The organism is Streptomyces sp. NPDC091682, from assembly GCF_044756625.1.
Taxonomy (GTDB): Bacteria; Actinomycetota; Actinomycetes; order Streptomycetales; family Streptomycetaceae; genus Streptomyces.
This window is the reverse complement of the sequence record NZ_JBIVTH010000006.1, coordinates 112,262-340,523: the sequence shown is the minus strand read 5'-3', so window position 1 is coordinate 340,523 and position 228,262 is coordinate 112,262. Positions and strand designations below refer to the sequence as shown.

Annotated in this window: 197 protein-coding genes, 5 tRNA genes, 1 pseudogene and 1 riboswitch (2 of these 204 cut by a window edge); of the genes and pseudogenes, 69 read left to right on the top strand and 134 right to left on the bottom strand. The window is 71.2% G+C overall.

Annotated features, from left to right (window positions below; all coding sequences use genetic code 11):
* The 5 genes from ffh to ACIQK6_RS16840 form a co-directional block, all read right to left on the bottom strand.
* Positions 1-1,537, bottom strand: partial view of a signal recognition particle protein gene (ffh, locus tag ACIQK6_RS16860; protein ID WP_402695004.1) — the 5' portion only. It extends 35 nt beyond the left edge of the window; only the first 1,537 of its 1,572 coding nucleotides appear in the window; its start codon is at positions 1,535-1,537; its stop codon lies beyond the left edge, outside the window.
* Positions 1,538-1,765: 228 nt separating this feature from the next.
* The gene (locus ACIQK6_RS16855; RefSeq protein WP_329098836.1) at positions 1,766-4,192 is read right to left on the bottom strand and encodes a [protein-PII] uridylyltransferase; all 2,427 of its coding nucleotides are present in this window, start codon (positions 4,190-4,192) and stop codon (positions 1,766-1,768) included.
* A 17-nt stretch (positions 4,193-4,209) separates the two neighbouring features.
* Complete coding sequence (locus ACIQK6_RS16850; RefSeq protein ID WP_030009357.1) at positions 4,210-4,548, bottom strand: P-II family nitrogen regulator; 339 nt, start codon at positions 4,546-4,548, stop codon at positions 4,210-4,212.
* Positions 4,545-5,888 (bottom strand): ammonium transporter, encoded by a 1,344-nt coding sequence (locus ACIQK6_RS16845; RefSeq protein WP_329098837.1) that lies wholly within the window; start codon positions 5,886-5,888, stop codon positions 4,545-4,547. Before ACIQK6_RS16845 ends, ACIQK6_RS16850 begins: the two co-directional genes overlap by 4 nt.
* Before the next feature lie 311 nt (positions 5,889-6,199).
* A complete protein-coding gene (locus tag ACIQK6_RS16840; protein WP_402695003.1) occupies positions 6,200-7,690 on the bottom strand; it encodes a hypothetical protein in 1,491 nt (496 codons plus the stop codon).
* A gap of 420 nt (positions 7,691-8,110) precedes the next feature.
* Between ACIQK6_RS16840 and ACIQK6_RS16835 the strand changes: the two genes are divergently transcribed.
* Entirely contained in the window at positions 8,111-8,776 is a 666-nt protein-coding gene (locus ACIQK6_RS16835) for a bifunctional DNA primase/polymerase (protein ID WP_329098838.1), read from the top strand.
* A 91-nt stretch (positions 8,777-8,867) separates the two neighbouring features.
* Here the strand turns inward: ACIQK6_RS16835 and ftsY are convergent, their stop codons facing one another.
* A complete protein-coding gene (ftsY, locus tag ACIQK6_RS16830; protein ID WP_329098839.1) occupies positions 8,868-10,085 on the bottom strand; it encodes a signal recognition particle-docking protein FtsY in 1,218 nt (405 codons plus the stop codon).
* Positions 10,086-10,229: 144 nt separating this feature from the next.
* Here ftsY and ACIQK6_RS16825 point away from each other — a divergent pair, with 144 nt between their 5' ends.
* Positions 10,230-11,702 (top strand): cytosine permease, encoded by a 1,473-nt coding sequence (locus ACIQK6_RS16825; protein WP_329098840.1) that lies wholly within the window; start codon positions 10,230-10,232, stop codon positions 11,700-11,702.
* A 63-nt stretch (positions 11,703-11,765) separates the two neighbouring features.
* On the top strand, positions 11,766-12,752 hold the full coding sequence (locus tag ACIQK6_RS16820) for an LLM class flavin-dependent oxidoreductase (RefSeq protein WP_329098841.1): 987 nt from the start codon (positions 11,766-11,768) through the stop codon (positions 12,750-12,752).
* Between the two features lie 41 nt (positions 12,753-12,793).
* Here the strand turns inward: ACIQK6_RS16820 and ACIQK6_RS16815 are convergent, their stop codons facing one another.
* The 4 genes from ACIQK6_RS16815 to ACIQK6_RS16800 all read right to left on the bottom strand — a co-directional run bounded on the left by ACIQK6_RS16815 (position 12,794) and on the right by ACIQK6_RS16800 (position 19,239).
* Positions 12,794-14,227 carry a sugar porter family MFS transporter gene (locus tag ACIQK6_RS16815; RefSeq protein ID WP_329098842.1) on the bottom strand — a complete coding sequence of 478 codons (1,434 nt, stop codon included), beginning with the start codon at positions 14,225-14,227 and terminating at the stop codon, positions 12,794-12,796.
* A gap of 183 nt (positions 14,228-14,410) precedes the next feature.
* Positions 14,411-18,148, bottom strand: a complete 3,738-nt coding sequence (locus ACIQK6_RS16810) for an AAA family ATPase (RefSeq protein ID WP_402695002.1) — start codon at positions 18,146-18,148, stop codon at positions 14,411-14,413.
* 242 nt (positions 18,149-18,390) lie between these two features.
* On the bottom strand, positions 18,391-18,609 hold the full coding sequence (locus ACIQK6_RS16805; RefSeq protein ID WP_030012524.1) for a hypothetical protein: 219 nt from the start codon (positions 18,607-18,609) through the stop codon (positions 18,391-18,393).
* A 348-nt stretch (positions 18,610-18,957) separates the two neighbouring features.
* Complete coding sequence (locus ACIQK6_RS16800) at positions 18,958-19,239, bottom strand: acylphosphatase (protein ID WP_030012523.1); 282 nt, start codon at positions 19,237-19,239, stop codon at positions 18,958-18,960.
* Between the two features lie 136 nt (positions 19,240-19,375).
* Between ACIQK6_RS16800 and ACIQK6_RS16795 the strand changes: the two genes are divergently transcribed.
* Positions 19,376-20,347: a CAP domain-containing protein gene (locus tag ACIQK6_RS16795; RefSeq protein WP_402695001.1), complete on the top strand. Its 972-nt coding sequence runs from the start codon at positions 19,376-19,378 to the stop codon at positions 20,345-20,347.
* Positions 20,348-20,363: 16 nt separating this feature from the next.
* On the opposite strand, the gene ACIQK6_RS16790 is transcribed toward ACIQK6_RS16795, so the two are convergent.
* Entirely contained in the window at positions 20,364-20,975 is a 612-nt protein-coding gene (locus ACIQK6_RS16790; protein WP_329098845.1) for a flavodoxin family protein, read from the bottom strand.
* Between the two features lie 127 nt (positions 20,976-21,102).
* On the opposite strand from ACIQK6_RS16790, the gene ACIQK6_RS16785 reads away from it, so the two are divergent.
* Complete coding sequence (locus ACIQK6_RS16785; protein WP_329098846.1) at positions 21,103-21,507, top strand: helix-turn-helix domain-containing protein; 405 nt, start codon at positions 21,103-21,105, stop codon at positions 21,505-21,507.
* Here the strand turns inward: ACIQK6_RS16785 and mutM are convergent.
* The 9 genes from mutM to ACIQK6_RS16740 all read right to left on the bottom strand — a co-directional run bounded on the left by mutM (position 21,480) and on the right by ACIQK6_RS16740 (position 30,504).
* A complete protein-coding gene (mutM, locus tag ACIQK6_RS16780) occupies positions 21,480-22,346 on the bottom strand; it encodes a bifunctional DNA-formamidopyrimidine glycosylase/DNA-(apurinic or apyrimidinic site) lyase (RefSeq protein ID WP_329098847.1) in 867 nt (288 codons plus the stop codon). The two genes, ACIQK6_RS16785 and mutM, sit on opposite strands and share 28 nt — an antisense overlap.
* A gap of 115 nt (positions 22,347-22,461) precedes the next feature.
* Positions 22,462-23,310 carry a ribonuclease III gene (gene rnc, locus ACIQK6_RS16775; RefSeq protein ID WP_329098848.1) on the bottom strand — a complete coding sequence of 283 codons (849 nt, stop codon included), beginning with the start codon at positions 23,308-23,310 and terminating at the stop codon, positions 22,462-22,464.
* 19 nt (positions 23,311-23,329) lie between these two features.
* Positions 23,330-23,503 carry a 50S ribosomal protein L32 gene (gene rpmF, locus ACIQK6_RS16770; RefSeq protein ID WP_003965982.1) on the bottom strand — a complete coding sequence of 58 codons (174 nt, stop codon included), beginning with the start codon at positions 23,501-23,503 and terminating at the stop codon, positions 23,330-23,332.
* A gap of 2 nt (positions 23,504-23,505) precedes the next feature.
* Positions 23,506-24,174 (bottom strand): YceD family protein, encoded by a 669-nt coding sequence (locus ACIQK6_RS16765; RefSeq protein WP_402695000.1) that lies wholly within the window; start codon positions 24,172-24,174, stop codon positions 23,506-23,508.
* Between the two features lie 111 nt (positions 24,175-24,285).
* Positions 24,286-25,362: a cell division initiation protein gene (locus ACIQK6_RS16760; RefSeq protein WP_402694999.1), complete on the bottom strand. Its 1,077-nt coding sequence runs from the start codon at positions 25,360-25,362 to the stop codon at positions 24,286-24,288.
* 103 nt (positions 25,363-25,465) lie between these two features.
* Positions 25,466-25,945, bottom strand: coding sequence for a pantetheine-phosphate adenylyltransferase (gene coaD / locus ACIQK6_RS16755; protein WP_329107606.1), 480 nt, complete (start codon positions 25,943-25,945; stop codon positions 25,466-25,468).
* Positions 25,946-25,959: 14 nt separating this feature from the next.
* Positions 25,960-26,538: a 16S rRNA (guanine(966)-N(2))-methyltransferase RsmD gene (gene rsmD, locus ACIQK6_RS16750; RefSeq protein WP_329098850.1), complete on the bottom strand. Its 579-nt coding sequence runs from the start codon at positions 26,536-26,538 to the stop codon at positions 25,960-25,962.
* Positions 26,539-26,614: 76 nt separating this feature from the next.
* Positions 26,615-28,807, bottom strand: coding sequence for an ATP-dependent DNA helicase RecG (gene recG, locus ACIQK6_RS16745; protein ID WP_329098851.1), 2,193 nt, complete (start codon positions 28,805-28,807; stop codon positions 26,615-26,617).
* A gap of 26 nt (positions 28,808-28,833) precedes the next feature.
* Positions 28,834-30,504: a DAK2 domain-containing protein gene (locus ACIQK6_RS16740; RefSeq protein ID WP_329098852.1), complete on the bottom strand. Its 1,671-nt coding sequence runs from the start codon at positions 30,502-30,504 to the stop codon at positions 28,834-28,836.
* A 240-nt stretch (positions 30,505-30,744) separates the two neighbouring features.
* Between ACIQK6_RS16740 and rpmB the strand changes: the two genes are divergently transcribed.
* Entirely contained in the window at positions 30,745-30,930 is a 186-nt protein-coding gene (gene rpmB / locus ACIQK6_RS16735; RefSeq protein WP_007266795.1) for a 50S ribosomal protein L28, read from the top strand.
* A gap of 109 nt (positions 30,931-31,039) precedes the next feature.
* Here the strand turns inward: rpmB and thiD are convergent, their stop codons facing one another.
* On the bottom strand, positions 31,040-31,840 hold the full coding sequence (gene thiD / locus ACIQK6_RS16730; protein WP_329098853.1) for a bifunctional hydroxymethylpyrimidine kinase/phosphomethylpyrimidine kinase: 801 nt from the start codon (positions 31,838-31,840) through the stop codon (positions 31,040-31,042).
* Complete coding sequence (locus ACIQK6_RS16725; RefSeq protein WP_329098854.1) at positions 31,837-32,820, bottom strand: thiamine-phosphate kinase; 984 nt, start codon at positions 32,818-32,820, stop codon at positions 31,837-31,839. The genes thiD and ACIQK6_RS16725 overlap by 4 nt, the downstream gene beginning before the upstream one ends.
* 245 nt (positions 32,821-33,065) lie before the next feature.
* Here ACIQK6_RS16725 and ACIQK6_RS16720 point away from each other — a divergent pair, with 245 nt between their 5' ends.
* Positions 33,066-33,299 carry an Lrp/AsnC family transcriptional regulator gene (locus ACIQK6_RS16720; protein ID WP_030011290.1) on the top strand — a complete coding sequence of 78 codons (234 nt, stop codon included), beginning with the start codon at positions 33,066-33,068 and terminating at the stop codon, positions 33,297-33,299.
* A gap of 23 nt (positions 33,300-33,322) precedes the next feature.
* Positions 33,323-33,835 carry a DUF3515 family protein gene (locus ACIQK6_RS16715; protein ID WP_329107607.1) on the top strand — a complete coding sequence of 171 codons (513 nt, stop codon included), beginning with the start codon at positions 33,323-33,325 and terminating at the stop codon, positions 33,833-33,835.
* Between the two features lie 93 nt (positions 33,836-33,928).
* On the opposite strand, the gene ACIQK6_RS16710 is transcribed toward ACIQK6_RS16715, so the two are convergent.
* From ACIQK6_RS16710 to ACIQK6_RS16700, 3 genes are read right to left on the bottom strand one after another with little or no spacing between them, the layout of a single operon-like run.
* The gene (locus tag ACIQK6_RS16710; RefSeq protein WP_329098855.1) at positions 33,929-35,086 is read right to left on the bottom strand and encodes a D-alanine--D-alanine ligase family protein; all 1,158 of its coding nucleotides are present in this window, start codon (positions 35,084-35,086) and stop codon (positions 33,929-33,931) included.
* Between the two features lie 39 nt (positions 35,087-35,125).
* A complete protein-coding gene (locus ACIQK6_RS16705; protein ID WP_329098856.1) occupies positions 35,126-36,136 on the bottom strand; it encodes an NAD(P)H-dependent glycerol-3-phosphate dehydrogenase in 1,011 nt (336 codons plus the stop codon).
* Positions 36,133-36,885, bottom strand: a complete 753-nt coding sequence (locus ACIQK6_RS16700) for a lysophospholipid acyltransferase family protein (RefSeq protein WP_402694998.1) — start codon at positions 36,883-36,885, stop codon at positions 36,133-36,135. Before ACIQK6_RS16700 ends, ACIQK6_RS16705 begins: the two co-directional genes overlap by 4 nt.
* Positions 36,886-37,075: 190 nt before the next feature.
* Here ACIQK6_RS16700 and cofC point away from each other — a divergent pair.
* Positions 37,076-37,726 (top strand): annotated as a pseudogene (cofC, locus tag ACIQK6_RS16695) (2-phospho-L-lactate guanylyltransferase); the annotation flags it as partial.
* A gap of 312 nt (positions 37,727-38,038) precedes the next feature.
* Here the strand turns inward: cofC and ACIQK6_RS16690 are convergent.
* The 4 genes from ACIQK6_RS16690 to leuC form a co-directional block, all read right to left on the bottom strand.
* On the bottom strand, positions 38,039-38,719 hold the full coding sequence (locus ACIQK6_RS16690) for an HU family DNA-binding protein (protein WP_329098858.1): 681 nt from the start codon (positions 38,717-38,719) through the stop codon (positions 38,039-38,041).
* Between the two features lie 144 nt (positions 38,720-38,863).
* Entirely contained in the window at positions 38,864-39,091 is a 228-nt protein-coding gene (locus ACIQK6_RS16685; RefSeq protein WP_030009267.1) for a hypothetical protein, read from the bottom strand.
* 137 nt (positions 39,092-39,228) lie between these two features.
* The gene (gene leuD, locus ACIQK6_RS16680; protein WP_329098859.1) at positions 39,229-39,822 is read right to left on the bottom strand and encodes a 3-isopropylmalate dehydratase small subunit; all 594 of its coding nucleotides are present in this window, start codon (positions 39,820-39,822) and stop codon (positions 39,229-39,231) included.
* Positions 39,823-39,825: 3 nt separating this feature from the next.
* Entirely contained in the window at positions 39,826-41,250 is a 1,425-nt protein-coding gene (gene leuC, locus ACIQK6_RS16675) for a 3-isopropylmalate dehydratase large subunit (protein ID WP_402694997.1), read from the bottom strand.
* Positions 41,251-41,434: 184 nt separating this feature from the next.
* Between leuC and ndgR the strand changes: the two genes are divergently transcribed.
* The gene (gene ndgR, locus ACIQK6_RS16670; protein WP_007266782.1) at positions 41,435-42,151 is read left to right on the top strand and encodes an IclR family transcriptional regulator NdgR; all 717 of its coding nucleotides are present in this window, start codon (positions 41,435-41,437) and stop codon (positions 42,149-42,151) included.
* Positions 42,152-42,312: 161 nt separating this feature from the next.
* Here the strand turns inward: ndgR and ACIQK6_RS16665 are convergent.
* From ACIQK6_RS16665 to ACIQK6_RS16620, 10 genes are all read right to left on the bottom strand, one after another.
* Positions 42,313-42,385, bottom strand: a tRNA-Glu gene (locus ACIQK6_RS16665).
* A gap of 14 nt (positions 42,386-42,399) precedes the next feature.
* Positions 42,400-42,471 (bottom strand) — tRNA-Gln (locus ACIQK6_RS16660).
* 21 nt (positions 42,472-42,492) lie between these two features.
* A tRNA-Glu gene (locus ACIQK6_RS16655) sits at positions 42,493-42,565 on the bottom strand.
* A gap of 64 nt (positions 42,566-42,629) precedes the next feature.
* A tRNA-Glu gene (locus tag ACIQK6_RS16650) sits at positions 42,630-42,702 on the bottom strand.
* A gap of 27 nt (positions 42,703-42,729) precedes the next feature.
* Positions 42,730-42,801: transfer RNA gene (locus ACIQK6_RS16645), tRNA-Gln, on the bottom strand.
* Positions 42,802-42,887: 86 nt separating this feature from the next.
* Positions 42,888-43,616: an HAD family hydrolase gene (locus ACIQK6_RS16640; RefSeq protein ID WP_329098861.1), complete on the bottom strand. Its 729-nt coding sequence runs from the start codon at positions 43,614-43,616 to the stop codon at positions 42,888-42,890.
* 10 nt (positions 43,617-43,626) lie between these two features.
* Positions 43,627-44,304, bottom strand: a complete 678-nt coding sequence (locus ACIQK6_RS16635) for a DUF4241 domain-containing protein (protein ID WP_329098862.1) — start codon at positions 44,302-44,304, stop codon at positions 43,627-43,629.
* 96 nt (positions 44,305-44,400) lie between these two features.
* Positions 44,401-45,876 carry a glutamate--tRNA ligase gene (gene gltX / locus ACIQK6_RS16630; RefSeq protein ID WP_329098863.1) on the bottom strand — a complete coding sequence of 492 codons (1,476 nt, stop codon included), beginning with the start codon at positions 45,874-45,876 and terminating at the stop codon, positions 44,401-44,403.
* On the bottom strand, positions 45,869-46,675 hold the full coding sequence (locus ACIQK6_RS16625) for a fumarylacetoacetate hydrolase family protein (RefSeq protein ID WP_189745462.1): 807 nt from the start codon (positions 46,673-46,675) through the stop codon (positions 45,869-45,871). Before ACIQK6_RS16625 ends, gltX begins: the two co-directional genes overlap by 8 nt.
* A 97-nt stretch (positions 46,676-46,772) precedes the next feature.
* Complete coding sequence (locus tag ACIQK6_RS16620) at positions 46,773-46,961, bottom strand: hypothetical protein (protein ID WP_030009260.1); 189 nt, start codon at positions 46,959-46,961, stop codon at positions 46,773-46,775.
* Positions 46,962-47,540: 579 nt separating this feature from the next.
* On the opposite strand from ACIQK6_RS16620, the gene ACIQK6_RS16615 reads away from it, so the two are divergent.
* The 8 genes from ACIQK6_RS16615 to ACIQK6_RS16580 all read left to right on the top strand — a co-directional run bounded on the left by ACIQK6_RS16615 (position 47,541) and on the right by ACIQK6_RS16580 (position 57,779).
* A complete protein-coding gene (locus tag ACIQK6_RS16615) occupies positions 47,541-51,146 on the top strand; it encodes a nitrate- and nitrite sensing domain-containing protein (protein ID WP_402694996.1) in 3,606 nt (1,201 codons plus the stop codon).
* Between the two features lie 9 nt (positions 51,147-51,155).
* Complete coding sequence (locus tag ACIQK6_RS16610) at positions 51,156-51,569, top strand: roadblock/LC7 domain-containing protein (RefSeq protein ID WP_030708442.1); 414 nt, start codon at positions 51,156-51,158, stop codon at positions 51,567-51,569.
* Positions 51,570-51,720: 151 nt separating this feature from the next.
* On the top strand, positions 51,721-52,113 hold the full coding sequence (locus ACIQK6_RS16605) for a DUF742 domain-containing protein (RefSeq protein ID WP_030014827.1): 393 nt from the start codon (positions 51,721-51,723) through the stop codon (positions 52,111-52,113).
* The gene (locus tag ACIQK6_RS16600; protein ID WP_266605322.1) at positions 52,094-52,678 is read left to right on the top strand and encodes an ATP/GTP-binding protein; all 585 of its coding nucleotides are present in this window, start codon (positions 52,094-52,096) and stop codon (positions 52,676-52,678) included. The genes ACIQK6_RS16605 and ACIQK6_RS16600 overlap by 20 nt, the downstream gene beginning before the upstream one ends.
* Before the next feature lie 293 nt (positions 52,679-52,971).
* Complete coding sequence (locus tag ACIQK6_RS16595) at positions 52,972-56,154, top strand: nitrate- and nitrite sensing domain-containing protein (protein WP_329098865.1); 3,183 nt, start codon at positions 52,972-52,974, stop codon at positions 56,152-56,154.
* A 10-nt stretch (positions 56,155-56,164) separates the two neighbouring features.
* Positions 56,165-56,578 (top strand): roadblock/LC7 domain-containing protein, encoded by a 414-nt coding sequence (locus ACIQK6_RS16590; protein WP_030037347.1) that lies wholly within the window; start codon positions 56,165-56,167, stop codon positions 56,576-56,578.
* Between the two features lie 93 nt (positions 56,579-56,671).
* Entirely contained in the window at positions 56,672-57,214 is a 543-nt protein-coding gene (locus ACIQK6_RS16585; RefSeq protein ID WP_329098866.1) for a DUF742 domain-containing protein, read from the top strand.
* The gene (locus tag ACIQK6_RS16580; protein WP_109781528.1) at positions 57,195-57,779 is read left to right on the top strand and encodes an ATP/GTP-binding protein; all 585 of its coding nucleotides are present in this window, start codon (positions 57,195-57,197) and stop codon (positions 57,777-57,779) included. Before ACIQK6_RS16585 ends, ACIQK6_RS16580 begins: the two co-directional genes overlap by 20 nt.
* Positions 57,780-57,927: 148 nt before the next feature.
* Here ACIQK6_RS16580 and ACIQK6_RS16575 read toward each other — a convergent pair whose 3' ends face one another.
* Together ACIQK6_RS16575 and ACIQK6_RS16570 are read right to left on the bottom strand one after the other, a co-directional pair.
* Entirely contained in the window at positions 57,928-58,128 is a 201-nt protein-coding gene (locus ACIQK6_RS16575) for an acyl-CoA carboxylase subunit epsilon (protein ID WP_329098867.1), read from the bottom strand.
* 23 nt (positions 58,129-58,151) lie between these two features.
* Positions 58,152-59,735, bottom strand: coding sequence for an acyl-CoA carboxylase subunit beta (locus tag ACIQK6_RS16570; RefSeq protein WP_329098868.1), 1,584 nt, complete (start codon positions 59,733-59,735; stop codon positions 58,152-58,154).
* Positions 59,736-60,007: 272 nt separating this feature from the next.
* Here ACIQK6_RS16570 and ACIQK6_RS16565 point away from each other — a divergent pair, with 272 nt between their 5' ends.
* Positions 60,008-60,628, top strand: a complete 621-nt coding sequence (locus tag ACIQK6_RS16565) for a YceI family protein (RefSeq protein ID WP_329098869.1) — start codon at positions 60,008-60,010, stop codon at positions 60,626-60,628.
* A gap of 47 nt (positions 60,629-60,675) precedes the next feature.
* Here ACIQK6_RS16565 and ACIQK6_RS16560 read toward each other — a convergent pair whose 3' ends face one another.
* From ACIQK6_RS16560 to ACIQK6_RS16545, 4 genes are all read right to left on the bottom strand, one after another.
* The gene (locus ACIQK6_RS16560) at positions 60,676-62,034 is read right to left on the bottom strand and encodes a hypothetical protein (RefSeq protein WP_329098870.1); all 1,359 of its coding nucleotides are present in this window, start codon (positions 62,032-62,034) and stop codon (positions 60,676-60,678) included.
* Between the two features lie 77 nt (positions 62,035-62,111).
* Entirely contained in the window at positions 62,112-63,740 is a 1,629-nt protein-coding gene (gene cimA / locus ACIQK6_RS16555; RefSeq protein WP_329098871.1) for a citramalate synthase, read from the bottom strand.
* A gap of 355 nt (positions 63,741-64,095) precedes the next feature.
* A complete protein-coding gene (locus tag ACIQK6_RS16550) occupies positions 64,096-64,716 on the bottom strand; it encodes a TetR/AcrR family transcriptional regulator (RefSeq protein ID WP_329098872.1) in 621 nt (206 codons plus the stop codon).
* A gap of 40 nt (positions 64,717-64,756) precedes the next feature.
* Positions 64,757-65,806, bottom strand: a complete 1,050-nt coding sequence (locus ACIQK6_RS16545; protein ID WP_402694995.1) for an agmatine/peptidylarginine deiminase — start codon at positions 65,804-65,806, stop codon at positions 64,757-64,759.
* A 344-nt stretch (positions 65,807-66,150) separates the two neighbouring features.
* Here ACIQK6_RS16545 and ACIQK6_RS16540 point away from each other — a divergent pair, with 344 nt between their 5' ends.
* Complete coding sequence (locus tag ACIQK6_RS16540) at positions 66,151-67,581, top strand: cytosine permease (RefSeq protein ID WP_402694994.1); 1,431 nt, start codon at positions 66,151-66,153, stop codon at positions 67,579-67,581.
* A gap of 83 nt (positions 67,582-67,664) precedes the next feature.
* Here ACIQK6_RS16540 and ACIQK6_RS16535 read toward each other — a convergent pair whose 3' ends face one another.
* The 4 genes from ACIQK6_RS16535 to ACIQK6_RS16520 all read right to left on the bottom strand — a co-directional run bounded on the left by ACIQK6_RS16535 (position 67,665) and on the right by ACIQK6_RS16520 (position 71,387).
* The gene (locus ACIQK6_RS16535; RefSeq protein WP_109781535.1) at positions 67,665-68,750 is read right to left on the bottom strand and encodes a branched-chain amino acid aminotransferase; all 1,086 of its coding nucleotides are present in this window, start codon (positions 68,748-68,750) and stop codon (positions 67,665-67,667) included.
* Positions 68,751-68,975: 225 nt separating this feature from the next.
* A complete protein-coding gene (locus ACIQK6_RS16530) occupies positions 68,976-70,016 on the bottom strand; it encodes a 3-isopropylmalate dehydrogenase (protein ID WP_402694993.1) in 1,041 nt (346 codons plus the stop codon).
* 100 nt (positions 70,017-70,116) lie between these two features.
* Positions 70,117-70,245 carry a hypothetical protein gene (locus tag ACIQK6_RS16525; RefSeq protein WP_263411712.1) on the bottom strand — a complete coding sequence of 43 codons (129 nt, stop codon included), beginning with the start codon at positions 70,243-70,245 and terminating at the stop codon, positions 70,117-70,119.
* 260 nt (positions 70,246-70,505) lie between these two features.
* The gene (locus ACIQK6_RS16520; RefSeq protein ID WP_329098875.1) at positions 70,506-71,387 is read right to left on the bottom strand and encodes a LysR family transcriptional regulator; all 882 of its coding nucleotides are present in this window, start codon (positions 71,385-71,387) and stop codon (positions 70,506-70,508) included.
* Positions 71,388-71,488: 101 nt separating this feature from the next.
* Between ACIQK6_RS16520 and ACIQK6_RS16515 the strand changes: the two genes are divergently transcribed.
* Positions 71,489-72,502: an NADP-dependent oxidoreductase gene (locus ACIQK6_RS16515; RefSeq protein WP_402694992.1), complete on the top strand. Its 1,014-nt coding sequence runs from the start codon at positions 71,489-71,491 to the stop codon at positions 72,500-72,502.
* Positions 72,503-72,621: 119 nt separating this feature from the next.
* Positions 72,622-74,652, top strand: coding sequence for a phosphocholine-specific phospholipase C (locus ACIQK6_RS16510; protein WP_402694991.1), 2,031 nt, complete (start codon positions 72,622-72,624; stop codon positions 74,650-74,652).
* Between the two features lie 22 nt (positions 74,653-74,674).
* Here the strand turns inward: ACIQK6_RS16510 and ACIQK6_RS16505 are convergent, their stop codons facing one another.
* Positions 74,675-75,214 (bottom strand): GNAT family N-acetyltransferase, encoded by a 540-nt coding sequence (locus tag ACIQK6_RS16505; protein WP_402694990.1) that lies wholly within the window; start codon positions 75,212-75,214, stop codon positions 74,675-74,677.
* Positions 75,215-75,372: 158 nt separating this feature from the next.
* On the opposite strand from ACIQK6_RS16505, the gene ACIQK6_RS16500 reads away from it, so the two are divergent.
* On the top strand, positions 75,373-76,074 hold the full coding sequence (locus ACIQK6_RS16500) for a nitroreductase family protein (protein WP_402694989.1): 702 nt from the start codon (positions 75,373-75,375) through the stop codon (positions 76,072-76,074).
* 152 nt (positions 76,075-76,226) lie between these two features.
* On the opposite strand, the gene pruA is transcribed toward ACIQK6_RS16500, so the two are convergent.
* Together pruA and ACIQK6_RS16490 are read right to left on the bottom strand one after the other, a co-directional pair.
* On the bottom strand, positions 76,227-77,858 hold the full coding sequence (gene pruA, locus ACIQK6_RS16495) for an L-glutamate gamma-semialdehyde dehydrogenase (protein WP_402694988.1): 1,632 nt from the start codon (positions 77,856-77,858) through the stop codon (positions 76,227-76,229).
* Positions 77,859-77,890: 32 nt separating this feature from the next.
* Positions 77,891-78,817 carry a proline dehydrogenase family protein gene (locus ACIQK6_RS16490; RefSeq protein WP_329098881.1) on the bottom strand — a complete coding sequence of 309 codons (927 nt, stop codon included), beginning with the start codon at positions 78,815-78,817 and terminating at the stop codon, positions 77,891-77,893.
* A gap of 160 nt (positions 78,818-78,977) precedes the next feature.
* Between ACIQK6_RS16490 and ACIQK6_RS16485 the strand changes: the two genes are divergently transcribed.
* Positions 78,978-80,279: a PucR family transcriptional regulator gene (locus tag ACIQK6_RS16485; protein WP_402694987.1), complete on the top strand. Its 1,302-nt coding sequence runs from the start codon at positions 78,978-78,980 to the stop codon at positions 80,277-80,279.
* Positions 80,280-80,490: 211 nt separating this feature from the next.
* On the opposite strand, the gene ACIQK6_RS16480 is transcribed toward ACIQK6_RS16485, so the two are convergent.
* Entirely contained in the window at positions 80,491-81,069 is a 579-nt protein-coding gene (locus ACIQK6_RS16480; RefSeq protein WP_329098883.1) for a TetR/AcrR family transcriptional regulator, read from the bottom strand.
* Between the two features lie 89 nt (positions 81,070-81,158).
* Here ACIQK6_RS16480 and ACIQK6_RS16475 point away from each other — a divergent pair, with 89 nt between their 5' ends.
* Entirely contained in the window at positions 81,159-82,751 is a 1,593-nt protein-coding gene (locus ACIQK6_RS16475; RefSeq protein ID WP_402694986.1) for an MFS transporter, read from the top strand.
* 394 nt (positions 82,752-83,145) lie between these two features.
* A complete protein-coding gene (locus ACIQK6_RS16470) occupies positions 83,146-83,364 on the top strand; it encodes a hypothetical protein (protein ID WP_329098885.1) in 219 nt (72 codons plus the stop codon).
* A 424-nt stretch (positions 83,365-83,788) separates the two neighbouring features.
* On the opposite strand, the gene serA is transcribed toward ACIQK6_RS16470, so the two are convergent.
* From serA to ACIQK6_RS16440, 6 genes are all read right to left on the bottom strand, one after another.
* The gene (gene serA / locus ACIQK6_RS16465; RefSeq protein ID WP_329098886.1) at positions 83,789-85,378 is read right to left on the bottom strand and encodes a phosphoglycerate dehydrogenase; all 1,590 of its coding nucleotides are present in this window, start codon (positions 85,376-85,378) and stop codon (positions 83,789-83,791) included.
* Positions 85,379-85,696: 318 nt separating this feature from the next.
* Positions 85,697-86,698: a ketol-acid reductoisomerase gene (gene ilvC, locus ACIQK6_RS16460; protein WP_329098887.1), complete on the bottom strand. Its 1,002-nt coding sequence runs from the start codon at positions 86,696-86,698 to the stop codon at positions 85,697-85,699.
* A 132-nt stretch (positions 86,699-86,830) separates the two neighbouring features.
* On the bottom strand, positions 86,831-87,355 hold the full coding sequence (gene ilvN, locus ACIQK6_RS16455; RefSeq protein WP_030010002.1) for an acetolactate synthase small subunit: 525 nt from the start codon (positions 87,353-87,355) through the stop codon (positions 86,831-86,833).
* 31 nt (positions 87,356-87,386) lie between these two features.
* Positions 87,387-89,273, bottom strand: a complete 1,887-nt coding sequence (locus tag ACIQK6_RS16450) for an acetolactate synthase large subunit (RefSeq protein WP_329098888.1) — start codon at positions 89,271-89,273, stop codon at positions 87,387-87,389.
* Between the two features lie 204 nt (positions 89,274-89,477).
* A complete protein-coding gene (locus tag ACIQK6_RS16445) occupies positions 89,478-92,375 on the bottom strand; it encodes a putative bifunctional diguanylate cyclase/phosphodiesterase (protein WP_402694985.1) in 2,898 nt (965 codons plus the stop codon).
* A 282-nt stretch (positions 92,376-92,657) separates the two neighbouring features.
* A complete protein-coding gene (locus ACIQK6_RS16440; protein WP_329098889.1) occupies positions 92,658-93,605 on the bottom strand; it encodes a 2-hydroxyacid dehydrogenase in 948 nt (315 codons plus the stop codon).
* A 73-nt stretch (positions 93,606-93,678) separates the two neighbouring features.
* Between ACIQK6_RS16440 and ACIQK6_RS16435 the strand changes: the two genes are divergently transcribed.
* From ACIQK6_RS16435 to ACIQK6_RS16425, 3 genes are all read left to right on the top strand, one after another.
* Positions 93,679-94,686 (top strand): aldo/keto reductase, encoded by a 1,008-nt coding sequence (locus tag ACIQK6_RS16435; RefSeq protein ID WP_329098890.1) that lies wholly within the window; start codon positions 93,679-93,681, stop codon positions 94,684-94,686.
* A gap of 144 nt (positions 94,687-94,830) precedes the next feature.
* On the top strand, positions 94,831-96,066 hold the full coding sequence (locus tag ACIQK6_RS16430) for a PQQ-dependent sugar dehydrogenase (protein ID WP_329098891.1): 1,236 nt from the start codon (positions 94,831-94,833) through the stop codon (positions 96,064-96,066).
* A 51-nt stretch (positions 96,067-96,117) separates the two neighbouring features.
* Positions 96,118-96,288, top strand: coding sequence for a DUF6191 domain-containing protein (locus ACIQK6_RS16425; protein WP_202505376.1), 171 nt, complete (start codon positions 96,118-96,120; stop codon positions 96,286-96,288).
* Here the strand turns inward: ACIQK6_RS16425 and ACIQK6_RS16420 are convergent.
* From ACIQK6_RS16420 to ACIQK6_RS16395, 6 genes are all read right to left on the bottom strand, one after another.
* Positions 96,251-99,313 carry an AAA family ATPase gene (locus ACIQK6_RS16420; protein WP_402695029.1) on the bottom strand — a complete coding sequence of 1,021 codons (3,063 nt, stop codon included), beginning with the start codon at positions 99,311-99,313 and terminating at the stop codon, positions 96,251-96,253. The genes ACIQK6_RS16425 and ACIQK6_RS16420 overlap by 38 nt on opposite strands.
* A 54-nt stretch (positions 99,314-99,367) precedes the next feature.
* Positions 99,368-99,556 (bottom strand): hypothetical protein, encoded by a 189-nt coding sequence (locus ACIQK6_RS16415; protein WP_329098892.1) that lies wholly within the window; start codon positions 99,554-99,556, stop codon positions 99,368-99,370.
* Positions 99,557-99,720: 164 nt separating this feature from the next.
* The gene (locus ACIQK6_RS16410; RefSeq protein WP_402694984.1) at positions 99,721-100,323 is read right to left on the bottom strand and encodes a hypothetical protein; all 603 of its coding nucleotides are present in this window, start codon (positions 100,321-100,323) and stop codon (positions 99,721-99,723) included.
* Positions 100,324-100,444: 121 nt separating this feature from the next.
* Positions 100,445-100,999 carry a GNAT family protein gene (locus tag ACIQK6_RS16405; RefSeq protein ID WP_329098894.1) on the bottom strand — a complete coding sequence of 185 codons (555 nt, stop codon included), beginning with the start codon at positions 100,997-100,999 and terminating at the stop codon, positions 100,445-100,447.
* Positions 101,000-101,038: 39 nt separating this feature from the next.
* Positions 101,039-103,288, bottom strand: coding sequence for an MMPL family transporter (locus ACIQK6_RS16400; RefSeq protein ID WP_402694983.1), 2,250 nt, complete (start codon positions 103,286-103,288; stop codon positions 101,039-101,041).
* Between the two features lie 208 nt (positions 103,289-103,496).
* Complete coding sequence (locus ACIQK6_RS16395; RefSeq protein ID WP_329098896.1) at positions 103,497-103,904, bottom strand: signal peptidase I; 408 nt, start codon at positions 103,902-103,904, stop codon at positions 103,497-103,499.
* Positions 103,905-103,957: 53 nt separating this feature from the next.
* On the opposite strand from ACIQK6_RS16395, the gene ACIQK6_RS16390 reads away from it, so the two are divergent.
* The 3 genes from ACIQK6_RS16390 to ACIQK6_RS16380 all read left to right on the top strand — a co-directional run bounded on the left by ACIQK6_RS16390 (position 103,958) and on the right by ACIQK6_RS16380 (position 105,838).
* Complete coding sequence (locus ACIQK6_RS16390; RefSeq protein ID WP_402694982.1) at positions 103,958-104,767, top strand: GNAT family N-acetyltransferase; 810 nt, start codon at positions 103,958-103,960, stop codon at positions 104,765-104,767.
* Between the two features lie 91 nt (positions 104,768-104,858).
* Positions 104,859-105,359: a DinB family protein gene (locus tag ACIQK6_RS16385; RefSeq protein ID WP_329098898.1), complete on the top strand. Its 501-nt coding sequence runs from the start codon at positions 104,859-104,861 to the stop codon at positions 105,357-105,359.
* A 206-nt stretch (positions 105,360-105,565) separates the two neighbouring features.
* Positions 105,566-105,838 (top strand): hypothetical protein, encoded by a 273-nt coding sequence (locus ACIQK6_RS16380; protein WP_329098899.1) that lies wholly within the window; start codon positions 105,566-105,568, stop codon positions 105,836-105,838.
* 120 nt (positions 105,839-105,958) lie between these two features.
* Here ACIQK6_RS16380 and ACIQK6_RS16375 read toward each other — a convergent pair whose 3' ends face one another.
* Positions 105,959-106,693 (bottom strand): siderophore-interacting protein, encoded by a 735-nt coding sequence (locus tag ACIQK6_RS16375; RefSeq protein WP_329098900.1) that lies wholly within the window; start codon positions 106,691-106,693, stop codon positions 105,959-105,961.
* Positions 106,694-106,883: 190 nt separating this feature from the next.
* On the opposite strand from ACIQK6_RS16375, the gene ACIQK6_RS16370 reads away from it, so the two are divergent.
* The 4 genes from ACIQK6_RS16370 to ACIQK6_RS16355 all read left to right on the top strand — a co-directional run bounded on the left by ACIQK6_RS16370 (position 106,884) and on the right by ACIQK6_RS16355 (position 111,937).
* The gene (locus tag ACIQK6_RS16370) at positions 106,884-109,010 is read left to right on the top strand and encodes a penicillin acylase family protein (RefSeq protein WP_402695028.1); all 2,127 of its coding nucleotides are present in this window, start codon (positions 106,884-106,886) and stop codon (positions 109,008-109,010) included.
* Positions 109,007-109,639 (top strand): GNAT family N-acetyltransferase, encoded by a 633-nt coding sequence (locus tag ACIQK6_RS16365; RefSeq protein WP_402694981.1) that lies wholly within the window; start codon positions 109,007-109,009, stop codon positions 109,637-109,639. The genes ACIQK6_RS16370 and ACIQK6_RS16365 overlap by 4 nt, the downstream gene beginning before the upstream one ends.
* Positions 109,640-109,883: 244 nt before the next feature.
* Positions 109,884-111,755 carry a protein kinase gene (locus tag ACIQK6_RS16360; protein ID WP_402694980.1) on the top strand — a complete coding sequence of 624 codons (1,872 nt, stop codon included), beginning with the start codon at positions 109,884-109,886 and terminating at the stop codon, positions 111,753-111,755.
* The gene (locus tag ACIQK6_RS16355; RefSeq protein WP_329098903.1) at positions 111,704-111,937 is read left to right on the top strand and encodes a hypothetical protein; all 234 of its coding nucleotides are present in this window, start codon (positions 111,704-111,706) and stop codon (positions 111,935-111,937) included. Before ACIQK6_RS16360 ends, ACIQK6_RS16355 begins: the two co-directional genes overlap by 52 nt.
* Positions 111,938-111,945: 8 nt before the next feature.
* On the opposite strand, the gene ACIQK6_RS16350 is transcribed toward ACIQK6_RS16355, so the two are convergent.
* The 12 genes from ACIQK6_RS16350 to ACIQK6_RS16295 all read right to left on the bottom strand — a co-directional run bounded on the left by ACIQK6_RS16350 (position 111,946) and on the right by ACIQK6_RS16295 (position 125,541).
* A complete protein-coding gene (locus tag ACIQK6_RS16350; protein WP_329098904.1) occupies positions 111,946-112,461 on the bottom strand; it encodes a hypothetical protein in 516 nt (171 codons plus the stop codon).
* 121 nt (positions 112,462-112,582) lie between these two features.
* On the bottom strand, positions 112,583-114,094 hold the full coding sequence (gatB, locus tag ACIQK6_RS16345; RefSeq protein ID WP_329098905.1) for an Asp-tRNA(Asn)/Glu-tRNA(Gln) amidotransferase subunit GatB: 1,512 nt from the start codon (positions 114,092-114,094) through the stop codon (positions 112,583-112,585).
* Between the two features lie 16 nt (positions 114,095-114,110).
* Positions 114,111-114,356, bottom strand: coding sequence for a hypothetical protein (locus ACIQK6_RS16340; protein ID WP_030010588.1), 246 nt, complete (start codon positions 114,354-114,356; stop codon positions 114,111-114,113).
* Positions 114,353-115,846, bottom strand: a complete 1,494-nt coding sequence (gatA, locus tag ACIQK6_RS16335) for an Asp-tRNA(Asn)/Glu-tRNA(Gln) amidotransferase subunit GatA (RefSeq protein ID WP_329098906.1) — start codon at positions 115,844-115,846, stop codon at positions 114,353-114,355. The genes ACIQK6_RS16340 and gatA overlap by 4 nt, the downstream gene beginning before the upstream one ends.
* Positions 115,847-115,851: 5 nt before the next feature.
* Positions 115,852-116,148, bottom strand: coding sequence for an Asp-tRNA(Asn)/Glu-tRNA(Gln) amidotransferase subunit GatC (gene gatC, locus ACIQK6_RS16330; protein WP_030010586.1), 297 nt, complete (start codon positions 116,146-116,148; stop codon positions 115,852-115,854).
* 285 nt (positions 116,149-116,433) lie between these two features.
* On the bottom strand, positions 116,434-118,623 hold the full coding sequence (locus ACIQK6_RS16325) for a putative bifunctional diguanylate cyclase/phosphodiesterase (RefSeq protein ID WP_402694979.1): 2,190 nt from the start codon (positions 118,621-118,623) through the stop codon (positions 116,434-116,436).
* Between the two features lie 386 nt (positions 118,624-119,009).
* On the bottom strand, positions 119,010-121,211 hold the full coding sequence (gene ligA, locus ACIQK6_RS16320; RefSeq protein WP_329098907.1) for an NAD-dependent DNA ligase LigA: 2,202 nt from the start codon (positions 121,209-121,211) through the stop codon (positions 119,010-119,012).
* A 31-nt stretch (positions 121,212-121,242) separates the two neighbouring features.
* Positions 121,243-122,226, bottom strand: a complete 984-nt coding sequence (locus tag ACIQK6_RS16315) for a methionine synthase (RefSeq protein WP_327383118.1) — start codon at positions 122,224-122,226, stop codon at positions 121,243-121,245.
* A complete protein-coding gene (locus ACIQK6_RS16310) occupies positions 122,223-122,912 on the bottom strand; it encodes an SDR family oxidoreductase (protein ID WP_329098908.1) in 690 nt (229 codons plus the stop codon). The genes ACIQK6_RS16315 and ACIQK6_RS16310 overlap by 4 nt, the downstream gene beginning before the upstream one ends.
* A 275-nt stretch (positions 122,913-123,187) precedes the next feature.
* On the bottom strand, positions 123,188-124,141 hold the full coding sequence (locus ACIQK6_RS16305; RefSeq protein ID WP_329098909.1) for a hypothetical protein: 954 nt from the start codon (positions 124,139-124,141) through the stop codon (positions 123,188-123,190).
* Positions 124,141-124,485 carry a DUF1330 domain-containing protein gene (locus ACIQK6_RS16300; protein WP_329098910.1) on the bottom strand — a complete coding sequence of 115 codons (345 nt, stop codon included), beginning with the start codon at positions 124,483-124,485 and terminating at the stop codon, positions 124,141-124,143. The genes ACIQK6_RS16305 and ACIQK6_RS16300 overlap by 1 nt, the downstream gene beginning before the upstream one ends.
* Positions 124,486-124,575: 90 nt before the next feature.
* Positions 124,576-125,541, bottom strand: a complete 966-nt coding sequence (locus ACIQK6_RS16295; RefSeq protein ID WP_329098911.1) for a helix-turn-helix domain-containing protein — start codon at positions 125,539-125,541, stop codon at positions 124,576-124,578.
* Positions 125,542-125,668: 127 nt separating this feature from the next.
* Here ACIQK6_RS16295 and ACIQK6_RS16290 point away from each other — a divergent pair, with 127 nt between their 5' ends.
* Positions 125,669-126,592 carry an NADP-dependent oxidoreductase gene (locus ACIQK6_RS16290; RefSeq protein WP_329098912.1) on the top strand — a complete coding sequence of 308 codons (924 nt, stop codon included), beginning with the start codon at positions 125,669-125,671 and terminating at the stop codon, positions 126,590-126,592.
* 167 nt (positions 126,593-126,759) lie between these two features.
* On the opposite strand, the gene mnmA is transcribed toward ACIQK6_RS16290, so the two are convergent.
* On the bottom strand, positions 126,760-127,893 hold the full coding sequence (gene mnmA / locus ACIQK6_RS16285; RefSeq protein WP_329098913.1) for a tRNA 2-thiouridine(34) synthase MnmA: 1,134 nt from the start codon (positions 127,891-127,893) through the stop codon (positions 126,760-126,762).
* Between the two features lie 61 nt (positions 127,894-127,954).
* On the opposite strand from mnmA, the gene ACIQK6_RS16280 reads away from it, so the two are divergent.
* A complete protein-coding gene (locus ACIQK6_RS16280; protein ID WP_329098914.1) occupies positions 127,955-128,635 on the top strand; it encodes an N-acetylmuramoyl-L-alanine amidase in 681 nt (226 codons plus the stop codon).
* On the opposite strand, the gene ACIQK6_RS16275 is transcribed toward ACIQK6_RS16280, so the two are convergent.
* The 11 genes from ACIQK6_RS16275 to ACIQK6_RS16225 form a co-directional block, all read right to left on the bottom strand.
* On the bottom strand, positions 128,628-129,791 hold the full coding sequence (locus ACIQK6_RS16275; protein ID WP_329098915.1) for a cysteine desulfurase family protein: 1,164 nt from the start codon (positions 129,789-129,791) through the stop codon (positions 128,628-128,630). The genes ACIQK6_RS16280 and ACIQK6_RS16275 overlap by 8 nt on opposite strands.
* Positions 129,792-129,916: 125 nt before the next feature.
* A complete protein-coding gene (locus tag ACIQK6_RS16270; RefSeq protein ID WP_329098916.1) occupies positions 129,917-130,774 on the bottom strand; it encodes a thioesterase family protein in 858 nt (285 codons plus the stop codon).
* Between the two features lie 47 nt (positions 130,775-130,821).
* The gene (locus ACIQK6_RS16265; protein ID WP_329098917.1) at positions 130,822-131,478 is read right to left on the bottom strand and encodes a trimeric intracellular cation channel family protein; all 657 of its coding nucleotides are present in this window, start codon (positions 131,476-131,478) and stop codon (positions 130,822-130,824) included.
* Positions 131,479-131,694: 216 nt separating this feature from the next.
* Positions 131,695-132,804 (bottom strand): ABC transporter ATP-binding protein, encoded by a 1,110-nt coding sequence (locus tag ACIQK6_RS16260; RefSeq protein ID WP_402694978.1) that lies wholly within the window; start codon positions 132,802-132,804, stop codon positions 131,695-131,697.
* Positions 132,801-133,865, bottom strand: a complete 1,065-nt coding sequence (locus ACIQK6_RS16255) for an ABC transporter ATP-binding protein (RefSeq protein ID WP_329107616.1) — start codon at positions 133,863-133,865, stop codon at positions 132,801-132,803. The genes ACIQK6_RS16260 and ACIQK6_RS16255 overlap by 4 nt, the downstream gene beginning before the upstream one ends.
* Positions 133,866-133,945: 80 nt before the next feature.
* A complete protein-coding gene (locus ACIQK6_RS16250) occupies positions 133,946-134,953 on the bottom strand; it encodes an ABC transporter permease (RefSeq protein ID WP_329098918.1) in 1,008 nt (335 codons plus the stop codon).
* 152 nt (positions 134,954-135,105) lie between these two features.
* Positions 135,106-136,854: an ABC transporter substrate-binding protein gene (locus ACIQK6_RS16245; RefSeq protein WP_329098919.1), complete on the bottom strand. Its 1,749-nt coding sequence runs from the start codon at positions 136,852-136,854 to the stop codon at positions 135,106-135,108.
* 78 nt (positions 136,855-136,932) lie between these two features.
* On the bottom strand, positions 136,933-137,928 hold the full coding sequence (locus ACIQK6_RS16240; protein WP_329098920.1) for an ABC transporter permease: 996 nt from the start codon (positions 137,926-137,928) through the stop codon (positions 136,933-136,935).
* A gap of 488 nt (positions 137,929-138,416) precedes the next feature.
* Positions 138,417-139,157, bottom strand: a complete 741-nt coding sequence (locus ACIQK6_RS16235) for an enhanced serine sensitivity protein SseB C-terminal domain-containing protein (protein WP_202199624.1) — start codon at positions 139,155-139,157, stop codon at positions 138,417-138,419.
* A gap of 94 nt (positions 139,158-139,251) precedes the next feature.
* On the bottom strand, positions 139,252-139,986 hold the full coding sequence (locus ACIQK6_RS16230; protein ID WP_329098921.1) for an enhanced serine sensitivity protein SseB: 735 nt from the start codon (positions 139,984-139,986) through the stop codon (positions 139,252-139,254).
* A 144-nt stretch (positions 139,987-140,130) separates the two neighbouring features.
* Positions 140,131-140,787 (bottom strand): AAA family ATPase, encoded by a 657-nt coding sequence (locus tag ACIQK6_RS16225; RefSeq protein WP_329098922.1) that lies wholly within the window; start codon positions 140,785-140,787, stop codon positions 140,131-140,133.
* A 206-nt stretch (positions 140,788-140,993) separates the two neighbouring features.
* Positions 140,994-141,097, top strand: a riboswitch (glycine riboswitch).
* Between the two features lie 175 nt (positions 141,098-141,272).
* Between ACIQK6_RS16225 and gcvT the strand changes: the two genes are divergently transcribed.
* From gcvT to ACIQK6_RS16205, 4 genes are all read left to right on the top strand, one after another.
* On the top strand, positions 141,273-142,388 hold the full coding sequence (gene gcvT / locus ACIQK6_RS16220) for a glycine cleavage system aminomethyltransferase GcvT (RefSeq protein ID WP_329098923.1): 1,116 nt from the start codon (positions 141,273-141,275) through the stop codon (positions 142,386-142,388).
* A 101-nt stretch (positions 142,389-142,489) separates the two neighbouring features.
* Entirely contained in the window at positions 142,490-142,873 is a 384-nt protein-coding gene (gene gcvH / locus ACIQK6_RS16215; protein ID WP_329098924.1) for a glycine cleavage system protein GcvH, read from the top strand.
* Between the two features lie 17 nt (positions 142,874-142,890).
* Positions 142,891-144,147, top strand: coding sequence for a serine hydroxymethyltransferase (glyA, locus tag ACIQK6_RS16210; RefSeq protein ID WP_030763890.1), 1,257 nt, complete (start codon positions 142,891-142,893; stop codon positions 144,145-144,147).
* A gap of 290 nt (positions 144,148-144,437) precedes the next feature.
* The gene (locus ACIQK6_RS16205; protein WP_329098925.1) at positions 144,438-145,820 is read left to right on the top strand and encodes an L-serine ammonia-lyase; all 1,383 of its coding nucleotides are present in this window, start codon (positions 144,438-144,440) and stop codon (positions 145,818-145,820) included.
* Between the two features lie 54 nt (positions 145,821-145,874).
* Here the strand turns inward: ACIQK6_RS16205 and ACIQK6_RS16200 are convergent, their stop codons facing one another.
* On the bottom strand, positions 145,875-146,567 hold the full coding sequence (locus ACIQK6_RS16200) for a TetR/AcrR family transcriptional regulator (RefSeq protein ID WP_329098926.1): 693 nt from the start codon (positions 146,565-146,567) through the stop codon (positions 145,875-145,877).
* A gap of 139 nt (positions 146,568-146,706) precedes the next feature.
* On the opposite strand from ACIQK6_RS16200, the gene ACIQK6_RS16195 reads away from it, so the two are divergent.
* Entirely contained in the window at positions 146,707-148,251 is a 1,545-nt protein-coding gene (locus ACIQK6_RS16195) for an MFS transporter (RefSeq protein WP_402694977.1), read from the top strand.
* 110 nt (positions 148,252-148,361) lie between these two features.
* Positions 148,362-148,868 carry a hypothetical protein gene (locus ACIQK6_RS16190; RefSeq protein ID WP_329098928.1) on the top strand — a complete coding sequence of 169 codons (507 nt, stop codon included), beginning with the start codon at positions 148,362-148,364 and terminating at the stop codon, positions 148,866-148,868.
* A gap of 48 nt (positions 148,869-148,916) precedes the next feature.
* Here the strand turns inward: ACIQK6_RS16190 and ACIQK6_RS16185 are convergent, their stop codons facing one another.
* Both ACIQK6_RS16185 and ACIQK6_RS16180 read right to left on the bottom strand, forming a co-directional pair.
* Complete coding sequence (locus ACIQK6_RS16185) at positions 148,917-149,561, bottom strand: dihydrofolate reductase family protein (RefSeq protein WP_329098929.1); 645 nt, start codon at positions 149,559-149,561, stop codon at positions 148,917-148,919.
* Between the two features lie 52 nt (positions 149,562-149,613).
* Positions 149,614-150,327, bottom strand: a complete 714-nt coding sequence (locus ACIQK6_RS16180) for a flavodoxin family protein (RefSeq protein WP_329098930.1) — start codon at positions 150,325-150,327, stop codon at positions 149,614-149,616.
* Between the two features lie 126 nt (positions 150,328-150,453).
* On the opposite strand from ACIQK6_RS16180, the gene ACIQK6_RS16175 reads away from it, so the two are divergent.
* On the top strand, positions 150,454-151,002 hold the full coding sequence (locus ACIQK6_RS16175; protein WP_030009289.1) for a PadR family transcriptional regulator: 549 nt from the start codon (positions 150,454-150,456) through the stop codon (positions 151,000-151,002).
* Positions 151,003-151,103: 101 nt separating this feature from the next.
* Here the strand turns inward: ACIQK6_RS16175 and ACIQK6_RS16170 are convergent, their stop codons facing one another.
* From ACIQK6_RS16170 to ACIQK6_RS16140, 7 genes are all read right to left on the bottom strand, one after another.
* Positions 151,104-151,316 carry an EF-hand domain-containing protein gene (locus ACIQK6_RS16170; RefSeq protein ID WP_030009288.1) on the bottom strand — a complete coding sequence of 71 codons (213 nt, stop codon included), beginning with the start codon at positions 151,314-151,316 and terminating at the stop codon, positions 151,104-151,106.
* A gap of 435 nt (positions 151,317-151,751) precedes the next feature.
* Positions 151,752-152,939, bottom strand: coding sequence for a hypothetical protein (locus ACIQK6_RS16165; protein WP_329098931.1), 1,188 nt, complete (start codon positions 152,937-152,939; stop codon positions 151,752-151,754).
* Positions 152,936-153,748 (bottom strand): polysaccharide deacetylase family protein, encoded by an 813-nt coding sequence (locus tag ACIQK6_RS16160; protein ID WP_329098932.1) that lies wholly within the window; start codon positions 153,746-153,748, stop codon positions 152,936-152,938. Before ACIQK6_RS16160 ends, ACIQK6_RS16165 begins: the two co-directional genes overlap by 4 nt.
* A gap of 396 nt (positions 153,749-154,144) precedes the next feature.
* Entirely contained in the window at positions 154,145-154,657 is a 513-nt protein-coding gene (locus ACIQK6_RS16155) for an ATP-binding protein (protein WP_329098933.1), read from the bottom strand.
* A gap of 255 nt (positions 154,658-154,912) precedes the next feature.
* Positions 154,913-155,680 (bottom strand): enoyl-CoA hydratase-related protein, encoded by a 768-nt coding sequence (locus ACIQK6_RS16150; protein ID WP_327737501.1) that lies wholly within the window; start codon positions 155,678-155,680, stop codon positions 154,913-154,915.
* 87 nt (positions 155,681-155,767) lie between these two features.
* Positions 155,768-157,009 (bottom strand): Ig-like domain-containing protein, encoded by a 1,242-nt coding sequence (locus tag ACIQK6_RS16145; protein ID WP_402694976.1) that lies wholly within the window; start codon positions 157,007-157,009, stop codon positions 155,768-155,770.
* A 179-nt stretch (positions 157,010-157,188) separates the two neighbouring features.
* Positions 157,189-158,409: an Ig-like domain-containing protein gene (locus ACIQK6_RS16140; RefSeq protein WP_329107619.1), complete on the bottom strand. Its 1,221-nt coding sequence runs from the start codon at positions 158,407-158,409 to the stop codon at positions 157,189-157,191.
* Positions 158,410-158,591: 182 nt separating this feature from the next.
* Between ACIQK6_RS16140 and glgX the strand changes: the two genes are divergently transcribed.
* The gene (gene glgX, locus ACIQK6_RS16135; RefSeq protein WP_402694975.1) at positions 158,592-160,901 is read left to right on the top strand and encodes a glycogen debranching protein GlgX; all 2,310 of its coding nucleotides are present in this window, start codon (positions 158,592-158,594) and stop codon (positions 160,899-160,901) included.
* 115 nt (positions 160,902-161,016) lie between these two features.
* The gene (locus tag ACIQK6_RS16130) at positions 161,017-161,739 is read left to right on the top strand and encodes a CDP-alcohol phosphatidyltransferase family protein (protein WP_402694974.1); all 723 of its coding nucleotides are present in this window, start codon (positions 161,017-161,019) and stop codon (positions 161,737-161,739) included.
* On the opposite strand, the gene ACIQK6_RS16125 is transcribed toward ACIQK6_RS16130, so the two are convergent.
* The gene (locus ACIQK6_RS16125) at positions 161,720-162,208 is read right to left on the bottom strand and encodes an adenylyltransferase/cytidyltransferase family protein (RefSeq protein WP_030009114.1); all 489 of its coding nucleotides are present in this window, start codon (positions 162,206-162,208) and stop codon (positions 161,720-161,722) included. The genes ACIQK6_RS16130 and ACIQK6_RS16125 overlap by 20 nt on opposite strands.
* A 165-nt stretch (positions 162,209-162,373) precedes the next feature.
* Here ACIQK6_RS16125 and ACIQK6_RS16120 point away from each other — a divergent pair, with 165 nt between their 5' ends.
* From ACIQK6_RS16120 to ACIQK6_RS16110, 3 genes are read left to right on the top strand one after another with little or no spacing between them, the layout of a single operon-like run.
* Positions 162,374-163,585 carry a glycosyltransferase gene (locus tag ACIQK6_RS16120; protein WP_329107625.1) on the top strand — a complete coding sequence of 404 codons (1,212 nt, stop codon included), beginning with the start codon at positions 162,374-162,376 and terminating at the stop codon, positions 163,583-163,585.
* Positions 163,582-165,342: a lipopolysaccharide biosynthesis protein gene (locus ACIQK6_RS16115; RefSeq protein ID WP_329098935.1), complete on the top strand. Its 1,761-nt coding sequence runs from the start codon at positions 163,582-163,584 to the stop codon at positions 165,340-165,342. The genes ACIQK6_RS16120 and ACIQK6_RS16115 overlap by 4 nt, the downstream gene beginning before the upstream one ends.
* A complete protein-coding gene (locus ACIQK6_RS16110; RefSeq protein ID WP_329098936.1) occupies positions 165,339-166,565 on the top strand; it encodes a hypothetical protein in 1,227 nt (408 codons plus the stop codon). The genes ACIQK6_RS16115 and ACIQK6_RS16110 overlap by 4 nt, the downstream gene beginning before the upstream one ends.
* A 116-nt stretch (positions 166,566-166,681) precedes the next feature.
* Here ACIQK6_RS16110 and ACIQK6_RS16105 read toward each other — a convergent pair whose 3' ends face one another.
* A complete protein-coding gene (locus ACIQK6_RS16105; RefSeq protein ID WP_329098937.1) occupies positions 166,682-168,205 on the bottom strand; it encodes a hypothetical protein in 1,524 nt (507 codons plus the stop codon).
* A 67-nt stretch (positions 168,206-168,272) separates the two neighbouring features.
* Here ACIQK6_RS16105 and ACIQK6_RS16100 point away from each other — a divergent pair, with 67 nt between their 5' ends.
* Genes ACIQK6_RS16100 through ACIQK6_RS16090 form a run of 3 tightly spaced genes read left to right on the top strand, consistent with a single transcriptional unit; the run spans position 168,273 to position 170,559 of the window.
* Positions 168,273-168,839 (top strand): WcaF family extracellular polysaccharide biosynthesis acetyltransferase, encoded by a 567-nt coding sequence (locus ACIQK6_RS16100; RefSeq protein ID WP_329098938.1) that lies wholly within the window; start codon positions 168,273-168,275, stop codon positions 168,837-168,839.
* An 8-nt stretch (positions 168,840-168,847) separates the two neighbouring features.
* A complete protein-coding gene (locus ACIQK6_RS16095) occupies positions 168,848-169,963 on the top strand; it encodes a glycosyltransferase (RefSeq protein WP_329107627.1) in 1,116 nt (371 codons plus the stop codon).
* A 32-nt stretch (positions 169,964-169,995) separates the two neighbouring features.
* Positions 169,996-170,559: an HD domain-containing protein gene (locus ACIQK6_RS16090; RefSeq protein WP_329098939.1), complete on the top strand. Its 564-nt coding sequence runs from the start codon at positions 169,996-169,998 to the stop codon at positions 170,557-170,559.
* Here ACIQK6_RS16090 and ACIQK6_RS16085 read toward each other — a convergent pair.
* Both ACIQK6_RS16085 and ACIQK6_RS16080 read right to left on the bottom strand, forming a co-directional pair.
* Positions 170,547-171,017 carry an NUDIX domain-containing protein gene (locus tag ACIQK6_RS16085; RefSeq protein WP_329098940.1) on the bottom strand — a complete coding sequence of 157 codons (471 nt, stop codon included), beginning with the start codon at positions 171,015-171,017 and terminating at the stop codon, positions 170,547-170,549. The two genes, ACIQK6_RS16090 and ACIQK6_RS16085, sit on opposite strands and share 13 nt — an antisense overlap.
* A gap of 10 nt (positions 171,018-171,027) precedes the next feature.
* Positions 171,028-171,759 carry an XRE family transcriptional regulator gene (locus ACIQK6_RS16080; protein WP_329098941.1) on the bottom strand — a complete coding sequence of 244 codons (732 nt, stop codon included), beginning with the start codon at positions 171,757-171,759 and terminating at the stop codon, positions 171,028-171,030.
* Positions 171,760-171,915: 156 nt separating this feature from the next.
* Here ACIQK6_RS16080 and ACIQK6_RS16075 point away from each other — a divergent pair, with 156 nt between their 5' ends.
* Together ACIQK6_RS16075 and ACIQK6_RS16070 are read left to right on the top strand one after the other, a co-directional pair.
* A complete protein-coding gene (locus ACIQK6_RS16075; RefSeq protein ID WP_329098942.1) occupies positions 171,916-172,071 on the top strand; it encodes a hypothetical protein in 156 nt (51 codons plus the stop codon).
* A gap of 86 nt (positions 172,072-172,157) precedes the next feature.
* Positions 172,158-172,286 carry a hypothetical protein gene (locus ACIQK6_RS16070; protein ID WP_329098943.1) on the top strand — a complete coding sequence of 43 codons (129 nt, stop codon included), beginning with the start codon at positions 172,158-172,160 and terminating at the stop codon, positions 172,284-172,286.
* Positions 172,287-172,313: 27 nt separating this feature from the next.
* Here ACIQK6_RS16070 and ACIQK6_RS16065 read toward each other — a convergent pair whose 3' ends face one another.
* The 4 genes from ACIQK6_RS16065 to gmd all read right to left on the bottom strand — a co-directional run bounded on the left by ACIQK6_RS16065 (position 172,314) and on the right by gmd (position 177,452).
* The gene (locus ACIQK6_RS16065) at positions 172,314-172,532 is read right to left on the bottom strand and encodes a DUF6458 family protein (RefSeq protein ID WP_329098944.1); all 219 of its coding nucleotides are present in this window, start codon (positions 172,530-172,532) and stop codon (positions 172,314-172,316) included.
* Between the two features lie 108 nt (positions 172,533-172,640).
* Complete coding sequence (locus ACIQK6_RS16060) at positions 172,641-173,312, bottom strand: hypothetical protein (RefSeq protein ID WP_329098945.1); 672 nt, start codon at positions 173,310-173,312, stop codon at positions 172,641-172,643.
* A 96-nt stretch (positions 173,313-173,408) separates the two neighbouring features.
* Complete coding sequence (locus ACIQK6_RS16055; RefSeq protein ID WP_329098946.1) at positions 173,409-176,192, bottom strand: DNRLRE domain-containing protein; 2,784 nt, start codon at positions 176,190-176,192, stop codon at positions 173,409-173,411.
* Between the two features lie 246 nt (positions 176,193-176,438).
* Positions 176,439-177,452, bottom strand: a complete 1,014-nt coding sequence (gene gmd / locus ACIQK6_RS16050; RefSeq protein ID WP_329098947.1) for a GDP-mannose 4,6-dehydratase — start codon at positions 177,450-177,452, stop codon at positions 176,439-176,441.
* Positions 177,453-177,817: 365 nt separating this feature from the next.
* Here gmd and ACIQK6_RS16045 point away from each other — a divergent pair, with 365 nt between their 5' ends.
* Positions 177,818-178,762: a GDP-L-fucose synthase gene (locus tag ACIQK6_RS16045; RefSeq protein ID WP_329098948.1), complete on the top strand. Its 945-nt coding sequence runs from the start codon at positions 177,818-177,820 to the stop codon at positions 178,760-178,762.
* Between the two features lie 22 nt (positions 178,763-178,784).
* Here the strand turns inward: ACIQK6_RS16045 and ACIQK6_RS16040 are convergent, their stop codons facing one another.
* A complete protein-coding gene (locus ACIQK6_RS16040) occupies positions 178,785-180,260 on the bottom strand; it encodes a sugar transferase (RefSeq protein WP_329098949.1) in 1,476 nt (491 codons plus the stop codon).
* Positions 180,261-180,643: 383 nt separating this feature from the next.
* Between ACIQK6_RS16040 and ACIQK6_RS16035 the strand changes: the two genes are divergently transcribed.
* Positions 180,644-182,914, top strand: a complete 2,271-nt coding sequence (locus ACIQK6_RS16035) for a M4 family metallopeptidase (protein WP_329098950.1) — start codon at positions 180,644-180,646, stop codon at positions 182,912-182,914.
* Positions 182,915-183,007: 93 nt separating this feature from the next.
* Here ACIQK6_RS16035 and ACIQK6_RS16030 read toward each other — a convergent pair whose 3' ends face one another.
* Both ACIQK6_RS16030 and ACIQK6_RS16025 read right to left on the bottom strand, forming a co-directional pair.
* The gene (locus tag ACIQK6_RS16030; protein WP_329098951.1) at positions 183,008-183,676 is read right to left on the bottom strand and encodes a hypothetical protein; all 669 of its coding nucleotides are present in this window, start codon (positions 183,674-183,676) and stop codon (positions 183,008-183,010) included.
* 177 nt (positions 183,677-183,853) lie between these two features.
* Positions 183,854-185,419, bottom strand: coding sequence for a DHA2 family efflux MFS transporter permease subunit (locus ACIQK6_RS16025; RefSeq protein WP_329098952.1), 1,566 nt, complete (start codon positions 185,417-185,419; stop codon positions 183,854-183,856).
* A gap of 146 nt (positions 185,420-185,565) precedes the next feature.
* Between ACIQK6_RS16025 and ACIQK6_RS16020 the strand changes: the two genes are divergently transcribed.
* Complete coding sequence (locus ACIQK6_RS16020; RefSeq protein WP_329098953.1) at positions 185,566-186,567, top strand: AsnC family transcriptional regulator; 1,002 nt, start codon at positions 185,566-185,568, stop codon at positions 186,565-186,567.
* Positions 186,568-186,586: 19 nt separating this feature from the next.
* On the opposite strand, the gene glgP is transcribed toward ACIQK6_RS16020, so the two are convergent.
* The 6 genes from glgP to ACIQK6_RS15990 form a co-directional block, all read right to left on the bottom strand.
* The gene (glgP, locus tag ACIQK6_RS16015; RefSeq protein WP_329098954.1) at positions 186,587-189,223 is read right to left on the bottom strand and encodes an alpha-glucan family phosphorylase; all 2,637 of its coding nucleotides are present in this window, start codon (positions 189,221-189,223) and stop codon (positions 186,587-186,589) included.
* A 62-nt stretch (positions 189,224-189,285) separates the two neighbouring features.
* Positions 189,286-190,911 (bottom strand): IS200/IS605 family accessory protein TnpB-related protein, encoded by a 1,626-nt coding sequence (locus tag ACIQK6_RS16010; protein ID WP_402694973.1) that lies wholly within the window; start codon positions 190,909-190,911, stop codon positions 189,286-189,288.
* 150 nt (positions 190,912-191,061) lie between these two features.
* Positions 191,062-191,277: a hypothetical protein gene (locus ACIQK6_RS16005; RefSeq protein ID WP_327383168.1), complete on the bottom strand. Its 216-nt coding sequence runs from the start codon at positions 191,275-191,277 to the stop codon at positions 191,062-191,064.
* Entirely contained in the window at positions 191,270-191,446 is a 177-nt protein-coding gene (locus ACIQK6_RS16000) for a hypothetical protein (protein WP_329098957.1), read from the bottom strand. The genes ACIQK6_RS16005 and ACIQK6_RS16000 overlap by 8 nt, the downstream gene beginning before the upstream one ends.
* A 119-nt stretch (positions 191,447-191,565) precedes the next feature.
* Positions 191,566-192,783 carry a helix-turn-helix domain-containing protein gene (locus tag ACIQK6_RS15995; RefSeq protein ID WP_402694972.1) on the bottom strand — a complete coding sequence of 406 codons (1,218 nt, stop codon included), beginning with the start codon at positions 192,781-192,783 and terminating at the stop codon, positions 191,566-191,568.
* Positions 192,784-192,943: 160 nt separating this feature from the next.
* Positions 192,944-193,813 carry a hypothetical protein gene (locus ACIQK6_RS15990; protein ID WP_402694971.1) on the bottom strand — a complete coding sequence of 290 codons (870 nt, stop codon included), beginning with the start codon at positions 193,811-193,813 and terminating at the stop codon, positions 192,944-192,946.
* A gap of 761 nt (positions 193,814-194,574) precedes the next feature.
* Between ACIQK6_RS15990 and ACIQK6_RS15985 the strand changes: the two genes are divergently transcribed.
* The 4 genes from ACIQK6_RS15985 (at position 194,575) to glgB (ending at position 202,257) form a co-directional block, all read left to right on the top strand.
* The gene (locus ACIQK6_RS15985) at positions 194,575-196,569 is read left to right on the top strand and encodes a maltotransferase domain-containing protein (RefSeq protein WP_402694970.1); all 1,995 of its coding nucleotides are present in this window, start codon (positions 194,575-194,577) and stop codon (positions 196,567-196,569) included.
* Positions 196,566-198,284 carry a maltose alpha-D-glucosyltransferase gene (gene treS / locus ACIQK6_RS15980; protein WP_329098961.1) on the top strand — a complete coding sequence of 573 codons (1,719 nt, stop codon included), beginning with the start codon at positions 196,566-196,568 and terminating at the stop codon, positions 198,282-198,284. The genes ACIQK6_RS15985 and treS overlap by 4 nt, the downstream gene beginning before the upstream one ends.
* Before the next feature lie 236 nt (positions 198,285-198,520).
* Positions 198,521-199,966, top strand: coding sequence for a maltokinase N-terminal cap-like domain-containing protein (locus tag ACIQK6_RS15975; protein ID WP_329098962.1), 1,446 nt, complete (start codon positions 198,521-198,523; stop codon positions 199,964-199,966).
* Positions 199,963-202,257 carry a 1,4-alpha-glucan branching enzyme gene (gene glgB / locus ACIQK6_RS15970; protein ID WP_402694969.1) on the top strand — a complete coding sequence of 765 codons (2,295 nt, stop codon included), beginning with the start codon at positions 199,963-199,965 and terminating at the stop codon, positions 202,255-202,257. Before ACIQK6_RS15975 ends, glgB begins: the two co-directional genes overlap by 4 nt.
* 76 nt (positions 202,258-202,333) lie before the next feature.
* Here the strand turns inward: glgB and ACIQK6_RS15965 are convergent, their stop codons facing one another.
* Together ACIQK6_RS15965 and ACIQK6_RS15960 are read right to left on the bottom strand one after the other, a co-directional pair.
* The gene (locus ACIQK6_RS15965; RefSeq protein WP_329098964.1) at positions 202,334-202,708 is read right to left on the bottom strand and encodes a thioredoxin domain-containing protein; all 375 of its coding nucleotides are present in this window, start codon (positions 202,706-202,708) and stop codon (positions 202,334-202,336) included.
* Positions 202,705-203,097, bottom strand: a complete 393-nt coding sequence (locus ACIQK6_RS15960; RefSeq protein WP_266605082.1) for a MerR family transcriptional regulator — start codon at positions 203,095-203,097, stop codon at positions 202,705-202,707. The genes ACIQK6_RS15965 and ACIQK6_RS15960 overlap by 4 nt, the downstream gene beginning before the upstream one ends.
* Before the next feature lie 351 nt (positions 203,098-203,448).
* Here ACIQK6_RS15960 and ACIQK6_RS15955 point away from each other — a divergent pair, with 351 nt between their 5' ends.
* Positions 203,449-204,132, top strand: coding sequence for a helix-turn-helix transcriptional regulator (locus ACIQK6_RS15955; RefSeq protein WP_329098965.1), 684 nt, complete (start codon positions 203,449-203,451; stop codon positions 204,130-204,132).
* Positions 204,133-204,172: 40 nt separating this feature from the next.
* Here ACIQK6_RS15955 and ACIQK6_RS15950 read toward each other — a convergent pair whose 3' ends face one another.
* On the bottom strand, positions 204,173-205,198 hold the full coding sequence (locus ACIQK6_RS15950) for an ATP-dependent 6-phosphofructokinase (RefSeq protein WP_329098966.1): 1,026 nt from the start codon (positions 205,196-205,198) through the stop codon (positions 204,173-204,175).
* 236 nt (positions 205,199-205,434) lie between these two features.
* Between ACIQK6_RS15950 and pta the strand changes: the two genes are divergently transcribed.
* The 3 genes from pta (at position 205,435) to pyk (ending at position 210,275) form a co-directional block, all read left to right on the top strand.
* On the top strand, positions 205,435-207,525 hold the full coding sequence (gene pta / locus ACIQK6_RS15945) for a phosphate acetyltransferase (protein WP_329098967.1): 2,091 nt from the start codon (positions 205,435-205,437) through the stop codon (positions 207,523-207,525).
* Between the two features lie 43 nt (positions 207,526-207,568).
* The gene (locus tag ACIQK6_RS15940) at positions 207,569-208,783 is read left to right on the top strand and encodes an acetate kinase (protein WP_329098968.1); all 1,215 of its coding nucleotides are present in this window, start codon (positions 207,569-207,571) and stop codon (positions 208,781-208,783) included.
* A 61-nt stretch (positions 208,784-208,844) separates the two neighbouring features.
* The gene (gene pyk, locus ACIQK6_RS15935) at positions 208,845-210,275 is read left to right on the top strand and encodes a pyruvate kinase (protein ID WP_329098969.1); all 1,431 of its coding nucleotides are present in this window, start codon (positions 208,845-208,847) and stop codon (positions 210,273-210,275) included.
* Positions 210,276-210,377: 102 nt separating this feature from the next.
* Here the strand turns inward: pyk and ACIQK6_RS15930 are convergent, their stop codons facing one another.
* The 4 genes from ACIQK6_RS15930 to ACIQK6_RS15915 all read right to left on the bottom strand — a co-directional run bounded on the left by ACIQK6_RS15930 (position 210,378) and on the right by ACIQK6_RS15915 (position 214,705).
* Positions 210,378-211,751, bottom strand: a complete 1,374-nt coding sequence (locus ACIQK6_RS15930) for a hypothetical protein (RefSeq protein ID WP_402694968.1) — start codon at positions 211,749-211,751, stop codon at positions 210,378-210,380.
* Positions 211,741-212,322, bottom strand: coding sequence for a DUF6114 domain-containing protein (locus ACIQK6_RS15925; RefSeq protein WP_329098971.1), 582 nt, complete (start codon positions 212,320-212,322; stop codon positions 211,741-211,743). The genes ACIQK6_RS15930 and ACIQK6_RS15925 overlap by 11 nt, the downstream gene beginning before the upstream one ends.
* 107 nt (positions 212,323-212,429) lie before the next feature.
* The gene (locus ACIQK6_RS15920; RefSeq protein ID WP_329098972.1) at positions 212,430-213,071 is read right to left on the bottom strand and encodes a DUF6230 family protein; all 642 of its coding nucleotides are present in this window, start codon (positions 213,069-213,071) and stop codon (positions 212,430-212,432) included.
* Positions 213,072-213,700: 629 nt separating this feature from the next.
* Complete coding sequence (locus ACIQK6_RS15915; RefSeq protein ID WP_329098973.1) at positions 213,701-214,705, bottom strand: tetratricopeptide repeat protein; 1,005 nt, start codon at positions 214,703-214,705, stop codon at positions 213,701-213,703.
* Positions 214,706-214,954: 249 nt separating this feature from the next.
* Between ACIQK6_RS15915 and ACIQK6_RS15910 the strand changes: the two genes are divergently transcribed.
* Complete coding sequence (locus ACIQK6_RS15910) at positions 214,955-215,575, top strand: TetR/AcrR family transcriptional regulator (RefSeq protein ID WP_328788673.1); 621 nt, start codon at positions 214,955-214,957, stop codon at positions 215,573-215,575.
* Between the two features lie 49 nt (positions 215,576-215,624).
* Here ACIQK6_RS15910 and ACIQK6_RS15905 read toward each other — a convergent pair whose 3' ends face one another.
* The 5 genes from ACIQK6_RS15905 to ACIQK6_RS15885 form a co-directional block, all read right to left on the bottom strand.
* Entirely contained in the window at positions 215,625-216,095 is a 471-nt protein-coding gene (locus tag ACIQK6_RS15905; RefSeq protein ID WP_329098974.1) for a hypothetical protein, read from the bottom strand.
* 47 nt (positions 216,096-216,142) lie between these two features.
* Positions 216,143-217,843, bottom strand: a complete 1,701-nt coding sequence (locus tag ACIQK6_RS15900; protein WP_329098975.1) for a methylmalonyl-CoA mutase family protein — start codon at positions 217,841-217,843, stop codon at positions 216,143-216,145.
* Positions 217,844-217,941: 98 nt separating this feature from the next.
* Positions 217,942-218,271 (bottom strand): DUF3817 domain-containing protein, encoded by a 330-nt coding sequence (locus tag ACIQK6_RS15895; protein ID WP_329098976.1) that lies wholly within the window; start codon positions 218,269-218,271, stop codon positions 217,942-217,944.
* 68 nt (positions 218,272-218,339) lie between these two features.
* Positions 218,340-218,846: a MarR family winged helix-turn-helix transcriptional regulator gene (locus tag ACIQK6_RS15890; RefSeq protein WP_202199672.1), complete on the bottom strand. Its 507-nt coding sequence runs from the start codon at positions 218,844-218,846 to the stop codon at positions 218,340-218,342.
* Between the two features lie 21 nt (positions 218,847-218,867).
* Complete coding sequence (locus ACIQK6_RS15885; RefSeq protein WP_329098977.1) at positions 218,868-220,124, bottom strand: MFS transporter; 1,257 nt, start codon at positions 220,122-220,124, stop codon at positions 218,868-218,870.
* Positions 220,125-220,279: 155 nt separating this feature from the next.
* Between ACIQK6_RS15885 and ACIQK6_RS15880 the strand changes: the two genes are divergently transcribed.
* Together ACIQK6_RS15880 and ACIQK6_RS15875 are read left to right on the top strand one after the other, a co-directional pair.
* Positions 220,280-221,278: a DUF5937 family protein gene (locus ACIQK6_RS15880; RefSeq protein WP_329098978.1), complete on the top strand. Its 999-nt coding sequence runs from the start codon at positions 220,280-220,282 to the stop codon at positions 221,276-221,278.
* 180 nt (positions 221,279-221,458) lie between these two features.
* The gene (locus ACIQK6_RS15875) at positions 221,459-222,499 is read left to right on the top strand and encodes a glycoside hydrolase family 6 protein (protein ID WP_329098979.1); all 1,041 of its coding nucleotides are present in this window, start codon (positions 221,459-221,461) and stop codon (positions 222,497-222,499) included.
* Positions 222,500-222,547: 48 nt separating this feature from the next.
* Here ACIQK6_RS15875 and ACIQK6_RS15870 read toward each other — a convergent pair whose 3' ends face one another.
* The 5 genes from ACIQK6_RS15870 to ACIQK6_RS15850 form a co-directional block, all read right to left on the bottom strand.
* A complete protein-coding gene (locus tag ACIQK6_RS15870) occupies positions 222,548-224,524 on the bottom strand; it encodes a galactose oxidase-like domain-containing protein (protein ID WP_402694967.1) in 1,977 nt (658 codons plus the stop codon).
* A 2-nt stretch (positions 224,525-224,526) separates the two neighbouring features.
* Positions 224,527-226,287, bottom strand: coding sequence for a glycosyltransferase family 2 protein (locus ACIQK6_RS15865; protein ID WP_402694966.1), 1,761 nt, complete (start codon positions 226,285-226,287; stop codon positions 224,527-224,529).
* A 195-nt stretch (positions 226,288-226,482) separates the two neighbouring features.
* Complete coding sequence (locus tag ACIQK6_RS15860; RefSeq protein WP_329098982.1) at positions 226,483-227,112, bottom strand: TetR/AcrR family transcriptional regulator; 630 nt, start codon at positions 227,110-227,112, stop codon at positions 226,483-226,485.
* Positions 227,109-227,798 (bottom strand): DUF4166 domain-containing protein, encoded by a 690-nt coding sequence (locus tag ACIQK6_RS15855; protein WP_329098983.1) that lies wholly within the window; start codon positions 227,796-227,798, stop codon positions 227,109-227,111. Before ACIQK6_RS15855 ends, ACIQK6_RS15860 begins: the two co-directional genes overlap by 4 nt.
* On the bottom strand, positions 227,795-228,262 hold the 3' portion of the coding sequence (locus ACIQK6_RS15850) for a hypothetical protein (protein WP_329098984.1). Its footprint extends 231 nt past the window's final position; only the last 468 of its 699 coding nucleotides appear in the window; the start codon falls outside the window, past its right edge; its stop codon occupies positions 227,795-227,797. Before ACIQK6_RS15850 ends, ACIQK6_RS15855 begins: the two co-directional genes overlap by 4 nt.

The following is a 228,262-nucleotide window of genomic DNA, read 5'->3' as shown; positions in this document are numbered from 1 at the left end:
CGAAGTCCCCGCCGTCCTGGCCGCCCGCCGGAAGGCCGAAGGGGTTACCGGCGGCCGCGGGCTCGATCGCCTGCGGGCCCTGCTCGCGGCGGGCCGCGGCTGCGGCCTCCTCTTCCTTGCGCTTCATCGGGTTGCCGCTCTTGCGCTTGCCCTTGGCCTGCTTGACCTGCTTCTTCTGCCGGCCGGGGCCGCCGCCCATCCCGGGCATGCCCGGCATGCCCGGCATGCCGCCGCCCTGGGCCATGCGGGACATCATCTTGCGTGCGTCGAAGAACCGCTCGACCAGCGACTTGACCGCGCTGACCTCGGTGCCGGAGCCCTTGGCGATGCGGGCACGGCGCGAGCCGTTGATGATCGTCGGGTCGTGGCGCTCGGCCGGGGTCATCGACTTGATGATCGCGGCGGTGCGGTCGACGTCGCGCTCGTCGATGTTGTTGATCTGGTCCTTGATCTGCCCCATGCCGGGCAGCATGCCGAGCAGCTTGGAGATGGAGCCCATCTTGCGGACCTGCTCCATCTGGGCCAGGAAGTCGTCGAGCGTGAACTCCTTGGGACCCTTGGCGAGCTTGGCCGCCATCTTCTCGGCCTCGGCCTGCGAGAAGGTCTTCTCGGCCTGCTCGATGAGGGTGAGCATGTCACCCATGTCGAGGATCCGGCCCGCCATGCGGTCGGGGTGGAACGCGTCGAACTCGTCGAGCTTCTCGCCGTTCGAGGCGAACATGATCTGCTTGCCGGTGACGTGCGCGATGGAGAGCGCGGCACCGCCGCGGGCATCGCCGTCGAGCTTGGAGAGCACGACGCCGTCGAAGCCGACGCCGTCACGGAAGGCCTCGGCGGTGTTGACCGCGTCCTGGCCGATCATGGCGTCGACGACGAAAAGAATCTCTTGCGGTGTCACCGCGTCACGGATGTCCGCCGCCTGCTGCATCAGCTCGGCGTCGATGCCGAGGCGGCCGGCGGTGTCGACGATGACGATGTCGTACTGCTTGGTCCGCGCGTACTCGACGGAGTCCTTCGCGACCTGGACCGGGTCGCCGACGCCGTTGCCGGGCTGGGGCGCGTACACGGCCACCCCGGCGCGCTCGGCGACGACGGAGAGCTGGTTGACGGCGTTGGGGCGCTGGAGGTCGCAGGCGACCAGCAGCGGGGCGTGGCCCTGCCCCTTCAGCCAGAGGCCGAGCTTTCCGGCGAGGGTGGTCTTACCGGCACCCTGGAGACCGGCCAGCATGATCACGGTGGGGGCGGTCTTGGCGAAGCGCAGCCGCCGGGTCTCGCCGCCGAGGATGGTGACGAGCTCGTCGTTGACGATCTTGAGCACCTGCTGAGAGGGATTCAGCGCCTTGCTGACCTCCTCGCCCCGGGCCCGCTCCTTGACGTTCGCGATGAACGAGCGGACGACGGGCAGGGCGACATCTGCCTCGAGGAGCGCGATACGGATTTCCCGGGCCGCTGCGTCGATGTCAGCCTCGGACAGCCGGCCTTTGCCGCGCAGGCCCTTGAAGGTATTCGCCAAGCGGTCGGAGAGCGTATCGAACACGGTGGTCGCGATTCCTCGGGTCGGGGGCGTTGTGGTCGTCCCCCAGGGTATCGGGCCCTTCCCCCATCCGGGGACCTGCCTGCTCCTGGTGCGGGTCTGCCGCTGCGCGGAGCTTCTCCCCGCCCCGCCCTTTCACCGTTTCCCGGTGCTCCGCCCCGGACCCCGCGCCTCAATCGCCGGCGGGGCTGGATCTTCCAGCCCCGCCGGCGATTGAGGCGCCCCATCCGGCTACGCCAGGGCCGACGCCACCAGGCCGGCCAGGGCCGTCGCCTCCGCCGGGTCGAGGGGTTTGCCCTCGGGGGTGGTCACGTACAGCGTGTCCACCGCGTTCGCGCCCAGTGTGGAGACGTGCGCGCTGCGGACCCGAACCCCCCGGGACTCCAGCGCCCGGCCGATCCGGTGCAGCAGGCCCACCGCGTCCGGCGCGCGCACCTCCAGGACCGTGGCCAGGGAGGACACGTCCGGAACCACCGTGACCCGGGGCGGCGGCGGGACCACCCCGCGCCGGCGCGGATAGGCTGCCTCGCGGTCGGCAAGCTTCGCCGGGACGTCCAGCGAACCGTCCAGGGCGCGGACCAGGTCGGTACGGAGCCGGGCGGCCTGCGGCAGCGCGCCGTACTCCGCCGCCACCCGCCAGCGCAGTACCAGGACCTCGCCGAGGCGGTCCGGGAGCTCCATGGAGCGCAGGTCGGCCGCCCGTACCGTGAGCCGGTGCAGGGCCAGGACCCCGGCCACCGCCGGGAGGACCCCCGGCTGGTCGGGGACGGCGACGACGAGGTCCACGCCGACCGCGTCGTCCTCCTGGCGGGCCTGGAGCGCCAGGACCGGCTCCCCGGTGCGCAGGGCCTCCATCGCCAGGCGTTCCTGTTCGGTGCTCGGGATCTCCGGTTCTCCGGCCGCCGGGGCCGTGCCGCGCAGTACGGCGGCGACCCGCGCGACGAGGTCCGCCACGAGCGATCCCCGCCACGCGCTCCACGCCGCCGGCCCGGTGGCCAGGGCGTCCGCCTCGGTCAGGGCGTGCAGTATTTCCAGCGTGCCCACCGAGCCGACGGCGTCGGCGACCGCGCGGACCGTGGCCGGGTCGTCCAGGTCGCGCCGGGTGGCGGTGTCGATCAGCAGCAGGTGGTGGCGTACGAGCGCCCCGAGCACGGCGACGTCGTGCGGGTCGAAGCCGACGCGGGCGGCGACGTCGCGGGCGATGGTCTCGCCGGCCACCGAGTGGTCTCCCGGCCAGCCCTTGCCGATGTCGTGCAGGAGCGCGGCCATCAGCAGCAGGTCGGGGCGGCCGACCCGGCGGGTGAGGGAGGAAGCCCGCACCGCCGTCTCGATCAGGTGCCGGTCCACCGTCCAGGTGTGGACGGGATTGCGCTGGGGGCGGCAGCGCACCCGCTCCCAGTCCGGGAGCAACCGGCTGATCAGGCCCTCGGCTTCCAGGGCCTCCCACACGGCCACCATCGGCTCCCCCGCCCCCAGCAGGGTCAGCAGCTGCTCGCGGGCCTCGGCCGGCCAGGGCACCGGCAGCGGTTTCCCCTGCGCCGCGAGCCTGCGTACGGCGTGCAGGGAGACGGGCAGGCCCGCCTGCGCGGCGGCCGCGGCGAACCGCAGGGCGAGTACGGGATCGCGGTCGGGGCGCGCGGCCAGGGCCAGTACGGCCTCGCCGTCGGACTCCACCACGCCTTCGGCCAGGGGTGCCCGCGCGGCGGCCCGGTCCCCGCGGGTGCCGAGCAGTCCGCGCAGCCTGGGGCGGGCGGCGCGCGCCCGCAGAACGCGCCCGACCTCCCGCCAGGTCACGTCACCGGCGTAGGCGACGACGCGCGCGGCCTCGTACACCTCGCGCAGCAGCGCGTCCGCGTCGAGGAGTCCGAGCCGGGCCGCGACCTGGTCCTGTTCCTGGAGGGAGAGCCGGTCGGTGGCCCGGCCGGTGACCAGGTGCAGGGCGTCCCGGGCGTCCAGGAGCCGCCGCCGGGCCTCGGCGAGGCCCTCGCGCGGGGCGTCGGCCAGCCAGGACGCGGCGACCGCCCGCAACGCGGTGGCGTCGCGCAGGCCGCCGCGGGCCTCCTTGAGGTCGGGTTCGAGCAGGAAGCGCAGTTCCCCGGCCCGCTCGGCCCGCTCGCGGCACAGGGAGTGCAGTTCCGGGAGCCTCGTGGCCGCCTGGTTGCGCCAGTCGGCCAGTACGGAGGTGCGCAGGCCGGCGAGGAGTCCGGCGTCGCCGGCGACGGTGCGGGCGTCCAGTAGGCCGAGGTGCACCTTGAGGTCCTCGGCCGCGGTCCGGCGGGCCTCGCCGGGGGTCCGTACCGAGTGGTCGAGGGCGAGGCCGAGGTCCCAGACCGGGTACCAGAGGCGGTCGGCCAGCGCGCCCAGTGCCCGCGGATCGGTCTTGCCGTCGTGCAGCAGCACCAGGTCGAGGTCGCTGCGCGGGGAGAGTTCGGCGCGCCCGTAGCCGCCGACGGCCACCAGCGTGGCGCCGCGGACCCCCGTCTCCCGTACGGCGGTCGTGAACAGGTCGTTCAGCCATGCGTCGGTCAGCCCGGCCAGGGCGGAACGGCGCGAAGGCCCGGACTGCGACTCCTCCTGGAGGAGTCGCAGCCGGGCCGCGGCGTATCCGCTGGCTCCCGGGTCGGCCGTGTGGTCCGTGTTCTCTTCGACGCTCGTCACCCGGGAGCTCCCGTCACCTAGAGCGCGTCAGCGCCGCGCTCGCCGGTGCGGACCCGTACGACCGAGTCCACGGGGACGCTCCACACCTTGCCGTCACCGATCTTTCCGGTGGCCGCCGCGCTGACGATCACCCGGATCAGTTCCTCGGCGTCGGAGTCGTCGACCAGTACCTCGATGCGGATCTTGGGGACGAGGTCGACCTGGTACTCGGCGCCGCGGTAGACCTCGGTGTGGCCGCGCTGGCGGCCGTAGCCGCTGGCCTCGGTGACGGTCAGTCCCTGCACTCCGAAGGCCTGGAGGGCTTCCTTGATCTCGTCCAGCTTGTGCGGCTTGACGATCGCGGTGATCAGCTTCATGCGTCAACCTTCTTGCTCGCGGCGGAGGGGGCGGGTGCGATGGGGGTCCGCGAGGCGGCTCCGCCGCCGGCTCCGCTGAAGTCGTAGGCCGTCTCGGCGTGCTCGACCTGGTCGATACCGGCGACCTCGTCGTCCTCGGACACCCGCATCCCGATCGTCTTGTCGAGGAGGAGGGCGAGGAGCGCCGATGCCACCAGAGAGTAGGCGAGGACGGCGAAGACTCCGACGGCCTGCTTGCCGAGCTGTTCCAGACCGCCGCCGTAGAAGAGGCCGGCCACGTCGGACTGGACCCCGCCGGTGGCGAAGAGGCCGACGAGCAGGGAGCCGACCACGCCGCCGACGAGGTGGACGCCGATCACGTCGAGCGAGTCGTCGTAGCCGAACTTGTACTTGAGGCCGACGGCCATGGCGCAGAGCAGACCGGCGATGACACCGATGGCGATCGCGCCGAGCGGGCTGACCGCACCGCCCGAGGGGGTGATGGCGACGAGGCCGGCGACCGCGCCGGAGGCGGCGCCCAGGGTGGTGAAGGAGCCGTGGCGCAGCTTCTCGTAGCCGAGCCAGGCGAGCATGGCGGCGGCGGTGGCGACCTGGGTGTTGACGAACATGACCGCGCCGACGCCGTCGTCGTTGCCGAGCCAGGAGCCCGCGTTGAAGCCGAACCAGCCGAACCACAGGAGGCCGGCGCCGAGCATCACGAGGGGGAGGCTGTGCGGGCGCATCGGGTCCTTCTTGAAGCCGACGCGCTTGCCGATGACGAGGATCACGCCGAGGGCGGCGGCGCCGGCGTTGATGTGGACGGCGGTGCCGCCCGCGAAGTCGATGACGCCGAGCTCGAAGAGCCAGCCGCCGGCGCCCCAGACCCAGTGGGCGACGGGGAAGTAGACGACGGTGACCCACAGGGCGGTGAACAGGACCCAGGCGCCGAACTTCACTCGGTCGGCCAGGGCACCGCTGATCAGGGCGGGGGTGATGATGGCGAACATCAGCTGGAAGACGGCGAAGACGTAGACCGGGATCGTGTAGCCGTCCCACAGCTCGGTGATCCCGATGCCGCTGAGGCCGACGTAGTCGGAGTTCCAGCCGATGAGGGAGCCGGAGTCGGTGCCGAAGGCGAGGCTGAAGCCGTAGAGGACCCACAGGATCGTGACGATCCCGAGGCTGATGAAGCTCATCATCAGCATGTTGAGGCTGCTCTTGACGCGGACCATGCCTCCGTAGAAGAAGGCGAGTCCCGGGGTCATCAGCATGACCAGGGCGGAGCAGATGAGCATGAACCCGGTGTTCGCGGCAGACAGCGTCGGGGCGTCTGCTGCGAGGGTCGTGATGGCTGATGCCATCGGCGTCTCCTCGTCGTCGGTACGTTCGCGTGCGGGCGATCGTGAAAACCTGAGCGGCGTAAAAGGGGTGTCCGGCCGGGCTGGGGAGGCTGGCCGGTTAATGACCCCGAGATTCGCGCAGGCCGGTTTCCGGCGGCGCCGCTCGGTGTTTCGCGCCCGTGACGAAGAGGGCGGGCGTGTTACGCGTCAATGAACAGGTGGATCACGAAAGCCGGCCGCGGCAGTACCCGGATGTCCTGGCTGGGGGAGCCTGATCGGGCTTCACGGGGTGACTGCCGCGGCCGGGGCCTCGGGGGTGGCCGCGCGGGCCGTCAGACGGCCTCCGCGGCTTCGGGGAGCCGGGAAGCGAGGTGGTCGGTGAGCCGGACCACCTCGGCGACGTCGCCGTACTCACGGGCGGCGGTGTCTACGGTCTTGCGCAGGCGGGTGTTCACCCGTTCGGACCGCACCTTTCCCGCCACGTCGAGGGCCCGGTCGACGAGGGCCACGGCCTGCTCGGGCTCGCGCTGGAGCAGGTGGACGGTGGCCATGCCGATGAGGTTGAGGGCGTAGGAGCGCTGGTGCACCTCGTCCTTCTCGAAGAGTTCGACGGCCCGTTCCATGACGGGCTCGGCGAGGGAGGCGTACATGGGGCTGCGCCCGGCCACATAGGCCAGGTCCCGGTACGAGTGGGAGTTCTCGCCGTACAGCTCGGCCTGGGAGAAGAAGCGGATCCAGTCGGGTTCGGGCTCGCCCGCGAAGCCGACGTCGGAGAAGGTGTCCTCGGCCATCCGCACGGCCCGCTTGCAGCGGCTGGGCTGACCCATGTTGGCGTACGCGCGGGCCTCCATCGCATACAGCATGGCCTGGGTGCGCGGGCCGGCGCAGTCGCGGCTGCCGTACTGCGCGAGGTGGATGAGTTCCAGGGCGTCCTCGGGGCGGCCCAGGTGGATCATCTGGCGGCTCATGCTGGAGAGGATGTACGAGCCGAGCGGCTTGTCGCCGCCCTCCTTGGCGGCGTGCAGGGCGAGCACGAAGTACTTCTGCGCGGTGGGGTGCAGACCGATGTCGTAGCTCATCCAGCCGGCCAGTTCGGCCAGTTCGGCGGCGACCTTGAAGAGCCGCTTCATGACCGGGGCGGGGTGGTTCTCCTGGAGCAGGTCGGTGACCTCGTGGAGCTGGCCCACGACGGCCTTGCGGCGGAGTCCGCCGCCGCACTGGGCGTCCCACTGGCGGAACATGACGGTGGTGGCGTCGAGGAGGTCGAGTTCCGGTGCGGAGAGCCGGGGCGGGCGGTGGCCGCCGAGGGCGCCCGTCGGCCCCGCCCCGCGCGGGCCCGGGTCGGCGGCCGGTGCCGGGACGAGCCAGCGCTGCATGGGCTCGATGAGGGCGGGGCCGGCGGAGAGGGCGAGCGAGGTCCCGAGGAAGCCGCGGCGCGCCAGCATCAGGTCGCTGCGGGAGAACTCGCCGAGCAGTTCGACGGTCTGCGGGCCGGCCCAGGGCAGGTCGACCCCGGAGACGGAGGGGGTCTGGTGGGCGGTGCGCAGGCCGAGCTGCTCGATGGCGACGACGGAGCCGAAGCGCTCGGAGAACAGCTCGGACAGGATGCGCGGGACGGGTTCGCGCGGCTGTTCGCCGTCGAGCCAGCGACGCACCCGGGAGGTGTCCGTGCTGATGTGGTGGGCACCCATCTGGCGCGCCCGGCGGTTGACTTGCCGGGCGAGTTCGCCCTTGGACCAGCCGCTGCGGACGAACCACGAGGTCAGCTGTTCGTTGCGCGCAGCAGCATCCTCGATCGTTCCGCTTGCGCCGTTGCCGCTCACTGGAACGCCCCCATCCGCTCAGCATCTTCCACACGAAACCTTGGCCGGGACGCCGGGCGCCACCATGGACCTTCACAGGTCCTTCACATATTGCCTTCGGCATACCCACGGATGGGTCGCCTTCGGTTTCGCGTACCGAAAGTAATCCTACGATCACCCCTGCGGCGAGGTTGATTCCAGAAACGCCACCATTCGCCACCCCTTCGAATGAACTAGCCACCGGCCAGGCGCGATTCACTTGACACCGAGGTGAAAGCGGATCCGTTGGACTGGAGTGCGCTCGGGGCGCGCGCGGCGAGGAGTGCGCCGGGTGGCATCGGAGAACACCCCGCGGCGGGACGGCGGGCAGAGGTTCCGCCGAGGTCGTCGCACCGGCTTCGTAACCACCGGCACGTCCGACCCGTTGGAGGGGGCATGGGCATGGGCTTCACGATCGGCGGCAGCCGCAGCACCAAGGAGTTCCGCTCCGGCACCCGGCGCCGCGGCCGTACCTCGGAGTGCACGGCGGTGGCGGAGTACACCGGGCTGTGGGGTTGGGACGTGGTCCCCGGCGCCCGCGCTGCGGCCCCCGCCCGCGACTGCTCCTGCGGGGACAGGACGTGCCCCGAACCCGGGGCGCATCCCCTGGCCTTCGCCCCCACGGTCCCGGCCGGGGCCACTCTGGACGAGGTCACCGAGGCCTGGAGCGAGTACCCGGGCGCCGTACTGCTCCCCGTGGGCCGCGTCTTCGACGTCATCGAGGTCTCCGAGGAGGCCGGGCGGCGCGCGCTGGTGCGGCTGGAGCGGATGGGCCTGCCGCTCGGCCCGGTCATCGCTACCGCCGACGGCCGGGCGCAGTTCTTCGTGGCCCCGGGAGCGGCTGTCGAACTGCCGCAGTTGCTGTACCGGATGGGCTGGGACGACGCCGATCTCGACCTGCGGGCCCTGGGCCACGGCGCGTTCGTGACGGCCCCGCCCTCCGACCGCGCCGGGCTCGGTCAGGTCGGCTGGCTGCGGCCGCCCGCGCTCGACTGTGCCGGTGGCCCGCCGCAGGCCAGGCTGCTGCTGGGGACCCTCGCGTACATCTGCCACCGCTTCCGGCGGTAGTCGCGCTCCGGAAGCACACCGGAGCCACGCATGACGGTGCCCCCGCGTTCCGGTGGAACGCGGGGGCACCGGTGTCCGTGCGGGACGGCGGTCAGTCGCCGATCAGGGCGTCCACGAACGCCTCCGGCTCGAAGGGCGCCAGGTCGTCCGGACCCTCGCCGAGGCCGATGAGCTTGACCGGTACGCCCAGTTCGCGCTGGACGGCGACGACGATGCCGCCCTTGGCCGTGCCGTCGAGCTTGGTCAGCACGATGCCGGTGATGTCCACGACCTCGGCGAAGACGCGGGCCTGGGTCAGGCCGTTCTGCCCGGTGGTGGCGTCCAGGACCAGCAGGATCTCGTCCAGCGGACCGTGCTTCTCCACGACGCGCTTGACCTTGCCGAGCTCGTCCATCAGGCCGGTCTTGGTGTGCAGACGGCCCGCGGTGTCGATGAGCACCACGTCGGCGCCCTCGGCGATGCCCTCCTTGACCGCGTCGTAGGCGATCGAGGCCGGGTCACCGCCCTCGGGGCCGCGCACGGTACGGGCGCCGACGCGCTCGCCCCAGGTCTGCAGCTGGTCGGCGGCGGCGGCGCGGAAGGTGTCGGCCGCGCCGAGCACCACGCTGCGGCCGTCGGCGACGAGCACCCGGGCCAGCTTGCCGGTGGTGGTGGTCTTGCCGGTGCCGTTGACACCGACGACCATGATCACGCCCGGGGTGTCCTCGCCGCTCTCCGTCTTCACGACGCGGTCGAAGTCGGTGCCGACCAAGGTCAGCAGCTCCTCCTTGAGCAGGGCGCGCAGGTCCGCCGGGGTTCGGGTGCCGAGCACCTTGACCCGCTCGCGGAGCCGGTCCACGAGCTCCTGGGTCGGCACGACACCGACGTCGGCGACGAGGAGGGTCTCCTCGATCTCCTCCCAGGTGTCCTCGTCGAGGTGCTCCCGGGAGAGCAGCGTGAGCAGCCCCTTGCCGAGGGAGTTCTGCGACCGGGCCAGGCGGGCGCGCAGCCGGATCAGGCGGCCGGCGGTGGGCGCGGGCACCTCGATCTCGGGCGCGGCCGGGGCCGCGGGCACGGGTTCGGCTACCGGTGCCGGGGCCGGAGCTGCGGCCTCCGGGAGTCCGACCTCCTCGATCGTGCGGCGCGGCTCTTCCGCCGTCTCTACGGCGTCCTCCCCCACCTGCGGCTCGGCAGGCGGGGCAGTGATGGTCGGCGTGCTCGGCGGTGCCGGCGGCGGCAGCTGCTTCTTCTTGCGGCTGCTGACCACGAGCCCGCTGATCACACCGACCGCAACCAGGGCGATGACTACAGCAAGGATGAGGATGTCCATAACCCCACCAGTATCGGACACGGCCACCCCGGAGCCGGGAACCTGCGCGCGCGGACCGGGACGTAAGCCGTGGTTTGTGGTTTTAGCAGCAAATCCATGATGATGAACGACTTCCCCTCATAACCTCCCCAACGGAGCAATCGCATGCCTGCCGAGCCCGCCGACGGCGCAGCCGAAACCGCGATCGAGACCCGCGGTCTGGAACCCGTCCCGGACAGCGAGCGCGGCGGCCGGGTCCGCGAGCTCGTACCCACCTGGGTCGCCGCCAACATCAGCGTGCTGCTGCTGACCATGGGCGCGGGTTTGGTGATCTTCAACAAGCTCAACATCTGGCAGGTGCTCGTCGTCGCGGTCGCCGCACCGGTCCTCTCGTACGGGATCGTCGGCCTGATATCCATCGCGGGCAAGCGCGGCGGCGCCCCCGGCATGGCCCTGTCGCGGGCGGTGTTCGGGCAGCGCGGCAACCTCTTCCCGGGCGCCCTGATCTGGGTGGCCCGCTGGGGCTGGGAGACCATCAACGCGGTCAGCGGCGCCTATGCCGTACTGACCGTGCTCGACCTGCTGTTCGGGGTCCGCAGCAGCACCCCGCTCATCGTCGTCACCCTGCTGTTCTTCGTGGGCTGCACCTTCGTGGTCTCGGGCCTCGGCATCAACGCCCTGCGCGTCTGCTCCACGTGGTCGACGTACCTCTTCGGCGCGTTCAGCGTGCTCGTCCTCGGGTACCTGGTCTTCACCACCGACTGGTCCGCCGTCTTCGACAAGCCGGCCGGCTCCAGCGCGATGATGATCGCCGGCATCGGTACGATCGCGGCCGGCGGCATCAGCTGGGTGCCCTCGGGACCCGACTTCACCCGCTACCTGCCGCGCACCGCCTCCTCCAAGGGCATGGTCGGCGCGACGATCGGCGGCGCCGGCGTGGTCGTGCTCCCGATGGTCCTGATGGGCGCGGTGATGGCCGTCGGGACTCCGGACCTGGCCACGGCCCAGGATCCGGTGTCCTTCATCGGCGAGCTGCTCCCGACCTGGATCGCGGTCCCGTACCTGCTCATCGCACTCGTCGGCATGCTGCTGATCAACTCGATGTCGATGTACTCGGCCGGGTTCACCGCGCAGACCCTGGGCATCAAGGTCCCGCGGGCCGCGGCCGTCAGCGTCAATGCGATCATCAGCCTGGTCTTCGGGTTCCTGCTGATGGTGGTCGCCACCAGCTTCTTCGGCTCGTTCATCTCCTTCCTGACCCTGCTGGCCGTGGCGTTCTCCGCCTGGATCGGCGTCTTCGGCGTGGACATGCTGCACCGCACGACCTACGACGGCCCCGCGCTGCTGGACACCACGCGGACCAGCGCCTACTGGTACAAGGGCGGCTTCGCCTGGCAGGCGATGACCGCCTGGGCCCTCGCCCTCGTCGTGGGCCTGCTGTTCACCAAGGTGGACTGGTTCGCCGGACCGCTCGCCTCCACCTGGATCGGAGAGAACGGCCTGGGCTGGGCGGCGGGCATCCTCACCTCGGCCGCGCTGTACGCCGTACTGCCGCGCACGACGCCGGTGGAGCCGGTGGAGGCGGTGGAGCCGGCCGCGGCCGGGGAGCACGAGCCCGCCGGATCCCTGTCCAACTGACGCCACGTCAGCTAACGTCCCCCTTCGCCCGCCCACCCACATCCGGCGAAGGGGGACTCATCCATGCCCATCACCGTGGCCCGGTTCAATCTCGTCGACCCGAACGGCACCCCCGAGTCGCTCTCCGCCCGCTACAAGGCGGCGCTGGAGATGGCCCGGTACGCGGACGACCGCGGGATCGACACCGTCCAGACCGAGGAGCACCACGGCACCGACAACAACTGGCTGCCCTCCCCCTTCGCCTTCGCGGGCGCGGTCTTCGGCGCGACGCGCCGGATCGCGGTCACCGTCTCGGCGATCATCGGCCCGCTGTACGACCCGCTGAAGGTCGCCGAGGACATCGCCGTCCTCGACCTCCTGAGCGGCGGCCGCCTGGTGACGGTGGCGGGCATCGGCTACCGGCCCGAGGAGTACGAGCAGCACGGCGTGGAGTGGGGCCGGCGCGGCCGGCTCCAGGACGAGCTGCTGGAGACCCTGCTGAAGGCGTGGACCGGCGAGCCCTTCGAGTTCCGCGGCCGTACGGTACGGGTCACCCCGACACCGTTCACCCGGCCGCACCCGCTGCTGCTGGTCGGCGGCAGCTCCGAGGCCGCGGCCCGCCGCGCCGCCCGACTGGGGCTGCCCTTCTTCCCCAGCGCGCACCTGCCGGAGCTCGCGGCGTACTACACCGCGCGGCTGGCGGAGTACGGCACGGAGGGCTTCTGCATGATGCCGGCGGCCGAGACCCCGCTGCTGCACGTCGCGGAGGACCCGGACCGGGTCTGGGCGGAGCACGGCGGGCGCTTCCTGCACGAGGCGGGCACGTACGCGTCCTGGCAGTCCAAGGACATCCGCAGCGCCGTACGGTCGACCGCGCGCTCGGTGGCGGAGCTGCGCGCGGAGGGCGTGTACCGCGTCCTCACCCCGGACGAGGCGGTCGCGTACGGCCGGGCCGCGGGCGAGGCGGGGAACCTGGTCCTGCACCCGCTGTGCGGCGGGATGCCGCTGGACGAGGGCTGGCGGAGCCTGCACCTGCTCTGCGAACAGGTACTGCCCCGGCTCAAGGACTGAGCCGGGGCAGCATCGAGGAGAAGGGGCGTTGGCGGGGGTGGTTACCCCATCTCCTCCAGCGCCTTGCCCTTGGTCTCCGGCACCCACTTGAGGATGAACGGGATCGAGAGCAGAGCGAAGAACGTGTAGATCATGTAGGCGCCCGAGAGGTTCCAGTCCGAGAGCGACGGGAACGTGACGGTGATGGCCCAGTTGGCGATCCACTGGGCCGCCGCGGCCACACCGAGGGCGGCGGCGCGGATGCGGCCGGGGAACATCTCGCCCAGCAGCACCCAGACCACCACGCCCCAGGAGAGGGCGAAGAAGAGGACGAAGAGGTTGGCCGCGACCAGGGCGGTGATGCCCTGCGCGTGCGGCAGCGTGATGTCGTCGCCGACCCCGGACTTGTACGAGAACGCCCAGGCCGCCGTCCCCAGCGACAGTGCCATGCCCACGGAGCCGATGAGGGCGAGCGGCTTGCGGCCGAGCCGGTCCACGAAGATCATCGCGATGACCGTACCGATGATGTTCACGACCGAGGTCTCGAACGAGTACAGGAACGAGGAGCTCGCGTCGATGCCGACCGACTGCCACAGCGAGGAGCTGTAGTAGAAGATCACATTGATGCCGACCAGCTGCTGGAAGACGGAGAGGCCGATGCCGACCCAGACGATGGGCAGGAATCCGAAGCGGCCGCCGAGCAGGTCCTTGAAGGTGGACTTCACCTCGGAGCGCATGGAGTGGTCGATCTCGCGGATGCGGGCGTCGGCGTCGATGCCGGAGCCCTCGACCTCGCGCAGGACCTCCTTGGCCTTCTCCGTGCGGCCGACCGATACGAGGAAGCGCGGGGACTCCGGGATGACGAAGGACAGCAGGCCGTAGAGCACGGCCGGCACGACCATCACGCCGAGCATCCACTGCCAGGCCTCGAGTCCGCCGATTTCACCGCGCTGGTCACCGCCCGCGAGGTTAAGGATCGCCCAGTTGACCAGCTGCGAGACGGCGATGCCGATGACGATGGCCGCCTGCTGGAAGGAGGCGAGCCGGCCGCGGTAGGCGGGCGGGGAGACCTCGGCGATGTAGGCGGGGCCGATGACGGAGGCCATGCCGATGCCGAAGCCGCCGATCACCCGCCACATGGCGAGGTCCCAGAGGGCGAACGGGAGGGCCGAACCGATGGCGCTCGCGGTGAACAGGACGGACGCGATCTGCATGCAGCGGATACGGCCGATCCGGTCGGCGAGGCGGCCCGCGGTGGCGGCTCCGATGGCGCAGCCGATCAGCGCCGCAGCGATCACCTGGGCGAGCGCGGCCGAGCCGACGTCGAAGCGGTCGCGGATGGCGACGACCGCGCCGTTGATGACGGAACTGTCGTACCCGAAGAGGAAGCCGCCCATCGCCGCGGCCGCGGCGATGAAGATGACGTGGCCGAGGTGCTCGGGCTGGGGCGAGGATCCGCCGCCCGGCGCCGAGGCCCGCGATGTGCTGCTGGTCAAGGTGTGCTCCGTGGGTTTTTTGTCCGTCCTCACAGTGGCGCACAGTTCAAGATCGGGCACCACTCGAAGCCGGGAGACAGCGGAGTGAGCCTATGCGTTCAGCTTCTGAAGTCAATACTTGGCGTGAAACTCACATGTCCGGGAGATTGCCGCCATTGAATTCACTTCTTGAAAGTGCGGGTCTCAACGCAGCCGCTGGCTGATGACCTTGGAGACCCCGTCCCCCTGCATCGAGACGCCGTAGAGCGCGTCCGCGACCTCCATCGTCCGCTTCTGGTGGGTGATGACGATCAGCTGGGAGCTCTCCTGCAGCTCCTCCATGATCCGGATGAGCCGCTGCAGATTGGTGTCGTCGAGCGCGGCCTCGACCTCGTCCATCACGTAGAACGGGCTGGGGCGCGCCTTGAAGATGGACACCAGCAGGGCCACGGCGGTCAGCGAGCGCTCGCCGCCCGAGAGCAGCGACAGCCGCTTGACCTTCTTGCCCGGCGGACGGGCCTCGACGTCGATGCCGGTGGTGAGCATGTTGTCGGGGTCGGTGAGGATCAGTCGGCCCTCGCCGCCGGGGAACAGGCGCGAGAACACCCCCTCGAACTCCCGGGCCGTATCCCGGTAGGCCTCGGTGAAGACCTGCTCGACGCGCTGGTCGACCTCCTTCACGACTTGAAGGAGATCGGCCCTCGTCTTACGGAGATCCTCCAGCTGCTCGCTGAGGAACTGGTGGCGCTCCTCCAACGCCGCGAACTCCTCCAGCGCGAGCGGGTTGACCTTGCCGAGCTGCTGGTAGGCGCGCTCGGCGGCCTTGAGCCGCTTCTCCTGTTGCGCCCGCACGAAGGGCCCGGGCCGGTTGCGCGGATCCTGTGGGTCCTCCGGCAGCACCTCGCCCTCGGCGGCCGGGGACGGGGGAACCGGCTGGTCGGGGCCGTACTCCGCGACCAGCCCGGCGGCGGCCATGCCGTACTCCTCCAGCGACTTGGCTTCCAGCGCCTCGATGCGCAGCCGCTGCTCGGCCCCGAGCACCTCGCCGCGGTGGACCGAGTCGGTGAGCTTGTCCAGCTCCCCCTTCAGCTCCCGGCCGCGGTTGCGCGCCTCGCCGAGCTCCCGCTCGGCGAGTCCCTTCGCCCGTTCGGCCGCCACCCGCTCCTCATCGGCCCTGCCGAGCGACACCTCCACGTGCGCGAGGAGCTGCCGGGACCCGTCGGCCACCGCGCGGGCCACCTCCGCCTCGTGGCGCAGCCGGGCCCGGCGCCGCTCGGCGCGGGTCCGGGTCTCGCGTTCCGAACGGGCCGCCCGGTCGAGCGAATCCGCCCGTCCGGCCAGCCCCTTGACCCGCTCTTCAAGGGTCCTCAGCTGCAGCCGGGCCTCCATCTCGGTCTGCCGGGCATTGGCGCCGTCGGCCGCGAGCCGGTCCCGCCCGGAACCGTCCGGCTCCTCGTCCACCGGCACCTCCTCGGCGGTCGCGAGCTGCTCCGCGCACTCCTCCACCTCGGCCAGAGCCTGCTCCAGGGCGTCCTGGGCCCGGGCCGCGGCGGCGGCGCTGCGTTCGGCCTCGCCCGCGGCGCCCTTCGCCTGCCCGGCGAGCCGCCCGAGCTGCTGGGCCACCCCGGCCCGGGCCGCTTCCGCGGCGCGCCGCCGCTCGGCGAGCTCGTCCACCAGGGCGACCGCGTCCTGGCGGCGCGTGTGGGCGGCCGCCCGGGCCTCGGTGAGCTCCTCACACCGCACGCCCAACCGGGTCAGCTCGCCCGCGGCCTCGTCGACGGCCGCCTGCACTTCGATCAGGCTGGGCGCCCCGGCGGAGCCGCCGTGCGCGAGGTGCGTCCCGAGCACATCGCCGTCGAGGGTCACGGCCACCGCGTCGGGCCGCTCCGCGACCAGCGCCTCGGCCTCGTCGAGGGTCCCGACCACGACGTGGTCCCGCAGCACCCACTCCACGGCCCGCCGCACCTGCGCGTCCCCGCCGACCAGCCCCGCGGCGGAGACGGGGGCGCTTGCCGGTCCGCCGCCCTCGAGCTGCTCCGGAGTCGATGCCGATGCCGGGGCGGACGCACCCACGTTCGCCGGCAGCTGCGGTGCGCGTGCGTGGGAGGGCAGATCTCCGTCCCGGGAGGGTGCCGGGTGGGGGACCCCGCCCCCGGATCCCGCTCCGCCGGCCCTGTCAGCAGCTTCGGCCGCGGGTCCGGCCGCGGCCTGGCCCGGGAAGGCGGGTGCCACCGGGGCGATCAGCAGGGTGGCGCGGCCCGCGTCCGCCTCGCGGAGGTGGCGGATCGCCTCGGCCGCCGCGCCCGGTGAGGCCACCGCCAGCGCGTCCGCGGCCGAGCCCAGTGCGGCGGCGACGGCGACCTCATAGCCCGGGGTCACCGACAGCCGCTGCGCCGCTGGTCCCAGCAGCCCCGCCAGCCGCTCCCGCGCCGCGAGCAGTGCGCCCGTACCGTCCTTGCGGCGCAGTCCCAGCGCCAGGGCGTCCCGGCGCGCCGAGACGGCCGCCCGGGAGCGTTCCGCCCCGGACAGCTCCTCCCGGGCAGCGGACAGTTCCGCCTCCGCCCGCGCCAGCCCCTCCCGTGCGCTCTCGTGGTCCGTGTCGGCCGACGGGTCGTCGAGCCCGCCGACCTCCTCGGCCAGCGCCTCGTACTCTTCCTGCGCGGCGGCGGCCCGGGTCTGCGCCGCGTCCCTCGCCGCGACGAGCCGGTCGATCTCGGCCTGCGCCGCTCCCGCACGGGAGCGGGCCGCGCCCAGCCGCCCGGTCAGCCGGGCCAGTCCCTCGCGCCGGTCGGCGACGGCCCGCGCGGCGTCCCGCAGTCGGCGTTCCTCCTCGGCCAGCGCCCGCTCCAGCTCCGCCCGGTGCTCGGCCGTGTCCTCCAGCGCCCGCGAGGCCGCTTCCAGAGCCGCCGTCAGTTCCGCCTCCTGCTCGCGGATCCGTGCGGCCTCCCGCTCCAACTCCTCGGGGTCGCGGCCGCGCCGTTCCTCCTCGGCCGGCGCCGAGGCGCTCTTGACCCGCGCGTCCGCCAAGGAGGCGGTCCCCCGGACGCGTTCGGCGAGCTGCGACAGCTCGTACCAGGTCTGCTGCGCCCGCTGCAGCCGCGGCACGAGCTCCCGTACCGCCTCCTCCAGCTCCGCCTCGCGCCGCACGGCGCCCGCGAGCTGGGCCTCGGCGGCCTCCTTGCGCTCCTTGAGCGCCGCCTCGTCCGCGATCTCGGCGTCGAGGGCGCGCCGCAGTACGACCAGGTCGTCGGCGAGCAGCCGCAGCCGCGCGTCGCGCAGGTCCGCCTGGATCACGGCCGCGCGCCGGGCGACCGCCGCCTGCCGTCCCAGGGGCTTGAGCTGGCGCCGCAGCTCGTCGCCCAGGTCCTGGACGCGCGCGAGATTGGCCTGCATCGCGTCCAGCTTCCGCAGCGCCTTCTCCTTGCGCTTGCGGTGCTTGAGCACGCCGGCCGCCTCCTCGATGAAGGCGCGGCGGCCCATGGGATCGGCGTGCAGTACGGAGTCCAGCTGGCCCTGCCCGACGATGACGTGCATCTCGCGGCCGATGCCGGAGTCGGAGAGCAGTTCCTGGATGTCGAGCAGGCGGCAGGTGTCGCCGTTGATCTGGTATTCGCTGCTGCCGCCGCGGAACATGATCCGGGTGATGGTGACTTCGGCGTAGTCGATGGGCAGCGCGCCGTCGGAGTTGTCGATCGTCAGGGACACCTCCGCCCGTCCGAGCGGCGGACGCCCGGTGGTCCCGGCGAAGATGACGTCTTCCATCTTCCCGCCGCGCAGGGACTTGGCCCCCTGTTCCCCCATGACCCAGGACAGCGCGTCCACCACATTGGACTTGCCGGAACCGTTCGGGCCCACGACGCAGGTGATTCCGGGCTCGAAGCGCAGGGTGGTGACGGACGCGAAGGATTTGAAGCCACGCAGGGTCAGGGACTTGAGGTGCACGCCGCCGGACTCTACCTTTCGCGTTCGGTTTCACCCATGAAGGTCGTGGGCACGACTGACGCCAATGGGATCAGGCCCCCCACCTGGCCCTGTGGTCCGTGGCGCAACGGTCGGGGAACGCGGGCGGGGAACGCGGGCGGGGAAAGGGGGCGGGGAAAGGGGACGGGGAAAGAAAGAAGGGACGCCGAAGCGTCCCTTGCAGATCATGCGGGGCTGGAGTCGAGCGACGAGTGGAGCGCGGGTCAGGTGAGCGCAGGCTCCGCCTGGGGTACGTCGATGTCGATGCTGCCGAGCAGCGAGTCTCCGTCGTGCTGAGCGGCGGCCGCGTTCAGCGCGTCATTTTCGGACTGAATCCGTACGAGCTCGGACTCGAGGTCCTGGACGCGCTGCTGAAGCCGTCGCATCTCGGCGAGGAGTCGCGGGTCGGAACCGCCGACGTAACCGAGAAGCGCCTTTGCCATGATGGATGGTCCTCCACACTGAGTGACCGACCGAAGCGGTGTGGGTCGTGAGGGAATCGCACCCGCGGATGTCCGGCAGCGACTGACAGTCACTGCGCTTACTACTGCCAACACTGCCAAACAGCTCAGGTGCGCGGGGCTTCCAGCGTCTCACCAAAAAGTTTGACGGTCAACACGATCACGCCCCGTATCGGCGGGCGCCCCGGTCCCCGCAAGGGTCGTGGAGATCATCCTTACCTTCGAGCCTTCCACGTATCTCCTCCGTCGGCAACGCGTCGATGACGAATCCGCAGTTCCGGCCGTGTGCGGACGATCAGAGATGTGATGAGTGCATGATCAGTCGATCGGTCATCGCATCCCGAATCCGTCGTAGCCACCGCGCGGTGTGCCCCAGATCTCTGTCACTCCGTCCACCCGGCCGGGCGTGTCGGAGGAGCGCAACCAGTCGAGCAGCCGGTGGCAATTCTCACGTTGACCTTCGGCGACCACCTGCACTCGCCCGTCGTCGAGGTTGAGCGCGAAGCCGACGACCCCGCCGATCTCCAAGGCGTTCTCCCTGGTGAACCAGCGGAAGCCCACTCCCTGCACACGGCCCCGCACCCAGGCGGTCAGACGGACGTCTTCGTTCATGCGTGAACGCTAACCGGGCGAGCACTTTCGGGACACATCGCCCCCCTGGCCCCATGGCGTACAGTCGCGCAGCAATGAACTCACCCATTTGGGTGGGTAAGGGATGATCTTCACCCGGCAAGGAAGGCACGCTCCGATGGGCCGTCACCGTCTCCCCGCCGCGCCGCACAACGGCGGCAAGCGCGGCACCGCCCTGCGCACCGGCCTGCTGGGCGTTTCGGTGGCCGTCGCCCTCGGCACCGCGGCCGTCACCACCGGCATGGTGCCGGTCGGCGGCTCGTTCCCCTACGTGGGTGTCAGCGGTACGGATGCCCCCGCCCCGGAAGCCAGGGCCAAGGCCTCGACCGACCCCGACACGGCGCTGCACCAGCAGAACGGCCTCGTGAACCTGTCCGGCCGCACCTCCGCCGGCACCGGATCGGGCAGCCCGTCCCCGAAGCCGTCGATCCCGACCTCCCCGTCGGCGTCCGCTTCCCCGAGCGCCTCGCCGAGCGGCTCCCCGAGCGCCTCCCCCTCTCCGTCGGCGACGCCGTCCGCCGCACCGAGCTCTTCCCCGTCGGCGACGCCGGCCCCGTCCACCAAGGCCCCGTCCGCGAAGGCCCCGCGCACGAGCCCGGCCGCGCCCGCCGTGCCGGCCGCGCCGACGGCCCCGGCACCCACCACGAGCCGGGCCCCGGCACCGGCGCCGTCGAAGTCGACGACCCACGAGCCCCGCCCGCCGCTGGACGGCCACTCCGCGGAGGAGGCCGCCGTCGTCGACCTGGTGAACCAGGAGCGCGCGCTGGCCGGGTGCGGCCCGGTCCGGGCCAATCCGCCGCTCGCGTCGTTGGCCGGAGCCTTCAGCCTGGACATGGCCACCCGGGGCTTCTTCAGTCACGAGGACCCCGAAGGCAACACTCCGTGGGACCGCGCCACCAAGGCCGGCATCTCGGGCCTCGGCGGCGAGAACATAGCCCGCGGCCAGGGCGACGCCGAGGCCGCGATGAAGGCCTGGATGAACAGCCCGGACCACAAGGCGAACATCCTCAACTGCGAGTTCCGCACCCTGGGCGTCGGTGTCCACGTCGCTGCCGGCGGCCCCTGGTGGACCCAGGACTTCGGCTTCTGAGTCGAGCCCGCGGGGCTCAGACCGCGGCGGCCGCCAGGGCCGCGCGGCCCGCGATGACGATGCGGGTCTGCTCGGTGACGCGGCGGCCGAGGTGCTCGGCGGTCGCGATGTCGGCCTTGTGGACCGCGTCCGCGCCCTCGTCGGAGTTGGTCTGGGCGGCGGCGCCGGCGAAGAAGCCGAGACGGTTCAGGTCGTTCTCGGAGGCCGTGCTGGAGTTCCAGCCCGGCTTCAGACCCAGGTTGACCCAGCTCATGCCGTGCTGCGCGGCCAGGATCTGGAAGAACTGCAGGGTGTGCAGCTTGTCGCCGCTCTTGGACGCGGAGTTCGTGAAGCCGGCCGCCAGCTTGTCCTGCCACGTGTCGCCGAACCAGCGCTTCGAGGAGGCCTCGGCGAAGACGTGGAAGGCGCCGGAGGCGGTGCCCATGTACGTCGGGGATCCGAAGACGATCGCGTCGGAGGCGTCGAGCAGCTCCCACTGGGCGTCGTCGATCTCGTCGACCTTGATCAGGTGAACGGTCGCCCCGGCTTCCGCGGCGCCGCTGCGAACCGCCTCGGCGACGACGGCGGTGTGGCCGTAGCCGGAGTGGTAGGCGATCGAGACGACGGGGGTGTGCGTGATTGCGGACAAGGCTGATCTCTCCCTCGGGAAAACTCTCGTCGCGGCACAGGGCGTGGTGCGACGAGAGAAAGAAAACCACTAACTTTTAGAAAGCGCAACCCTCGAGTTAGCGCTGCCGGGGAGTACGCTGATCCGCATGGAGAACCCCGCCTGTACCGAAGCCGCCGAGATGGAGCAACCGTTCGACGTCTTCGCGCGCGCCTGCCCGTCCCGGGAAACGCTCGAACACGTCACCGGCCGCTGGGGCAGCCTCACCGTGGGCGCCCTGCGCGAAGGCCCTTGCCGCTTCAACGAGCTGCGCCGCCGGGTGGAGGGCGTGAGCGAGAAGATGCTCTCCCAGACCCTGCACGCACTGGAGCGCGACGGCATCGTCCACCGCGAGGCGCAGCCCACGAACCCGCCGCGCGTCGACTACGAACTGACCCCCCTCGGCGTCGAGGTCGCGGACCGGCTGCTCGCGCTCATCCACTGCCTGGAGGGGAACATGCCGGCGGTACTGGGTGCCCGGCAGTCCTACGACGCCACGCGCGGCGGCCGCTGACAGCGCGGGCAGAAGTAGCTCGACCGGTTCATCCACGGCCGGCGCCGTATCGGCGTGCCGCAGCGCCGGCAGGGTTCGTCCTCGCGCCCGTAGGCATCGAGCGAACGGTCGAAGTAGCCCGACTCCCCGTTCACGTTGACGTAGAGGCTGTCGAAGCTGGTGCCACCGACCGCGAGGGCGGCGTTCATGACGTCCCGGGCATGGCCGAGGAGTTCCGCGCTCCGCGGGCGCGTGAGCCCCGAGGTCGGGCGTTCGTAGTGCAGCTTGGCGCGCCACAGCGCCTCGTCCGCGTAGATGTTGCCGACCCCGCTGATGAGGGACTGGTCCAGTAGCGCCCGCTTGACGGTGGTCCGCTTGGCGCGCAGCGCGAGGTGGTAGGCGCCCTCGTCGAACAACGGGTCCAGGGGGTCGCGCGCGATGTGCGCGATCACGTCGGGCAGTCCGTCGGTGCTGTCGGCGGCTACCTCGTGCAGCGAGAGGCCGCCGAAGGTCCGCTGGTCCACGAAGCGCAGCTCCGTCCCGGCGTCGTCGAAGCGCACCCGGATCCGCAGGTGCTTCTCGTCGGGGGCGTCCTGCGGCTGCACCAGCAGCTGCCCGCTCATCCCGAGGTGCCCGAGCACGGACAGGTCGCGGCCCTCCAGCGGCAGCCACAGGTACTTCCCGCGCCGCTGCGCCACCCCGAAGGTCTCCCCGCACAGGCGCGCCGCGAAGTCGGCCCCGCCGCCCGGATGGCGCCGGACGGCCCGCGGATGCAGGATCTCGACGGCCTCGACGGTCCGCCCCGCCACCCAGCGCTCCAGCCCCCGCCGCACGACTTCGACTTCGGGCAACTCGGGCACGGGGCACCTCCGGTGGGAGTGGATCTGACGCTCCCGGCGAGCGTACCGGCCGCCGGAAACGACAACCGCCCGCCCCTGCGAGGCAGGAGCGGGCGGGTACGTCCCGAAGGAAGGGTCAGGCGTCCGGTGCCGAGTCGGCGGGCGACGGCACCCCGCCGTTCTCGTTCCCGGCCGCAGCCGGGACCCCGGCCGGACCGGCGGTCGCGGCGGCCGCCGCAGCCGCGGTCCGCTCGTCCGCGGCGGCACGGATTCCGCGCCATGCGGACTCCGCGGCCTGCTGTTCCGCTTCCTTCTTGCTGCGGCCGGTGCCGGTGCCGTACGAGACACCACCGACGCGAGCGGCAGCAGTGAAGGTCTTCTCGTGGTCCGGACCGGTCTCGGAGACCAGGTACTCGGGCACGCCAAGGCCTTCGGCCGCCGTGAGTTCCTGGAGACTGGTCTTCCAGTCCAGGCCGGCCCCGAGGTTCGAGGACTTCTCGATGAGCGGGTCGAAGAGCCGGTGGACCAGCTCCGAGGCCGCGTCGAGGCCCTGATCGAGATAGACCGCGCCGATCACCGCTTCAAGGGTGTCGGCGAGGATGGAGGCCTTGTCCCGGCCTCCCGTGCCCTCTTCGCCCCGGCCGAGCCGGATGAAGGAGCCGAGTTCGAGGCCGCGTCCGACCTCCGCCAGTGCGCGCGAGTTGACCACCGCGGCCCGAAGCTTGGCCAGCTGGCCTTCGGGGAGATCCGGGTGGGTCGTGTACAGCGTGTCCGTGACCACCAGGCCCAGCACGGAGTCCCCGAGGAACTCCAGGCGTTCGTTGGTGGGCAGACCGCCGTTCTCGTACGCGTACGAGCGGTGGGTCAGCGCACGCACCAGAAGGGCGGACTCGAGTTGATACCCGAGCCGCCCTTCTAGAAGCGTGTGGGACGAGGCCGCGTTGTTACTGTCTGCCTGCTTCTCAGCGTTGGACAGCTCAGACATTGCGCCTCTCACCAGCCGCTCAGACCTCGAGGACCTGGCGCTTGTTGTAGGTGCCGCAGCTCGGGCACGCAATGTGCTGGAGCTTCGGCTCCTGGCAACGCTCGCACGAAACCAGGGTGGGGACCGCAGCCTTCCACTGCGACCGGCGGTGGCGCGTGTTGCTGCGCGACATCTTCCGCTTCGGAACAGCCACGGCTACTTCTCCTGCTTCTCGGCGGCGCCCTGAACTCCGTCAGAGGCAGTGCCGCTCATGTTGTCCTTCTCGCCGTCCTGATCGGTCACGACGAGTCCTTGCAATGCCGCCCAACGGATGTCGACGGCGTCATGGTGGTGGTCCGGGTCGTCGTTCAGGCTGAGCCCGCAATCGGGGCACAGTCCGAGACAGTCCTCCCGGCACACCGGCTGCATGGGCAGTGCGAGCACCACCACATCCCGCAGCACGGGTTCGAGGTCGAACAAACCGTCCTCGAGGAAGAGCGTGTCCTCGTCGTCCTCGGCGTCGTCGGCCGGTTCCGCCTCGGAGCGGCTCCGGTCGTCGGCGTCAGGGTACGAGAACATCTCCTGGAAGTCCGCCTTGAGCTCGCGCTCGACGGACTCCAGACACCTTACGCACTCCCCCACGGCCGATGCACGGGCGGTGCCTGTGACAAGCACCCCTTCCATGACCGACTCCAGGCGGAGGTTGAGCTTCACCGGGGCGCCTTCCGGCACTCCGATGACGCCGACGAGACCGAAGTCCGCCGGTGCCGCGATCTCACGGGACAGCCGCTGCATGGCACCAGGACGCCGGCCCAGCTCGTGCGTGTCGAACACGAGGGGGTTGCGGTGGTCGAGGCGGGTATTCAGGGCCGTTCCTGCTTTCACAGATCGCTGAAGATCAAAGATTCCGCCGCACTAGGGCAGCATGGATCGCGGTGCATACGCGCGACCGAACAGCCAGGATACCCGCAGCGGCGCCCAGCGCCCAATCCGGCCCTAGCGCCCCTGTTCGTACTGGCGCAGCTGGTCCAGGTTGATCATGCTCGTGTCGAAGAGGCTGGTCTCGTCGAGCGAGGGCTGCTGGGCCTGGGCCTGGGCCTGGGGTTGGTACGCGGCATAGGGGTCGGGCTGCTGCGCGTCGTAGTGCGCGGCGTAGGCCGCTCCGCCGGAGCCGCCGCCCGCGGTGGAGTACGGGTCCGGCTGCTGCTGGTAGCCGCCGTACGGGTCCTGGTAGGCGTAGGCGTCCTGCTGCTGGGTGGCGGGCTGGGCGGGCTGCTGGTAGCCGTACGTGTCGTACACGGGCTCCGCCTGCGCCGGGATCGGCGCCTGCGCGCGCAGCGGCTCCGGCTCCGCCAGGCCCGCCAGGAAGTCCGAGTCGCTCGCCGAGCGGGATTGCGGTCCGCCCACCGCGTCCTGGGCGGCCATGTGCACGCCCAGGTCGTCCGTCGGGACCCGACCCAGGAGCTTCTGCCGGCCGCGGCCCACGGCCTCCAGGGTCTTGGAGAGCACCGCCTCGAAGGTCGCCAGCTTGGTGTCCACGTAGGCGTCCGCCTGCTGTCGCTGCGTCTCGGGGTCGTGGCTGCGCTCGGGCGCCTCCATGTCCGGGTAGCCGTGCTCGTCCAGCCCCGGGCCGCGGCCCAGGAGCTTCTCCCGACCCCGGTCCACCGAACCGATGGTCTTGGCCAGCACGACTTCGAAGTTCGCGAGCTTGCTGTCGACGTAGTCGTCGGCCTCGGCCCGGATCTCCTCGGCCTCCCGGCGGGCCTCCTCCAGGATCCGGTCCGCCTCGGCCTGCGAGCGCCGCGCGACTTCGGTGTCGGAGATCAGCGAACCGCGCTGGTTGTGGGCCGCGTCGATGATCCGCCCCGCCTCCCGGCGGGCCTCCTCGACCATCTGCTCGCGGCCGCCGATGAGCTCCTGGGCCTGTGCGAGCGAGCCGGGCAGCGCCTGGCGCACCTCTTCGAGCTGCTCCAGGAGCTCGGCGCGGTTGATCACGCAGGAGGCCGACATGGGCATGGACCGGGCGCCGCCGACGGCCGCGACGATCTCGTCGAGCTTCTTCTGCACGTCCATGGGGGCTCGCACTCTCTCGGCCTCAGGCGGTTCCTGAGACGGACGGGACGACTGTACGGCCACCGGGCGGGCCCCCGACACCGCCTGATGCGCCGTCAGGCGGTCAGCGGTCGCGCAGCCGCTCCCGGAGCGCCGAGTGGACGTTCGCCGGCAGCAGGTGGGCGACGTCGCCGCCCCAGGCCGCGACCTCCTTGACCAGCGAGGAGGACAGGAAGCTGTAGGTGGGGATGGTCGGGACGAACAGCGTGTCGACTCCCGCCAGGCCCATGTTCATCTGGGCCATCTGGAGCTCGTAGTCGAAGTCGCTGACCGCGCGCAGGCCCTTGACGATGGCCGGGATGTCCCGCTGCTTGCAGAAGTCGACGAGCAGTCCGCGGAAGGCCTCGACCTCGATATTGCCGTACTCGGCCGTCGCCTCGCGGATCAGCTCGATCCGCTCCTCGACCGTGAACAGGCCCTGCTTCGAGTCGTTGATCCCCACGGCGACGTACACGACGTCGTACAGCCTGGAGGCGCGTCCGATGACGTCGAGGTGTCCGTTGTGGATGGGGTCGAAGGACCCCGGACAGACGGCGCGGCGCAACTGAACTCCCTCGTTCATGATTCTTCGCTGGTGAAAGCGGCGCGGCCGTACCAAAGGGTGCCCTCGCCGTACTTGCGCGACCGGAGCGGCTCGAAGCCCTCGGGCCACGGGAAGGCTCCGCTCCTGGTACTGCGCTCCACGGTGACGAGCGCATCGTCCGTGATCCAGCCATTGGACCGGAGTGTGAGGAGGATCTCCCGCAGGTCGGCGCTGTCCACGGCGTACGGCGGATCCAGGAAGACGATGTCGTACGGGTCCCCGGCGGCCCGGGCCGCCACGATCTGCTCGGCCTTGCCCGCACGGAATTCCGCCCCGGGCAGGGCCAGCGTCCGGATGTTGTCCCGGATCGCCTTGGCGGCCTTGGCGTCGGCCTCGACGAGCAGGGTGTGGTCCGCGCCCCGGGAGAGCGCTTCCAGGCCGACGGCGCCGGAGCCGCCGTACAGGTCGAGCACCCGGGCCCCTTCGACGCCGTGCAGCGACTCCCAAGTGGAGAAGAGGCCTTCGCGCATCCGGTCCGAGGTCGGCCGGGTGCCGGTGCCGGGGGGCACGGCCAGCCGTCGCCCGCCGGCGCTGCCGGCGATCACGCGGGTCATCTGGGGTCCTTCGGTACGGCGGTAGGGGTGGAGTGCCCCGGCGCTGCCGCGGCACTCCAACGATATGTCGTACCGCTCAGCCCTTCTCCAGATACTGCTCCCGCTCGGTGTCCAGGAGGGCGTCCAGCGCCCTCCGCAGACCCGGCAGGTGTTCCAGCGCGGGGTCCTCGGCGACGACGCGGGTGGCCTCCTCCCGCGCCTGGACGATGACCTCCTCGTCCTCGATGACGGCGAGCATGCGCAGCGAGGAGCGAACTCCGGACTGGGCCTGGCCGAGCACATCGCCCTCGCGGCGCTGTTCCAGGTCGATCCGGGAGAGTTCGAAGCCGTCGAGGGTGGCGGCGACGGCGGCCAGCCGGGCCCGGGCGGGGCTGGCCTCGTGCATTTCGCTGACCAACAGGCACAGACCGGGCGCGGAGCCCCGGCCGACGCGGCCGCGCAGCTGGTGGAGCTGGGAGACGCCGAACCGGTCCGCGTCCATGATCACCATGGCGGTGGAGTTGGGGACGTTCACCCCGACCTCGATGACGGTGGTGGCGACCAGCACCTTGACCTCGCCGGCGGCGAACCGGCGCATGACGTCGTCCTTGTCGGCGGGGTCCATCCGGCCGTGCAGCACCTCGACGCTCAGCCCCGCCAGCGGTCCGCGCGCAAGCTGCTCGGCGATCTCCACGACCGCGAGGGGCGGCCTCTTGTCGCCGTCGTCCTCGGCGGACTTCTTCTTGGGTTCGTCCTCCCCGTCCCCGATGCGGGGGCAGACCACATACGCCTGGTGCCCCTTCTCGACCTCCTCGCGGACCCGTTCCCAGGCCCGGGCGAGGAAGTGCGGCTTGTCCTTCGAGGGCACCACGTGCGTGGCGATCGGGGAGCGCCCTGCAGGCAGCTGGTCGAGGACGGAGGTCTCCAGGTCGCCGAAGACGGTCATGGCGACCGTGCGCGGGATCGGGGTCGCCGTCATCACCAGCAGGTGCGGGGGCTGCTTCCCCTTGGACCGCAGCGCGTCGCGCTGCTCCACCCCGAAACGGTGCTGCTCGTCCACGACGACCAGGCCGAGGTCGTGGAACTGCACCTTGTCCTCGATCAGCGCGTGCGTGCCGATCACGATCCCGGCCTCACCGGTGACCAGGTCGAGCAGGGCCTGGCGGCGTGCGGGCATCCCCATGGAGCCGGTGAGCAGCACCACCTTGGTCCCCTGGTCGGAGCCGCCGAGCATGCCTCCCTCGGCGAGCTCGCCCATCATCTCGGTGATGGAGCGGTGGTGCTGCTGGGCGAGCACCTCGGTGGGCGCGAGCATCGCCGCCTGTCCGCCGCTGTCCACGACGGCGAGCATCGCGCGCAGCGCGACCAGGGTCTTGCCCGAACCGACCTCCCCCTGGAGGAGGCGGTGCATGGGGTGTTCGGTGGCCAGGTCGTCGAAGATCTCCTTGGAGACGGTCCGCTGGCCCTGGGTGAGGGTGAAGGGCAGCTTCGCGTCGAAGGAGTCGAGCAGGCCGCCGGGGACGGGGCGGCGCGGGACGGCCGGGAGCTGGGAGTCGGCGTTCCGGCGGCGGGCCAGGGCGACCTGCAGGATGAAGGCCTCGTCCCACTTCAGGCGCTGGCGGGCGTCCTCGATGTCGGCCTTGGTGCCCGGGCGGTGGATCTTCAGCAGGGCCTCGGTGAGCGGGACCAGCCCGCGGCCCTGGCGCAGGGCGGGCGGCAGCGGGTCCACGGCGTCCCGGGCGCTGGGCAGCACCGCGTCCACGCACTTGGCGATCTTCCAGGACTCCAGCTTGGCGCAGGCCGGGTAGATCGGGATGAGTTGATTGGCGAAGGCGGCCGCGGCGTCCCGGTCGGAGGCGTCCGCGCCGAGCGGCTCGTAGGCCGGGTGCGCGAGCTGGAGCTTGTGGTTGAACTTGGAGACCTTGCCGGCGAACATGGCGCGGCTGCCGGGCAGCAGGTCCTTGTGCGGTTTGTGGACCCCGGCGCCGAAGAAGACGAGCTGGAGGCGGCCGTTGCCGTCGGTGATCGTCACCTCCAGACGCTTGCCGCGGCCCCCGTTGAAGGTCAGGATCCGGGCGTCGGCGACCTGCGCGACGACGGTGACGTGCTCGTCGATCTGGTCGGCGAGCTCGGCCAACGAGGTCAGCTCACCGCGCTCGGCGTACCGCCGCGGGTAGTGGTGGAGCAGGTCCAGGGCCGTGTGCAGGCCGAGCTGCTCGGCCAGCACCTTGGCGGTGGCGGGACCGAGCGTCTTCTTGAGGTCTTCGTCGAGCGCGGGCACGTGTTCCATTGCACACCATGGCGCTGACAAGCCCGCTATTCCACCCCGACGAGGAGCGGAGCCGAGTACCGGCCGCCCCGGTAGGTGACGGTGTCCACCGCGAGGTGGCCCTGCTGGACGTAGGCCTCCAGGCGCTCGGCAACGGCGTCCGGTACGTCGGGTCCCAGGACCAGGGTGACGAGTTCGCCGCCGGAGCCCAGCATCCGGTCCAGGACGGCCTCGGCGGTCTCGGCCAGGCCCGCCCCGATCACCGCGACGTCGCCGTCGATGAGGCCGAGCACGTCACCGGCCTGGCAGATGCCGGCCGAGGTGAAGGACTGCCTCTCGGCGAAGGCCAGCTCCCCGTACCGGGTGGCGCCGGCGGCCGCCGTCATGGCGACCACGTCCTCGTCGAAGCTGCCCTCCGGGTCGTGCACGGCGAGGGCGGCCAGGCCCTGGACCGCGGACCGGGTGGGGATCACGGCCACCCGTACGCCTTCGGCGCGGGCCTGTTCGGCCGCCGCGTTCGCGGCGGCGCGCAGTTCGGCGCCGCCCGGCAGCAGCACCACTTCGCGGGCGTGCGCGCGGCGGACGGCGTCGAGCAGTTCGGCGACGGCCGGCGGCTCCCCGGGGCGTACGAGCACGGTGGTCGCTCCCGCCTCCCCGCACAGCCCGGCCAGTCCCTCGCCGGGGACGACGGCGACCACGGCCCGCTGGGCGCGCTCGCCCCGTGCCCGGCGGCGCTCGTCCCCGAAGTGGGTGATCCGTATCCGGTAGGGCCGTCCGGCCACGACTCCGGCTTCCACGGCCGCGCCGGGGTCGTCGACGTGGACGTGGACGTTCCACAGTCCGTCGCCGCCGACCACGACCAGGGAGTCGCCGAGTCCGTCGAGGCGTTCGCGCAGTTCGCCGACGGCCGCCTCGGAGGCCTCCAGCAGGTAGATCACCTCGTACGCGGGCCCGTCCTCCTCCTGCGCGCAGGGGTCCGGTGACTGCGGGACGGGCACCGCGCGGCCGCGTACCGGTTCGGCGGCCGGTTCCTGGCCGGACAGGGCCTGCCACAGGGCGCCAAAGACGACGACCAGCCCGGAGCCCCCGGCGTCGACCACTCCCGCCCGGCCCAGCGCGGCGAGCTGCCCGGGGGTCTCGGCCAGGGCGGCGCGGGCCCCGTCGTAGGCGGCCCGGGCCACCTCGGTCGCGGTCCCGGCGGCGGCACCGGCCGCCTCGCCGGCCCGGGCGGCGGCGCCGGCGACGGTGAGCATGGTGCCCTCCACCGGGTGCGCGACGGCCGCGTACGCCTCCTCCGCGGCCCGGGTAAGCGCGCGGGCCAGCAGCCCGCCGGGGCCCCGTTCCGCCCGTTCCACCGGCTCGAGGGGCTCGTCGCCGAGTACGTCGGCCACTCCGCGCAGCAGCTGCGCCAGGATCGTCCCGGAGTTCCCGCGGGCGCCCACCAGGGCTCCGTGCGCCCAGGCCCGTACGGCCTCGGCCAGGGAGGTCCGCCCTGTGCCGTCGGTCACCCCGGGGAAGGCCTCGGCAAGGCCGCGGTCGGCCGATTCGGCGGTGAGGTAGAGGTTGGTGCCGGTGTCCGCGTCGGCGACCGGGTAGACGTTGATCGCGTCGATGTCCTCGCGGGCCCGGCCCAGTGCGGCGAGGGCCAGCGAGCTCCAGGTGCGCACCGCTTCGGCGTCGAGCTCGTCAGGGGACTGCGACTGCGGCTCGTGCGGCACCGGGCGTTCCTCCTTGTGCGGGCCAGGGTTCACCGCAGGGTAACGAAGGACCGCCCGGGCGTAGGGACCGCGGGGCGGGGCCGGCGGCGGACATGGTAGTTTTCTTGGACGGACGCAGTCGTTGTATGCTGCTCCGGTTGCCCGATGAGAGTCGGGCCATTCCCCCGGCAAACCACTTCAGACCTCTGAATCCGGTGCGCCGGTTTCACTGTAATTGCATCTGAAGTCTTGGAGTGACCTGTGGCTGCCAACTGCGACGTTTGCGCCAAGGGGCCGAGCTTCGGCAACAACATCTCCCACTCGCACCGCCGCACCTCGCGTCGCTGGAACCCGAACATCCAGCGCGTCCGTGCCGTGGTCAATGGGACGCCGAAGCGCCTCAACGCCTGCACCTCGTGCATCAAGGCCGGTAAGGTCTCGCGCTGACGCCTCCCGTCGTAGCGCAGCCCTTTCCGGTTGCCAAAAAGGCCGGTTCACCTCTGGTGAACCGGCCTTTTGCCTTGTCCGGGGGCCCGGCCGGGCCGTCGCAGCGGGTTCAGCGCCACTGCCAGGCGTGGTCCACCGGGCCGATGCCCCCGCCGAGCGCGAAGCCGGCGGCGATGGCGCCCGTGACGTACTCCTTGGCGGCCGCGACCGCCTCCGGGACGGTCAGTCCCTTCGCCAGGCCCGCCGCGATCGCGCTGGCCAGGGTGCAGCCGGTGCCGTGGGTGTGCCGGTTGTCGTGACGCGGGGCCCGCAGCCACCGCTCCTCGCTGCCGTCGGTGAGCAGGTCCACCGCCTCATGGCCGTGCGCCGCGAGGTGTCCGCCCTTGATCAGCGCCCACCGCGGCCCGTGGCCGAGGACCGCGTCGGCGGCCCGTCGCATGTCGTCCTCGGTCTCCACCACCACACCCGTGAGCTGGGCCACCTCGTCCAGGTTGGGGGTGGCCACCATGGCCCGCGGCAGCAGCTCCTTGCGTACGGCGTCCAGCGCCGAGGCGGCGAGCAGTGCGTCCCCGTGCTTGGAGACCCCGACGGGGTCCACGACGGCCGGGGCCCGGGTGTCCGCCAGCAGCGCGGCCACGGTCTCCACCAGGACGGCGGAGGAGAGCATCCCGGTCTTCACGGCCCGGACCCCGATGTCGTCCACGACGGCCCGGTACTGGGCCGTGACGGCCTCGGCGGGCAGTTCCCAGACTCCGCGTACCCCGAGCGAGTTCTGCGCCGTCACGGCGGTCACCACGCTCATGCCGTGCACCCCGAGCGCCAACATGGTCTTGAGGTCGGCCTGGATGCCGGCGCCGCCGCCGGAGTCCGATCCGGCGACGGTCAGGCACAGCGGCGGGGCGGTGCTCACAGCATCCCGTCCTGGGCGGCCGGGTCGGCCCCGAAGTGGTCCCAGCCGCCGGTGCTGGTCCAGGGCGCGCCGTCGACGGTCACCTGGGGCAGCGCGGAGCGGTTGAGGACCTCGCCGATGACCTTCCAGCGGGCGGGGAGCTTCACGTCGGGCGGGAAGGTCGCCACGATCGCGTGGTCCTCGCCTCCGGTGAGCACCCACTGCAACGGGTCCACGCCGACCGCCTGCCCGATGTCGTGCATCTGGGTCGGGATGTCGACGGCCGCCGAGCGCAGGTCGATCCTTACCTTGCTGGCTTCGGCGATGTGCCCGAGGTCGGCGATCAGGCCGTCGCTGACGTCGGTCATGGCGGTGGCGCCGAGTCCGGCGGCCGCGGGGCCCGCGTGGTAGGGCGGCTCGGGGCGTCGGTGCGCCTCGACGAAGGCCCGCGGGGAGCGGAAGCCGCGCGAGAGCACGGCGAAGCCGGCCGCGGACCAACCGAGCCAGCCGGTGACGGCGACGACGTCGCCGGGCTGGGCGCCGGAGCGCAGGACGGGCTCGTGGTTGCGCAGGTCGCCGAGGGCGGTGATGGCGACGGTGATGACGTCCCCGCGGACGACGTCCCCGCCGACCACGGCCGCGCCGGCAACCTGGCACTCGTCGCGGATCCCGTCCATCAGCTCGGTGGGCCAGGTGACGGGCAGTTCGGCGGGGACGACGAGGCCGAGCAGCAGCGCGGTCGGCACCGCGCCCATGGCGGCGATGTCGGCGAGGTTCTGCGCGGCGGCCTTGCGGCCGACGTCGTAGGCCGTGGACCAGTCGCGCCGGAAGTGCCGGCCCTCCAACAGGATGTCGGTGCTCGCCACGACCCGCCGGTCGGGGGCGGACACCACCGCGGCGTCGTCGCCCGGTCCGAGCCGGACCGCCGGGGTGGTGGTGAGCCGTGAGGTGAGCTCCCTGATCAGCCCGAACTCCCCCAGCTCGCCGACAGTGCCCTTCATCGCTGTGCCCCTTCTTGCCCAGTCCGCTTGCGGTCGCGAGCCGTCTCAGCTCTGGGTACCGTCAACAGATACGTCAACTTCTGCTCTCCGTACGCCCCGCTGTGCGTGGCGCCGGGCCCGCGGGTCTCCCCGCAGCGCACGGCGACGCGGTACCGTGGCGTCCCTTCTTCCCCCGGCCCGTTCAATCGTGTGGGGCCCACCCGAAGGTTAGGGGAAATGATCCTCGTGGCCGCCCTGGAGGTTCCGTGGTACAGGCGTACATCCTTATCCAGACCGAAGTGGGCAAGGCGTCGTTCGTCGCCGAGTCCATCGGCCAGATCCCGGGGGTGATCCAAGCCGAAGACGTGACGGGCCCGTACGACGTGATCGTGCGCGCCCAGGCCGACACCGTCGACGACCTCGGCCGCATGGTGGTCGCCAAGGTCCAGCAGGTGGAGGGGATCACCCGCACCTTGACCTGCCCGGTGGTCCATCTGTAGCCCCCGTCTACTCTAGGCCGGTGATGTCCCTCCACCGCCGGCCCCTGCGTGTCCGCGCCTTGTCCGCCGTGCCCGCCTCGATGGCCGTCCTGGCCGCCGCGGCGTGCTCCCCGGGCGGATCCGACGAAGCCCGGGTGGACCCACCGCCCACGCCGCCCGCCGCCGTCGCGGGACTCTGTGCGGCACTGCACAAGGAGCTCCCGGAGACGGTGGCCGGCCTGGCGCGGACCAGAACCGAACCGGAGTCCGATCTGACCGCCTCGTGGGGCGGCTCGGCGATCGTACTGCGGTGCGGTATCCCCAAACCCCCCAAGATGCTCGATCCGAAGCAGGAGGGCGTCCACGTGAACGGCGTGGCGTGGCTGCTGGAGAAGCTCGACGCCGGTTCCGGCGGGGGGTTCCGGTTCACCACCGGGCTGCGGCTGGCCTACACCGAGGTCCAGGTCGACGGGGAGCACGCCACGGACGCGGGCATGCTGGTCGGCCTGTCCACGGCGATCACCGCGACCGTGCCCGAGGGCATCGCCTCCTACTGAGCACCGCGCTCGGCCCATCGGGTACCGAGCACACCGCCGCCCGCCGACCGCCTTCGAAGGCGGTCGGCGGGCGGTCGGCTTTTCGGACGACTGTCAGCGCAGGCCGGTGGAGCGGCGCAGGGCCGCCTGGATCAGGCGGTCCACCAGCTCCCGGTACTCGATGCCCGTCTTCTGCCACATCAACGGGTACATGGAGATCGGGGTGAAGCCCGGCATCGTGTTGATCTCGTTGATGACGAACGTGCCGTCCTCGGTGAGGAAGAAGTCGGCGCGCACCAGGCCCTCGCAGGACGCGGCCTCGAAGGCCTCGATCGCGAGTCGCTGCACCTCGGCGGTCTGCTCCGGGGTGAGCGGGGCGGGCACGATCCCGGAGGCCGAGTCGATGTACTTCGCCTCGAAGTCGTAGAAGTCGTGGCTGGACACCGGCGGGATCTCGGCGGGGACGCTCGCCCGCGGGCCGTCCTCGAACTCCAGGACCCCGCACTCGATCTCGCGGCCGCGCAGCAGCGCCTCCACGATGATCTTCGGGTCGTGGCGCCGGGCTTCCTTGACCGCGGCGTCCAGGCCGGAGGCGTCGTCGACCTTGGTGATGCCGATGGAGGAGCCGGCCCGGGCGGGCTTGATGAACAGCGGCCAGCCGTGCTCGGCGGCGAAGTCCAGGATCTTGCCCGTTGCGGCGTCCCGGTCGGCCTCCCACTCGCGCGGGCGGATGGTCACGTACGGGCCGACGCTCAGCCCGAAGGACGTGAACACCCGCTTCATGTAGTCCTTGTCCTGGCCGACGGCCGAGGCGAGGACGCCGGAGCCGACGTACGGGATGCCGGAGAGCTCCAGGAGGCCCTGGAGGGTGCCGTCCTCGCCGTACGGGCCGTGCAGCACGGGGAAGACGACGTCGACCTCGCCCAGGGCCTTGGGGACGGCGCCCGGTTCGGTGTAGACGACCTGGCGGCTGGCGGGGTCGACCGAGAGCACGACGGCGCCGTCCTCGGATTCCGCGAGCTCCTCGACGCTCGGGAGCGTGCGGTCGGCGATGGCCATCCGCTCGGGCTCGTCGGCGGTCAGCGCCCATCGGCCGTCCGTGGTGATGCCGATGGGCAGCACCTCGTACTTGGAGCGGTCGATGGAGCGCAGTACGGCGCCCGCCGTGACGACCGAGATGGCGTGTTCCGAGCTGCGGCCGCCGAACACGACGGCCACGCGGGGCTTGCGGCCCTGCTGCTCAGGGGTCTGGGGGAGGTTCTCGCTGCTCATATCGCCACGAGAGTACCCGCTCAGACGTGCGGAATGGAGTCAGCGACGTTCCGGTTTGGCACTGCGCCCCATCAGGTCCTTGAGCGCGACCAGGGTCGGCTTGCCGTGGTGGACGATGTCCACCACCGTGTCGGTGATCGGCATGTCCACCCCGTGGCGGCGGGCCAGATCCGCCACCGACTGGCAGGACTTGACGCCCTCGGCGGTCTGCTTGGTGACGGCGATGGTCTCTTCCAGGGTCATCCCGCGGCCGAGGTTGGTGCCGAAGGTATGGTTCCGGGAGAGCGGCGAGGAGCAGGTGGCGACCAGGTCGCCGAGGCCCGCGAGGCCGGAGAAGGTGAGCGGGTCGGCGCCCATGGCCACGCCGAGGCGGGTGGCTTCGGCGAGTCCGCGGGTGATGAGCGAGCCCTTGGTGTTGTCGCCCAGACCCATGCCGTCCGCGATGCCGACGGCGAGGCCGATGACGTTCTTGACGGCGCCGCCGAGCTCGCAGCCGGTGACGTCGGTGCTCGTGTACGGGCGGAAGTACGCGGTGTGGCAGGCGGCCTGGAGGCGCTGGGCCACGCTCTCGTCCACGCAGGCGACGACGGAGGCGGCGGGCTGGCGGGCGGCGATCTCGGCGGCCAGGTTGGGGCCGGTGACCACGGCGATGCGCTCGGCGGGGACCTTGGCCACCTCCTCGATGACCTCGCTCATCCGCTTGGCGGTGCCGAGTTCGATGCCCTTCATCAGCGAGACGAGCACGGTGTCGGCGGCCAGCAGGGGCGCCCACGCGGCGAGGTTCTCGCGCAGGGTCTGGGACGGGACGGCGAGGACGGTGAAGTCCGCGCCGGCCGCCGCCCCGGCCGGGTCGGTGGTGGCCCGGAGGTTCGCGGGGAGTTCGACCCCGGGGAAGTAGTCCGGGTTGGTCCGGCCGGTGTTGATGGAGTCGACCACCTCCTGGCGGCGGCCCCACAGCGTCACCTCGCAGCCGGCGTCGGCGAGCACGATGGCGAAGGCCGTGCCCCAGGAGCCTGTTCCGAAGACGGTTGCCTTCACGGGACGTGTCACTTCTTGCCCTCCCCTGCGGCCTTGCGCCGCTGTTCCGCCCTGGCGTTGCGATGGTCGTACGGCTGCTCGGGCGCGGTCTCGCCGCGCACTTCCTCCAGCAACGCGGTGATGGCCGCCATGATGACCTCGGTGACCTCCCGGAGGAGCTCCGGGGTGGGCTCCCGGTCGTAGAACGCCGAGAGGTCCACCGGCGGTCCGGCGAGCACCTGGAGGGTCTTGCGCGGGAAGAGCCGGACCTTGTTCTCCTTGGCGTAGGGCGGCACCGCGAGGTTCGCGCCCCACTGGGCCACCGGGATGACGGGCGCCCTGGTGATCAGCGCCACGCGGGCGGCGCCGGTCTTGCCGGCCATCGGCCACATGTCGGGGTCGCGGGTGAGGGTGCCCTCCGGGTAAAAGGCCACGCATTCGCCCTGCTCGATGGCGTTCACGGCGGCCCGGAATGCGTCCAGGGCGTTGGTGGACTCCCGGTAGACGGGGATCTGTCCGCTGCCGCGCAGGATGGACCCGACAATAGGGACCTTGAAGAGGGCGGCCTTGGCGAGCAATCGGGGCACCCGGCCGGTGTTGTACTGGAAGTGCGCGTACGAGAGCGGGTCCAGATACGAGTTGTGATTGACGGCGGTGATAAAGCCGCCCTCGGCCGGAATGTGCTCCATTCCCCGCCAGTCCCGCTTGAAGAGCACTACCAGCGGCGGTTTTGCGATGACCGCCGCCAGGCGGTACCAGAAGCCGATTCTGCGGCGGGACACTCGGACACCTTCCTCTAGGACCGGTGCGCGGCTGGGGCACCTCGTCGGCCGGACAAGTGTCACCCCAGGCCCGGTCTCTGTCGAGGACACCGTACGCCCCGCTCACCCCGCCGGACTCCCGGGTTGCCCGGGCGAAGGCGACAATGGGCCGACACATGACCCGGCCATGACCTGACCATGGCCGAAGGACCTGCTGGAGCGCACCGGAGGAAAGGGATCCGTCACGAACGCCGTGTGGAGTTTGGTGGTCCCGCTGAAGCCCTTGGCGGTGGCGAAGAGCCGTCTCGCACGGGCGGTGGGCGCCTCCCGTCCGGGCCTCGCCCTGGCCTTCGCCCAGGACACCGTCGCGGGGGCCCTGGCCTGCGCGGCGGTCACGGATGTGGTGGTCGTCACGGACGACGCCGCGGCCGGTGCGGAACTGGCGCGGCTCGGGGCGCGGATCGTCCCGGACGCCCCGGCGGCCGGGCTCAACGCGGCCCTGGACCACGGGGCGCGGGCGGTGCGGTCGGGGCGGCCGGGAGCCGCACTGGCCGCGCTGAACGCCGATCTGCCGGCACTCCGACCCCGGGAATTGCAACGCGTGCTCGAAAAAGCTTCGGTATTTCCGCGGGCATTTCTGGCGGATGCTGCCGGAATCGGGACGACCCTGCTTTCTGCCGCGCCCGACGTGGAATTGGCCCCCTCGTTCGGGGGGCCGTCACGGGCCCGACATTCGGCTTCGGGGGCGGTGGAAATCGCCCTGGCGAACGTCGACAGCGTGCGCCGGGACGTGGACACGGCGGCCGATCTGCGCACCGCGCTCGCCCTCGGCGTGGGGCGCCACACCGCCCGATACAGTGCCCGTATGCAGGCGACCGCGTACACGTACGACTCCCAGACCCGCAGCGGCAGCGTGCTGCTGGACGACGGCACTCCGGTGCCCTTCGAGGCCCCGGCCTTCGATGCGGGCGGCCTGCGGCTGCTACGGCCCGGACAGCGGGTCCGGATCGAGACGGACGGCGCGGGTGCGAGCCTTCGGATCACCCTCGTGACGCTGCAGACGTTCTGAAGGGGGTGCCGCCCGCGACCCCGACCGGCCGCCGGTGCGGTGGACGCACCGCGGGCCGGCTCCCCCGCACGGGGAAAGCCGGCCCGGCCTGTGTGACGCGTGCCCCTACTTCTTGCGGGCGGTGGTCTTCTTCGCGGTGGCCTTGCGCGTCGCCGTCTTCTTGGCGGGCGCCTTCGTCGCTGCGGTGACCTTCTTGGCCGCCGGCGCGGTCTTCTTGGCCGCGGTGGTCGTCTTCTTCGCGGCGGTGGTGGTCTTCTTGGCCGCGGCAGTGGTCTTCTTGGCGGCCGCGGTGGCCTTCTTCGCCGTCGCGGTGCTCTTCACCGCCGCCTTCTTGGCGGTCGCCGTGGCCTTCTTGGCCACGACCTTCTTTGCGACCGCGGTCTTTGCCGCGGCCTTCTTAGCGGTGGTGGCCTTCTTCGCCGCGGCCTTCTTGACCGTCGCGGAGGCACCACCCGTGAGGCTGCCCTTGGGCGCCTTCTTCACCGACACCTCGCCACCCTTGGGAAGCTTCTTGGTGCCGCTGACCAGGTCCTTGAATCCCTGGCCCGCACGGAAGCGGGGCACAGAGGTCTTCTTGACCCGGACGCGCTCACCCGTCTGCGGGTTGCGGGCGTAACGGGCCGGACGGTCGACCTTCTCGAACGAGCCGAAGCCCGTGACCGAGACCCGGTCGCCCGCGACGGTAGCGCGGACGATCGCGTCCAGTACCGCGTCGACAGCGTCCGCGGCCTGCTGGCGGCCGCCCAGCTTGTCGGCAATCGCTTCTACGAGCTGCGCCTTGTTCACGTCTTCCCCTTCGGAGACTTCGCCAGAACGAATGTGTTCAAGCTTATTTCGCACGTTAGGCGGATATATACCGCAAATCAAACACGAAACGGGCTAATCACCCTAGTGCCGCAACGCTGTAGGCCGTTACGGAGTTCCTTCGCATCAGTCGCCTTCAGGGAATCGACCCTCGTCGAGGTCCTTCATCAACCTGTCCAGGCGCCTTGCCGCATCGGCGAGATCATGCTTCGCCGCGGCCGTGACGACCAACAGCTTCCGGGACAGCGCCATCCTTACGCCCTCCGGGACTTGCAGTGAGCGCACCCGTGTGTGTGCTTCTTTCAGCCGGTCCGCGACGAGTTCGTAGAGCTCGAGTTGACTGTCGCGTTCCATGCACAGATTGTGCCATCTGGGGCGAGTTGTCGCCTCACGGGGCCTCAACAAACGGCTGTGCCCCCCGCCGGAGGGCGGAGGGCACGGTGTTGTCGATGTGATCACCCGAAGGTGAATAAGCGCTGATCAGGCAGGAATCAGGCCACAATCGTGCGCGGCTTGAAGGTGGGTCGGGCGCTTTCGTAGGCGGCGATGTCCGCTTCGTTCTGAAGGGTGAGCGAGATGTCGTCCAGGCCCTCCAGCAGACGCCAGCGGGCGTTGTCGTCGAGTTCGAACTCCGCGACGACGCCTTCCGCTCGCACCTGGCGGTCGACCAGGTCGACGGTGATTTCGGCGGTCGGGTCGGCCTCCGTCAGCTCCCACAGCCGCTCGACGGTCTCCTGCGGGAGGACGACGGTCAGCAGGCCGTTCTTCAGCGAGTTCCCGCGGAAGATGTCGGCGAAGCGGGAGGAGATGACCGTCTTGAAGCCGAAGTTCTGCAGGGCCCAGACGGCGTGCTCGCGCGAGGAACCCGTACCGAAGTCGGGGCCGGCGACCAGGACGGTCGCACCGGCGCGCTCCGGGCGGTTCGTGACGAACTCCGGGTCCTTGCGCCAGGCCTCGAAGAGCCCGTCCTCGAACCCGTCGCGGGTGATCTTCTTCAGCCAGTGGGCCGGGATGATCTGGTCGGTGTCGACGTTGCTGCGGCGCAGCGGGACGGCCCGGCCGGTGTGGGTGGTGAAGGCTTCCATGGTTCAGACTCCGGCGGTCGCGTCGGCGGCGGACAGGTCGGCGGGCGAGGCCAGGTGGCCCAGCACCGCAGTGGCGGCGGCCACCTGCGGGGAGACCAGGTGGGTGCGCCCGCCCTTGCCCTGCCGGCCCTCGAAGTTGCGGTTGGAGGTGGACGCGGAGCGTTCACCGGGCGCCAGTTGGTCGGGGTTCATGCCCAGGCACATCGAACAGCCCGCGTGCCGCCACTCGGCGCCGGCCTCCTTGAAGACCTTGTCCAGGCCCTCTTCCACGGCCTGCAGGGCGACGCGGACCGAGCCCGGGACGACCAGCATCCGTACGCCGTCGGCGACTTTGCGGCCCTCGACGATGCCGGCGACGGCACGCAGGTCCTCGATGCGGCCGTTGGTGCACGAACCTACGAAGACGGTGTCGACCTTGATGTCCCGCAGCGGCTGTCCGGCGGTCAACCCCATGTACTCCAGGGCCTTTTCGGCGGCCAGGCGCTCCGAAGCGTCCTCGTACGAAGCCGGGTCGGGGACGTGCGCCGACAGCGGTGCGCCCTGGCCCGGGTTGGTCCCCCAGGTGACGAAGGGGGACAGCGCGGCGCCGTCGATGACGACCTCCGCGTCGAAGACCGCGTCGTCGTCCGTGCGCAGGGTCTTCCAGTACTCGACCGCCGCGTCCCAGTCCTTGCCCGTGGGGGCGTGGTCACGGCCCTGGAGGTAGTCGAAGGTGGTCTGATCAGGGGCGATCATGCCCGCGCGGGCACCCGCCTCGATCGACATGTTGCAGATGGTCATCCGGGCTTCCATCGACAGCTCCTGGATGGCCTCGCCCCGGTACTCCAGGATGTAGCCCTGGCCGCCGCCCGTACCGATCTTGGCGATGATCGCCAGGATCAGGTCCTTCGCGGTGACGCCCTCGGCCAACGCGCCGGTGACGGTGATCGCCATCGTCTTCGGGCGGGCCAGCGGCAGCGTCTGGGTGGCCAGTACGTGCTCGACCTGGCTCGTGCCGATGCCGAAGGCCAGCGCGCCGAAGGCGCCGTGCGTGGAGGTGTGCGAGTCGCCGCAGACCACGGTGGTGCCGGGCTGGGTCAGACCCAGCTGCGGTCCCACGACGTGGACGACGCCCTGCTCGACGTCGCCCAGCGAGTGCAGGCGCACGCCGAACTCGGCGCAGTTCGCCCGCAGCGTCTCCAGCTGGGCGCGGGAAACCGGGTCGGCGATCGGCTTGTCGATGTCGAGGGTGGGGGTGTTGTGGTCCTCGGTCGCGATGGTGAGGTCGAGGCGTCGGACCTTGCGGCCGGCCTGACGCAGTCCTTCGAAGGCCTGCGGGCTGGTCACCTCGTGCAGCAGGTGCAGATCGATGAAGAGGAGGTCGGGCTCGCCTTCGGCGCGCCGGACGACATGGTCGTCCCAGACCTTCTCCGCGAGTGTCCTACCCATCGCTTTCCCTCCGGCCGGCCGGTTGTGCCGGCGCTTCATAGAGATCTTGTGCGCCGTGCCGCCCGTACCCCACGTCCCGGACGACGGCTCGGACCCAGTGGTTCGTGGACCCGCACATACAGACTCGCTGTTTCTTGGAAAAATTGAACTTGCGTTTCACAGTGTGAGACGCGAATATCGTTTCATGGACAACTCTAGCGGCGTCGGCGTTCTCGACAAGGCAGCTCTGGTATTGAGCGCACTGGAGTCCGGTCCGGCCACCCTCGCCGGGCTGGTCGCGGCGACAGGGCTCGCACGACCCACGGCACATCGCCTTGCCGTGGCACTGGAACACCACCGGATGGTGGCGAGGGACATGCAGGGCCGGTTCATCCTCGGACCGCGGCTGGCGGAACTCGCCGCCGCGGCCGGCGAGGACCGTCTGTTGGCCACGGCGGGACCGGTACTCACTCACCTCCGTGACGTGACGGGAGAGAGCGCGCAGCTCTACCGCCGTCAGGGAGACATGCGCATCTGCGTGGCGGCCGCGGAGCGGCTGTCGGGTCTTCGGGACACCGTCCCGGTGGGTTCCACGCTTCCCATGAAGGCCGGTTCGGCCGCGCAGATCCTGATGGCCTGGGAGGAGCCCGAGCGGCTCCACCGCGGCCTCCAGGGCGCGCGCTTCACGGCGACGGCACTCTCGGGCGTACGGCGTCGCGGCTGGGCGCAGTCGATCGGCGAGCGGGAGCCCGGTGTGGCCTCCGTCTCGGCGCCGGTGCGCGGGCCGTCGAACCGCGTGGTGGCCTCCGTATCGGTCTCCGGGCCGATCGAGCGGCTGACCCGCCACCCGGGCCGGATGCACGCCCAGGCCGTCATCGACGCGGCCGCACGGCTCACGGAGGCGCTGCGCCGCTCCGGCTGACGCCCCGACCCCACCTGCTCACCCCCGGGCCCGGGGGCGCGTTCGACGCCGCACACGTCCGAACACGCGCCTCCGGGCCCGCACTTGTGCCTGCCGGCCGGCGCGACCGACACAAAGCGAAGAGGCCCTCCGCGATGAACGCGGAGGGCCTCTTCGATGCGTACCCCCGACCGGATTCGAACCGGCGCTACCGCCTTGAGAGGGCGGCGTGCTAGGCCGCTACACAACGGGGGCTTGCTTGTACTGCGCTGGGCTACCAGGACTCGAACCTAGAACAAAGGAACCAGAAACCTTCGTGTTGCCAATTACACCATAGCCCAATGTGGTCTATACCAGACCAGTACCCCCGACCGGATTCGAACCGGCGCTACCGCCTTGAGAGGGCGGCGTGCTAGGCCGCTACACAACGGGGGCCCTAGCGATCCTGCATCAAGACGTCCGGGAGCTACCCAAAAGGAGATCTTGCGGGAAGGATCTGTACCCCCGACCGGATTCGAACCGGCGCTACCGCCTTGAGAGGGCGGCGTGCTAGGCCGCTACACAACGGGGGCAAAGCACTGCGTTACTACTGCACTGCGCTGGGGTACCAGGACTCGAACCTAGAATAAGGGAACCAGAAACCCTCGTGTTGCCAATTACACTATACCCCACCGGAAGTCAACCCCCTGGGGGGATTTACTTTCGAGTGGCGCCTCCGTCCGGCCTTTCGGCCCGCTCCGGCGGCGCAGAAAGAACATTACCGGATGGCTGACCGTGCTCCAAAACGGGTATCCCGCGCCAGCAGCTGAGGGAGCTGGTCAAGGCCCTCGATGCGGTGCGCGCCCTCGGGCCCCGGGCCCCGACCGCCGTCGCGGTCGATCCAGATGGCCGTCAACCCGGCGTCACGGGCTCCGCGTGCGTCGATCTCCGGCTGGTCCCCCACGTACGCCACCTCGCCGGGCGGCAGCCCGAGCGCCTCACACGCGGCCAGGAAGGCCTCCGCCTCGGGCTTGCTGACCCCGAGTTCGACGGCGCAGACCAGCACCTCGAAGCGGTCGCGCAGCCCGAGGTCGCGGAGCTTGGGGTCCTGGTTGGCGGTGGAGGAGTTGGAGAGCACCCCGTGGCGGTAGTCGGCGGCGAGGGCGTCGAGCGCCGGCACGACGTCGGGGAAGACGGTCCAGGCGGCCTTGTAGTGCTCCACGTACTGGTCGAACCAGGCGTCGGCCTCGTCCGCGGTCATCCCGGGCTCTTCCAGGAACTCCCGCACCCGCTCCTGCCGCTGCCCCTGGAAGGTGCCCTCGCCGGCCGCGAAGCGCGCCCAGTGCCGGTCGGTGATCTCCCGCCACAGCGCGAGCGCCTGCGCGGGGGTCCCGTACCGGTGCGCCAGGCCCGTGACTTCCACCTGGCGCGCCAACCCGGCGGCGTCGGCCCCCGTGTAGTCGAAGAGGGTGTCGTCGATGTCCCACAGCACGGCGCGGATCGGCATGTGCCCGAGCCTATGCCGAAGTGCCCTCCTGCGGGGGCACGACGAAGAAGTCCGTGACGAAGCAGGTGACCCGGCCGGCCGCGTCCCGCCCCACCCAGGTGGGGTACGTCCCGTCGCCCCAGCCGGACTGGAAGACCGCCACCTGTTGGCCCCCGGGGCCGGTGAGCACGTACGGGCCGGGGTGCCGGTACCCGTCCGCGAGGAACGGGGCGCGCAGCAGCTCCCGGGTGGCCTCGCGGTCGGCGAAGTCCCGCCCGGCTGACGCGTCGTGGAAGGCCCCCACGCCCGCGTCCACGCCGTAGCCGTAGAGCTCGCCCGGCCCCAGGTCGTCCAGGCGCTGCTCACCGCTGAGCGCGAGCTCCCAGGACGCCGTCGGCGCCTCGTTGACCACCAGCCGCAGGGCGGCGAGATCCGGGCGGGGGGACCCCTGCGGCAGCGGCTCGTCGGCCGGGGACCACGTGACGAGCGCCGCTTCCAGCCGGTAGCGGCCGGGCGCCACCTCGACGTGGAACGGCGGTCTGGTGTCCGGCCCCAGGTAGGCCATCGGATCGCAGGCCACCAGCCGGCCGGTCGGCAGCCGCAGCTCGCCCCCGTCGGCCACCGAGAGGGTCCCGAGGTCTCCCTCCTCGTCTCGGAAGGCGTAGCCCGGCGTGAAGTGCCGGGCGAAGTCGGGGGCGGCGAGGGGCATGCGGGGCCTTCCGGATCGTGGGCGGGACGCCGCAGGGGGCGGCGGCCGGGAGTCCGGGCCTCCGCCCCCTGCGGGAAGGACAGGTGCTGCTGCGGGTCAGCCGGCGAGCTTGGCCAGGGCCGCGTCGATGCGGGCCAGCGAGCGCTCCTTGCCCAGGATCTCCAGCGACTCGAAGAGCGGCAGGCCGACCGTGCGGCCGGTCACGGCCACGCGGACCGGGGCCTGGGCCTTGCCGAGCTTGAGGCCGTGGGCCTCGCCGGCGGTCAGGACGGCCTGCTTGAGGGACTCGGGGTCGGTCCAGTCCGCCGACTCCAGGCCCGCGCGCGCCGTGGCGAGCAGCGCGGCCGGCTCGCCCTTCATCGCCTTGTCCCACGAGGCCTGGTCCTCGACCGGCTCCTTGAGGAACAGGAAGTCGACGTTGGCGGTGATCTCCGACAGGACGCCCACGCGCGTCTGGGCGTACGGCGCGATGCGCTCCCAGGCCTCGGCGTCGAAGTCCTCGGGGGCCCAGTTGGCGTGCGGGGCCTGCAGCCACGGGGCGCAGCGGTCCGCGAAGACCTTCGGGTCGAGCAGGCGGATGTGGTCGCCGTTGATCGACTCGGCCTTCTTCAGGTCGAAGCGGGCCGGGTTGGCGTTCACGCCGTCGATGTCGAACTTCGACACCATCTCCTCGATCGAGAAGACGTCCTGGTCCTTGGAAAAGGACCAGCCGAGGAGCGAGAGGTAGTTCAGCAGGCCCTCGGGGAGGAAGCCGCGCTCGCGGTACAGGTTGAGCGAAGCCTCGGGGTCGCGCTTGGAGAGCTTCTTGTTGCCCTCGCCCATCACGTACGGCAGGTGACCGAAGGCGGGGGTGCTCTTGGCGACGCCCAGCTCGATCAGTGCGGCGTAGAGGGCGATCTGGCGGGGGGTCGAGGAAAGCAGGTCCTCGCCGCGCAGGACGTGCGTGATCTCCATCAGCGCGTCATCGACCGGGTTGACCAGCGTGTACAGCGGGGCGCCGTTGGCCCGGACGATGCCGAAGTCCGGCACGTTGTCCGGGGTGAAGGTCAGCTCGCCGCGGACGAGGTCGGTGAAGGTGATCGGCGCGTCGGGCATCCGGAAGCGGACGATCGCCGGGCGGTGCTCGCCCTGGTACGCCTCGACCTGCACGGGGGTGAGCTCGCGGCAGTGGCCGTCGTAGCCGGAGGGCTTGCCGGCGGCGCGGGCGGCCGCGCGGCGGGCGTCGAGCTCTTCGGTGGAGCAGTAGCAGTGGTACGCGTAGCCGCCGTCGAGCAGCTTCTTCGCGACGTCCGCGTAGATGTCCATGCGCTCGGACTGGCGGTACGGGGCGTGCGGGCCGCCGACCTCGGGGCCCTCGTCCCAGGTGAAACCGAGCCAGCGCAGCGAGGCGAGCAGCTGGTCGTAGGACTCCTCGGAGTCACGGGCCGCGTCGGTGTCCTCGATGCGGAAGACGAACGTGCCGCCGTGGTGGCGGGCGAACGCCCAGTTGAAGAGTGCGGTCCGAACCAGGCCCACGTGGGGGTTGCCGGTCGGGGAGGGACAGAAACGTACGCGGACAGGTCCGTTAACCACGCTTGATCACCTTGTTGGTGAGAGTGCCGATGCCTTCGATGGTGACGGCGACCTCGTCGCCGACGTTGAGGGGGCCGACTCCGGCCGGGGTCCCCGTGAGGATGACGTCGCCGGGCAGCAGGGTCATGGCCTCGGAGATGTGGACGATCAGGTCCTCGATGGAGCGGACCATGTCACTGGTACGGCCGAGCTGGCGCTGTTCGCCGTTGACCGTGCACTGGATGGTCAGGTCGCTCGGGTCCAGGTCGGTCTCGATCCAGGGGCCGAGGGGGCAGGCACTGTCGAAGCCCTTGGCCCGGGCCCACTGCTTCTCCCGCTGCTGGACGTCGCGCGCGGTGACGTCGTTGGCGCAGGTGTAGCCGAGGATGACGTCCTTGACGCGCTCCTTCGGGACCTCGCGGCACATGCGGCCGATGACCACGGCGAGCTCCGCCTCGTGGTGGAGGTCCTGGGAGAAGGAGGGGTACGTGATCGGGTCGCCCGGGCCGACCACCGAGGTGGAGGGCTTGAAGAAGGTGATCGGGGCGTCGGGACGGCCTTGATCGTCAAAGATGGCGTTGCCGAGCTCCGCCGCGTGCTCCGCGTAGTTGCGGCCGATGGCCACGACCTTGTTCGGGAGCACGGGCGGCAGCAGCCGGACCTTGCTCATCGGGACCTTCGTGCCCGAGAGCTCGAAGTCCGCGAAGGGGATGCCCTTGATGATGTCGAGCACGAGCGTGGAGTCGTCGCCGGGGGCGCCGTCGCCCTCGACCGCGCCGAACGCGACGTTGCCGTCGATCGAGAACCTGGCGATGCGCACCGGTTGCGTCTGCCCCTCTGTATTTCCGCTGGCTGGAGTCTGCGGACCCCAGGCTAACGCGGAGGGCAGCGGCGCTTCACGTTCCTTTGCGGGGTGGCTACTCCGCGGCGGCGGCGACCGGCACGTTCATCAGGACGGTGCGGCGCGGGTTCGCGGTCTGCGTCGGCAGCTCGACGGCGTGCTCCGGGGTGGCCGGTGCCGCCTGCAGGTCCTCGGCGTCCTTGAGGTGCGCGAGGGTCGTGCGGCGGGGGTTGGCTATGTTGCGGAACATCGTCGTCGTCTTCATCGGAGTTCGGGGTCCTCGGTTCGATCTGTGAGTGTCGGCTGTCGCATGCACCAACCCTGGCGCCAACCCTTTAAGGGGCAAGGCTAAACATCTGAATCCCCCGGCGAACCAGGAAGTAATGGCCACGGCTGTGTGAGTTTGCTCACCCTTGACCCGACATTACCGACATATTGGACAGTCAATTCCACCCCCCGAAACGGACATTGCGCCACTGAATGTTCTATTCCGCTCCTGATCATCTCGACTGGGACACCTTGACAGCCTCATTGTTTGGATGGCGTAAGTCCGATTTCTACCCAATGCAGTCGCACATCGCGTAGCTCATTCGTCACACGTCGTAATCGACTCTCCGGGCCGACACTCGCACCTTGTTGGAGATCCGCCACTGTGCTGGAATTCGCGAGACCGCCGCGGGAATCAGCCGGCGCGCAGGTGGCGCGACACTGCGCCGAGCGCGGTGGCACGGAGAGGAATACGCGCCGGTCACCGACGACCACCATGGGGCGGCAAATGCCCCACGACTCGACACCGTCCCACCGGTCACCCGGCGGGACGCCTGGTCCAGAGGTTGCGACGCTAGTGCAGGGACGATTCAAGAGGGATGGCAGCGCTGCGGCGGAGCAGGAGCCGCGCGGCGGGACCGACCGTGGCTCCTCGCCCCAGCACGCCCAGAACCGCGGGCCGGCTGTCGAAGGCGCAGGCCCCGACACCTCCGCCGCGGTGAAGGCGAAGGGCCGTGGGAAGTCCGTGAAGGCCAGGGTCAAGGCGAAAGCCGGACCCGCCGAGCCTGCCGGACCGGCTGAGCAGGACGTGGCGATACCGAAGGCCCCCAACGGGCCCGGTTCTCGCCTCGCCATGCAGAACTGGCGCATCAGCACGCGACTGGTGTCGCTGCTGACCCTGCCGGTCGTCGCCGCCACCACGCTCGGTGGTTTCCGTATCAACGACTCGCTCAACGACATCGCGCAGCTGGAGCACATGCAGCTGCTGACGACGATGACGCGACAGGCCACCAACCTGGCCGCCATGCTCCAGGAGGAGCGCGACCTCTCCGCGGGTCCGCTCTCCCTCTCCCGGGGCAAGACCACCAGCAGTGTCGACGTGGTCCGGCAACAGACCGACACCGCTGCCAAGGCCTTCGCCGCCGCGACCGACAAGGTCGACAGCACGGGCGAGAAGGACGACACGCTCCGGTCGATCCGCAACAACGTCCTGCAGATCGGTCGCCAGCTCACCAACATCGAGACGATCCGCAGCCGCGCGTACATCAACGGCGCCCAGCAGACCGTCAGTGAGTACAACGCGGTCATCGTCTCGCTGCTCTCGCTCTCCCAGGACATGGCGCAAGCCACCTCCAACCCGGAGATGATCAAGCGTACCCGTGCCCTGGCCGCGTTCTCCGCCGCCAAGGAGTACGCCTCCATCCAGCGCGCGATCATCGCCGCCTCGCTCCCCGACACCAACGAGCGTCAGGGTGAGCTGAAGGAGAACGACCGGCTGTACGCCCTCTCCGCCCAGAAGGGCGAGCTGCAGGCGAAGACCACCTTCGGACTCGTCTACCAGGGCCGGACCGAGGATCTCCTCGCGGGTCTGGGCGACAGCAACTCCGAGATCTCGACCGCCGACGGCTACTCCCGCCGCGTCCTGGCCAGCCAGGACGCGTTCCTCCGGGAGAAGAACCGCTCCTGGCTCGACTGGTACGACGCCGACGGCACCAAGCTCCAGGCCATGAAGGTCATCGAGCTGACCCTGCTCGAGGAGATGGAGCAGAAGGCCCGTGAGCTGAAGAACGAGGCCCAGCAGGACGCCATCATCAACGGTGCCCTGATCCTCCTCGTCCTCGGTGTCTCCCTCGTCGGCGCCTTCGTCATGGCCCGCTCGATGATCCGCTCGCTGCGCCGCCTGCAGGACACCGCGACGCGCGTCGCCCAGGACCGTCTGCCCGAGCTCGTCAAGCAGCTCTCCGAGTCCGACCCGCAGGACGTGGACACGTCCGTGGAATCGGTCGGCGTGCACACCCGCGACGAGATCGGCCAGGTGGCCGCGGCATTCGACGACGTGCACCGCGAGGCCGTCCGCCTCGCCGCCGAGCAGGCCCTCCTGCGAGGCAACGTCAACGCGATGTTCACCAACCTCTCGCGCCGCTCGCAGGGCCTCATCCAGCGTCAGCTCTCGCTCATCTCCGAACTGGAGTCGCGCGAGGCCGACCCGGACCAGCTCTCCTCGCTCTTCAAGCTCGACCACCTCGCGACCCGCATGCGCCGTAACGGCGAAAACCTCCTCGTCCTCGCGGGCGAGGAGCCGGGCCGCCGGTGGACCCGCCCCGTCCCGCTGGTCGACGTGCTCCGTGCCGCCGCCTCCGAGGTGGAGCAGTACGAACGTGTCGAGCTGGCCTCGGTGCCCGGCACCGATGTCGCCGGCCGCGTGGTCAACGACCTCGTGCACGTCCTCGCCGAGCTGCTGGAGAACGCCACGTCGTTCTCCTCCCCGCAGACCAAGGTCAAGGTCACCGGTCACGCGCTGCCCGACGGCCGCGTGCTCGTCGAGATCCACGACACCGGCATCGGCCTCTCCCCCGAGGACCTCGCCGCGATCAACGAGCGACTCGCGTCGCCGCCCACCGTGGACGTCTCCGTCTCCCGACGCATGGGTCTGTTCGTGGTCGGCCGCCTGTCCCTGCGACACGGCATCCGCATCCAGCTGCGCCCCTCCGACTCGGGTGGTACGACGGCCCTCGTCATGCTGCCGGTGGACGTCGCCCAGGGCGGCAAGAAGCCGGCTCCGATGCCGGGCCAGGGCGGCCCCGGTGGCGCTCCCGGTGCACAGGGTGCCGTGGGCGGCCCGGCCGCACGTCCGTCCGTGGGCTCGGGTCCGCAGCGCGGTCAGGTCGGCGGCGCCGGCCAGCGCGCCGCGCTGCCGGGCCGCGACGGCGCCGGCCAGCGTCCGCAGGGCGGTCGCCCGCAGCAGGGTGGTCCCGGTGGCCGTCCGCAGCAGGGTCCGACCACCGCGGGCCAGGGCCAGGGCGCCTTCGGTTCCGGTGCGCCGCTGCCGACCCGCGGTCCGGTCCCCAGTCCCGGATTCAGTGGTGGCCCGCAGGCAGCCCGTCCGGCTACCGGTCCGACCGGCTACCCGCAGGGCAACGCCTTCGAACGGCCCCAGCAGCCGCAGCAGCAGTCGCCGCAGCAGCAGCCCCAGCAGCCGGCCGCTCCCGCGGCGCCGGCTCAGAACGGCCCCCGGCCGCAGCTGCCGCCGCGCGGTGGCGCTCCTCGTGCGGAGCTCCCCGGGCCGCAGACCACCAGCTGGGGCAGCGACCAGGCGCGCGGTCACGACGAGCTCTCGGGCCCCGGCTCGACGGCCGAGTTCGCCCGCCCGGACTTCAACGCCCCGATGCCCCAGGCGGACAACGGCAACAGCACGACCGGACAGTTCGAGCGTCCGGACGTGCGGGGCTCCATGGACCCGTCCACCACCGGACAGTTCGAGCGCCCGGGCTACCAGCCCCAGCGCCCCGGCGGCCCCGGTGTCGGCGGCTACGCCCCGCAGCAGCCCCAGGCCCAGGCTCCGCAGGCCGGCAACGGGTACGCACCCGTACCGCCCGCGCGTCCCGAGACCCCGCGGCTGCCGCAGGCTCACCGGCCGGAGGCGCTGCCCCCGGCCCAGAGCTCCGGCGAGGCCCGCAGCCCGATCTTCGACACCCTGGAGTCGAACTGGTTCCGCGAGGAGGGGCAGCAGCCCCCCGCCACGGGACCGGCCGCGGCGATCCCCCAGCAGGGCCAGCAGTCCGCTCCGGCGGCCCCGGCGCCGCAGCAACCGCTGCCGCAGCGCGGCCAGGAGCAGGCGGCCGAGCCCGCCGGCACGACGACCGGCGCCATGCCGACCGTCAGCTGGAAGTCCTCGCCGAACGACGAGCTGATGCGGCAGGCCGAGCGCGTGCGCCAGCCCGCCGCAGGCGGCATCACGACCTCGGGGCTGCCCCGCCGGGTCCCGCGGGCGAACCTCGTGGCCGGCACTGCGCAGCAGCAGGCCGAGGCGCAGGCGGGTCCGCAGGTCTCGCGGGCACCGGACGACGTCCGTGGCCGTCTGACCAACCTCCGACGCGGTATCCAGCAGGGCCGTCAGGCCGGCAACAACGGACCGGCGACCGGCAGTTACCACATCGACCCCACTTACCAGCAGGAGCGTTAGTTGAGTTCGATGAGCCAGGCGGCACAGAACCTGAACTGGTTGATCACCAACTTCGTGGACAACACCCCCGGGGTGTCCCACACGGTGGTGGTCTCCGCCGACGGCCTCCTTCTGGCAATGTCCGAAGGATTCCCCCGCGACCGCGCCGATCAGCTGGCGGCCGTGGCCTCCGGACTGACCTCGCTGACCGCCGGTGCCTCCCGTATCTTCGAGGGTGGCGCCGTCAACCAGACCGTGGTCGAGATGGACCGGGGATTCCTCTTCCTCATGTCCGTCTCGGACGGATCCTCGCTGGCCGTACTGGCGCACCCCGAGTGCGACATCGGCCTCGTGGGCTACGAGATGGCCCTTCTGGTGGATCGCGCGGGCAGTGTCCTCACTCCGGACCTGCGCGCCGAACTGCAGGGAAGCCTGCTCGGCTGACTTCCCACTCTCCCGGCCGGACGGTACTACCGGCCGGGGGATCGGGGCCCCGCCCCGAAATCCAGTACTCCCGCCAGGCCGTCATCCCGTCCCCCCACCGGCCGCCCCGTAAGACGGCACGCTGACCACTGCTGTCCAGCCCGGAGGATCAATGACCCCGCCCCCCGCCTACTCCGATTCGTACGGAGACTCGTACTCGGAAGGCGATCAGCCGCTGGTGCGTCCGTACGCGATGACCGGCGGCCGGACCCGGCCCCGCTACCAGCTCGCCATCGAGGCGCTGGTCAGCACCACCGCCGATCCGATGCACCTGTCCGGCCTGCTCCCCGAGCACCAGCGCATCTGCACCCTGTGCCGCGAGGTCAAGTCGGTCGCCGAGGTCTCCGCACTGCTGTCGATGCCGCTCGGTGTCGCCCGGATCCTCGTCGCCGACCTGGCAGAGGCCGGAATGGTGGCCATCCACCAGCCGGGCAATGGAGAGGCCGGCGGCACGCCGGATGTAACGCTGCTCGAAAGGGTGCTCAGTGGCCTTCGGAACATCTAGCGGAGCGGCTCCTGCTCGCTCCACCACCTCCGCGAAGATCGTGGTGGCGGGCGGCTTCGGCGTGGGCAAGACCACGTTCGTCGGAGCCGTGTCGGAGATCAACCCGCTGCGCACCGAAGCCGTCATGACGTCCGCGAGCGCGGGCATCGACGACCTCACCCACACCGGTGACAAGACGACCACCACGGTCGCCATGGACTTCGGCCGCATCACGCTCGACCAGGACCTGATCCTGTACCTCTTCGGTACCCCGGGCCAGGACCGCTTCTGGTTCATGTGGGACGACCTCGTCCGCGGCGCCATCGGCGCCATCGTGCTCGTGGACACCCGCCGCCTCGCCGACTGCTTCCCGGCGGTCGACTACTTCGAGAACAGCGGCCTGCCCTTCGTCGTGGCCCTCAACGGCTTCGAGGGGCACCAGCCCTACACGCCGGAGGAAGTCCGCGAGGCGCTGCAGATCGGCCCCGGTGCTCCGATCATCACCACCGACGCCCGCCACCGCGCGGACGCCAAGAGCGCGCTCATCACGCTCGTCGAGCACGCGCTGATGGCGCGGCTCAAGTAACACGGTTTCAGTTGTCGCGCGGGAGGGGCGGGCTGTGTCTTACGACACGGCCCGCCCCTCTCGTTCATAACGTTTCGACAGAGAATTACGGCCACGTGGCAACGGGGTGCGGTCGTCTGGTATCGCTGCGCGCACAACTGCCCCCATTTTTGCCGCAGGACGCTCTTTATGTCCGGTTTATGTAGGGCATAAGCTTCTGGGTACGGCCGGATTCAACTGTTTGGAACACGGCCGTTACCCGTGCTGGAATTCAACGAACTAGCTAGTAGCACCGCCGAGAGGTTGTTGGTCGAGTGAGGCGAAGCATCGCAAGCCCCGCGGATGAACCCGCGCGCGGCAACTTCACCCCGCCGCCGCGAGCGGCCACGTCGCCCGTCGACGTGCCCGTGGACCCGCCCGCGAGCAGCGGGAGCAGCAGCAGGTTCTCGCCCCGCAACTGGCGTGTGCCGACCCGTCTGAACGCCATCCTGCTCGTGCCGGCCCTCGTGGGCCTGGTCATGGGCGGTTTCCAGGTGAAGGGCTCCATCGACACCTGGAACGAGGCCAAGGACGCCGAGAAGATAGCCACGGTCGTCCAGGCCGCCTCGGGATACAGCCAGGCACTGCTCAACGAGCGGGACCTGACCGCCGAGCCCCTCCTGAACGGCCAGACGAAGGACCCGAAGGTCCTCAAGGCCTACGCGGACACCACCGCGGCCAAGGAGAAGTTCGACAAGGCCGTCCAGGACATGCCGAAGAACCTCGGCCTGGAGCGACGCCTGGACCTCTTCCGTGCGGAGGAGCCCAAGCTGGACGCCGTACGCGACAAGGCGTACCTGGCGGCGGCGGAGAGCCCCAAGAAGAATCTGCCCAACGCGGCCGGCCCCATCCCGACCGAAGAGGGCTATGTGCTGGTCCAGCACTACCTCATGCAGTTCGCGAACGAGCTCGGTCTCGGCACCGGCAACGTGACCTCGTACGGCCGCATGGTCTACGCGATCCAGCTGGCCAAGGCGGCGAACTCGCTGCAGCGCGCGGTCGGTACGCACCTGCTGGTGCGCCCGAGCGCCGACGAGAACACCCGCAAGGCCCAGCTCGTCGCCTTCTCCTCCTACGCCTACCTCGAAGAAATCGCCATCGGCGAGTACGTCGCGGCGGGTACCGAGGATGACGTGAACCGCCTCAAGGCGGTCATGGCCAAGAAGTCCGAAGAGGGCAAGGCCAAGATCGCCGACGCGAAGCACCAGGCCGAGCAGGCAGGTGTCCGCTTCCTGCCCCCGCCCACGATCGGCGAATCCGCGCTCGCCGGCATGACCGACGCGATCGCCAACAGCGAGAGCAAGAAGAAGCTCTCCGAGACCGGGACGACCCCCGCGTTCTGGCAGGCCGCTGCCACCGCGAAGTTCGACGGCTACGACGAGGTCGAGAAGGAACTCCTCGACAAGGCCGTCAAGGACGCCGTCGCGGTCTCCGACGAGGCCCGAACCGACGCGATCGTCAACGGCGCCATCGTGGTCGTCGCCCTGCTCGCCGCGTTCATCCTCGCCGGCATGATGGCCCGCCAGATGGGCCGCGCGATGGCCCGCCTGCGCACCGCCGCCTTCGACATCGCCGAGCAGCGCCTGCCGATGCTCGTCGACCAGCTCTCGCGCACCGATCCCGGCAAGGTGGACACCCGTGTCCTCCCGATCCCCATCGACTCCCAGGACGAGATCGGCGAGGTCGCCCGCGCCTTCGACCAGGTCCACCGGGAAGCGGTACGGCTCGCGGCCGAGCAGGCCCTCCTGCGAGGGAACGTCAACGCGATCTTCACCAACCTCTCCATGCGCAACCAGTCGCTGATCGAGGGCCAGCTGACCCTCATCACCGACCTGGAGAACAACGAGGCCGACCCGGACCAGTTGGAGAACCTCTTCCGCCTGGACCACCTGGCCACCCGCATGCGCCGCAACGGCGAGAACCTCCTTATCCTCGCGGGCGAGGAGCCGGGCCGCCGCTGGGACCAGCCGGTCCCGCTCGTCGACGTGCTGCGCGCCGCCTCCTCCGAGGTGGAGCAGTACGAGCGCATCGAGCTCTCGGGCGTCTCGGAGGCCGAGATCCACGGCCAGGCCGTGACCGACCTCGTGCACCTGCTCGCCGAGCTCCTGGAGAACGCCACCACGTTCTCCTCCCCGCAGACCAAGGTCCGCGTCAACGCCACGCGTCTGCCCGACGGCCGCGTGATGGTCGAGATCCACGACAAGGGCATCGGCCTCACCGCCGAGGACTTCGCGGACATCAACCACAAGCTGGCCAACCCGCCGACCGTGGACGCCGCGATCTCGCAGCGCATGGGTCTGTTCGTGGTCGGCCGGCTGGCGGACCGCCACAGCATCCGCGTCCAGCTGCGCCCCTCGGGCGAGGCGGCCGGTACCACTTCGCTGGTCATGCTCCCCGACGCCATCACCCACGGTGGCGGTGGCGAGGGCATTCCGGACGACGACTTCACGGTCTCGCAGATCATCCCGGAGCAGCAGGCCCAGCTGGCTCCCCCGCTGCGCACCGCCGCCGAGCTCGGCTTCGACGACTCGCGCTACGACCAGCAGGGCTCCGACGGCCTCGCCGCCGACCCGGTCGGCCGGTCCCTCGGGCAGCAGGAGCGGAGGGCGGCGCTGGCGGCCCAGGTGGGTTACCCGCAGGAACAGCAGCAGTACCCCGCCCAGGAGTATCCGGAACCTCAGCCGGAGCACGGGTACCAGGAGTACCAGGGCTACGAGCAGCAGTCCGAGCAGGCCTACGACACCTCCTACGAGGCACAGCAGGCGCAGCAGGGCTACGAGGCGTACCCGCAGCAGGACTACGGCTATACGGAAGACGGTTACCCGGACCAGCAGCCGGCCACCCAGGGCTACGACAATGGCTTCGAAGCCCAGCCGGGACAGGCCGAATGGCCCGAACAGAACACGTATCCGGCTGCCTACCAGCAGGATTACGGGACTGAATCGGAATCCCAGGCCGTCCCCGAAGCGGCTCCGGAGCGCGTAGGCTTCGACCGTCCGGGTGCCGCTGCAGACACCGGTCACGCGATGACCGGAGCGGGCCTGCCGCGACGCGGCAGCCAGCAGCAGTGGCCGTCCGGGAAGCAGCAAACGGAGTCCACCGGTTCCCTCTTCGAGCAGCGGTCGCCGCGTCAGCAGCAGCCCGCCGAAACGGAGCAGGCGCCGGAGGAAACTGAAGGCACCGCCGCCTGGCGTTCGCGCAACGACGAACGCTGGCAGCAGGCCGGAAAGCTCCGTGAGCCGAAGGCGGGCGGGATCACCCCGTCCGGTCTCCCTCGGCGAGTGCCCAAGGCCAACCTGGTCGAGGGCGCAGCGGAGACGACCCCGCAGGGCGGCCCCCAGGTCTCCCGCGCTCCGGAGGACGTCCGCGGCAGGTTGAGCAACCTGCGGCGCGGTGTCCAGCAGGGACGCAGCGCGGGTTCTGAGCAGTCAAGTAACAGCTATGACCAGGAGCGTTAGTGTGAGCCCGATGAGCCAGGCGGCACAGAACCTGAACTGGTTGATCACCAACTTCGTGGACAACACCCCCGGGGTGTCGCACACGGTGGTGGTCTCCGCCGACGGCCTTCTTCTGGCGATGTCCGACGGGTTCCCGCGCGACCGCGCCGATCAGCTGGCGGCCGTGGCCTCCGGACTGACCTCGCTGACCGCCGGTGCCTCTCGCATCTTCGAGGGTGGCGCCGTCAACCAGACCGTGGTCGAGATGGACCGGGGATTCCTCTTCCTCATGTCCGTCTCGGACGGATCCTCGCTGGCCGTACTGGCGCACCCCGAGTGCGACATCGGCCTCGTGGGCTACGAGATGGCCCTTCTGGTGGATCGCGCGGGCAGTGTCCTGACTCCGGATCTGCGTGCCGAGCTGCAAGGAAGTCTTCTCAACTAGCAGACAGGCAGTGCGTTTCGCGTCATCGCACCATAGGGTGCGGTGGCGCGGTTCCACAGGGAGTACTGCGTTCTTGGAGTCGGAGGAGGAAACGTGACAACACCCGGAGGACATCCTTATGGCGGCGCGCAGCAGCCGCAGGGTGGGCACGACCAGAACCGCTTCAACTTTCCCTCGGCGCCGAGCCGGCCCGTGCCGGAGCAGAATCCCTACCAGCAGCAGCAGTACGGACAGCCCCAGATGCCTCCGCAGCAGCAGCCGCCGCGCGCCGCGCGACAGCCCGCTCCGAAGGCCCACAACCCGTTGGTGCGTCCGTACGCGATGACCGGCGGCCGTACTCGGCCGCGCTACCAGCTCGCCATCGAGGCGCTGGTCAGTACCACGGCGGATCCCGCGCGTCTGCAAGGGCAGTTGCCCGAGCACCAGCGCATCTGCCGCCTGTGCCAGGAGATCAAATCCGTAGCGGAGATCTCGGCACTTCTCTCCATTCCTCTTGGTGTCGCCCGCATCCTCGTCGCCGACCTGGCGGAGGCGGGCCTTGTCGCCATTCACCAGCCCGGCGGCGACGAGTCTGCCGGTGGCCAGCCAGACGTGACACTGCTCGAAAGGGTGCTCAGTGGACTTCGCAAGCTCTAACGGCGGAGCGGCTCCCCGCTCCACCACCTCCGCGAAGATCGTGGTGGCGGGCGGCTTCGGCGTGGGCAAGACCACGTTCGTCGGCGCGGTCTCCGAGATCAACCCGCTGCGCACCGAAGCCGTGATGACCAGCGCCTCGGCCGGGATCGACGACCTCACCCACACCGGTGACAAGACGACCACCACGGTCGCCATGGACTTCGGCCGCATCACGCTCGACCAGGACCTGATCCTGTACCTCTTCGGTACCCCGGGCCAGGACCGCTTCTGGTTCATGTGGGACGACCTCGTCCGCGGCGCCATCGGCGCCATCGTGCTCGTGGACACCCGCCGCCTCGCCGACTGCTTCCCGGCGGTCGACTACTTCGAGAACAGCGGCCTGCCCTTCGTCATCGCCCTCAACGGCTTCGAGGGGCACCAGCCCTACACGCCGGAGGAAGTCCGCGAGGCCCTGCAGATCGGCCCGGACGCCCCGATCATCACCACCGACGCCCGCCACCGCGCGGACGCCAAGAGCGCGCTCATCACGCTCGTCGAGCACGCCCTCATGGCGCGGCTTCGGTAGCAGCCCTCCCGCACCCGGCAGGCCCCCGCGTCACACGACGCGGGGGCCTTCGCCATGGGGCGGGGTCCGCGCCGGCTCCTCCCTCGGCGGCGGTACGCAGAAGGCCCCGCACCCTGGACGGGTGCGGGGCCTTCTGGGGCTCGGGAACTCAGCCCTGCCAGCTGTGCGGGGCGCGGAAGCCGGGCGTGCGCTCCAGGCGGCGCCAGCCGGCCTGGCCGGGCACGCGCACCGGGGTCTCCTCGGGGGTGGCGGCCGCACGGGCGAGCAGGATCGCGGTGATCGCGGCCAGCTCCTCGGGCCGGGCGTTGCCCTTTTCGACGCGCAGCAGGGTGTCAGTGGCGGTGGTCATGTGGTGGCAGGTCTCCTTCGCGGTTACTGCGGCGGGTTGCCGTGCTTGCGGGACGGCAGATCGGCGTGCTTGTTGCGGAGCATCGCGAGGGCGCTGACGAGCACCTCGCGGGTCTCGGCGGGGTCGATGACGTCGTCGACGAGGCCGCGCTCGGCCGCGTAGTACGGGTGCATCAGTTCGGCCTTGTACTCCTTGACCATGCGTACGCGCATGGCCTCGGGGTCCTCGGCGTCCGCGATCTGCTTGCGGAAGATGACGTTGGCCGCGCCCTCGGCGCCCATGACGGCGATCTCGTTGGTAGGCCAGGCGTAGGTGATGTCGGCGCCGATGGACTGGGAGTCCATGACGATGTACGCGCCGCCGTAGGCCTTGCGCAGGATCAGCGAGATCCGCGGGACGGTGGCGTTGCAGTACGCGTACAGCAGCTTGGCGCCGTGGCGGATGATGCCGCCGTGCTCCTGGTCGACGCCCGGCAGGAAGCCCGGTACGTCCAGCAGGGTGATGATCGGGATGTTGAAGGCGTCGCACATCTGGACGAAGCGCGCGGCCTTCTCGGAGGCCTCGATGTCCAGGACACCGGCGAGGTGGCCGGGCTGGTTGGCGACGATGCCGACGACCTGGCCGTTCATCCGGGCCAGGGCGCAGATGATGTTGCGGGCCCAGCGCTCGTGGATCTCCAGGACGTCGCCCTCGTCGACGAGCTCCTCGATGACCTTGAGCATGTCGTACGGGCGGTTGCCGTCGGCGGGCACCAGGTCCAGCAGGACCTCGCTGCGCCGGTCGGCCGGGTCGCTCGTCTCGTGGACGGGCGGGTTCTCGCGGTTGTTGGAGGGCAGCATCGAGATGAGGTACCGGACCTCGGAGATGCAGGTCTCCTCGTCGTCGTACGCGAAGTGCGCGACGCCGGAGGTCTCGGCGTGCACGTCGGCGCCGCCGAGGCCGTTCTGGGTGATCTCCTCGCCGGTCACCGCGCGGACCACGTCCGGGCCGGTGATGAACATCTGCGAGGTCTCCCGGACCATGAACACGAAGTCCGTGAGGGCCGGGGAGTACGCGGCGCCACCGGCGCAGGGGCCCAGCATGACCGAGATCTGCGGGATGACGCCCGATGCCTTGGTGTTGCGCTGGAAGATGCCGCCGTAGCCGGCGAGCGCCGAGACGCCCTCCTGGATGCGGGCGCCGGCGCCGTCGTTCAGGGAGACCAGCGGGGCACCGGCCGCGATGGCCATGTCCATGATCTTGTGGATCTTCGTGGCGTGGGCCTCGCCCAGGGCGCCGCCGAAGATGCGGAAGTCGTGTGCGTAGACGAAGACCGTGCGGCCCTCGACCGTGCCCCAGCCGGTGATGACACCGTCGGTGTACGGCTTCTTGTTCTCCAGGCCGAACCCGGTCGCCCGGTGGCGGCGGAGCTGCTCGACCTCCCGGAAGGAACCTTCGTCGAGCAGCAGCGCGATGCGCTCACGGGCGGTCAGCTTGCCCTTGGCGTGCTGGGTCTCGGTCGCGCGGTCGCTGGGGCCGCGCTTCGCCTGCTCGCGCAGGGAGTGCAGCTCGGCCACGCGCCCGCGGGCGTCCGTCGGCTCGCTCGGGGTCTGGTCCACAACGGTCATGTACCGACCTTACGAAGATCGCGATGAAAAACCTCCGTTCATTCCTCACAGTCTCGGAAGACTTCCGCTGTCCGGCCCGCACAGTACGCCCAGTAGATGTACGGACTCCGCCAGACGGGGCGCTCGCCCGTTGTGGGACCTTCACAAAATGACCTGACACCCCGGCTAGATGTTGAAATTTGAACGGAATAGGTCTAGCGTCATTCCTGTTGGAGTCGTTGAAGATTCAACAGATTCTTCAGTTCAAGCAGGAAACCACCGAGGAGCAAGTCATGGGTCTCTTCACCCGCCGCAGCCAGAACGTGAACGTCCAGGACGGCGCCGCCGTCGCCACCCTTGAAGTGGACCCGGCGCTCGCCGCGCTCACCGGCGACTACGTCATCGACCCCGCCCACAGCAGCATCGGCTTCACCGTCCGCCACGCCATGGTCACCAACGTCCGCGGGGCCTTCGCCGAGCACGAGGGAAGCCTGCACCTGGACGGCGCCGACCCGGCCCGTTCCACCGCCTCCATCGACGTGAAGATCGCCTCCGTCGACACCGGCATCGCCGATCGCGACGCTCACCTGCGCAGCGGCGACTTCTTCGACGCCGAGGCCTTCCCGCTGATGACCTTCCGCTCCACCCACGCGCTTCAGCTCGGCGGGGACGCGTACCGCATCAGCGGTGAGCTGACCATCAAGGACGTCACGCGCCCGCTCTCCATCGACCTGGAGTTCAACGGCTCGGCCACCGACCCCTACGGCAACGAGCGCGTCGGATTCGAGGGTTCCGCCGAGATCCTGCGCTCCGACTGGGGCCTGACGTGGAACGCCGCCCTGGAGGCCGGCGGTGTGATGGTCAGCGACAAGGTGAAGCTGACCTTCGACATCTCGGCCATCAAGCAGGCCTGACGGGCGGGCTACCCCGACGCTCGGAACCGGGGGCGGCCGGACACCCCCTAGAAGCCGCCCCCGCCGTCGAAACCGCCACCCCCGTCGAAGCCACCGCCGCCGAAGTCCCCGCCACCGAAGTCGGACGGGTCGAAGTCCGCCCCGGAGACGTCCCCGCCCTCAAACCCGCCGCCCGTGCCGCCGCCGAAGTCCGAGGCGTAGGCGGGGCTGGACATCATCGAACCGAGCGCCGTGCCCACCAGCAGGCCGGGCAGGATGCCGCCGCCGAAGTACCCGCCGGCCCAGGGACCGTACGCCGGGCCGGCGTCGTAGTACGGCCGCGGCCCGCGCTCCGTCTCGACCGTGCGGACCGCCGGGTCCAGGCCGTCGCGCAGCCGTACGGCGTCCGCCGTACAGACCGGCACGGTACGGGCCGCCCCGCCGGCCGGAGCCCAGGTGGCGTCCTCGGTGCTGGGCCCGTGGCGCGGGTCGAAGAAGCAGGGCGAGCGGCGCTCGGGAACCGGCCTGCCCTGCCGGCGCGCGTCGAGCGCGGCCAGCGCGAAGCGACCGTCCTCCAGTGCCTGGGTGACGCCCTTGACCTCGTCGGGCCGCTGGACCGAAGCCATGATCTGCTTGGCCTTCTCGTACGAGTCGAGCCCCTGCTCGTAGTCCTTGCGCATGGCGTCGTCGGCTCCGGGCTCGCCGGGGTGGAAGTCGAGCCGTTCGAGCTCCTCGCCGAAGGCCGTGATGTCCTCGTCGACGACCACGGCCAGCCGGGCGATGGCCTCGCGCCGGATCTCTTCCTTCTTCTTCCGGTTGCGGCGGACCAGCGCGTACGCACCGCCGCCGCCCACCACGGCCACCGCGCCGAGGGCGATCAGTCCGCCGACCGGGGCGCCCTGGTCGGCTCCCGTCGTGCCCCAGGAAGCGGGGGCGCCGCCCTTGACCTGGGTGAGGGCCTGGTCCACGAAGTTGTTGAGCTGCGTGTTCGCGTTCACCGGTGCGCCGGTCTTCACGGCCTCGGTGAGGTTGCGCACGGCATTGCGCGGCATGACCGCCTTGTCGGCGCCGGCGTTGAAGCCGTCACCGAGCCGGATCGCGTAGAGCCCGGTGATCCCGGTCTCGGCACGGACCGCTCCGAGCACCTTGTCGGCGGGGAACTCGGCGGTGGCCGGCAGCACGGCCACGAACACCGGCTTCCCGGCGTCCTTGATCTTCTTCGCGAGCGCGTCCGCCTGGGCCGTGGACAGCTGCGCCTCGGCCCCGGGAGCGACGTAGACCGGGCCCTGCTTGAGGGCCTCCCCCACGGCGGCGACGCCGCTGGCCGCGGAGGCCTGCGGCGCGGCAACGAGGGCGCTCGTCGCCAGCACCAGCAGCAGACCGGAGAGCAGCGGTCCGAAGCGCGTGGGTATCAGCCTGGTCCTCATATCCATGACGCTACCGGAACCAGTACTTTCCCGTGTGAGCTGGACATAAGGGCCTCACCGGGCCGGAGTCCGGCGGGTTACTCGGCGGGTTCGACGCCCGCGTGCAGCAGGCCGTAGGTGAACGCGTCCTCCAGGGCCTGCCAGGAAGCGGCGATCACGTTCGGGGCCACGCCGACCGTGGACCACTCGCGTTCGCCGTCCGTCGTCGCGATCAGCACGCGGGTCGTGGACTCCGTGCCGTGCGTGCCCTCCAGGATGCGGACCTTGTAGTCGACGAGCTCGAACTTGGCGAGCTGCGGGTAGAACCGCTCCAGCGCCACCCGCAGGGCCCGGTCCAGCGCGTTGACCGGGCCGTTGCCCTCGGCCGTGGCGACGATCCGCTCGCCCTTGGCCCACAGCTTGACCGTGGCTTCGTTGGCGTGGGTGCCGTCCGGGCGGTCCTCGATGATCGCCCGCCACGACTCGATGCGGAAGTACTTGCGGGCGCGGCCCTCGGCCTCGGCGCGTAGCAGCAGTTCGAAGGAGGCGTCGGCCGCCTCGTAGGTGTAGCCCTGGAGCTCCCGCGCCTTGACCCGCTCCACGACCCGGGAGATGAGCGCGCGGTCCCCGCCGAGGTCGACGCCGAGCTCCTTGCCCTTGAGCTCGATGGAGGCGCGGCCGGCCATGTCGGAGACCAGCATTCGCATGGTGTTGCCGACCCGCTCGGGGTCGATGTGCTGGTAGAGGTCCGGGTCGACCTTGATGGCCGAAGCGTGCAGGCCCGCCTTGTGCGCGAAGGCGGAGACGCCGACGTAGGGCTGGTGCGTGGACGGGGTGAGGTTCACGACCTCCGCGATGGCGTGCGAGATCCGGGTCATCTCGGCGAGCGCGCCGTCGGGCAGCACCTTGCGCCCGTACTTGATCTCCAGGGCGGCGACGACGGGGAAGAGGTTGGCGTTGCCGACGCGCTCGCCGTACCCGTTCGCCGTGCACTGGACGTGGGTGGCGCCCGCGTCCACCGCGGCCAGGGTGTTGGCGACGGCACAACCGGTGTCGTCCTGGGCGTGGATGCCCAGGCGGGCGCCGGTGTCGGCGAGGACGGTGGCGACGGTGGCGGTCACCTGGGCGGGCAGCATGCCGCCGTTGGTGTCGCAGAGGATGACCACGTCGGCGCCGGCCTCGTGGGCGGTGCGCACGACGGATTTGGCGTACTCCGGGTTGGCCCGGTAGCCGTCGAAGAAGTGCTCGCAGTCGACGAAGACGCGGCGGCCCTGGGCGACCAGGTGGGAGACGGTGTCGCGGACCATCTCCAGGTTCTCGTCGAGGGTGGTGCGCAGGGCGAGCTCGACGTGACGGTCGTGGGACTTGGCGACGAGCGTGATGACCGGGGCGCCGGATTCCAGCAGGGCCCGCACCTGCGGGTCCTGGGCGGCCGAGCCGCCAGCGCGCCGGGTCGCACCGAAAGCGACCAGCTGGGCGTTCTTGAAGGTGATCTCCGCGCGGGCGCGGGAGAAGAACTCGGTGTCCCGGGGGTTGGCGCCGGGCCAACCACCCTCGATGAAGCCCACTCCGAAGTCGTCCAGATGCCGGGCGATCGTCAGCTTGTCGGCGACGGTGAGGTTGATGCCCTCGCGCTGGGCGCCGTCGCGCAGGGTGGTGTCGAAGACGTGGAAGCCGTCGTCCAGGCCTTCTGACAGCACGGTGGCCGCCTCTGGTGTCGTCGTCATGCTGATCTGACTCCTGTCGGTGAGTGGTTCCGGATATGCCCGGGATCCACTGCCCCCATCATCGCGCGCGGTCCGGTCCCGGCAGGGATGGTCCGGGAAACGAAAAAACCTCTCGCGGGTAGCGAGAGGTCTGCGCGCGGGTCCGAGGCACGGTGGCCGCTTCCGCGAAGTTCTTCCACGGTTCAGCGGCCACTGGGGACCGGCGCGCTGCTGGCGATAATCATGAGCTGAGCAGGCACGCTGGCAGTGTGCCACACCGCCCGCCGCGGATGGACAGGCATCTCACCATGCGGTCACCGCGGTCGGCCTGCCCGCTCGGACCCGCCCGTGGCCGAGTGCCGGCGGGGCTGCGGGGCTAGTGCAGCGGGGAGAGGGTCTCCGCCAGGAATTCCCTCACGTGGGTGAGGATCGCCGTTCGGTCGAGCGTGGGCAGGCCCACCGCCAGCTGGATGCTGAATCCGTCGAGCAGGGCCCGGACGCGGGTCGCCACGCGCTCGGCGTCCACCGGGCGGAACTCCCCGCGCGAGATGCCCTCGGCGAGCAGCGCGACCAGGTCGCGGTGCCAGGCGCCCTCGATGGCCGCCTGCCGGTCGCGCTCCTCGGGGCCGGCGTTCTGGGAGCGGTTCCAGACCTCCAGCCACAGCGTCCAGTGCGGATCGCGGGCGCGCGTGGGCACGTACAGGTCCACGTACGCCTGCAGGCGCTCGCTCACCGGACCGCGGCGGGCGAGCAGGGCCCGCCGCTCGCCGCCCAGTTCCGCCTCGCTCCATTCCAGGGTCTGCAGCAGGAGCTCGTCCTTGCTGCGGAAGTAGTAGAGGAGGTGGCCGCTGCTCATGTCGACCTCGCGGCCCAGGCCGGCCATGGTCAGGCCTTCCAGACCGCGCTCGGCGATCATGGCCATGGCGGCGACGAGTACGTCCTCGCGCGGGGGCGCGTTCTTCCGCGCCGCGCGTACCGGTACTCCACCCGCCACCATGGACCCACTCCTTGTCGGTCGGCTGCCTCTCGTCTGCGGATCAGACCTTCGGCTGCTGCTGGGTGATGCAGTGGATACCGCCACCCCCGGCGAAAATCGTACGTGCGTCAACGAGGGTCACGGTCCGCTCGGGGAACAGTCCGCGGAAGATCTCGGCGGCCTCCTCGTCGCGCGGGTCGTCGAACGCGCACAACACGACGCCGCCGTTGCACAGGTAGTGATTGATGTACGAGTAGTCCACCCACTCCCCGTCCTCCTCCAGCACGGTCGGCGCCGGGACCTCCACGACCTCCAGCTGCCGCCCGCGGGCGTCGGTGGACGCGCGCAGGATGGCCGCGATGGTCTTGCAGCGCTCGTGGTCCGGGTGGGCCGGGTCGGGCTGGGTGTGGACCATGACGACGCCGGGGCGGGCGAAGGCGGCGACGATGTCGACGTGGCCCTGGGTGCCGTAGGTGCCGTAGTCGCCGGCCAGGCCGTACGGCAGCCAGATCGCCTTGGTGGTGCCGAGGTGGGCGTGGATCTCGGCCTCCACCTGCTCGCGGGTCCAGCCGGGGTTTCGGCCCTCGCCCAGTTGGACGGTGTCGGTGAGCAGTACAGTGCCCTCGCCGTCGACGTGGATGGCGCCGCCCTCGTTGACGAGCTCGGTGCTGTACGTACGGGTGCCGGCCACGTCCGAGACGTGCCGGGCGATCTTCGAGTCGTGGTCCCAGCGGGCCCACTCCTGGGCGCCCCAACCGTTGAAGGTCCAGTCGACGGCGGCGAGCTCGCCGGCGTCGTTGGTGACGAAGGTCGGACCGATGTCGCGCATCCAGGCGTCGTCGAGCTCCTGCTCGACCAGCTGTACGTCGTCGCCCACGATCGCGCGGGCGCTGTCCGCGTCGCCGGGCGAGACCACGAGGGTCACCGGCTCGTACGCGCGGACCGCACGGGCGACGGCGCCCCAGGCGGCGCGGGCCTCGGCGAGCTCCTGCGCGTTGGTGAAGGTCGGGTTGGGGCTGGGCCAGGCCATCCAGGTGCGCTCGTGGGGCGTCCACTCGGCGGGCATCCGGAATCCGGCTTCGACCGGCTTGGCGGGCTGATGGGCGGTCATGGCAGGCAAGTCCTTACGGGCTGGGCTGGCTGGGCTGGCTTACGGGGAGTGCGGGCGGTTGAGGGTGACCGGTTCGGCGCCTCGTCGCCACCGAGGGCCACGACGGCGACGCCCGGCAGGACGTCGCCCGGGCATGCTCCGCAGCGCTGCGGAGCAGCAGCCGGTCGCGCTCCACAGGGGTCAGCCGCACGCCGATCCACCACCTCTCGAGTCAATGGGTTAGAGCATCACTCTAACTCTTCATTTCCTTGGGGGGAATCATTGACCTGGAGGCAGGCCTTGGGTCACATTGAGTGTCGCTCAAACGAAGCGCACCCACCCCCGCCCTGCCAAGGGAGTCCCCCATGCCCATCGAACAGCGCGGAGTCGACACCATCCCCGAGGACGAGCGGACGAGCGGTCCCCGCGACCTGATCTCGATCCTTCTCGGCTCCAACCTCTGCCTCGGTGTGATCGTCTTCGGCTGGCTGCCCCCTTCCTTCGGACTGGGCCTGTGGCCCTCGGTCACCGCCATCGTGACCGGCACGCTCGTCGGCATCGCCTTCACCGCGCCGTTGGCGCTCGTCTCCCTGCGCACCGCGACCAACCTCTCCACCTCCAGCGGCGCTCAGTTCGGCGTCCGCGGCCGACTCGTGGGCTCGGTGGTGGGACTGCTGCTCTCGCTCGGCTACACCGCCCTCACCCTGTGGATCGGTGGCGACGTGATGGTGGGCGTCCTGTCGCGGCTCACCGGACTGCCGGACACCAGTGCCGCGCGCGGCCTGATGTACGGCGCACTCGCCGCGTGTACCGTCGTGGCGGCCGTCTTCGGCTACCGGCTGCTGCTGCGCATGAGCAAGATCCTGGCGATCGGCATGGTGGTGCTGCTGGCCATCGGCGTCTTCGCCTACTCGGGGGACTTCACCACCGCCGCCCCGCCGGAGACCGCGTACCTGCTCGTCTCCTTCTGGCCGACCTGGATCCTCGCCGCCGTCGCCGCCGGGCTCAGCGGCCCGGTCGCCTTCATCACCCTGCTCGGCGACTACACCCGTTACATCTCCCCGCGTCGGCACGGCTCCCGCAAGGTCCTGTGGGCCACCGGCTTCGGGCTGCTCTTCGGCCTGTTGATCCCGCAGCTGTTCGGCACCTACACGGCGCTCGCGGCCCGGGCCGGGGCCGAGTACGCCGGCCCGCTGGTGGCGGCCTCGCCCTTCTGGTACTTGGTCCCGCTGCTCGCCGCCGCCGCGGCCGGCTCGGTCGGCAATGCCGGGCTGATGCTCTACTCGATGGGCCTCGACCTCGACGCCATCGTGCCCAAGGCCACCCGGACCACGGCCACCCTCGTCGCCGCGGCCGTCGCCACGGCCTTCGTCTTCATCGGCTCCTTCGAGTGGGACGTGCAGTCCGCGATGACCTCGTTCGTACTGGTGCTGACCTCGATCGGCACCCCGTGGGCCGTGATCACCCTCATCGGGTACGTGCGCTGCCGCGGGCGCTACGACGCCGACGCGCTCCAGGTCTTCAACCGCCGCTCGGTGGGCGGCATCTACTGGTACCGCTCCGGCTGGAACGTCGCCGCCACCGCCTCTTGGGCGATCGGCGCCGGCATCGGTCTGCTCGCCGTGACCACCCCCTTCTACGAGGGCCCGCTACTCGCCCTCACCGGCGGCGTGGACTGCTCCTTCGTGCTGTCCGGCCTGACGGGCGGACTCGTGTACGCCGCCCTCACCGCCCGCCGCTCCCCCGCCCCGGTCCCGGCGCTCGCCGGCGCCGCCGAGAAGCCCGCGAACGCCTGAGCACCCCGCCCCCCGTACGCACGCAGGCCCGCGTCCCGGACGTTCCGGGGCGCGGGCCTGCGTGCGTACGGGGCCGGTCGGGACTAGCCCAGCGGGTGCATCCAGCCGTGGGTGTCGGCGCTGTGGCCGGTCTGGAGTTCCAGCAGCGCCTTGCGCAGGCGCATGGTGACCTGGCCCGGCTCGCCGTCGCCCTGGGTCCAGTTGGCGCGCTCGGACTTGACCGAGCCGACCGGGGTGATGACGGCGGCGGTGCCGCAGGCGAACACCTCGGTGAGGGTGCCGTTCTCGTTGTCGCGCTGCCAGTCCTCGGTGGTCAGGCGGCCCTCTTCGGCGGTGTAGCCGAGGTCGCGGGCGATGGTGAGGAGGGAGTCGCGGGTGATGCCGGGAAGGAGCGAACCGGTGAGCTCCGGCGTGACGATGCGGTCGCCGTACACGAAGTACAGGTTCATCCCGCCCATCTCCTCGATCCAGCGGTGCTCGACGGCGTCGAGCCAGACCACCTGGTCGCAGCCGTGCGAGGCCGCCTGGGCCTGCGCGACCAGCGAGGCCGCGTAGTTGCCGCCGGTCTTCGCGGCGCCGGTGCCGCCCTTGACCGCGCGGACGTAGTCCTCGGAGAGCCAGACGGAGACAGGCTTGACGCCACCGGGGAAGTACGCGCCGGCGGGCGAGGCGATGACGATGAAGAGGAACTCGTTGGCCGGGCGGACGCCCAGGCCGACCTCGGAGGCGAACATGAAGGGGCGCAGGTAGAGGGAGGCCTCGCCGGAGTCCGGCACCCAGGCGCGGTCCTGCTTGATCAGCGCGTCGCAGGCCTCGATGAAGAGCTCGGTCGGCAGCTCCGGCATGGCCATGCGGCGCGCGGAGGACTGGAAGCGCGCGGCATTGGCCTCGGGGCGGAAGGTCGCGACGGTACCGTCGGGCTGGCGGTAGGCCTTGAGGCCCTCGAAGATCGTCTGCGCGTAGTGCAGCGTCATGTTCGCCGGGTCGATCGCGAGCGGCGCGTACGGGACCAGCTCGGCATCGTGCCAGCCGCGACCCTCGGTCCACTTGATCGTCACCATGTGGTCGGTGAAGTGGCGGCCGAAGCCGGGGCTGGCCAGGATCGCCTCGCGCTCCGCATCGGACAGCGGGTTCGAGGAGGGCTTGAGCTCGATCGTGGGCGTCGTCATGAGTGCTTGTCCTTCACCGGTTGTGTATGGCGGACCGCGCTCACGGCGCACTAGGACGTCCGAGCTTCCCCGCATTCCGCGGCCTCGCGTTCGATTATCGCGCGCGGGCAGGCTTCGGAGAAGCGGGGAGAGCGGCCCAGGGGAGATGGTGGCACCCGGGGCCGCGCAGGAGAAGCCGCCGGGTCCCATTGTGACCCGGCGGCTTCCTGAGGTGGAGGTGCCGGGTCAGCCGGCTACCCGAGCGGCGAGGGCGTCGCCGATCGCGTCGGTGGAGCGGAAGGTTCCGTCGCGCTCCACCAGGTCGGCGGAGACCGCGTCCTCGATGCGGACGGCCTGGGCCTCGTAGCCCAGGTGACGCAGCAGGAGGGCGACGGAGAGGATCGTCGCGGTCGGGTCGGCCTTGCCGGTGCCGGCGATGTCCGGGGCCGAGCCGTGGACGGGCTCGAACATGGAGGGGAAGGCGCCGGTCGGGTTGATGTTCCCGGAGGCGGCGAGGCCGATTCCGCCGGTCACGGCGGCGGCCAGGTCGGTGAGGATGTCACCGAAGAGGTTGTCCGTGACGATGACGTCGAAGCGCTCGGGCTGGGTGACGAAGAAGATCGTCGCGGCGTCGACGTGCAGGTAGTCGGTGGTGACCTCGGGGTACTCCTGGCCGACCTTGTCGAAGATGTTCTTCCACATGTGGCCCGCGTACACGAGGACGTTGTTCTTGTGGACCAGCGTCAGCTTCTTGCGGGGGCGGGCGTTCGCCCGCTCGTACGCGTCACGGACGACGCGCTCGACGCCGTACGCGGTGTTGATGCTGACCTCGGTGGCCACCTCGGCGGGGGTGCCGGTGCGCAGGCTGCCGCCGTTGCCGGTGTACGGGCCCTCGGTGCCCTCGCGGACCACGACGAAGTCGATCTCCGGGCGGCCGGCGAGCGGGGTGGCCGTGTTCGGGAACAGCTTCGACGGGCGCAGGTTGATGAAGTGGTCGAAGGCGAAGCGGAGTTTCAGCAGCAGACCGCGCTCCAGCACGCCGGACGGGACCGAGGGGTCGCCGATCGCGCCCAGCAGGATCGCGTCGTGGTGCTTCAGGGCTTCGAGCTCCGCGTCCGGGAGGGTCTCACCGGTGCGGTGCCAGCGCTGGGCGCCGAGATCGTATTGCTTGGTCTCCAGCTTCACATCCTGGGGCAGGACCGCGGTAAGGACCTTGAGTCCCTGAGCCACGACTTCCTGGCCGATGCCATCACCGGGGATCACTGCGAGATTGATGCTGGTCGACATGACGGAACCGTACTCCGTGTCCCAGCCCTCAGACATTCTGCGTCCACGATGTGGACCGATGTGGACCCGTGTGGACGCAGAACGTCTCGGGCGACGCAGGTCAGTGGCCGGTCGACCCGCCGTTGTCGCGACGGTCGAGAGCGCGCTGGAGGGCAGCGGCGGCGTTCTTGCGGTCGTCGGCCGAGGCGGAGGTGTGGCGGACGCGGCGGGTGGCGGTGGAAGTGGTCATGGTGATCGACTCCTTGAGATCACGGCGTGGCGGGGCCACGGATGAGGGGTTCCTTCAAGGCGCCGGAAGAGGCGGGGAGCAGTGCGCCGCAGGGGTTGCCTGCCAGGGGCGCGCGCTCTCGACCGCCATTCGCCTGATTGGCGAGACGTTCGGCTTCTACAAAGCTAGGTCAGGTCCCGTTGTATGTCTCGGCAATTACTCGGGCTTCCTACTATCTGAGACGCGCAGCCCCCGGGAACGCTCTGCCCAGAGGGTCCGTTTCAGCCCTTCTCGGAGCGAAGTTCCCTGATCAGGGCACGTACGGCGAGAGTTGAAGCCGATTCCGACGTAGTGACGTATCCCACCTCTCTCACCGGCCCGCCCGGGCCCAAATCGGTGATGTCCACCGCCTCGGTCGCCTCCTTCAGGGACAGCTCGGGCATGATCGCCATGCCGAGCCCGCGGCCGACCATGGTCAGCACCATCGCATCGTCCTCCGCCTTGACCGTCGCCCGCGGGATCCAGTCCTGGGCCCGCCACCAGGAGCGGGTGTAGGAGCCGCAGTTCTCGTCCCAGTCCATCAGCGGCAGGCCCTTCGGGTCCGGGTGCCCGGCCGGGTGGACCAGCCGGTACGCCTCCTGCGCGAGCACCCCGGTCAGCAGGCCCGGGGCCGGGTCCTGCGAGCCGCCCAGAGTGGCGATGCCCAGGTCGGCGCGGCCCGCCGCCACCTCCCCGGCCGCTCCGGCGCCGATCTCGCGCACCACGCGGACTTCGGGGCGGATGCCCGGGTGCCGGGCCGTGAGCCGCTCCAGCGCGGGCGGTAGCAGGTGCAGGGCCGCGCTGCGGAACGCGGCGATCCGCAGCACGCCCTCCACCGCGCCGCGGCCCGCGCCCCGAACCTCCGCGCCGAGGACCTCGTACATCCGCAGGATCCGACGGGCGAGGGCGACGGCCCGCTCTCCCGCGGGAGTGGGTGCGGCTCCGGCGCGGCCCCGTTCGAAGAGCACCGCGCCGACCTTGGCCTCGCTGCCGCGCACCGAGTGGGAGACGGCCGATTGGGTGAGGCCGAGCGCGACCCCGGCGGCGGAGAAGCCGCCGCGGTCGGCGACGGCGACCAGGATCCGCAGTTCCTGGGGCAGCAGGTCGGCAGTGCTTCCCGCCATGGGTGCTTCCACCTCGTTCTATGAGCGGTGTTCATGGATGTGCGGCTTCCATGAACGCAACCCCCTGCCCGAGCGGGCCATTCCTTCCTAGCCTCGGGCCCATGACCACGCACACCGCTCACGCCGTCCACCAGATCGCCCGCCCCAACGGCTTCCCCACTGCCGGGGACTTCGCCCACGTCGCCTCCCCGGTCCCCGAACCGATGCCCGGCACCGCACTCGTCGAGAACCTCCTGCTCTCCGTGGACCCGTACCACCGGGGCCTGATGGACGGCGGCGAGGGCGGCTTCGAGCTGAACGCCCCGCTGGAGGGCCGCTCGGTGGGCCGGGTGCTCGCCTCCCGCGACCCGGGGCTGCGCGAGGGCGACCTGGTCTTCCACCGCGCGGGCTGGCGGACCCACGCCCTGGTCACCCTCGGCACCGACGGGACGCGGAAGCTGCGCGGCCACGACGGCATCCCGCTGGAGGCCTACCTGAGCATCCTCGGCGGAACCGGCCTGACCGCGTACGCCGCGCTGACCCGGACCGCGTCCCTGCGCGAGGGCGAGGACCTCTTCGTCTCCGCCGCCGCGGGCGGGGTCGGCACGGCCACCGGCCACATCGCCCGACTGCTGGGCGCCCGGCGGATCATCGGCAGCGCGGGCTCGGCGGCCAAGGTCCGCCACCTCACCGGCGCACTCGGCTTCGACGCGGCCTTCGACTACCACGACGGGCCGGTCGGCGAGCAGCTCGCACAGGCCGCGCCGGACGGCATCGACGTCTACGTCGACAACGTCGGCGGGGACCACCTGGAGGGGGCGATCGACGCGTTGCGCGCGCACGGGCGGATCGCCTGGGTGGGCGCGATCTCGACGTACCACGGGGACCGCTCGCCGGCCGCGCCCCGCAACCTCTTCGAGGTCGTACACAAGTCCCTGCGCCTGGAAGGCGTATTGGTTCGCAATCACACCAATCTGCAGGATGAGTTGGAGGACTTCCTCGTCCCTCATCTGCGCAGCGGCCGGATCGGTACCGACACCACCATTTTCCAGGGCTTTGACCGCACGGTGGAGGCCTTCCTGGGCATGCTCCGCGGGGACAACCTGGGCAAGATGCTGGTCCGGATCGGCGACTGATTCCGGCCACCCTGTTGTTCACCGATTTCTTACCGCACGGATGTAGACCTTTGATCCCGGCGCCGCCACTCTTGCCGTCGACGTGCCAGCGGGGCGCTTGAGTGGGAGGCGAGAGGCCAGTGACACCGATCAGCCGCAGAGGTTTCGTGGGAATCGGCGCCGGGCTCGTGGCGGGCGCCACCCTGCCCGCGGTCACACCGACGACGGCAGCCGCGGCCGCCGCGACGGGCACCATCACCGATGTGAAGCACGTGGTGATCCTGATGCAGGAGAACCGCAGCTTCGACCACTACTTCGGCCGGCTGAAGGGCGTCCGCGGGTTCGGCGACCGCGCCGCCGGCAACATTCCGGGCGGCTGGGGGATGTTCAACCAGCCCAACTGGGGCGGCCGCCAGTACCCGTGGAAGCTGTCGGCCACCCCGCCGGCGGGCGGCGCGGACAGCGCGACCCTGGCCCAGTGCACCGGCGACCTCCCGCACAGCTGGACCTCACAGCACGCCGCCTGGAACAAGGGCCGGATGGACAACTGGGTCACCGGCGTCGGCAACGTCCGCACCCTCGGCCACCTGGACCGGGGGGACATCCCCTTCCACTACGGCCTCGCCGACCACTACACGATCTGCGACGCGTACTTCTGCTCCGCCCTCAGCGCGACCGGCCCGAACCGCACCTTCCTGTGGAGCGGCAAGATCGACGCCACCAGCAAGGACGGCGGCGACGAGTCCGGGCTGACCTGGGAGACGTACGCGGAGGCCCTCCAGCGGGCCGGCATGAGCTGGAAGGTCTACCAGAACGCCCAGGACAACTACGGGGACAACGGACTCGCCTACTTCAAGCGGTTCACGGACGCCGGCCCCGGCGATCCGCTGTGGGACCGGGGCATGGGCTCGGTCCCCAAGGTGACCGGCTCCACCCCGGACGACATCGCGGCCGCGATACGCGCCGACGTCGTGGCGGGCACCCTCCCCCAAGTGTCCTGGGTGGTGGCCAGCGAGGCCTTCTCGGAGCACCCCTACGCCCCGCCCGGCGACGGCGCCCACTTCGTGGACCTGGTCCACCGCGCCCTGGCCGCCGACCCCGAGGTGTTCGACTCCACGGTCCTCTTCCTCAACTACGACGAGAACGACGGGTTCTTCGACCACGTCCCGCCGCCGGTCGCCCCGCCCGGCACCCCCGACGAGTACATCGACGGCGTCCCAATCGGCCTCGGCTTCCGCGTCCCGATGATCGTGATGTCCCCCTGGACCCGCGGTGGCTGGGTGAGCTCGGAAGTCTTCGACCACACCTCGGTACTGCGGTTCATGGAGAAGTGGACGACTGCCCTCGGCACCCCCGCCACCTGTCCGAACATCAGCGCCTGGCGCCGCAAGGTGGTCGGCGACCTGACCGGCGTCTTCGACTTCGCGCGCCCGGTCTACGGGGTCCCCGCGGGCCTCCCGTCCACCGCGAAGGTGATCGGCCAGGCGACGTGCGCCCCGCTCCCCAACCCGGCGCCGCAGAACAACGCCCTGCCGGCGCAGGAGTCCGGTACCCGCCCGGCGCGGGCCCTGCCGTACCAGGCGAACGGCAACCTGGACCGCTTCGAGTTCGGGCCGACCGGCCAGATCACGGCCTGGTTCTCGATGACCAACCAGGGCGCCGAGGCGAAGCGGGCGGCGCACTTCTCGATCCACCCGCACCAGCACCGGGACACGACGGCCTGGCAGTACACCGTCGACCCGGACGGCACCAGCAGCGACTACTTCCACATCGGCCTCGGCCACGGCTCGGGCAAGTACGACATCTCGATGCACGGTCCGAACCGCTTCCTGCGCCGCTTCATCGGCGACGCCTCGAAGCCGGGCAAGGACATCGAGGTGGCGGCGCGCTTCGCGGTCGAGCCGGGCACGGGCAAGCAGGCGGTCTACTTCAAGATGAAGAACTCCTCCGGCTCCCCCGTCACCTTCACGATCCGCGCGAACGCGTACCGCACGGACGGCCCCTGGACCTACACGGTCCCGGCGAACTCCTCGCGCGAGGACTTCTTCAACGCCGTGGCCTACAGCAAGGGCTGGTACGACTTCACGATCCTCACCGACTCCGACGGCACCTGGTCGCGCCGCTACACGGGCCACATCGAAACGGGCTCGGCCAGCATCACGGGGTCGTAGCCGTGCCGGAGTCCGACAGGGCCTAGAGGACGTCCCCGTCCCGCCAGTCGAAGTCGAGCCGCCCGACCGGGTCCAGCCGGACCCCGCCGGGCGGCGCCCACACGTAGGTGGAGCCCTCCTCCTCCGGGAGCGGGACGGGCCCCTGCGGTGAGAGCGCGCCGATCCGCCCGCCCCACACCTGCCAGCCGCGGCCCAGGTACAGCGCCGCCCCGTCCTGAGAGGCCGACAGCGCCCCGAGCACGTACGCCCGCCCGATCACCTGCTCCAGCCGGGCCATGACCCGTCCGCCGAGGCCGCGGCGGCGCGCGTCGGCCCGTACGGCCACGGCCTCGACGTACCCGGTGCGCAGGGCGCGTCCCTGGTGCACGACCCGCCGCATGACCACGCTGCCGTGCGCGAGGAGGTCCCCGCCCGCGTCCCGGACCAACGCGTGCATCCCGCCGAGGGCGTGCTCGAAGTCCTCGTCGGCGAAGTCCCCTTCGAAGGCGTCGTCGAGCAGGGACCGGATCGCGCGCAGCTCGTCGACGGTCAGCTCCGAGGTGTGCACGGTCCGCACGTCCATCACTGCTCCAGCCCTTCGGTGCACCGGGTGCGGGCGCGGCCCCGCCCGTCCGGCGACCGTACCAAGGACCGCATTGCGGACGCCGAACCGCGTACACCGGCCGCCATCGGCCGAAGCGGCTCTAGCGGTCTGGACCAACGCCTCGGCAGACTCGCCCCATGTCACCCGATACCCAGCAGTGGACCCCCACGCACGGCCAGCCGTACCGTCCCGCCGCCTACCGCCCCGAGCGGATGCCGCAGCAGGAATCCCTCGCGCGCGCCGCCGAGTTGCGGGCCCGGATGGACGAGCGGCGGACCGTACGCCACTTCTCCCCCGATCCGGTGCCCGAGCAGGTGGTCCGGGACGCCGTCGCCTGCGCCGCGACCGCCCCCTCCGGGGCGCACCAGCAGCCGTGGACCTTCGTCCTGGTCAGGGACCCGGCCGTGCGGCAGCAGATCCGCGCGGCCGCCGAGCAGGAGGAACAGCTGTCCTACGACGGCCGCCTCGGCGACGAGTGGCTCGCCGCCCTGCGTCCCCTCGGCACGGACGCCGTGAAGACCCACCTCACGGATGCGCCCGCGCTGATCGTGGTCTTCCAGCAGCGCTACTGGCTCGGCCCGGACGGCACCAAGCGCAAGCACTACTACGTGGACGAGTCGGTCGGCATCGCGGTCGGCATGCTCCTGTCCGCGCTCCACCTGTCCGGGCTGGCGGCGCTGATCCACACCCCCAGCCCCATGCGCTTCCTCAGCCACGTCCTGAACCGCCCGGAGAACGAGAAGGCCTTCGCCGTCATCCCGGTGGGCTACCCGGCGGACGACTGCGAGGTCCCGGACCTCCTGCGCAAGTCCCTGGACCAGGTCATCGTGGAGGTATGACGGCCTCCCCGGCAGGCGGCTCGGGAGCGGGCCCGGAGTGCGCACCGCCCAGGGCTTCCGCGAGCCGCAGCCCGTCGGAGGGGGAAATGGATCCGCCCCCGCTCCGGACTTGGGGGTGCCGGAGCGGGGGCGGGGTTCAGCGGGGCCCGGGATCAGCCCATGTGGGGGTAGCTGTACTCGGTCGGCGCGACCAGCGTCTCCTTGATGGAGCGGGTCGAGGTCCAGCGCATCAGGTTCGACGCGGCACCCGCCTTGTCGTTGGTGCCCGAGGCGCGGCCACCACCGAAGGGCTGCTGGCCGACGACGGCGCCGGTGGACTTGTCGTTGATGTAGAAGTTGCCCGCCGCGAAGCGGAGTTTCTCCATCGCGTCCGCGGCCGCGTACCGGTCCGCCGCGATGATCGAACCGGTCAGGGCGTACGCCGAGACGGACTCCATCTGCGCGAGCATCGCGTCGAACTCGGCGTCCTCGTAGACGTGCACGGCCAGGATCGGGCCGAAGTACTCGGTCGTGAAGACCTCGTTCTCCGGGTCGGTGCACGCGATGACGGTCGGACGGACGAAGTAGCCCTCCGCGTCGTCGTACGTGCCACCGGCGATGATCTCGCAGGTCGGGTCGGCGATGGCGCGGTCGATCGCGGCCTTGTTCTTCGCGAACGAACGCTCGTCGATGACGGCGCCGATGAAGTTGGTCAGGTCGCGGACGTCACCCATGGTGATGCCGTCGACCTCGGCCGCGAAGGCCTCCTTGAAGCCGTCGTTCCAGATCGAGGCCGGGACGTAGGCGCGCGAGGACGCCGAGCACTTCTGGCCCTGGAACTCGAAGGAACCGCGGGTCAGGGCGGTCTTCAGGACGGCGCGGTCCGCGGACGGGTGCGCGACGACGAAGTCCTTGCCACCGGTCTCGCCGACCAGGCGCGGGTAGGACTTGTACTTCTCGATGTTGTTGCCGACCGTCTTCCACAGGTACTGGAAGGTCTTGGTCGAACCGGTGAAGTGGATGCCGGCCAGCTCGGGGTGGTTCAGGGCCACCTCGGAGACGGCGATGCCGTCGCCGGTCACCAGGTTGATGACGCCCTTGGGCAGGCCGGCCTCCTCCAGGAGCTCCATGAGGAGGATCGCGGAGTGGGTCTGGGTGGGGGACGGCTTCCACAGGACCACGTTGCCCATGAGGGCCGGGGCGGTCGGCAGGTTGCCCGCGATGGCCGTGAAGTTGAACGGCGTGATCGCGTAGACGAAGCCTTCGAGCGGGCGGTGGTCGCTGCGGTTCCACACGCCGGCGGAGTTCGCGACCGGCTGCTCGGCCAGGATCTGGCGGGCGAAGTGGACGTTGAAGCGCCAGAAGTCGACGAGCTCGCACGGGGTGTCGATCTCGGCCTGCTGAGCGGTCTTCGACTGGCCCAGCATGGTCGAGGCGGCGAGCTTCTCGCGCCACGGACCGGACAGCAGCTCGGCGGCGCGCAGGATGATCGCGGCGCGGTCGTCGAAGGACATCGAGCGCCAGGCCGGGGCGGCGGCGAGGGCGGCGTCGATGGCCTCCTGCGCGTCGGCCTCGGTGGCGTTGGCGTAGGTGCCGAGCACCGACTTGTGGTCGTGCGGCTGGACCACGTCGAAGCGCTCGCCGCCGCCCATCCGCTTGACGCCGTTGATCGTCATCGGGAGGTCGATCGGGTTCTCGGACAGCTGCTTGAGCTGCGCTTCGAGCCGTGCGCGCTCCGGGGTGCCGGGGGCGTACGAGTGGACCGGCTCGTTGACCGGCGCGGGGACCTGGGTCACAGCATCCATGGGGCTGGTAACTCCTTGAGCTAGTGGGGTGCCTAGTTCTTGGTGATCATCGAGCGGAGGAAGAAGAGCAGGTTGGCCGGCTTCTCCGCGAGGCGGCGCATGAAGTAGCCGTACCAGTCCGTCCCGTACGCGGTGTAGACGCGCATCCGGTGGCCCTCGGCGGCAAGCCGCAGGTGCTCCTCGCTGCGGATGCCGTACAGCATCTGGAACTCGTACTCGTCCAGCTTGCGCCCGGCCGTGCGGGCGAGCTCCTGGCCGATGGCGATCAGGCGCGGGTCGTGGGACCCGATCATCGGGTAGCCCTCGCCGTCCATGAGGATCTTCATGATCCTCACGTACGCCTTGTCGATCTCCGCCTTGTCCAGGTAGGCGACCTCGGCGGGCTCCTTGTAGGCGCCCTTCACGATGCGGACGCGGCTGCCGGCGGCGGCCAGGCGGCGGGCGTCGGCCTCCGTGCGGAAGAGGTACGCCTGGATCACGCAGCCGGTCTGCGGGAAGTCCCGGCGCAGCTCCTCGTGGATGGCGAACATCGAGTCGAGGGTGGTGTGGTCCTCGGCGTCGAGCGTGACGGTGGTACCGATGGCGGCCGCGGCCTCGACGACCGGGCGGACGTTGGCGAGCGCCAGCTCGTGGCCGCCCTCCAGGGCCTGGCCGAACATCGACAGCTTGACCGACATCTCGGCCTTCTCGCCGAGACCGAGCTCCGCGAGGCGCTCGATGAGCTGGAGGTAGGCGTCCCGGGCGGCGTAGGACTGCTCGACCTCGGTGATGTCCTCGCCGACGACGTCGAGGGTGACCTCCAGGCCGGCCCGCGTGAGCTCCTCGACGATCGGGATGACCTGATCGACGGTCTCGCCCGGGATGAACCGATTCACCACGGGCTTGGTCACCGGGGCGGCGGAGACGATACGACGCATCTTGTCGCTGCGCGAAGCGGCGAGGATCACGGGACCCAGCACGGGGGCACCTCCAACGGGTGGCAGAAGAAAAGCGCAAGTGAAACCACCGTGAAACCTAAGGATCGCTTTGATCCTCTGCCATCGACAGCTGTCACGCATCCGTGTCCGCGATCTCATACATTTGTCTGAAGAGTGCGGCCGCGGGTGGGAGAATGTCCGCGTGAAGGGCGATTACCAGGACCTGGTGGACGAGATCTCCGCGCTGCTCGGCGCCCCGGCGACCCTGGAGAACCGGGACTTCCGCCTGATCGCCTTCGGCGCCCACGACAGCGACGACGATCTGGCCATGGACCCGGTACGGACCCGCTCGATCCTGACCCGGCAGTCGACGGCGGACGTCCGGTCCTGGTTCGAGGGCTTCGGCATCGCCCGCGCCACCGGACCGGTCCGGATCCCGGCAACGCCCGACGCCGGGGTCTTCCGCGGGCGGATCTGCCTGCCCGTGCGGTACCGGGGCATCGTGCAGGGCTACGTGTGGCTGCTGGACCAGGAGCCCGGCAAGCCCGGGCCGGAGCCGGCGGCGCTGGACGCGGCCATGGAAGTGGCCCAGCGCATCGGGGTGCTGCTCGCCGAGGAGGCGAAGGCCGGGGCGGACCTGTCGCGGGAGTTCCTGGCGGTGCTCACGGCCGGCCCGGGTTGGCAGCAGGACATGGCGGTGACCGCACTGCGGGCCGCCCTCGGCCCGGACGGGGACGGTCTGCACGCGGCGGTCTGCGTGGCACCGTGGCCCGGGGAGGCTCCGGCATCGGTACCGGGCGCGGCGGCGGTGTGCGTGGTACCGCGGCGGGGCGGGGGCGAGCCGGGCGGCGTCGGGCCCGGCGCGGCAGCGGGGCCGGCGCCCGCGGGCGATCCGGCTCTGGCGGTACTGCTGCGGCTGCGCTCGACGGACGCGTTGGCTCCGGCGCTGGCGGCGGCGGCCCGGCTGCTGCCGCGCGCGGCGGGGGCGACGGCAACGGGCGGGAGGACCGCCGGCGGGAAGGACGGGTCCGGGAAGGGCGGGGCCGGGAAGGGCGGGGGCGTCGGGGCCACCGCCACGGCCGTCGCCCGCGCGGTGACCGCCGGCGTCGCCGACCCCGTACGGGGCCTCGTGGACCTGCCCGCCGCCTGGGAGCAGGCCGTCGCCGCCGCCCGGGCGGCCGCCGCCCAGCCCCGCTTCGGCCCGGTCGCCCAGTGGTCGGAGATCGGCCCGTATCGGCTGCTGGCGACGCTCGTCGCCGACCCGGTGGACGACCCCGCGGCCCGCACCCTGCTGACCCCGGCCAACCGCGAACTCGCCCGCACCGCCGAGGTCTTCCTGGACTGCGCGGGCCAGGCGGGCCGCGCGGCGGCCGCCCTGGGCATCCACCGTCAGACCCTCTACTACCGCCTGGCCCGGGTGGAACAGTTGACCGGCCTCGACCTGGACGAGGGCGAGGACCGCCTGCTGCTCCACATGGCCCTCAAAGCCTCCCGCCTGGCCTAGTTCGTCCCTTCGAACAGGTGCGGATCGCGGCGCGCTCGAACCACACGGTGAGCGGGGTCGGCACCAGCGCCACCCAGAACAGCGCCTGCGGGACGATCCGTTCGGACCGCGGCACGGTCACCATGACCACGGCGGTCAGCGGCGAAGCCCTTCCACCTCTGCGGGTCGATCCGGACGGGACGGGTGCGCCCGGCGGCGGTTCCGGCTCCGGTCAGTCCTGGGCCCGGGTCATCGCCTCGGCCGCCCGGCGCATGCCTTCGGTGAACTCCTCGGCTGTCGCGGCCGACTCCGGGTCGAACAGCCACTGGATCATCAGGCCGTTCAGCAGGGCCTGGTAGAAGCCGCCCAGCGTCCGTACGTCCCGCTCGTCGAGCTGGTCCTCCGGGGTCCCGGTGAGCATCGAGATCAGCCCGCGACGCCCCTCGGCCTGCGAGGCGGCGAGCATGGACCTCAACTCCGGCCGCTGGTCGCGGCCGAGCGCCACCTCCAGGCTGGCCGCCCAGATCGGGCCCGACTTCTCGTGCTGCTCCAGCACGCCCTCCCACAGGGAGCGGAAGCGCTCCAGCGATCCGCCCTCGCCGTCGAGTCCGCTCTGGAACACCTCGCCCCACTCCTCCATCAGGCCGATGAAGGCCTGGGTGAGGAGGGCGTCCTTCGAACCGTAGTGGTAGCCGATGGAGGCCAGGTTGGTCCCCGAGGCGCTGACGATGTCGCGCGCTGTCGTGCGCACGAACCCCTTCTCGACCAGGCACTTCTTGGCGCCTTCGAGCAGATCTTCGCGATGTCCCATGGCCACACGGTAGCAAGACAAACGTCCAAGACAACATTTCTAGACAGTTGTCATAGACAAAAGTTTAATACGTCTGTACGTTCCTGCCCATGACAACTCCCGCTGCCACAGCGCGACGTGCCGGCCGCCGCGAATGGACCGCCTTCACCGTCCTCCTGCTGCCCCTGCTCCTGGTCTCGATGGACATCTCCGTCCTCTACTTCGCCATCCCGGCCATCACCGACCAGCTCGACCCGAGCTCCACCCAGCAGCTGTGGATCTTCGACAGCTACGCCTTCGCCCTCTCCGGCCTGCTGATCACGATGGGCTCGCTCGGCGACCGGATCGGCCGCCGCAAGCTGCTGCTGATCGGCGCGACCGCCTTCGGCCTCGCCTCGATCGGGGCCGGCTGCGCCACCAGCGCCGAAATGCTCATCGCGGCCCGCATCCTGCTCGGCATCGGCGGCGCGACCCTGATGCCCTCCACGCTGGCCCTCGTACGGAACCTCTTCCAGGACGACAAGCAGCGCGGGCAGGCCATCGCGATCTGGTCCGGAGCCATGACCGGCGGCATCGCACTCGGCTCGGTGCTCAGCGGGGTGATGCTGAACCACTTCTACTGGGGCTCCGTCTTCCTCATCAACGTGCCCGCCATGCTGCTCCTGCTGCTCCTGGTCCCGATCCTGGTCCCGGAGTTCAAGGACCCGAACCCCGGCCGCTTCGACCTGCTGAGCGTCCCGCTCTGCATGGCCGCCGTGCTGCCGGTCGTCTACGGGCTCAAGGGGATCGCCGCCGAGGGCTTTGAACCCCTCTACCTGGGCTGCCTCGCCCTCGGCCTGGCCTTCGGGTACGTCTTCGTCCGCCGCCAGCGCTCCCGTGACGACGCCATGGTGAGCCGGGCACTGTTCCGGGGCCGCGGTTTCGGGGCGGGCATCACTCTGAGCACCATCGCCGCCTTCGCCATGACGGGTTCGGCCTACTTCACCACCCAGTACCTCCAGTCGGTGCTCGGAATGGGCACCCTGGAAGCCGCGCTGTGGAGCCTGGCCCCCTCGGTCGTCATCGGCGCCGCGGCCCCGGTGTCCGCCGCCCTGGCCCAGAAGGTGGACCGGGCCCACGTCATCGCCGGCGGGTTCGCCCTCGCCGCCGCCGGGTTCGTCCTGATCAGCCTGGTGGACACCGACTCGTTGTGGCTGATCCTCACCGGCTGCGCGGTGCTGGTCTCGGGCATCGTCGCCGTGCTGTCCCTGGTGTCCGACATGGCGCTCGCCTCGGCCCCCGCCGAGAAGGCCGGTTCCGCCGCCTCCCTGCTGGAGACCGGGACGGAGTTCGGCGGCGCCCTGGGCATGGCGCTCCTCGGCAGCCTGGGCACCGCGGTCTACCGCGACGACCTGACCGGTGCCGAGCCCGCGGTACGGGAGACCCTGGGCGGGGCCGTCGCCACCGCCGACCACATCGGCGGGCCGGCCGGGGAGCAGGTGCTGGCCCTGGCCCGGGAAGCCTTCGTCCACGGGATGCAGTACGCGGCCTGGGGCGGTACGGCGCTGCTGCTCGGGGCGGCCGTGCTCGCCGCGGCCCTGCTGCGCGGGATCGAAGCACCCGCCCCGTCCGCAACGGAGCCCGCGACCGGGCCCGCGGCCGAGCCCGCGACCGTGCCCGCGACGGGTCCCGAAGTCCGCGCCCACGAGGCGGCGTACCACTGAACCGCCCGCCGCGGCACGCGGCCGACGGAACGCTGAAGGGCCCGGGGATTCGCCTATGAGCTGGCCCCTCGCCGTGGAGCGGGTGACGGGAATCGAACCCGCGCTCTGAGCTTGGGAATCACCGGGCCGTCACGGAGGGGGTTGACGCTGACCAGCGCAAACGGCCTCTGGCGATTAATCGCGAGGCGTCGCGCTTGACTGCTCTTGACCGCCGGGATCCGCTCTTTCTGGCACGGATGTGGCACGGGCTTCCATCCGCTCCGACGGGTCGCGTCACCGACCCCGCACCCGATGACACTGTCACCCGAATGGCCCAACATGACGTGCCATCCACATGGGTGAAGATCAAGCTGGCTAGTGCCCCAACCGAGGCAATCTGTGAAAGGCGAACCACATGCGCATTCGACGAATCCTCGCTGCAGCCTTCGCCACGGCAGCCCTCGCCGGACTCGGCTTCACAGGCGCCGCCACCGCCGCCACCACCGCCACTACCGCCACCACCGGCAGCGTCACCCCGGGTGAGTGCACGGACAACGGCGGAACGATCGATCGGTCGACGCCCGTGCTCCCGACCTGCAGGGGCGGTATGTACGACGGCCAGACTGTCGACTAAACCCCGCTAGGGCCCGTTGCGAAAGTGGATCGTCGCCCCGCAGCCACGCGTTGCGGGGCGACTCCCTCGCGTGCCTTCTCCCTCGGCTGACGGCTCAACGCACCTGGGAGGCGTGACGATCGCACACGAGCCGGATGAGGTCGGCGGGAGCGGCTTTGGGCTGGAGCTGCCATGGGGCGAGGGATCGGGGCCCGTACGCTGGTCGCGAATCGGGCAGTCTCTAGGGCAGCAGCCTGTCCGGCCACACCTCGACGCATTCGCTGCCGAACTCAACAGCCGCCCACGCAAGACGCTCGGCTGGGAAACCCCAGCCGAGCGCCTGTCCGAACTGCTCGCCATGACACGTCGGTGATCACGTGTTGCAACGACTCCTGGAATTCGCCGGTCCCCCGGGTCCTTCCTTCACCTCATCGCTCCGACGGGCTCAGGCGAGGCTGACCGTGCGCGCCGAGACGGCGCCGATCTCGGTGGCGATGTCCGCGAGGACGTCTCCCGGGACCGGGGCGTCGACGGTGAGGACGGCGAGCGCCTCACCGTGCTCCTCGGCCCGCGCGACCTGCATGCCCGCGATGTTCAGGCCGCCCTCGCCGAGGACGCGGCCGACGGCGCCGACCACGCCGGGGCGGTCGGTGTAGCGCAGCACGACCATGTGGTCGGCGAGCGCCAGGTCCACGTCGTACTCGCCGACGCCCACGATCTTCTGAAGGTGCTTCGGGCCCGCGAGCGTGCCGGAGACCGAGACCTCCTGACCGTCCGACAGGGTGCCGCGGACGGTCACCACGTTGCGGTGGTCCGGGGACTCCGAGCTGGTGGTCAGACGGACCTCGACGCCGCGCTCCTGCGCGAACAGCGGGGCGTTGACGTAGGAGACCGTCTCGTCGACGACGTCCTCGAAGACGCCCTTGAGGGCGGAGAGTTCGAGCACCTTGACGTCGTGCTGGGTGATCTCGCCGCAGACCTCGACGTCGAGGCGGACCGCGACCTCGCCCGCGAGGGCGGTGAAGATGCGGCCGAGCTTTTCGGCGAGCGGCAGGCCGGGACGGACGTCCTCGGCGATGACACCGCCCTGGACGTTGACCGCGTCCGGCACGAGCTCACCGGCGAGCGCGAGGCGCACCGACTTGGCGACCGAGACACCGGCCTTCTCCTGGGCCTCGTCCGTGGACGCGCCGAGGTGCGGGGTGCAGACGACCTGGTCGAGCTCGAACAGCGGGGAGTCCGTGCAGGGCTCCTTCGCGTACACGTCGAGACCGGCGCCGGCGACGCGGCCCTCCTTGATGGCCGTGTACAGCGCGGCCTCGTCGACGATCCCGCCGCGGGCGGCGTTGACGATGCGGACCGACGGCTTCACCTTGTGCAGGGCCTCGTCCCCGATGAGACCGAGGGTCTCGGGGGTCTTGGGCAGGTGCACGGTGATGAAGTCGGCGATCTCCAGGAGCTCGTCCAGCGCCAGCATCTTGACGCCCATCTGGGCGGCGCGCGCGGGCTGTACGTAGGGGTCGTACGCGACGATCTTCATGCCGAAGGCCGACATGCGCTGGGCGACCAGCACGCCGATGCGGCCGAGGCCGACGACACCCAGGGTCTTCTCGCTGAGCTCGACACCGGTGTACTTGTTCCGCTTCCACTCGCCGTTCTTCAGGGCGGTGTTGGCCTGCGGAATGTTGCGGGCGGTGGCGACGAGCAGGCCGCACGCGAGCTCGGCCGCGGTCACGATGTTCGAGGTCGGCGCGTTGACGACCATCACGCCGGCCTTGGTGGCGGCGGAGACGTCCACGTTGTCCAGACCGACGCCCGCGCGCGCGACGACCCTCAACTTCTTGGCCGCGGCGATGGCCTCGGCGTCGACCTTGGTGGCGGAGCGGACGAGGATCGCGTCCACGTCGACGATCGCGGGCAGCAGCTCGGCGCGGTCCGCGCCGTTGCAGTGCCGGATCTCGAAGTCCGGGCCCAGCGCCTCGACGGTGGCGGGCGACAGCTCTTCGGCGATGAGTACGACAGGTTTCGAGCTCACGTGGGTCCTCACAAGTCCAGTGCGGACGGCCGTCCCGACGGCCGCAGGCGGTGGAGGGGGTAGCCGCGTGGAAGACGCACGACACTGTGGGCCTGACGCGTATGTGTTGAGCAGTGTAGTGGCGCTGACGGGCCGGATTTCCGCCTGTACGGAAGGATCACCCGTCCGTGGTTGGCCGGGGTGGACAAGCCGCGCCGTTGAGGGGCGGATTCCCGGCATCCCGGGTTCCCTGCGGCCCGTCCGTTCGGACGAGCCGGCTCCTGCGCCGAAGCACGGCGGGGCCGGGACCTCACGTGTCCCGGCCCCGCCGCCACGAGATCAGCTCTCGTCGCTGTCGACCCAGCTCATCAGCTTGCGCAGCTTCTTGCCGGTGGTCTCCAGCAGGTGCTCCTCGTCGGCCTTCTTGTACTCGTTGTACTTCGGCAGACCGGCCTTGTACTCGGCCATCCAGGTGTTGGCGAACTCGCCGCTCTGGATCTCCGCGAGGACCTTCTTCATCTCGGCCTTGGTGGCGTCGGTGATGACGCGCGGGCCGGTGATGTAGTCGCCCCACTCGGCGGTCTCGGAGACGGACCAGCGCATCTTCTCCAGGCCGCCCTCGTACATGAGGTCCACGATGAGCTTCAGCTCGTGCAGGCACTCGAAGTACGCGATCTCCGGCTGGTAGCCGGCCTCGGTCAGGGTCTCGAAACCGGCCTTGACCAGGGCGGAGGCGCCACCGCAGAGGACGGCCTGCTCACCGAACAGGTCGGTCTCGGTCTCCTCGGTGAAGGTGGTCTTGATGACGCCGGCGCGGGTGCCGCCGATGCCGGCCGCGTACGAGAGCGCCAGGTCGAAGGCCTTGCCGGTGGCGTCCTGCTCGACGGCGGCGATGCACGGAACGCCGCGGCCCTCCTCGTACTGGCGGCGGACCAGGTGGCCCGGGCCCTTCGGGGCGACCAGCGCGACGTCCACGTTGGTGGGCGGCTTGATGAAGCCGTAGCGGACGTTGAAGCCGTGGCCGAAGAAGAGCGCGTCGCCCTCCTTGAGGTGCTCCTTGATGGACTCCTCGTAGATCTCGGCCTGCAGCGGGTCCGGGGTGAGGATCATGATGACGTTCGCCCAGGCGGCGGCCTCGGCCACGGGGACGACCTTCAGACCCTGCTCCTCGGCCTTGGCCTTGGACTTCGAGCCCTCCTTCAGACCGACGACGACGTCGACGCCGGAGTCACGGAGCGACAGCGCGTGGGCGTGGCCCTGGCTGCCGTAACCGATGACCGCGACCTTGCGGCCCTGGATGATGGACAGGTCGGCGTCGTTCTCGTAGAACAGCTCGGCCACTGGGATATCTCCTTGGTGCGCTGGTGTTGCTCCCACCGTACGGCGGGGAACGGATCTGAGTTTCTCGGTCTCGCTATGCGAGCAGAGCGTGTCTGACCCGGCTCACGTGTCCGCGGTGCCGGGCCGGGCGGGTCAGGCGCTGCGGTCGAGCGCGCGCAGACTGCGGTCCGTGATGGACCGGCCGCCACGCCCTATGGCGATCGTGCCGGACTGGACGAGCTCCTTGATGCCGAACGGCTCCAGCATCTTGAGCATCGCGCCGAGCTTGTCGGAGCCGCCGGTGGCCTCGATGGTGACGGCCTCCGGGGAGACGTCGACCGTCTTGGCGCGGAAGAGCTGGACGATCTCGACGATCTGCGAACGGGTCTCGTTGTCGGCGCGGACCTTCACCAGGACGAGCTCGCGCTCGATGGCGTTGTGGGACTCCAGCTCGACGATCTTGAGCACGTTGACCAGCTTGTTCAGCTGCTTGGTCACCTGCTCCAGCGGGAGGTCCTCGACGTTGACGACGATGGTGATGCGGGAGATGTCGGGGTGCTCGGTGACACCGACCGCCAGGGAGTCGATGTTGAACCCGCGGCGGGAGAACAGCGCGGCGATCCGGGCGAGGATGCCGGGCGTGTTCTCGACCAGGACGGAGAGCGTGTGCTTGGACATGTGGGGCGTTCTCTCTCTCGGCTCTCTCGGCTCAGTCGTCTTCGTTGTCGCCGAAGTCGGGACGGACGCCCCGGGCTGCCATGACCTCGTCGTTGGAGGTGCCGGCGGCGACCATCGGCCACACCATGGCGTCCTCGTGGACGATGAAGTCGATCACGACGGTACGGTCGTTGATCGCGTTGGCCTCGGCGATGACCTTGTCCAGGTCGGCCGGGTCCTCGCAGCGCAGCGCCACGCAGCCCATGGCCTCCGCCAGCTTGACGAAGTCCGGGACGCGCGTGCCCTTGCGGGGCGCGATGGACTCGCCGAGCTGGGAGCCGACCGTGTCGTGACCCGTCTCGTCGGCGTGCAGGACGGTGTTGGAGTACCGCTGGTTGTAGAACAGGGTCTGCCACTGGCGGACCATGCCCAGCGCACCGTTGTTGATGATCGCGACCTTGATCGGGATGTTGTTCAGGGCGCAGGTGACCAGTTCCTGATTGGTCATCTGGAAGCAGCCGTCACCGTCGATCGCCCAGACCGTGCGCTCGGGCATGCCGACCTTGGCGCCCATCGCGGCCGGGACCGCGTAGCCCATGGTTCCGGCGCCGCCGGAGTTCAGCCAGGTACGGGGCTCCTCGTACTTGACGAAGTGCGAGGCCCACATCTGGTGCTGGCCGACGCCGGCCGCGAAGACCGTGCCCTTGGGCGCGAGCGCGCCGATCCGCTCGATGACCTGCTGCGGGGAGAGGCTGCCGTCGGCGGGCAGGTCGTAGCCCAGCGGGTACGTTTCGCGCCAGCGGTTGAGGTCGTTCCACCAGGCGGTGTAGTCGCCGGGGTTGCCCTCGGTGTGCTCGGCTTGGACGGCCTGGATCAGATCGGCGATGACCTCGCGGGCGTCGCCGACGATCGGGACGTCGACGGCGCGGTTCTTGCCGATCTCGGCGGGGTCGATGTCCGCGTGGATGATCTTGGCGAAGGGGGCGAAGCTGTCCAGCTTGCCGGTGACGCGGTCGTCGAAGCGGGTGCCGAGGGCGATCAGCAGGTCCGACTTCTGCAGCGAGGTGACACCGGTGACGCTGCCGTGCATGCCGGGCATGCCGACGTGCAGCGGGTGGCTGTCGGGGAAGGAGCCCAGCGCCATCAGGGTGGTGCAGACGGGGACGCCGGTCAGCTCGGCGAGGACCTTCAGCTCGGCGGTCGCGCCGGACTTCATGACGCCGCCGCCGACGTACAGGACCGGCCGCTTGGCCTGGCAGATGAGCTTGGCTGCCTCGCGGATCTGCTTGGCGTGCGGCTTGGTGACCGGCCGGTAACCGGGGAGGTCCTGGGAGGGCGGCCACGAGAAGGTGGTCTTCGCCTGCAGGGCGTCCTTGGCGATGTCGACGAGGACGGGCCCGGGACGACCGGTGGCCGCGATGTGGAACGCCTCGGCGATCGTCTTCGGGATGTCCTCGGCCCGGGTGACCAGGAAGTTGTGCTTGGTGATCGGCATGGTGATGCCGACGATGTCCGCCTCCTGGAAGGCGTCGGTGCCGATCGCCTTGGAGGAGACCTGACCGGTGATCGCGACGAGCGGGACGGAGTCCATGTGCGCGTCGGCGATCGGGGTGACGAGGTTCGTGGCGCCCGGTCCGGACGTGGCCATACAGACGCCGACCTTGCCGGTGGCCTGCGCGTAGCCGGTGGCGGCGTGGCCGGCCCCCTGCTCGTGACGGACCAGGATGTGACGGACCTTCTTGGAGTCCATCATCGGGTCGTACGCGGGGAGGATGGCGCCGCCCGGAATGCCGAAGACGGTGTCGCACCCCACCTCTTCGAGAGAGCGGATGAGGGACTGCGCACCCGTGACGTGCTCAACTGCGGCGGACTGCTGTCCGCCGGAACGGGGCCGCGGCTGCGGATGGTGGGCCCCGGTGGCCTGCTCGGTCATCGGCATTCTCTTCTCGAAGCTGAGGGTTTTACGCGGATTCGACTCTGTGCCAGTGCAACAAAAAACCCCTCGTGCCAGGAGGCAAGCGAGGGGAGCGCGTCGGGGGTGTTGAGCGGGGACAAGCAGGTCCCAGCTTCAGCCGACGCGCTTTCCAAGTACGAGAATTCGGGTGCGCATGGCATTGACCCTCCCTCTGGCGGGAGGGTGATGTCAAGTAGGTGGGACGGGCGTCTCATTATGTGAGCCTCTAAGGATGGCCATCGAGCCCCCGGAGGAGCCGCCGGCCAGTGCTGGTTGGGCCGCTCCGCCCGGTACTGGGAACGTACCGCGCACCAGCGCACGGCGCAGCCTGTACTCGTCGAGCGGGCCGGAAAAAGCCATTCCTTGGCCGTGCGTACACCCCATCGCGCGCAGCGCCAGGACCTGCTCGGGCAGATCCACTCCGTCCGCGACGGACCGCATTCCGAGGTCGTTTGCGATCCGCAAGAGACCTGCAGTGATCTTATGCAGGCGGGCGGACTCGACCACTCCCTCCACCAGGCCCCGGTCCAGCTTGAGCATGTCCACGGGGAGCCGACGCAGGGCGCTGATGGCCGCGTAGCCGCTGCCGAAGCCGTCCAGGGCGATGCCCACCCCGAGCCGGTGCAGGGCGGCCAGGCGGCGTTCCAGGTCGTCGAAGGGCACTCTGGGATCGGATACGGCGAGCTCCAGCACCAGGGCCCCGGAGGGCAGCCCGTGCCGGGTCAGCAGGGCCTCCACGGAGCCGAGCGGCATGGACCGGTCCAGGAGGCGCTGGGCGGTCATCCGCACGGCCACGGGCACGTCGTGCCCGGCCCGGTGCCGGTCGGCGGCCTGCTCCACGGCCTCCTCCAACAGCCATCGCCCCAGCTCGGCGGTGCGCGAGGCGTCGTGGCCGGCGGCGCCGGAGCCGCCACGCCCACCGGTACCGCCCTCGCTGTACTCGGCGACCCGGAGGAACTCCGCCGGGGTGAAGAGAATCCCCTGGGCCGAGCGCCAGCGGGCCTGCGCTGCGACGGCCGACACCTCCCCGGTGGCCAGCGAGACCACGGGCTGGTACAGCAGGGCGAACTCGCCCTCGTGCAGTGCCGTCCGCAGCCGGCCGGCCAGCTCGGCCTTGCGCACGACTTCGGCCTGCATCTGGGGGGCGTACATCTCGACGCGGTCCTTGCCGCCGGCCTTGGCCCGGTACATCGCGAGATCCGCGTTGCGCATCAGGTCCGAAGGGGTGATGCCGGGGTCGGCGAAGGCGGCTCCGATGCTCGCCGCGACCCGGACCTCGCTGGCGCCGATCCGGTACGGCTGGGAAAGGGTGGTGCGCAGCCGATCGGCGATCTCGCGTACCTGGTACTCACGGGCGCTGGGGTCGCGGTTTCCGTCGCCCAGGATCAGTGCGGCGAACTCGTCGCCGCCGAGGCGGGCCGCGGTGTCCCCGGCCCGGACCGAGTCCTGGAGCCTGCGCGCGGCTTCGACGAGCAGTTCGTCTCCGGCCTGGTGGCCGATGGTGTCGTTGACCGCCTTGAAGCCATCGAGGTCGATGAAGAGCACGGCGGTGCTGTGGTCGCCGGCGCGCCGGCCGGTCAGGGCCTGGCGCACGCGCCGGGTGAACAGGGCCCGGTTGGGCAGGTCGGTCAGCGGATCGTGTTCGGCGCTGTGCTGGAGCTGGGCCTGGAGCCGGACCCGCTCGGTGACGTCCCGACTGTTGAGGATGAGCCCGCCCTGGTGGCGGTTGACGGTGGACTCCACGTTGAGCCACTCGCCGCCGCCCGATTTGAAGCGGCATTCGATGCGGGTGGTGGGCTCCTCGGTCGGCGGTGCGGCGAGGAAGCGGCGCACCTCGTGGACCACCCGGCCGAGGTCGTCGGGGTGGATCAGGGAGGCGAGCTCGGTGCCGACCAGCTCTTCCGCCTCGCGGCCGTAGACCCCGGCGGCCGCGGGGCTGACGTAGCGCAGGGTTCCGGTGGGCGCGGCGATCATGATGACGTCGCTGGAACCCTGGACCAGGGAACGGAAGTGGTTCTCCTTCTGGGCCAGTTCCTGGGTCAGCGCGATGTTGTCGAGGAGCATGATGCCCTGCCGGATGACGAGGGCGAGCACGACCGTGCAGCCGGTGAAGACGACCATCCGGTCCACCTTCCTGCCGTCCACGACGTTGTACAGGATGCCGAGGGTGCACACGGCGGCCGCGAGGTACGGGGTGAGGGCGGGCAGCGAGCCGGTGATCGGGCGGCTGTGCGCCCGGTCCACGCGCGGGCGGCCGGCCGGCTCCGGGCCGGGATGGAGGCGCCGGGCGCCCCAGGGCGCGTACGCGAGGAGCAGCGAGCCTGCGAACCAGCCTGCGTCGAGCAGCTGTCCGGACTGGTACTCGGCGCTCAGGAGGGGCGAAGTGAACAGGGCGTCGCTGAGCACGGTCAGGGCCAGCGCCGCGATGGCGGTGTTGACGGCGGAGCGGTTGGTCTCGCTCCGCCGGAAGTGCAGGACCAGGACCATCGAGACGAGCGCGATGTCCAGGAGCGGGTAGGCGAGGGAGAGCGCGGCGCGCGGGACGCTGCCGGGGGCGCCGGACTGGGCGGTCCGTGCCGCGTGGGCCAGGGCCAGGCTCCAGGAGAGCGTGAGCAGGGAGCCGCCGATGAGCCAGGAGTCGAGCCCGAGGCACACCCAGCCGGCGCGGGTGACCGGCCGTTTGGCGAGGACGAGCAGGCCCACGATGGCGGGCGGGGCGAAGCAGAGGAAGGCGAAGTCGGCGAGCGAGGGTTTCGGCACTTCCTCGCCCAGGATCACCTCGTACCAGCCCCAGACCGCGTTGCCGCCGGCGCCCATCAGGGAGGAGAAGGCGAAGAGCAGCCAGGCGGGGCGTTCGCGGCTGTCGATCGCCCTCGCGTAGGAGTAGCAGGAGACCGCGGCGAGTAAGCCGGCCGCGCTGAGCCCGAAGTCGCCCATGATCTCGGCGACTTCCTCCGAGCCCCAGTTGAGGGCGGCGCCGACGGCGTACCCGCCGCTGACCACCGCGAGGAGCAGCTGCATCGCCAGGCCCTTGCCTCCGCCCGAGACGGAGGGCCGGTTCAGGAGCGCCGCCCCCGGGGTACTCACCGGTCCCCCTCGCCGGCTGGGTCCGGTGCAGCCCAGTCTCGGCAGCGTCGCCTCCGGCGGCCGTGCCGCATCGGATCCTTTGTCCATTGGCCGTACATCGCCCGTCGCCCCCCAAAGTGTCCGATCACTCCCCAGCGCCAGACGTTCGCGGCGCAGCCCCTTCTTCCGGACGATACACCACTTTCGTCACTCAGGGACATAGTCTCTCTACTCTCCGTTACCAATCGGGGAGTTGAGTCCACCCAGCGCATTCGAACGACTGCGGAGCGTGCGCACCGGGCGTCACTCGGTGATCAACACCGTGTGTTCCACCGGCTCACCGGCGGCGAACCGAGTGAGCTGGCGGGCCAGCAGGCGTTTGGCCCTCGGTTCGAACGCCGAGCTGCTGCCACCGACATGAGGGGTGATCAGGACGTTCGGAGCGTGCCAGAGCGGGTGGCCCGCGGGCAGCGGCTCCGGGTCGGTGACGTCGAGTGCCGCGCGCAGCCGGCCCGACTCCACCTCCGCCAGCAGGGACTTGGTGTCGACGACCGGACCGCGCGCCACGTTCACGAGCAGGGCGCCGTCCTTCATCCGGCGGAGGAAGTCGGCGCCGACCAGGCCCCGGGTGGCGTCGGTCAGCGGTGTCACGAGGACCACCACGTCGGCCCGGGGCAGAAGCCCGGGCAGGTCGGCGAGGGTGTGCACCGGCCCGCGTCCGGTGGTCCTGGCCGTACGCGCCACGCGCGCGACCGGGCCGCATTCGAAGGCCACGAGCCGGTCCTCGATCGCGGAGCCGATCGATCCGTAGCCGATGATCAGAACCGACTTATCGGCGAGGGCGTCGTAGAAACCGGAACGCCATTCCTCGCGGTCCTGGCCGCGGACCATGCCGGGGATGCCGCGCAGGGAGGCGAGGGTCAGCGCGAGGGCGAGTTCGGCGGTGCTGGCCGTGTGGACCCCGACGGCGTTGCACAGACGTACGCCGGGGCGCAGGTCGCCGAGGCGACCCAGCACGTCGTCGATGCCGGCGGTCAGGGTCTGGACGACCTGGACCGCGTGCATCGACGCCAGCGGGCGCACGGTGACCTCGGGGGACTTCATGTAGGGCGGCACGTAGAAGACGCAGTCGGCCGGATCGGCCGGGAAGGCGTCCTCGCCGTCCCAGAGGCGGTACCGGAAGGAGTCGGGGAGGCCCTCGATCTCCTCGGCGGGGAACGGAAGCCAGACATCCGGGGTCATTGCAGTCATGATCACGAGGCTATGCCAAGGCATCCGGATCAAGCCGTTAGTTTGATGGCCGGAGCCGGAGGGGGATGCAGGGGTGGAGCGCAGGTCGATCGGGGCGGGGGCGCTGACGGTGGGCGCCATCGGCCTCGGTTGTATGCCGATGAGCTGGGCGTACGCGCCTTCACGGCGGCGGGGGCAGGAGTCGCTGGCCGCCGTGCACACGGCGCTGGACCTGGGGTCGAACCTGCTGGACACGGCCGACGTGTACGGGCCGTTCACCAATGAGCTGCTGCTCGGGCGGGTGCTGCGGGATCGGCGGTCCGAGGCGTTCGTCTCGGCCAAGGTGGGACTGCGGGCGGGTGACCAGCACGTGGTCGCCGACGGGCGGCCCGGCTACCTGAGGCGGGCCTGCGACGCCTCGCTGCGGCGGCTGCGGACCGATGTCATAGACCTCTACCAGCTGCACCGGGTGGATCCGGACGTGCCCGTGGAGGAGACCTGGGGGGCCATGGCCGAGCTGGTGGGCGCGGGCAAGGTGCGGGCGCTCGGGTACTGCGCGCTGGGCGCCGGGGCCGGGCCCGGGGCCGGGCGGAGCCGGGACCGGGAGTACCGGACGACCCTGCGGCACTTGGAGCGGCTCCAGCAGGTGTTCCCGGTGAGCGCGGTGCAGGCGGAGCTGTCGGTGTGGTCGCCGCAGGCGGCGTGGCAGCTGCTGCCGTGGTGCGCGGCGCGCGGGGTGGGGTTCCTGGCGGCGATGCCGCTGGGCAGCGGGTTCCTCACGGGGACCCTCACGCCGGGTGAGGGGTTCGAGCCGCAGGACGTGCGGGCCCGGCATCCGCGGTTCACGGCGGCGGCGATGGCGTCGAACCAGGTGCTGCTGGCGGGGCTGCGGCAGGTGGCCCGTCGGCACGGCCCCGAGGTGACGGTCGCGCAGGTGGCCCTGGCCTGGGTACTGGCGCAGGGGCCGCAGGTGGTGCCGGTGCCGGGGGCCGACCGGGCGCCGTGGGCGGCGGAGAACGCGCGGGCGGCGGAGGTCCGGCTCTCGGCCGGGGACCTGGCCGAGATCGCGGCCCTTCCGGTCGAAGTGGGAGCCTGGGACTGATCCGGCACCGGCGGGGGCCGGGGTCGATCCGGGGACGGCCGGACAACCACTCGATCGAGTGTACGAGTGGTGGAACTTCGCGAACTGCCGGAGCTGTTGAGAGGGATGAAGGGCACGATCGGAGGACCGGAAGGGAGCAGGGCGATGCGATACGGAAGTTCTCCCGGGCGGGCGGGACCCGAGGGCGCGGGCGGGCGGAGCCGGAGTGTGGTGGCGGCGCTCGCGCTGGCCGGTTGCGGCGCCCTGCTGGCGGCGGGGTGCTCGCCGGAGGGTGTACCGGGCACGGGGCCGGCCGGCTCATCATCGAGCACGGCCGCGGCGGGCTCCGGGTCGCCGGGGCCGTCGGGGAGCCCGTCCTCGTCGCCGGAGGCCGCCGCCCCACCGGCGAAGGGGACCGTGACGGTGACCGGCGAGGTGGCCAAGGGGCTGGAGTCGCCGTGGGGCGTGGCCCCGCTGCCGGGCGGGGACCTCTTGGTGGCCTCGCGGGACAAGGGCACGATCAGCAGGGTCGCGACGGGTTCGGGCACAATGACCCAGATCGGCAAGGTGCCGGGGGTGGCTCCGGGCGGGGAGGGCGGGCTGATGGGCCTCGCCCTGTCGCCCACCTTCGCTTCGGACCGGCTGGTGTACGTGTACTTCACGACCGAGTCCGACAACCGCATCGCCCGGCTGCGGTACGACGAACAGAGACCTCCCGGACAGCAACTGGGAGCGCCCGACACGGTGTTCCGGGGCATTCCCAAGGGCCTCATCCACAACGGCGGCCGGATCGCCTTCGGCCCGGACAAGATGCTCTATGCGGGAACGGGTGAGACCGGTGACACCGGGCTCGCGCAGGACAAGAAGTCGCTGGGCGGCAAGATCTTGCGGATGACTCCGGACGGGGATCCGGTGCACGGCAATCCGGAGGCGGATTCCGTCGTCTACTCCTACGGCCACCGCAATGTGCAGGGCCTCGCCTGGGACAAGGACAAACGGCTGTGGGCGGCCGAGTTCGGCCAGAACACCTGGGACGAGCTCAATCTGATCGAGCCCGGCGCCAACTACGGGTGGCCCGAGGCCGAGGGAAAGGCGGGGAAGCCCGGCTTCCGGGATCCGGTGGCCGTGTGGAAGACCGATGAGGCCTCGCCGAGCGGGATCGCGTGGGCGCAGGGTTCGGTGTGGATGGCCGGGCTGAAGGGCAAGCGGCTGTGGCGGATCCCGCTGGCCGGGACGGAGCTGGTGGCGGAGCCGGAGCCCTTCTTGGAGGGCGAGTACGGACGGCTGCGGACGGTGGTGCCCCTCGGCGGGGACCGGATGCTGCTGGTCACGAGCGAGACGGACGGACGCGGGTCGCCGGAAGCGGGCGACGACAGGATCTTGACCCTGACGGTGCGGTGACCGGCGGCTTCCCGGCGGGGGACGAAGGGTGTGGTGGGCACGGTGTTCAACATGATCGAGGAGCTGTTCAACCCGGGACGCAAACACACGGACGAGGAGAAGAAGCGGCTGGAGCTGTCCCGGACCGACGTCAATGACAACGATCCGGGACGGGGTCCGATAGACCTCGACTCCGGCAAGGTACTCATACGCCTGGACGAGCAGCCTCCGGACGGGGACTGACCGGGGACGGTGCGGCGAAGAGACGCAGCCGGTGGGCGAGGGCGGCCGCCTCGCCACGGCCGGCGACGCCCAACTTCGCCAGGATGTTCGAGACGTGCACGCTCGCCGTCTTCGGTGAGATGAAGAGCTCCTCGGCGATCTTCCGGTTGGTGCTGCCGGCCGCCACCAGGCGCAGTACGTCCCGCTCGCGACTGGTCAGCCCGAGCGCCTCGACCGGATCGGTCTCCGGGACCGGCGCAGTGGCGGCGCTGTCGGCGTCGGTCAGCGGGAGGCGGGCGCGCTGGGCCAGCAGGGCCAGGTCTTCGCGCAGGGTGCGTGAGCCGATCCGCTCGGCGGTGGCGTAGGCCTCGCGGAGCAGGGCGCCCGCGGGCTCCCGGTCACCGGCGGCCAGCAGGGACTCCGCGAGCCGGTGGCAGGCCCTGGCCAGCAGGTACGGGCGCTCCAGCGGGCGGACGGCCTTCTCGACGGCGGTCCAGTCGGCGAGGGTGTCCCGAGCCTCGGCCCGGAGCAGCTCGGCCCGGACGTACTCGGCGTGGGCGGTCCACACCGGGACCGGGGTGGCCAGGGGGCGGGCGGCGGTGCGCAGCACGTCCAGGGCCGCGTCCCGGCCGGCCTCGGCGGCCGGAAGCCCCCGGGCGTCCGCTTCCGCGGTGGCGGCGGCAAGGAGCAGCGGCCAGGCGTAGCGGTGCTGCCCGAGCGGGAATCCGTAGGCGACGGCAGCGGCCGTCTCGGCTCGGACGTCGGCGATGCGGCCCTCTGCCGCGGCCACGCCGATCGCGAGGCGGTAGAGCGGGATCCGGTGCTGGGGCTGGGTCTCGTGGGTGCCGTAGTGGGTGTGGGCCGCGGCGAGCTGGTGGTTCGCCTCGACCGACTCTCCTCGAGCCAGGGCCAGGTAGGCGAGGCGTGCCGAGGCGCAGCCGCGCGGGGCGGCGCTCTGGCCGACCAGCAGGGTACGCCGGGCCGCTTCGGCGGCCTCGTCCCAGCGGCCGAGGCTGTAGAGGCTCTCGGCCATGTTCCCGCAGACCCAGGCCTCGCTGTCCAGGAGCCGGGATCTGCGGACCAGTTCGGCCCCTTGTTCGGCGAGTTCCACGGCTTCGTGGGACCGTCCCAGACTTTCCAGCTGAGAGGTGAGATTGATATGCGCACGCCCTGCCAGCATCGTGAGTCCGAGCTGCGTGGTCCGTTCCACGACCGCGCGCATCTCCGCGAGGCCCCCCTCTTCGTCGCCGGAGTCGGTGAGCAGGGCTCCGACCGTGATCCGGGCGTTGAGTTCGGTCTCCTCGGCGTCGACCATGCGTGCGTACTCGACCGCGCGTTCTGCGGCGGCGAGGTTGTCGGGTCCCGGCTTGTGGAGCATGCCCCAGCTCGCGGCCCGGACGAGGACCTCGGCGTGCACCTGGGACGGGGGCAGCCCCCGGACGAGGTCCTGCGCCCTGGCTATCTCCTCCCAGCCGTCGCCGCGCCCGAGGCCGGCGATCAGCCGGGAGCGCTCGGTCCAGAACCAGGCGGCCCGCAGCGGGTCGGGGTCGCCCTCCAGCAGGCGCAGCGCCGTCTTCGTGATCTTCAGGGCGCGGTCGCGCTCGCCGCCGTAGCGGGCCGCCACGGTGGCTTCGGCGAGCAGGTCGAGCCGCTGGAGCGCGGTGGTGGCCGGGTCGCAGCCGCACGGAGGGTAGACCTCTGTGTAGTCCGCCGGGCGAAGCGCCTCGATGACGTCTTCCGGGGCGCTGTCCCACAGGTCCATGGCCCGCTCCAGCAGGCGCAGTTGCTCCGAGTAGGCGTGTCGGCGGCGGGCCGCCACGGAGGCGGCGAGTACGGCGGGCAGTGCCTTGGCGGGATCGTTCGCGTGGTACCAGTAGCTGGCCAGCCGGATGACCCGCTCTTCGGCCCGGACCAGCGACCCGTCGGCCTCCATGGCCTCGGCGTAGCGGCGGTTGACACGGGCCCGCTCCCCGGGCAGGAGGTCGTCGCTGACGGCCTCGCGGACCAAGGAGTGCCGGAAGCGGTAGCCGTCGCCGTCGGGGGTGGCGAGCAGGATGTTGGCGCCGACGGCGGCGCGCAGCGCCTCGATCAGTTCGTCCTCGGTGAGCCCGGCGACGGCGCGCAGCAGCGGGTACTCCACGGTGGAGCCGCCCTCGGCGACGATGCGCACCAGCCCTTGGGTCTCGTCGGGGAGCACCTCGACGCGGACGAGGAGCAGGTCGCGCAGGGATTCGGTGAGTCCGGTGCGGCAGCCGCTTTCCCTGGAGGCGACGAGTTCCTCGACGAAGAAGGCGTTGCCGTCCGACCGGTCGAAGACGGAGTCCACGAAGTCCTCGTCGGGCTGAGCGGCGAGGATGCCGGCCAGTTGGCGGCGTACCTCGGCCCGGTTGAAGCGGGACAGCTCGATGCGCCGGACGGTGCGGAGCCGGTCGAGTTCGGCGAGGAGCGGGCGCAGCGGGTGACGCCGGTGCACGTCGTCCGCACGGTAGGTGGCGACGATGACGAGCCGGCCGCTGGTGAGGGTGCGGAAGAGGTAGGAGAGCAGGTGTCGGGTGGAGGTGTCCGCCCAGTGCAGGTCCTCCAGGACGAGGACGACGGTGCGGTCGGCGGCGAGGCGCTCCAGCATCCGGGCCGTCAGTTCGAAGAGCCGGGCGGTGCTCTCTTCGTCGTGCGGGCCTCGTGGGGTGTCGCCGAGTTCGGGGAGGATGCGGGCGAGCTCGTCCTCCTGGCCGGCGGCAGCGGCGGCCAGTTCTCCGGGCAGCAGCCGGTGCAGGATGCGCAGGGCCGTCGAGAACGGGGCGAAGGGAAGGCCCTCCGCCCCGATCTCCACACAGCCTCCGACGGCGACGACCGCGCCGCGGCGGTCCGCCGCGCAGAGGAACTCCTCGGTGAGGCGGGTCTTGCCGACTCCGGCCTCTCCCCCGATGAGCATCGCCTGCGGTTCCTGCCCGGCGGCCCGGGTCAATACGTCGGTGAGAACGGCCAGTTCATCGGCTCGGCCGACGAACACCGGGCTGACAGATCTGGTCTCCACGCCGCCGAGCATCGCACAGACGTCCTGCTCGGCGGCACTCACCGCCGGTGCGCCTCTCATCACGTGTCAGTTCGCGCGGTGTGCGGCGCGGAGCGGGGTGAACCGGCTCCGGAACGTTCTCACCCGCCGTCCGTGTTCCTGGCTCGGCAAGGAGGCGCGGTGGGCCCGCCGCGCCGCCCGGGCCGTGCGGTACTCGGCCGCCTCACGGATGAGGTCGGTGCTGCGGGCGGCGGTGGCGATCTCGTACTCGAACATCTCTGCTCCCTGGTCGCGTTGCTCGGGCACCTCGTTCGGTGTGATCCAAGATTCGCGCCCCAGGGGGTACCGGCACATCGGTCGCATGCCGCATCTACCGGGGACAGGGGCCTTAGTCCGGGGCCTGGGAGCCCCGGGCCGGTCCTGCGGACCTAAGGCAGTGCCTAGGCGCCGGCTCCGGCCGCCTTGGGAATGGCGAGGAGGAGGTCGAAGTACATGAGGACGAAGAGCAGGACGCCGAGGGCGCCCAGTCCGATGCCCGCCCAGGAGACGGACCGCACCCAGGTGGGGAGGGTGCGCTCGGGGCTGCTGAAGGCGGGGAGGGCCAGCACGAAGGTGGCGATGATCAGGGCGAGGGCGGAGAAGATGCCGTTGACCATCGCGGTGGCGTGCCACGGGTCGACGAACTGGGCGGCGATCTGCGCGTTGGCGTCGGCGGCCTGGCTCAGCTCCAGCCGGGCGGCGACGCTCGCACGCTCGGACACGATGCCCGCGACCCAGCTACCGCTGAGGGCGACGACGCCGAGACCCGCGGCGACGACCGCGAAGGCGGCGGATCCGACCTGGCTCGGCTCCCGGTCCTCGGCCTGGTCGTCGGCGAACGCCTCGTCGTCCAGGTCCGTGTCGGTGACCTCGTCGGTGACCTCGTCGGTGACCGCGGAGTCGGCTCCGGCCTCGGCCGGCTGGGGGGTCTCGGCCTTCTTGAGGTCGGCCGGGGTGGTGTCCGCCTCGGCGGCGTTCGGGGCGGGGGTCTTCGTGGTGTCCATGCGGGGCACCGTAGGTGCCCTGTCTGAGAGTCTTCTGAGAATCCGCTGGTTCCGGCCGTGGTGGGCCCCGCGGTCGACGGAGCCCGCAGCAGGGCCGGCCCGGACGGGGCCCCGGGCAGGCTCAGGTGGACCGGGTCGCGGCCCACTCGTGGGAGAGAATCGACCAGACCTCGGTGTCCTGGCGGACTCCGCGGTGGAGGTAGTTCTCCCGCATGACGCCCTCGCGGGTCATGCCGAGGCGCGCGGCCACGGCGAGGCTCTTCTTGTTGCCGGAGGCCGCGTGCCACTCGACGCGGTGCATGCCGCGCTCGCCGAAGGCGTAGTCGATCAGCACCTGGCAGGCCTTGGTGACCAGGCCCCGGCCGGCCGCGTCGGGCTCCAGCCAGCAGCCGATCTCGCAGTTGCCGTAGTGCGCCTCGAACGTCCGGAAGAGGACCCCGCCCACCAGGGTGCCGTCAAGCCGGATACCGAAGAACCGGGCGCCGTCCTCCCCCGCCGTCACCGCGTACTGGGCGAGCAGGGCCCGGGCGGAGTCGAGGTCGGTGGTCCGGTCCGGGAAGCCGACGTACTGCCCGATGAACTCGCGTCCCCGCTCGATGTGCGCGAAGAACTCCTGGGCGTGCCGGGCCTCCAGCGGGAACATCCGGGCGTCGTCAGCCAGGTCTATCGAAAACATGCTCGGTCTTCCTTGGGTCTCGGGCGGCGGGTGGCCGGGTCACCGGGAGGTGGTGGCGGGCTCCGCGTTGTCCTCGCTCGTGGCGAGGTCCTCGGCGGGCCGCTGCTTCGGAAGTCTCGCATGCGGGCGGTGTTCGGGGGGCTCGATGCTGATCCGGGGCAGGCGCCGGTCGAGCCAGGCGGGCAGCCACCAGTTGGCCCCGCCGAGCAGGTGCATCAGGGCCGGGACGAGGAGGGTGCGCAGCACGAAGGCGTCGAGGGCCACGGCCGCGGCGAGCGCGATGCCGAACATCGCGATGATCCGGTCGCCGCTGAGCACGAAGGCCAGGAATACGGAGATCATGATGACGGCCGCCGAATTGATGACCCGGCTGGTCTCGGCGAGGCCCACGCGCACGGCCCGCTGGTTGTCACCGGTCTCCAGCCACTCCTCGTACATCCGGCTGACGAGGAAGACCTGATAGTCCATCGACAGTCCGAAGAGGACGGACACCATGATCACGGGCAGGAAGGGTTCGATGGGGCCCGCGCTGCCCAGGCCCAGCAGTTCGCTGCCCCAGCCCCATTGGAAGATCGCGACCACGACGCCGAAGGAAGAGGCGACGGCGGCGACGTTCATGGCCGCCGCCTTGAGCGGTATGCCGATGGACCGGAAGGCCAGCAGCAGGAGCACGCAACCGAGGGCGATGACCACGCCGACGAAGAGCGGCAGCTTTCCGATGATGACCTCGGCGAAGTCGTCGTAGGCGGCCGTCACACCGCCGACGTGGACCTCCATGGAGTTGCCGTGTCCGGCGGCCGGGATGACGTCCTGGCGGAGCCTGTCGACGAGGTCGCTCGTGGCCCTGGACTGCGGGGCGGAGTCCGGAACGACGGTCAGTACGGCGGTGTCGCCGCTGCGATTGAGGACGGCGGGGCCGGTGGAGGCGACGCCCTCGGTCGTGCGCAGTGCCTGCGCCAGCTGGTCCACGGCGAGCCGGTCCCCGGCGCCGTCCAACCGGGCGACGACGGTGAGCGGGCCGTTGGTTCCGGGGCCGAAGCCCTCCGCCAGCAGGTCGTAGGCCTGCCGGGTGGTGGAGGTGGCCGGGTTGTTGCCCTGGTCGGACGTGCCCAGGTGGAGGGAGAGGGTGGGCAGGGCGAGCACCAGCATCACCGCGGTGGCGACGGCACCCAGCAGCTTGGGGTGTCGCTCGACGAAGACGGACCAGCGGGCGGCGAAGCCGGAGGTCTGCTCGGGGCGCGGCCCCTCGGCGGCGAGCTTGCGGCGCTCGCGGCGCGAGAGGGCGCGCACGCCTATGTACGAGAGGAGGGCGGGCAGCAGGGTGACCGAGGCGGCGACCGTGAGGACCACCGTCACGGAGGCCGCTATCGCGACGCCGTTCAGGAAGTTCAGCCGCAGCACCAACATGCCGAGCAGTGCGATGCAGACGGTGGCACCGGCGAAGACGACGGCCCGGCCGGTGGTGGCGACGGCGTTCGCGGCCGCCTCCTCGACCGTGCTGCCCCGCGCCAGCCCCTTGCGGTGCCGGGTGACGATGAACAGCGCGTAGTCGATGCCCACGCCGAGGCCGATGAGGGTGCCGAGCATCGGGGCGAAGTCGGCGACCGGCATCGCGTGGCCGAGCAGGGTGATGCCGAAATAGGCGGTGCCCACGCTGACCAGGGCGGTGGCAATGGGCAGCAGGCTCGCGGCGAGCGAGCCGAAGGCGAGGAAGAGGACCAGGGCCGCGACGGCCACACCGATGACCTCGGCGAGGTGCGCGGTGGGGGCCTCGGTGAGCTGGATGGCGCGACCGCCCAGTTCGACCTGGAGACCGCCGGCCTCCGTGGTGGGGTTCTTCGCCGCGTCGACGACCGCCCTGGCCTGGGCCTTGGGTACGGAGTCGGCCTGCTGGTCGAAGGTCACCACCGCGTAGGCGGTGCGCCCGTCGGGGCTGATCCGGGCGGCGCTCTCGGGGGCGGGGCCGTAGGGTCCGGCGACCGATCCGACGCCGGGGAGCCCGGCGACGGCCTCCAGTGCCGCGGTCATGCGCTGCTCGATGTCCGGGGTGCGCACGTTCTGCCGGTCCGGGGCCCGCCACACGATGGTGTCGGTGTCGCCGCCCTGGCCGTGGAAGGCCTCGCGCAGGAGGGCGTTCGCCCTGCCGGACTCGGTGCCGGGGACCTCGTAGTCGTTGGAGAACGCCGACCCGGTGGTCACTGCGGCCGCCGCGGTCCCGCCGAACGCGAGCAACCAGATCAGGACGGCGAGGAGGCGGTGGCGCATGCACCAGCGTGCGATTACGGCCAACGGAGGTGCTCCCTGGTGGTTCGGATCTTTACCGGGAGGCAGCCCGACGCAAAGAACGCATGAACGCGTGGAGGCCCGGCCGAGGGGACCGGGGGATCACCCCGGGAAGGCTCGGCGCAGCGGGTCTACACCGCCACGATCTCAGCGTTCAGTGATCGTTGGCCCCTTTCGTGTGCATCGTCACAGTGCGGTCGTCACAGGCCGGTCGTCACAGTGCGGGGGACCCGGCCTCCAGCTGGGTTGCGGGCTCGTCCACCCGGTAGCCCGGGATCGAGGGCCACCGGACGGTGAGGACGACGGCGTCCTCCTCCGCGTACCAGGAGTGGTCGACGCCGCGCCCCCAGAGCACGTAGTCCCCCTGCTCGGCGAGGACGACGGTGCGCCCGGGGAACTCCAGCCGGAAGCGTCCGCTGATCAGCACCAACAGCGCGGTGCGCTTCTCTGCGGTCGCCCACCGCTCCCGCTCGTCGCCCTTCGGATGGACACCCCACTTGATCTCCACGTCCTCGCTGTGGCGGGGATCGGAGGGGTCCTTGAAGTGGCCGAGGAGCCAGCCGCGGTCGGCGGCGGCGTCGGGGGTGGCCTTACCGGTGTAGATGGTGGAGTCGTGGTTCACGAGGTGAGGCTAATGCAGTTGTGGCGCCCGCCCGACACTGGTGAGCTGGGACGATGACGATCGATCTTGATGAACTGATGAAGGTGCGCGCCCGCTTCGATGCCGAAGTGCGCGAAGGCGCGCAGGCGGACGCCCCGCCGGCGAAGGTGGAGCGGGTGGGTGCTGTCGTACGGCACGTCGCGCCCGCGCTCGGGTGGAACGGGGTGCTCTGGTCGGACCTCGACGAGGGGACGGCGGACGCGGAGATCGCGGCGCAGGTGGCGTTCTTCGCGGGGCGTGACTGTCCGGAGTTCGAGTGGAAGCTGTACGACTACGACCGGCCCGCCGACCTCGGGGACCGGCTGCGGGCGGCGGGCTTCGTGCCGGAGCCGCCCGAGACCCTGATGGTGGGCCTGGTGTCCGAGCTCGCGAAGCTGCCGGTGGAGCCGCCGGAGGGAATCACCCTTCGGGTGGTGACGGACGAGGAGGGCGTCGACCTGATGATGCAGGTCCACGCCGGGGCCTTCGGGACGGACCGGCCGCGGATCCGGGAACAGCTGCTCAGCACGTTGCGGGAGCAGCCGGAGACGATCGCCGCGGTGCTCGCGATGGCGGGCGAGACCCCGGTGAGCGCGGCCCGGATGGAGATGCGGCCGGGGCTGGCCTTCGCGGGCCTCTGGGGCGGCGGCACGATCCCCGGGTGGCGCGGCCGGGGCATCTACCGCCTGCTGGTCGCCCACCGCGCCCGCCTGGCGGCGGAGCTCGGCATCACCTACCTACAGGTCGACGCCTCGGACGACAGCCGCCCGATCCTGGAGCGGCTCGGCTTCGGGGTCCTGGGCGTGACGGTGCCGTACCTGTGGACCGACGCCGCCGCCTCCTAGCGCGGGGCGAGATCTGCCCGGGGATCTGCCCGGGGATCTGCCCGGGGGTCTGCCCTATGCCGACGCTGGGGCAGCGGGCAAGATCACTGTCATGGAACGCATCAGCCCGCCCCTGACCGGGGACGAACGCGAGACCCTCCGGACCTTCCTCGACTACCACCGGGCCACCCTCGCCTGGAAGTGCGAGGGCCTCGGCGACGAGCAGCTGCGCCGCGCCTCGATGCCCCCGTCCACGCTGTCCCTGCTGGGGCTGGTCCGGCACATGGCCGAGGTCGAAAGGCACTGGTTCCGCCGCGTCCTCGACGGCCAGGACCTCCCGCACCTGTGGTCGGACACCCACGACTTCCAGGCCGCCTACGACGCCTCGGGATCCAGCCGCGCGGAGGCGTTCGCCGCCTGGCAGGAGGAGATCGCGCACGCCCGCCGGATCGAGGCCGCGGCCGAGTCACTGGACGTGACGGCGTACGTGCCGAGCTGGGCGGAGGAGGCCTCGCTGCGTCTGGTGATGCTCCACCTCATCCACGAGTACGCCCGCCACAACGGTCACGCCGACTTCCTCCGTGAGGGGATCGACGGCACCACCGGCGCCTGACCGGGGAAAGCCTCCTGCGGGTGCATGCGGCAGGAGGCTGCTCTAGCGTCGGACGGAGGAGGGGATTCCCTGCCGAGCCGGTCCGGACCGGGGACCCGGGCCCTGTGGCCGGAACCCGGCCGCATGAGCTCGGCGATGTTCCTGCGCGGATCCGGCACCTCTGCGGAGCCGGGCCGCGCGACGATCCCGGAGAGCAGGTGCGTCCCATGCGCACGTCGACCCGTATCGCAGGTGTTCTCAGTGGCCTGACCCTCGTACTCGGTGGCGCGGCCTTCGCGGCCCCCGCCGCCCACGCGGACGTCTCGGCCTGCATCAACCAGGTCGAGCGGGAGCTACAGGGCGGCGAGGCCCCGCAGTCCGTCCGGTCGGCGTGTTCCGCCGGGTACTCCGGCGAGCAGGAGCAGTGCGTGAGCGGGCTGACCAAGGGCGGTGTGACCAACGGGACCGCGGTGAGCGCCTGCAAGGCGTCCGCCGAGTAGCCGGCCCGACCGCCTCCGCGACCCGTCCGCACCGCCTGGTGCCGGACGGGCCGACGGGCCGACGAGCTGACAGGCCGACGAGCTGACAGGCCGACGGGCCGACGTGGCCGACGGGCCGCCTCAGGCCTCCGGCCGCCAGTAGCCCAGCGCGTTCACCCGGTGCTTGGGCAGCGCGAGTTCCTTGCGCAGGTACGCCGTCAGGGCGCGCGTCGTCACCGTGTCGCAGGCCAGCCAGACGTACGCCGCCTCCGCGTCCCCGACCAGCTCGGGAAGGTCGGCGCGCACCCGGTCGACCAGGTCCGTACCGCCTCGCCGCACCCGGCGGATGTCGTGCCGGCCGGGCTCCACCCGCATCGGCAGCCGCTCGTCCGAGTCGTGCTGCGTCTCGAACCAGATGGTCGCCGGGGTCTTCGGGTACGTGTCCAGCAGCGAGTTGATCGCCGGGAGGGACGCGGAGTCCCCGATGACGAGCAGCCGCTCCGGGGCCGGCGCCGGGGCCGTGAATCCGGTGCCCTGGACGGTGGCCTCGACCGTGTCGCCCGCCTTCGCGCCGCGCGCCCAAGCACTGGCGACCCCGTCGTGCAGGGCGAACTCGAAGCTGAAAGTGCCCGCTTGCGGATCCGGGTCCACCAGCGTGTACGCCCGCTGGTGCGGCTTGCCGGCGCCCTGGAACCAGACGCGTACCCACATCGTCGGGTGCAGCGATCCACCGGCGGCCGCGAGCAGCCCGCCGTCCGTGAAGCTCACGCGGCGGTAGTTCTCCGTGAGGTCTTCCGCTCCCGTGACCGTGAACGTGAAGTCCTTGCCCCGCATGAGTTTGAGGACCACGCCCTCCCAGCCCTTGCCGACGGCCATGTCCAACCCCTCCCCTAACACCCCTATAGTTAGGTCAGCCTAACCTAAACGTGCGACGGGGAAGAGTGTGAGCAGCGTGAGCAGTGCCAGCAGCGGGAGCGGCGACGCCCGGTCGTACGGAGCGAACCGGGGCGAGCCCTCCGTGGAAGCAGCCGCGGAAGCAGCCGCGGACACGCCCGTAGCCACGCCCGTGGACACCCCTGCGGAGACCCCAGAATCCTACGGCGTCCACCGCGACCGGTGGGGCATCCCCCACCTCCGCGCATCCGACGAACTCCAGCTCGTCCACGCCCAGGGCCGCGTCACCGCCTTCGACCGCGCCTGGCAACTGGAGGTCGAACGGCACCGCTCCGAGGGCTCCAGCGCCTCCTTCCTCGGCGCGGACGCCGTCACCTGGGACCGCTTCGCCCGCCAGTCCCGGCTGGCCGACACGGCCCGCCGCTGCTACGAGGCCATGGAGGCCGACGACCCCGCCACCGCCGCCTGGGTGCGCGCGTACGTGGACGGCGTCAACGACGGGCTCGCCGCCGGCGCCGCCCGTGACGAACGCTTCGCGCGCACGGGCCTGACCCCCACCCCCTGGGAGCCGTGGGTCCCGCTGGCCATCTGGATCGCCACGCACATCCTGTTCGCCGGTTTCGCCACCAAACTGTGGCGCGAGCGCGTGGCCGGCGCCCTCGGCGACGAGGCCGTCACCCTCTTCGCCACCGACGGCCCCGGCACCGCCGGCAGCAACGGCTGGCTGGTGCCGGGCGACCGCACCACCACCGGCTCGGCGATCATCGCGGGCGACCCGCACCGCTTCATCGAGGACCCGGGCGTCTACCAGCAGATACGCCTCGCCTGCCCCGACTACGACGTGCTGGGCCTCGCCGTCCCCGGCGTCCCGGGCCTCGGCCACTTCGGGCACACCGGCACCGCCGCCTGGGCGATCACCAACGCGATGTCCGACTACCAGGACCTGTACGTCGAACAGTTGCGCCGCGATGACGACGGCGCCACCTGGGCCCTCGGCGCGGACGGCGTCTGGGAGCCCGTCTCCCGCCACACCGAGACCATCACCGTGGCCGACGGCGACGACGTCGAGGTGGAGGTCCTGGAGACCCCCCGCGGCCCCGTGATCATCCACGCGGACGGCGACCTCGGAGCCGACCCCGATGCCGAGGCGCACGCCGACGGCAGCACCCAGACCCTCTCCCTGCGCTACCCGCCGCGCGTCCGCCTGGACCTCGGCTTCGCCGCCCTCCCCGCGCTCCTGCGCGCCCGTACCGTCGCCGACATCGACCGCGCCTTCGACGGCTGGGCGGAGCCGGTCAACGTCGTCCACGCCGCCGACTCCGCGGGCGGCCTGCTGCACCGGGTCGCGGGCGCCGTGCCGCTGCGCCACCGCACCAACCGGCTGCGCCCCGTGCCCGCCTGGGATCCGCAACACGCTTGGCAGGGCTGGGCCCCGACCCCGGAGGAGCCGGTGCAGGGCTTCGCCGTGATGGCGAACGCGCGCGGGATCGCCTCCCCGCTCGGCGTGGAGTTCGCGCCCCCGCACCGCGCCGACCGCATCCGCGAGCTGCTCAGCGGCTCCGCGGACTGGTCCCCGAAGGCGATGGCCGACGTACACCGGGACACGCACCTGGCCTCGGCCGCGCCGCTGCTCGCACTGCTGCCCGGCTTCGAGGACCTGACGCCGGCGGCGCAGGCCCTGCGGACCCGACTGCTGGCCTGGGACCGGCACATGGAGGCGGACAGCACCGACGCCACCGTCTTCTCGGCCTTCCGTAGCGCGACCGTACGCCGCTTCGCCGCCGACCCCGTCTTCGAAGGGCTGTGGGGGGCGCCCACCGGCCCGGCGGTCTTCCACCCGTGGCTGTACCTGGTCCCGCGGATCGGCTACGCCCTCGAGGGCCTGCTCACCACCTCCCTGGTACCCGGCCTCGACCGGGCGGCGCACGTCCGGGCCGCCCTGGAGGAGACGGCCGCGGCCGAGACCCCCGACACCCCCTGGTCGGAGGTCCACCGCCTCACCCCCTGGCAGGCCGTGCCCGACACGGAGCCCACGCAGTGGCCCGGCCTCGGCGGTGACCACGACTGCGTGAACGCCACCTCCACCGTCCCCGGCTTCACCGACCTCACCGCCCGCGCATCGGCGGCCCGTTACGTCTGGGACCTCGCCCGCCGCGAGGGCAGCCTCTGGGCGGTACCGCTGGGTGCGGACGGCGTCACCGGCGCACCCCACCACCGCGACCAGCTGCCCCTGTGGGCACGGTGCGAACTCGTCCCCGTCGTCACCGACTGGGCCCAGCTCACCAAGGAATCGATATGACCCCCGGCCCCTCCGCCGTCTCCGTCGGACAGCCCGTGTTCACCCAGGTCGTCGAGGGCTTCGGCACCGTCACCATCGCCCCCGTCGACCCTGCGGCCGACTCCGCGCTGATCCACAGCTGGGTCACCCAGGAGCGGGCGCGCTTCTGGGGCATGGGCGAGGCCAGCCGCGAACTGGTCCAGGAGATCTACGAGGACGTCGACCGCCGTACGACCCACCACGCCTTCATGGTGAGCCGGGACGGCGAGCAGGTCGCGCTGTTCCAGACCTACGACTGCGCCGAGGACCGCGTCAGCGAGTGCTACGACGTCCAGCCCGGCGACGTCGGGATGCACCTGCTGATCGGCCCGACCACGGGGGCGGCCGAACACGGCTTCACCGGCTCCCTGATGACCGTCTTCATCGCGTTCGTGTTCTCCGACGCCGCCGCGCGGCGCATGGTCGTCGAACCGGACACCCGCAACGCCAAGGCCATCTCGCTCATGGAGCGCACCGGCTTCGTCATCGGACCGCAGGTCGTGCTCCCGGAGATCGACCTGCCCGAGGTCTACCTCCCGGCCAAGCCGGCCCAGTTGGCCTTCCTCACCGCTCCGGCGACCGCTCCGGCGACCGCGCCGGCGGCAGACTGACCGCAGCCACCCCTTCGATCGGGCGCCCGGCGAACGACAACCGCCCATGTGGAGGTTGCGCGAGTCGGGCGCCCGGCGGCACGTGCGGGCACCGGGCGTTCGCCACCGGTCACCGAGGGCCCGCCGACGGCGAGCCGGCCCGTGGAAGGGTGAACCCCCGACGGGGATTCCCGATTCCGATTGACCCCGCGCGCTTCCCCGCTGGAAGCTGATGACCTCTCAAAGCGCCTTGAGGTGGGGGACATTGACCAGTCAGAACCTACACATCGGTCCGGACGCGGCGGCCGACCGGTACCGTCTGCTCCGCTCGATCGGACGCGGTGGGGAGGCCGTGCTCTATCTCGCCGAGATCGAACTCGCCGGCGGATCCGAGCCCGTGGTCGTCAAAGTGCTCGACTCCAAGACGACCATCACGCCGGACGTCTTCGACCGGATCAGCCAGAAGTGGAACGAGCAGGCCGAGCTGCTGCGGTTCGTCCACCGGCCCGGCGTCGTGGGCGTGCGCGAGCACTTCGAGGGACCGCCGATCCACCGGCCCGGGGAGTCCTCGACCCTGAGCGGGCGGGCGCTCGTCCTCGTCATGAACCACGTGGACGGGCTCGACCTGCGGGACTGGCGGGCCGAGCGGACGCTGGCCACCGCCGCCGAACGGCGCGAGGTGATGCGCACCCTGGAGCAGCTCGCCGACGTCCTGGACTGGCTGCATTCAGGGAAGGCCACCCCGTCCGGGCGCCAGGTCGTCCACGGCGACCTCTCCCCCGGCAACGTGATGGTCGATGCGTACGGGCAGGCCACCCTGGTGGACTTCGGCCTCAGCAAGCTGACCGCCGACCACCAGACGGCCGAGGTCTGGTTCACCCCGGGCTACGCGGCGCCCGAGGTCTTCGACGGCAAGCGGACCCCGGGCACGGACCGGTACGCCTTCGGGGCGATCGCGTACTTCCTGCTGAGCGGGGAGTCCCCGCCCGCCACGCCCGAGCAGCTGGCACGGGCACTGACCGCACTGCCGCAGATCGCCGTACTGGACGCCGAGCAGCGGGCGCGGATCACCGCGATCTACTCGGCCGACCCGGGGAAGCGGCCGGTGAACCTGGCCGGCTGGATGAAGGACATCCGCCGTGCGGTGGTGTCGACGACCACCGCGACCTCGCAGCGGGCCGCCCAGGAGGCTCCGCCAAGGCCGGCCGCCCCGCCGCCACCGGTGGTCCCGCCGCAGCCCGTCACCGCGCCGTCGGTGGCGGCGCCGCCCGTGTACGCCCCGACGGCACGGTCCGTACAGCCCGTACAGCCGGAGCCGGCCACGGCTCCGATCCCCGGACCCGCGCCCGTCCCCGGACCCGGCCCGCAACCGGAGCCGGTGCAGGCCCAGGTGCCCGCCGGGTACGGGCCCACCTACAACCTGACCCCGGCCGCCGCTCCCGTCCCCGAGCCGACGCGTCCCGCCAAGCGGCGGCGGACCGGTCTGGTCCTCGGCTCGGTGGCCGCCGTGCTGGTGCTGGCCTCCCTCGCCGTCGTCGGCGTACGGCTCCTGGGCGACAAGGACAAGGAGAACTCCGCGGGGGGCGAGAAGCCCGGCGGGACGAGCGCGCCGTCGGCGTCGGCGTCGGCCTCCGCGCCGTCGGCGCGGGCGACCGAATCCGCCGACCCCGCACCCTCCGAGGCCGCTCCCGGGGGATCCGCCACGGCGGAGGCCTCGTCGAGCCCCGGAACGCCGGGTTCGGTGAAGGACAGCAACGTGGCCGATCTGACCGTGCTGTCGTCGGTCGGAGCGGTCCGGCACTTCGAAGTCGGCTCCGCCAAGCTGAACACGAAGGAGTACGGAGCCGCCCTCCTCGGCAGCTGCTACTACGGAGCGACGATCGAGTACGACGTGAACCGCGCCTGGTCCGCGCTGGAGTTCACCGTGGGCGTCGACGACGGCTCGACCATGGAACAGGCCCGCGTGAGCATCTCCGTGGACGACAAGCCCGCCCTCTTCTCCGAGGCGGTCCACCTGGGCAAGCCGATCACCAAGTCCCTGGACATCAAGGGGGCCCTGCGGCTGCGTCTGAAGGTGGAGGAGAGTTGCCGCAACGACGGCAACGCCGTCATCGCCGCCCCGGTCCTCAAGCGCTGACGACAGCGGCCTGCGCCGCCGGGCTCCCGGACGAGGAGCTGGACGACCGCGAGGTGCACCGGACGGCGCTGGGGGTCATCGAGCGGTTCTTCGGGCTCTCGCTGCCGAAGGAACCGATCGTGCACGGCACCCTGCCGGCCGTCGTATGGGAATCGGGGTTCCCGAAGCCGGCCCGGGACTGATCCGGGCCTCAGCCCACGCCGAGGTCGACGCGCATGGCCGCCCTCATCTCCCGGAGCGGGTCCCAGATCCCCTGCTGCGCCTCCACCGCCGACTCCATCGACTCCCCCGCCTCCGGTGCGCCCCGCTCCAGGCGTTTGACCTGCCCGTAGACGGCGGTCAGGGCGTGGTGGACCACCGTCGCGAGCGCGAGGACCGGGTCGGGGGCGATCATCTGCGCCTCGGAGTACCGGTCGCGGAAGGCGTTCTTCGCGGCGTCGAGCGCGGCCCGGTCGGCGTCCGCGACCACGCGTTCCCGCAAGGTGTGCAGGTGCTGGTTGAGTGCGGTGGTGAATTGCCGGGCGTCCCGGTTGAGGTCCGCGTAACACGTGCGCCGCAGCGCCCGGTTCTCGCGCCTCTCCTCGTGGGCGCGCACGAGCTCGATCTCACGGCGCTTCGCGCGCTCCGCTCCCCGCTGGGTGAGCAGCGCGCCGCCCAGCGTGCCCGCTACGCCCGCCACCGCGATGACCATCGCACCGATCTCCACCGGCGCACCCCCCGATTCCACCGACCGCGCGCCCGTCGTACGCGATCACCCCGTACCCAGTCTGAACGACGGCGGCCCCGCACCGGGAGATTCGGTGCGGGGCCGCCGTACGTGAACAGGATTACTCCGAGACGCCCAGGCGCTCCAGGATGAGCTCCTTGACGCGCGCGGCGTCGGCCTGGCCGCGGGTGGTCTTCATGACCGCTCCGACCAGGGCGCCGACAGCGGCGATCTTGCCGCCGCGGATCTTGTCGGCGATGGCCGCGTTGCCCGCGATGGCCTCGTCCACGGCCGCGCCGAGCGCGCCCTCGTCCGAGACGACCTTCAGGCCGCGCTGCTCGACGACCTCGTCCGGGGTGCCCTCACCGGCGAGGACGCCTTCGAGGACCTTGCGGGCCAGCTTGTCGTTGAGCGAACCGTCGGCGACCAGGGCCGCGACCCGGGCCACCTGGACCGGGGTGATCGGCAGCTCGTCGACGACGACGCCCTGCTCGTTGGCGTTGCGGGCCAGCTCGCCCATCCACCACTTGCGCGCGGCGGTCGAGTCGGCGCCGGCCTCGATCGTGGCGACGATGGAGTCCACCGCACCCGCGTTGAGGATCGACTGCATGTCGTGCTCGCTGACGCCCCACTCCTCGCGGAGCCGGTTGCGGCGCACGCGCGGCATCTCGGGCAGACCGCCGCGCAGCTCCTCGACCCAGTCGCGGGCCGGGGCGACGGGGACCAGGTCGGGCTCCGGGAAGTACCGGTAGTCCTCGGCGTTGTCCTTGATGCGGCCGGCCGTGGTGGAGCCGTCCTCCTCGTGGAAGTGCCGGGTCTCCTGCACGATCGAACCGCCCGACGAGAGCACCGCCGCGTGGCGCTGGATCTCGAAGCGGGCCGCGCGCTCGACGGAACGCAGGGAGTTGACGTTCTTCGTCTCCGAGCGGGTGCCGAACTCGGACTCGGGGGTCGGGCGCAGCGACAGGTTCACGTCACAGCGCATCTGGCCCTTGTCCATGCGGGCCTCGGAGACGCCGAGCGCCTTGATGACCTCGCGCAGCTCGGCGACGTACGCCTTGGCGACCTCGGGGGCCCGCTCGCCCGCGCCCTCGATGGGCTTGGTGACGATCTCGATGAGCGGGATGCCGGCGCGGTTGTAGTCCAGCAGGGAGTGGGACGCGCCGTGGATGCGGCCGGTGGCGCCGCCGACGTGCAGCGACTTGCCGGTGTCCTCCTCCATGTGGGCGCGCTCGATCTCCACGCGGAAGATCTCGCCGTCCTCCAGCTGGACGTCCAGGTAGCCGTTGAAGGCGATGGGCTCGTCGTACTGGGAGGTCTGGAAGTTCTTCGGCATGTCCGGATAGAAGTAGTTCTTCCGGGCGAAGCGGCACCACTCGGCGATCTCGCAGTTCAGCGCGAGGCCGATCTTGATGGCGGACTCGACGCCGATCGCGTTGACGACCGGCAGGGAGCCGGGCAGACCGAGGCAGGTCGGGCAGGTCTGCGAGTTGGGCTCCGCGCCCAGCTCGGTGGAGCAGCCGCAGAACATCTTGGTCTTGGTGCCGAGCTCGACATGGACCTCAAGGCCCATGACGGGGTCGTACGAGGCGAGAGCGTCCTCGTACGAGAGCAGTTCGGTGAAGGTGGTCACGGTGAAACTTTCCCTCTCAGCCCAGCAGGACGTCGTCGTCGCCCAGGCGCTTCAGCTCGCGGTACAGGATCGCGAGGCCGGTGACGATGGCGGCGGCGGACACGGCGGCGTCGACCAGCTTCAGCACGTCGTGCTCGCTGCGGGCCTTCTTGACCTGCTTGATCACGCTGATCGCGCCGAAGGCGGTGGTGCCGATCGACAGGTAGGTGCCGGTCTTGGACTTCTTGAAGCCCTTGGCCTTGGTCAGTGCACTGGTGCTCACAGGGACGGTGCCTCCTCAAGCAGCGGGTGACCCCAGCGTGCGACGAAGGCCGCCTCCACGGCGGCACCGACCTTGTAGAGCCGGTCGTCCTTCATCGCCGGGGCGATGATCTGGAGCCCGACCGGGAGACCGTCCTCCGGTGCCAGGCCGCAGGGGAGCGACATGGCGGAGTTGCCGGCCAGGTTGGTCGGGATGGTGCACAGGTCCGCGAGGTACATGGCGAGGGGGTCGTCGGTGCGCTCGCCGATGGGGAAGGCGGTGGTCGGGGTCGTCGGGGAGACGATCACGTCGACCTGCTCGAAGGACTTCTCGAAGTCCTGCGTGATGAGCGTGCGGACCTTCTGGGCGGAGCCGTAGTACGCGTCGTAGTAGCCGGAGCTGAGTGCGTACGTACCGAGGATGATGCGGCGCTTGACCTCGTCGCCGAAGCCGGCTTCGCGGGTCATGGCGGTGACGTCCTCGGCGGACTTCGTGCCGTCGTCGCCGACGCGCAGGCCGTAGCGCATGGCGTCGAAGCGGGCCAGGTTGGAGGAGCACTCGGACGGCGCGATCAGGTAGTACGCGGCCATCGCGAGGTCGAAGGAGGGGCAGTCCAGCTCGACGATCTCGGCGCCGAGCTCCTTGAGGAGCTCCACCGACTCGTTGAAGCGCTGGACGACGCCGGCCTGGTAGCCCTCACCGGCGAACTGCTTGACGACACCGACGCGCATGCCGGCGACGGAGCCGTTGCGGGCCGCCTCGACGACCGGCGGGACCGGGGCGTCGATGGAGGTGGAGTCGAGCGGGTCGTGGCCGGCGATCACCTCGTGCAGCAGGGCCGCGTCCAGGACCGTACGGGCGCAGGGCCCGCCCTGGTCGAGGGAGGAGGAGAAGGCGACCATGCCGTAGCGGGAGACACCGCCGTACGTGGGCTTCACGCCGACCGTGCCCGTGACGGCGGCGGGCTGGCGGATGGAGCCGCCGGTGTCCGTGCCGATCGCGAGCGGGGCCTGGAAGGCGGCGAGGGCCGCCGCGGAGCCGCCGCCGGAGCCGCCGGGGATCCGGGTGAGGTCCCAGGGGTTGCCGGTGGGGCCGTAGGCGCTGTTCTCGGTGGAGGACCCCATGGCGAACTCGTCCATGTTGGTCTTGCCGAGGATCACGACGTCGGCTTCCTTCAGCTTGCGCGTCAGGGTGGCGTCGTAGGGCGGGATCCAGCCTTCGAGGATCTTCGAACCGACGGTCGTCGGGACCCCGACGGTGGTGAAGATGTCCTTGAGGGCGAGGGGTACGCCGGCCAGCGGGCCGAGCTTCTCGCCGGCCTCGCGCTTGGCGTCGACGGCGCGGGCCTGGGCGAGCGCGCCCTCGCGGTCCACGTGCAGGAAGGCGTTGACCTTCTCGTCGGTGGCGTCGATGCGGGCCAGGTGGGCCTCGGTCACCTCGACGGCCGTGAGCTCGCCGGAGGCGATCTTCTCGGCGGTCTCGGCGGCCGTGAGCTTGATGATGTCGACCATGGTTGTTAGTCCTCCCCCAGGATCTGCGGCACCTTGAAACGCTGCTGCTCCTGGGCGGGAGCACCGGAGAGCGCCTGCTCGGGGGTGAGCGACGGACGGACCTCGTCCGCGCGCATGACGTTCGTCAGCGGCAGCGGGTGGGAGGTCGGCGGGACGTCTTGGTCGGCGACCTCGGAAACGCGGGCGACCGCGCCGATGATGTCGCCGAGCTGTCCGGCGAAGTGATCCAGCTCGTTGCTGGACAGCTCAAGGCGCGCCAGCCGAGCGAGGTGGACGACCTCCTCGCGCGTAATGCCAGGCATGCAGCGATCCTCTGGGGGTGGGTGGATGTGTAGTTTCGGTCCCAATCCTATGGGGCCGGGCGCTCGGCCCGCGAAACGGTTTGGAGCGGACCGCTGCGCGGGACCCGGCGGGGCTGAAAGATCCGGGGCTCCGCCCCGAACCCCGCGCCTCAAACGCCGGCGGGGCTGGATTTGGCTGATACCGCCGGCCAGGTACGGCTGGACCGCCGCGCAGTGGAAATTTCAGCCTCGCCGGCGTTTGAGGCGCGGGGTCTGGGGCGGAGCCCCGGCAGCAGCACCGCAGGGTCAGACCGCGTCGGCCTCCGCGGCGGCGAGCTCCGCCGTGATGTCCGCCGGGCGGCGCCAGCCGCGCTCGCCGCGGGCCAGGAGCCAGGCGGTGGCCTCCGGCGGCGGCATGGCTGCGGCGACCAGCCAGCCCTGGACGGCGTCGCAGCCCAGGTCCCGCAGCCGCTCCCACGTCTCGTCGTCCTCCACGCCCTCCGCGACGACCAGCAGGCCGAGCGAGTGCGCGAGGTCCACCGTGCAGCGGACGATCTCCGCGTCCTGCGCGTCGACCGCCAGCCGGCCGACGAAGGACCGGTCGATCTTCAGCTCGCTGACCGGCAGGCGGCGCAGGTGGACGAGCGAGGAGTAGCCAGTGCCGAAGTCGTCCAGGGACATCTTCACTCCGTGACCGGTGAGTCCGGCCATGGTGTCGGCCGCCCGCTGGGGGTCTTCCAGCAGGACGTGTTCCGTTATCTCCAGCTGCAGCCCGCTCGCCGGGACCCCGTGACGGGCCAGTCGCGCGGCGACCGCGCCCGCGAAGCCCGGGGTGTGGACGTCGCGGGGCGATACGTTGACGGCCACCGGGACCTTGAGGCCCTGGGCCCGCCACCGGGCCACCTGGGCGAGGGCGGTCTCCAGTACGTACTCCGTCAGGTGCGGCATCAGCCCGGAGGTCTCGGCGATCGCGATGAACTCGTCCGGGGACACCCTGCCGCGCTCCGGGTGCACCCATCGCACCAGGGCTTCGAGCCCGGCGACCTGGCCGTCGAAGCGGACCTTCGGCTGGTAGTGGAGTTCCACTTCCCCGGCGTCGAGGGCCCTGCGGAGGTCGCCGAGCAGGCCGAGGCGGTCGGGGGTGTTGCTGTCCCGCTTGGACTCGTACACCTCGACGCCGGTGCGGTCGCGCTTGGCCTGGTACATCGCCACGTCCGCGCGCCGCAGCAGCCCTTCCGCGTCGAGCGCGTGGTCGGGGAAGACGGCGAGGCCGGCGCTGGCCTCCAGGACGAGCGTGAGGCCGTCCAGGTCGAGGGGGGAGCTGAGGTCCGCGACCAGGTGACGGGCGATGCGCTGGGCGCTGGTGGTGGAGTCGGCGAAGGGGAGCAGGACGGCGAACTCGTCGCCGCCGAGCCGGGCCGCCTCGGCGTCCTCGGGCAGCGCCTGGCGCAGCCGTTCGGCGATCTGGAGCAGCAGCCGGTCGCCCGCCAGGTGCCCCAGGGTGTCGTTGACCGCCCGGAAGCGGTCCAGGTCGATGAGGACCAGGGCGGCCCGGGTGCCGGAACGTTCGGCCTCGTCCAGGGCGGACCAGGCCCGCTCCAGCAGCCACTGCCGGTTGGGCAGCCCGGTCAGCGGGTCCCGCAGCTGTTCCTCGGCGCGGGCCCGGGCGATCCACAGGGTGGAGTCGAGCGCGATCAGGGGTACGGCGAACAGCGGCAGCAGGACCGGCCGGCTGATGGCGACGACGCAGATCAGGGGGGCGATGCCGAGCAGCGCCACGGCCACTAAGGCCTGCCGGAGCAGGGCGGTGCGGGCGACGGTGGGCAGCCCGTCCCCGCGCGGGGCCAGCGCGATCCAGAGCAGGAACCGGGTGGCGAGCAGGTAGGCGACGGCGACGAGGACGATCTCGGGGACCGCCTCCAGCCCCCAGGAGGTGGGGAGCCAGGGGGTCTCGACGGAGGGCACCTCGCCGAAGGCGGCGAGCACGAGGGCCCCGGCGCCGATGCCGAGGATGTCCACGGAGCCGTGTAGCAGCCCCTGCCGCCAGCGGTGCCGGCGCGCGGCCCCGACCAGGGAGACCACCGCCAGCGAGACCAGTCCGGCGGGGACCCATCCGTAGAGGATGAGGACGCCGAGGGTGAGGGCCGCGCCCGATCCGGTGCCGCCCCACCAGCGGTCGCGGCCGAGGGCGACGAGGTGGCCGACGATGATGCCGGTGAGGAGGGCCAGGGCCCAGCCGACCGGCCCGCCGGGGAACAGCGCATGACGGCCGCTCAGCGCGGAGACGATGCCGATGGTGAGCACCGAGACGGCGAGACCCACGACGAGGAAGGGCAGCACACCGCGCCGCTCCTGCCCGCGCGCACCGGTGGGGACCGGTCGGGTCTCCGGTGTCCTGGCACCCAGGACACGCGGCCTGCCCGCCCGGCCCGCCCGCATGGGCGGGAGTTCCCCGCCGAATTCAGGTGACGGGTCGGCGCTTTCGGTGGGTTTCATGCCCGTACCTCTCACAGCCGGCGATGCCGATGTCACGCGATGGCCCCGATGTCATGCCACCACGGCCGAAATCGCATCCTGCAGCCGTGCACGACAGGCGCACCCCTCAACAGTAGGACGCGCGAGGCTCCCAGGGGCAGCGGTCGGCAGTGGTTGCCCGAATGCGACCCAGCCATCCTCATCAGTACGGTATCCGCCGAACGGGTGAGTTTGGACCGGGGCCCCCCGTCACCCATCCGATGATCCGACAGCTCACCGCCCTGCGACCAGCCTTGTACCGGCCGTTTACCACCGTCCGCCGCGCCTGGCGTGCGCCCGCCCGTACGGCCGCACGCCACGCATCCGTTCGCCTTCGCTACTCCCCCTCGGCGATTCACCTGCCGGTACTACTGCGCTTCGCCCCCGCCGTCCACCGGGAGCGCCGCCTCCCGCGCCGCGTCCGGCCCCTGCTCCAGCAGCACGGTGAACCCTGCGTCGTCGAGGACGGCGAGCTTCAACTGCACGGCCTTGTCGTACTTCGAGCCGGGGTTGTCCCCGACCACGACGAAGGAGGTCTTCTTCGACACGGAACCGGTGACCTTGGCGCCGCGGCTCTGCAGGGCCTCCTTCGCCCCGTCCCGCGTGTGGCTCTGCAAAGTGCCGGTGACGACGACGGTCAGCCCCTCCAGCGGCCGCGGCCCCTCGTCCTCGGCGGAACCTTCCTCCTCCATCCGGACCCCGGCCTCCCGCCACTTGCGCAGGATCTCCTGGTGCCAGTCGACGGCGAACCACTCCTTGAGGGAGGCGGCGATGATGGCGCCGACGCCCTCGGTGGCGGTCAGCTCCTCCTCGGTGGCCTGCTCGATGCGCTCGATCGAGCGGAACTCGCGGGCGAGGGCCTCGGCCGCGACCGGTCCCACGTGACGGATCGACAGGCCGTTGATGATGCGGGCGAGCGGGCGGTCCTTGGCGGCGGCGATGTGCTCCAGCATGGAGAGGGCGTTCTTCTTCGGTTCGCCCTTCTGGTTGGCGAAGACCGTGACGATCTTCTCCTCGCCCGTCTTCGGGTCCCGCTTGGGCAGCCCGCTGTCCGGGTCCAGGACGTACGCCTTGATGGGCAGCAGCTGCTCGATGGTCAGGCCGAAGAGGTCGCCCTCGTCCAGCAGCGGCGGCTCGGCCGGCTCCAGCGGGCCGGTCAGCGCGGCCGCCGCCACCATGCCGAAGTTCTCGATGTCCAGGGACTGTCGGCCGCCCAGGTAGAAGAGCCGCTCGCGCAACTGCGCCGGGCAGGTCTGGGCGTTGGGGCACCGGACGTCGATGTCCCCCTCCTTCATGGGCCGCAGCTCCGTCCCGCACGCGGGACAGTCGGCCGGCATCACGAACTCCCGCTCGGTGCCGTCGCGCAGGTCCACCACGGGGCCGAGGATCTCGGGGATGACGTCGCCCGCCTTGCGCAGGACGACGGTGTCCCCGATGAGGACGCCCTTGGCCTTGACGACCTCCTGGTTGTGCAGGGTGGCGAACTCGACCTCGGAGCCCGCCACCTTCACCGGCTCCACCTGCGCGTACGGGGTCACCCGGCCGGTGCGGCCGACGCCGACCTTGATGTCGATCAGCTTGGTGTTGACCTCTTCGGGCGCGTACTTCCAGGCGATCGCCCAGCGCGGGGCGCGCGCGGTGGAGCCGAGCCGGCCCTGGAGGGCGATCTCGTCGAGCTTGACGACCACCCCGTCGATCTCGTGCTCCACCGAGTGCCGGTTCACGCCGAAGTCCCTGATGAAATCGCGGACCTCGGCGAGCGTGGCGACCACCATGTTGTGCTGCGCGGTCGGCAGCCCCCACTCGTGCAGCAGCTCGTACGCCTGCGACTGGCGCTCGATCTCGAAGCCCTCGCGGGCTCCGATGCCGTGCACGACCATGTGCAGCGGGCGGCTCGCGGTGACCTTGGGGTCCTTCTGCCGCAGCGAACCGGCTGCCGCGTTGCGCGGGTTGGCGAAGGGCTTGCCCTCCGCCTCCACCAGCCGGGCGTTGAGCTCCTCGAACTTCTCCATCGGGAAGTAGACCTCGCCGCGGATCTCCACCAGGGCCGGGATCCGGTCGCCCTTGAGACGGTCCGGGATCTCGGCGATGGTGCGCACGTTGGGCGTGATGTCCTCACCGGTGCGGCCGTCGCCGCGGGTGGCCGCCCGGGTCAGGCGGCCGTTCTCGTAGGTGAGGTTGACGGCGAGGCCGTCCACCTTGAGCTCGCACAGGTAGTGGTAGTCCGAGGTGTTCACGTCCCGGGCCACCCGCTCGGCCCAGGCAGCCAGTTCCTCGTCGTCGAAGGCGTTGTCGAGGGAGAGCATGCGCTCGCGGTGCTCGACGGAGGCGAAGTCCGTCTCGTACGCCCCGGCCACCTTCTGGGTGGGCGAGTCGGGCGTGCGCAGCTCCGGGTACTGCTCCTCCAGCGCCTCCAGCGAGCGCAGCAGCTGGTCGAACTCGGCGTCGCTGACGACCGGCTGGTCGTTCACGTAGTACCGGAAGCGGTGCTCCTCGACCTGCTCCGCCAGCAGCGCGTGCTGATCGCGCACCGCCGTCGGTACTGCCGTGTCCTGCTGTTCGGCTGCCATGCCGTGTCCTCCCGTGGCCCGTCTTCGACCGTCACTCAGGGTTGTCGGCGAGCGACCTCGCCGCCCTGACGCAATGCGCCTGCACCGCGCGGGCGTAGGCGGGCGAAGCGCCCGCCAGACCGCACGACGGGGTGACCACGACGGACTCCGCCAGAGTCCCCGGGGCCAGCCCCAGCCTGCGCCAAAGCTTCCTGACACCCATGACGCTACCGCCCGGGTCCGACAACGGGGCGTCCGTGCCGGGCACCACTCCGGCGAAGAGTTTCGTGCCGCCTTCGACCGCCTCCCCGATGGCGTCGTCCTCGCGCTCGGTGAGCAGGGAGAAATCGAACGACACCCCCGTGGCACCGGCCCTGCGGAGCAGGCCGAAGGGGACCTCGGGCGCGCAGGAGTGCACGACGACCTCCCCGTCGTGGACGGCGAACAGGTCGCGCAGCCCGCCCTCGACCACCTGCCGGTCGACGGCCCGGTAGGTGCGGTAGCCGCTCGCCGAGCGGACCCGGCCGAGCAGGACGGCCGTCAGGGAGGGCTCGTCGAGCTGCAGCACGACGTCGGCGCCGGGGACCCGCTTGCGCACGTCGGCCAGGTGCTCGCGCAGGCCCTCGGCCAGCGATCCGGCCAGGTCCCGGCAGGCACCCGGGTCCTGGAGCATGGCTTCGCCACCGTGCAGTTCCAGGGCGGCGGCCAGCGTCCACGGTCCGACGGCCTGGACCTTGAGCTTCCCCGTGTACCCCTGGGTGAACTCCTCCAGCGCGTCGAGGTCCTCCCCCAGCCAGGACCGGGCCCGCTTGGAGTCCCGTCCCGGGCGGTCGCTGATCCGCCAGCCGCTGGGCTCGACGTGGGCGTACATGTCGACGAGGAGTCCGAGGGACCGGCCGATCATGTCCGCGCCGGGCCCGCGGGCGGGCAGCTCGGCGAGGTAGGGGAACTCTTCGAAGGACCCGGTGACGGTCTTCGCTGCCTCGCGGGCGTCGCCGCCGGGCAGCGATCCGACGCCGGTGGCGCCGGCGCTCATCGGCCCGGCCGGACGCTCAGGTCGTTGACCTCGGCGTCGCGGGGCAGGTCGACGGCCATGACGATCGTGGTCGCGACGGACTCGGGCTCGATCCAGGCGGCCGGGTCGTACTCCTTGCCCTCCTGCGAGTGCACCTTGGCCTGCATGGGGCTGGCGGTGCGGCCCGGGTAGACGGAGGTGACGCGGATGCCGTTGGCCCGCTCCTCGCCGCGCAGCGAGTCGGCGAGGGCCTTGAGCCCGTGCTTGGAGGCGGCGTACGCGCTCCAGTCGGCGTGGGCGGTCAGGCCGGCGCCGGAGTTCACGAAGACGACGGTGGCCTTGGACGCGCGCAGGGTGGGCAGCAACAGCCGGGTGACCTCGGCGGGGGCGATCAGGTTCACGTTGAGCTGCTGGTGCCAGGTCTTGGGCCGGAGCTCACCGACCGGTCCGAGGTCGACGATCCCGGCGATGTGCAGCAGGGAGTCGATCCGCTCCGGGAGGGCCTGCTTGGAGAACGCCCACGACAGCCGGTCGGGATCGGCGAGGTCTCCGACGAGGGACGTGGCGCCGGGGTAACGGTCGACGAGCTCGCGGGCCCGGCCGGCGTCCCGGGCGAGGAGGACGAGGTCGTCGCCGCGGGCGTGCAACCGGGCCGCGACGGCGGCGCCGATGCCGGAACCGGCACCGGTGATCAAGTGAGTAGCCATACCGCCCATGCTCGCACCCCCGGGCCCGCCCGGGGTCCGAAGGCCGAGGTCAGGTGCCGCCGACCGGCGCGCGGGCCCGCTCGACGGCGGCGCGGGCGGCGGCCGCGTGCTCCTGTGTGACGGCGGGGCCGGTGCGGGCCGATGCCCTGGCCGATCACGGCGTGCGGGAACGCCGCGCCGGGCCCGGCCCGCACGTCGCCCCGCGCCCCGGGCCCCGCGGCCCGCCCCGGGCCCCGCGGCCCCCGGTCCGGGCGGCCCGTCCGCGCGCCGGGCGCTCAGCCGGCTGCGGCGGCCCGCCGGGACCGTTCGACGACCGCCCGGGCCAGGGCCGCCCGCTGCCCGGCGACCGCGGGCGGGAAGCCGGTGCCGATGACGATGTGCGGGTGCGCGGCGACGAGCTGTGCCCGCCGGTCGGCGCGCGGTCCGGCCCAGCGCTCCAGTGCCTCGTCGCGTACGGCGTCCAGCGCGGCCGCCGGGTCGGCGGCGGGCGGGCTGAAGCGGCCGGGGGCCGATCGGGCGTGCTCGCTCCAGCGGTCGGCCCAGAACTCCACGGTCCAGCCGGGCCAGCGGGCGGCCGTGCGTCCGGCGTGGGGCACGATTCCGGTCAGCCACCAGCCGATGCGGCGGGCCGCGGGGTCGACATGGACGCCGGCCTCGGCGCGGCCCGCGTACGCGGCGTGGCCGGGGGCGGCCGAGAGCCGGTCGAGGAGCGCCGGGCCCTCGACCACCGGATGGTCGCCGATGTGGGGGAGGACGTGGCAGCGGCCGGATCCGACCGTGACGACGGCGGCCATCGGGTCGGGGTCGGCCAGCTCCTCGTCATCGGCCTCCAGGGCCGGGCCGGGGGACGGGGCGTCGCGTACGCACCCCGGCTCCAAGCCGAGGTGGGTACGCAGGCCGCTCTGGCCGTCGTACGTCCAGCGGACCTCCCATCCGGGCCAGGCGTGGCCGAGCATGCGCCACCAGGCCGCGCGGGTGCGCATGGCCACCGACGGGCCTTCCTGGGCGAAGACCAGGAGCAGCCTGCGGGCAGGGTCGATCAGGGCGCCCGCCTCGCACATGTCGTCGTCGTACCAGGGGCCTTCCTCGCGCCGGTGGCCGAGGACGAAGGGCAGGACCGCCTCCGGGCCGCCGAGCAGGTCGAGATCGAGTCCGACGGCGCCGAAGGAGGAGCCCCGGCGCTCGTACCCCTCGGCGCCCGCGATCACGAAGGGGGCCCGGTTCCCCATCAGAGACCGGCTGCGGCGCGCAGGGCGGCGGCCGTCCTCGATGCGTCGTAGTCGGCCGGGACGCCCTCGACCAGGATGACCTCGCCGGGGATGTGGTCGGTGCGCAGCGGCAGGATCGCCCGGTAGGCGTCGGAGGCGTACCAGGCACGGGCCCGCTCCATGTCGGGGAAGCCGATGATGACGACGGTGCCGGGGAAGGGGCCCTCCAGGACCTCGACCTCCTTGCCGTGCACGAGGAAGCGGCCGCCGAAGGGGTCCATCGTCGACTGCATGGTCTCGATGTAGGTGAGGATGTCCTCGTTCATCGTCTCGGGGCGTATGTGGGCGATGGCGTACGCGGTCATGGTCTGCTCCCCGTGTCGACCGGCCCGCCGGTGCGGGCCCGTTGATCCGATCCTGTCAGCGCGCGGCCCCGACGGCGATTACTTTGCAGGTCATGCCGGGGCGGGCTGGAAGGTGCGCCGGTAGGCGATCGGGGAGACGCCGAGCGTGGAACGCATGTGTTGGCGCAGTGAGTTGGCGGAGCCGAAGCCGGCCCGGTGGGCGACGAGGTCGACCGGCAGGTCGCTGGACTCCAGCAAGTGGCGGGCCAGTTCGAGGCGTTGCGCGGTGAGCCACTGCACCGGGGTCATGCCGACCTCGTCGCGGAACCGGCGGGTGAAGGTGCGCAGGCTCATCCGGGCGTGCGCGGCCAGTTCGGCGAGGGTGACCGGTTCGGCGAGGCGTTCCAGGGCCCACGCGCGGGTGGCGGTGGTGGTGGCGAGCGTCGGCTCGGGAACGGGGCGGTCGATGTACTGGACCTGGCCGCCGTCGCGCCAGGGCGGGACCACGCAGAGCCGCGCGGCCCGGTTGGCCACGCCCGTGCCGTGGTCCTGGCGGATCAGGTAGAGGCAGAGGTCGATGCCCGCGGCCACGCCGGCCGAGGTGAGGATGTCGCCGTCGTCGACGAAGAGGACCTCCTCGTCGAGGCGGACGCGGGGGAAGCCCCGCTGGAACTCGGGCGCGTGCAGCCAGTGCGTGGTGGCGGGCCGGCCGTCGAGCAGTCCGGCGGCGGCCAGGACGTACGAGCCGGTGCACAGGGAGACCAGCCGCGTGCCGGGCCGGATCGCCGCCAGGGCGTCGGTCAGCGACTGCGACAGGGGCGCGCCGTGCGCGAGCTCGTCCATCGCGTGGGTGGGCGTGACGATCACGGTGTCGGCGGCGGCGAGGGCCTCGGGGCCCGCCGAGACGCCGACGGTGAAGCCCGCGTCGCTGGTCACGGGCAGTCCGTCGGCGGTGCAGACGGTCACCTCGTAGAGCGGGTCCCCTGCCTCGTCATGGGCGTTGCCAAAGACGCGGGAGGGGATGCCGAGCTCGAACGGAGGGACCCCTTCGAGGGCGAGTACGGCGATTCGGTGCATGGCCAGATCCTGACACATGGTGGCCGTACGGCCAACACCGCGACGGTCGGCGAGCGGGGAGAGTGAGGTCATCGGCCGGGACACCGGCCGGCGAGAACGCAGCAACAACCCAGCAAGGAGACATGTCATGCGCGCCGTCGTCATCAGCAAGTGGGGCGGACCCGAGGTCCTCGTCGAGACCGAGGCCGAGCGTCCGGAGCCCGGGATGGGCGAGGTCCTGGTGCGGGTCCGTGCCGCCGGGGTCAACCCGGTGGACTGGAAGACGCGCGAGAGCGGCGCCCTGATCCCCTGGGGCCCGGTGCCGGCGGTCGGCTGGGACGTGTCCGGCACCGTGGAGGCCGTGGGACCGGGCGTGACCCTGTACCGGGTGGGCGACGAGGTGTACGGGATGCCCCGCTTCCCGCAGCAGGCCGGCGCGTACGCCGAGTACGTGACGGCCCCCGCCCGGCACTTCGCCCCCAAGCCGGCCGCGCTGGACCACGTGCAGGCCGCGGCGCTGCCGCTGGCCGCGCTGACCGCCTGGCAGGCCCTGGTGGACACGGCGGGGGTGAGCGCCGGACAGCGGGTGCTGGTGCACGCGGCGGCCGGCGGGGTGGGTCACCTGGCGGTGCAGATCGCCAAGGCCCGCGGCGCGTACGTGATCGGCACCGCGAGCGCGGGCAAGCACGAACTGCTGCGCGAGCTCGGCGCCGACGAGGTGATCGACTACCACACCACGGACTTCGAGGACGCCGTCGCCGACGTGGACGTCGTGATAGACGCCGTCGGCGGGGACTACACGCGGCGCTCGCTGAAGGTCCTCAAGGCCGGCGGCCACCTGGTGACCCTGCCCGGCCCCGACTCCCTCCCGGCCGACCCGCAGGGGGTGCACGCCTCCTGGGTCCTGGTGGAGCCGGACCTGGGCGGCCTGCGCGAGATCGCGGCGCTCGTCGAGCGGGGTCTGCTGAAGCCGCTGGTCGACACCGTGCTGCCGTTGGAGCAGGCCGCGAAGGCCCACGAGATCGGCGAGCAGGGCCGCACCACCGGCAAGATCGTCCTGACCGTCGCCTGAGCGCGGAAGGTCCGGGGGCTGCCCGGGCGATCGCGTTCGCCGCAGCCCGACCGCCGCCCCGGCGTGACGACCAGGAGGCTGCGGGGCAACCCCGGACCCGGCGCGAACGCGGCGCCGCGGCCCGCCCCGAGGGGACGGGCCGCGGCGTCCTGCCGTGCGGGGGCCGTTCAGACGGTGGCGGCGGCCCGCGTCGTGGTCGCGATGGTGGCCGAGCCGACCACGCGGGTGCCGTCGTAGAGCACGATCGCCTGGCCGGGTGCCACGCCCCGGACCGGCTCGGTGAAGGAGACGCGCAGCTCGCCGTCCACGACCTCGGCGAAGACCTCGGTCTCGCCGCCGTGGGCGCGCAGCTGGGCAGTGTAGGTGCCCGGGGCGGCGGCCACGGCTCCGCACCAGCGGGGGCGGATCGCGGTGAGCGCGGTGACGTCGAGGGCCTCGACGGGGCCGACGGTGACCGTGTTGTTCACCGGGGAGATGTCGAGGACGTAGCGCGGCTTGCCGTCGGGGGCGGGGTGGCCGATGCGCAGGCCCTTGCGCTGGCCGATGGTGAAGCCGAAGGCGCCGTCGTGGGTGCCGACCTTCTCGCCGGTCGCCCCGTCGACGATGTCGCCCTCGGCCTTGCCGAGGCGGTTCGCGAGGAAGCCCTGGGTGTCGCCGTCGGCGATGAAGCAGATGTCGTGGCTGTCGGGCTTCTTCGCGACGGCCAGCCCCCGCTCCTCGGCCTCGGCGCGGATCTCTTCCTTGGTGGTGAGGGTGTCACCGAGCGGGAAGAGGGCGTGGGCGAGCTGCTTCTCGTCGAGGACCCCGAGGACGTACGACTGGTCCTTGGCCATGTCGGAGGCGCGGTGCAGCTCGCGGGAGCCGTCCTCGGTGAGCACGACGGTCGCGTAGTGACCGGTGCAGACCGCGTCGAAGCCGAGCGCGAGGGCCTTGTCGAGCAGCGCCGCGAACTTGATCTTCTCGTTGCAGCGCAGGCACGGGTTCGGGGTGCGCCCGGCCTCGTACTCGGAAATGAAGTCCTCGACGACGTCCTCGCGGAAGCGCTCGGCGAGGTCCCAGACGTAGAACGGGATGCCGATGACGTCGGCGGCCCGGCGGGCGTCGCGGGAGTCCTCGATGGTGCAGCAGCCGCGGGCGCCGGTCCGGAAGGACTGCGGGTTCGCGGAGAGCGCGAGGTGGACGCCGGTCACGTCGTGCCCGGCTTCGACCGCGCGGGCGGCGGCGACGGCGGAGTCCACGCCGCCGGACATGGCGGCCAGGACGCGAAGGGGGCGGGCGGTGCGCGGCAGGTTCTCAGTCATAGCACCGTCCAGGGTACGGGGGAACCGAGCGGGGTCACAGCGCGTTGTCGGGGTACGGGGGGTGGATCACATCGTCGAGCAGGGGAACAAGGGGAAGAAGTCGCCGGGGCGGACCCGCAGGGCCGTGCTCTTCGGCGGGCTCGGGGTCTTCGCGGTGGCGGCGGTGGCCGGCCGGGAGGAGATCGGCCGTGCCTGGTGGCTGATACCGGGTGTGGACAAGCCGCGCAAGGAGGGCGAGCTCGACCACGCGGGCGCGAGCTGGACGTCGGCCTCGCCGGCGAACTGGCGCAAGGCGGACCGCCCGGCCGACTACCGGGTGGACCGGATCGTCGTGCACGTCACCCAGGGCGGCTTCGAGTCCTCGGTGGACGCCTTCAAGAACCCGTGGCACAAGGCGTCGGCCCACTACATCGTGCGCGGGGACGGGCACGTGGAGCAGATGGTGCGCGAGCTGGACGTGGCCTTCCACTCGGGGAACCGCTCGATGAACGAGCGCAGCGTCGGCATCGAGCACGTGGGCTTCGTGGACCGCCCGCAGGATTTCACGGACGCCATGTACGCGGCTTCGGCCCGGCTGGCGGCCGACGTCTGCCGCCGGTACGACATACCGGCGGACCGCACGCACATAGTCGGCCACTCCGAGGTCCCGGGCGCCGACCACACCGACCCCGGCCGCCACTGGGACTGGAACCGCTACATCGGCCTGGTCCGGGCGGCCCTTGAGGCTCCGGCTCCTAGCTGAGGCCCGCCGTGCGGGCGCGCTCGACCGCCGGGCCGATGGCCGCGGCCAGGGCAGCGACGTCCTCCTTGGTGGAGGTGTGGCCGAGGGAGAAGCGCAGGGTGCCGCGGGCCAGCTGCGGGTCGGTGCCGGCGGCCAGCAGGACGTGACTGGGCTGGGCCACGCCCGCGGTGCAGGCGGAACCGGTGGAGCACTCGATGCCCTGGGCGTCGAGCAGGAGCAGCAACGAGTCGCCCTCGCAGCCGGGGAAGCTGAAGTGGGCATTGGCGGGAAGCCGCTCGTCGGGGTCTCCCCCGAGGACGGCGTCGGGCACGGCCGCGCGGACGGCGGCGACCAGTTCGTCGCGCAGGGCGCCGATCTCGGTGGCGAACCGCTCGCGCCGCTCGACGGCGAGGACGGCGGCCACGGCGAAGGCGGCGACGGCCGGAACGTCGAGGGTGCCGGAGCGGACGTGCCGCTCCTGGCCACCGCCGTGCAGGACGGGTACGGGGCTCTGGTCGCGGCCGAGCAGCAGTGCGCCGATGCCGTAGGGGCCGCCGATCTTGTGGCCGCTGACGGTCATGGCGGCGAGGCCGCTGTCGCCGAAGTGGACGTCGAGCTGGCCGAGGGCCTGGACGGCGTCGGAGTGCAGCGGGATCCCGGACTCGCGGGCGATGGCGGCCAGTTCGCGGACCGGCATGACGGTCCCGATCTCGTTGTTGGCCCACATGACGGTGGCCAGGGCCACGTCGTCGGGGTTGCGCTCGACGGCCTCGCGGAAGGCGTCGGCGTGGACGCGCCCGTAGCGGTCCACGGGCAGGTACTCGACCTGCGCGCCCTCGTGCTCGGCGAGCCAGTGGACGGCGTCGAGCACCGCGTGGTGCTCGACGGGGCTGGCGATGACCCGGGTCCGGGCGGGGTCGGCGTCGCGCCGGGCCCAGTAGAGGCCCTTGACGGCGAGGTTGTCGGCCTCCGTGCCGCCGGCGGTGAAGACCACCTCGCTGGGGCGGGCGCCGACCGCCTCGGCGAAGGCCTCGCGGGCCTCCTCCACGGTACGGCGGGCCCGCCGGCCGGCGGCGTGCAGGGAGGAGGCGTTCCCCGTGGCGGCGAACTGCGCGGTCATCGCCGCGGCGGCCTCCGGCAGCATCGGGGTGGTGGCGGCGTGGTCGAGGTAGGCCATGATCCCCCGATTCTACGAGTCCGCCGGTGGCCGCTTGCGCCGCGGGACCCCGCGATGGCCGGCAAGCGCACCCGGCGCCGCCACATGCGTCGGGCCGGACCGGGGCCGGGGCCCGCAGGCCGGGGTCAGGCCGGACGCAGTGCGCGGGCCAGTTGGCGGGACTGCGCGACCAGGTGGTCCGACGAGTCCCAGACCTCGGCGTCCTCCTCCAGGAAGCCGCCGGCCAGGTTGCGGGTGGTGATGGAGACCCGGAGCGGGCCGGGGGCCGGGCGGCGGCGGACGTGCGTGGTGAGTTCCACCGTCGGGGTCCAGGCCACCAGGCCCAGGTCGAAGGCGGTCGGCGGGAGCGCGTCGACGGCCAGGAGCATGGAGAGCGGGTCGGCATCGCGGCCGTCGGCCAGCTCGAACCAGGCGCGCATCTCGCCCTTGCCGGAGGGCGCACCGACGGCCCATCCGGCGGTCGCCGGGTCCAGCCGGAGCCGGAGCCGGTCCACGATGGCGGAGCTGCCGGGGATCGGGGCCGGGCCGGCTTCGGGGCCGATGCAGTCCTCGTAGGCGGGGATGGCGGGCGGCAGGGCGACGGTGCGCACGTCGTCCGGCAGGGCCGAGAGGTCGCCGTAGGAGGCGAGGACGCGGATGCGCTCGATCTCGGCGCCGCTCTCGTCGTACTGGAACAGCGAGGCCTGGCCGGTGGAGAGGGTGCGGCCGACGCGGACGACCTGGGTGCGGATCACGGCGGGGCCGGGCACGGAGGAGGTCAGGTAGTGCGCGGAGACGGTGAACGGGTCCGGGTGCGGGAGGGCCGCCGACAGGGCCCGGCCGACCAGGGCCAGCAGGTATCCGCCGTTCACGGCGGCGATGATCGTCCAGCCGGCGGAGAGTTCCGCGTCGTACACCCCGGGCTCGCCCGCGCGTGCGGTGATGGCGGTGTCGCGGTCGAACTCACTGTCGCCGATGGAGGCCTTGGCAGCTGCGTGTGACATGCAAACGACGGTACACCGGCTTACTACTAAGCGGTAGCTTTCTTTTGTTACGGCTCTTCGGCCACCGACGAGCGCCTGTTCCAGGCCAGCGGCGCCCGCCAGTGGTAGCGCATGGCGAGGAGGCGCAGGACGAAGGTGGTGACGATCGCGAGGCCGGTGGTGATGCCGTTGAGGGCGTGCATGCTGATGAAGACGGCCACCATCGAGGCGCCGACCAGCGCGGGGACGGCGTACATCTCGCGGTCGCGCAGCAGCGAGGGCACCTCGTTGACCAGTACGTCGCGCAGGACGCCACCGCCGACTGCCGTGGCCACGCCGAGCGAGGCCGAGGCGGTGAGACCGAGGCCGTACTCGTAGGCCTTGGTCGTGCCCGTCACGCAGAACAGCCCGAGGCCGGCCGCGTCGAAGACGTTGATCGCGCGGTTGATCCGCTGGACCTCGGGGTGCAGGAAGTAGACGATCGCGGCGGCGACCAGCGGGGTCACGAAGAAGCTGAGCTCCCCGAAGGCGGCGGGCGGTACGGCGCCGATGACGAGGTCGCGGAAGAGGCCGCCGCCGAGCGCCGTGACGAGCGCGAGGACGGCGATGCCGAAGACGTCGAAGTTCTTGCGGACGGCGAGCAGGGCGCCTGCGGTGGCGAAGACGAAGATGCCGGCGAGGTCCAGGGCATGCTGGATCCCGGGCGGGAAGAGATCGTGGAGCACCGGGCCATTGTCACCTGCGGCGGGCTCGACGGAATGCGGGGCTCCGCCGAGCCCGGGGCCGGGCCGCTCGGCTCGCGCCGGGGGAAGGACCTGGGCTCCGTCCCGGACCCCGCGCCTCGAGCGCCGGCGAGGCTGGATGTGCGGCGGGGCCGGCCCGCCCGGCAGGGCCGGGGTCGCGCGGAACGCGCCCCCGGCCCTGCCGGATCGGTTGCTCCGTTACTCCGACGCCGCCACCGCGTCCGCCGCGCCCGGCAGGGGCTGGTCGCCCGGCGCCTGGTCGGGGGCGTTCTCCGGGTGGTGGCAGGCCACCTGGTGGCCCGGCTTCAGCGCCAGCAGCGGCGGCTCCTGCGTCGCGCAGATCTGCGTGGCCTTCCAGCACCGGGTGTGGAAGCGGCAGCCGCTGGGCGGCGAGATCGGCGACGGGACGTCGCCCTTGAGTAGGATGCGGCCGCTCTTGGCACCGCGCCGCCTCGGGTCGGGCACCGGCACGGCCGACATCAGGGCCGTGGTGTAGGGGTGCATGGGCGCCCCGTACAGCCCCTTGTTGTCCGCCAGCTCGACGATCTTGCCGAGGTACATCACGGCGATGCGGTCCGAAACGTGTCGGATGACCGACAGGTCGTGCGCGATGATCACGTAGGTGAGGCCGAGCTCGTCCTGGAGGTCGTCCAGCAGGTTCACCACCTGGGCCTGGATCGACACGTCCAGCGCCGAAACCGGCTCGTCCGCGACCACCAGCTTCGGCTTCAGCGCGAGGGCCCGCGCGATGCCGATGCGCTGGCGCTGGCCGCCGGAGAACTCGTGCGGGTAGCGGTTGTAGTGCTCGGGGTTGAGGCCCACGAGCGAGAGCAGTCGCTGGACCTCCGCCTTGAGCCCGCCCTCCGGGGTGACCTTCTGGAGCTTGAACGGCGCGCTGACGATGGTGCCCACGGTGTGGCGGGGGTTCAGCGAGCCGTACGGGTCCTGGAAGATCATCTGCACGTCCCGGCGCAGCGGGCGCATGCCCGACACCCCGAGGTGCGTGATGTCCTTGCCCTCGAACTCGATGGAGCCGCCGGTCGGCTCCAGCAGCCGTGTGATCAGCCGGCCCATGGTCGACTTCCCGCAGCCGGACTCGCCGACGATGCCGAGGGTCTCCCCGCGCCGGACGTCGAAGTCGAGGCCGTCGACGGCCTTGACCGCGCCGACCTGGCGCCGGATCAGGCCCTTGGTGATCGGGAAGTGCTTGGTCAGGCCGGTGACCTTGAGCAGGACCTCGGGAGAGTCCGTGGCCTGCGCGGGAATGACCGCCGTTTCCGGCTTCTTCGTGTCAGGCGTCTCGGTCACAGCTTCGGCGCAATCTCTTCGGTCCAGATCCGGGTCCGCTCTTCCTGCGGCATGTGGCAGGCGGACCAGTGACGGCTGTCGTCCTGGGTGAGCTCGGGCCGGACCGTACGCGTGACGTTGCCCTTGGGCACGTCCGCGTACGGGCAGCGCGGGTTGAATGCACAGCCGTCGGGGATGTTGATGAGGCTGGGCGGAGAGCCCTTGACCGGGATGAGGCGCTCGCTCTGCTCCCGGTCGATGCGCGGCATCGAGCCCAGCAGGCCCCAGGTGTAGGGGTGGCGGGGCTCGTAGAACACCTTCTCGGCGGTGCCCCGCTCGACGCACCGGCCGCCGTACATCACGAGGATCTCGTCGGCCATCTCCGCGACCACGCCGAGGTCGTGCGTGATCATGATGACGGCGGAGCCGAACTCCTTCTGCAGATCCCGGATCAGGTCCAGGATCTGCGCCTGCACGGTGACGTCCAGCGCCGTGGTCGGCTCGTCCGCGATCAGCAGGTCGGGGTTGTTGACCAGCGACATCGCGATCATCGCGCGCTGGCGCATGCCGCCGGAGAACTGGTGCGGATAGTCGTTGACGCGCTTGCCCGGCTCGGGGATGCCCACCCGGTCGAGCATCTCGACGGCCCGCTTGCGCGCCGTCTTCTTGTCCACGTCGTTGTGGACGCGGTACGCCTCCACGATCTGGGAGCCGATCGTGTAGTACGGGTGCAGTGCGCTCAGCGGGTCCTGGAAGATCATCGCCATGTCGCGGCCCCGCAGTCGGCGCACCTCCTCGGGATCGGCGGAGAGCAGTTCCTTGCCCCCGAGCCAGATCTCGCCCGACATCTCGACCTTGGAGCGGTCGGCGTTGCCGGCCCGGTGCAGGCCCATGACGGCCAGCGAGGTGACGGACTTGCCGGATCCGGACTCGCCCACGATGCCGAGGGTCTGGCCCTTCTCCAGCTGGAAGGTGAGCCCGTCGACGGACTTCACGAGGCCGTCGTCGGTGGGGAAGTGGACCTTGAGGTCGCGCACGTCGAGGAAGGCCTCGGAGGGCGGGCCCTCGCCCGGACCCGCCACGAGCGGCGTGGCGGTGGCGGTGTGCGCGCCGCGGTCGGTGGCGGCCGCGCCGGCCTCGTTCCCCTTCGGAGTCGAATCGGTCACGACAGCCTCACCCTCGGGTCGATGATGGCGTAGACGAGGTCGACCACCAGGTTGCACAGCACGATGAAGGCTCCGGCGAAGAGGGTCACCCCGAGGATCTTCGGCAGGTCGTTCACCGCGATGGCGTGGTACGCGTACTCACCGATGCCGTGGTACGAGAAGACCGTCTCGGTGACGATGGCGCCGCCGAGGAGCAGCCCGAAGTCCATGCCGAAGATGGTCACGATCGGAGTCAGCGCGGAACGCAGCCCGTGGCGGGTGATGACCACCCGTTCGCGCAGGCCCTTGGCGCGCGCGGTGCGGATGTAGTCCTCGCTCATGGTCTCCAGCATTCCGGCCCGGGTGAGCCGGGCGTAGAGCGCGGAGTAGAGGAAGGCCAGTGTGGACCAGGGCAGGACCAGCCCCTGGAACCAGGCGGCCGGATCCTCGGAGAAGTCCACGTACACGTTGGTGAACACGGGCCAGTTGAAGACGAAGACGGCCAGCGAGAGCGTGCCGGTGAAGAACATCGGCAGCGAGACGCCGGCGAGGGCCACGCCCATCGCGAGCCGGTCGAAGAGCGAGCCCGGGCGCAGGGCCGAGACCACGCCCGTGGTCACACCGGTGATCAGCCAGATGACGGCCGCTCCCAGGGTGAGGGAGGCGGTGATGGGGAGCCGGCTGACGATGTCGGGCCAGACCTCGACGTGGTCCTTGAAGGAGTAGCCGAGGCAGGGGGCGTGGCACTGCGAGGGGTCGGGGCCGTAGTTGAACTCGCGGCCCGCGAAGACGCCCCGCAGGAAGTCCCAGTACTGCGCGTACAGGGGCTGGTCGAAACCGAGGTTCTTCTTGACCGCGGCGATGGATTCGGGCGAGGGGTTCTTGCCCACGTACTGGGTGGCCAGCGAATCGGCCGTGCCGCCGGCCAACCGGGGCAGCAGGAAGAAGATCGCGAAGGTGATCGCGCTGACAACGAGCAGCAGGAACACCGCGGCGAACAGCCGCCGGACGATGTACACAAACACGGGGGTCGGCTTCGGCGTCCGCCGGTCCGCCCCGCACCCCGGTCGGGGGCGCGGGACGGACCGGCGCGCGCACTGCTGCCTTCACCTGCCTTCCACGGTTCTGGCAGATCTGGCTGAGAGGGTCGAACTGCCTGAGGACTTGACGTCCGGGGTTACTTCAGGCCGATGTTGAGGTAGTCGTACTGACCGCTCCACGCCGGGTTGGAGACCGCGTTGGTGATCTTGGGCGAGCGGTAGTGCAGCACCTTGAAGTAGGTCAGGGGCACGATGACCGCCTGGTCCATGACCTTCTTGTCGATCTCGCCGTAGACCTTCTCGCGGGCGGCGGAGTCGGTGTTGGCGATGTTGTCGTTCAGCATCTTGTTGATCTCGGGGTCGTTCAGCTGCGACAGGTTGGTGTTGCCCGTCTTGCTGATCGCGTCACCGTGGACGACCTGCTGGAGGAAGCCGAAGCCGCTCGGCCAGTCGGCGCCCCACTGCATCATCATGAGGCCGATCTTGTTGTCCTCGGTGAACTTCGGGACGCCCGCGTAGTCGCTGAAGTACTTGCCGGCCGGGAACTGCTCGATCTTGACCGTGATCCCGATCTTCTTCAGGGACGCCTGGATGGCCGTGGCCATGTCGACCTCGCCGGCGCGGTCGTTGCGCGCGGTGATGGTGGTCTCGAAGCCGTTCGGCTGGCCGCAGGCGGTCAGCGCGGCCTTGGCCTTGGCCTCGTCGCCCTTGTCGTCCGGGGTCTTGTAGGTGTTGAAGTCCACGTGACCCGGGATGTCCGTCGGCAGGACGGTGCTGGCGATGGCGCCGCGGATGGGGCCGCCGAAGGCGGTCTGCACCGAGACCTTGTCGATCGCGTACTGGACCGCCTTGCGGCACTCCACGTTGTCGAAGGGGGCCACCTTGGTGTTCATCGCCATGTAGACCAGGCGACCACCCTCGGCGTTGTCGGTGTTGGGGTCCTTCGAGGTCAGCAGCTCGGTCTGGGTCTGCTGGGCCACACCGTTGCCGACGATGTCGATGTGGGTGTTGCCGGCCTTCAGGTTGGAGTCGATCGTCTCCTGGTTGACCTTCAGCTTGACGACGATCTTCTCTGGGAGCTGCTTGCGCAGCGGGTCCGTGGAAGCGTCCCAGTTCGGGTTGCGGACCAGGACGGCCTGCTTGTCGTGCTCGTAGCTCTCGAACATGTACGAGCCGGAGGAGACGATGTTCTTCACGTAGTCCGCGCCGTTGTCCTTCGCCTTCGGCACGGGGGCCGACTGCGGGTTGGCCAGCAGGTAGTCGAACTCGGCGAAGGGCTGCTTCAGCTTGAAGACGATCGTCTGGTCGTCGGGGGTCTCGATGGACTGCAGTCCCGTGTCGGACTTGTCCTTGTACGGGCCCTCGTACGGGGTCTCGTTGTTCTTGAGGTACTGCGCGAGGTAGTTCGGGCCGTTGGAGTGCACGTCACGCGCGAAGTTGCTGCGCTCGACCGCGTACTTGACGTCCTTGGAGGTGACCAGCGAGCCGTCGCTGTACTTGACGCCCTTGCGCAGCTTGTACGTCCAGGTGGCGCCGCCGTCGCTCGGCACGCCGAGGCTCTCGGCGAGGTCCGGGACCACCTTGTTGCCCTCGGCGCCCGGGGCGGGCGCGAAGGTGGTCAGCGGACGGGCGTACAGGCGGCTGAAGTTGAAGACGAAGCCGTAGTACGTGTTGCCGGGGTCGAAGGAGTCGGGGGTGTCGGACGCCTCGTAGACGACCGTCCCGCCCTTCTTGTCCGAGACGTTGACCACTGCCTTGACGGCGGCGTTGGCGCCGGCCGACTTGTCGTCGCCGCCGGTCTTGTCACCACCGTTGCAGGCGGAGGCGGTGAGGGCGACGGTGATGGCGGCGGCAAGCACCGCGGCTGTTCTCGACCTGCTTCTCATGGCGGAGTGATGCCCCCTGATTCGGAGTGGTGGTGGGTACTGGCGGAGCCTCGGCCGGGTGCCCGAGGAGCGGGAGGGTCAGCGCGAGCTCTTGGGGTCCAGGGCGTCGCGCAAACCGTCGCCGAGGAGGTTGAAGGCGAGCACGGTGACGAAGATCGCCATGCCCGGGACGACCATGAACATCGGGTCGACCTTGTAGTAGGCGACGGCGGAGCTGAGCATTCCGCCCCATGAGGCCTGCGGCGGCTGGATGCCCACGCCGAGGAAGCTCAGGGAGGCCTCGAAGAGGATGTTGGTCGGGATGAGCAGCGTCGAGTAGACGAGGATCGGCGCCATCAGGTTCGGCAGCAGCTCGCGGAAGACGATGAAGGGGCCGCGGGCTCCGAGGCTGCGGGCCGCGTCGACGAACTCCCGCTCGCGCAGCGAGAGGGTCTGGCCGCGCACGATGCGTCCGATGTAGGGCCAGCTGAAGAAGCCGATCACGAAGATCAGCACGCTGATGTGCAGCGGCAGTCCTTCGAGTCCGAAGGCCCCGCCCTGGAGGGCGGCCGAGATGGAGATCGCGAAGAGCAGCAGGGGGAAGGCGAGGAAGGTGTCCATCATGCGGCTGATCACCGTGTCGGCCCAGCCTCCGTAGTACCCGGCGATGACGCCCAGAACGGAACCGATGAACACCGAGACCACGGTCGATCCGAAGGCGACCAGCAGGGAGACCCAGGAGCCTTCCAGGATGCGGGTGGCGATGTCCCGGCCGAACTTCGGCTCCACGCCCAGCGGATGGTCCCAGCTGATGCCGCCGAAGGAGCCGATGGGGGTGGCCAGGGAGGGATCGATGAGGTCCTGGTGCAGGGCGTCCGGGTCCAGCCCGAAGATCCACTGGATCGGCTGCGAGAGCATGGCCAGGACCACCAGCAGCAGCACGACCAGGCCGCCGGCCATCGCGACCTTGTCGCGCTTGAGTCTGGTCCATGCGATACGACCGAGCGACCGTCCCTCGATCGCCTTGCCCGGAACCTCGGAGGTGGCCACGGCTGCGGGCTCGGCCGCGCTGGTGTCCTGCAGTGGTGCCGTCATCGTGGTGGGACCCCTCTCGGCCGACGTCGGTCGGCCCATGCCCGCCGCTGTGGCGGCTTGGTTCAATCGGCGTCGCTGGTGGTGCGATTGGCACGAAAAGTGCCGGAAGTGCACGTGAAGGGCTGGTGTTTGCGAGATGGACCGGCCTTCGGTGGGGTGGAGTCTTCAACGCCCTCTCGAGCGCCCGCCAGACCCCCCGGAGATGTGATGCGCAACCGTGATCTACGCCTACACCTTCCGTTATCCGAACCCCGGGATCTGTTGAGCGGTGAAACACCGCCCGTTCGGCACGGAACGGACATGCCGCCCAACTACCCTTTCGGGCACGAATCTTGGGCGGACTCACCGAATGCACAGAAGGCCGCACCGATGGGGATCGGTGCGGCCTTCGAGAGGGATGCCCCCATGTCCGGACATCGCGGAACGCGTGCGCCGGGTGCGGGCGGCAGGTGCGTACCCGGGTCGGTACGTCGGCTCAGTACGCCGGGTCAGTACGCCGGCGCCTGGCCCTCGCGGTCGTAGAAGGGGCGGGTCTGCGCGCGCAGCCACATGGCGACGGGGTCGTGCTCGTCCCCGAGTGCGACCGTGCACACCGGGACGCCCTCGGGGACCACCCCGACCGACTGACGCATCATCTCCCGTACGGATTCCAGCGCGGGCGCGGATGCGTCGTACAGGTCGAGCCCCACCGCGAGGTACGGGGAGCCGAGCGCGGGCTGCACCCACGCGCGGCGCAGCGACCGCACCGCCGGGGTGCGGTGCGCGTGCTGGGTCAGCAGCCCGTAGAACTGCGGGAGCTCGATGGCGGGCTCGGACAGGCGCAGCGGGCCCGCCGGCATCCGGTCCAGCCCGGTGGCGATCCGGCGCAGGTCCGCCCAGGGCACGCCGAGGCCACCGCCCTGGGCGTGCGGGTTGAGCCACAGGCCCCAGCGGTCCGGGTACAGCGCGCGGGCGATGTCCCGCCCGGTGACCACCTCGTAGCCCCGGTTCCAGCCGCTGGCGGCCAGCTCCTGGGGGGAGGTGACGCAGGGCGCGTAGCCGAGGCTCTCGACTTCCATACCGCCGTACTGGGCGTCCGGGGAGCCCGGCTGCCCCTGCCAGAGCAACATCCACAGCCGGCCCTCGGCGAGGGCGTGCAGGAGTGACTCGTAACTCTCGTAGCGCCCGGGAGTCACCTGGCGCATCATGTGCTCGACCTGCCCGGCCGCGGCCGTGCCTGACGCACTCACCCGGAACCCCTCTTCGTCCGCCCGTCGCTCCACGCGTGTCCTCCGAACCGGCAGTCGCGCGTGCGGCCAGGAGATGTAACCAGCTTAAGCGGCCCTACGGCAGGTAGAAGGGGCGTACGCGCTCACGAATCCAGTCCGTGACCGGGTCCTGGGCGGCGTCCAGCAGGATCAACTGCACGGGCCACGGCGGCGGGACACGGGTCAGGGCCCGTCCGAGGGCCTCCATCGGCGCGCTCTGCATTTCGGGTTCCCATCCCACCAGGCGGACACCGACGAACAGCTGGGGCTCCCCGCCCTCGATGCTGGCGAGGCAGCGGTGCGCGGCGGCGACCACCCCGGTGGCCCGGAACTCCTCGGTGGCGGCGGCCAGGAAATCCACCGGATCGTCCTGCCAGTCGGGCTCGAAGAGCCGGACCCGGCCGCCGGTGGCCGGGCCGTCGAGCGCGGTCCGGCCGCTGCGGCACAGCTCCGCGACGGCGGACGGCGGGAGCGGTGCGCCGACGGCGCCCTCGGGGTTGAGGGCGATGCCGAGCTGCGGGGGCAGACCGCGGGCGAACTCGACGGCGGGCGCCACCGCGAAGTCCATGCCGGGACCGACGCAGGCGAGGAACTGGGCCTCGGAGCTGTAGACGGGGACGTACGCCGCCCCGCCGATGTCCATGGTGGGCAGATCGAGGCCGGCCGACGCCCGGCCGCCCCCGCCCGGCAGGGGAACCCACACCTGGCTGCGTCCGAGGACCTCCAGGATCCGCCCCCCGGCGTCCGGCTGCCCGAGCGCCGCCCCGAGCACCTGCTCCAGCTCATTCCCCGGCCAGCCGCTGCCCTGCATCTGCCCCTGCCTCTGTCTTGATTCCCGCGCGTGTCGCCCCGCAGGGTACCGGCCCCGCGCCCCGCACCGTTGCCGGGGTCCGGGCGGATCCGAAAGATCCGGGGCTCCGCCCCGGACCCCGGCCGCGGCGCCGCACCCGGCGGGTCAGGCGCCGAAGGCGATGCGGGTCACCGTGGCGGCGGAGGCCCGGTCCAACAGGGTCACCGAGGCACAGCCCGCGGGCGGGCGGCCCGCTTCGGCCTCGCGCAGGAGCCGGGTCACCGCGCCGCGGTGGCGCGCGAAGGCGTAGGCGGAGACCCGGCGGCCGCGCGCGGCCTGCCCCGAGAGGGCCTCCTCGGGACTGCTGTCCAGCAGGAGCAGGTGCAGCGCTCGGCCCCGGCGGCGCGCGGCGGCCGCGAGCAGACCGCGCACCCACGACTGCGTACCGCAGTCGTGGACGACCACGGAGGCTCCGGAGCGCAGGATCCGCCACAGCCCCCAGTAGTGCGCGGCGCGCACCAGCGGCCGGTACACCGCGTAGGGCAGCGGCGCGGGCATGCGGCGCTCCCAGCGCTCACGGGTGTCCTGGGAGTCCACGGCCCCGCCCTCGCCGGCCGCCCGCTTGATCAGCGTGCTCTTGCCGCCGCCGGGAAGGCCGGACACCACGACGATGTCTCCGGCCGCGAAGCCGAGCGGGCTCGGGGCGCGCACGGCCGGTCCGCGCAGGTCGCGCACGAGGCCGAGGCCGCTGCCGGCCGCCCTCTCGCGCCCGCGCGCGCCGCGCTGCGCGGGCACCGCCTCCACGGTTCCGGTCGTCGTCACCACTCCGAATCTCCGCACAGTGTTCGCCTCCCCCGAATCGGGTCACCAGGACCCTTGCCCACTGAGTGTAAAGAGACGGTAATCCGGCGGCCCCGGTTCCGGTCCGACTCTTCGGAGGGCCGTACGAACTTTCGGACCCCACCGCCCGATCTCGGGCACGGCGTGCAATGATGTGCGCCATCTGGACCAACTGCATACCGGCCGCTTGAATCCGCGCGGGAGAGTCCCGGCACGCCGCAAGGCCGTGCGCGGGCGCCGAAGGAGCAAGAACCTCCCTTGAATCTCTCAGGCCCCGTACCGCGTGGATGAGGCAGATCTGAAAAGCGAGCTGCTGCGCAGCTCCACCCAAGGTGCAAGTCGATGAGAAGAACCGGCGATCGGGCGATCGGCGGAACTCTCGGCGAACCTCTCAGGTTCCGATGACAGATGGGGAGGAACGTCCTCGTCATGTCATGTCGATGCCCTGGGACCCGGGAGCCACACCCATGAGCACTGCCCCCCGCCTGACCGCCCTCGATGCGCTGCACCGCTCGCTCGGTGCGACCATGACCGATTTCGCGGGCTGGGACATGCCGCTGCGGTACGCCAGCGAGCGCGACGAGCACAACGCCGTACGCACCAAGGCCGGTCTCTTCGACCTGTCCCACATGGGCGAGATCACGCTGACCGGCCCGGAGGCCGTCAAGGCCCTCGACTACGCCCTGGTCGGCAACATCTCCACCGTCGGCGTCGGCCGCGCCCGCTACACGCACATCTGTCAGGAGGACGGCGGGATCGTCGACGACCTGATCGTCTACCGCCTCGGCGAGACCGAGTACATGGTCGTCGCCAACGCCTCCAACGCCCAGGTCGTCCTGGACGCCCTGACCGAGCGCGCCGCCGGCTTCGACACCGAGGTCCGCGACGACCGCGACGCGTACGCGCTGCTCGCCGTGCAGGGCCCGGAGTCCCCGGGCATCCTGGCCTCCCTGACCGACGCCGACCTGGACGGCCTGAAGTACTACGCCGGCCTGCCGGGCACCGTCGCGGGCGTGCCCGCGCTGATCGCGCGCACCGGGTACACGGGTGAGGACGGCTTCGAGCTGTTCGTCGCCCCCGAGCACGCCGTGGAACTGTGGCAGGCGCTCACCAAGGCGGGCGAGGGCGTCGGCCTGGTCCCGGCCGGTCTGTCCTGCCGCGACACGCTGCGCCTGGAAGCGGGCATGCCGCTGTACGGGCACGAGCTGACCACCGCCCTCACGCCGTTCGACGCGGGCCTGGGTCGGGTCGTGAAGTTCGAGAAGGAGGGCGACTTCGTCGGCCGCGCCGCGCTGGAGGCCGCCGCCGAGCGCGCCGCCACCGCTCCGCCGCGCAAGCTGGTCGGTCTGATCGCCGAGGGCCGCCGCGTCCCGCGCGCCGGTTTCCCGGTCGTCGCCGACGGTCAGGTCATCGGCGAGGTCACCTCCGGCGCCCCGTCCCCGACGCTGGGCAAGCCGATCGCCATCGCGTACGTGGACGCGGCGCACGCCGCGCCCGGAACGTCCGGCGTCGGCGTCGACATTCGCGGTACGCATGAGCCGTACGAGGTCGTGGCGCTGCCGTTCTACAAGCGGCAGAAGTAGCCCCGCGCACCACGTCCGCCGTCCGGGAACCCGTACGGCGCCGTCTCAGTACCCAAGACCGCAGTTCGTATCCACTCCCCCGCATCCAGGAGAATCAGGTCATGAGCAACCCCCAGCAGCTGCGTTACAGCAAGGAGCACGAGTGGCTGTCGACCGCCGAGGACGGCGTCGCGACGGTCGGTATCACGGAGTTCGCGGCCAACGCGCTCGGTGACGTGGTCTACGCCCAGCTCCCCGCGGTCGGCGACACGGTGACCGCCGGCGAGACCTGTGGCGAGCTCGAGTCGACCAAGTCCGTCAGCGACCTGTACTCCCCCGTCACCGGCGAGGTCGTCGACGCCAACCAGGACGTCGTGGACGACCCGGCGCTCGTCAACACCGCCCCCTTCGAGGGTGGCTGGCTGTTCAAGGTGCGCGTCGCGGAGGAGCCGGCCGACCTGCTCTCCGCCGAGGAGTACGCCGCGCTCACCCACTCCGACAACTGACACCCCAGGGGATCCTGATGTCTGTTCTCAACACCCCGCTGCACGAGCTCGACCCGGACGTCGCCGCCGCCGTCGACGCCGAGCTCGTGCGCCAGCAGTCCACCCTGGAAATGATCGCGTCGGAGAACTTCGCTCCGGTCGCCGTCATGGAGGCCCAGGGCTCGGTCCTGACGAACAAGTACGCCGAGGGCTACCCGGGCCGCCGCTACTACGGCGGCTGCGAGCACGTCGACGTCGTCGAGCAGATCGCGATCGACCGCATCAAGGCGCTGTTCGGCGCCGAGGCCGCGAACGTCCAGCCGCACTCCGGTGCGCAGGCCAACGCCGCCGCGATGTTCGCGCTGCTGAAGCCGGGCGACACGATCATGGGCCTCAACCTGGCCCACGGCGGTCACCTGACCCACGGCATGAAGATCAACTTCTCCGGCAAGCTCTACAACGTGGTCCCGTACCACGTCGACGAGACCGGCGAGGTGGACATGGCGGAGGTCGAGCGCCTCGCCAAGGAGTCCAAGCCGCAGCTGATCGTCGCCGGCTGGTCCGCCTACCCGCGCCAGCTGGACTTCGCCGCCTTCCGCCGCATCGCGGACGAGGTCGGCGCGTACCTGATGGTCGACATGGCGCACTTCGCCGGCCTGGTCGCCGCCGGTCTGCACCCGAACCCGGTGCCGCACGCCCACGTCGTCACCACCACCACGCACAAGACCCTCGGCGGTCCGCGCGGCGGTGTGATCCTGTCGACGCAGGAGCTGGCCAAGAAGATCAACTCCGCGGTCTTCCCGGGTCAGCAGGGCGGCCCGCTGGAGCACGTGATCGCGGCCAAGGCGGTCTCCTTCAAGGTCGCGGCCTCGCCCGAGTTCAAGGAGCGCCAGGAGCGCACCCTGGAGGGTGCGAAGATCCTCGCCGCCCGCCTGGTCCAGGACGACGTCAAGGCCGTGGGCGTGGACGTCCTCACCGGTGGCACCGACGTGCACCTGGTCCTGGTCGACCTGCGCAACTCCGAGCTGGACGGTCAGCAGGCCGAGGACCGCCTCCACGAGGTCGGCATCACGGTCAACCGCAACGCCATCCCGAACGACCCGCGGCCGCCGATGGTCACCTCGGGTCTGCGGATCGGTACGCCGGCCCTGGCCACCCGCGGTTTCGACGCCGAGGCCTTCACCGAGGTCGCCGAGATCATCGCGCAGGCGCTGAAGCCCGCGTACGACAGCGAGGCCCTGAAGGCTCGCGTCTCCGCGCTCGCCGCGAAGTTCCCGCTGTACCCGACCCTCTAGGGCAACGGCTTGGGCGGGCCCGGCCTTGTTGCGCACAAGGCCGGGCCTTTTCCTTGGCCCGGGGCGCGGTCCTCGACGTCGGGGCCGCGAAAGACGCCGTACAGGTCGGCGTAACCGAGCCCCTCACGAACTGACGTACGCTGATGAACCGGGCAAGGGCGCCCACGAGGTGATCTTTGCCCGCAATCCCTGCAAAGTCCGCACCCTCCGTCGGCCGCCTCGCTACGCTGCGAGAGCGACTCGACGGTCCGTTCCCCGCCACCGCGGGGATGACCCGGGAGTCCGCCAACGTGGCCATTTCCGTTTTCGATCTCTTCTCGATCGGCATCGGTCCGTCCAGCTCGCACACCGTGGGTCCGATGCGGGCCGCGCGCATGTTCGTGACGCGGCTGAAGAAGGACGGCGTGCTGGCCCAGACCGCCTCCGTCCGGGCCGAGCTCTTCGGATCCCTCGGCGCGACCGGCCACGGGCACGGCACCCCCAAGGCGGTGCTGCTCGGCCTGGAGGGCCACTCCCCCCGCACGGTGAACGTCGAGACCGCCGACGACGAGGTCGAGCGCATCCGCAAGAGCGGCCGGCTGCGGCTGCTGGGGGCGGAGATAGGCGATGTCCACGAGATCGCCTTCGACGAGCCGAACCAGCTGATCCTGCACCGCCGCCGCTCCCTGCCGTACCACGCCAACGGCATGACGCTCTTCGCGTACGACGGCGCCGGCACCCCGCTGCTGGAGAAGACCTACTACTCGGTCGGCGGCGGCTTCGTCGTGGACGAGGACGCGGTCGGCGAGGACCGGATCAAGCTCGACGACACGGTGCTGAAGTACCCCTTCCGCTCCGGCGACGAGATGCTGCGCCTGGCGAACGAGACCGGCCTGTCGATCTCCTCCCTGATGCTGGAGAACGAGAAGGCATGGCGCACGGAGGAGGAGATCCGCGAGGGCCTCCTGGAGATCTGGCGCGTCATGCAGTCCTGCGTCTCGCGCGGCATGTCCCGCGAAGGCATCCTCCCCGGCGGCCTGCGGGTCAAGCGCCGGGCCGCCGCCACGGCACGCCAGCTGCGCACCGAGGGCGACCCGATGCTGCACCGCAGCGAGTGGGCGACGATCTACGCGATGGCGGTCAACGAGGAGAACGCGGCGGGCGGCCGGGTCGTGACCGCGCCGACCAACGGCGCCGCGGGCGTCCTGCCGGCCGTGCTGCACTACTACATGAACTTCGTGCCGGGCGCGGACGAGGACGGCGTGGTCCGCTTCCTCCTGGCCGCGGGCGCGATCGGCATGCTCTTCAAGGAGAACGCCTCAATCTCCGGCGCCGAGGTCGGCTGCCAGGGCGAGGTGGGCTCCGCCTGCTCGATGGCGGCCGGCGCCCTCGCCGAGGTCCTCGGCGGCACCCCGGAACAGGTCGAGAACGCGGCCGAGATCGGCATGGAGCACAACCTCGGCCTGACCTGCGACCCGGTCGGCGGCCTGGTGCAGATCCCCTGCATCGAGCGCAACGGCATGGCGGCGGTCAAGGCCGTCACCGCGGCGCGGATGGCGATGCGCGGCGACGGCAGCCACAAGGTGTCCCTCGACAAGGTCATCAAGACCATGAAGGAGACCGGCGCCGACATGAAGGTCAAGTACAAGGAGACCGCCCGCGGCGGCCTCGCCGTCAACGTCATCGAGTGCTGACGCGCACCGCGTGAGATGAGAGGGGCCCGGCACGCGCCGGGCCCCTCTCGCGTCTCAACGTGATCCCTGCTCCAGCAGGGTGGACAAGCCGTCCAGGAGACGTTCGAGGCCGAACGAGAAGCGTTCCTCCATGGAACGGTCGGTCAGGTCGTCGGCGAGTGCGACCAGGCTGGGGAAGGTGTCCCGGGGCAGCCGGCGCAGCTGCTCACCCACAGCCGTGGCGGCCTCGCGGCGGCTGGCGCCCATGGCCTCGGACGCAGAAATGGGCCCCTGCTCCTGGAGCACGAAGCCCTGGACGAACGCGCCGAGCAGGTAGCTGATCATGGCAGCATCGGCATCGGAGAAACCGGCCTCCCTCAGACGGCCGAGCTGGTCCTCCATCAGACGCAGCAGATGGGGTCCCGGGGCGAGCCGGCCGGCGACGACTTTGGCGGCGTCGCGCTTGCCGAGCAGATGCCGGCGGTAGCGCACGCAGTACTCGCGCAACTGCTCACGCCAGTCGCCCTCCCGTGGCGGCGCCTCGGCGTCGGCCATGAGCTCGTCGGTGAGCAGGTCGAGCAGCTCCTCCTTGTTGCGCACGTGCCAGTACAGCGAGGCCGCCTTCACCCCCAGCTCGGCGGCGACCTTGCGCATCGACAGGCCGTTGACGCCCTCGCGCTCCAGCACCCGCAGGGCCGCCCGAACGAGCGCCTGACGGGTCAGTCCCGGCTGCGACGGTCCGTCATCAGCACTGCCCTGTACGGCCATCGGCCACCTCCGTCCACGGGCCCCGCCGGAATCCCGCTTGCCAACTAACACTGTTAGAGGCAGTCTAGCCGCACCGAACAAGCGACTAACACTGTTAGGGAACGGGATGATGAAGCCACCTGCCCGACACAAGGGGCTCGTGCTCGCCACACTGTGCGCCACGATGTTCATGGCGATGCTCGACAACGTCATCGTCAACAACGCCCTGCCCCGCATCGGGCAGGAACTGCATTCCGGCGTCAGCGGACTGCAGTGGGTGGTGGAGGGCTACAGCCTGGTCTATGCGGCCCTCCTGCTCACCGGCGGCACCCTGGGCGACCGTTACGGACGCAGGCGGGTCTTCCTCACCGGCCTGGCCGTCTTCACGGCGGGCTCCGCGGCGGCGGCACTGTCCGGCTCCACGGGCACACTGATCGCCGCCCGGATGCTCCAGGGCCTCGGCGCGGCACTGCTCACACCGGGCAGTCTGTCCATCCTGCGCCACGTCTTCACGGACGAGAAGGAGCGGGCCGGGGCCGTGGGCCTGTGGTCCGGCGTCTCCGCGCTGGGCCTGGCCGTCGGCCCCGTCCTGGGCGGGCCGATCGTAGACGCCTTCGGATGGGCGGCCGTCTTCTGGATCAACGTCCCCATCGGGGTGGCGGGGCTGCTGCTCGCGGCCCGGGTGCTACCCGAGTTCGCGACCCGCGCCAAGAGGCTGGACCTGCCGGGCCAGGCACTCTCCGCACTGGGATTCGGCGCGCTGGTGTACGCGCTCATCGAGGGGCCCACCCGCGGCTGGACCGACCCCCGGGTGCTCGCCCTCGCCTCCGTGGCGACGCTGGCCCTGCCCGCCTTCGTCGCGGTCGAGGCCCGCAGCGCCGACCCCATGCTCGACCTGCACTTCTTCCGGGACCGGGTACTCACCGGCGCTGCGGTGAGCGGCTTCATGATCAGCTTCGGCATGTTCGGAGCCGCGTTCTTCCTGCCCCTGCTCATGCAGGACGTGATGGGCTGGTCCCCGTCGGACGCGGGCCTGGCGGGCCTGCCGATGACCGCGATGATCGTCGTCGCCGCGCCGCTGTCGAGCGCGCTCACCTCACGCCACGGCCCCCGCCTCCCGTTGGTCACCGGCCTGGCCCTCTGCGCCACGGCGCTCGGCGCCCTCTCGCTCTACGGCGCGGACGCCCGCTACCCGCAGTACGTCTGGGTACTGCTCACCATGGGCCTCGGCATGGGGATGACGTTCACCCCCGTGTCCATCACGATCATGCAGCGCGTCGACCCGGCACGGGCCGGCATGGCATCCGCAACCCTCAACACGCTGCGCGAGATCGGTGGTGTCATCGGCGTCGCCGTCCTGGGCGCCGTCCTCAGCAGCCGACTCGCCACCACCCTGACCGAGTCGCTCCAGCGGCTCGGCGCGCCCGCCGAACTCGGCCGCCACCTCCAGGGCGCGGCCCCGGGCAGCACCGCCGCCCTGCCCGCCCCCGTCCACGACGCCGTGAACGCCGCCTTCATCGACGCCCTGCACCTGGCACTGCGCTGCGGCGGCGCCGCCCTGGCAGCCGCGGCGCTCCTGGTCGCGCTACTCCTGCGCCCGGACCGAAGCGCCACCCCGTCGCCCGTCACCGGCCGACCGGCCCCGCAACCGGAAGCGGAAGCGGAAACGGAAACGGAAGCGGAAACGGAAACGGCGCATCGGTAGCAGGAGGGGCTCCCCTCAAAGCGGGTCAACAGAACCGGAACCGCTGGATCCCCTCAGGGCGTCCCCCTCAGTGCCACTGGTCCCCGTCTCTCGAGAATCGAGGGGACGTCATGATCCACACCCGTCTCCGGCAGTTCGTGGCCCTGGCAACCGGCGCCCTGCTCGCCGCCTGCCTCTCCTTCGCCGCACCTGCCTCGGCCTCCACCACCGTCGCCACCACCACCCGGGCCCAGACCCCGCTCGTCGTCAACGCCCGCTGGGCCGGGCACCCCACGTACGACCGCATCGTCATCGACCTCCAGGGCTCCGCCCCCGCGGTCACCGTCACTCCCGTCCCGCACCTCGTCTACGACGGGTCCGGCAAGCCCGTGCCGCTGCCCGGGAAGTACTTCCTGGAGATCCGCCTCCACCCCGCCGCAGCGCACGACGACGCGGGGCAGAGCGTCTACCACGGGCCCAAGCTGCAGAAGATCGGCCTCAGCAAGCTCAAGGGCATCGCCCTGACCGGCGACTACGAGGGGTACGTGACCTTCGGCGCCGCCTTCGACACCCTGCCGTACTACCGCGCGTTCCCCCTGCACTCGCCGGAGCGGTTCGTCGTGGACATCGCACGCTGAACCGGTGCGAGGCGACGGGCCCGGGGCGCATGCGCCCCGGGCCCGTCGTCACCTGCGCCAGAACAGGTGGTGCGTCACGCCGCTCGGGCTGGGCACGACATCGAGGTGGAACCGGTCGAGCAGTTCCTCGGGCGACTCCCAGAGCCTGACCCCGGATCCGATCTCCACCGGCGCGACCGCCACGTGCAGGGTGTCGACGAGGTCGGCGTCGAGGAACTCGCGGATGGTGGTGGCCCCGCCGCCGAGCCGGACGTCCTTGCCCGCCGCGGCTTCCCGCGCCCGGGCCAGGGCCGTGGCCGGGTCGGCGTCGACGAAGTGGAAGGTGGTGTCGGAGAGCGTGAACGAAGGGCGCACGTGGTGGGTCATGACGAACACCGGGGTGTGGAACGGGGGCTCCTCGCCCCACCAGCCGCGCCAGTCGTGGTCGGTCCAGGGCCCGCGCTGGGGACCGAACTTGTTGCGGCCCATGATCTCGGCACCGATGTTGTGCGCGAAGTCCCGGGTGAAGTAGTCGTCGAGGCCCCGGCTCCCGCCGGGATCGGTGCGGTTGGGCCAGCTCGCGGTGGCTCCGGCCCAGGAGAGCAGTCGGCCGGGGTCGGCGTCGCCGAACGGCCGCGCGAGGCTCTGGTGCTCACCGGCACCGAACCCGTCGCGCGACACGGCGAAGTTCTGGACTTTCAGCAGTTGCTCCACGGGCTTCCTCCAGCGTTGTCGTCCACCGTGGGACCGCCCCGGAGCGCAGAACTCATCGGTGCTCGGGGTTGGGGAAGTCGAAGCGGCATCCTGCGTCCCACTGCGAGCGCTGGTTGCCGTGCGGCGGGATGCCGCCCGAGCGCTTGAGCAGGGCTGCCAGGTGCATGAGGTTCCAGGACATGAAGGCGGTGTTGCGGTTGGTGAAGTCGTTCTCGGGGCCGCCCGAGCCGGGGTCCAGGTAGGAGGGTCCGGGCCCGGCCTCGCCGATCCAGCCCGCGTCGGCCTGTGGCGGAATCGCGTAGCCGAGGTGCTGGAGGCTGTAGAGGACGTTCATGGCGCAGTGCTTGACGCCGTCCTCGTTGCCGGTGATCAGTGCGCCGCCGACCCGCCCGTAGTAGGCGTACTGGCCCCGCTCGTTCAGCAACGAGGAGCAGGCGTAGAGCCGCTCGATGACCTGCTTCATCACGGAGCTGTTGTCGCCGAGCCAGATGGGGCCGCACAGGACGAGGATGTCGGCGTCCATGACCTGGCTGTAGAGGACCGGCCACTGGTCGTTCTCCCAGCCGTGCTCGGTCATGTCGGGCCAGACCCCGGTCGCGATGTCGTGGTCGACGGCGCGGATGAGGGAGGTCCGGGTGCCGGCCCCTTCCATGACCCGGCGGCTCCTGTCGATCAGGCCCTCGGTGTTGCTGATCTCGGGTGAGCGTTTGAGCGTGCAGTTCACGTAGAGGGCGGTCAGGTCCGAGTAGTCGTATGCGGCAGCCACGTCCCCAGCCTGGCCACGGCACCCGGGCACCGCCAGCGGGCCGCGCCCGTCCGGGGACGGCCCTGCGGACGCGGCCGCACGGAGGAGGCGTAGGGGCCGGCGCCGCCGCAAACCTAGGATGGCGCCATGTCGCTGCCGCACGCCATCCTCACCGCCCTGCTGGAGAAGCCCTCGTCCGGGCTGGAGCTGACCCGGCGGTTCGACAAGTCGATCGGGTACTTCTGGTCGGCGACGCACCAGCAGATCTACCGCGAGCTGGGGCGGCTGGAGGAGTCCGGGCTGATCCGGGAGTTGCCGAGCGAGGTGCCCGTGCGCGGGCAGAAGAAGGAGTACGAGGTGCTGCCCGCCGGCGGCGCGGAGCTGGCCCGGTGGGTCGGCGAGAGCCAGGACCCCAAGCCGATGCGCGACCCGCTGCTGCTGCGGATCCGCGCGGCGGGTGTCGTGGGGCCACAGGGGCTCGGTCCCGAGCTAAGGCGCCACCTGGAGCTGCACCGCCGTCAGCTCGCACAGTACGAGGCCATCGAGGAGAAGGACTTCCCGCCGGGGCGGGACGCCGTGGAGGACCGGCTGCGGCGGCTCGTGCTGCACGGCGGGATCGCCCTGGAGACGTTCTGGCTGCACTGGCTGGAGGAGGCCCTGGGCGAGGTCGAGGACATGTCCGGACCGGGGGCCTGACGCGCGGGGCCTGACGCGCGGGGCCCGGGGCCTGACGCCCGGCGCCGAACGCACGCTGCCGCCCCGCTCCGGCGGTCCGGGGCGGGGCGGCATCGGAGGGACTACTTGTTCAGGGAGGCCCAGAACTCGTCGAAGCTCAGCAGGCCGTCACCGTTCGCGTCCTTGGAGGCGATCACGGCGTCCGCGACGGGGCCGGTGACGAACGGGTCGCCCATGGCCGCCATGGCCGCCTTGAACTCGTCGGCCGTAACGAAGCCGTCACCGTTCACGTCGAACTTGCCGAACGTCGTCCGTGCGCTCTCGATGTCCGCCACTGGGTCCACTCCTTCTTGATGCCTTGTTGACCGGCTCAGGGTAGCGGCCTGCCCGGTCCGCCCCCGCCCCGGGTCCCGTTCGAGACCGATGTCCCCTTTCGCGCGCGGCCGGGGTCTGCGCGCGACCCGCAACCAGGCGTACGCCGTCGTACGGCCCGGAGCCACCGCCCCCGGGAGCGCCGCGGACCGAGCACCGACCGAGAGGACCGTCGATGGGCGTCGAGCAGCTCGAGGATCCGGGGACCGAGGAGCGGCCGCTCCGCGACCTCCCGCTCTCCCGGCGCGGTGACGTGCCGCCGAGGAGTGCGCCCGGCTGCGCGAGAAGGCGCCGGTCGCCCGGTCGCCCGTGGTCCGACGCACGGACGATGGTGCCCCGGGAGCCGTGCGGGCTTCCGGGGCACTGCCGCACCGGCCCTACCGTCCTTCCGGGACGGCCTAGCGGAAGATGCCGGTGTGGCCGAGCGAGTAGCGGCCGGGCTGCGGGTACACGGCGAGTCCGTGCGGTCCGCCGCCCACCGGGATCCGGGCGATCTGCTTGCCGGTCTGCGTGTCGAGCGCATAGACCTCGGAGTTGTAACGGCCCGACAGCCACAGCACCTTGCCGTCGGCGGAGACCCCGCCCATGTCGGGGCTGCCGCCGTCCGGCAGCGTCCACTTCTTGGTGAGCTTGTTCTCGGGGAAGTCGAAGACCGAGATGGTGCCCTCGCCCCGGTTGGAGACGTACATCTCCTTGGAGTCGCGGCTCACGTAGAGGCCGTGGCAGCCCTTTCCGGTGGGCAGCAGTTTGGGGGTCTCGAACGTGTCCCCGCTGAGCACCCACATGCCGTGCGCCATCATGTCCGCGACGTAGAAGGTCTTCCCGTCCGGGGAGACCTTGACGTCCTGCGGCATCGCGCCCTCGAACGGCAGCTTCTGCTGGCCGACGACCTCCATTCGCTCGGTGTCGACCTTGAGGAGTTCGCCGGAGAACTCGCAGCTCACGATGAAGTAGCGCCCGTCGGCGGAGAAGTCCGCGTGGTTGACGCCGTAGCAGGTCACGGGCACCGTCTTCACCCGGTCCATCGTGTGCGGGTCGCGGAAGACGAGCTCCTTGTCCATCGAGGCCATGACGATGGCGTACTTGCCGTTCGGCGTGAAGTACAGGTTGTACGGGTCGTGCACCTCCACGGGCTTTCCGGCCTCGCCGGTGGCCGGGTTGATCGGGGTGAGGGTGTGACCGCGGTTGTTGTTGACCCACAGGGTCTTCAGGTCCCAGGAGGGGACCACGTGTTGGGGCTGGACCCCGACCGGGATGGTATCGATGACCCGGTAGGTCGTCGGGTCGATGACGGACACCGTGTTGGAGTTGGTGTTCGGCACGTAGACACGGGACGGGAAATCCTTCACCACGGGGGAGAGTTTGTTCGGCCGGTCCGCCGCGTAGACGTCGTTCGGATCGAGCACGGGCGGCATGCCGGGCAGACCGGGCGGAGCGACCGGCGCGGCCTTGACGGGCTTGGCCGGGCCCTTGGTGCCGAGCGCCTCGGCGGGTTCCTTGCCGGCTGATCCGCAGCCGGCGAGGGCGACGAGGACCAGACCTGCCAGCAGCGCGCCGGCGGTCCGGGGAAGGCGGGTGGTCGTCATGGGGTCAGCAGCTCCGTGGTGGTCACCGCGCGCAGGTTGCGGCGCGCGAGTTCTTCGAGGAGGGCAGGCATCGCGTCGACCGTGTCCGCGTAGCCGAAGTGCAGGCTCACCACCGATCCGGGCCGGATCGTCCCGGTGACGGTGCGGATGACGGCCGCGGCACCGGGCGAGGTGAAGTCGAGGGAGTCCACGTCGTACGAGAGGACGTGCGGGTAGCCCGCCCGTTGGGCCAGCTTCTGGACGAGGGGGGTCGCGTACTGGGTCTGGGAGGGCCGGAACCAGGTGCCGATGGAGCCGGTGAGCCGCTTGAGCCGCTGGGCACAGCCGGTGATCTCGGCGTAGGCCTGCGCCTCGGGCATGTCGTTGATCGCGAGGTGGCGCTGGGTGTGGTTGCCGAGCTCGTGACCGCCGTCGAGGACGCGCCGGGCCAGCTCCGGGTGCGCGTCGAGCCAGGATCCGATGGCCAGTACGGTGACCCGCGCGCCCCCCTTCTCGGCCGCGGCCAGGACCGCCCGGGCGATGGCGGGGTCCCCGTTGCCGTGGAAGGTGAGGGCGACCCGGGGGCGGCCGCGCGGACCGTGACCGATCTCCACGGGCTGCCCGGCGAACCGGCGCGGGGCGGCGGCCGGTGCCTCCTGTGCCGGGCGGGCCGACCGGCCCGGACCCGGCGGCGCACCGGAGGGTGCGGTGGCCGGCCGACCCGACCCGCAGGCGGCGGTGAGACCGGCCGCGGCGGCGCCGGCCGTCCCGAGGACGGCCGCGCGCAGGGCCACGCGCAGGGCCGCGCGGCGGCCTGGTTGTGAGAGCACCTGCCCATTTAAGGGGTGAATAGCCCAGAAGGTAACGATTGACCCAATTCAGAACGGTCGCCACAAGGGGCCATCCGAGTGGTCAGGTCGCTATGTGATCAACGATTTACGCAGAGCAGTCGATATTTATTCATGGATTACGAGGTGAGTGGCCCACCTCACCTAGGATTTAGCTAGAAAGTCTTACTATTTGCCCACTTATGTCCAAGTAGGGACTTTTGGCGTTCTGGCCCTCGTCTGCCATAGTCGGAGCCACGACTTCCCATTGACCCGAGCGAAGTCACCACGCCGAGGATCACACCCCCTCAGACCCTCGGTGCACCCATGAAGCCCCCACACCGCCCCACACGGCGCACGGGGGCTTCCGGCGTTCCCGGGGCGGGCGCTCGGGGAGGGTCAGGGGTTCTGGCGGTCGGCGACCCGCATCTCGAACCAGGTGATCTTCCCGCGCGGCAGCAGGTCCGCGCCCCAGCGGTCGGACAGCTTGTCGACGAGGAAGAGTCCCCGGCCGGTGGTGTCCAGCTCGTGGACCGGCATCAGGCAGGGCAGTCCGCGCGAAGGATCGCGCACCTCCACCCGGATCCAGCCGCGGCGCCGCAGCGTGCGCAAACCGAAGGAACGGGCACCGGTGTGCCGGACCGCATTGCCCACGAGCTCCGAGACCAACAGGACGGCGTGCTCGGCGATCTGCGGCGAGAGGCCCCAGAGGCGGACCACCACGCACTGGGTGAGCCGGCGCGCGGTGCTCGCCGATTCAGGCATGGACGGCAGTGTCACTTCGGCCTCGGCCGGATTTCCGTACAACTCCAGCGCCTTGAGGCCCTGTTCGTCCTCGACAGCCGCCGTGAGCCGTACCGCCGAAGCGCTGCCGCGTTGCCGCGGCTGTTCCACACCCTCCAGGCCCGCCATGCACCCATCATGGACGGCCGACCCGCCCGCCCGGGCCGTTCCACAGGAAAACACCCCCCGGATTCAACAACTCCAAGGGGGTGTTCCGTCATATGCGAGAGGCAACCGGAAGGCCTCTACGGACGCCCTGACCTGCAATGACGCGCCGCGCGGAACTCATCACAGCGAGTGGATCACTCATTCCCCTTAAGGCTGGCTTAAGGCCTGGCTAATCCACCCACAGGGAGGACCGAGTTCCTCGGTCGAGGTCCCGACTCAGACGAACTTCGCCTTGCCCGGACCCTCTTCGACGAAGCTGCGCATCCCGCGTTCGCGGTCCTCGGTGGCGAACAGGCCCGCGAACCAGTTGCGTTCGATGGTGAGACCCGTGTCGATGTCGGCCTCCAGACCCGCGTCCACACACTCCTTGGCGGCGCGCAGCGCGATCGCCGGACCCTGCGCCAGCTTGGCGGCCCAGGCGTGCGCCTGCTCGTACACCTCGGCGGCGGGCACCACCCGGTCGACCAGGCCGAGGGTCAGCGCCTCGTCGGCCTTGACCATGCGCCCGGTGAAGATCAGGTCCTTGGCCTTGGACGGACCGATCAGCCGGGAGAGCCGCTGGGTGCCGCCCGCGCCCGGAATCAGGCCGAGCAGGATCTCGGGCTGGCCGAGCTTGGCGTTGTCGGCGGCGATCCGGTAGTCGGCACACAGGGCGAGTTCGCACCCGCCGCCCAGCGCGTAGCCGGTGATGGCCGCGACGACGGGCTTGGGGATCCGGGCGACGGCCGTGAAGGCGTCCTGGAGCGCGCGGGACCGGGCGACCATCGCCGCGTGGTCCATCGTCTGCATCTCCTTGATGTCCGCGCCCGCCGCGAACACCTTCTCGCCGCCGTAGATGATGACCGCTCGGACGTCCGTCCGGTCGGTCGCCTCCACCGCGAGCTCGCGCAGCCGGTCCTGGGTGGCGATGTCCAGGGCGTTCATGGGCGGCCGGTCCAGGCGGATGGTGCCGACGCCTTCGGAGACTTCGAGAGAGAGGGTCATACGGGTCAGGTTAGCGTCGGTTAACGCGGAGCGGCCCGGTGCTGTGGGTCACAGCACCGGGCCGCTCCGGCCGCGCGGGCGGCGTACTTACTTGATCCACTCCGCCCACGGCATGTTCCAGCCGTTGAGGCCGTTGTCCGGGGCGATCTGCTTGTCCTTGGAGTTCTTCACGACGACCACGTCGCCGATCATCGACTCGTTGAAGAACCAGGCCGCGGGGGCGTCGGGGTCGCCGCCGCCGCGCTGGTCGCGCAGGCCCACGCAGCCGTGGCTGACGTTCGACGAGCCGAAGGTGCCGGAGGAGGCCCAGTAGTTGCCGTGCACGAAGGTGCCCGACTGCGACAGGCGCATGGCGTGCGGGACGTCGGCGATGTCGTACTCGCCGCCGAAGCCGACGGTCGCGCCGTTCATCCGGGTCACCTCGTACTTCTCGCTGATGACCATCTGACCGTTGTACGTGGTCGTCGACGGGGCGCCCGCGGTGATCGGAACGTTCTTGAGCACCTGGCCGTCACGGACGACCTCCATCTGCTTGGTGCTCGCGTCGACCGTGGAGACCTGGGAGCGGCCGATGGTGAAGGTGACCGTCCGGGTCTGCTTGCCGTAGACGCCGGGGCGGCCTTCGACCCCGTCGAGGGCGAGCTTCACGGTGACCTTGGTGCCCGCGGCCCAGTAGTTCTCGGGACGGAAGTCGAGGCGGTCGTTGCCGAACCAGTGGCCCTCGATCTGGACGGCCGGCTCGGCCGTGACCGTGATGGCCTTCTCGACGGCCTCGGGGTTGGTGATCCCGCGGGTGAAGGTGATCGAGACCGGCATGCCCACGCCGACGGTGGCGCCGTCCTCGGGCGTGTAGTGGCCCACGAAGGTGTTGGTCGGGGTCAGGGTGGTGAAGGTGGTGTCCTTGGCGGACTCCCGGCCGGCCTCGTCCTTGGCGACCGCGTGCACCTTGTACTCGGTGGCGGAGGCCAGGTGGCGGGCCGGCTCCCAGGTGGCGCCGTCGTCGGCGATCTTGCCCTCTACCGCGTTGCCCTTGGTGTCCGCCACGGCCACCGTGCTGAGCTTGCCGCCCGTGCTCGATATCTTCAGGACGCCGCTGGTGGCGACCTCCTTGGCCCCGTCGTCGGGCTTGACGCTGACGACCGCCTTGGAGGCCTCGGTACCGGTCTTGCCTCCACCCCCGGCGTTGTCGGCACCGCTGCCGCCGCTGTTGCTGCCGCCACCGCCACCGCACGCGGTGGTGAACAGCAGGGCCGCCCCCAGCAACAGGGCCCCCAGGCCGGTGCGGGCGCGGCCGCGTATCGGCTGCACGTTCACTCGTGTTCTCCCCATGTCCCCCGCGCGCGGACTGTCGCGCGCTTGTTGACAGGTAATCACACGGAGGGATCACGATGAGCCACGGTCTTGTCACCGTTCCGTCCCAACTGCCCGGAGAAGTGCTGCGGAGGTCGCCTCCGTGGTCGGGAAACGGTAGGTGATCAGGCCAATCCCGAGGGGACGGCCGCCGAGGGTCAGGCGATGGCGGAGCCTGCGACCCAGTCCGCCCAGGACATGTTCCAGCCGCCCAGCCCGTTGTCCGGGGCGACGGTCTTGTCCTGCGAGTTCACGACCTCCACCACGTCCCCCACGAGGGTCCGGTCGAAGAACCAGCCGGCCGGGGTGTCGGAGCCGCCGCCCTTGTCGTCGCGCAGGCCCACGCAGCCGTGGCTCACGTTGGTGGTGCCGAAGGTGTCGGGGCTGGACCAGTAGTTCCCGTGCAGGAAGGTTCCGGAGGAGGTGAGCCGCATGGCGTGCGGTACGTCGGGGATGTCGTACTCGCCGCCGAAGCCGACGGTCTGGCCGTTCATGCGGGTGACGTCGAACATCTCCATCACCACCATCCTGCCGTTGTACGTGGGGGTCTTCGGCGCCCCGGCGCTGATCGGGACGGTCGACACCAGCTGCCCGCCCCGGCGGACCTCCATGGTGTGCGCCTCCGCGTCCACGGTGGAGATCTGGGAGCGGCCCACGGTGAAACCGACCGTCTTGTCCTGGATGCCGTACGCGCCGGGCGCGCCCTCGATGTCGCGCAGGTCCATCTTCACGGTGACCTTGGTGCCGGGCTTCCAGTACTCCTTGGGCCGGAAGTCGAGCCGCTCCCGCCCGAACCAGTGGCCGACGACCTGCACGCCCGGATCCGAGGTGACGGAAATGGCCCGCTCCACTTCGGCGCGGCGCTCGATCGCCTGACTGAACCGGAAGGAGACGATCATCCCGGTGCCGACGGTCGAGCGGTTCTCGGGCTTGAAGTAGCCGATGAACCGCTCCTCGGGAACGTAGGTGGTGAAGGTGGTGTGGCGGGCCTGGCGGCGGTCGTGCCCGTCGAGGGCGACGGCGTCCACGGTGTACTTGGCCGCGAGCGCGAGCCGTCCGGACTCGGGGTCGGGGCTCCAGCTGAGCCCGTCGTCGGCGATGGCGCCGGGGACCTGTTCCTGCTGCGCGTCCTCCACCTTGGTGACGACGACCCGCTCGAGGCGGCCCTCGGGCACGGTGACCGACAGCCTTCCGTCCGCGGGGACCCCCTTCGCGTTGTCGTCGGGGGTGATGCGGATGGCCTCGTCCGGCGAGCGGGGCTTGCCGGGCAGCTGGATCTCGACCGGGGCCTTGCCGTCCTGGGTGCATCCGGCCAGGCCGCCCAGCAGGCCCGCCCATGCCGCCACGGCGGCCAAGCCCGCCCCTGCCCGCCTCGTCAGAAGTGTCACGATCCCTCCAACGACCGGGCGGTGCGGGGGAAACGTGAGCGCGGGCCACGTTCCGGGCAGAACTGTCCGGGCAGAACAGTGTGAAGGACCAGACGGGGGCGGGCCCAGGCCGGGACGCCGGGGCCGCACTCTCCCCTACCCCCGCCGGTACCCAGGAGCCGTGGAGGCGGGCAGTGTCGAGCGCAGCCGAGCAGGAGGCGGTGGAAGCCGTCAGCAATGCCGCGGAAGCGGTGCGGAGCGGCCGGGCCGTGCCCGTACCGCACATCGACGGCCGACTGAAGGAGCGGCCGAACGGCCAGGTCACGGGCCAGGTGTTACGGATGCACGCGCGTCCGGGGGCACCGGTGTGGCCGGGGTCCTCGCATCCGCTGGGGGCCCGGTTCCACCACGGTCCGGACGGGACCGCGGGCACCAATTTCGCCCTGTGGGCGCAGGGCGCGGAGGCGGTGGAGGTGTGTCTGTTCGACGAGGCCGGCGCCGAGACCCGCTGCACCCTGACGGAGCACACGCACGAGATCTGGCACGGGTTCGTGCCGGGCGTACGCCCCGGGCAGCGGTACGGATTTAGGGTGCACGGCCGCTGGGATCCCTGGACGGGCGCCCGCTACAACCCGGCGAAGCTGCTCCTGGACCCGTACGCGCGGGCCGTCGACGGGGACTTCACGCTGCCCCCGGAGGTGTACGCGCACGTCCGGGACTGGCCGCAGCAGTACATCGCGGACACCGTGCGCGACGACCGGGACTCCGCGCCGTTCGTCCCGAAGGGCGTGGTCGTCCACGATGACGACGACTGGGCGGACGACGTCCGGCCGAAGACCCCCTGGGCCGATTCGGTGATCTACGAACTGCACGTGCGCGGCTTCACGATGCGCCATCCGGGTGTTCCCGAGGAGCTGCGCGGCACCTACGCGGGCCTGGCCCACCCGGCGGCGATCGAGCACCTGACGGCGCTGGGCGTGACGGCGGTCGAGCTGCTGCCGGTGCACCAGTTCGCGCACGAGGACCATCTGCTGCGCCGCGGGCTGCGCAACTACTGGGGCTACAACTCGATCGGCTACTTCGCCCCGCACGCGGCGTACTCGGCGAGCGGGACGGCCGGGCAGCAGGTCGGGGAGTTCAAGCGGATGGTCCGGGCCCTGCACGCGGCCGGCATCGAGGTCATCCTCGACGTGGTCTACAACCACACGGCGGAGGCGGGCGAGCTGGGCCCCACGCTGTCGCTGCGCGGGATCGACAACCGGGGCTACTACCGGCTCCAGTCCGACCAGCGGCGGTACTCCGACTACACGGGCTGCGGGAACACCCTGCACGCGGGGCGCCCGAACGTACTGCGGCTGATCACCGACTCGCTGCGCTACTGGGTCACCGAGATGGGAGTGGACGGCTTCCGCTTCGACCTGGCGGCGGCGCTGGCCCGGTCGATGCACGACGTGGACATGCTGTCGCCGTTCCTCGCGGTGATCGCCCAGGACCCGGTGCTGCGGCGGGTGAAACTCATCGCCGAGCCGTGGGACGTGGGCTCGGGCGGTTATCAGGTGGGGGCGTTCCCGCCGCTGTGGACGGAGTGGAACGACCGTTACCGGGACGCCGTACGGGACTTCTGGCGGGGCGCGCTGCCCGACGTGCGGGACCTCGGCTACCGGCTGTCGGGCTCCAGCGACCTGTACGCGTGGGGCGGGCGGCGGCCGTACGCGTCGGTGAACTTCGTGACCGCGCACGACGGTTTCACCCTGCGCGACCTGGTGAGTTACGAGCGCAAGCACAACGAGGCGAACGGGGAGGCGAACCGGGACGGCACCCATGACAACCGGTCCTGGAACTGCGGGGCGGAGGGCGAGAGCGACGATCCCCGGGTCGGGGCGCTGCGCCGTCGCCAGCTGCGCAACCTGCTCACCACGCTGCTGCTGTCCACGGGCGTGCCGATGCTGGTGGCCGGGGACGAGTTCGGGCGGACGCAGCACGGCAACAACAACGCCTACTGCCAGGACAACGAGACGGGCTGGGTGGACTGGTCGCTGCTGGAGGATCCGGCCTGGCAGTCGCTCTTCTCCCTGACATCCCGGCTGATCGGGCTGCGCCACGCCCATCCGGTGCTGCGCCGGCGGGCGTTCTTCTCCGGGCGCTCGCAGGGCGCGGATGGGCTGCGTGACCTGGCCTGGTTCACCCCGGCGGGCGCGGAGATGACGGAGCGGGACTGGTACGCGCCGGCCGCCTCGCTGGGGATGTACCTGTCGGGGCGGGACATCCCGGGCCGTGACGAGCGGGGCCGGCAGGTGACGGACGACAGCTTCCTCGCGGTGCTGCACACCGGGGACCGGCCGGTGGCGTGGGCGCTGCCGGGGGCGCCCTGGGCGGAGGTGTACGAGGTCGTCCTGGACACCTCCCTGGAGGCCCAGGCCGACCCTCCCCGGACCCGGCACCGCGGCGGGCAGACCCTGACGGTACCGGCGCGGTCGGTGCTGCTGCTGAAGGTGGTGGGCTGAGCGGCGGACCGGACCGGTCGGCAACTCTGGTTCCGGACGTACCCGACATCCGGAACCAGTCTCCCCGTTCGTGCTGCGATGATGTGTTCGACATCGTCTCGGAGGGGGTCCCTGCATGGGCAGAGTCACGACCGCGCTGCAGGAACTGCGCGGGGCGCAGAAGTCGGCGAAGGGGGTGTCGCTCTACTCCCGGTTCGTCAACCGGCCCGCCGGGCGGTACCTGGCCGCCGGTTCGTACGCGCTGGGGCTCACCCCGAACCAGGTGACGCTGATCAGTGCCGCCTTCAGCTTCGCCGCCGTGGCCGCGGTCGCGCTGGCCGCCCCCTCGTGGGGGCTGGGGATCGCGGTGTGGGCGGCCCTGGCCGTCGGTTTCGCCTTCGACTCCGCCGACGGGCAGCTCGCCCGGCTGCGCGGCGGCGGCAGCGCGGCCGGCGAATGGCTCGACCACGTGGTGGACGCCGCCAAGCTCACCGCCCTGCACTCGTGCGTGTTGATCGCCTTCTACCGCTTCCCCGACGCGTACGGGACGGGCGCGGACGGCTGGCTGCTGGTGCCGCTGGGCTTCCAGTTCGCCGCGGTGGTGACCTTCTTCGGCGGGCTGCTGACCGAGAAGCTGAAGCCCAAGCCGGCTCCCGGCAGCCCGGCCGCCGCACCGTCGACCGCGCGCGCGGTGGCCCTGCTGCCCGTGGACTACGGGGTGTTCTGCCTGGTGTTCCTGCTGCTCGGCGGTGGGAAGCTGTTCGTGTGGGCGTACGCGGGACTGGGCGTGGTCGCCGCGCTGTTCCTGCTGGCGTTCCTCGCGAAGTGGTTCCGGGAGCTCAACGCCGTTCGCCGGTGACCTGGCCCGGCGCCGGGGCCGGTTCGGCGAGCGCGTCCAGTGCCCGGCGCAGCTGGGTGCTGGACGTGTGGACGGTGTAGGGGAAGTACACGACGTCGACGCCGTGGGCCGCGAAGTCCTTCTCCAGTCGGTCGCCCTTGGGCGTGCCGCGCCAGTCGTCTCCCTTGAAGATGACGTCGAAGCGGACCTGCTTCCAGGTCTCGACCTTGTCGGGGACCGTCTCGACGAAAGCCGCGTCGACGTACTTCACACTACGCACGATCTCCAGCCGCTCGACGAGCGGGATCATCGGGCGGCGCCCCTTGGCGAGCTCGGCCATCTCGTCCGAGACGACTCCGGCGACCAGATAGTCGCACTGGCTCCGGGCGTGCCGAAGGATGTTGAGGTGTCCGATGTGGAACAGATCGTAGGCGCCGGGCGCGTAGCCGACTCGATACGGTCGACGCGCAGGCGCGCCAAGGTCGGACATGTCGTGCTCCGTCATCATTTACCCCCAGCGGCCACACCCCCCGGTGTAGCGGATTAGCAGACAATAGCGTGCACGTTCCGCAGCACGCGGGTGAACGAATAGGGTGACGTGCGCATCATCCAGGGGAAGAGGGGACGCACGGTGTCCAGATCCGGTCAGCGGCGCATGCTGCTGGTTTCCACCAATTACGCTCCGGAGCACGCGGGGATCGGCCCGTATGCGACCCAGATCGCGGAGCACTGGGCGGATCTCGGTCACGAGACCCACGTGCTGGCCGGCATGCCGCACTACCCGGCGTGGTCGCTCGAACCGGAGTACAAGGGCGCGTTCCAGCGGACGGAACGGCGCGCGGGGGTCACCGTGCACCGGCGTGCGCACACCGTGCCGCCGCGCCAGACCGCCGTGAAGCGGGCCCTTTTCGAAGGATCGATTCTGCTGCACGGCGCCGTGGCCCCGCCGAAAATGCCGAGGCCGGACGCAGTCCTCGCCCAGATGCCCAGCCTGGCCGGTGGCGTGCTCGCCGCGCGGCTCGCGGCGCGCTGGAAGGTCCCGTACATACCGGTCGTCCAGGACCTGATGGGCGCCGCCGCCGCACAGAGCGGGATCAGCGGCGGCGACAAGGCCGCCGCGATCGCCGGCCGCGCCGAGGCCTACGCCCTCAAGCGCGCCACCCTGGTCGGCGTCATCCACGAGACCTTCGTGGACCGGGTCGTCGGCATGGGCGTGGACCCGAACAAGATCCGCCTGGTCCCCAACTGGTCCCACGTGCCGGTGCCCACCAAGCCGCGCGGCGAGACCCGCCACCACCTCGGCTGGGCCCCCGGCGAGACCGTCGTCCTGCACTCCGGGAACATGGGCCTCAAGCAGGGTCTCGAAGTCCTCGTCGGCGCCGCCCGGCTGGATCCGAGCGTCCGATTCGTCCTGATGGGCGACGGCAGCCAGCGGGCGGCCCTGTCCGATCTCGCGGCGGATGTACCGAATCTGGACATCATCCCCCCTGCCGCTGACGGCGAGTTCCCGGATATCCTCGCGGCGGCGGACGTTCTCGCGGTCACGCAGCACGCCGCCGTGCTGGACATGAGCGTCCCGTCGAAGCTGACCTCGTACTTCCAGACCGGTCGGCCCGTCGTGGCCTCCGTGGCCGCGGAGGGCGGAACCGCCCAGGAAGTGGAACGCTCGGGCGCAGGGGTGCTCGTACCGCCGGAGGACCCCGAAGCCCTGCTGAAGGCCGTACGGGCCCTCGCCGAGGACCCTGAGGGCGCGGACGCACTGGGAGCGGCCGGACCCCGCCACGTGGCGGCCCACCTGAGCCGCGAAGCGGGCCTGGCCCGCATCGACGCACTGATAGACGAAGCACTTGGGGGAACCCGGCCGTGATCGAGACGAACCGCCCTGCAGCGGCACCGGTCGACGACGAACCCGATCTCCTCAGAGATCAGTTCCGGCAGCTCCTGCGCTACCGCAGGCTCATCGGCGCGGGCATCGGGATCGGTCTGCTGGGCGGCGTCTACCTCGGCATCTCCACGGCCGACACCTATGTCGCGACCGCCGACGTCGTCCTGCGCGCACCCACCGACGACCCGTTCAACCCGAGCCTCGCCCCGGACAAGGCGATCAACATCGGCTCGGAGCGCCAGGTCGCGCTCAGCTCCTCCATAGCCAACGAGGCGGCGAAGAAGCTCGGCGTGGGCTCGTCCGGCTTCGCCGCCCTGCGCAGCGGGCTCCAGGTCACCAACCCCCCGCAGACCATGGTGCTGCGCTTCACGTACACCGCGGACTCCGCCAAGGAGGCCGCCAAGCGCGCCAACGCGATGACCGAGGCCTACCTGACGAAGCGGCAGGAGGCCCTCGACGCCACCCGCGACAAGATGGTCAAGGGCTACAAGGAGCAGCGCGACCCGATCGCCAAGCAGCTCGACGAGACGTCGAAGGAGATCGCCCGGATGCCGGCCGGCGCCGGACGCGACGCAGCCAGCTCCGCCAAGACCGACCTGCAGAGCGAGGTCGGCGGCTACAACACCAAGATCACCAAGCTCGAAGCCCTGGACATGACCCCGGGTCGCGTCACGAGCGCGGCGACCGCACCCACCGCCACCGACGGTCCCGGCATCATCATGTCGCTCGCGCTCGGTGCGGCCGTCGGCCTCGCACTCGGTCTGCTGGCCGCCTGGGTCCGCCTCGTCTTCGATCCGGCCCCGCGCTCCGAGGGCGATGTCGCCCGGGCCCTGCGCGCACCGGTCCTCGGCTACCTGCCCCGGGACCGCACGGGCGGCGGACCGCTGCTCGCCGCCGGTGAGGCCGATCCCCGGCTCGCCGAGGAGTACCGCTCGGTGGCCTTCCGCCTCGCCTACGACTCCCGCTTCGCCGACCGGCGCCGCCTGCTCGTCGTCGCCCCGCGCGGCAGCAGCGAGACCGCCGCTGCGGTGTCCGTGAACCTCGCCGCCTCCTTCGCGGAGACCGGCAAGGACGTCCTGCTCATCGAGGCCGACCTGCGCACCCCGGTCCTGGCCAGCCAGCTGCCGACGGACGCCGGCGGCAGGCCGCGCTGGAGCCAGACCCCGGGCAGCCCGAACGCGGCCGGCCGTCACTCGGACACCGAATGGCCCGACGGGCGCCAGCTCGTCGTGGACGCCGGGGAGTCCGGATCCTTCGACCTCATCCCGGGCGGGCAGGCGCGCAACGTCCCGCGCTCGCTGACCTCGGCCCGCGCCACCCGGCTGATCTCCGAGGCCGACTCCCCCAACTCCACGGTCGTCGTGCTCGCTCCGCCCGTGCTCTCCTACGCCGACGCCCTCGCCCTCGTCGACCGCGTCGACGGCGTCCTGGTCGTCTGCGACCCGCGCGCCGTGCACCGCACCGACCTGTCCCGGATCCGCGAGCTGATCAGCGGCGCCGGCGGCACCGTGCTCGGCGCGGTGCTGCACGCACCGCTGCCCGGCGAGAAGCGCGGCCGCGGCAAGGACAAGGCCGGCCCGGCCCCCACCGGCCCCGCCGGGGGCTCCGGGACCTCTCCCAAGCCCGGGCGGTCCGCGCCGCAGCCGATCCCGTACGAAGTGGCCGAGCCCGAACAGCACATCCCCGGTGACGGCACCGACACCGTCGCGCTGCGCACCGTCCGCATGGGCCGCAGATGAGCCGACGCGGCCTCGCCGCCGTCGCTTCGGTCCTGGACCAGGCGGCGTCCAGCGCCACGAACATCCTGGTCCTGGTGCTGGCCGCCCGACTCTCCTCGGCCTCCGGGTTCGCCGACTTCTCGATGGTGTACGTGACCTTCAGCGTGCTCCTCGGACTGAACATGGCCTACGTCGGCCAGAGCCTGGTGCTGGAGAAGGGCGAGGGGCTCGGCGCCGCGTGCCGCTCGGCGCTGGCCTTCACCGCCGCCGCGTCGGCCGCCGTGGGCGCGCTGCTGCTGGTGGTGGGCCTCGCGCTGGCCGGGGCCACCGGGACCGCCTTCCTCGCACTGGGCCTCGTACTGCCGCTGGTGCTCCTCCAGGACGGCCTGCGGTACTGCTTCTCCGCGCTGCGCGCCCCGCAGCGGGCGCTGGCCGCCGACGCGCTGCGCCTGGTGTGCGTGGTCGCGGCGCTCGCCCTGCAGCCCGAAGGGGCCTCGGCGGGGCGGCTGGTGCTGGTGTGGGGTCTGTCCGCACTGCCCGCGCTGGCGGTGGGACTGTGGCTGCTGCGACCGTACGCACGCGGCTCCCGCACGGACCTGAGGCCGTACCTGCAACGGGGGCACCTGGGGCAGCGGTTCGTGGTCGAGTTCGCGGTGGGCAACGGCTCCAGCCAGCTCGCCGTACTGGGCCTCGGTGTCTTCGCGACGCCGCTGGCCGTCGGCGCGCTGCGGGGTGCGACCACGCTCTTCGGGCCGCTGAACGTGCTGTTCAACTCGGCGAACGCGTTCGGACCGCCGGTGCTCGGCCGGCTCGGCGGCAAGCGGGCCACGGTGCGGGCGACGGCCGCGCTGGGACTCGTACTCGCTGCGGTCGGCGCGGGCTGGGCCACGGCCCTGTACCTGTTGCCGGACCGGCTGGGCCGGGAACTGCTCGGCGACACCTGGGCGGGCGCGTCCGCGCTGCTGCCGGCCACGGGGGCGCAGTACGCCGCGATGGGGCTCGGCACGTGCGCGCTGCTGACCCTGCGGGTGCTCGCGCCGAAGGCCACCCTGTCGTTGCAGGTGGTGTTCTCGCTGTTGTCCGTGGGGCTGCTGCTCGGCGGGTACGTGGTGTGGGGCATTGCGGGCGCCGCGTGGGGCCTGGCGGCCGGCTCGGCCCTCAAGGCCCTGGCCGCCTGGTGGCGCGTCACCGGCCTCCCGGCCGCCGCCGGCTCACGGGAACCGGAGCCTGCGGCTGCGGCCTGACCCCGGGCTCTTTCAGCCCCGCCGGCGATTGAGGCGCGGGGTCCGGGGCGGAGCCCCGGGAAGCGGCGGCGCGGACAGAGTCCTGGCAGACCTCACCGCGGCCCGCCCGGGCAGGGCTAGCGCAAGGTGGTGGACTTGTCCGAGCGGTAGGTCGCGACCAGCGCAAGGCAGAGGGCGGCGATCGCCACACGGCCCGAGGCCTGCAGGAGCGGCCCGCGCAGCAGGATGAACGAGTAGCCCGCGACCAGCGGGACCACCACCGAGATCAGGCTCCCCGGGGGACTGCGCCGCGTGGCCCGCGTCGCGTAGCGCCGGTCGATGCGGGCCGCCGCGTACCCCATGCCCAGCAGCCCCGCCCCCATGCCCAGCGGCCCGAAGTCCAGCCACAGCTCCGCCCAGATCGGAGAGGAGAGGTTGGTGTTGACCGTGCCCATCCACTGGCCGACCATCACGCCCGTGTCCCGCGGCTTGCCCTCCCAGATCGAGCGGGGCACCGCGAAGAAGATCGACCCGGCGAGCTGGCGGCCGTAGAAGTGCCCGGGACCCGACTCCGAGAAGGTGATGGTGTTCGCGAACATGCCGATCTGGTCGTAGTCCTTGAGGGCCATGGGCTCCAGGAAGGACGTGGTCTCGACCGGCCGGTAGTTCTTCTCGTCGTAGCGGAAGCGGTCCGCGAACGGGAAGATCAGGAGCGCGACGACCACCGCCATGGACAGCGCCACCCGGTACATCGCCGCGCTCACCGGGAAGACGGTGAACAGCAGCGCGAACATGACCGTCAGGAACCAGTACCGGGGGTTCGAGATCGGGTTGTTGACGATCAGGTTGAGGCAGGCGAGCGCCGCCCACGTGACGATGATCGACACCTTGCGGCGGGCGAACTTCGAGGTGATCAACCAGCGGGTGTAGAGGAGCAGTGCGAGCAGGGCCGGCACGGTGCCGAAGCCGCGCAGCAGGGCCTGACCGGCCTGGCCGTCGCCGTTGGAGACGCCCGCCTCCTCGATGCCGGCGATGATCTCCTGGCGGCTGGAGAAGAAGACCGCCGGGCCGCCCAGCTTCATGATGAAGACGGCGCTGCAGAGGAACGACAGGACCGTCAGGAGCTGGAGCCGGCGCCGGTGCGCCATGACGGGCTTCGAGTTCCTCTGGGACCCGCCCGCACGCACCGCCGGCCGGTGCCGGGCCAGCAGCACGCCGACGTCGAAGGCCGTGCAGCCGAGCAGGACGAGCCCGATGGCGATGGTCAGGTCGGAGCGCGGGCCGACGACCGGGGTGGGGACCTGGCCGAGGACGGCCTGCGCGAGGGGGGCCACGCCCATGGCCATGTAGACGAAGAGCCAGAAGGAGCCCTGCAGCAGCTTGCGGCGGCTGGTGAGCACCATCGCGGAGAGCCGGGCGCCCGCGTACATGGTGAGCAGCAGTTGGAGCCAGAAGGCCGCGTCGCGGACGCCGGCGCCCGTCTGGGCGGCGACGAACAGCGGCAGGAAGACGGTGAATCCGAGTGCGAGCGGGACGGACAGTGCGCGCGAGAGGAGCGTGCGCGGGAGGGTGGCCCGACCCCACAGGCTCTCGTCCTCGAAGGGGGACGGGACCGGCTGCTTCGCGGGCGTCGCGGGGGGCTTGCGTATGTCCGTCGTCACTGCCGCCCCCACCCGATGTGCCTGGTCCGCGGGCAGTCTAGTCTGAGCGGGCCGCGCCCGGGGAGGCATGGCGGAGTGTAGATGGGGGCGGCAGTTGCGGGATCTTCCTTCCTTCACGCTGGCCGGGTATGACAAGGGCCGCGGGCTGCTGACGCAGGCGCTCTGGTTCGCCGTGATGAACACGCTGTTCATGAGCTGGTTCTGTCCGGCGCGGGTGCGCGTGGCGCTGCTGCGGGCCTTCGGCGCGAAGATCGGCGAGGGCGTGCTGATCCGGCACCGGGTGCGGGTGCTGTGGCCGTGGAAGCTCGACATCGGGGACCACACCTGGATAGGTGAGGGAGCCTGGCTGCTGAACCTGGAGCCGGTGACCATCGGGGCGAACGTGTGCGTCTCGCAGGAAGCCATGCTGTGCACCGGCTCGCACGACCACCGGGCCGCCGACTTCCGCTACCGCAACGCCCCGATCGTGGTCGAGGACGGCGCGTGGGTGGCGGTACGGGCGACCGTGCTCGCCGGGGTCACGGTGGGCCGCTGCGCGGTCGCCGGGGCCGGAGCCGTGGTCCACAAGGACCTGCCCGAGTTGACCCTGCAGACCCAGGACGGGCACCGCCGCCCGGTGGAGGAGCCGAAGTGAGTGCCGCGATGAGAGTCCTGCACGCCGTCACGCTCCACTCCCCCTCGCACGCGTTCGGCGGACCGGTCCGGGTCGCGCTGAACCTGGCGAAGGGGCTGCGGGCCCGGGGCCACGAGGCGCGGCTGCTCGCGCTCGGCGAGGGCTTCGATCCGTGGCCGACCTCCGTGGAGGGCGTTCCGGCGCAGCTGTTCCCGGCCCGCCGGCTGCTCCCCCTCGGCTTCAGCGGGATGACCTCGCCCGCCCTGCTGGCCTCGGCCGGCCGGCTGGTGCGGGACGCCGATGTCGTCCATGTCCACCTGGCCCGGGACCTGGTGACGCTGCCGGTCGCCCTGGCGGCGCTGCGGGCAGGCAAGCCGCTGGTGCTGCAGACCCACGGCATGGTGGACCCGAGCGAGAAGCTGCTGGCCAAGGTGCTGGACGCGGTGGCGGTACGCCGGCTGCTGCGCGGCGCGGACGCGGTGCTGTACCTGACCCCGCACGAGCGGGAGGGACTGGACGCGGTGGTCGGCGCGCCGCCCTTGGCGCAGGCGGTCCGCCTGGTCAACGGGACCCCGGCGCAGGAGGAACGGCCCGCGCCCAGCGGCCCGCCGCGCGTCCTGTACTCGGCGCGCCTGCAGGCCCGCAAGCGGCCGGTGGACTTCGTGGACGCGGCCCCGGCGGTCCTCGCCGCCCACCCGGACGCGCACTTCGTGGTCGCCGGGCCGGACGAGGGCGAGCTGGCCGCCGTACGGGAACGGATCGGGACACTGGGACTCACCGACCGGTTCACGGTCCCGGGGGCGCTCTCCAGCGCGGAGGTCCTGGCCGAGCTGCGCCGCGCCCACGTGTACGTGCTGCCGTCGGTGGACGAGCCGTTCCCCATGTCGGTCCTGGAAGCCCTCGCGGTGGGCGTCCCGTCCGTGGTGACCCACTCCAACGGCCTGGCCCGCGACATCGCCCGCACCGGCGCCGGCCGCGCCGTCGACCCCGGCCCGGCGGGCGTGTCCGCCGCCGTCCTGGACCTCCTCGACCCGACCGCGAACCACGAGGCCTCCCGCTCGGCCCGCAAACTGGCCGCGGAGTCCTTCTCCATGGACGCGGTCCTGGACACCCTCCTCCCGGTCTACGAGCGCATCCGCCACTGAGGGGGGCGGCCCACGTCGATACGGTGTGGGCCATGCCCTCTTCCCCATTGGAATCCCCGCAGGGAGCGGCCTGGTTGGCGCAGTCCCTGCTGCCTTCGCTGGGCGACCGTTGGCTGCACACCCAGGGCGTCGCGCAGCGGGCGCGGGAGCTGTCCCGGTCCGTGCCCGAGGCGGACAGGGAGCTGCTGGTCGCGGCGGCGTGGCTGCACGACATCGGCTATGCGCCGCAGCTCCGCGACAGCGGCTTCCACCCCCTGGACGGGGCCCGGTACCTGGCATCACTGGGCGCCGACGGGCGACTCGTCCGCCTGGTCGCCCACCACTCCGGAGCCGTGTACGAGGCCGAGCAGCGTGGTCTGTCGGCCGAGCTCGCCGTGTACGAGCGGGAGGAGTCGGCCGTCCTGGACGCGCTGACCTGCGCCGACATGACGACGGGTCCGGCGGGTCAGCGGCTGGGCTTCACCGAACGCATCGACGAGATCCTGACCCGCTACGCACCGGGCAGCGAGGTCCACACGGCGATCAGCGCAGCCGTCCCGTACCTGGCGGCAGCGGTCGCCCGCGCCGACGCCGCGATGACGAATCAGCCGATGTAGGGCTCGGACCGATCGGCGATCCCGTGATCGATGCGCAGCCGCATCGACGGATGGATCCGCATCGCATCCAGCTCATCCGGAGCCAGGAAGGCCACTTCCTTGCTCTCGCTGCTCGTTCGGAGTTTCCCTCCCACGATGCGTACCGAGAAGCAGATCGAGAACTGCTGGCGGACTTCCCCGTCGTCGTACGCGATGACGTGCCGCGGGTCGGTGTAGAGCCCGACGAGCCCGGTCACCTCGACGTCGAACCCGGTCTCTTCGCGCGTCTCGCGTACGGCCGCATCGGCGGCGGACTCTCCCGTGTCCACGCCTCCTCCCGGTAGGGCCCACAGGTCGTTGTCGGTTCTGTGGATCAGCAGGACCCGGCCGTCGTCGTCGAGGGCGACCGCGGTCACGGACGGAACGATGCTGTTCGCGACCGGCGCGTTGGGGTCGTCGAAGTAGTCCACTCGGGCCATGACCGCCACCCTAGGCCGAAGTGCCTCGATCCCAGGCGTAGTCGAAACTCCTCATGTAGTGCCTGAAGCTCCGGCCGCCGGGGATGTAGCGAAAGTGCAGGACCGGATTCTGGCCCGCGGGAGCTCCCAGCACATGAGGGTTGACGAGTACGTCGTCGTCGAAGCGGTACAGAGAGTTGTAGAGGATGGTCTCGTGCAGCCGGACCTCCACCCCCGGTGTCGCCATGGCGGGTTCGAGGTAGCGCCGTGTCATGCGCGCACGGGCGGCGAGGTCCGCGCCGATGCCCTCCTCCTCGCCTCGCTGCCGGAGCACCTCGGAAGCCGGGTTCCCCAGCTGGATGCGTACCTGGGCGCCCGCCCGTGCCTTGCGGGAGAGCCGTTCGGCCAGTTCTGGATGGCCGTCGAAGAGAAACAGGCCGGCGTAGACGAGGACCTCGACGTGGCTCACGGCGTTGTCGATCAGGGATGACCACAGATCGGCGGGCACGACACCTCGGTGCGGGTAGTACGTCACCAGCTCGGAAGCGCTCGCCGTCTCGGCCTGCCGGGCGATCGACGGCCAGAGATAGACCTCGTCCACGCCGAGGAAGGTGGCGGTCTTCCATCGGTGGGTGCGGTGCGGAGTCCGATCGGTCGTGATCCATCGCTCCACCGTCTTGGGGTCCACCCCTACCTGCACAGCAACCGACTGGATGGTGGCGGAGTTCGCCGAGATCGAGGCGCGCAGACGCTCGTTCGCCATGAGGGTGGCCTTCCCCGTGGGACGCCGGGACGTTTCAACGGTAGCTCCGGACGTCCCCGAACGTCCGCACAGGCCGTGATGCGTCCACTACTCAGCGCGGTTTCCTACGGGGTGTCCGGACACCCTCCGGCTCCGCACTCTCCTGGAGTCCGAACCATGAGTCAGCAACGCACGAGCAGGCGCCGCAAGGTAGCGCTGCCCGAACTCCCGCCGGGCCCGAGCTCGCGCCTGCTCGCCCTCGCCGCACGCGGTTGGACCCGCTTCCTCACGGCAGCGGCCACCCACTACGGCAGGCAGCAGGAGGAGCGATGACCGGGGGCGGCTCGTTCGGGCATGAGCATCACCCGTGGATCGGGCATGTCGTGGAAGACATCGCGTCGAAGGGAAGGGGCCGGTTGATGGCCGTCGTGTGCGAGAGCGTACTCAATCACGACGGTCAGGAGCGCTGGGTCCGACTCGCCTACATCCGGCCCGCCTCCGGCATCGAATGGTCCACGGCCGTCGGCAACATCTCACTCGCCCCTTAGCCGGAGCGCACAAATGCATCCGCGGCGTCAGATGACGTCCCGGTGTCGGTCGTCCACCACCGGGATCGCGGTGCCCGGGACGCGGCGGCGTTTGTAGATGCTCGTGTAGACCGCGAGGCCGATGCCGCCGACCGCCATCATGATCAGGCCGACCAGGTCGAGGTTGACGCTCTCCAGCTCCCAGTCGCTGGCGAAGGTGAGGACGGCCCCCACCACGATCAGGACGATGCATCCGCCGATGCCCATGGGTCCGCCTTCCGCTGTCGGGACTGTGTCCGCGCGGGTACCCGGCTTCGGGGTACGAAAACGCCCCCGGGGGCCGGGAGTCCGGTCCTCGGGGGCGTCGTCGGTCGGCTACGCGGGGATCCAGGCGTAGCAGCCGGAGGAGTTGAACTCCGCCGTGCCGGCCGGGATCGTCGCCGTGATCTTGTCGCCCGCCTTGGGCGGGGTCTCGGGGCCCGAGGCGAGGGTGGCGCCGTCCTTGCCCTTGGCTTCCCAGGTGCAGTTCGTGGCCTGGGTGAGCGCCCGGTAGCTGCCCGCCGCGGGCGAGGGCCGGGGGCCTTCGGGGAAGCCCTTCTCCGCCGCGGCGAGGATCGGCTTCTGGTCCGGGCACAGGAGGGTGATCGCGTCCTTGGCGCCCGGGATCTCGCCGGTGATGACGGCTCCGGTCGCCGCGTCCTTGTCGTGCTTCGCGGTGCGCTGCACCCGCTGGCAGGCGTCCTGGCCGCCCTGCAGCACGGACGCCGGGTCCACCTTGTCGGGGACCCGCCCGCTCAGGTACTTCTTCTCCTCCGCCGTGAAGCTGCCCGTCTTCGGAGTGATCTTCGCGTCCGGCAGGACGGGGCCGGTCGGCTTCGCGTTCGGGTCGGTCGACGGCTGCGGAGCATCCGCCGGGTCGGGGGCCGACGACGAGGCCGGGGGCTTCGGCTCGGCGCCGGCGTCGGCCTTGTCACCGCCGGAACTGCAGGCGGTCAGCGTCAGGGCGGCGGCCAGCAGGACAGCAGCCGCTGCGGAGCGTCGGTACATCGGAAGGCTCCCGTACTCAAGGGGGTGTGCAGCGGGGCCCGGCCACAGAGGGCCGGACCCCGCACGCCGTCAGGCGGTTGTTTCGGTTTCCGTCGCTTACTTCGCGCCGAAGGTGAGGACCAGCTGCGGAGTGCCCTCCGCGGCCGTGGCCTCGGCGGACCAGATCCACAGCGGGTCGGTGCCCGTGCTCGTCAGGCCCAGGCCGTAACTGGTGCCCAGCGCCGCGGAGACCGTGGCGGTGTCCAGCTCCACGTTGTGGACCGCGGAGCCCTCCGGCACGCCCGCGATGGTGCCGAGCGGGGTGGTGCCGAGGGTGGGCTTGGTGGTGAAGGTCGTACCCGCGCCGGTCCAGTTGCCGGTCACCGGGACCACCTTGACGGTGTCGGTGGTGCCGGAGTTCGCCTGCGTGCTGGTCTTGATCTGCAGCGAGGCGGACTTCAGGACCTGGCCGGCCGGGGCGGCCGGCAGGTTGAAGCGCATGTACGTCTCGTACAGCGAGCCGCTGCCGCGCACCGCGAGCGAGGTGGACGTGCCGTAGGCGGTGCTCGGAGCGCCCTGGTTGACGTAGGTGTCCTCGGTCGTCTTGACCGCGGAGACCGTGTCGGTGGGCGCCTTGGCCAGGTCGAAGTGGCTCTTGACCTGGGCCTGGGTGAGCGCCGACGGGTAGACGGCCGTCTCGTCGAGCTGACCCGCGAAGAAGTTGCTCGTCGGACGGGTCGGCCAGTTGTTGAGGTTGTCACCGCCGACGTGCCAGTAGCCCGCGTAGGTGGTGTTGCTCGTGGCGTTCAGGGAGCCCTTGTTCTGGCCGTCGACGTACAGCGTGATGCCGCCGGGGCCCTGGGTGCCGACCACGTGATGCCACTGGTTGTCGTTGTACGTCTCGAACAGGCCCGTGGAGACGGTCCGGGTCGAGCCGTTGTAGACGCCGAAGACCAGGCGACCGGTGTTGGTCATGTAGATCTGGCGGTCGTACGAGCCGCTGTTGCGCGCCTGGTTGTTGCCGAAGCCGATGAGCTTGCCGCCGCGCGTGGTGTTCGTCTTGAACCAGGTCTCGATGGTGAACGTGTTGCCGACCGTCTGACGGCGGTCGCTGTACACCTGCTGGCTGGTGCCGTTGAAGCCCATCGCCGTGCTGCCGGAGACGGCACCGGGCGACTGCTTCAGGGCGGGGGTGTTGAGCTGGATGCCGCTGCGGTTGCCGGACACCGAGGAGTCGGCGACGTAGGGGCTGACCGCGTCGTCGTAGCGCCAGTAGAGGTCGGCGCCGTCGGTGCGGACCTGGTTCGGGTAGGACTGGACCGAGGTCGGGACGGTCACCGAGGCGACGGCCGACAGGGCGCTGGTGTTGCCGGCGGCGTCGGTCGCGGTCACCCGGTAGGTGTAGCTCTGGCCGGCCTTGACCGTGGTGTCGTTCCAGGAGGCCTGGGGGCGCTCCCACTCCAGCGAGCTGGCGGTGACGGTGGCGGCCGGGGTGGTCGAGCCGTTGCGGTAGATGCGGTACGTCAGCTTGCTGTCGTCCGCGTCGTAGCTGGTGCGCCAGCGGACCTGGACCTCGCCGGGCTTGACGCTGGAGGCGCTGGCCACCGGGGTGGTCGGGGCGCCGACGTCGCCCTTGGAGGCGAAGCGGGTCAGGCCCCACTGCGGCTTGCCGTTGATGAGGGTGAACTCACCGCCGACCCACATGTACTTGACGTCGTTCTTCTCGGCCACGGCCATGACGCGCGGGCCGATGCCCTCGGTGCCGTCCATGCCGTCGTTGGCCGTGGGGTGCCAGCCGAGCTTGCCGGGGCCGCGCACGAAGCCGTCCACGGGCGCGGGGGCGGCGCCTTCGTGGTTGGTCGGCTGGGCCAGCAGGAAGTTCCGCTTGCCGTCGGGGAACTCCAGCTCGGTGGAGCAGTCGTGCCCGTGCGAGGAGCTGTAGAGCACTCCCTCGTACGGCAGGACGAACTGGGTCGCGCCGAGGCAGCGGTCGCGCCACTTCTCGGTGAAGTCGCTCAGGCGCAGGCCGATGCGACCGTCGAAGACGCCGCCGCCGGAGCCCTCGTGACCCGTGTAGAAGCCGGTGTCGTCGGTGGAGATGTCCTTGACGACCGAGTTCGACGGGATGTTGCTGTATGTCTTGGTGACCGCGCCCGTGGTGGCGTTGACCACGGCGAGGGCGTGGCTGTTGGAGCCGTTGACGGTGAAGAAGTCGCCGCCGAGGAGGACGTTCTTGCCGTCGGGGGTGACCTCGACCGCGCGGCCCGGCTCGTCGACGTTGGCGACGAAGGGCTTCAGCGCACCGGAGGAGGCGTCCACGGCGGCGAACCGCTCGCGGGTCTGGCCCTCGACCGTGCCGAAGTCGCCGCCCGCGTACAGGGTGTCGTCGGTGACGGCGAGCGCGCGCACGGTGGCGGGGAAGCTCGGGTGGAACGATGCCTTGGGGGTGCAGCTCGCGATGTCGATCGCGGCGAGGCTGGAGACCGGGGTCCCGTTTACCGCGCCGAAGTTGCCGCCCGCGTAGAGGGTCTTCTTGTCCTTCGAGACGACCAGGGTACGGACGGTCGCCGTGCCGTCTCCGATGGTGAAGGCCAGCTTGCAGGAGGTGGGATTGCCGGTTGCGGCGTCGAGCGCCACGAAGTTCACGGCGTTCTGCTCCGCGCCGGCCACGCCCTCGGGCGGACGGACGGCCGAGAAGGTGCCGCCGGCGAAGACGGTGCCGTTGGCCTGGGCCATCGCCCAGACGACGCCGTTCGTCTGCCAGGTCGGCAGCTCGTCGGCGGTGAATGCCACTGGCGCCGTGATGGCGGACGCCTCAGGCATCAGCACCAGGCCTATGCCGGTGCCCGCACCGGCCAGTGACAGTACGAGGGCGGCAGTCAGCCCTCTGGATCTACGCATGAGCCCCCCAGGGCAATTGCCCGGTTTGATGGCTGGAACTATCCGAACAGCCATATGTACTGGCGCAGACTAGGGCTCACGTGCAGGCCCGGTCACCTCTCTTGACCCATTGCATACCAACTTGGAATCAACAGGTTCAGCATGGAGGGTGCACAAGCGACATACGGCAGGTTTACCCCGGCCACACCCCTGCAGAGCTGCGGAGTATGGCCGGAACACGGCAAACCGTAGGGGAAATATAAGGCCTCAGCGGTCGATACGGACCGTCACGCCCGCCAGTTGGTCCTCGACTTGACGGATATCTGCGTCCACCATGATCTGCGCCAGCTCGGCCACCAGGACCGTCGGCTTCCAGCCAAGCAGGTCGTGGGCCTTGGACGCATCGCCGATGAGGGCGTCGACCTCGCTCGGGCGCTCGTACTTGGGGTCGTAGCGCACGTGGTCGGTCCAGTCGAGACCGGCGTGCGTGAAGGAGGACTCGACGAACTCGCGGACGGTCGCGGCCACCCCGGTGGCGACGACATAGTCGGTGGGCTCGTCCTGCTGGAGCATCCGCCACATGGCGTCCACGTACTCGGGGGCGTAGCCCCAGTCGCGCACCGCGTCGAGGTTGCCGAGGTAGAGGTGGTCCTGGAGACCGGCCTTGATGCGGGCCACCGCGCGGGTGATCTTGCGGGTCACGAAGGTCTCGCCGCGGCGCGGGGACTCGTGGTTGAACAGGATCCCGTTGACGGCGAACATGTCGTACGCCTCGCGGTAGTTCACCGTGGTCCAGTACGCGAAGACCTTCGCGGCGCCGTACGGGCTGCGCGGGTGGAACGGGGTCTGCTCGTTCTGCGGGGGCGGGGTGGAGCCGAACATCTCGGAGGACGAGGCCTGGTAGATGCGGGTGTCGACGCCGCTGGCCCGGATGGCCTCCAGCAGCCGCAGCGCGCCGAGGCCGGTCACGTCGCCCGTGTAGAGCGGGGCGTCGAAGGAGACGCGGACGTGGGACTGGGCGCCGAGGTTGTAGACCTCGTCGGGGCGTATGTCACGGAGCAGGTTCACGAGGGCGACGCCGTCGGAGAGGTCGGCGTGGTGCAGGACGAAGGACCGGTTGGCGGTCTGCGGGTCCTGGTAGATGTGGTCGACCCGCTCCGTGTTGAAGCTGGAGGACCGCCGCACGAGCCCGTGCACCGTGTAGCCCTTGGAGAGCAGGAGCTCGGCGAGGTACGAGCCGTCCTGTCCGGTGACTCCGGTGATCAGTGCGGTCTTGCCCATGGGGTCCCCTTGCTGGTTGTTTCTGTCGGTCGTGGTGAGGCGGTGCCTCGGAGTGGGTGCGGAGCGGGCCTTCGGGCGTCGCACCGAACGGCCCGGCCGCGGCCCGGGGGCCGGATTGCGTTACCGTACACGGCCGCCCCCGGACGCCCCCTGCGGGGCGCCCGCCGTCTCGTGGTCCTGACGCCGCCCGGCACGCCCCCGGTTCCGGAGCCGGCCGAAATCCCGACCGGCCCGACGGCCGGGCGCGGACCGCCGCCCTGGACCGGGAGGTCAGCCGCGGCCGGGGCCGCGCCGGTGGATCGGGCTCGGGCTCGGGCCGTGGACCACTGCCACCCCCGCGGGAGCGGACTGGCATCATCGGCGGTATGACAAGTTCGCTGCCGCTCCTGCCCCCGAACGCCCGCGTCTTCGTCGCGGGCCACCGCGGCCTCGTGGGGTCCGCGGTCGCCCGGCGACTCACCGCCGACGGCCACGAGGTGCTGACCCGGGGCCGCGCCGACCTCGACCTGCGCGACGCCGCCGCGACCGCCGCGTACCTGAAGGACGTTCGTCCGGACGCCGTGGTACTGGCCGCCGCCAAGGTCGGCGGGATCATGGCCAACAGCACGTACCCGGTGCAGTTCCTGGAGGAGAACCTGCAGATCCAGCTCAGCGTGATCGGCGGCGCCCACGCCGCCGGCGTGGGCCGGCTGCTGTTCCTGGGTTCGTCCTGCATCTACCCGAAGCTGGCCCCGCAGCCGATCCACGAGGACGCCCTGCTGACCGGCCCCCTGGAGCCGACCAACGAGGCCTACGCCCTGGCCAAGATCGCCGGCATCGTCCAGGTCCAGTCCTACCGCAAGCAGTACGGGGCCTCCTACATCTCGGCCATGCCGACGAACCTCTACGGCCCGGGCGACAACTTCGACCTGGAGTCCTCGCACGTCCTGCCGGCCCTCGTCCGACGCTTCCACGAGGCCGCCGCCGAGGGCCGTGACGAGGTCACGCTGTGGGGATCGGGCACCCCTCGCCGGGAGTTCCTGCACGTGGACGACCTGGCCGCGGCCTGCGCCGTGCTGCTGAACACCTACGACGGCGACGAGCCCGTCAACATCGGCTGCGGCGAGGACCTGACCATCAAGGAACTGGCCGAGACGGTCGCCGAGGTGACCGGCTTCCGCGGCCGGCTCGCCTGGGACATGTCCAAGCCGGACGGGACCCCGCGCAAGCTGCTGGACGTGAGCCGCCTGACGTCGCTCGGCTGGAAGCCCGGCATCCCGCTGCGGGAGGGCATCGCCGCCACGTACAAGTGGTGGCGCGAGCAGAGCTGATCGCACAGGCGGCCCGGGCCCCTCAGTACGCTCCGCGACCGTCTACGACGGCGCGGAGCGTACGGCCCATGACGTCGACGTCGCTGGTGAAGGACCAGTTGTCGACGTACTGCAGGTCGAGCTGGATGGTTTCGTCCCAGGACAGGTCCGACCGTCCGCTGATCTGCCACAGTCCCGTCATCCCGGGCCGTACGGTGAGCCGGCGCAGCTCGACCTCGTCGTATTTCGCCACCTCCTCCGGGAGCGGCGGGCGCGGGCCGACCAGCGACATGTTGCCGATCAGCACGTTGATCAGCTGCGGGAGCTCGTCCAGCGAGGTGCGGCGCAGCAGCCGGCCCACCCGGGTGACCCGGGGATCGCGGCGCATCTTGAACATCAGGCCGTCGTTCTCGTTCGACCCGGACAACTCGGCCTTCAGGGCGTCGGCGTCCACGACCATCGTGCGGAACTTCCACATGACGAACGGGACCCCGTCGCGGCCGATCCGCCGCTGGCGGTAGAAGGCCGGGCCGCGCGAGCCGAACCGTATGGCCAGCACGATCCCCAGGAGGAACGGGGAGAGCAGCAACAGTCCGGCCGCGGCACCCACCCGGTCCAGGGCCGACTTGAGCAGGGTCTGCACCCCGCGGCTGACGGGCGGCGCGACGCGCAGCACGGCGAGCCCGCCCGCGGACAGGGTCTCCAGCCGCTTGACGGACACCTCCACCAGCCCGGGGAAGACGGCGAGTTCCAGGCCCGCGTCGTGCAGGGCCCAGGCGATCCGGCGCAGCCGCTCCCCCGTGATCCGCACGCCGGGGGCGACGAGCACCAGGTCGGCGTGGTGGCTGGCGACGGCGCCGAGCACGGCCGCCGAGTCGCCGTTCGGGGTCTCGCAGGTGCCTCCGTCGAGCCGCGCCGCCACGGGTACGCCACTGGCGAGGGGCCCGGCACCGACCGGGACCACGCCGACGACGACGTACGGGTGGTCGGTGCGGGCGGCGAGGTGCGCGATGACGTCCTCGGCCGCATCGGGCTCACCGATGACCAGGACCCGGCTGACGGCCTGGGCCTCGCGGCGCGCGGCCGAGAGGTGGCGGTAGGTCAGCTTGTGGACGGCGACGGTGATGAGCAGAGCGGGCAACAGGGCCCCGAGGGCGGACAGCCGGGGGGTGGCCTCTTCGGTCACCACGCGCGCCACGGCCAGCACGCCGATCAGAATCAGCCAGTCGTGTACGACGGGCAGGACGCCGCGGGACTCGCCGAGCGCTCGGGTCGCGTAGCGCCGGCGCAGCGCCTGCACTCCGGTCCACGCCACGGCGGCGGCCAGGGCGCAGTAGACCGGTCGGACCTGCTGCGCGGCGTCGAAAACGAGTCCTACCGGGATCGCGGCGCCGAGGAAATCGGCGGCGACGGCGGCCGGGCGGTACCAACGGGCCTTGTCCCCGAGGCGCCGTACGGGCGCAAGAGACTCCCGGGCCGCTCGGGCCACTCTTTGCGCAGGAATATGGACATGCCTCATGGGCCCCCCTGGCACGTGGTCTATGACAGTGGCGGGTGCCCATCGCTTCCCCTGGCAACGAACATCTGCCGCACCGGGAAACAGTACGACAAACACCCGTACGGTAAATGCCGTTTGGGTCAACGCAGTCTCTTGTTGCGCAAGTGTTAGCAACCGGTAGCAGGCGTTCCGCATGCTGGCTGGCCTGGTAGAGCACACGAAGGTGAATGGTCCGGATACCGGATACGTATCTTCGAACAACGAACCCTTTCCGGCCAACCTTTTGACGCGGCCCTGACATCTGCCGCCGCGAGTGGCAATCTTCGACCGTTCATCGCACCAGCCCTGCTCTGCCCGGAGGCCCACCCAGCCATCCGGAACCCCCCTTGCAGAAGGAGTCTGCGTTGAGGTCCACCCCCCAGAGGCGTGCCACCGCGGCCGGCGCTCTCGTTGCTGCGGCAGCCCTGCTCGCCGTCGGCATACAGACCGGCACCGCAACCGCCGACGCCACCGCGTCACAGGCACCCACGGCCTCCCAGCCCAACCCGGGCGCGGCCAACCGCGCACTCAGCGCCTCGGAGCGTGCGACGCTCCTGGCCGAGGCCAACTCGACCACCGCGCAGGCCGCCAAGGCGCTCGGCCTCGGCAGCGGCGAGAAGCTCGTCGTCCGCGACGTGGTCCAGGACGCGGACGGCACCACGCACACGACCTACGAGCGCACCTACGACGGCCTCCCGGTCCTCGGTGGTGACCTCACCGTCCACGCCAAGGACGGCGTCACCAAGAGCGTGACCAAGGCGACCAACCACGAGATCAAGGTCGCCGACACCAGCGCCACCGTCACCCCGGCGGCCGCCGAGAGCCAGGCCGTCTCCGCCGCGAGCGCCGAGGGCTCCAAGGAGGCCAAGGCGTCCAAGGGCGCCCGCAAGGTGATCTGGGCGGCCGAAGGCGCGCCGGTCCTCGCGTTCGAGACCGTCGTCGGCGGACTCCAGCACGACGGCACGCCGAACGAGCTCCACGTGGTGACCAACGCCAAGACCGGCGCCAAGATCACCGAGTGGCAGGCCATCGAGACCGGCACCGGCAACACGATGTACAGCGGCCAGGTGACCCTCGGGACCACCCAGTCGGGCAGCACCTGGAACCTGACCGACGCCGCGCGCGGCAGCCACAAGACGTACAACCTCAACCGTGGCACCGGCTCCGGCACCGGCACGCTGTTCTCCGGCCCGGACGACATCTGGGGCAACAACCTGCCGTCCAACCTGGAGACGGCGGGCGCGGACGCGCACTACGGCGCCGCCGCCACGTGGGACTACTACAAGAACGTGCACGGCCGCAACGGCCTGCGCAACGACGGCGTGGCCCCGTACAGCCGGGTCCACTACGGCAACGCCTACGTCAATGCGTTCTGGAGCGACTCCTGCTTCTGCATGACGTACGGCGACGGCGAGGGCAACAACAAGCCGCTCACCTCCACCGACGTGGCCGCGCACGAGATGACCCACGGTCTGACCTCGGTCACCGGCAACATGACCTACAGCGGTGAGCCCGGCGGTCTGAACGAGGCGACCTCGGACATCATGGCCGCGGCCGTCGAGTTCTACGCCAACAACCCGCAGGACGTCGGCGACTACCTGGTCGGCGAGAAGATCGACATCAACGGCGACGGCACCCCGCTGCGCTACATGGACAAGCCCAGCAAGGACGGATCGTCCAAGGACAGCTGGTACTCGGGCCTCGGCGGCATCGACGTCCACTACTCCTCGGGCCCGGCCAACCACTGGTACTACCTGGCCTCCGAGGGCTCGGGCGCCAAGGTCGTCAACGGCGTGAGCTACAACTCGCCGACCGCGGACAACCTGCCCGTCACCGCGATCGGCCGGGACGCCGCCTCGAAGATCTGGTTCCGCGCGCTGACGGTGGGCTACTTCAAGTCGAACACCAACTACGCCGACGCCCGCGTCCAGACCCTGAAGGCCGCCGCCGACCTCTACGGCCAGGGCTCGACGATCTACAACAACGTCGCCAACGCGTGGGCCGGCGTCGCCGTCGGATCCCGCATCTCCAACGGCGTCACGGTCACCCCGATCGCCAACCAGAACACCGTCACGGGCAGCGCCGTCAGCCTGCAGGTCCAGGCCACGAGCACGAACCCGGGTGCGCTGAGCTACGCGGCGACCGGCCTGCCGGCCGGCCTGTCGATCAACTCCTCGAACGGCCTGATCTCGGGCACGGCCTCCACCGCGGGCACGTCCAACGTGACCGTGACGGTGACCGACTCGCAGAACCAGACCGGTACCGCGGCGTTCACCTGGACGGTCGGCACCACGCAGCCGAGCGTCTTCGAGAACACCACGGACTACCAGATCGCGGACAACGCGACCGTCGAGTCCCCGATCAACGTGACGCGCACGGGCAACGCCCCGAGCGCCCTCAAGGTGGACGTGAACATCGTCCACACCTACGTCGGTGACCTGGTGGTCGACCTGGTCGCCCCCGACGGCAGCGTCTACAACCTGCGCAACCGCACCGGCGGCAGCGCGGACAACATCGTCCAGCAGTTCACGGTGAACGCCTCCTCCGAGGTCGCCAACGGCACCTGGAAGCTCCGCGTCAGGGACGCCGCCAGCCTGGACACCGGCTACATCAACAGCTGGAAGCTCACCTTCTGACCCCACCGGGCAGGGTGAACCACGGCTGAGCAGTGAAACCACGGGGCCGCCCGGGAGGATCCCTCCCCGGGCGGCCCTGTTCCATTGCGTACGTCAGCCCAGGGCGCGGAAGATCGCGGTCAGGAGGTCTTCCTCCTCTTCCTCGTCGCCACGGTTCTGGTTCTGGTCGCTCTGGTCGCCCTGATCGCTCTGGTCGTCGCGCGACTGGTCGTCCCGACCCGGCCAGGTACCGTTCCCGCCGGTGCCACCGTTCCCGCCGTTCCCGCCGGTGCTGCCGGTGCTGCCGTCGGTCAGGTCCTCGTCGGCCTCGTCGTCCCGGGGCCGGTCGTCCCGACCCGGCCAGGTGCCGTTCCCACCGGTGTCGCCGGTGCCACCTTTACCGCCGGTCGCCGAGTCCTCCGCGGTCACCGGCTTGAAGTAGACGGAGACGACCTCCACCCGCTTCGCCTTCTCCCCCGGCTTCAGCACCTTCTCCGCCTCGCCGTCACAGCTGCGGTTGTCGAAGAGGACCGCCAGCGACTCCGTCTCGTTGCGCACCTCGATGGCGGGCTCGTCGCGGGAGGTGCGCGTCAGCAGGTAGCAGGTGTCGTTGTCGGCGGGCCGGATCTGGCCCCTTCTCTCGGAGCCGGCCGCGTCCAGGTACTGGTAGTGCAGCGTGCCGAGGGCGCGTTCGCCGTGGTCGTCGGCCACCGACGGGCCGGCGGTGGGCAGGGCGAGCGCGAGAGCGCCGACGAACGCGGCGGCGGTCGAGCGAAGACGCATGGGGGAGTCCGTTCCTCGGGTTGCTCGGGTTCCGCGGATACCGGTCCGGTGGCATCCTCGGGCAGCGTAGGAGCGCGGCACCCCGCTGAATCGATTCGGCATGCCCTGTACGTTCGAAGGTTCACCCATGAGGGTCCTAGCCGTACGGCCCTCCGCGCGGTCTCCCCGCGTACGACCTCAGTCCCGTACGGCCGGTTCCCCCGCCGGGTCCTGAGCCCGGGTGGACTGCGCGCGGGGCCGCGGGAGCGGAGCCGCGGCGGCCGGCGTCCCACCGCGGAGCAGGAGGAAGACCGCCGCCGCACCGGCCAGCCCCATCGCGGCCGAGACCAGGAACGTCTCGCGGAGACCGCTCGCGAAGGCGGCCGCCACCAGCCCCGTCAGCGCCTCGCGGGCCGCGCCCGCCGGGGCTTCGGCGAGCACCTCTCCGGCGCCGCCGGAGGCCAGCGTCTGCGCCAGCCCCCGGCCGCCCTCACCGAGCTCGGAGCGCAGCCCCGTGTGGAAGACCGCACCGAGCACGGCGATACCGAGGGCGGTGCCCAGCTGGCGTGCGGTGTTCAGGGCGCCGCCCGCCATGCCCGCCCGGGCCGGGGCCACGGCCGCCATCGCGGTGGCGGCCAGCGCCGGGGTCGCGGCACCCACCCCCACGCCGGTCACGAGCAGCCCGGGCACCAGGGCGGTCCAGCCGTCCCCCGCGTCGAGCATCCAGGCCTGGAGCAGCGCGCCGAAGCCGATCAGCAGCAGTCCGCCGCCGATGGTCAGCCGGGGCGGGACCGTGTGCAGCAGCCGTCCGGCCACCGCAGCGACGACGAAGCCGGCCGCGCTGAGCGGCAGCAGCACCAGGCCCCCGCCGACCGGGCTCATCCCCTCGACGGACTGCAGCCAGAGGGAGACGTACATGAGGTACGAGAACGCGGCGCCCGACAGCAGCAGTCCGGCGGCCATGACGGCGACGAAGATCCGGCTGCGGAAGAGCGAGAGGTCCAGCATCGGGCGCTTGCTGCGCAGTTCGACGAGGACGAAGGCGGCGAAGGCGGCCACGCCCAGGCCGAGGAGGCCGAGGGTGGCGGGCGAGCCCCAGCCGTTCTCGCCGACGCGGATCACGGCGTAGGTGACGGCCGCGGCGCCCGCGGTGAAGGTGGCCATGCCGGGCAGATCGAGGCGCCCGGCGTGCGGGTTGCGGGACTCGGCCACCGCCGTGAGGGTGACGTACACGGCCAGCACGCTGACGGGCAGATTGATGAAGAAGATCCAGCGCCAGCCGAAGTTCTCCGTGAGCAGCCCTCCGATGATCGGCCCGGCCGCGGCCGCGGCACCGTTGACCGCGCCCCAGACCCCGAAGGCCACCCCGCGGTCGCGGCCCTGGTAGGACGCGCTGAGCAGGGCCATGGTGGTGGCGAACATGGCGGCTCCGCCGATGCCCTGGACAGCGCGGAAGGCGATCAGCTCGGCCGAGCCGGTGGCCAGCCCGCAGGCGATCGAGGCGGCGGCGAAGAGTCCGAGCCCGATGAGGTAGACGCGGCGGCGGCCGATCCGGTCGGCGAGCGAGCCCGCTCCCAGCAGCAGGGCGGCAAGGGCGAGGGCGTAGACGTCCATCACCCACTGGAGGCCGGCGAATCCGCCGAAGGAAGTGTCGGAGGCCATGTCGGCGGACATGTCGGGCAGGGCGACGGTCACGATCGTGACGTCGACCAGGAGCATGAATGCCCCGAGGCAGACGGCCGTCAGGGGCAGCCATTTGCGCATGGGAGTTCTCCTCGGGTGTGCGCAGGGGCGGGGTCGCGGGCGAGTCCGCGGTGACCTCAAGTTCCCACCGCTCGCCTCCCTTCCCCCATCCAGCGGCCCGCTCCTGCCGGATTTCCTTCATCAGGTCCCCTGCCATGATGGAAACCATGAACGAGACGCAGCTGGACGCACTCGACCAGTGCCTGGTGCACGCCCTCGTGATCGACGGCCGGGCCTCCTTCAGCCGGCTCGCCGAGGTGCTGGAGGTCTCCGACCAGACCGTCGTGCGCCGCTACCGGCGGCTGCGGACCGCCGGTCTGGTCCGGGTGGTCGGGCTGCCGCAGGGCAGCCGCGTCGGCCTGTTCGAGTCCTGGCTGCGGGTGCAGTGCGCCCCTGATGCGGCGCTCCCGGTGGCCGAGGCGCTCGCCCGCCGCCCGGACATCGCGTGGGTGACCCTGAACTCGGGCGGCACCGAGGTCCACTGCATGACACGGGCCCGTACCCGCAGGGACCGGGACACCCTGCTGCTGGAGAAGCTGCCGCGCACCCGCCGGGTGACCGGCATCAGCGCCCACACCATCCTGCGGAAGTTCTTCGGCGGGCCCGACTCGTGGGCGGGCGTGGACGTACTGCGCCCGGATCAGATCGCGGCCCTGGAACGGCCCGTGGCCCCGCCCGGGCCGGACCGGTACGCCCTGGACGGGACGGAATCCGCGCTGCTCGCGGTGCTGGGCCGGGACGGCCGCGCCGGGTATCCGGAACTGGCCCGCGCCACCGGGCTGTCGGAGTCGACCGCCCGCCGGAAGGTGGAACGGCTGCGTGATCTCGGGGCGCTCTTCTTCGACGTGGAGTTCGTCCCCTCGCTCTTCGGCTACGAGGCCGAGGCGACGATGGTGCTGACCGTCCCGCCGGCCCGGCTGGCGGAGGTGGGGGCCGCGCTGGCGAGCCACCGCGAGGTACCGTTCGCAGCGGCCGTGACCGGGGCGGCCTCCCTGATGGCGGTGGTCGTGTGCCGGGACACCGACGCGCTGTACACGTACTTGACCGAGCGGATCGGCGCGGTGGAGGGCGTGGGGCAGGTGGAGGTGATCCCGGCCCTGCGCAGCGTCAAGCGGGCCGGGATGCTCGTGGAGGGCGAGCGGCTGGTGGATCCGCCGCCCGCCCCCTGAACCGGTACCGCCACGGTGCCTACCGCAGCAGCACCCCGCCCCCCGCGTCCGTCTCCACCGGGGCCGCGACCAGGCCCAGTTCCGCGGGGGTCGCCAACAGCGGGTGTGCGGGCAGGATGCGCACCGTGTAGCCGAAGGGCCCCGTACGGTCGAGGGCGAGCGGGCCCTCGTACACCCAGCGGCCCTCCAGATCGGGCCCCGCGGCCGGCTTGAGCGGGAAGCTCCGCCCGTCCCGGATCACGTCCTGCGGGTCCACCCGGCCGGCGAAGGCCTGCACCTCCACGTCCTCGGGGGTGAGGGCGTCCAGCGCCACCTGCACGCGCAGGGTGAGGGTGGCACCCAGTTCGGCGGTGCCGCCCACCGGAGCCGCGGCCAGCGTCTCCACGTGCTCGACGGAGACCCGCGGCCAGGCCGCCCGGGCCCGCCCCTTCCACCAGGCGAGGTCACGGGCCGCCCCGGCGTCCAGGGCCCGGTGTGCGAGCGCGGCGGGCGTGTAGAGCCGCTCCACGTACTCCCGGACCATCCGGCCGGCGAGCACCTTCGGTCCCAGCGAGACGAGCGTGCGCCGGACCATCTCGATCCACCGCACCGGGAGCCCGCTGTGCCCGGCCCGGTCGTAGAACCGGGGCGCGACCCGGTTCTCGATCAGCTCGTAGAGGGCGCTCGCCTCCAGGTGGTCGCGCCGGTCCTCGTCCGCGCCGAGCCCGTCGGCGGTCGGGATGGCCCAGCCGAAGTCCGGCTCGAACCATTCGTCCCACCAGCCGTCCAGCACGGACAGGTTGAGGCAGCCGTTCAGCGCGGCCTTCATCCCGCTCGTACCGCACGCCTCCAGCGGCCGCAGCGGGTTGTTCAGCCAGACGTCGCAGCCCGGGTAGAGCTTCTGCGCCATGGCCATGCCGTAGTCGGGTAGGAAGACGATCCGGTGACGTACCCGCGGGTCGTCCGCGAAGCGGACCAGTTCCTGGACGAGCCGCTTCCCGCCGTCGTCGGCCGGGTGCGCCTTGCCCGCCACCACGATCTGGACCGGCCGCTCCGGGTCCAGGAGCAGCCTGCGCAGCCGGTCCGGGTCGCGCAGCATCAGCGTCAGCCGCTTGTACGAGGGCACGCGCCGGGCGAACCCGATGGTCAGCACGTCGGGGTCGAGCACGGAGTCGACCCAGCCCAGTTCGGCCGCGGCGGCCCCGCGCTGGCGCCACGAGGCGCGCAGCCGGTCCCGTACCTCCTGCACCAGTTGCTCGCGCAGCACCCGCCGCAGGTCCCACACGTCCTGGTCCGGGATCTCGGCGACCGCGTCCCAGCGCGGGGAGCCGCCGACCGACAGGGCGTCCTCGGTACGACCCGCGCCGATCTGGCGGGCGCCGAGCCGGACCACCTCGGGGGCCACCCAGGTGGGGGCGTGCACCCCGTTGGTCACGGAGGTGATGGGCACGTCGGCCGGGTCGAAGCCGGGCCACAGCCCGGCGAACATCTCCCGGCTGACCGCGCCGTGCAGGGTGGACACCCCGTTGGCCCGCTGGGCCAGGCGCAGGCCCATCACGGCCATGTTGAACACCCCGGGGTCGCCGCCGGGGTAGGTCTCGGCGCCCAGTTCCAGGATCCGCTCGACGGGTACGCCGGCCAGTTCGCCGCCCTCCCCGAAGTGCCGGGCGACCAGGGCGCGCTCGAAGCGGTCGATCCCGGCGGGGACGGGGGTGTGCGTGGTGAACACGGTTCCGGCGCGCACCGCCTCGACGGCCGCGTCGAAGCCGAGGCCCTGCTCCCGCTCCAGTTCCCTTATGCGTTCGAGTCCGAGGAATCCGGCGTGCCCCTCGTTGGTGTGGAAGACCTCGGGATCGGGGTGTCCGGTGATCCGGCAGTACGCGCGCACGGCGCGCACGCCGCCGATGCCGAGCAACATCTCCTGGAGCAGCCGGTGGTCGCTGCCGCCGCCGTAGAGCCGGTCGGTCACCTCCCGGGCCGCGGCGTCGTTGTCCTCGACGTCGGAGTCCAGGAGCAGCAGGGGTACGCGGCCGACGCGGGCCTGCCAGACGTGGGCCTGCAGGGTGCGTCCGCCGGGCAGGGTCAGGCAGACGCGGGCGGGGGTGCCGTCGTCCTGGCGGAGCAGGCCGAGCGGGAGTTCGTTGGGGTCGAGGACGGGATAGTGCTCCTGCTGCCAGCCGTCGCGGGAGAGCGACTGGCGGAAGTAGCCGTGGCGGTAGAGCAGGCCCACTCCGATGAGCGGGACGCCGAGGTCGCTGGCGGCCTTCAGGTGGTCCCCGGCGAGGATGCCGAGGCCGCCGGAGTACTGCGGCAGGGCGGCGGTGATGCCGAATTCCGGGGAGAAGTAGGCGATGGCGGAGGGCAGTTCCGCGCCGTTCTCCTGGCTCTGGTACCACCTCCCGCCGTTCACGTAGTCATCGAGGTCGGCGGCGGCGACGGCGAGCCGGCGCAGGAAGCGGCGGTCCGCGGCCAGTTCGGCGAGCCGGGTCGCGGAGACCGCGCCGAGCAACCGGACGGGATCGCCGCCTGCGGCCTGCCAGCCCTCGGGGTCGACGGATTGGAAGAGTTCACGGGTCTCGGAATGCCACGACCAGCGCAGGTTGCGCGCGAGCTCGGTCAGCTGCAGCAGGGGTTCCGGGAGGACGGGGCGCACGGTGAATCGACGGATAGCCTTCACGTGTTCCACCTTCGCAGGGGATTACGGATCCGGGCAGTCTCACCACGCTGTGCATCCGCGCATCACCGTTCCTGATCAGTGAACATTAGTTGCACTGGCGCGCCCCGAACGGTTTTGGGCGTACTCGGTCCCCGCGTTCTCTTCCCGCTCGGCGACACGCCTCCGGGGGCGTGGTCCGTTGCGGGTGGGCGGTTTCCGTCACGCCCTCGGACATCACGACCGGCCTGGACGGTCCGATGCCCTGCACCATCACTCCGGTGATGCAGGGGCGGTACCGTCCGTCGCCGGATCGGGTGCCCGAGGGCGCGTCGTCCGATCGCGATGCCGGCGGCATCGTGACGGGACATCTTGCGTCGTGGGGTGACCAGCGGTTTCTGCCAGTGCTGGCCTCCCCACTGGGAGGTGTAGGCAGGATCGACCACGACGATCACCAGGCCGCTCTCGGAGGCCATTGACACCAGCCGGGCCTTGAGCTTGCCGGTCGGCATGCCTGAGATGAGCTGTCGGAACCGTTTGTTGCGGCCGTGCTTCTCGCGGGTCTTCTCGGCGGCGAAGTCCAGGTCTTCCAGACCGATGGCCCTGGCTCCGACACGCTTCGCCCAGTGGAGCAGGCGAGTGATGGCGTGCCTGATCTGGGCATCGCGGTGATCGGCAGTGCCTGTCAGGTCGTAGTGGAACTGCCTGGGATCGCCGACAGGGTTGCCATGGGTGTCGAGGCGGTACGCGGCGAAGTGGTCGGCATTGGTGTCCACGCCGACCATGCCCTGAGACCGTGCGGTGATCAGGGGGATCGTCTGCACGACGGGCCGTTGCCAGGACGCGGTGAGGTACCAGCGCCCACGGGGCGCGTCGAGGTGGATGCGATACGCGACTGCCCGGTTCGCTTCGATCCGGTCGGCCCATTCCTGCCCCCGGTGCGCGAACGCGACCCTGGCCGCGAGAACGTACCGGCCGTGCCTGGCGTGCGCGAGGTGGGCGAGCGGGCCGGGCAGCCTGATGCTGACCTCGCCATCGGGGGCGACGCGGATCGTGTCATTCCCAAACCGTTTTCCCGACTCTCCGTCACCGGCGAGGAACCAGTGTTCCGTCTCCCACCGTGCCCGCCAATCGGCCTCGGTGAGCTGCGCTTTCTCCAGGTTGTGCCGGGTGTTGAGCAGACGGCGTCCACCACGAACGACGTGCACGCGTCCTGCTTCCCGGTCAGTACGTGCCTGCTCCAGGCGGTGTTCCAGGGTGGCCAGTCGTCGGGACTTTTGGAACCACTCGTTCTTGGACCGGTATCCGCCCGCAGCTCTCTTCGTGCCTTTCTCGCCGATCGGCAGGGAGAGCCGCTGCGTCAACGTGCGGACACCGGCTTCAAGAGTCTGGATGTGAGCGAGCTGGCAGCGACGGGACAGCGCCCACTGATCGTGTGTGGCTTTGGTGATTGTCCCGGCGATCCGCGACGACGACTCCTTGGTCAACTCGCGCTTGCGGGTCGCCCACCTGTCCGTGGAGTGCTCGTGCCCATCCGCACACCGGGTCTTGAGATCGCGGGACGCGAGTGTTCCCTGATGCGAACCGACCAGCCGGAGAACCGTCTCATTCTCGGGTGTCAGGTGCTTGAGTCGGTCCCGTACCGCCACACCGGACGGCCCGAGCGCGACGAACGGGTCCGAAATGGTGCGCAGCTTCTTCGGCTCAGTCATTGGCGGCCGCCGCTTCCACGGCTTTCCTCGACCGGTTCTTCGCAGAGCGGTGGCCGCACCGGCATGCGCAGAACGAGGTCAGGACCTCCACCATGGCGACGGGGATACCCAGCACGAACAGGACGAACAGAGCCTGCCGAGCGCGCTCGGTCACTTGGCGGCCGACTCAACGTTGGCTACGGCGGTCGACCACTCCCGGCCGGACGCGCCCCGGATGTAGGCCAGCTCCATCCAGCGCTCGTAGACGACGGAGTCCGAGACGTTCTCGTTGATGACTGCCATCAGCTCGCCCTCGCCGCCGGACGCGACATCGCGTACGCGGCGACGCAGCAGCGGGTGCGGCACGTACTCGTACGACTCACTCATGGGACAGCTCCTCGCCCGTGGTGCGGAGGAAGCGCTCCCAGCCGACCAGTGCGCGGTCGAGTAGTTCTTGGCTGGGCTCGGGGATGGCCGCCACCCCCGGCCTGGGGCTGTCAGAGGTGTCGATGCTGAGCCCGCCACGGGCGCAGTTATGGATGACGCGGCTGGTCACGGGTGGCTCCCTACCGGTATCAGCGGGTGGTGTGACGACGGTAGGTGCGGACCGACGGCTCGACAGGGAGAGTTCCTCCCCCCTTGCCGAGGGGGAGGGTTCCTCCCTCTGAGGGCGCCTCAGACAGGCACGCCAATGTCCTGCGCAAGTTGCCGGGCATCCCCCTGGACCATGCGCGGGCCAGCCTTCACCAACTCTGGCAGGACCATGCGGGTGTGCATGTTGTAGCGGATGGTCTCCGGCGACTCTCGATGCGCCTTCTGCAAGAGGGCGACCGCGGCCACTCCCTCATCCTGGAGGTCGTGGGCGCGAGCCGTCTCGATGAGGTGATAGGCGCGGCGCGTGGCCGAGGGCACCCGGTCCAGGTCGAGCGCGGCAGCGATCTCCAGCGCCTTGCGAGGTTGCATCAGGTCGTTGTGCATGGTCAATGCGTACGCGTCCACGATGCCCTGCCCGAAGATCAGCCACGGGTGCGCGTAGTCGTCCCCGAGCCGGCCGGCAGCGTCATTGGCCCGGTCCCAGTACCGCCAGGCATCCCCGGAACGGCCAACCTTGGCGAACGACAGCGCCACGGCCAGCATCAGCAGCCCCCACCGCGCCAGATCCTCCGGGTCGTCCTGGTGGAGCAGCTGGGCAGCCTGCTCGGCAAGGTCGACGCGGGCCTCTGCGGCCTCGTTCGCGTCCCGATGGATGTGGTTCATGTACCAGGCCGCCGCAGCGATCGCCTTCGGGCTGTCGGCGTCCTGCGCCGCCGTCATCGCACGGTCGCCCGTGAGCATGACCAACTCTGGCGTCGGCTGGAAGGACAGAAAGAGCTGAGCCAGGTGGTAGGTCTGAGCCTGCGCGGCGAGTGCCTGCCGTCGTGCTGGGCCGTCCAGCAGCCGTACAGAGTGCTGGGCATCTGCGAGCAGGTCGGGCAGCAATGCGGCGATGCGGGCGCGATGGTTGCCGCGGCCGTGCCACAGCTTCCAGGCCTGCCACACACGCGCGCCGAGGACCTGAGCGGACTCCGGCTCGGCTTCGGCCGCCTGAAGCCGGTAGGTGGTCAGGGCTCGCTTCACATCGGGCAGGTCCGTGTGCTGGGCCTTGGTGTAGGTGGCCGCTGCGATTCGGTCGTCACCGGTCAGGTCCGTGACGTCGCACCCGTAGATGCTGGCGAGGCGCAGGAGCATGGGGAGACGCGGCATCCCGATGGAGCCGTTCTCGATCGCCTTCACCCAGTCGGGAGAGCGGCCAGCAAGACCGGCGGCGAGGGGCCTGGTGAGACCTGCCCGTTCTCTGGCGATCCGGGCGCGCTGTCCGAAGGTTGTGTGTGCGGGGTCGTGCTGCGTGGGCATACGGGACTCCGTTCCGTTCCGGCCTAGGCCCTCAGAACGCTACTCCCCATCAGTGAACTCGACCGTCCCCATGTCGCAGCCACAATCTCCAACAGCCGATACGGCCGTCACCGCACCCGTCACCCCCCGCGCATTGCGGCCATGGCGCCTCCGGCGGGGCTCACCGGCCGCTGCGGGCCCGGTCCTCCTCCAACAGGTCGTCCAGATACGGCCGCAGCACCTGCGGCAGGGCGGTGCGGTCCATCGTGCGCAGCAGGGCGAACGCCGGTTCCGCCAGGAATTGACCCAATGCGAGCAGCGCGTACAGGTGGGACTCCAGCGCGTCGTGGTCCTGCTCCCGCACCGCGGCCCGGGCCAGCGCGCCGCACAGGTAGCGGCCCACCTCGGGCGCCCAGGAGTTCGGCCAGTCCGCGATGGCAGCGGCGGCGGAACACCGGGTCCGGGGGTCGGGCGAGCGCAGCCGCGGTGCGCACTCCCGGGCCCGGGGTTCGGCCTCCAGGAGGTCCCACTCGGCCAGCCCCCGCGCACCGGATCCGGACAGCAACACCCGGGCCGTGCAGCCGGGGTCCAACCGGTCCACGGCCCTGCCGTAGAACTCGATGCGCTCCAGCACCAGCCACGTCCCGCCCGGGGTGCGCAGGCCGAGCCCGGAGTGCGGGGCTCCGCGCAGGCAGCGCACGACGACCCTGGTCGCGTCGCCGATGGGTTCCGCGGGCCCGGAGACCTGCAGCCGGGAGGCGCGGACGAGCAGCGCGGCCAGGACCGGGGAGTCGGCGCAGCGGCCGGCGAGGCGGGCCAGCGCGGCGTCGCCGAGGGCCGGTTCGACGGCGGGCAGCGCGTCGATCTGCGCCGCCAGGGCGGCCGGGTCCGTCTCGCGGTCGACGGCGTCGGCGAGCGCGTCGGCCAGGTACCGCTCCTGGTCCGGGCCCCAGGCGACGTCCGCCACCCGGCGTGCGGCCGCCTCCCGCAGCCGGGGGTCGGCCGCCCGCAGCTGTGGGCCGATCGATTCGTGCAGTGCCTCCGAGTCCATGTGGCATTGTCCCCCGTACGGATGACAGGTCGGACGTGGCACGGGACTGCCCGGAGGGGCCGGTGCTCGGGGACGCCGGGTCGCGGGCCGAGCCGGCCCTGATCGCCGACGGAGCCGCGTGGCGGCCGCCGCGACCGCGCCCAGCCTGGTCCGGTCGCCGAAGGGGCGTCGGTCAGGCCCGCGGCGTCGGGTGCCGTGCACCTCCCCCGACTACCGCCGGGGGTTCGTCTCCGGCGCGGCCGCCCGAGCCGTCCGCATCGTTCAATACCCCCGGATCACCGGTCACTCGCACTTCTCGGCATGACGGGCCATTGTCTCCCGATGATGCCCTCACCGGCTCTCCGGTCGGGGCGCGCGGGGCCCGTGGGACAGGTGGTTTCCGCTCCGCCGGCGCCCGGTCACCGCGCCGCGTCCGCCCCTACGTCACCTAGTCCCGGCCGACTTGACGGAGACCCGGCGGATGTCGACCCGGGTCTTGGTATCGGCCGTGCCACTACGTACGAGTAGTTAACCGAGCGCGCGGATTGGGCGGGGTGAGAGTGGGAAGGGCTCCCCCGGTACACGTTCGTACACGCACGGCGCACCCGCCCACAAACCCTCTCCCCGCCACCCGAGTGAACGCGGACAGGAGCGGCCATGCCCGCAGCCCAGCCGTCCACTGAGCGGCTAGAAACAGAGCGAACAGAGCGTGCACTACCAGCCGTGCTCACGGCTGGCCTGTTGTCACCGAGCCCTGCGAACTGCCCCCAGGTGATCCCATCATGATCGGTCGCATTCCCGTGCTGGACGTCCGCCCCGCCGTCGACTGCGGCGCCAGACCCGCAAAGGCGGTCGTGGACGAGGTCTTCGAGATCTCGGCCACCGTGTTCCGCGAAGGACACGACGCCGTCGCCGCCCACCTCGTCCTACGTGATCCGGGCGGGCGGCTGCGGGTCCCCGTGCCGCTGAGCGAACTCGCCCCCGGTACCGACCGGTGGGGGGCCAAGGTCTCCGTCGAGGTCGAGGGGAGGTGGACGTACACCGTCGAAGCGTGGAGCGATCCGGTGGCCACCTGGCGGGCCCATGCCGCGATCAAGATTCCCGCCGGGATCGACACCGGGCTGATGCTGTGGGAGGGCGCGGATCTCTACGAGCGCGCCGGGGCCCGGATCCCCAAGCGCGACGGGCGCGAGGCCGTCCTGGCCGCCGCCGTGACCATGCGCGACGAGGACCTGCCGGTCGCGCAGCGCTACGAGGCCGCCCTCGACCCGGCCGTGGACGCCGCGTTCGCCAGGCGCCCCTACCGGGAGCTGGTGACCGCCTCCAAGCCCCTGCCGCTCCTGGTGGAGCGCAAGCGGGCCCTCTTCGGCTCCTGGTACGAGATGTTCCCGCGCTCCGAGGGAGCGGTGCTGGAGCCCGGCGAGGCCCCGGTCAGCGGGACCTTCCGGACCGCTGCCGAACGGCTGCCCGCGATCGCGGCGATGGGCTTCGACGTGGTCTACCTGCCGCCCATCCACCCGATCGGGTCGACTTATCGCAAGGGTCCGAACAACACTCTTTCCGCTGGAAGTTGGGACCCGGGGGTGCCGTGGGCCATCGGCTCCACCGAGGGCGGGCACGACGCGGTCCACCCGGACCTCGGCACCATCGAGGACTTCGACGCCTTCGTCGGGCGCGCCCGCGAGCTGGGCATGGAGATCGCACTGGACTTCGCGCTGCAGTGCTCCCCCGACCACCCGTGGGTGGAGAAGAACCCGCAGTGGTTCCGCCACCGGGCCGACGGGACGATCGCGTACGCCGAGAACCCGCCGAAGAAGTACCAGGACATCTATCCGATCCACTTCGACACCGACATGGCCGGCATCGTGGAGGAGACCTGCCGGATCCTGCGGCACTGGATGGACCACGGCGTCCGCATCTTCCGGGTCGACAATCCGCACACCAAGCCGGTGGTCTTCTGGCAGAAGGTGATCGCGGACATCAACAAGTCCGACCCGGACGTGATCTTCCTGGCCGAGGCCTTCACCCGGCCCGCGATGATGCGGGCGCTGGCCGCCGTCGGCTTCCAGCAGTCCTACACGTACTTCACCTGGCGCAACACCAAGGCCGAGCTGACCGAGTACCTGACCGAGCTGGCGGACACCCCCTCCGCCTCGGTCATGCGGCCGAACTTCTTCGTCAACACGCCGGACATCCTGCACGAGTACCTCCAGCACGGCGGCCGTCCCGCCTTCGAGGTCCGGGCCGTCCTGGCCGCCACCCTCTCGCCCGCCTGGGGGGTCTACGCCGGCTACGAGCTCTGCGAGAACACCCCGGTGCGCGAGGGCAGCGAGGAGTACCAGAACTCCGAGAAGTACGAGTTCCGGCCGCGCGACTGGGCGGCCGCCGACCGCACCGGCACCACCATCGCCCCGCTGATCACCGCCCTGAACCGGCTGCGCCGCCGCAACCCCGCGCTCCAGCAGCTGCGCGACATCCACTTCCACTCGACCGACAACGAACAGGTGATCGCCTATTCGAAGCACGCCGGAGCCAATTCCGTACTGGTGGTCGTCAACCTCGATCCGCACCACACCCAGGAGGCGACCGTGTCGTTGGACATGCCGGTACTCGGCCTCGACTGGCACGGGTCCCTCGCGGTGCGCGACGAGCTCACCGGCGAGACCTATCACTGGGGCAGGGCGAACTACGTGCGCCTAGAGCCGGGCCGCACGCCCGCGCACGTACTGGCCGCTCTGCGACCGTCCCCGCCCACCGGAGGGTCACCCACCACATGATGATCAACGATCCCGTCCACGACACCTTCGAGGACACCCCCGCCAAGGACCGCGATCCCGACTGGTTCAAGCGGGCGGTGTTCTACGAGGTCCTCGTCCGCTCCTTCCACGACAGCAACGGCGACGGCGTCGGGGACCTCAAGGGGCTCACCAGCAAACTGGACTACCTCCAGTGGCTCGGTGTCGACTGCCTCTGGCTGCCGCCGTTCTTCGCCTCACCCCTGCGCGACGGGGGTTACGACGTCGCCGACTACACCTCCGTGCTCCCCGAATTCGGCGACCTCGCCGACTTCGTGGAGTTCGTGGACGCCGCGCACACCCGCGGCATGCGGGTGATCATCGACTTCGTCATGAACCACACGAGCGATCAGCACGAGTGGTTCCAGCAGTCGCGCAAGGACCCGGACGGACCGTACGGCGACTACTACATGTGGGCCGACAACGACAAGCAGTACCAGGACGCCCGCATCATCTTCGTCGACACCGAGACCTCCAACTGGACGTACGACCCCGTACGCAAGCAGTACTACTGGCACAGATTCTTCTCCCACCAGCCGGACCTCAACTACGAGAACCCGGCCGTGGTGGAGGAGATCGTCTCCGCCCTGCGCTTCTGGCTCGACCTCGGCATCGACGGCTTCCGTCTCGACGCCGTGCCCTACCTGTACGCCGAGGAGGGCACCAACTGCGAGAACCTGCCCCGCACCCACCAGCTCCTCAAGCGGGTCCGGGCCGAGATCGACGCGCACTACCCAGACACCGTGCTGCTCGCCGAGGCCAACCAGTGGCCCGAGGACGTCGTCGACTACTTCGGCGACTACGAGAAGGGCGGGGACGAGTGCCACATGGCCTTCCACTTCCCCGTCATGCCGCGCATCTTCATGGCCGTGCGAAGAGAGTCCCGCTACCCCGTCTCCGAAATCCTGGCCAAGACCCCGGCGATCCCGGACCGCTGCCAGTGGGGCATCTTCCTGCGCAACCACGACGAGCTCACCCTCGAAATGGTCACGGACGAAGAGCGCGACTACATGTACGCCGAGTACGCCAAGGACCCGCGGATGCGGGCCAACATCGGCATCCGGCGCCGGCTCGCCCCGCTCCTGGACAACGACCGCAACCAGATGGAGCTGTTCACGGCCCTGCTGCTGTCGCTGCCCGGCTCGCCGGTGCTCTACTACGGCGACGAGATCGGCATGGGTGACAACATCTGGCTGGGCGACCGCGACGGCGTCCGCACGCCGATGCAGTGGACCCCGGACCGCAACGCCGGTTTCTCCTCGTGCGATCCGGGCAGGCTGAACCTGCCGGTCATCATGGATCCCGTCTACGGGTACCGGGTCACCAACGTCGAGGCCGCGATGTCCTCGCCCTCCTCGCTGCTGCACTGGACCCGTCGGCTGATCGAGGTCCGCAAGGCGAACCCGGCCTTCGGCCTCGGCTCGTACACCGAACTGCCGTCGTCGAACCCGGCGGTGCTCGCGTTCCTGCGCGAGCACGGGGACGACCTGGTGCTGTGCGTGCACAACTTCTCGCGCTTCGCGCAGCCCACCGAGCTCGACCTGCGGTCGTTCAACGGACGCGTCCCGGTGGAGCTCACGGGCGACGTGCGCTTCCCGCCGATCGGCGAGTGGCCGTACCTGCTGACCCTGGCGGGCCACGGCTTCTACTGGTTCCGGCTGCGGAAGGAACAGCGCGGCGAGCGGCGCGCCACGTAGCCGGGAGCCGGTCCAGGGCCCAGTGAGCCGAAGGAGCGCGACCTGCAGGTCAGGTTCACGGCGCTCCGGAGGCGAACCGGGCCTTCGCACCAGGGGGCGGGCAGCTCTAACGGGTCAATCGCCCGCCCCTGTACGGACCATCCTGACCCGACACTCGCACATGCCGGAGAAGCAACTGCCGCGCATCCGGGACACTCTGCGCATTCTGTGACCGCCCGGGGAAAGGACGCGACGCCATGTCGGAGGCTGCATCCGCCCGGAGCCGTCTGACGGCCGACCGGGCCGCCGGGATCGCTCCACTGGAGCCGATGCTGAGGGCCTGGCTGCCCGCACAGCGCTGGTTCGCGGGCAAGGGCCGCACCATCAGCAGGCTCAGGACCGTATCGGCGGCCGAACTGCTGCCGCCGGGATCCACCCCCGGCCTGCTGCACCTGCTCCTCGATGTCGACGGGGACTGCTACCAACTGCTGCTGGGCATCCGCCCGTCCCTGCCGCCCGCCCTCGCCCCCACCCTGATCGGCCATGCCGAGGACGGCCCGTACGCGGGCCGGGCGGTCTACGAGGCGCTGGGCGATCCCCGGCTCGCGGCCATGCTCCTGGAACGGCTGCGCTCCCCCGGGGCCCTCGGCCCGCTGCGCTTCGACCGGGACCCGGCCACGCCGATCCCGGCGGGGCTCACCCCCCGGCCGCTCTCCGGCGAGCAGACCAACTCCTCGCTCATTTACGGAGATTCGTTCATCCTGAAGGTGTTCCGTCGGGTCGGCCCCGGGGTCAACCCGGACCTGGAGCTGCCCAGGGCGCTGGCCGCCGCCGGCTGTGCCCGGGTCCCGGCCCCCGTCGCCTGGTACGAGGCCGAGCCGCCCGGCAGCGAACCGCTGACGCTGGGCGTGCTCCAGCCGTACCTGCGGGGCTCCGACGACGGTTGGCAGCTCGCGCTGCGCCGGCTCGGCTCCGGGGCCGACTTCACCGCCGAGGCGCACGCGCTGGGCCGGGCCACCGCCGAGGTGCACAGCGCGCTGGCCGCGGCGCTGCCCACGGTCGCGCTCGGCCCGGAGCAGACCGCCCGGCTCGCCGCGGGGATGACGGCCCGGCTGGCCGCCACCGCCCGGGAGGTGGCGGCGCTGCGGCCCTACGAGGCGGGGTTGCGGGGCGCCTTCGACGCACTGGCGGCCTCCCGGGGGGCGGGGGTGCCCGCCCAGCGGATCCACGGGGACCTCCATTTGGGTCAGACCCTGCGCACCCTCGACGGCAGCTGGTCGTTGATCGACTTCGAGGGCGAGCCGGCCCGGCCGTTGGCCGACCGGCGCCGTCCCGAACCGGCGGTGCGCGACATCGCCGGGATACTGCGCTCCTTCGACTACGCCGCCCGCTCGCACCGGCCGTTCGCCCCCGCCTGGGCGGACGACTGCCGGGCCGCCTTCTGCGAGGGCTACGCCCGCACCACCGGCCGGGACCCCCGCGAGGACCCCGTGCTGCTGCGCGCGTACGAGACCGACAAGGCGGTGTACGAGGCCCGCTACGAGTCCCGGCACCGCCCCGACTGGCTGCACGTCCCGATGGCCGCGATCCGGCGGCTCTCGGAGCCCGTACGGCCCGCCCACCGCGTGCCGCCGACCCCGTCCGCCCCCGGCTCCATCTCCCCCCACCCCCACCCGAAGCCCCCGAGGAGGCCGCTCGCGTGAGCGCCGCACGACAGCCGTCACCGACCGTCCGCGAGGAAGCCACACCCGTCCCGGCGGCGGCGAAGAAGGCCCGGACGCCCCGGGCCCGCCGCGCCGCCCCTCCGCGCGGCGTCCGGCCGGCGCCCGCACTCGGCGCCGACGAACGGGCCCGACTGCTGGAGGGCCGCCACCACGATCCGCACGCGGTGCTGGGGGCCCGTACCCAGCGGGGCGGGGTGGCCTTCCGGGTGCTGCGCCCCTACGCCAGGGCGGTCACCGTCGTCGCCAAGGGGCTGCGGGCCGAGCTCTTCGACGAGGGCGACGGGCTGTTCTCGGGGCTGCTGCCGCTGACCGGCGTGCCGGAGTACCGGCTGCTGATCGCCTACGACAGCGACGAGATCGAGGTGCACGACCCGTACCGCTTCCTGCCCGCCCTCGGCGAGCTGGACCTGCACCTGATCGGCGAGGGCCGCCACGAGCAGCTGTGGAAGGCGCTCGGCGCCGAGCCGATGGAGCACCAGGGCGTGTCCGGGACCCGCTTCACGGTGTGGGCGCCGAACGCCCAGGGGGTCAGGGTCAGCGGGGACTTCTCGTACTGGGACTCCGTCGCCTATCCGATGCGCTCGCTGGGCTCGACGGGGGTGTGGGAGCTGTTCCTGCCCGGGGTGGGCGCCGGAACGCTCTACAAGTACGACATCACCCGCCCGGACGGCAGCCACACCTTGCGCGCCGACCCCATGGCCCGGTCGGCGGAGGTCCCCCCGGCGAACGCCTCGGTGGTCGCCTCGTCCCGGTACGAGTGGCAGGACGCGGCGTGGATGGCCGAGCGCGGCGCCCGGCCCCCGCACCAGGCCCCCTTCTCGGTGTACGAGCTGCACCTGGCGTCCTGGCGGCCGGGGCTGTCCTACCGGCAGCTCGCCGAGCAGCTCCCCGCGTACGTCAAGGAACTGGGCTTCACGCACGTGGAGCTGATGCCGGTCGCCGAGCACCCCTTCGGCGGCTCGTGGGGGTACCAGGTCACCGGCTTCTACGCGCCGACCTCGCGGATGGGCACCCCGGACGACTTCCGCTTCCTCGTGGACGCGCTGCACCGGGCCGGCATCGGGGTGATCGTCGACTGGGTGCCGGCGCACTTCCCCCGCGACGACTGGGCCCTGGCGGAGTTCGACGGACGGCCGCTGTACGAGCACCAGGACCCGCGCCGGGCCGCGCACCCGGACTGGGGGACGCTGGAGTTCGACTACGGGCGCAAGGAGGTCCGCAACTTCCTCGTCGCCAACGCCGTGTACTGGTGCGAGGAGTTCCACGTGGACGGCCTGCGCGTGGACGCGGTGGCCTCGATGCTCTACCTCGACTACTCGCGCGCCGAGGGCGAGTGGGCGCCCAACGAGCACGGCGGGCGGGAGAACCTGGACGCGGTCGGCTTCCTCCAGGAGATGAACGCGACGGTGTACCGGCGCTGCCCGGGGGTCGTGACGATCGCGGAGGAGTCCACGGCCTGGACGGGCGTGACCCGGCCCACGGACTCCGGCGGGCTCGGCTTCGGCCTGAAGTGGAACATGGGGTGGATGCACGACACCCTGCGCTACATGTCGAAGGAGTCGGTGCACCGCAAGTACCACCACCACGACATGACCTTCGGGATGATCTACGCCTTCAGCGAGAACTACGTGCTGCCGATCTCGCACGACGAGGTGGTGCACGGCAAGGGTTCGCTGGTGTCCAAGATGCCCGGGGGCGACTGGTGGCAGCAGCGGGCCGCGCACCGGGCCTACTTGGGCTTCATGTGGGCCCATCCGGGCAAGCAACTGCTCTTCATGGGGCAGGAGTTCGCCCAGGGGTCGGAGTGGTCGGAGGTGTACGGGCCGGACTGGTGGGTGCTGGACGACTCCTACGCTGCGGCCGGCGACCACCGGGGCGTACGGAACCTGGTGCGCGACCTGAACCGGACGTACTCGGCGGCACCCGCCCTGTGGGAGCGGGACACCGTGCCGGAGGGCTTCGCCTGGGTGGAGGCGGACGCCGCGGAGGACAACGTCTTCGCGTTCCTGCGGTACGCGCAGGACGGCTCGCAGCTCCTGGCGGTGTCGAACTTCTCGCCCGTGGTCCGGCACGGCTACCGGATCGGGGTCCCCGAGGAGGTGCCGCTGTGGCGGGAGGTGCTCAACACCGACCGGGAGGTCTACGGCGGCAGCGGCATCCACCACGCGCAGCCGATGCGGCCTGAGCCGGTGCCGGCGCAGGGCCGCCCGGCGAGCCTGCGCATGACCCTCCCGCCGCTGGCGACGGTCTGGTTCCGGCCACAGGACTGATGCCGCGGGGGTGCGGCCGCGGGGCCCGTGCCAGGGGCCCTGGTCGGGTGCCCTGGCCGGGTGCCCGGGCCGGGGCTCAGGCCGGGGCGAGCTGCTCTTCCAGTTCCTGGAGCAGCTTGCGCTTGGCCCGGGCCCCGACCATCTGCCGGACGGGCCCGCCGTCACGGAAGACGAGCAGGGTCGGCAGGGACAGCACCCCGTACCGGGTGACGGCCCCGGGGTTGCTGTCCGCGTCGATCTGCACGACCTTGAGCCGGTCGGCCTCTTCGGCCGCGATCGAGGAGAGGACGGGGGCGAGCTGGCGGCAGGGGCCGCACCAGTCCGCCGTGAACTCCACGAGGACGGGCCGTCCCCGCTCGCCGAGCACCTCGGCCTCGAAATCCGCTTCGGTCACCTGTGCCACGCCGTGGGCCTTCATGCCACCGTCCCTCTCGTCCGTCCGGTCGTTCATCCGGTCATCTCGCACTTCGGCACGGCCGCTTCGCCGGCCGCCCGTTCCGCGTCGGCCAACTGCCGTCCGAGCTGCTCGCGCACGTCGGCCAGCTGGCCGATCAGGCCGTCCAGCTCGGCGAGCTTGCGCCGGTAGACGGCGAGCGAGGCGGGACAGGAGTCCCCGGCCGGGTGGCCGGCCCGCAGGCAGTCCACGAAGGGCCGGGTCTCCTCCAGTTCGAATCCGAAGTCCTGGAGCGTGCGGATCTGGCTCAGCAGCCGCAGGTCGTCCTCGTCGTAGGTCCGGTAGCCGTTGCCGGCCCGCCGCGCGGGGAGCAGCCCGCGCGACTCGTAGTACCGGAGCGTCCGGGTGCTGGTCCCGGCCCGCTCCGCCAGTTCGCCGATGCGCATGGAGCGACCGTATTCCTTGACGCCGGCGTCAAGGCAAGGCGAGGCGAGGCGAGGCGAGGCAGGGGAGAAAGGGGCGGGGGCCCTCGCCACCCCCGTGCGCGAGGGCCCCGGAAAGGATCACGCAAAAAAAGGGGTGGTCGGTTCACATGGTGTGAAGAGTGTGAGGGGTATTGCATCGACGGGCGTTGGCTGGAAACGTACACACGGAAAGATCTTCCGGCTCACCGATTACCGGACAGTCGCTCGGAAACCCGGCGAAAGGCCTTAACTTCATAGGACGTTCCTACGAGGTATGGGCTTGTTTGTTTGGTCTGTAGGCGCCGCAGCCTGGCCACTTCTACGGTGTGCGGTGTGCACTCCAGCCCACCTTTCAATGCCCCCGCCGCGCGTCGCCTGCGCGCGGCCCTGGGCATGGCTCCCGGACATGTCGCCTACGGCCTGCGCGCCCAGTACGGACTCGTCGTCGCGCCCGAGACCGTGATGGCCTGGGAACGTGGCGAGATATCGCCTTCCTCCGCCGAGCTCACGGCGCTCGCGGGCGTCCTGTGGTGTGCGCCCGGCGAACTGCTCGCCGAACCGGTCACCCTGCGGGAGCACCGGGTCGCCCGGGGGCTCGCGGCGGACGACCTGGCCCGTCGGATCGGCCTGGAGACGAGCTCCTACCAGAAGATGGAGGACACCGGGCGCTGGAAGGGCAACGAACGACAGTCCGCCGCGCTGGCCACGGTGCTGGGTCTGACGCTGGCCCAGTTCGTGACGGCGACCGGCAAGCACGAGGAACTCGCCGAGCTGCTGCGCAGTGCGGTGACCACGCGCTGGCAGGCCTACGTGAAACCGCTCGGCAAGCTGCTGCCGATCCCCAAGCACCATCTGGAGACGGTGCTGGAGCAGCTGCACGGCGACTACCAGTCACGGATGGTGGCGACGCTCAGCTGGGGCGGCGGCCAGGGCGAGGCGGGCAGCGGGGACGCGGGCCGGGAGTTCCTCGCCGAGATCGTGGAGCGGTTCTGGCACCTCGCGGGCGGTGCGGCGTAGAAGGACCGCCCCGGGGTCGCAGGCGCCGCCCGGACCGGCGTCAGAAGACCGATTCGGCCTCGTACATCCGCTCCTCGGGGACGGTCTTCAGCTCGGTGACCGCCTCGGCGAGCGGGGCCATCACGACGTCGATGCCGCGCAGGGCGGTCATCTTGCCGAATTCGCCGCGGTGGACGGCCTCTACGGCGTGCCAGCCGAACCGGGTCGCGAGCACCCGGTCGTACGCGGTCGGGGTGCCGCCGCGCTGGACGTGGCCGAGGATGACCGGGCGGGCCTCCTTGCCGAGGCGGTGCTCCAGTTCGATCGCCAGGCGGTTGCCGATGCCGGCGAAGCGCTCGTGACCGTACTGGTCGATCGCGCCCTTCTCGTACGGCATGGAGCCCTCGGCCGGGTGTGCACCCTCGGCCACGCAGATCACGGCGAACTTCTTGCCGCGGGCGAATCGTTCTTCCACCATCTTCACCAGGGCGTCCACCTCGAAGGGGCGCTCCGGCAGGCAGATGCCGTGCGCGCCACCGGCCATGCCGGACTCCAGGGCGATCCAGCCCGCGTGCCGGCCCATGACCTCGACCACCATCACGCGCTGGTGCGATTCGGCGGTGGTCTTGAGGCGGTCGATCGCCTCGGTGGCGACCATGACGGCGGTGTCGAAGCCGAAGGTGCGGTCGGTGCAGGAGATGTCGTTGTCGATGGTCTTCGGTACGCCGACGACCGGCATCCCGGCGTCCGACAGCATCCGGGAGGCGGTCAGGGTGCCTTCGCCGCCGATCGGGATGAGGGCGTCGATGCCGTAGCGCGTCGCCAGCTCCTGGGCGTTCTCGGCGGCTTCGTGGAGACGGGCGCGTTCCATGCGCGCCGAGCCGAGGATCGTGCCGCCACGGGCGAGGATGCCGCTGACGGCATTGATGTCGAGGGGGCGGAAGTGGCCGTCGAGGAGCCCCTTGAAGCCGTCCTCGAAACCGATGACCTCATCTCCGTGCCCGACCAGGGCGCGGTGTACGACCGACCGGATGACAGCGTTGAGGCCCGGACAGTCGCCGCCTGCGGTGAGAACTCCGATACGCATCGTGCTGTGTCTCCTGCCGTACATGAAGGGCGTAATGGTGAAGCCTGTCCGATTGTTCCACGGGCCCGGGGCGCCGCACGTTTTCGCCGGCTGCACCCCGAAGGCCCTTCGGCCCTCCCGGCCAGGCCTTTTCCCCGGGGGCGCCCTAGCCATTGGCAGAGGTATTGTCAAGAGGTCGAGGCAGAGCAAAGTGACATTCACGGCATGACATCCACAGCATGGGACGGAGAACGGGCGTGACGCGCAGCGTGTACGTGACCGGTATCGAGCGGGGGGACGGCCGGCAGGTCGTCGAGCTGGGAATCATGGAGCTGCTGACCCGGCAGACGGGCCGGGTCGGCGTCTACCGTCCGCTGCTGCACGACGCACCGGACCTGCTCTTCGACCTCCTCAAGGCCCGCTACCGGCTCGATCAGGACGCCGCGGCGGCCTACGGCATGTCCTACCAGGAGGCCTCGGCGATCCTGGCCGAGAAGGGCACCGACGAGCTGGTCTCGCGGCTGGTCGACCACTACCACCGGGTGGCCCGCGACTACGAGGTCATGCTCGTCCTCGGCACCGACTACGCGGAGACCAACCTCCCCGACGAGCTGGCGCTCAACGCCCGCCTCGCCAACGAGCTGGGCGCGGTCGTCGTGCCCGTGGTGGGCGGCACCAAGCACCACGCCGAGGCCGTGCGCGCCGAGGCCCGCAACGCCTACCGCGCCTACGAGACCCTGGGCTGCCACGTCGTCGCGATGGTCGTGAACCGGGTGGCCGCGGAGGACCGCGACGTCATAGCCGAGCGGCTGGCCGCCCGGCTGCCCGTGCCCTGCTACGTGCTGCCGGACGACAAGTCGCTCTCCGCACCGACCGTCGCCCAGATCACCCGGGCGCTCGGTGGCGAGGTGCTCCTCGGCGACGAGGCCGGGCTGGCCCGCGACGCCCTGGACTTCGTCTTCGGCGGCGCGATGCTGCCGAACTTCCTGAACGCCCTGACCCCCGGCTGCCTGGTCGTCACCCCGGGAGACCGCTCCGACCTGGTCATCGGCGCGCTGGCCGCGCACACTTCCGGGACCCCGCCGATCGCCGGAGTGCTGCTCACCCTGAACGAGCGGCCGACCCCGGAGATCCTGACGCTGGCCTCGAAGCTGGCACCGGGCACGCCCGTGGTGTCGGTGGCCGGCAACAGCTTCCCCACCGCCGCCGAACTCTTCTCGCTGCAGAGCCGGCTGAACTCCGCGACCCCGCGCAAGCTGGAGACCGCGCTCGGCCTGTTCGAGCGGCACGTGGACACCGGCGAGCTGCGGGGTCTGCTGTCGGTGGCCCGCTCGGAGCGCGTCACCCCCATGATGTTCGAGCACGAGCTGTTGGAGCGGGCCCGCTCGGACCGCCGCCGCGTCGTGCTGCCCGAGGGCACCGAGGAGCGCGTGCTGCGCGCCGCGGACGTGGTGCTGCGCCGGGGGGTCTGCGACCTGACCCTGCTGGGCGACGAGCAAGCGATCCTGAAGAAGGCCGCCGACCTCGGCGTGGACATCTCCGGCGCACAACTCATCGACCCGGCGACCTCCCCGCTGCGGGAAGGTTTCTCCGAGTACTACGCGCAGGTCCGCGCCCACAAGGGGATGACCGTCGAGCTGGCGGCCGACGTGGTCACCGACGTCAACTACTTCGGCACCCTGATGGTCCAGCGGGGCCTGGCCGACGGCATGGTCTCCGGTTCGGTGCACTCCACCGCGGCGACCATCCGCCCGGCCTTCGAGATCATCAAGACCAAGGCCGAGGCGTCCATCGTCTCCTCCGTCTTCTTCATGTGCCTGGCCGACCGGGTCCTGGTCTACGGGGACTGCGCGGTCAACCCGGACCCGAACGCCGAGCAGCTCGCCGACATCGCCGTCCAGTCGGCCGCCACCGCGGCCGCCTTCGGGGTGGAGCCGCGGATCGCGATGCTCTCGTACTCGACCGGCACCTCGGGCAGCGGCGCGGACGTCGACAAGGTCCGCAAGGCCACCGAGCTGATCCGCGAGCAACGCCCCGACCTCGCCGTCGAGGGGCCGATCCAGTACGACGCGGCCGTGGAGCCCTCGGTCGCCGCGACCAAGTTGCCCGGGTCCCAGGTGGCCGGCCGCGCGACGGTGCTGATCTTCCCGGACCTCAACACGGGCAACAACACGTACAAGGCCGTGCAGCGGTCGGCGGGAGCGGTGGCGGTCGGCCCGGTGCTCCAGGGTCTGCGCAAGCCGGTCAACGACCTCTCGCGCGGTGCGCTCGTCCAGGACATCGTCACCACCGTGGCCATCACCGCGATCCAGGCGCAGGGCGCGCCGGCGCCCGCGGCCACCGCCTGATCCCCCGCATCCCCACCGCCCGCGACAAGGAAAGACCCTCATCGTGACCGCATCGCGCGTACTCGTCCTCAACTCCGGCTCCTCGTCGGTCAAGTACCAGCTCCTCGACATGACCGACCGGTCCCGGCTCGCCGCCGGCCTGGTGGAGCGCATCGGCGAGGAGACCTCCCGGCTGGTGCACGAGCCGCTCTCGGGTCCGGGCGCGGCCGCCGGCCGACGGGAGCGGCTCGGCCCGATCGCGGACCACGGGGCCGCGCTGAAGGCCGTGGCCGCGGAGCTCGCCGCGGACGGAATGGGCCTGGACTCGCCCGAACTGGCGGCGGTGGGGCACCGGGTGGTGCACGGCGGGACGCGGTTCACCAGGCCGACCGTGATCGACGACGAGGTGCTGGCGGAGATCCGGAACCTGATCCCGCTCGCCCCGCTGCACAACCCGGCGAACGTGACGGGCATCGAGGTAGCGCGCTCGCTGCGCGCGGACCTTCCGCAGGTCGCCGTCTTCGACACGGCCTTCCACTCGACGATGCCGGAGCACGTGGCGCGGTACGCGATCGACGCCCGGGTCGCCGACGCGTACTCCATCCGGCGGTACGGCTTCCACGGCACCTCGCACGCCTATGTCTCGCGCGCGACGGCCCGGCTGCTCGGCAAGCCGGTGGAGGACGTGAACGTGATCGTGCTGCACCTCGGCAACGGCGCCTCCGCCTCGGCCGTGCGGGGCGGGGTGTGCGTGGAGACGTCCATGGGCCTGACCCCGCTGGAGGGGCTGGTCATGGGGACCCGTTCGGGCGATGTCGATCCGGCGGTCGTCTTCCACCTGGCGCGGGTGGGCGGCTTCTCGGTGGATGAGATCGATTCGCTCCTGAACAAGAAGAGCGGTCTGCTGGGCATGTGCGGCGACAACGACATGCGCGAGGTGCTGCGGCGCGCGGGCGAGGGCGACGAGGCGGCGAGCCTCGCCTTCGCCGCGTACGTCCATCGGCTGAAGAAGTACATCGGGGCCTACGCGGCGGTGCTCGGGCGGGTGGATGCGGTGACCTTCACGGCCGGGGTCGGCGAGAACGCCCACCAGGTGCGCGAGGCTGCGATCGACGGCCTGGCCGCGCTGGGCCTGGTGCTGGATCCGGAGGCCAATGCCGTGCGCTCCCCCGAGCCGCGGCTGGTCTCGGCGGAACGTGCCCGGGTGGCGGTGGCGGTGGTCCCGACGGATGAGGAACTGGAGATCGCCACCCAGGCGTACGCGCTGGTTACCCAGTAGTCACTTGGACTTTCCACCAGCCGGAATATTCCGCTACGAAACAAACCGATAGGATCCAGTCATGCGCCGTTCCAAAATCGTCTGCACGCTGGGCCCCGCCGTCGACTCGTATGAGCAGCTGAAAGCGCTCATCGAGGCAGGTATGAACGTGGCCCGATTCAACTTCAGCCACGGGTCCCAGGCAGAACACCAGGAGCGGTACGACCGCGTCCGGCAGGTCTCCGAGGACACCGGGCGCGCCGTCGGCGTCCTCGCCGACCTCCAGGGCCCGAAGATCCGTCTGGAGACCTTCGCCGAGGGTCCCGTCGAGCTGGTGCGCGGTGACGAGTTCACCATCACCACCGAGGACGTCCCGGGTGACAAGTCCATCTGCGGCACCACCTACAAGGGCCTCCCGGGCGACGTCGCCAAGGGTGACCAGATCCTGATCAACGACGGAAACGTCGAGCTCCGGGTGACCGAGGTCGAGGGCCCGCGGGTGCGGACCATCGTCATCGAGGGCGGTGTCATCTCGGACCACAAGGGCATCAACCTGCCGGGTGCCGCCGTGAACGTCCCCGCCCTGTCGGAGAAGGACGTCGACGACCTCCGCTTCGCCCTGCGGATGGGCTGCGACATGGTCGCCCTGTCCTTCGTCCGCGACGCCAACGACGTCAAGGACGTCCACAAGGTGATGGACGAGGAGGGCCGCCGGGTCCCCGTCATCGCCAAGGTCGAGAAGCCGCAGGCCGTCGAGAACATGGCGGCCGTGGTCGACGCCTTCGACGCGGTCATGGTGGCCCGCGGTGACCTGGCCGTCGAGTACCCGCTCGAAAAGGTCCCGATGGTCCAGAAGCGGCTCATCGAGATGTGCCGCCGCAACGCCAAGCCGGTGATCGTCGCGACCCAGATGATGGAGTCGATGATCACCAACTCCCGCCCGACGCGCGCGGAGGCGTCCGACGTCGCCAACGCGATCCTCGACGGCGCGGACGCGGTCATGCTGTCGGCCGAGTCCTCGGTCGGCGCCTACCCGATCGAGACCGTCAAGACGATGTCGAAGATCGTCACGGCGGCCGAGGAGGAGCTCCTGTCCAAGGGCCTCCAGCCGCTGGTCCCGGGCAAGAAGCCGCGCACCCAGGGCGGCTCCGTGGCCCGCGCGGCCTGCGAGATCGCCGACTTCCTGGACGGCCAGGCGCTGATCGCCTTCACCCAGTCCGGCGACACCGCCCGCCGCCTGTCGCGCTACCGCGTGACCCAGCCGATCCTGGCCTTCACCACCGACGTCAACACCCGCAACCAGCTCACGCTGAGCTGGGGCGTCGAGTCCTACATCGTGCCGCACGTGGACACCACCGACGCGATGGTCGACCTGGTGGACGGCGAGCTGCTCAAGCTGAACCGCTACAACCAGGGCGACACCATGGTCATCACCGCCGGCTCGCCCCCCGGCGTCCCCGGCACCACCAACATGGTCCGGGTCCACCACCTGGGCGGCGACGCCCGCGACTGACGTCGCCCGCCGCACCGACTCTGCCGCACAGAGGCCGAGGGCGGCACCCCGCAGTGATGCGGGGTGCCGCCCTCGGCGTTTTCGCGCGTGCCCGGTACGGGACTACTCCGGCGGGCCGATGTAGTTCTTCAGGCCCGGAACCGTCAGGGTGCCGCCGAACTGGCCGGCCTGAACCACCTTGACGTCCGTGAAGAAGGCGAACGGGACGTTCAGCGGCGGCGGGCTGTTCGGGGTGAACTCGACCGGGATCAGGTCGAAGAGGTCGCCCTTGAGGCTCTCGGTGTACATCGTCACCGTGCCGCCGCGGATCTTGGACGTGGAGCCCGGACGCGACTTCAGGTGGGCGACGTTCCCCGACGCGCCGACCGTCTGGTAGAGGTCCTTGATGTCCAGCGATTCCGCGGTGAACTTGAGGACCTTCTTGGTCTTGCCGCCGGCCGTCTTCACCTCGACGATGCCGTGGTAGTCCAGGCCGTAGAGGGTCAGCCTGGAGCTGTCGAGGTACCAGGGCTCGTCCGGCAGGAGCGGGATGTCCTGCTCCAGCTCGGCGTCGGCCAGCGCCTTGGCGTCGTAGGTCGGGCACGGGAAGGGCTGCTTCCCGTCCGGGTCCTTCGTCTCCTCGTCCTTGGCCTTGTCCTCGTCCTTGTCCTCGTCCTTGTCCTCGTCCTTGGCCTCGTCCTTGGCCTCGTCCTTGGACGCGTCGCCCTTGGCCTTGTCCGCGGCTTCGTCCTTGGCCTTGGCGTCGCCCGTCTCGTCCTTGGGGTCCTGCTCGGTCTTCTTGACCTCCGCGGACAGCTCCTTGACGTCGACACCGGCCTTCTTCGCCGCTTCGCGGATCGCGTCCGCGGCCGGGTCCGGCGTCGGGGCCGCCGTGGCGGGGCCCGACGGAGTGGTCGCGGGCGTCGGGGTCGCCTTCGCCGTCGCGTCCTTGAGGGGCCTGCCGAGCTCGTCCACGAGGTTCTTGAGCGCGTCGCCGACACCCAGCGGGTCCAGCGGGTTCGTGGACTTGGTCGCCTCCGGAGCCGGCGTCGTGGCCGCGGGCGCGGCCGGGGCCTTCTCGTTCGCCACCGGGGGCTTGGCCGCCGACGGAGACGTGCTCGGCTTCGCCTTCTCCTTCACGGAGGCCGATGCCGATGCCGACGGAGAGGGCGTCGCGCTGGGCGACGTGCTCGCCGAAGGCGTCTTCGAGGGCGAGGGCGAGGGGGACTTCGACTCGGTCTCCGCCGGCTCGTCGGACCGCGTCACACACGGCCCGGGCGCGAAGGGGATCTCCTTGTCGTCGGCCACGGCCAGTTTCGGCGCCATGCCCATCCCGACGAACACGGCCGTCGGCATCGCCGCGAGCGCCATCGTCTTGCCGACGGGTATCTGGATCTTGTTCAGCAGCGACTTCCTGGGCGCCGCGTGGCGCGGCCCCTTCACTACACGGGACTCTGCGCCTGGGGCCACGCCCCGCTGCGTCTCGTCACCCCGCACTGTTCCTCCCGCCATCGGCGTGGGCAGTCGTCTCGCTCGCGTGTGCCGTTTCCGTCACGTGGGGACCCGGGACGCCGTGGGCGCCCATGTTCGCCGTCGCGTCCGCCTTGCTCAGGCCGACGACGCCCGGCTCCGCCACCGGCTCCTCGCCCTCCTCGACCGGCTGCCCCGGCGCCCAGGCCAGGGCGAGTGCGCCGCCGACCATGGAGAAGGTGAAGCCGACGAAGAAGCCACCGAGGTTGGACACCGGGATCGAGACCAGGGCGAGCAGGATCGCGGCCACGCCGGCGAAGACACGGATGGTTTCCTGGAACCAGAGGGCCAGGCCCAGCGTGATCAGCAGTACGCCGATGATCAGTGCACCGGCGCCGCCGGTGGTGGCCATCGCGAGGCTGACGTTGCCCAGCCGCAGGTCCGCGTAAGGGAAGTAGGCGATCGGGAAGCCGCCGAGGAGCGTGAACAGCCCGGCCCAGAAGGGACGGCGGCCGCTCCAGGCGTGGAAGTGGTAGTAGACCACGGTGGGCCAGGCGTCGTCTTCTGCGCGAACGTAAACCGGGGCCTGGGGGTTCATGGACAACAGCTCCCTGGAAACGGTGGTACTTGAAAACTCTGTGGAGCCCGAACGGGCGGGGGCAACGGCTGTCACCACCCGCCCGTCCGGTCAGGCACGGGGACCGGTCAGTCCTTGATGTCCTGGTAGCAGGGCTGGTCGCCACCGAGGAGGCGCAGCTTCAGGTTGGGCAGCTTGAAGGTGCCCGCCGTGGTCGCCCACGCCTTCTGCTTCACGTTCGTCAGGACGGCCCGGTCGGCACGCTGCGAGAACGCGTACGGGCTCGCGACCGTACCGGCCTGCGGCTTGGTCTTGTGGCTCGAGTCGCCGACCGCGACACCGATGTCCAGGTTGGTGAACTCGGCGTCGGTGTCGAGCTCGGCCACATCCAGGTAGATGTTGCTGGCTTCGGCCGGGGTGCCCTTGTGACCGGTCTTCAGCTGGAGCGTGATGTTGCCCAGCGGAGTCGGGGTGACCAGGGACTGGCACATGTTGGTGATCTTGGCGTTGCTGAACCCGGAGATGGTGACCGGGTGGTGCTGGGCGTTGCCCTTGAGGTCGTGTCCCTCGGCGACACCGCCGTACTGGATCAGGTTTTGACCGTCGAGCTTGTCGGCCGAGACCTTGAAGTCCTGGCCGGAGACGCTGAACGACGCCGCGAGGGCACCCTGCGCCAGACCCACACCGACCGCGGCCGTGGCCGCGATGCTCGGCACCATGACGAGCGCGAAGCGCTTCCATCTGGTCCCGCCACGAACCTGAGAACTCATTTCGTTCCTCCTTCTCGGACGTACATCTCCGGTCCGGGCCGTGCCCGTCCTGGGATGGGAGAAGTGCTACGTCCTCGGGAAGGAGCGCAGGCGGCCGGGCCGCGGCTGTGCCACGTCCGATACACCGGCGATCACCCCCGAGCGACAACCACTGGGCCACGCGTTCGCGCAACCTGGAGGACAGGCCCCGCCGGTGTGGCAGAGACCCCCCTGTCCCACGGCCGGTGCCACTGCCACAGGCCGGCTCGGTGGGGACCCTCCACCGCGGCTCCGAGTGAGCGGCTCTGCGGGAAGGACCGAGCGTCGCCGATCGTGGTCCATTCCAGGCCGGGGCACAAGGGGGTTCGTTACTGGCGGGTAACGGCCAGATAACCTGAGGACGACCCGTCGCCGTCGGGCAGCAACACAGGGTGCCACCCAGGGCCACGACAGAACGGACGAATGGCGAACACACCGGACAGTTCACGGGGTTCGATTTACTGCGAGTAACAGCGGCCGCGATTGCCAAGTTTTGGCAAAGCGCGGCCGCTGTTTATCTACGTGTCAACAAATCGCCGGCGACCCGGTGGCGTACGGGCGGCGCGCGGCGCAGGCCCCGGAACGGCCGCGGAGCCGGTCCGGACGGCGGCCTAGAAGAGCACCCGCGCGAGCGCCGTGCGCGCCGCGGAGACCCGCGGGTCGTCCGCGCCGATGACCTCGAACAGCTCCAGCAGCCGCAGTCGCACGGCGTCCCGGTCCTCACCGAACGTGACGCGGACGGTGTCCACCAGGCGCCCGAAGGCGTCCTCCACGTGACCGCCGACCAGGTCGAGGTCGGCCGCGGCGATCTGCGCCGCCGGGTCGCGCGGGTTCTCGGCCGCCGCGGCCCGCACCGCCTGCGGGTTCATGTGCTGGACCCGAGCGAGGAGCTCCGCCTGGGCCAGGCCCAGCTTGGCCTCGGTGTTGCCCGGGTCGTCCGCGAGCACGTTCTTGTACGCCTGGACCGCGCCGCCGAGGTCACCGGCGTCGAGCGCGACGACGGCCGCCTCCAGCAGGGCGTCGTGCGGGCCGGCCGGGATCTCGTCCGCGTCGGTGGCGGCCGCACCGGCCCCCTCCGCGTCCGGGTCCACCTCGATGCCGATGATCCCGAAGCGGTCCTCGGCGACCTGGACGAGCTGGGCGAAGGTCTCGCGGATCTGCTGCTCGGGAACCACGCCCTGGAACAGCGGCAGCACCTGGCCCGCGACCACGGCGAAGACGGCCGGGATGCCCTGGATCTGGAACTGCTGCATGAGCATCTGATTGGCGTCGACGTCGATCTTGGCGAGCACGAGGCGGCCGTTGGCCTCGGTGATCAGGCGCTCCAGCAGCGGACTGAGCTGCTTGCACGGCTGGCACCACTCGGCCCAGAAGTCCAGGACGACCGGAACCTCTGCGGAGAGCTGGAGCACATCGCTTTCAAAACCGGCCTCGTCTACGTCGATGACGAGCGCCGACGGCGGCACGGCACCGGCGGACGGACCCGCCCCACCGGCCCCGCCGGCCCGGTTCGCCGCTTCGGCGCGGGCCTGCTCGGCCTTGGCCTTGGCCTCGCCGGCCGCCTTCACCGCGGCGAGGTCGACGACGCCGCTCATGGACATGTTTCTGGGCTGCATGCGTACATCCTCCCCCGTGTGCGCGCGCCGACGAAAAAGATCGCGTGAATTGGCCGTGCCGCCGTACCGTCGCGATCGTGATGTTGAACGGCGCCGGGTCCCCACCTGGCGCCTGTAGCTCTTCGCGTGGTTGTCGCTCTTACGCTACGAGCCGTAGCGTAACTCCCCCGGCGGCCCCCCGCGCCCCTTCCGGTCCCGTGATCTGAACCACAGCGGCCCTTTTGCCTACCGGCGGGTATGGTCTCGGCCATGCGCAACCCCAGCCCCGGCCGCACCGGTCGTCCCCGCAGTGCCGCCGCGGACGCCGCGATCCTCGCCGCGACCCGGGACGCGCTCGTCGAGCTGGGCTGGTCGAAGCTGACGATGGGGGACGTGTCCGCCCGGGCGGGGGTCGCCAAGACCACCCTCTACCGGCGCTGGGCGGGCAAGAACGAGCTGGTCGTGGACGCGGTCGCAGAGCTCTTCGACGCCCTCGAACTCCCGGACCGGGGCTCCCTCGAAGCGGACATCGAAAACGTGGTGCTGCAGTTCGCGGAGCTGCTGCGGCGCCCGGAGGCCCGTACCGCCCTGATGGCGGTCGTCGCCGAGTCCACCCGGGACGAGGCCCTGCGCGACCGGATCCGGTCGGCGATCGTGGACCGGCAGAAACGTCTCGTCGTACTGGGTCGCGAACGGGCCCAGGCCCGTGGCGAACTCCCGTACGAGGAGGACGAGTCCCTCGCGGGCCGCACCACGGACCTGATCTTCGACGTGATCGCGGGCACGGTGGTGCACCGCGCCCTGGTGAGCTCCGAACCGGTGGACGAGCTCTGGGTGGCCACCTTCACGGCCCTGCTGATGCACGGCCTGCGCGGCCCGGCCGTCGCCTGAACCCGGGCCGTCGCCCGAACCCACCCGACCGCCCGCTGCCGCCGCGCCGTCAGAAGGTCCACGCCCCCGAGCGGCGCCGGGATTCCAGGACCTGCTCCGCCAGCGCCGCGGCCCGCGGGTTCTCCCCCGGCCAGGGCCGCCGACGGCCCGGCCAGCTCGCCCAGCGCAGCGCGTCGGCCTCTTCCTCGGGCCGCAGACCGGCCGCGACAAGCGCGCCCCGGGCCGCTTGGGCCCCGGCCGTGCGGTAGCCGATGTCGCGGGCGTCCGGCCAGTAGACGCCGCCGTCGGTGATCAAGGCCGCGGCCTCGACCCCGTCCAGCCCCAGCTCGATGCCGTCCCGCACCGCCGCGAGGAACTCGGCGGGCAGCCGGTCCTCCCGCGCCAGGTTCAGGATCTCCGTCCCGGCCGGCCCCGGTGGCTCGAAGTCGACGACGACGTAGGCGTAGTGGCCCCCGCAGCCGCCCTTGTTCATCACCACGCGCGCGCTGACGCCCCGTACGGGAACAGGAAGGCCGGTCATGGCGCCACCGTACGGGCGCCACGACCGGCCGTCTCACCCCGCCGGACCTAGAAGCCCGGCGGCTCGGTGTACGTGCCCCACTCGTCGCGCAGGACGTTGCAGATCTCGCCCATCGTGGCCTCGGCCCGCACCGCGTCCAGCATGGCCGGGATCATGTTCGTCCCGTCCCGGGCGGCGTCCAGCATCGTCTTCAGCGCCGCGTCGACCTTGGCGTCGTCGCGGCGGGCCTTGCGGGCCGCCAGCTCCCGCACCTGGACGGTCTCCACCTCGTGGCTGACCCGGAGGATCTCCAGGTCACCCGTGACCGACCCGTGGTGCACGTTGACGCCGACGACGCGCTTGTCGCCCTTCTCCAGCGACCGCTGGTACTGGAAGGCCGATTCGGCGATCTCGCCGGTGAACCAGCCGTCCTCGATGCCGCGCAGGATGCCCGAGGTGATCGGCCCGATCGGGTGCTGCCCGTCGGGGTGGGCGCGCAGACCGCGCTCCTTGATCTGCTCGAAGATCTTCTCGGCCTCGGCCTCGATGCGGTCGGTGAGCTGCTCCACGAACCAGGAGCCGCCCAGCGGGTCCGCCACGTTGGCCACGCCCGTCTCCTCCATCAGCACCTGCTGCGTGCGCAGGGCGATCTCGGCCGCCTGCTCGCTCGGCAGGGCGAGGGTCTCGTCGAGGGCGTTGGTGTGCAGCGAGTTCGTGCCGCCAAGCACGGCCGCCAGGGCCTCCACGGCGGTGCGCACGACGTTGTTGTACGGCTGCTGCGCGGTCAGCGAGACACCGGCGGTCTGGGTGTGGAAGCGCAGCCACATGGACTTCTCGCTCTTCGCCCCGTAGACCTCCTTCATCCAGCGGGCCCAGATCCGGCGTGCGGCGCGGAACTTGGCGATCTCCTCGAAGAAGTCGAGGTGCGCGTCGAAGAAGAAGGAGAGGCCGGGCGCGAAGGCGTCGACGTCCATCCCGCGCGAGAGGCCCAGCTCCACGTAGCCGAAGCCGTCGGCGAGGGTGTACGCGAGCTCCTGCGCGGCCGTGGCCCCGGCCTCGCGGATGTGGTAGCCGGAGACGGACAGCGGCTTGTAGGCCGGAATGCCCTTCGTGCAGTACTCCATGAGGTCGCCGATGAGGCGCAGGTGCGGCTCCGGTTCGAAGAGCCACTCCTTCTGGGCGATGTACTCCTTGAAGATGTCGGTCTGGAGCGTGCCGTTGAGGACGGCGGGGTCCACGCCCTGCCGCTCGGCGGCGACCAGGTACATGCAGAAGGCGGGGACGGCCGGGCCGGAGATCGTCATCGAGGTCGTGACGTCACCGAGCGGGATGTCCTTGAACAGGACCTCCATGTCGGCGGCGGAGTCGATGGCGACCCCGCAGTGCCCGACCTCGCCGAGGGAGCGGGGGTCGTCGGAGTCGCGCCCCATGAGGGTCGGCATGTCGAAGGCGACCGAGAGCCCGCCGCCGCCGGCGGCGAGGATCATCTTGTAGCGCTCGTTGGTCTGCTCGGCGTTCCCGAACCCGGCGAACTGCCGGATGGTCCAGGTCCGCCCGCGGTAGCCGGTGGCGTGGAGCCCGCGGGTGTACGGGTACTCGCCCGGCCACCCGATGCGCTCGAAGCCCTCGTACGCGTCGCCGGGCCGGGGTCCGTAGACCGGCTCGACCTCGTCGCCGGAGAGCGTGGTGAAGTCTGCCTCGCGCTTGCGGGCCTTGTCATAGCGGGCCTGCCAGCGACGGCGGCCTTCCTCGATGGCGTCAGCGTCCATACCCACGAATTTACTAGGACGTCCTAGTAAATGTCGATGGCAAACCCCCGGGGACTCGCCCCGGGGGTGGGTGACGCTCGCCTCCTGCGCGGCGGCGATCAGGCCTTGGCGGTCGCGAGCGAGTCGCTGACCAGCGGCTCGACCTCGGCGCGGATCTTGCGCTCGACGAAGAAGGCGGCCACCGGAATCGTTCCGCTGAGCATGACCCAGAGCATCTTGCCGAAGGGCCACCTGGCCTTGGAGCTCAGGTCGAAGGCGAAGACCAGATAGATCATGAAGAGCACACCGTGGGCCTGCGAGACCACGAAGGTCAGGTCGGCGCCGGTGTCGAAGCCGTACTTCGCCACCATGCAGGCACAGAGGATCAGGAGCATGACCGCGGTCACGTAGGCCATGACGCGGTAGCGGGTCAGCACGCTTCGTTTCATGCCGACGAGCCTAGCCGTCCGTTTTGCTCGATCTTGACGCGGCCCCGGGCCCCGGCCTCCGGCCCGGGCTACTCCTGGAAGTCCGCCGCGGCCACCCGCAGCGGGCGCAGCAGCGCGAAGATCTCCCCGCACTCCTCGGCGTCGTACGCGCCCAGGCCGAAGTCGACGGCCATCAGGTCCTTCGTGGCGGCCTCGACGACCTCGCGGCCCTTCTCCGTGATGGAGGCGAGGGTGCCGCGGCCGTCGTTCGGGTTGGGCCGCTTGGCGACCAGTCCGGACTTCACCAGCCGGTCCACCGTGTTGGTCACCGACGTCGGGTGGACCATCAGCCGCTCGCCGATCTTGGACATCGGCAGTTCGCCGGCCTTGGAGAAGGTGAGCAGCACCAGCGCCTCGTACCGGGCGAAGGTCAGCCCGTACGGCTTGACGACCGCGTCGACCTCACCGAGCAGGATCTGCTGCGCGCGCATGATCGAGGTGATCGCGGCCATCGAGGGCACGGGTCCCCAGCGCTGCTGCCAGAGCTCGTCGGCGCGGGCGATGGGGTCGAAGGGAAGGCTGAGCGGCTTGGGCACGCGTCCGACCCTACCGGGAGGTCACTTCACCGCGGGGGCCGTCTCACCCCTCAGTCGTTCCTCCTGCCGGGCGGCCGCCCGGAGTTCGGCCAGGAGCAGCAGGACGACCCCCGTACCGAGGAGCCCGGCTCCGGTGACGACCTCGTGCACCGGGCGGAATTCGGCGGCGAGGCCGGCCAGGGCCATGCCGACCCCCTGGAGGGTCATCAGGCCGGTGCTGAGCAGCGTCATCGCCCGGCCGCGCAGCTCGTCGGGAACGGCTTCGACGTACCACTGGTCCAGCCCGAGGGTGTAGGCGTGGGCCAGCCCGGCGAGCAGCAGGGCGGCGAGGACCACGGGCAGGCCCGGCCGGACGGCGAAGAGCAGGAGCGGCAGCAGCCCGGCGGCCGCGAGCGGCACCACGATCCTCGATCGCGCGGGGGCGGTGAGGGCCGAGCCGGCCCAGAGCTCCCCGACGATGGTGCCGACGGGCAGGGCGCACATCATCAGGCCGAGGGCGGCGGTGCCGACGCCGATGCCGTCCGCGTACGGGGCGAGCAGCGCCTCGGGGGCGACGAGGAAGACGGGCGGCAGCCAGAACAGCAGCATCAGCGCGCGCAGCCGGCGCCGGCCGAGGACGGCGCGCAGTCCGGCGAGCGGGGAGGTTCGGGCGCCGCTGCGGGCGGGGCGGCTGCGCGTGCCCAGCCTCAGCAGCAGCGCGGAGCCGAGGAAGCCGGCGGCGGTGAGGGCGATGGCCGCGCGCGGCGCGAGCGCGGTGAGCAGCAGCCCGCCGAGGCCGAACCCGATGAGCTGGGCGCTCTGGGCCACCATGCGCAGCAGCGAGCGGCCCAGGACGAAGGCGTCGCCGGTGCCGAGGACGTCGGCGAGGGAGGCGTTGCGCGTGCCCTGGAACAGCGGCGCCACGAAGGCCATCGCGCAGCGCAGTACGAGGAGCACGGCGACGGGCGTGCCCGGCGCCACCATGGCGGCCGCGCAGAGCGCGCAGACGAGGTCGCAGGCGACGAGCACCCGGCGGGCGGGGTGGCGGTCGGCGATCCCGGCGAGCAGGGTGCCGCCGAGGACGTACGGGAGGAAGCCGAGGGCGAAGGTCAGCGCGCTCATCAGGGGCGAGCCGGTGGTGCGGTAGACGAGGACGGACAGCGAGATCTCGGCGACGACCACGCCGAACACGGACAGCAGGTGGGCGGCGAAGACGGTCCGGAACTCACGGACCCGGAACACGGAGCGGTAGCCCGGTGGCGGTACGGACCGCCCGGGCGCCTGGGTGTCGGTTGGCATGGGCCCAGCGTCCCGGGCCCGGGGCCCGCGCCCCAGAGATTCGGCTGGGGCCGAATGGTGGTGCAGAGTCCTCACGTCGCCGGCAACATCGTCGGCACCGGCGTCGTGGGCGGCACTGGCATCGCGCGGGACGGGGAAGGGGAGGGAGCGCCGGGATGGGGTTGCACCACTACTTCGGGCACGAGGACCTGCTGCGGTGCCGCTTCGCGCTCTCGCCCGCATGGGAGACGCAGGAGGCGGTCCGCACCCTGAACCGCCCGGACCGGCAGGGCTACCACCTGCCCTGGCTGCGGCGGATCCGCGCCGCAGCCGACGGGCTGGACCTGCGGCCGCTGTGGCTGCTGATGCCGCACCACGGGCACAGCGCGGACTTCATCGGCCCGCCGCCCAGCGGCCCCGGGGTCTCCTTCGAGGAGGAGATCGCGCTGATCCGCGGGGCGGATCCGGACCTGGCGCGCGAGGACATCCGCCAGTCGCTGGCCTGTACACCCGGCGCCCTCGACAGCGACCTGGGCCGGTCGCTGCTGGCCGATCCGGCCCGGGCCGTGCGGGACCTGGCCGATCTGCTGGAACGGTCCTGGAGCGTGCTGATCGAGCCGCACTGGCCGCGGCTGCGGGCCCTGCTGGAGGCGGACATCCTCTTCCACTCGCGCCGCCTCGCGGCCGGCGGTCTGCAGTCCCTCTTCGACGGGCTGCACCCGAGCCTCTCCTGGGACGCCGCCTCCCTGACCCTGACCATCGACCGGCCCACCAGTCACCACGAGCGCGTCCTGGGCGGCCGGGGACTGCTCCTGATGCCGAGCGCCTTCATCTGGCCGGGGATCGCGGGCGGTTTCGACGCGCCCTGGCAGCCCACCATCGTCTACCCGGCCCGCGGCATCGGCGCTCTGTGGACCCCGGCCCGGGAGAACACCCCGGACGTGCTCGCCCAGCTGCTGGGCCGGGCCCGGGCCGAGGTGCTGTGCGCGCTGGAGGAACCGGCCTCCACCACGGCGCTGGCCCACCGGCTCGGTCTGGCCCCGTCCACGGTCTCGGCCCATCTGGGGGTCCTGCGGGCGGCGGGGCTGCTCATCTCCGCACGCCACGGCCGCCAGGTCCGCTACGAGCGCACCCCGCTGGCGATCGCGCTCACCACGGGCGACCCGGCCCCCTGAGCCCGGCCGACCAGCTCGGCGACCTCGTCCGCCCTACCCGGCCGGCTCGTCCGCCCTGCCCGGCCGGCTCGGCCCGCCCGCACCTGCCGCCGGTGTCGCACAGCCATGCCAACTATCCGACATGTCAACATATCCCGGTATCTCGCTCCGCTGCCCGACCCTTCGTCCCGAGGAAGCCGGATGCCCCCCGCCGCTCACAGGCCGCGTTTTCGCACCACCGCCCCCGTCCTCGGCCTCCTCGCGCTCCTCGCCGCGGCCCCCGCCTGCGGCGGCGAGCCCGCACCCGAGCCGGGGACCCCCGCCGTCACGCCCGCGGCGCCCTCCGCCATCGTCGCGGCCGAGGAGTCCCCGTTCTGGGTGGACCCGCACAGCGACGCCGCCCGGCAGGTCGCGGCCTGGGAGGCGGCGGGCCGCAACAGCGACGCCCAGGTGCTGCGCAGGATCGCGGACCGCCCTCTCACCCTGTGGGGACCCGGCGGCGACCCCGGCCCCGAGATCCGCCGGGCCAGGGCGGGAGCCCGGGCCACCGGGCGGACCCTGCTGCTCGCCGCGTACAACATCCCCTACCGGGACTGCGGTCAGCACTCGGCAGGCGGCGCCCCCGACGCCCGGGCCTACCGCAGTTGGATCGGCGCCTTCGCCGACAACATCGAGGACACCAAGGCCGTCGTCGTCCTGGAGCCGGACGCCATCGCGCACATCATCGACGGCTGCACCCGGCCCGAGCACCACGCCGAGCGCTACCAGCTGCTCTCCGAGGCCGTCGACCGGTTGAAGAAGAACCCCAACACCAAGGTCTATCTGGACGCCGGCAACCCGGCCTGGATCCCCAACCCCATGGACCTGGTCGACCCGCTCTTCAAGGCGGGCCTCGACCGCGCCGACGGCTTCGCCCTCAACGTCTCCAACTTCCAGCCCGACGCGGCCGCCCGGGCCTACGGCGCCAAGATCTCCAAGGGCACCAGCGGCAAGCACTTCGTCATCGACACCAGCCGCAACGGCGACGGCCCGCTGCCCGGCAACCGCACCCAGGCCTGGTGCAATCCGCCGGGCCGGGCGCTCGGGGCGCCGCCGACCGACAAGACGGGCGACCCGCTCGTCGACGCGTACCTCTGGGTCAAGCGGCCCGGCGAGTCCGACGGGACCTGCCGCGGCGGCCCGTCCGCCGGCACCTGGTGGCCGGACTACGCCCTGGGGCTGGCCCGCCGCGCCAGGGAATGACGGGGGGTGTCCCGTCGGTCGGGCCCTGCGCGACCGGCCGGACAGCTCCTACGGGGCCGCCGGCTGCGGGGCCTCGACCCGGAGCCACTTCGCCACCGAGGGCGTCCCGTCGCCATCGGTCACGAACAGCATGTACCAGCCCGGCGGCACCAGCGTCGGATCCTGCGGCACCTCGACCGTGACCGAGTCGTCCGTCTTGGTCAGCCCGAGTTCGATCGAGCGCTGTTCCACGTCCGTGGTGTGCGTGACCGCGCTCGGCCGCATCAGGCGGGCCCGCTCGATCCGCTCCGGGTGCGCGGCGGCGAAGGTAGCCCGCCCGTCCGCGTCGAACTCCTTCGGCCCCTCGCCCAGGACGGGCCGCCGGTCCTCGCCGCGGTAGAGGTACGGGGGCGAGTACACCTCCAGCCGGTGCTCGAACTTCCCGAGCCTGGTGTTGTCCTTGTCGGCGAAGAGCGGGTCCGAGCCGAAGGTCGCCACGCGCCCGTCGGGCAGCAGCAGCGCCTCGGAGTGGTAGTTGCGGCCCACGGTCGGATCGGCTGCGGCCACGAAGGAGTCGGTGCGCGGGAAGTAAAACTGCGCCTTGTGGATGTCGCTGGCGCCGCGGCCGCGGTAGTCGGCGGAGCCGCCCGTGGTGAAGACCGAGTCGTCCGGCAACAGCACGCTGCTCAGGTAGCGGGTGGCGCGCGGCAGCCGCGCCGAGGACCGGAAGACCGGATTCTCCTCCTTCAGGTCCACGATCGCGGTCCGGCTGGAGGAGAGCTTGGACTCGCCGACCCCGCCGCCGCCGAGGACCATCACCTTCTGCTCCTGGGCGGGCGGCAGCAGGAGCGAGGCGGAGGTCTCCAGCCGGTCCGGCTCCGCGAGCCCGCCCACCTTCTTGAACTCGTTGGTCGCAAGGTCCCACACGCCCGGCTCGCGCCCCTTGGTCTTCGGACCGTAGCCCGCGTTGGAGCCGGTGTAGAGGAGCTTGCCGCTCTGCATCAGGAAGAGCGCGGGATAGGTCGGGAAGTAGTGGAAGGGGGCCTTGGACCACTTCTTCGTCCGCGGGTCGTAGTACTCGTTGTCGCCGGGCACCACGTCGCCCACGTCGTTGAGCCCGGAGACCGCGAGCACCCGCCCGTCCTCCAGGGTCACGAGGGTCGGGTACCAGCGGGCGTCGCTCATCGGGTCGACGCGCAGGTACTTCTCCGCCACCGGGTCGAACTCGTACGCCGACTTGATGCCCTGGAAGTCCTGCTTGTCGGCGCTCAGCCGCTCCGCGAGCCCGTAGACGTTGTCGGCGTCCTTGCCGGTCAGCCCGACCACCTCGTACTGCGCGGCCTCCGTCGTCAGCCCCTCGGCGCCGGGCTTCACCGCCTCCACGAAGACCCGCGACTCGGCGGCGACCACGGTGGTGCGCCACGGCATGACCTGCCCGCCGCGTCCGTAGGTGATCTCGAACTTCTTCTCGGCCTTCGGCACGACCACGTCGAACTTCGCCTCGTACTCCACCCCGGACGGAGAGCGGAACCGGGTGCCCTTGCGCAGCTTGACGATCTTGTCGGGGTTCTCGTTCTTGACCCGCATCCGGCCGCCCGCGCGGGTGACCTTCCCGTGGAGGACCTCGTACCGGGCGGTGCCACCGGCCACCAGCAGCCGCCCGTCGGGCAGCTGGCTGTGCCCGGCGCAGAAGAAGTCCTCCGGTGTCGGGATCTTCTTGAAGCTGTCGTCCTTCGGGTCCCACAGGACGGTGTCGAAGGTTCCCTTGTCGAAGTTCTTCTGGTTGTTGCCGCTGCCGGCGATGAGCAGCACCTTGCCCGTGTGCAGGAGGGCCGCGTGCATGGCGTTGATCCGGTACTCCTCGGGGAGCCCGATGAGGTCCCACGACCCGTACTGGATCCGGTAGCTGGTCTGCCCGATCTTGTACGCGTGGTACTTGTCCTCGGCGAAGGAGATCGCGGCGGGCGCGTTGAGCGCGACGAGCACCAGCACGGCGGCGGCGCCCAGGGCGGACTTCTTGAACTTCTTCGACGGCCGGTAGTCCATGCTCAGTTCCCTCCTGTCGCCCGGACGTACGCCGGCTCCTCACCCGGCTCGGAGCCCGGGTCCGCCGCGCCCCCGGGTCCCGTCCGGCCGCGCGTCATGCACCACACGGCGACCGGGGCGAGCGCGATGGCCAGCGCCAGCACCGCCCAGACGCGCATGGCGACGTGCGTGTGGTCGAAGTAGACGGACGCCAGGAGCGAGACGATCAGGACGGCGGCCCAGAAGAGGTGGATGCGGAAGGTCATCAGCCGGTCGGGGCTGGCGTCGCCGCCCTTGGGGGTGACGACGAAACGGCCCTCGGTGCGCAGCACCGCCGAGCCGAGTGACCTGAGGTAGACGGGCGCGCAGACCGCGGACAGGGCCATGCCCGCGACACCTCCGGAGCCGGCCGGTTCGTGGGGGGAGACGTTGTGGCGGCGGTTCCACAGGTAGAGGCCCACCTGGAGGGCGGCCGCGTCGGCGTAGAGCATCAGCCAGACCTTGGAGGAGACCTGGGTGCCGGAGGCCCCGAACCACAGGAAGAGGGCGCAGCTGAGGACGCCGAGCAGCCAGTTCACGGCGGTCATCGGGTAGTAGACGAGCATCAGCGTGTAGTTGAGCCGGCGCCCGGCGGGCATCGTGAAGAGGCCCTTGCGGTACTGCTTGAACAGGGTCTCGTAGGTGCCCCGCGACCAGCGCAGCTGCTGGGTGAAGAGGTCGGTCCAGGAGGCGGGTCCCTCGCCGACGGCCAGCACGTCGGGGGTGTAGACGGAACGCCAGAACCGCCCCGTGGCGGGGTTCTTGCGGCGGTGGAGCTCGAAGCCGGTGGCCATGTCCTCGGTGATGGAGTCGTAGAGCCCGCCGACCTGTCGCAGGGCGCTGATCCGTACGGTGTTGTTGGTGCCGACGAACATGGGGGCGCCGTACCGGTTGCCGGCGCGCTGGATCAGGGCGTGGAAGAGGTACTGCTGGGACTCGGCGGCTTTGGTGACGGCCTCGGTGTAGTTGCCGTAGACCTGCGGGCCGACGACGAAGGCGACGTCGGGGTCGCGGAAGAAGCCGAGCATCCGCTCCAGGTAGTTCGGGAGGGGGACGTGGTCGGTGTCGACGGAGGCGAAGAACTCGTAGTCGTCGCCGTGCCGCTCCAGCCAGGCGTTGTAGTTGCCGTGCTTGGTCTTCGCCCGGTGGGGGCCCTTCTTCGTGTTCCACTCGGGCACTCCCCTGCGGGTGAAGTGCCGTACGCCGAGCTTCGCGCACAGCGCCCGGGCCTCGGGGTCGTCGCCCTCGTCCAGGAGCCATACGTCCAGCCGCCCGTCGTGGCGGACGCGCCGCGCGCCCCGGAGGGTGGCCCGCAGCATGGCGAGGGGCTCTTTGCCGGGAACGTAGGTCGTCAGGAACGCGACGCGGGTACCGGGCTCGGGCGGTACGGGGACGGGGTCGCGGGCGGCCATCGTGGCGTGCGCGATCGACACCACGTTCACCAGCGTGAACAGCATGATCAACGCGACGGAGCAGAGCATCATGGCATCGCAGACGACCAGCCAGCGGGCGGCGCCCTCCCGGACGGTCCAGTGGGTGGGCCAGACCAGGTAGAGCAGCAGTCCGGCCGCGGCCACCGGCGCGAGCGTCATGAGGGCGATCGCCCGTATTCGGGTGCGGACCTCCTCGCGCGAGAGGAGGGAGCGGTACTCCACCCGGTGGACGCCGCCCGGGCCGGGAGCCGGCTGCGCGAACGGACCGGCGAGGCGGCTGTGCGTCTCGTAGTCGAAGCCTTCCGGCGCCACGGTCCCTCCCGGTGCTCGATCCCGAGGCCTGTACCCCCACGAAAGGTGACGGACCCGGTCGTGTCGAACGGGGATCGGCCGACCGGGCGGTCCTTCCTCAGGTCCGGGGCCACAGGGCCGTACGGGTGACGTGCGCGACCGGCGGGGTCGGCGCGGCCACCGCGAGCCCGACCCGATTGGCAAGGCACCCCCGGGTCAGCGGGTGCCGCGCCGCAGGCCGTGGCGCACCACGCGCTGGCTCAGGGAGCCGAGGCCCTCCAGCACGGCGGCCAGCCCGGCGAGCTGTTCCAGCGCGGCGAACGCGCTGCCGGCTCCCCCCGGGTCCACCCCTTCGTACAGCTCGATGCCGATGAACGAGGCGGCCGTGGCCCGGGCCAGCCCGGCCGGGTCGGCATACCCCTCCAGCGGGGTCGCCGACAGCAGCCGGGTGAGGACCTCCTCCAGCTCCGCGATCCACAGCCCGAGCCCGTCGGCGGTGGCGGCGGCCAGGACGGGCGAGGTCTGCCCGGCGGCCAGTAGCTGCCCGAGCAGGGCGACGTTCCCGGCGGCCCGCTCCTCCTCGTGCATGGCGCGGGCGAACTCCAGCAGCTCGGCGAGGCTGCCCAGGGCGGCGAGCCGGTCGCGGTAGCGGGCCACCCGCTGCTCGGCGCCGTACCGGCAGGCCGCGGCGAGCAGCTCGTCCACCGAGCCGAAGTGGTAGAAGATCAGGCCCTGTCCCACCCCGGCGGTGGCCGCGACGGTACGGGCGGAGGCCTTGGCGATGCCCTGCTCGGCCACGGTGCGCAGGGCCCCTTCGAGCAGCTTCTCCTTGGTGGCGGCGCTCATGCCCGGACCTCCTCGCGGACCGGGCGCAGGTCGCCGCAGAGCCCGCTCGCCCACCGGTCGCGGGCGTCGACGTACTGCGCGGTGAAGGTGCCCTCGTAGCCGAAGAGCGGTCCGAAGCGGCGGTTGACCACCCGTACCCGGATCCGGAACCGGCCGGTGGTCTCGTCGAAGGACTCGCGGACCTCGGCGTCGCCGCCGATGAGGTCGGGGACACGGACGTCGATGCGGCCCTCGCGGAAGCGGTGTTCGCCGGAGCGGATGAGCAGCGAGCCGTCGGGCTCGGCGCTCATGTGGAGGTCGCTGGCGAGGTGCTGGTGGGTGCCCAGGTAGTCGAGGACGCAGTCGCGTTCGGGGCTGTGGACCATCGTGGCGTCGAAGCGGTGGGCTCCGCCGGGCAGCTGGAAGGTCCGTACGAAGGTGACGGTCTCGCGCCCGAAGGAGTCGAGGTAGGGGAGGTTCTCGATGACGAAGGGGACGTTCCGTCCCTCGTGCGGCACCAGGATGTTCCGTACGCCACCGAGCCGGAGGAAGGGCTTCACGTAAGCGGGGCCGTGCCAGATCCGCTCCATGGTGCCGCGGCCGATGCAGCCCTCGCCGCTCGCGAGCCCCACCGAGAAGCGGCGCTGGATCTGCGGGTGCAGGCGGTCGAACGCGGCGCCCATGTGGGCCCGGAAGATGGAGGTCACGACGGCTCCAGGGTGCTCAGCAGGCGGGGTGCGCGGGCGGGGGTGCGGCCGGGCGGGGTGCGCAGGCAGCGGCGGGCGGCCGGGGTGCCGGGCAGCGGCGGCAGCAGCAGGGCGGCGGCCAGGACGAGCAGGGCGGCCGGTAGCGGCGCGTACAGCAGGGCGGCCACGGACAGCAGGACGCGCAGCGCGCCCTCGCCGATCGCACGGGCGAGCGCGCGGCCCGGGGTGGTCCCGCGCTCGCACCACAGCCGCAGCCGGTCGAAGGACCAGGCCGTGGCCCAGCCCATGAGCGGGCGGAACACGAGCCGGTCGGCGAGGGCGCCGAAGCGACCCCAGCGCGGCTGGTAGTCGTAGCCGGTGAGGAAGCGGATCCCGTCGGGGCCCGGGACGTAGCGCCAGTACCCGCTGCCCTCGGCGAGCAACGACAGCGGGTGCTCCGAGGCGAACCGCAGGGCCGAGACCCG

Excerpts from the sequence above, each read along its gene's own strand:
- ACIQK6_RS16685 (WP_030009267.1), bottom strand. The coding sequence starts at position 39,091 with ATGGAACGCGACAGTCAACTCGAGCTCTACGAACTCGTCGCGGACCGG.
- ACIQK6_RS16560 (WP_329098870.1), bottom strand. The coding sequence starts at position 62,034 with ATGAGGACCAGGCTGATACCCACGCGCTTCGGACCGCTGCTCTCCGGT.
- ACIQK6_RS15860 (WP_329098982.1), bottom strand. The coding sequence starts at position 227,112 with ATGAGCGCCGCCACCAAGGAGAAGCTGCTCGAAGGGGCCCTGCGCACC.
- ACIQK6_RS16085 (WP_329098940.1), bottom strand. The coding sequence starts at position 171,017 with ATGGCCCGAGTGGACTACTTCGACGACCCCAACGCGCCGGTCGCGAAC.
- ACIQK6_RS16565 (WP_329098869.1), top strand. The coding sequence starts at position 60,008 with ATGGGTCTCTTCACCCGCCGCAGCCAGAACGTGAACGTCCAGGACGGC.
- ACIQK6_RS16030 (WP_329098951.1), bottom strand. The coding sequence starts at position 183,676 with ATGCGTCTTCGCTCGACCGCCGCCGCGTTCGTCGGCGCTCTCGCGCTC.
- ACIQK6_RS16785 (WP_329098846.1), top strand. The coding sequence starts at position 21,103 with ATGGAGAACCCCGCCTGTACCGAAGCCGCCGAGATGGAGCAACCGTTC.
- ACIQK6_RS16275 (WP_329098915.1), bottom strand. The coding sequence starts at position 129,791 with ATGGCCTACCTCGACCACGCCGCCACCACCCCGATGCTGCCGGAGGCC.
- ACIQK6_RS15915 (WP_329098973.1), bottom strand. The coding sequence starts at position 214,705 with ATGCAGCCCAGAAACATGTCCATGAGCGGCGTCGTCGACCTCGCCGCG.
- ACIQK6_RS15870 (WP_402694967.1), bottom strand. The coding sequence starts at position 224,524 with ATGGACTACCGGCCGTCGAAGAAGTTCAAGAAGTCCGCCCTGGGCGCC.
- ACIQK6_RS16430 (WP_329098891.1), top strand. The coding sequence starts at position 94,831 with ATGCGATACGGAAGTTCTCCCGGGCGGGCGGGACCCGAGGGCGCGGGC.
- ACIQK6_RS16025 (WP_329098952.1), bottom strand. The coding sequence starts at position 185,419 with ATGCGCAAATGGCTGCCCCTGACGGCCGTCTGCCTCGGGGCATTCATG.
- ACIQK6_RS16070 (WP_329098943.1), top strand. The coding sequence starts at position 172,158 with ATGGCCGTCGTGTGCGAGAGCGTACTCAATCACGACGGTCAGGAGCGC.
- ACIQK6_RS16315 (WP_327383118.1), bottom strand. The coding sequence starts at position 122,226 with ATGAGCGCCGGCGCCACCGGCGTCGGATCGCTGCCCGGCGGCGACGCC.
- ACIQK6_RS15960 (WP_266605082.1), bottom strand. The coding sequence starts at position 203,097 with ATGCGCATCGGCGAACTGGCGGAGCGGGCCGGGACCAGCACCCGGACG.
- ACIQK6_RS15900 (WP_329098975.1), bottom strand. The coding sequence starts at position 217,843 with ATGGACGCTGACGCCATCGAGGAAGGCCGCCGTCGCTGGCAGGCCCGC.
- ACIQK6_RS16090 (WP_329098939.1), top strand. The coding sequence starts at position 169,996 with ATGCCCTCTTCCCCATTGGAATCCCCGCAGGGAGCGGCCTGGTTGGCG.
- ACIQK6_RS16405 (WP_329098894.1), bottom strand. The coding sequence starts at position 100,999 with ATGTTTTCGATAGACCTGGCTGACGACGCCCGGATGTTCCCGCTGGAG.
- ACIQK6_RS16150 (WP_327737501.1), bottom strand. The coding sequence starts at position 155,680 with ATGACCCTCTCTCTCGAAGTCTCCGAAGGCGTCGGCACCATCCGCCTG.
- ftsY (WP_329098839.1), bottom strand. The coding sequence starts at position 10,085 with ATGGACATCCTCATCCTTGCTGTAGTCATCGCCCTGGTTGCGGTCGGT.
- ACIQK6_RS15985 (WP_402694970.1), top strand. The coding sequence starts at position 194,575 with ATGATCGGTCGCATTCCCGTGCTGGACGTCCGCCCCGCCGTCGACTGC.
- ACIQK6_RS16415 (WP_329098892.1), bottom strand. The coding sequence starts at position 99,556 with ATGTTCGAGTACGAGATCGCCACCGCCGCCCGCAGCACCGACCTCATC.
- ACIQK6_RS16020 (WP_329098953.1), top strand. The coding sequence starts at position 185,566 with ATGAACGAGACGCAGCTGGACGCACTCGACCAGTGCCTGGTGCACGCC.
- ACIQK6_RS15905 (WP_329098974.1), bottom strand. The coding sequence starts at position 216,095 with ATGACCGGCCTTCCTGTTCCCGTACGGGGCGTCAGCGCGCGCGTGGTG.
- ACIQK6_RS16145 (WP_402694976.1), bottom strand. The coding sequence starts at position 157,009 with ATGGGGAGAACACGAGTGAACGTGCAGCCGATACGCGGCCGCGCCCGC.
- ACIQK6_RS16125 (WP_030009114.1), bottom strand. The coding sequence starts at position 162,208 with ATGTCCGACCTTGGCGCGCCTGCGCGTCGACCGTATCGAGTCGGCTAC.
- recG (WP_329098851.1), bottom strand. The coding sequence starts at position 28,807 with ATGGAACACGTGCCCGCGCTCGACGAAGACCTCAAGAAGACGCTCGGT.
- ACIQK6_RS16075 (WP_329098942.1), top strand. The coding sequence starts at position 171,916 with ATGAGTCAGCAACGCACGAGCAGGCGCCGCAAGGTAGCGCTGCCCGAA.
- ACIQK6_RS16835 (WP_329098838.1), top strand. The coding sequence starts at position 8,111 with ATGGGCTTCACGATCGGCGGCAGCCGCAGCACCAAGGAGTTCCGCTCC.
- ACIQK6_RS16640 (WP_329098861.1), bottom strand. The coding sequence starts at position 43,616 with ATGCCGATCCGCGCCGTGCTGTGGGACATCGACGACACCCTCTTCGAC.
- ACIQK6_RS16715 (WP_329107607.1), top strand. The coding sequence starts at position 33,323 with ATGTCCCTCCACCGCCGGCCCCTGCGTGTCCGCGCCTTGTCCGCCGTG.
- pruA (WP_402694988.1), bottom strand. The coding sequence starts at position 77,858 with ATGGATGCTGTGACCCAGGTCCCCGCGCCGGTCAACGAGCCGGTCCAC.
- ACIQK6_RS16005 (WP_327383168.1), bottom strand. The coding sequence starts at position 191,277 with ATGAGTGAGTCGTACGAGTACGTGCCGCACCCGCTGCTGCGTCGCCGC.
- rsmD (WP_329098850.1), bottom strand. The coding sequence starts at position 26,538 with ATGACCCGCGTGATCGCCGGCAGCGCCGGCGGGCGACGGCTGGCCGTG.
- ACIQK6_RS16420 (WP_402695029.1), bottom strand. The coding sequence starts at position 99,313 with ATGCTCGGCGGCGTGGAGACCAGATCTGTCAGCCCGGTGTTCGTCGGC.
- leuD (WP_329098859.1), bottom strand. The coding sequence starts at position 39,822 with ATGGAAGCCTTCACCACCCACACCGGCCGGGCCGTCCCGCTGCGCCGC.
- ACIQK6_RS16425 (WP_202505376.1), top strand. The coding sequence starts at position 96,118 with ATGATCGAGGAGCTGTTCAACCCGGGACGCAAACACACGGACGAGGAG.
- ACIQK6_RS16270 (WP_329098916.1), bottom strand. The coding sequence starts at position 130,774 with ATGTCACACGCAGCTGCCAAGGCCTCCATCGGCGACAGTGAGTTCGAC.
- ACIQK6_RS16060 (WP_329098945.1), bottom strand. The coding sequence starts at position 173,312 with ATGTACCGACGCTCCGCAGCGGCTGCTGTCCTGCTGGCCGCCGCCCTG.
- ACIQK6_RS16305 (WP_329098909.1), bottom strand. The coding sequence starts at position 124,141 with ATGGGGAACCGGGCCCCCTTCGTGATCGCGGGCGCCGAGGGGTACGAG.
- ACIQK6_RS16515 (WP_402694992.1), top strand. The coding sequence starts at position 71,489 with ATGACCACGCACACCGCTCACGCCGTCCACCAGATCGCCCGCCCCAAC.
- ACIQK6_RS15895 (WP_329098976.1), bottom strand. The coding sequence starts at position 218,271 with ATGAAACGAAGCGTGCTGACCCGCTACCGCGTCATGGCCTACGTGACC.
- glyA (WP_030763890.1), top strand. The coding sequence starts at position 142,891 with ATGTCTGTTCTCAACACCCCGCTGCACGAGCTCGACCCGGACGTCGCC.
- ACIQK6_RS16055 (WP_329098946.1), bottom strand. The coding sequence starts at position 176,192 with ATGCGTAGATCCAGAGGGCTGACTGCCGCCCTCGTACTGTCACTGGCC.
- ACIQK6_RS16795 (WP_402695001.1), top strand. The coding sequence starts at position 19,376 with ATGGGCCGTCACCGTCTCCCCGCCGCGCCGCACAACGGCGGCAAGCGC.
- ACIQK6_RS16165 (WP_329098931.1), bottom strand. The coding sequence starts at position 152,939 with ATGACGACCACCCGCCTTCCCCGGACCGCCGGCGCGCTGCTGGCAGGT.
- treS (WP_329098961.1), top strand. The coding sequence starts at position 196,566 with ATGATGATCAACGATCCCGTCCACGACACCTTCGAGGACACCCCCGCC.
- ACIQK6_RS16845 (WP_329098837.1), bottom strand. The coding sequence starts at position 5,888 with ATGGCATCAGCCATCACGACCCTCGCAGCAGACGCCCCGACGCTGTCT.
- ACIQK6_RS16620 (WP_030009260.1), bottom strand. The coding sequence starts at position 46,961 with ATGAAGACGACGACGATGTTCCGCAACATAGCCAACCCCCGCCGCACG.
- ACIQK6_RS16805 (WP_030012524.1), bottom strand. The coding sequence starts at position 18,609 with ATGGCAAAGGCGCTTCTCGGTTACGTCGGCGGTTCCGACCCGCGACTC.
- ACIQK6_RS16570 (WP_329098868.1), bottom strand. The coding sequence starts at position 59,735 with ATGACCGTTGTGGACCAGACCCCGAGCGAGCCGACGGACGCCCGCGGG.
- ACIQK6_RS16310 (WP_329098908.1), bottom strand. The coding sequence starts at position 122,912 with ATGGCTACTCACTTGATCACCGGTGCCGGTTCCGGCATCGGCGCCGCC.
- ACIQK6_RS15885 (WP_329098977.1), bottom strand. The coding sequence starts at position 220,124 with ATGCCAACCGACACCCAGGCGCCCGGGCGGTCCGTACCGCCACCGGGC.
- ACIQK6_RS16290 (WP_329098912.1), top strand. The coding sequence starts at position 125,669 with ATGCGCGCCGTCGTCATCAGCAAGTGGGGCGGACCCGAGGTCCTCGTC.
- rnc (WP_329098848.1), bottom strand. The coding sequence starts at position 23,310 with ATGTCTGAGCTGTCCAACGCTGAGAAGCAGGCAGACAGTAACAACGCG.
- ACIQK6_RS16155 (WP_329098933.1), bottom strand. The coding sequence starts at position 154,657 with ATGGCGGGCCTGGAGGGTGTGGAACAGCCGCGGCAACGCGGCAGCGCT.
- ACIQK6_RS15975 (WP_329098962.1), top strand. The coding sequence starts at position 198,521 with ATGTCGGAGGCTGCATCCGCCCGGAGCCGTCTGACGGCCGACCGGGCC.
- ACIQK6_RS16505 (WP_402694990.1), bottom strand. The coding sequence starts at position 75,214 with ATGGACGTGCGGACCGTGCACACCTCGGAGCTGACCGTCGACGAGCTG.
- ACIQK6_RS16065 (WP_329098944.1), bottom strand. The coding sequence starts at position 172,532 with ATGGGCATCGGCGGATGCATCGTCCTGATCGTGGTGGGGGCCGTCCTC.
- ACIQK6_RS15910 (WP_328788673.1), top strand. The coding sequence starts at position 214,955 with ATGCGCAACCCCAGCCCCGGCCGCACCGGTCGTCCCCGCAGTGCCGCC.
- ACIQK6_RS16110 (WP_329098936.1), top strand. The coding sequence starts at position 165,339 with ATGAGCCGACGCGGCCTCGCCGCCGTCGCTTCGGTCCTGGACCAGGCG.
- ACIQK6_RS16820 (WP_329098841.1), top strand. The coding sequence starts at position 11,766 with ATGCCCATCACCGTGGCCCGGTTCAATCTCGTCGACCCGAACGGCACC.
- ACIQK6_RS16605 (WP_030014827.1), top strand. The coding sequence starts at position 51,721 with ATGACCCCGCCCCCCGCCTACTCCGATTCGTACGGAGACTCGTACTCG.
- gcvH (WP_329098924.1), top strand. The coding sequence starts at position 142,490 with ATGAGCAACCCCCAGCAGCTGCGTTACAGCAAGGAGCACGAGTGGCTG.
- ACIQK6_RS15990 (WP_402694971.1), bottom strand. The coding sequence starts at position 193,813 with ATGGACTCGGAGGCACTGCACGAATCGATCGGCCCACAGCTGCGGGCG.
- ACIQK6_RS16590 (WP_030037347.1), top strand. The coding sequence starts at position 56,165 with ATGAGCCAGGCGGCACAGAACCTGAACTGGTTGATCACCAACTTCGTG.
- ACIQK6_RS16520 (WP_329098875.1), bottom strand. The coding sequence starts at position 71,387 with ATGGCGGGAAGCACTGCCGACCTGCTGCCCCAGGAACTGCGGATCCTG.
- ACIQK6_RS16240 (WP_329098920.1), bottom strand. The coding sequence starts at position 137,928 with ATGACGGCACCACTGCAGGACACCAGCGCGGCCGAGCCCGCAGCCGTG.
- ACIQK6_RS16575 (WP_329098867.1), bottom strand. The coding sequence starts at position 58,128 with ATGACCACCGCCACTGACACCCTGCTGCGCGTCGAAAAGGGCAACGCC.
- ilvN (WP_030010002.1), bottom strand. The coding sequence starts at position 87,355 with ATGTCCAAGCACACGCTCTCCGTCCTGGTCGAGAACACGCCCGGCATC.
- mnmA (WP_329098913.1), bottom strand. The coding sequence starts at position 127,893 with ATGACTGAGAACCTGCCGCGCACCGCCCGCCCCCTTCGCGTCCTGGCC.
- ACIQK6_RS16100 (WP_329098938.1), top strand. The coding sequence starts at position 168,273 with ATGGCGGAGTGTAGATGGGGGCGGCAGTTGCGGGATCTTCCTTCCTTC.
- ACIQK6_RS16535 (WP_109781535.1), bottom strand. The coding sequence starts at position 68,750 with ATGACGACGCCCACGATCGAGCTCAAGCCCTCCTCGAACCCGCTGTCC.
- ACIQK6_RS16130 (WP_402694974.1), top strand. The coding sequence starts at position 161,017 with ATGGGCAGAGTCACGACCGCGCTGCAGGAACTGCGCGGGGCGCAGAAG.
- ACIQK6_RS16635 (WP_329098862.1), bottom strand. The coding sequence starts at position 44,304 with ATGCCCCTCGCCGCCCCCGACTTCGCCCGGCACTTCACGCCGGGCTAC.
- leuC (WP_402694997.1), bottom strand. The coding sequence starts at position 41,250 with ATGGGTAGGACACTCGCGGAGAAGGTCTGGGACGACCATGTCGTCCGG.
- ACIQK6_RS16200 (WP_329098926.1), bottom strand. The coding sequence starts at position 146,567 with ATGGCCGTACAGGGCAGTGCTGATGACGGACCGTCGCAGCCGGGACTG.
- ACIQK6_RS16385 (WP_329098898.1), top strand. The coding sequence starts at position 104,859 with ATGGAACGCATCAGCCCGCCCCTGACCGGGGACGAACGCGAGACCCTC.
- ACIQK6_RS15965 (WP_329098964.1), bottom strand. The coding sequence starts at position 202,708 with ATGAACGACCGGACGGACGAGAGGGACGGTGGCATGAAGGCCCACGGC.
- gatA (WP_329098906.1), bottom strand. The coding sequence starts at position 115,846 with ATGGTCGACATCATCAAGCTCACGGCCGCCGAGACCGCCGAGAAGATC.
- ACIQK6_RS16080 (WP_329098941.1), bottom strand. The coding sequence starts at position 171,759 with ATGGCGAACGAGCGTCTGCGCGCCTCGATCTCGGCGAACTCCGCCACC.
- ACIQK6_RS16010 (WP_402694973.1), bottom strand. The coding sequence starts at position 190,911 with ATGACTGAGCCGAAGAAGCTGCGCACCATTTCGGACCCGTTCGTCGCG.
- ACIQK6_RS15875 (WP_329098979.1), top strand. The coding sequence starts at position 221,459 with ATGCCCCCCGCCGCTCACAGGCCGCGTTTTCGCACCACCGCCCCCGTC.
- cimA (WP_329098871.1), bottom strand. The coding sequence starts at position 63,740 with ATGACGACGACACCAGAGGCGGCCACCGTGCTGTCAGAAGGCCTGGAC.
- gatC (WP_030010586.1), bottom strand. The coding sequence starts at position 116,148 with ATGCCTGGCATTACGCGCGAGGAGGTCGTCCACCTCGCTCGGCTGGCG.
- ACIQK6_RS15880 (WP_329098978.1), top strand. The coding sequence starts at position 220,280 with ATGGGGTTGCACCACTACTTCGGGCACGAGGACCTGCTGCGGTGCCGC.
- ACIQK6_RS16760 (WP_402694999.1), bottom strand. The coding sequence starts at position 25,362 with ATGGACGTGCAGAAGAAGCTCGACGAGATCGTCGCGGCCGTCGGCGGC.
- ACIQK6_RS16800 (WP_030012523.1), bottom strand. The coding sequence starts at position 19,239 with ATGAACGAAGACGTCCGTCTGACCGCCTGGGTGCGGGGCCGTGTGCAG.
- ACIQK6_RS15925 (WP_329098971.1), bottom strand. The coding sequence starts at position 212,322 with ATGAACCCCCAGGCCCCGGTTTACGTTCGCGCAGAAGACGACGCCTGG.
- gmd (WP_329098947.1), bottom strand. The coding sequence starts at position 177,452 with ATGGGCAAGACCGCACTGATCACCGGAGTCACCGGACAGGACGGCTCG.
- pyk (WP_329098969.1), top strand. The coding sequence starts at position 208,845 with ATGCGCCGTTCCAAAATCGTCTGCACGCTGGGCCCCGCCGTCGACTCG.
- ACIQK6_RS16545 (WP_402694995.1), bottom strand. The coding sequence starts at position 65,806 with ATGACCGCCCATCAGCCCGCCAAGCCGGTCGAAGCCGGATTCCGGATG.
- ACIQK6_RS16175 (WP_030009289.1), top strand. The coding sequence starts at position 150,454 with ATGTCGCTGCCGCACGCCATCCTCACCGCCCTGCTGGAGAAGCCCTCG.
- ACIQK6_RS16045 (WP_329098948.1), top strand. The coding sequence starts at position 177,818 with ATGACAAGTTCGCTGCCGCTCCTGCCCCCGAACGCCCGCGTCTTCGTC.
- ACIQK6_RS16300 (WP_329098910.1), bottom strand. The coding sequence starts at position 124,485 with ATGACCGCGTACGCCATCGCCCACATACGCCCCGAGACGATGAACGAG.
- gcvT (WP_329098923.1), top strand. The coding sequence starts at position 141,273 with ATGAGCACTGCCCCCCGCCTGACCGCCCTCGATGCGCTGCACCGCTCG.
- ACIQK6_RS16525 (WP_263411712.1), bottom strand. The coding sequence starts at position 70,245 with ATGACCACTTCCACCGCCACCCGCCGCGTCCGCCACACCTCCGCCTCG.
- ACIQK6_RS16725 (WP_329098854.1), bottom strand. The coding sequence starts at position 32,820 with ATGAAGGGCACTGTCGGCGAGCTGGGGGAGTTCGGGCTGATCAGGGAG.
- ndgR (WP_007266782.1), top strand. The coding sequence starts at position 41,435 with ATGGACAACTCTAGCGGCGTCGGCGTTCTCGACAAGGCAGCTCTGGTA.
- ACIQK6_RS16850 (WP_030009357.1), bottom strand. The coding sequence starts at position 4,548 with ATGAAGCTGATCACCGCGATCGTCAAGCCGCACAAGCTGGACGAGATC.
- ACIQK6_RS16550 (WP_329098872.1), bottom strand. The coding sequence starts at position 64,716 with ATGGTGGCGGGTGGAGTACCGGTACGCGCGGCGCGGAAGAACGCGCCC.
- ACIQK6_RS16610 (WP_030708442.1), top strand. The coding sequence starts at position 51,156 with ATGAGCCAGGCGGCACAGAACCTGAACTGGTTGATCACCAACTTCGTG.
- ACIQK6_RS16245 (WP_329098919.1), bottom strand. The coding sequence starts at position 136,854 with ATGAGAAGCAGGTCGAGAACAGCCGCGGTGCTTGCCGCCGCCATCACC.
- ACIQK6_RS16825 (WP_329098840.1), top strand. The coding sequence starts at position 10,230 with ATGCCTGCCGAGCCCGCCGACGGCGCAGCCGAAACCGCGATCGAGACC.
- ACIQK6_RS16480 (WP_329098883.1), bottom strand. The coding sequence starts at position 81,069 with ATGGGACATCGCGAAGATCTGCTCGAAGGCGCCAAGAAGTGCCTGGTC.
- ACIQK6_RS16540 (WP_402694994.1), top strand. The coding sequence starts at position 66,151 with ATGCCCATCGAACAGCGCGGAGTCGACACCATCCCCGAGGACGAGCGG.
- ACIQK6_RS16410 (WP_402694984.1), bottom strand. The coding sequence starts at position 100,323 with ATGGACACCACGAAGACCCCCGCCCCGAACGCCGCCGAGGCGGACACC.
- ACIQK6_RS15950 (WP_329098966.1), bottom strand. The coding sequence starts at position 205,198 with ATGCGTATCGGAGTTCTCACCGCAGGCGGCGACTGTCCGGGCCTCAAC.
- ACIQK6_RS16450 (WP_329098888.1), bottom strand. The coding sequence starts at position 89,273 with ATGCCGATGACCGAGCAGGCCACCGGGGCCCACCATCCGCAGCCGCGG.
- ACIQK6_RS16380 (WP_329098899.1), top strand. The coding sequence starts at position 105,566 with ATGCGCACGTCGACCCGTATCGCAGGTGTTCTCAGTGGCCTGACCCTC.
- ligA (WP_329098907.1), bottom strand. The coding sequence starts at position 121,211 with ATGGCAGCCGAACAGCAGGACACGGCAGTACCGACGGCGGTGCGCGAT.
- ACIQK6_RS16375 (WP_329098900.1), bottom strand. The coding sequence starts at position 106,693 with ATGGCCGTCGGCAAGGGCTGGGAGGGCGTGGTCCTCAAACTCATGCGG.
- ACIQK6_RS16500 (WP_402694989.1), top strand. The coding sequence starts at position 75,373 with ATGTCACCCGATACCCAGCAGTGGACCCCCACGCACGGCCAGCCGTAC.
- ACIQK6_RS16440 (WP_329098889.1), bottom strand. The coding sequence starts at position 93,605 with ATGACTGCAATGACCCCGGATGTCTGGCTTCCGTTCCCCGCCGAGGAG.
- ACIQK6_RS16365 (WP_402694981.1), top strand. The coding sequence starts at position 109,007 with ATGACCCCCGGCCCCTCCGCCGTCTCCGTCGGACAGCCCGTGTTCACC.
- ACIQK6_RS16390 (WP_402694982.1), top strand. The coding sequence starts at position 103,958 with ATGACGATCGATCTTGATGAACTGATGAAGGTGCGCGCCCGCTTCGAT.
- ACIQK6_RS16190 (WP_329098928.1), top strand. The coding sequence starts at position 148,362 with ATGATCCACACCCGTCTCCGGCAGTTCGTGGCCCTGGCAACCGGCGCC.
- ACIQK6_RS16530 (WP_402694993.1), bottom strand. The coding sequence starts at position 70,016 with ATGTCGACCAGCATCAATCTCGCAGTGATCCCCGGTGATGGCATCGGC.
- ACIQK6_RS16710 (WP_329098855.1), bottom strand. The coding sequence starts at position 35,086 with ATGAGCAGCGAGAACCTCCCCCAGACCCCTGAGCAGCAGGGCCGCAAG.
- ACIQK6_RS16120 (WP_329107625.1), top strand. The coding sequence starts at position 162,374 with ATGCTGCTGGTTTCCACCAATTACGCTCCGGAGCACGCGGGGATCGGC.
- ACIQK6_RS16325 (WP_402694979.1), bottom strand. The coding sequence starts at position 118,623 with ATGAAACCCACCGAAAGCGCCGACCCGTCACCTGAATTCGGCGGGGAA.
- ACIQK6_RS15995 (WP_402694972.1), bottom strand. The coding sequence starts at position 192,783 with ATGCCCACGCAGCACGACCCCGCACACACAACCTTCGGACAGCGCGCC.
- ACIQK6_RS16470 (WP_329098885.1), top strand. The coding sequence starts at position 83,146 with ATGCGCATTCGACGAATCCTCGCTGCAGCCTTCGCCACGGCAGCCCTC.
- ACIQK6_RS16295 (WP_329098911.1), bottom strand. The coding sequence starts at position 125,541 with ATGCACCGAATCGCCGTACTCGCCCTCGAAGGGGTCCCTCCGTTCGAG.
- ACIQK6_RS16095 (WP_329107627.1), top strand. The coding sequence starts at position 168,848 with ATGAGAGTCCTGCACGCCGTCACGCTCCACTCCCCCTCGCACGCGTTC.
- ACIQK6_RS16475 (WP_402694986.1), top strand. The coding sequence starts at position 81,159 with ATGACAACTCCCGCTGCCACAGCGCGACGTGCCGGCCGCCGCGAATGG.
- ACIQK6_RS15920 (WP_329098972.1), bottom strand. The coding sequence starts at position 213,071 with ATGAGTTCTCAGGTTCGTGGCGGGACCAGATGGAAGCGCTTCGCGCTC.
- ACIQK6_RS16230 (WP_329098921.1), bottom strand. The coding sequence starts at position 139,986 with ATGCAGGGCAGCGGCTGGCCGGGGAATGAGCTGGAGCAGGTGCTCGGG.
- ACIQK6_RS16040 (WP_329098949.1), bottom strand. The coding sequence starts at position 180,260 with ATGAGGCATGTCCATATTCCTGCGCAAAGAGTGGCCCGAGCGGCCCGG.